At 71.4% G+C, this 230,686-nt stretch carries 186 protein-coding genes, 3 pseudogenes and 1 riboswitch (1 of these 190 cut by a window edge); of the genes and pseudogenes, 119 read left to right on the forward strand and 70 right to left on the reverse strand.

The features are described 5' to 3' along the window. The first annotated feature begins 44 nt into the window (after positions 1-44). The gene (locus OG462_RS32030) at positions 45-932 is read left to right on the forward strand and encodes a FadR/GntR family transcriptional regulator (RefSeq protein ID WP_406062945.1); all 888 of its coding nucleotides are present in this window, start codon (positions 45-47) and stop codon (positions 930-932) included. A 216-nt stretch (positions 933-1,148) separates the two neighbouring features. On the opposite strand, the gene OG462_RS32035 is transcribed toward OG462_RS32030, so the two are convergent. Further along, positions 1,149-1,379 carry a hypothetical protein gene (locus OG462_RS32035; RefSeq protein WP_188266940.1) on the reverse strand — a complete coding sequence of 77 codons (231 nt, stop codon included), beginning with the start codon at positions 1,377-1,379 and terminating at the stop codon, positions 1,149-1,151. On the opposite strand from OG462_RS32035, the gene OG462_RS32040 reads away from it, so the two are divergent. Together OG462_RS32040 and OG462_RS32045 are read left to right on the forward strand one after the other, a co-directional pair. Beyond that, positions 1,312-2,859 (forward strand): RNA polymerase sigma factor, encoded by a 1,548-nt coding sequence (locus OG462_RS32040; RefSeq protein ID WP_406066809.1) that lies wholly within the window; start codon positions 1,312-1,314, stop codon positions 2,857-2,859. The two genes, OG462_RS32035 and OG462_RS32040, sit on opposite strands and share 68 nt — an antisense overlap. 169 nt (positions 2,860-3,028) lie before the next feature. Beyond that, a complete protein-coding gene (locus OG462_RS32045) occupies positions 3,029-3,847 on the forward strand; it encodes a serine protease (RefSeq protein ID WP_406062947.1) in 819 nt (272 codons plus the stop codon). Positions 3,848-4,020: 173 nt separating this feature from the next. On the opposite strand, the gene OG462_RS32050 is transcribed toward OG462_RS32045, so the two are convergent. Beyond that, complete coding sequence (locus tag OG462_RS32050) at positions 4,021-4,251, reverse strand: hypothetical protein (protein ID WP_406062949.1); 231 nt, start codon at positions 4,249-4,251, stop codon at positions 4,021-4,023. Positions 4,252-4,682: 431 nt separating this feature from the next. Between OG462_RS32050 and OG462_RS32055 the strand changes: the two genes are divergently transcribed. The 5 genes from OG462_RS32055 (at position 4,683) to OG462_RS32075 (ending at position 11,125) form a co-directional block, all read left to right on the forward strand. Continuing rightward, positions 4,683-6,800: a type IIA DNA topoisomerase subunit B gene (locus OG462_RS32055; protein WP_406062951.1), complete on the forward strand. Its 2,118-nt coding sequence runs from the start codon at positions 4,683-4,685 to the stop codon at positions 6,798-6,800. A gap of 97 nt (positions 6,801-6,897) precedes the next feature. Then, positions 6,898-8,112 (forward strand): sensor histidine kinase, encoded by a 1,215-nt coding sequence (locus OG462_RS32060; RefSeq protein ID WP_406062953.1) that lies wholly within the window; start codon positions 6,898-6,900, stop codon positions 8,110-8,112. Between the two features lie 164 nt (positions 8,113-8,276). Then, positions 8,277-8,951, forward strand: a complete 675-nt coding sequence (locus OG462_RS32065) for a response regulator (protein ID WP_406066810.1) — start codon at positions 8,277-8,279, stop codon at positions 8,949-8,951. A gap of 99 nt (positions 8,952-9,050) precedes the next feature. Then, on the forward strand, positions 9,051-9,536 hold the full coding sequence (locus OG462_RS32070; RefSeq protein ID WP_406062955.1) for a DUF485 domain-containing protein: 486 nt from the start codon (positions 9,051-9,053) through the stop codon (positions 9,534-9,536). Continuing rightward, positions 9,533-11,125 carry a cation acetate symporter gene (locus OG462_RS32075; protein ID WP_406062957.1) on the forward strand — a complete coding sequence of 531 codons (1,593 nt, stop codon included), beginning with the start codon at positions 9,533-9,535 and terminating at the stop codon, positions 11,123-11,125. The genes OG462_RS32070 and OG462_RS32075 overlap by 4 nt, the downstream gene beginning before the upstream one ends. 163 nt (positions 11,126-11,288) lie before the next feature. On the opposite strand, the gene OG462_RS32080 is transcribed toward OG462_RS32075, so the two are convergent. Further along, positions 11,289-11,978 (reverse strand): response regulator, encoded by a 690-nt coding sequence (locus OG462_RS32080; protein ID WP_406062960.1) that lies wholly within the window; start codon positions 11,976-11,978, stop codon positions 11,289-11,291. Continuing rightward, positions 11,975-13,663, reverse strand: coding sequence for an ATP-binding protein (locus OG462_RS32085; protein WP_406062962.1), 1,689 nt, complete (start codon positions 13,661-13,663; stop codon positions 11,975-11,977). The genes OG462_RS32080 and OG462_RS32085 overlap by 4 nt, the downstream gene beginning before the upstream one ends. 121 nt (positions 13,664-13,784) lie before the next feature. On the opposite strand from OG462_RS32085, the gene OG462_RS32090 reads away from it, so the two are divergent. Beyond that, the gene (locus OG462_RS32090; protein ID WP_406062964.1) at positions 13,785-14,843 is read left to right on the forward strand and encodes a CobW family GTP-binding protein; all 1,059 of its coding nucleotides are present in this window, start codon (positions 13,785-13,787) and stop codon (positions 14,841-14,843) included. A gap of 19 nt (positions 14,844-14,862) precedes the next feature. Here OG462_RS32090 and OG462_RS32095 read toward each other — a convergent pair whose 3' ends face one another. Then, the gene (locus OG462_RS32095; RefSeq protein WP_406062966.1) at positions 14,863-17,322 is read right to left on the reverse strand and encodes a DNA topoisomerase (ATP-hydrolyzing) subunit A; all 2,460 of its coding nucleotides are present in this window, start codon (positions 17,320-17,322) and stop codon (positions 14,863-14,865) included. Positions 17,323-17,503: 181 nt separating this feature from the next. Between OG462_RS32095 and OG462_RS32100 the strand changes: the two genes are divergently transcribed. The 4 genes from OG462_RS32100 to OG462_RS32115 all read left to right on the forward strand — a co-directional run bounded on the left by OG462_RS32100 (position 17,504) and on the right by OG462_RS32115 (position 22,288). Continuing rightward, positions 17,504-18,850, forward strand: a complete 1,347-nt coding sequence (locus OG462_RS32100) for a M16 family metallopeptidase (RefSeq protein ID WP_406062967.1) — start codon at positions 17,504-17,506, stop codon at positions 18,848-18,850. A gap of 26 nt (positions 18,851-18,876) precedes the next feature. Then, positions 18,877-20,244 carry a M16 family metallopeptidase gene (locus OG462_RS32105; RefSeq protein ID WP_406066811.1) on the forward strand — a complete coding sequence of 456 codons (1,368 nt, stop codon included), beginning with the start codon at positions 18,877-18,879 and terminating at the stop codon, positions 20,242-20,244. Positions 20,245-20,444: 200 nt separating this feature from the next. Further along, a riboswitch (cyclic di-AMP (ydaO/yuaA leader) is annotated at positions 20,445-20,610 on the forward strand. Positions 20,611-20,622: 12 nt separating this feature from the next. Further along, the gene (locus OG462_RS32110) at positions 20,623-21,393 is read left to right on the forward strand and encodes a M23 family metallopeptidase (RefSeq protein WP_406062969.1); all 771 of its coding nucleotides are present in this window, start codon (positions 20,623-20,625) and stop codon (positions 21,391-21,393) included. Positions 21,394-21,604: 211 nt separating this feature from the next. After that, a complete protein-coding gene (locus tag OG462_RS32115) occupies positions 21,605-22,288 on the forward strand; it encodes a GntR family transcriptional regulator (RefSeq protein ID WP_406062972.1) in 684 nt (227 codons plus the stop codon). 143 nt (positions 22,289-22,431) lie between these two features. Here the strand turns inward: OG462_RS32115 and OG462_RS32120 are convergent, their stop codons facing one another. Next, positions 22,432-22,713, reverse strand: coding sequence for an HPr family phosphocarrier protein (locus OG462_RS32120; RefSeq protein ID WP_406062974.1), 282 nt, complete (start codon positions 22,711-22,713; stop codon positions 22,432-22,434). Between the two features lie 219 nt (positions 22,714-22,932). Here OG462_RS32120 and OG462_RS32125 point away from each other — a divergent pair, with 219 nt between their 5' ends. From OG462_RS32125 to OG462_RS32140, 4 genes are read left to right on the forward strand one after another with little or no spacing between them, the layout of a single operon-like run. After that, positions 22,933-26,034: a GNAT family N-acetyltransferase gene (locus OG462_RS32125; RefSeq protein ID WP_406062976.1), complete on the forward strand. Its 3,102-nt coding sequence runs from the start codon at positions 22,933-22,935 to the stop codon at positions 26,032-26,034. 40 nt (positions 26,035-26,074) lie between these two features. Continuing rightward, positions 26,075-26,671, forward strand: a complete 597-nt coding sequence (locus OG462_RS32130) for a DUF5998 family protein (protein ID WP_406062978.1) — start codon at positions 26,075-26,077, stop codon at positions 26,669-26,671. Next, positions 26,671-27,876 carry an alkaline phosphatase family protein gene (locus OG462_RS32135; protein WP_406062980.1) on the forward strand — a complete coding sequence of 402 codons (1,206 nt, stop codon included), beginning with the start codon at positions 26,671-26,673 and terminating at the stop codon, positions 27,874-27,876. Before OG462_RS32130 ends, OG462_RS32135 begins: the two co-directional genes overlap by 1 nt. 51 nt (positions 27,877-27,927) lie before the next feature. After that, positions 27,928-28,575, forward strand: coding sequence for a thymidine kinase (locus OG462_RS32140; protein WP_406062982.1), 648 nt, complete (start codon positions 27,928-27,930; stop codon positions 28,573-28,575). Positions 28,576-28,680: 105 nt separating this feature from the next. Here the strand turns inward: OG462_RS32140 and OG462_RS32145 are convergent, their stop codons facing one another. Then, positions 28,681-29,370 carry a TetR/AcrR family transcriptional regulator gene (locus tag OG462_RS32145; protein WP_406062984.1) on the reverse strand — a complete coding sequence of 230 codons (690 nt, stop codon included), beginning with the start codon at positions 29,368-29,370 and terminating at the stop codon, positions 28,681-28,683. A 136-nt stretch (positions 29,371-29,506) separates the two neighbouring features. On the opposite strand from OG462_RS32145, the gene OG462_RS32150 reads away from it, so the two are divergent. The 5 genes from OG462_RS32150 (at position 29,507) to OG462_RS32170 (ending at position 36,339) form a co-directional block, all read left to right on the forward strand. Beyond that, positions 29,507-30,397, forward strand: a complete 891-nt coding sequence (locus OG462_RS32150) for an MBL fold metallo-hydrolase (protein ID WP_406062986.1) — start codon at positions 29,507-29,509, stop codon at positions 30,395-30,397. Positions 30,398-30,453: 56 nt separating this feature from the next. Next, a complete protein-coding gene (locus tag OG462_RS32155) occupies positions 30,454-31,056 on the forward strand; it encodes an isochorismatase family protein (RefSeq protein ID WP_406062988.1) in 603 nt (200 codons plus the stop codon). Positions 31,057-31,253: 197 nt separating this feature from the next. Further along, positions 31,254-33,839, forward strand: coding sequence for a YfhO family protein (locus OG462_RS32160; protein ID WP_406062990.1), 2,586 nt, complete (start codon positions 31,254-31,256; stop codon positions 33,837-33,839). Between the two features lie 142 nt (positions 33,840-33,981). Then, the gene (locus OG462_RS32165; RefSeq protein ID WP_406062992.1) at positions 33,982-34,947 is read left to right on the forward strand and encodes a glycosyltransferase family 2 protein; all 966 of its coding nucleotides are present in this window, start codon (positions 33,982-33,984) and stop codon (positions 34,945-34,947) included. A 3-nt stretch (positions 34,948-34,950) separates the two neighbouring features. Beyond that, the gene (locus OG462_RS32170; RefSeq protein WP_406062994.1) at positions 34,951-36,339 is read left to right on the forward strand and encodes a polysialyltransferase family glycosyltransferase; all 1,389 of its coding nucleotides are present in this window, start codon (positions 34,951-34,953) and stop codon (positions 36,337-36,339) included. A 104-nt stretch (positions 36,340-36,443) separates the two neighbouring features. Here the strand turns inward: OG462_RS32170 and OG462_RS32175 are convergent, their stop codons facing one another. Then, the gene (locus OG462_RS32175) at positions 36,444-37,217 is read right to left on the reverse strand and encodes a VOC family protein (RefSeq protein WP_406062996.1); all 774 of its coding nucleotides are present in this window, start codon (positions 37,215-37,217) and stop codon (positions 36,444-36,446) included. 174 nt (positions 37,218-37,391) lie between these two features. Between OG462_RS32175 and OG462_RS32180 the strand changes: the two genes are divergently transcribed. Next, the gene (locus tag OG462_RS32180) at positions 37,392-38,219 is read left to right on the forward strand and encodes a sulfurtransferase (RefSeq protein ID WP_406062998.1); all 828 of its coding nucleotides are present in this window, start codon (positions 37,392-37,394) and stop codon (positions 38,217-38,219) included. Positions 38,220-38,336: 117 nt separating this feature from the next. Here OG462_RS32180 and sepH read toward each other — a convergent pair whose 3' ends face one another. Then, positions 38,337-39,371, reverse strand: coding sequence for a septation protein SepH (gene sepH / locus OG462_RS32185; protein WP_406063000.1), 1,035 nt, complete (start codon positions 39,369-39,371; stop codon positions 38,337-38,339). Between the two features lie 541 nt (positions 39,372-39,912). Between sepH and OG462_RS32190 the strand changes: the two genes are divergently transcribed. Beyond that, positions 39,913-40,785, forward strand: a complete 873-nt coding sequence (locus OG462_RS32190) for a hypothetical protein (protein WP_406063002.1) — start codon at positions 39,913-39,915, stop codon at positions 40,783-40,785. Between the two features lie 3 nt (positions 40,786-40,788). Here OG462_RS32190 and OG462_RS32195 read toward each other — a convergent pair whose 3' ends face one another. Both OG462_RS32195 and OG462_RS32200 read right to left on the reverse strand, forming a co-directional pair. Continuing rightward, positions 40,789-42,129, reverse strand: a complete 1,341-nt coding sequence (locus tag OG462_RS32195; protein WP_406063004.1) for a D-arabinono-1,4-lactone oxidase — start codon at positions 42,127-42,129, stop codon at positions 40,789-40,791. Further along, the gene (locus tag OG462_RS32200; RefSeq protein WP_406063006.1) at positions 42,068-43,330 is read right to left on the reverse strand and encodes an MFS transporter; all 1,263 of its coding nucleotides are present in this window, start codon (positions 43,328-43,330) and stop codon (positions 42,068-42,070) included. Before OG462_RS32200 ends, OG462_RS32195 begins: the two co-directional genes overlap by 62 nt. Before the next feature lie 190 nt (positions 43,331-43,520). Between OG462_RS32200 and OG462_RS32205 the strand changes: the two genes are divergently transcribed. Continuing rightward, a complete protein-coding gene (locus tag OG462_RS32205) occupies positions 43,521-44,648 on the forward strand; it encodes a ferrochelatase (protein ID WP_406063008.1) in 1,128 nt (375 codons plus the stop codon). 45 nt (positions 44,649-44,693) lie between these two features. After that, on the forward strand, positions 44,694-45,512 hold the full coding sequence (locus OG462_RS32210; protein ID WP_406066812.1) for an inositol monophosphatase family protein: 819 nt from the start codon (positions 44,694-44,696) through the stop codon (positions 45,510-45,512). 66 nt (positions 45,513-45,578) lie between these two features. On the opposite strand, the gene OG462_RS32215 is transcribed toward OG462_RS32210, so the two are convergent. Beyond that, complete coding sequence (locus OG462_RS32215; RefSeq protein ID WP_383588966.1) at positions 45,579-45,752, reverse strand: hypothetical protein; 174 nt, start codon at positions 45,750-45,752, stop codon at positions 45,579-45,581. 375 nt (positions 45,753-46,127) lie between these two features. On the opposite strand from OG462_RS32215, the gene OG462_RS32220 reads away from it, so the two are divergent. From OG462_RS32220 to OG462_RS32235, 4 genes are all read left to right on the forward strand, one after another. Beyond that, the gene (locus tag OG462_RS32220; RefSeq protein ID WP_030146958.1) at positions 46,128-46,781 is read left to right on the forward strand and encodes a response regulator transcription factor; all 654 of its coding nucleotides are present in this window, start codon (positions 46,128-46,130) and stop codon (positions 46,779-46,781) included. A 4-nt stretch (positions 46,782-46,785) separates the two neighbouring features. Further along, positions 46,786-48,024 (forward strand): sensor histidine kinase, encoded by a 1,239-nt coding sequence (locus tag OG462_RS32225; RefSeq protein WP_406063011.1) that lies wholly within the window; start codon positions 46,786-46,788, stop codon positions 48,022-48,024. A 396-nt stretch (positions 48,025-48,420) separates the two neighbouring features. Next, the gene (locus tag OG462_RS32230; protein WP_003955561.1) at positions 48,421-48,717 is read left to right on the forward strand and encodes a DUF4193 domain-containing protein; all 297 of its coding nucleotides are present in this window, start codon (positions 48,421-48,423) and stop codon (positions 48,715-48,717) included. A gap of 11 nt (positions 48,718-48,728) precedes the next feature. Beyond that, positions 48,729-49,778 carry a hypothetical protein gene (locus tag OG462_RS32235; protein ID WP_406063014.1) on the forward strand — a complete coding sequence of 350 codons (1,050 nt, stop codon included), beginning with the start codon at positions 48,729-48,731 and terminating at the stop codon, positions 49,776-49,778. A gap of 10 nt (positions 49,779-49,788) precedes the next feature. Here OG462_RS32235 and OG462_RS32240 read toward each other — a convergent pair whose 3' ends face one another. Then, positions 49,789-50,292 carry a DUF3093 domain-containing protein gene (locus OG462_RS32240; protein ID WP_406063016.1) on the reverse strand — a complete coding sequence of 168 codons (504 nt, stop codon included), beginning with the start codon at positions 50,290-50,292 and terminating at the stop codon, positions 49,789-49,791. Between the two features lie 58 nt (positions 50,293-50,350). Between OG462_RS32240 and OG462_RS32245 the strand changes: the two genes are divergently transcribed. The 8 genes from OG462_RS32245 to OG462_RS32280 all read left to right on the forward strand — a co-directional run bounded on the left by OG462_RS32245 (position 50,351) and on the right by OG462_RS32280 (position 57,944). Continuing rightward, positions 50,351-50,935 (forward strand): PaaI family thioesterase, encoded by a 585-nt coding sequence (locus OG462_RS32245; protein ID WP_329283848.1) that lies wholly within the window; start codon positions 50,351-50,353, stop codon positions 50,933-50,935. Next, on the forward strand, positions 50,935-51,447 hold the full coding sequence (gene dut / locus OG462_RS32250) for a dUTP diphosphatase (protein ID WP_406063018.1): 513 nt from the start codon (positions 50,935-50,937) through the stop codon (positions 51,445-51,447). Before OG462_RS32245 ends, dut begins: the two co-directional genes overlap by 1 nt. A 1-nt stretch (position 51,448) precedes the next feature. Beyond that, entirely contained in the window at positions 51,449-52,213 is a 765-nt protein-coding gene (locus tag OG462_RS32255; protein ID WP_406063020.1) for a DUF3710 domain-containing protein, read from the forward strand. A 129-nt stretch (positions 52,214-52,342) separates the two neighbouring features. Beyond that, positions 52,343-53,095: an ABC transporter ATP-binding protein gene (locus tag OG462_RS32260; RefSeq protein WP_406063022.1), complete on the forward strand. Its 753-nt coding sequence runs from the start codon at positions 52,343-52,345 to the stop codon at positions 53,093-53,095. Positions 53,096-53,294: 199 nt separating this feature from the next. Next, on the forward strand, positions 53,295-55,841 hold the full coding sequence (locus OG462_RS32265; protein WP_406063024.1) for a DUF4118 domain-containing protein: 2,547 nt from the start codon (positions 53,295-53,297) through the stop codon (positions 55,839-55,841). 183 nt (positions 55,842-56,024) lie between these two features. Continuing rightward, positions 56,025-56,711 carry a response regulator gene (locus OG462_RS32270; RefSeq protein WP_229315636.1) on the forward strand — a complete coding sequence of 229 codons (687 nt, stop codon included), beginning with the start codon at positions 56,025-56,027 and terminating at the stop codon, positions 56,709-56,711. A 93-nt stretch (positions 56,712-56,804) separates the two neighbouring features. Continuing rightward, positions 56,805-57,203, forward strand: coding sequence for an OB-fold nucleic acid binding domain-containing protein (locus OG462_RS32275; protein ID WP_073819639.1), 399 nt, complete (start codon positions 56,805-56,807; stop codon positions 57,201-57,203). A 3-nt stretch (positions 57,204-57,206) separates the two neighbouring features. After that, positions 57,207-57,944 carry a DUF3159 domain-containing protein gene (locus OG462_RS32280; protein WP_406063027.1) on the forward strand — a complete coding sequence of 246 codons (738 nt, stop codon included), beginning with the start codon at positions 57,207-57,209 and terminating at the stop codon, positions 57,942-57,944. 215 nt (positions 57,945-58,159) lie between these two features. Here OG462_RS32280 and OG462_RS32285 read toward each other — a convergent pair whose 3' ends face one another. Together OG462_RS32285 and OG462_RS32290 are read right to left on the reverse strand one after the other, a co-directional pair. Continuing rightward, positions 58,160-58,837, reverse strand: coding sequence for a potassium channel family protein (locus OG462_RS32285; protein ID WP_406063028.1), 678 nt, complete (start codon positions 58,835-58,837; stop codon positions 58,160-58,162). Beyond that, positions 58,837-59,505: a potassium channel family protein gene (locus OG462_RS32290; protein ID WP_406063030.1), complete on the reverse strand. Its 669-nt coding sequence runs from the start codon at positions 59,503-59,505 to the stop codon at positions 58,837-58,839. Before OG462_RS32290 ends, OG462_RS32285 begins: the two co-directional genes overlap by 1 nt. 234 nt (positions 59,506-59,739) lie before the next feature. Here OG462_RS32290 and OG462_RS32295 point away from each other — a divergent pair, with 234 nt between their 5' ends. Then, the gene (locus tag OG462_RS32295; protein ID WP_406063032.1) at positions 59,740-61,791 is read left to right on the forward strand and encodes an APC family permease; all 2,052 of its coding nucleotides are present in this window, start codon (positions 59,740-59,742) and stop codon (positions 61,789-61,791) included. A 101-nt stretch (positions 61,792-61,892) separates the two neighbouring features. Beyond that, positions 61,893-63,221, forward strand: a complete 1,329-nt coding sequence (locus tag OG462_RS32300; RefSeq protein WP_406063033.1) for a class I SAM-dependent RNA methyltransferase — start codon at positions 61,893-61,895, stop codon at positions 63,219-63,221. Positions 63,222-63,598: 377 nt separating this feature from the next. Here the strand turns inward: OG462_RS32300 and OG462_RS32305 are convergent, their stop codons facing one another. From OG462_RS32305 to OG462_RS32315, 3 genes are all read right to left on the reverse strand, one after another. Further along, a complete protein-coding gene (locus tag OG462_RS32305; protein ID WP_406063035.1) occupies positions 63,599-63,910 on the reverse strand; it encodes a very short patch repair endonuclease in 312 nt (103 codons plus the stop codon). Between the two features lie 233 nt (positions 63,911-64,143). Next, positions 64,144-64,539, reverse strand: coding sequence for a hypothetical protein (locus OG462_RS32310; protein WP_406063037.1), 396 nt, complete (start codon positions 64,537-64,539; stop codon positions 64,144-64,146). Between the two features lie 26 nt (positions 64,540-64,565). Beyond that, complete coding sequence (locus OG462_RS32315; RefSeq protein WP_406063039.1) at positions 64,566-66,191, reverse strand: hypothetical protein; 1,626 nt, start codon at positions 66,189-66,191, stop codon at positions 64,566-64,568. Between the two features lie 936 nt (positions 66,192-67,127). Between OG462_RS32315 and OG462_RS32320 the strand changes: the two genes are divergently transcribed. Both OG462_RS32320 and OG462_RS32325 read left to right on the forward strand, forming a co-directional pair. Beyond that, entirely contained in the window at positions 67,128-68,777 is a 1,650-nt protein-coding gene (locus OG462_RS32320; RefSeq protein WP_406063041.1) for a restriction endonuclease fold toxin-2 domain-containing protein, read from the forward strand. A gap of 14 nt (positions 68,778-68,791) precedes the next feature. Then, positions 68,792-69,244: a hypothetical protein gene (locus OG462_RS32325; protein ID WP_406066934.1), complete on the forward strand. Its 453-nt coding sequence runs from the start codon at positions 68,792-68,794 to the stop codon at positions 69,242-69,244. Between the two features lie 270 nt (positions 69,245-69,514). Here OG462_RS32325 and OG462_RS32330 read toward each other — a convergent pair. Further along, positions 69,515-70,129 (reverse strand): annotated as a pseudogene (locus OG462_RS32330) (DUF4265 domain-containing protein); the annotation flags it as partial. A gap of 62 nt (positions 70,130-70,191) precedes the next feature. Between OG462_RS32330 and OG462_RS32335 the strand changes: the two are divergent. The 3 genes from OG462_RS32335 to OG462_RS32345 all read left to right on the forward strand — a co-directional run bounded on the left by OG462_RS32335 (position 70,192) and on the right by OG462_RS32345 (position 72,894). Next, entirely contained in the window at positions 70,192-70,653 is a 462-nt protein-coding gene (locus tag OG462_RS32335) for a hypothetical protein (RefSeq protein WP_406063043.1), read from the forward strand. A gap of 91 nt (positions 70,654-70,744) precedes the next feature. Further along, complete coding sequence (locus tag OG462_RS32340) at positions 70,745-71,041, forward strand: hypothetical protein (RefSeq protein WP_406063045.1); 297 nt, start codon at positions 70,745-70,747, stop codon at positions 71,039-71,041. Next, on the forward strand, positions 70,999-72,894 hold the full coding sequence (locus OG462_RS32345) for an N-acetyltransferase (RefSeq protein WP_406063047.1): 1,896 nt from the start codon (positions 70,999-71,001) through the stop codon (positions 72,892-72,894). The genes OG462_RS32340 and OG462_RS32345 overlap by 43 nt, the downstream gene beginning before the upstream one ends. A gap of 117 nt (positions 72,895-73,011) precedes the next feature. On the opposite strand, the pseudogene OG462_RS32350 reads toward OG462_RS32345, so the two are convergent. Together OG462_RS32350 and OG462_RS32355 are read right to left on the reverse strand one after the other, a co-directional pair. Then, positions 73,012-73,583 (reverse strand): annotated as a pseudogene (locus OG462_RS32350) (transposase); the annotation flags it as partial. A 166-nt stretch (positions 73,584-73,749) separates the two neighbouring features. Beyond that, the gene (locus OG462_RS32355) at positions 73,750-75,024 is read right to left on the reverse strand and encodes a cytochrome P450 (protein ID WP_406063049.1); all 1,275 of its coding nucleotides are present in this window, start codon (positions 75,022-75,024) and stop codon (positions 73,750-73,752) included. 637 nt (positions 75,025-75,661) lie between these two features. Here OG462_RS32355 and OG462_RS32360 point away from each other — a divergent pair. From OG462_RS32360 to OG462_RS32370, 3 genes are all read left to right on the forward strand, one after another. Then, entirely contained in the window at positions 75,662-76,171 is a 510-nt protein-coding gene (locus OG462_RS32360) for an ATP-dependent Clp protease proteolytic subunit (RefSeq protein ID WP_406066813.1), read from the forward strand. Between the two features lie 257 nt (positions 76,172-76,428). Further along, a complete protein-coding gene (locus tag OG462_RS32365) occupies positions 76,429-77,169 on the forward strand; it encodes a class I SAM-dependent DNA methyltransferase (RefSeq protein ID WP_406063051.1) in 741 nt (246 codons plus the stop codon). A 338-nt stretch (positions 77,170-77,507) separates the two neighbouring features. After that, entirely contained in the window at positions 77,508-78,506 is a 999-nt protein-coding gene (locus OG462_RS32370) for an NAD(P)/FAD-dependent oxidoreductase (protein WP_406063053.1), read from the forward strand. Positions 78,507-78,566: 60 nt separating this feature from the next. On the opposite strand, the gene OG462_RS32375 is transcribed toward OG462_RS32370, so the two are convergent. The 5 genes from OG462_RS32375 to OG462_RS32395 all read right to left on the reverse strand — a co-directional run bounded on the left by OG462_RS32375 (position 78,567) and on the right by OG462_RS32395 (position 86,202). Beyond that, positions 78,567-79,169, reverse strand: a complete 603-nt coding sequence (locus tag OG462_RS32375) for a helix-turn-helix domain-containing protein (protein ID WP_406063055.1) — start codon at positions 79,167-79,169, stop codon at positions 78,567-78,569. A 161-nt stretch (positions 79,170-79,330) separates the two neighbouring features. After that, entirely contained in the window at positions 79,331-80,494 is a 1,164-nt protein-coding gene (locus tag OG462_RS32380) for an acyl-CoA dehydrogenase family protein (RefSeq protein WP_406063057.1), read from the reverse strand. A 4-nt stretch (positions 80,495-80,498) separates the two neighbouring features. After that, positions 80,499-81,254 carry a thioesterase II family protein gene (locus OG462_RS32385; protein ID WP_406063059.1) on the reverse strand — a complete coding sequence of 252 codons (756 nt, stop codon included), beginning with the start codon at positions 81,252-81,254 and terminating at the stop codon, positions 80,499-80,501. Further along, positions 81,251-82,888 carry a GMC family oxidoreductase gene (locus OG462_RS32390; protein ID WP_406063061.1) on the reverse strand — a complete coding sequence of 546 codons (1,638 nt, stop codon included), beginning with the start codon at positions 82,886-82,888 and terminating at the stop codon, positions 81,251-81,253. The genes OG462_RS32385 and OG462_RS32390 overlap by 4 nt, the downstream gene beginning before the upstream one ends. After that, the gene (locus tag OG462_RS32395; RefSeq protein WP_406063063.1) at positions 82,885-86,202 is read right to left on the reverse strand and encodes a non-ribosomal peptide synthetase; all 3,318 of its coding nucleotides are present in this window, start codon (positions 86,200-86,202) and stop codon (positions 82,885-82,887) included. The genes OG462_RS32390 and OG462_RS32395 overlap by 4 nt, the downstream gene beginning before the upstream one ends. A gap of 244 nt (positions 86,203-86,446) precedes the next feature. Between OG462_RS32395 and OG462_RS32400 the strand changes: the two genes are divergently transcribed. After that, a complete protein-coding gene (locus OG462_RS32400) occupies positions 86,447-87,040 on the forward strand; it encodes a flavoprotein (protein WP_406063065.1) in 594 nt (197 codons plus the stop codon). A gap of 112 nt (positions 87,041-87,152) precedes the next feature. Here OG462_RS32400 and OG462_RS32405 read toward each other — a convergent pair whose 3' ends face one another. The 10 genes from OG462_RS32405 to OG462_RS32450 form a co-directional block, all read right to left on the reverse strand. Then, on the reverse strand, positions 87,153-87,560 hold the full coding sequence (locus OG462_RS32405; RefSeq protein ID WP_406063067.1) for a RidA family protein: 408 nt from the start codon (positions 87,558-87,560) through the stop codon (positions 87,153-87,155). Between the two features lie 45 nt (positions 87,561-87,605). Next, on the reverse strand, positions 87,606-89,069 hold the full coding sequence (locus tag OG462_RS32410; RefSeq protein WP_406063069.1) for an NAD(P)/FAD-dependent oxidoreductase: 1,464 nt from the start codon (positions 89,067-89,069) through the stop codon (positions 87,606-87,608). Positions 89,070-89,194: 125 nt separating this feature from the next. Then, on the reverse strand, positions 89,195-89,944 hold the full coding sequence (locus tag OG462_RS32415) for a methyltransferase (protein WP_406063071.1): 750 nt from the start codon (positions 89,942-89,944) through the stop codon (positions 89,195-89,197). A gap of 81 nt (positions 89,945-90,025) precedes the next feature. Then, the gene (locus OG462_RS32420; RefSeq protein WP_406063074.1) at positions 90,026-91,255 is read right to left on the reverse strand and encodes a Cmx/CmrA family chloramphenicol efflux MFS transporter; all 1,230 of its coding nucleotides are present in this window, start codon (positions 91,253-91,255) and stop codon (positions 90,026-90,028) included. Beyond that, on the reverse strand, positions 91,252-91,386 hold the full coding sequence (locus OG462_RS32425) for a hypothetical protein (RefSeq protein ID WP_406063076.1): 135 nt from the start codon (positions 91,384-91,386) through the stop codon (positions 91,252-91,254). The genes OG462_RS32420 and OG462_RS32425 overlap by 4 nt, the downstream gene beginning before the upstream one ends. Before the next feature lie 206 nt (positions 91,387-91,592). Then, on the reverse strand, positions 91,593-92,063 hold the full coding sequence (locus OG462_RS32430) for a group II truncated hemoglobin (protein WP_406063078.1): 471 nt from the start codon (positions 92,061-92,063) through the stop codon (positions 91,593-91,595). 67 nt (positions 92,064-92,130) lie between these two features. After that, the gene (locus OG462_RS32435; RefSeq protein WP_406063080.1) at positions 92,131-93,066 is read right to left on the reverse strand and encodes a BTAD domain-containing putative transcriptional regulator; all 936 of its coding nucleotides are present in this window, start codon (positions 93,064-93,066) and stop codon (positions 92,131-92,133) included. 334 nt (positions 93,067-93,400) lie between these two features. Then, complete coding sequence (locus tag OG462_RS32440) at positions 93,401-94,405, reverse strand: class I SAM-dependent methyltransferase (RefSeq protein ID WP_406063082.1); 1,005 nt, start codon at positions 94,403-94,405, stop codon at positions 93,401-93,403. Further along, the gene (locus tag OG462_RS32445) at positions 94,402-95,259 is read right to left on the reverse strand and encodes a thioesterase II family protein (RefSeq protein WP_406063084.1); all 858 of its coding nucleotides are present in this window, start codon (positions 95,257-95,259) and stop codon (positions 94,402-94,404) included. The genes OG462_RS32440 and OG462_RS32445 overlap by 4 nt, the downstream gene beginning before the upstream one ends. Continuing rightward, positions 95,256-95,834, reverse strand: coding sequence for a hypothetical protein (locus OG462_RS32450; protein ID WP_406063086.1), 579 nt, complete (start codon positions 95,832-95,834; stop codon positions 95,256-95,258). Before OG462_RS32450 ends, OG462_RS32445 begins: the two co-directional genes overlap by 4 nt. 468 nt (positions 95,835-96,302) lie before the next feature. On the opposite strand from OG462_RS32450, the gene OG462_RS32455 reads away from it, so the two are divergent. Then, positions 96,303-99,359, forward strand: coding sequence for a BREX system ATP-binding domain-containing protein (locus tag OG462_RS32455; protein ID WP_406063088.1), 3,057 nt, complete (start codon positions 96,303-96,305; stop codon positions 99,357-99,359). 56 nt (positions 99,360-99,415) lie between these two features. Here the strand turns inward: OG462_RS32455 and OG462_RS32460 are convergent, their stop codons facing one another. After that, complete coding sequence (locus OG462_RS32460; protein WP_406063090.1) at positions 99,416-100,090, reverse strand: response regulator; 675 nt, start codon at positions 100,088-100,090, stop codon at positions 99,416-99,418. Further along, positions 100,087-101,037, reverse strand: coding sequence for a HAMP domain-containing sensor histidine kinase (locus OG462_RS32465; RefSeq protein WP_406063092.1), 951 nt, complete (start codon positions 101,035-101,037; stop codon positions 100,087-100,089). The genes OG462_RS32460 and OG462_RS32465 overlap by 4 nt, the downstream gene beginning before the upstream one ends. A gap of 237 nt (positions 101,038-101,274) precedes the next feature. Between OG462_RS32465 and OG462_RS32470 the strand changes: the two genes are divergently transcribed. Further along, entirely contained in the window at positions 101,275-101,745 is a 471-nt protein-coding gene (locus OG462_RS32470; RefSeq protein ID WP_406063094.1) for a cation:proton antiporter regulatory subunit, read from the forward strand. 7 nt (positions 101,746-101,752) lie between these two features. Next, positions 101,753-103,126 carry a cation:proton antiporter gene (locus tag OG462_RS32475; protein ID WP_406063096.1) on the forward strand — a complete coding sequence of 458 codons (1,374 nt, stop codon included), beginning with the start codon at positions 101,753-101,755 and terminating at the stop codon, positions 103,124-103,126. A 16-nt stretch (positions 103,127-103,142) separates the two neighbouring features. Here OG462_RS32475 and OG462_RS32480 read toward each other — a convergent pair whose 3' ends face one another. Then, a complete protein-coding gene (locus tag OG462_RS32480; RefSeq protein ID WP_406063098.1) occupies positions 103,143-104,591 on the reverse strand; it encodes a flotillin family protein in 1,449 nt (482 codons plus the stop codon). A 115-nt stretch (positions 104,592-104,706) separates the two neighbouring features. Further along, positions 104,707-105,201 (reverse strand): hypothetical protein, encoded by a 495-nt coding sequence (locus OG462_RS32485; protein ID WP_406063100.1) that lies wholly within the window; start codon positions 105,199-105,201, stop codon positions 104,707-104,709. A gap of 156 nt (positions 105,202-105,357) precedes the next feature. On the opposite strand from OG462_RS32485, the gene OG462_RS32490 reads away from it, so the two are divergent. Next, positions 105,358-105,762: a BlaI/MecI/CopY family transcriptional regulator gene (locus OG462_RS32490; protein ID WP_406063102.1), complete on the forward strand. Its 405-nt coding sequence runs from the start codon at positions 105,358-105,360 to the stop codon at positions 105,760-105,762. 5 nt (positions 105,763-105,767) lie between these two features. Then, complete coding sequence (locus OG462_RS32495; protein ID WP_406063104.1) at positions 105,768-106,799, forward strand: M56 family metallopeptidase; 1,032 nt, start codon at positions 105,768-105,770, stop codon at positions 106,797-106,799. A 65-nt stretch (positions 106,800-106,864) separates the two neighbouring features. Here OG462_RS32495 and OG462_RS32500 read toward each other — a convergent pair whose 3' ends face one another. Beyond that, on the reverse strand, positions 106,865-107,320 hold the full coding sequence (locus OG462_RS32500; protein WP_406063106.1) for a tellurite resistance TerB family protein: 456 nt from the start codon (positions 107,318-107,320) through the stop codon (positions 106,865-106,867). Between the two features lie 220 nt (positions 107,321-107,540). Here OG462_RS32500 and OG462_RS32505 point away from each other — a divergent pair, with 220 nt between their 5' ends. After that, positions 107,541-108,227 carry a GntR family transcriptional regulator gene (locus OG462_RS32505; protein WP_406063108.1) on the forward strand — a complete coding sequence of 229 codons (687 nt, stop codon included), beginning with the start codon at positions 107,541-107,543 and terminating at the stop codon, positions 108,225-108,227. 169 nt (positions 108,228-108,396) lie between these two features. After that, positions 108,397-109,617 carry a PLP-dependent aminotransferase family protein gene (locus OG462_RS32510; RefSeq protein WP_406063110.1) on the forward strand — a complete coding sequence of 407 codons (1,221 nt, stop codon included), beginning with the start codon at positions 108,397-108,399 and terminating at the stop codon, positions 109,615-109,617. Positions 109,618-109,702: 85 nt separating this feature from the next. On the opposite strand, the gene OG462_RS32515 is transcribed toward OG462_RS32510, so the two are convergent. Beyond that, on the reverse strand, positions 109,703-110,188 hold the full coding sequence (locus OG462_RS32515) for a VOC family protein (RefSeq protein WP_406063112.1): 486 nt from the start codon (positions 110,186-110,188) through the stop codon (positions 109,703-109,705). Positions 110,189-110,365: 177 nt separating this feature from the next. Here OG462_RS32515 and OG462_RS32520 point away from each other — a divergent pair, with 177 nt between their 5' ends. The 4 genes from OG462_RS32520 (at position 110,366) to OG462_RS32535 (ending at position 113,208) form a co-directional block, all read left to right on the forward strand. Then, positions 110,366-110,797, forward strand: a complete 432-nt coding sequence (locus OG462_RS32520) for a cell division protein SepF (RefSeq protein ID WP_030322791.1) — start codon at positions 110,366-110,368, stop codon at positions 110,795-110,797. A 55-nt stretch (positions 110,798-110,852) separates the two neighbouring features. Further along, entirely contained in the window at positions 110,853-112,175 is a 1,323-nt protein-coding gene (locus OG462_RS32525) for an ATP-binding protein (protein ID WP_406063114.1), read from the forward strand. 27 nt (positions 112,176-112,202) lie between these two features. After that, positions 112,203-112,595, forward strand: coding sequence for a nucleotide pyrophosphohydrolase (locus tag OG462_RS32530; protein ID WP_406063116.1), 393 nt, complete (start codon positions 112,203-112,205; stop codon positions 112,593-112,595). Positions 112,596-112,722: 127 nt separating this feature from the next. Beyond that, positions 112,723-113,208 carry a DUF6099 family protein gene (locus OG462_RS32535; RefSeq protein WP_406063118.1) on the forward strand — a complete coding sequence of 162 codons (486 nt, stop codon included), beginning with the start codon at positions 112,723-112,725 and terminating at the stop codon, positions 113,206-113,208. 140 nt (positions 113,209-113,348) lie between these two features. Here OG462_RS32535 and OG462_RS32540 read toward each other — a convergent pair whose 3' ends face one another. After that, positions 113,349-113,582, reverse strand: coding sequence for a hypothetical protein (locus OG462_RS32540; RefSeq protein ID WP_406063120.1), 234 nt, complete (start codon positions 113,580-113,582; stop codon positions 113,349-113,351). A gap of 249 nt (positions 113,583-113,831) precedes the next feature. Between OG462_RS32540 and OG462_RS32545 the strand changes: the two genes are divergently transcribed. The 17 genes from OG462_RS32545 to OG462_RS32625 all read left to right on the forward strand — a co-directional run bounded on the left by OG462_RS32545 (position 113,832) and on the right by OG462_RS32625 (position 144,815). After that, the gene (locus OG462_RS32545) at positions 113,832-114,755 is read left to right on the forward strand and encodes an LLM class F420-dependent oxidoreductase (protein ID WP_406063122.1); all 924 of its coding nucleotides are present in this window, start codon (positions 113,832-113,834) and stop codon (positions 114,753-114,755) included. Positions 114,756-114,768: 13 nt separating this feature from the next. Then, positions 114,769-115,686, forward strand: a complete 918-nt coding sequence (gene mmuM, locus OG462_RS32550) for a homocysteine S-methyltransferase (protein ID WP_406063124.1) — start codon at positions 114,769-114,771, stop codon at positions 115,684-115,686. 196 nt (positions 115,687-115,882) lie between these two features. Further along, positions 115,883-117,415, forward strand: a complete 1,533-nt coding sequence (locus OG462_RS32555; RefSeq protein WP_406063126.1) for a 3' terminal RNA ribose 2'-O-methyltransferase Hen1 — start codon at positions 115,883-115,885, stop codon at positions 117,413-117,415. Then, positions 117,412-120,006, forward strand: coding sequence for a polynucleotide kinase-phosphatase (locus OG462_RS32560; RefSeq protein WP_406063128.1), 2,595 nt, complete (start codon positions 117,412-117,414; stop codon positions 120,004-120,006). Before OG462_RS32555 ends, OG462_RS32560 begins: the two co-directional genes overlap by 4 nt. 517 nt (positions 120,007-120,523) lie before the next feature. Then, positions 120,524-121,249, forward strand: coding sequence for a Crp/Fnr family transcriptional regulator (locus OG462_RS32565; RefSeq protein ID WP_406063130.1), 726 nt, complete (start codon positions 120,524-120,526; stop codon positions 121,247-121,249). A gap of 94 nt (positions 121,250-121,343) precedes the next feature. After that, positions 121,344-122,324, forward strand: a complete 981-nt coding sequence (locus OG462_RS32570; protein ID WP_406063132.1) for a hypothetical protein — start codon at positions 121,344-121,346, stop codon at positions 122,322-122,324. Next, entirely contained in the window at positions 122,321-124,777 is a 2,457-nt protein-coding gene (locus OG462_RS32575; RefSeq protein WP_406063134.1) for a hypothetical protein, read from the forward strand. The genes OG462_RS32570 and OG462_RS32575 overlap by 4 nt, the downstream gene beginning before the upstream one ends. Beyond that, complete coding sequence (locus OG462_RS32580; RefSeq protein WP_406063136.1) at positions 124,774-126,438, forward strand: hypothetical protein; 1,665 nt, start codon at positions 124,774-124,776, stop codon at positions 126,436-126,438. Before OG462_RS32575 ends, OG462_RS32580 begins: the two co-directional genes overlap by 4 nt. Before the next feature lie 254 nt (positions 126,439-126,692). Then, on the forward strand, positions 126,693-127,181 hold the full coding sequence (locus tag OG462_RS32585; RefSeq protein ID WP_406063138.1) for a Pycsar system effector family protein: 489 nt from the start codon (positions 126,693-126,695) through the stop codon (positions 127,179-127,181). An 8-nt stretch (positions 127,182-127,189) separates the two neighbouring features. After that, the gene (locus OG462_RS32590; RefSeq protein ID WP_406063140.1) at positions 127,190-129,601 is read left to right on the forward strand and encodes a VWA domain-containing protein; all 2,412 of its coding nucleotides are present in this window, start codon (positions 127,190-127,192) and stop codon (positions 129,599-129,601) included. A gap of 22 nt (positions 129,602-129,623) precedes the next feature. Continuing rightward, entirely contained in the window at positions 129,624-133,250 is a 3,627-nt protein-coding gene (locus OG462_RS32595; protein WP_406063142.1) for a tubulin-like doman-containing protein, read from the forward strand. After that, positions 133,247-135,856: a hypothetical protein gene (locus OG462_RS32600; protein ID WP_406063144.1), complete on the forward strand. Its 2,610-nt coding sequence runs from the start codon at positions 133,247-133,249 to the stop codon at positions 135,854-135,856. The genes OG462_RS32595 and OG462_RS32600 overlap by 4 nt, the downstream gene beginning before the upstream one ends. After that, positions 135,853-138,243, forward strand: a complete 2,391-nt coding sequence (locus tag OG462_RS32605) for a hypothetical protein (protein ID WP_406063146.1) — start codon at positions 135,853-135,855, stop codon at positions 138,241-138,243. The genes OG462_RS32600 and OG462_RS32605 overlap by 4 nt, the downstream gene beginning before the upstream one ends. Continuing rightward, the gene (locus tag OG462_RS32610; RefSeq protein WP_406063147.1) at positions 138,240-140,762 is read left to right on the forward strand and encodes a hypothetical protein; all 2,523 of its coding nucleotides are present in this window, start codon (positions 138,240-138,242) and stop codon (positions 140,760-140,762) included. The genes OG462_RS32605 and OG462_RS32610 overlap by 4 nt, the downstream gene beginning before the upstream one ends. A gap of 110 nt (positions 140,763-140,872) precedes the next feature. Further along, on the forward strand, positions 140,873-142,105 hold the full coding sequence (locus OG462_RS32615; protein WP_406063149.1) for an arginine deiminase: 1,233 nt from the start codon (positions 140,873-140,875) through the stop codon (positions 142,103-142,105). Positions 142,106-142,237: 132 nt separating this feature from the next. Beyond that, positions 142,238-143,257, forward strand: a complete 1,020-nt coding sequence (gene argF / locus OG462_RS32620; protein WP_406063151.1) for an ornithine carbamoyltransferase — start codon at positions 142,238-142,240, stop codon at positions 143,255-143,257. A gap of 118 nt (positions 143,258-143,375) precedes the next feature. After that, entirely contained in the window at positions 143,376-144,815 is a 1,440-nt protein-coding gene (locus OG462_RS32625) for an amino acid permease (RefSeq protein ID WP_406063153.1), read from the forward strand. On the opposite strand, the gene OG462_RS32630 is transcribed toward OG462_RS32625, so the two are convergent. Continuing rightward, entirely contained in the window at positions 144,769-145,272 is a 504-nt protein-coding gene (locus OG462_RS32630) for an ATP-binding protein (protein ID WP_406063155.1), read from the reverse strand. The genes OG462_RS32625 and OG462_RS32630 overlap by 47 nt on opposite strands. Positions 145,273-145,521: 249 nt before the next feature. Here OG462_RS32630 and OG462_RS32635 point away from each other — a divergent pair, with 249 nt between their 5' ends. From OG462_RS32635 to OG462_RS32645, 3 genes are all read left to right on the forward strand, one after another. Continuing rightward, positions 145,522-146,349, forward strand: coding sequence for an enoyl-CoA hydratase family protein (locus tag OG462_RS32635; RefSeq protein ID WP_406063158.1), 828 nt, complete (start codon positions 145,522-145,524; stop codon positions 146,347-146,349). Continuing rightward, positions 146,334-148,712 (forward strand): bifunctional salicylyl-CoA 5-hydroxylase/oxidoreductase, encoded by a 2,379-nt coding sequence (locus tag OG462_RS32640; RefSeq protein ID WP_406063160.1) that lies wholly within the window; start codon positions 146,334-146,336, stop codon positions 148,710-148,712. Before OG462_RS32635 ends, OG462_RS32640 begins: the two co-directional genes overlap by 16 nt. A gap of 89 nt (positions 148,713-148,801) precedes the next feature. After that, positions 148,802-149,290, forward strand: coding sequence for a DUF1772 domain-containing protein (locus OG462_RS32645; protein WP_406063162.1), 489 nt, complete (start codon positions 148,802-148,804; stop codon positions 149,288-149,290). 44 nt (positions 149,291-149,334) lie between these two features. On the opposite strand, the gene OG462_RS32650 is transcribed toward OG462_RS32645, so the two are convergent. After that, on the reverse strand, positions 149,335-150,162 hold the full coding sequence (locus OG462_RS32650; protein WP_406063164.1) for a PaaX family transcriptional regulator C-terminal domain-containing protein: 828 nt from the start codon (positions 150,160-150,162) through the stop codon (positions 149,335-149,337). Between the two features lie 59 nt (positions 150,163-150,221). After that, entirely contained in the window at positions 150,222-151,844 is a 1,623-nt protein-coding gene (locus OG462_RS32655; RefSeq protein ID WP_406063166.1) for an AMP-binding protein, read from the reverse strand. 252 nt (positions 151,845-152,096) lie between these two features. Here OG462_RS32655 and OG462_RS32660 point away from each other — a divergent pair, with 252 nt between their 5' ends. From OG462_RS32660 to OG462_RS32670, 3 genes are all read left to right on the forward strand, one after another. Beyond that, entirely contained in the window at positions 152,097-153,254 is a 1,158-nt protein-coding gene (locus OG462_RS32660; RefSeq protein ID WP_406063168.1) for an acyl-CoA dehydrogenase family protein, read from the forward strand. Further along, on the forward strand, positions 153,251-153,664 hold the full coding sequence (locus tag OG462_RS32665) for a RidA family protein (RefSeq protein ID WP_406063170.1): 414 nt from the start codon (positions 153,251-153,253) through the stop codon (positions 153,662-153,664). Before OG462_RS32660 ends, OG462_RS32665 begins: the two co-directional genes overlap by 4 nt. Before the next feature lie 92 nt (positions 153,665-153,756). After that, a complete protein-coding gene (locus tag OG462_RS32670) occupies positions 153,757-155,307 on the forward strand; it encodes an MFS transporter (RefSeq protein WP_406063172.1) in 1,551 nt (516 codons plus the stop codon). Between the two features lie 91 nt (positions 155,308-155,398). Here the strand turns inward: OG462_RS32670 and OG462_RS32675 are convergent, their stop codons facing one another. Further along, positions 155,399-158,488 (reverse strand): FG-GAP repeat domain-containing protein, encoded by a 3,090-nt coding sequence (locus OG462_RS32675; RefSeq protein ID WP_406063174.1) that lies wholly within the window; start codon positions 158,486-158,488, stop codon positions 155,399-155,401. 687 nt (positions 158,489-159,175) lie between these two features. On the opposite strand from OG462_RS32675, the gene OG462_RS32680 reads away from it, so the two are divergent. After that, positions 159,176-164,965 (forward strand): RHS repeat domain-containing protein, encoded by a 5,790-nt coding sequence (locus OG462_RS32680; protein WP_406066814.1) that lies wholly within the window; start codon positions 159,176-159,178, stop codon positions 164,963-164,965. A gap of 56 nt (positions 164,966-165,021) precedes the next feature. Beyond that, positions 165,022-165,189 (forward strand): hypothetical protein, encoded by a 168-nt coding sequence (locus OG462_RS32685; protein ID WP_406063176.1) that lies wholly within the window; start codon positions 165,022-165,024, stop codon positions 165,187-165,189. A gap of 453 nt (positions 165,190-165,642) precedes the next feature. Here OG462_RS32685 and OG462_RS32690 read toward each other — a convergent pair whose 3' ends face one another. The 3 genes from OG462_RS32690 to OG462_RS32700 form a co-directional block, all read right to left on the reverse strand. Next, positions 165,643-167,172: a helix-turn-helix domain-containing protein gene (locus OG462_RS32690; protein ID WP_406063178.1), complete on the reverse strand. Its 1,530-nt coding sequence runs from the start codon at positions 167,170-167,172 to the stop codon at positions 165,643-165,645. 51 nt (positions 167,173-167,223) lie between these two features. After that, on the reverse strand, positions 167,224-167,580 hold the full coding sequence (locus OG462_RS32695; protein WP_406063179.1) for a VOC family protein: 357 nt from the start codon (positions 167,578-167,580) through the stop codon (positions 167,224-167,226). A 103-nt stretch (positions 167,581-167,683) separates the two neighbouring features. Then, complete coding sequence (locus OG462_RS32700; protein ID WP_406063181.1) at positions 167,684-169,561, reverse strand: amidohydrolase; 1,878 nt, start codon at positions 169,559-169,561, stop codon at positions 167,684-167,686. Positions 169,562-169,654: 93 nt separating this feature from the next. Between OG462_RS32700 and OG462_RS32705 the strand changes: the two genes are divergently transcribed. Both OG462_RS32705 and acnA read left to right on the forward strand, forming a co-directional pair. Beyond that, complete coding sequence (locus tag OG462_RS32705; protein WP_406063183.1) at positions 169,655-170,656, forward strand: LacI family DNA-binding transcriptional regulator; 1,002 nt, start codon at positions 169,655-169,657, stop codon at positions 170,654-170,656. A gap of 233 nt (positions 170,657-170,889) precedes the next feature. Further along, positions 170,890-173,607, forward strand: a complete 2,718-nt coding sequence (acnA, locus tag OG462_RS32710) for an aconitate hydratase AcnA (RefSeq protein ID WP_406063185.1) — start codon at positions 170,890-170,892, stop codon at positions 173,605-173,607. Between the two features lie 92 nt (positions 173,608-173,699). On the opposite strand, the gene OG462_RS32715 is transcribed toward acnA, so the two are convergent. Beyond that, positions 173,700-174,632, reverse strand: coding sequence for an FG-GAP repeat domain-containing protein (locus tag OG462_RS32715; protein WP_406063187.1), 933 nt, complete (start codon positions 174,630-174,632; stop codon positions 173,700-173,702). Between the two features lie 529 nt (positions 174,633-175,161). On the opposite strand from OG462_RS32715, the gene ngcE reads away from it, so the two are divergent. The 10 genes from ngcE to OG462_RS32765 all read left to right on the forward strand — a co-directional run bounded on the left by ngcE (position 175,162) and on the right by OG462_RS32765 (position 188,693). Beyond that, positions 175,162-176,604 (forward strand): N-acetylglucosamine/diacetylchitobiose ABC transporter substrate-binding protein, encoded by a 1,443-nt coding sequence (ngcE, locus tag OG462_RS32720; RefSeq protein WP_406063189.1) that lies wholly within the window; start codon positions 175,162-175,164, stop codon positions 176,602-176,604. 106 nt (positions 176,605-176,710) lie between these two features. Next, complete coding sequence (locus tag OG462_RS32725; RefSeq protein ID WP_406063191.1) at positions 176,711-177,640, forward strand: carbohydrate ABC transporter permease; 930 nt, start codon at positions 176,711-176,713, stop codon at positions 177,638-177,640. Continuing rightward, entirely contained in the window at positions 177,640-178,575 is a 936-nt protein-coding gene (locus OG462_RS32730) for a carbohydrate ABC transporter permease (protein WP_406063193.1), read from the forward strand. The genes OG462_RS32725 and OG462_RS32730 overlap by 1 nt, the downstream gene beginning before the upstream one ends. A 214-nt stretch (positions 178,576-178,789) precedes the next feature. Then, a complete protein-coding gene (locus OG462_RS32735) occupies positions 178,790-180,001 on the forward strand; it encodes an ROK family protein (RefSeq protein WP_406063195.1) in 1,212 nt (403 codons plus the stop codon). A 122-nt stretch (positions 180,002-180,123) separates the two neighbouring features. Beyond that, positions 180,124-181,188, forward strand: coding sequence for a sugar ABC transporter substrate-binding protein (locus tag OG462_RS32740; RefSeq protein ID WP_406063197.1), 1,065 nt, complete (start codon positions 180,124-180,126; stop codon positions 181,186-181,188). Positions 181,189-181,497: 309 nt separating this feature from the next. Beyond that, complete coding sequence (locus OG462_RS32745) at positions 181,498-182,292, forward strand: ATP-binding cassette domain-containing protein (protein WP_406063199.1); 795 nt, start codon at positions 181,498-181,500, stop codon at positions 182,290-182,292. After that, positions 182,289-183,623, forward strand: coding sequence for a sugar ABC transporter permease (locus OG462_RS32750; protein ID WP_406063201.1), 1,335 nt, complete (start codon positions 182,289-182,291; stop codon positions 183,621-183,623). Before OG462_RS32745 ends, OG462_RS32750 begins: the two co-directional genes overlap by 4 nt. A 254-nt stretch (positions 183,624-183,877) precedes the next feature. Then, the gene (gene dxs, locus OG462_RS32755; RefSeq protein WP_406063203.1) at positions 183,878-185,797 is read left to right on the forward strand and encodes a 1-deoxy-D-xylulose-5-phosphate synthase; all 1,920 of its coding nucleotides are present in this window, start codon (positions 183,878-183,880) and stop codon (positions 185,795-185,797) included. A 211-nt stretch (positions 185,798-186,008) separates the two neighbouring features. Continuing rightward, positions 186,009-187,487 carry an amino acid permease gene (locus OG462_RS32760; protein ID WP_406066815.1) on the forward strand — a complete coding sequence of 493 codons (1,479 nt, stop codon included), beginning with the start codon at positions 186,009-186,011 and terminating at the stop codon, positions 187,485-187,487. A gap of 111 nt (positions 187,488-187,598) precedes the next feature. Beyond that, entirely contained in the window at positions 187,599-188,693 is a 1,095-nt protein-coding gene (locus OG462_RS32765; RefSeq protein ID WP_406063205.1) for a hypothetical protein, read from the forward strand. Between the two features lie 100 nt (positions 188,694-188,793). Here the strand turns inward: OG462_RS32765 and OG462_RS32770 are convergent, their stop codons facing one another. Together OG462_RS32770 and OG462_RS32775 are read right to left on the reverse strand one after the other, a co-directional pair. After that, on the reverse strand, positions 188,794-190,932 hold the full coding sequence (locus OG462_RS32770; RefSeq protein WP_406063207.1) for a 3-hydroxyacyl-CoA dehydrogenase NAD-binding domain-containing protein: 2,139 nt from the start codon (positions 190,930-190,932) through the stop codon (positions 188,794-188,796). Then, positions 190,929-192,143, reverse strand: a complete 1,215-nt coding sequence (locus OG462_RS32775; protein ID WP_189835818.1) for an acetyl-CoA C-acyltransferase — start codon at positions 192,141-192,143, stop codon at positions 190,929-190,931. Before OG462_RS32775 ends, OG462_RS32770 begins: the two co-directional genes overlap by 4 nt. A 308-nt stretch (positions 192,144-192,451) precedes the next feature. Between OG462_RS32775 and OG462_RS32780 the strand changes: the two genes are divergently transcribed. After that, positions 192,452-193,573: an alpha/beta hydrolase gene (locus tag OG462_RS32780; protein WP_406063209.1), complete on the forward strand. Its 1,122-nt coding sequence runs from the start codon at positions 192,452-192,454 to the stop codon at positions 193,571-193,573. A gap of 48 nt (positions 193,574-193,621) precedes the next feature. Here OG462_RS32780 and OG462_RS32785 read toward each other — a convergent pair whose 3' ends face one another. The 3 genes from OG462_RS32785 to OG462_RS32795 all read right to left on the reverse strand — a co-directional run bounded on the left by OG462_RS32785 (position 193,622) and on the right by OG462_RS32795 (position 196,617). Then, positions 193,622-194,905, reverse strand: a complete 1,284-nt coding sequence (locus OG462_RS32785; RefSeq protein ID WP_406063211.1) for a ribonuclease D — start codon at positions 194,903-194,905, stop codon at positions 193,622-193,624. Positions 194,906-194,987: 82 nt separating this feature from the next. Then, positions 194,988-195,653 (reverse strand): response regulator transcription factor, encoded by a 666-nt coding sequence (locus OG462_RS32790; protein WP_030146833.1) that lies wholly within the window; start codon positions 195,651-195,653, stop codon positions 194,988-194,990. Positions 195,654-195,915: 262 nt separating this feature from the next. Beyond that, the gene (locus OG462_RS32795) at positions 195,916-196,617 is read right to left on the reverse strand and encodes a DUF3000 domain-containing protein (RefSeq protein ID WP_406063214.1); all 702 of its coding nucleotides are present in this window, start codon (positions 196,615-196,617) and stop codon (positions 195,916-195,918) included. 91 nt (positions 196,618-196,708) lie between these two features. On the opposite strand from OG462_RS32795, the gene hemE reads away from it, so the two are divergent. Beyond that, positions 196,709-197,785: a uroporphyrinogen decarboxylase gene (gene hemE / locus OG462_RS32800; protein ID WP_406063216.1), complete on the forward strand. Its 1,077-nt coding sequence runs from the start codon at positions 196,709-196,711 to the stop codon at positions 197,783-197,785. 25 nt (positions 197,786-197,810) lie between these two features. Here the strand turns inward: hemE and OG462_RS32805 are convergent, their stop codons facing one another. From OG462_RS32805 to OG462_RS32815, 3 genes are all read right to left on the reverse strand, one after another. Beyond that, positions 197,811-198,245 (reverse strand): hypothetical protein, encoded by a 435-nt coding sequence (locus tag OG462_RS32805; RefSeq protein ID WP_406063218.1) that lies wholly within the window; start codon positions 198,243-198,245, stop codon positions 197,811-197,813. A 66-nt stretch (positions 198,246-198,311) separates the two neighbouring features. Next, positions 198,312-199,685, reverse strand: coding sequence for an FAD-dependent oxidoreductase (locus tag OG462_RS32810; RefSeq protein ID WP_406063220.1), 1,374 nt, complete (start codon positions 199,683-199,685; stop codon positions 198,312-198,314). Positions 199,686-199,746: 61 nt separating this feature from the next. Continuing rightward, the gene (locus tag OG462_RS32815) at positions 199,747-200,748 is read right to left on the reverse strand and encodes a DUF4349 domain-containing protein (protein ID WP_406063223.1); all 1,002 of its coding nucleotides are present in this window, start codon (positions 200,746-200,748) and stop codon (positions 199,747-199,749) included. 193 nt (positions 200,749-200,941) lie between these two features. Between OG462_RS32815 and hemG the strand changes: the two genes are divergently transcribed. Both hemG and hemQ read left to right on the forward strand, forming a co-directional pair. Beyond that, positions 200,942-202,393, forward strand: coding sequence for a protoporphyrinogen oxidase (gene hemG, locus OG462_RS32820; protein ID WP_406063225.1), 1,452 nt, complete (start codon positions 200,942-200,944; stop codon positions 202,391-202,393). Positions 202,394-202,410: 17 nt separating this feature from the next. Beyond that, entirely contained in the window at positions 202,411-203,124 is a 714-nt protein-coding gene (hemQ, locus tag OG462_RS32825) for a hydrogen peroxide-dependent heme synthase (RefSeq protein ID WP_229313113.1), read from the forward strand. Between the two features lie 177 nt (positions 203,125-203,301). On the opposite strand, the gene OG462_RS32830 is transcribed toward hemQ, so the two are convergent. The 4 genes from OG462_RS32830 to OG462_RS32845 all read right to left on the reverse strand — a co-directional run bounded on the left by OG462_RS32830 (position 203,302) and on the right by OG462_RS32845 (position 207,500). Beyond that, the gene (locus tag OG462_RS32830; protein ID WP_406063227.1) at positions 203,302-204,045 is read right to left on the reverse strand and encodes a TIGR04222 domain-containing membrane protein; all 744 of its coding nucleotides are present in this window, start codon (positions 204,043-204,045) and stop codon (positions 203,302-203,304) included. 111 nt (positions 204,046-204,156) lie between these two features. Beyond that, positions 204,157-205,221, reverse strand: a complete 1,065-nt coding sequence (locus OG462_RS32835; protein WP_406063229.1) for a TIGR04222 domain-containing membrane protein — start codon at positions 205,219-205,221, stop codon at positions 204,157-204,159. A 7-nt stretch (positions 205,222-205,228) separates the two neighbouring features. Continuing rightward, positions 205,229-206,635, reverse strand: a complete 1,407-nt coding sequence (locus tag OG462_RS32840; protein ID WP_406063231.1) for a DUF692 family multinuclear iron-containing protein — start codon at positions 206,633-206,635, stop codon at positions 205,229-205,231. Positions 206,636-206,792: 157 nt separating this feature from the next. Further along, positions 206,793-207,500 carry a peptidyl-tRNA hydrolase gene (locus OG462_RS32845; protein WP_406063233.1) on the reverse strand — a complete coding sequence of 236 codons (708 nt, stop codon included), beginning with the start codon at positions 207,498-207,500 and terminating at the stop codon, positions 206,793-206,795. Positions 207,501-207,571: 71 nt separating this feature from the next. Between OG462_RS32845 and OG462_RS32850 the strand changes: the two genes are divergently transcribed. Genes OG462_RS32850 through OG462_RS32865 form a run of 4 tightly spaced genes read left to right on the forward strand, consistent with a single transcriptional unit; the run spans position 207,572 to position 210,028 of the window. Next, a complete protein-coding gene (locus OG462_RS32850; RefSeq protein WP_406063234.1) occupies positions 207,572-208,249 on the forward strand; it encodes an AIM24 family protein in 678 nt (225 codons plus the stop codon). Continuing rightward, a complete protein-coding gene (locus OG462_RS32855; protein ID WP_406063235.1) occupies positions 208,246-209,181 on the forward strand; it encodes an ATP-binding cassette domain-containing protein in 936 nt (311 codons plus the stop codon). The genes OG462_RS32850 and OG462_RS32855 overlap by 4 nt, the downstream gene beginning before the upstream one ends. Next, the gene (locus OG462_RS32860) at positions 209,178-209,828 is read left to right on the forward strand and encodes an ABC transporter (protein ID WP_406063237.1); all 651 of its coding nucleotides are present in this window, start codon (positions 209,178-209,180) and stop codon (positions 209,826-209,828) included. The genes OG462_RS32855 and OG462_RS32860 overlap by 4 nt, the downstream gene beginning before the upstream one ends. Positions 209,829-209,842: 14 nt before the next feature. Beyond that, positions 209,843-210,028 (forward strand): hypothetical protein, encoded by a 186-nt coding sequence (locus tag OG462_RS32865; protein ID WP_406063239.1) that lies wholly within the window; start codon positions 209,843-209,845, stop codon positions 210,026-210,028. A gap of 11 nt (positions 210,029-210,039) precedes the next feature. Here the strand turns inward: OG462_RS32865 and OG462_RS32870 are convergent, their stop codons facing one another. Next, a complete protein-coding gene (locus OG462_RS32870) occupies positions 210,040-210,933 on the reverse strand; it encodes a polysaccharide deacetylase family protein (protein ID WP_406063240.1) in 894 nt (297 codons plus the stop codon). 100 nt (positions 210,934-211,033) lie between these two features. Then, a complete protein-coding gene (locus OG462_RS32875; protein WP_406063242.1) occupies positions 211,034-212,020 on the reverse strand; it encodes a LuxR C-terminal-related transcriptional regulator in 987 nt (328 codons plus the stop codon). A gap of 210 nt (positions 212,021-212,230) precedes the next feature. Here OG462_RS32875 and OG462_RS32880 point away from each other — a divergent pair, with 210 nt between their 5' ends. The 5 genes from OG462_RS32880 to OG462_RS32900 all read left to right on the forward strand — a co-directional run bounded on the left by OG462_RS32880 (position 212,231) and on the right by OG462_RS32900 (position 218,674). Next, complete coding sequence (locus tag OG462_RS32880; protein WP_406063243.1) at positions 212,231-212,524, forward strand: hypothetical protein; 294 nt, start codon at positions 212,231-212,233, stop codon at positions 212,522-212,524. A 7-nt stretch (positions 212,525-212,531) separates the two neighbouring features. Further along, positions 212,532-212,804, forward strand: coding sequence for a hypothetical protein (locus tag OG462_RS32885; RefSeq protein ID WP_406063245.1), 273 nt, complete (start codon positions 212,532-212,534; stop codon positions 212,802-212,804). A gap of 66 nt (positions 212,805-212,870) precedes the next feature. Then, a complete protein-coding gene (locus OG462_RS32890) occupies positions 212,871-214,598 on the forward strand; it encodes an FG-GAP repeat domain-containing protein (protein ID WP_406063247.1) in 1,728 nt (575 codons plus the stop codon). A 156-nt stretch (positions 214,599-214,754) separates the two neighbouring features. Next, positions 214,755-217,136 (forward strand): glycoside hydrolase domain-containing protein, encoded by a 2,382-nt coding sequence (locus tag OG462_RS32895; protein WP_406063249.1) that lies wholly within the window; start codon positions 214,755-214,757, stop codon positions 217,134-217,136. Positions 217,137-217,204: 68 nt separating this feature from the next. Beyond that, entirely contained in the window at positions 217,205-218,674 is a 1,470-nt protein-coding gene (locus OG462_RS32900; RefSeq protein ID WP_406063251.1) for a transglycosylase family protein, read from the forward strand. A gap of 10 nt (positions 218,675-218,684) precedes the next feature. Here OG462_RS32900 and OG462_RS32905 read toward each other — a convergent pair whose 3' ends face one another. From OG462_RS32905 to zapE, 4 genes are all read right to left on the reverse strand, one after another. After that, a complete protein-coding gene (locus OG462_RS32905; protein ID WP_406063253.1) occupies positions 218,685-219,569 on the reverse strand; it encodes a PPK2 family polyphosphate kinase in 885 nt (294 codons plus the stop codon). Between the two features lie 95 nt (positions 219,570-219,664). Beyond that, complete coding sequence (locus OG462_RS32910; RefSeq protein ID WP_406063255.1) at positions 219,665-221,044, reverse strand: alkaline phosphatase PhoX; 1,380 nt, start codon at positions 221,042-221,044, stop codon at positions 219,665-219,667. A gap of 128 nt (positions 221,045-221,172) precedes the next feature. Beyond that, positions 221,173-221,604, reverse strand: coding sequence for an OsmC family protein (locus tag OG462_RS32915; protein ID WP_406063257.1), 432 nt, complete (start codon positions 221,602-221,604; stop codon positions 221,173-221,175). A gap of 34 nt (positions 221,605-221,638) precedes the next feature. After that, positions 221,639-222,724 (reverse strand): cell division protein ZapE, encoded by a 1,086-nt coding sequence (gene zapE, locus OG462_RS32920; protein WP_406063259.1) that lies wholly within the window; start codon positions 222,722-222,724, stop codon positions 221,639-221,641. 36 nt (positions 222,725-222,760) lie between these two features. Between zapE and OG462_RS32925 the strand changes: the two genes are divergently transcribed. The 9 genes and pseudogenes from OG462_RS32925 (at position 222,761) to OG462_RS32965 (ending at position 230,416) form a co-directional block, all read left to right on the forward strand. After that, positions 222,761-223,609 (forward strand): pyrimidine reductase family protein, encoded by an 849-nt coding sequence (locus OG462_RS32925; protein WP_406063261.1) that lies wholly within the window; start codon positions 222,761-222,763, stop codon positions 223,607-223,609. A gap of 106 nt (positions 223,610-223,715) precedes the next feature. Beyond that, entirely contained in the window at positions 223,716-224,198 is a 483-nt protein-coding gene (locus OG462_RS32930) for an indole-3-glycerol phosphate synthase (protein WP_406063262.1), read from the forward strand. Between the two features lie 189 nt (positions 224,199-224,387). Next, positions 224,388-225,779 carry a UDP-N-acetylmuramate--L-alanine ligase gene (gene murC, locus OG462_RS32935; protein ID WP_406063264.1) on the forward strand — a complete coding sequence of 464 codons (1,392 nt, stop codon included), beginning with the start codon at positions 224,388-224,390 and terminating at the stop codon, positions 225,777-225,779. Between the two features lie 16 nt (positions 225,780-225,795). Next, positions 225,796-226,203 carry a peptide-methionine (R)-S-oxide reductase MsrB gene (gene msrB / locus OG462_RS32940; RefSeq protein WP_266897998.1) on the forward strand — a complete coding sequence of 136 codons (408 nt, stop codon included), beginning with the start codon at positions 225,796-225,798 and terminating at the stop codon, positions 226,201-226,203. Between the two features lie 147 nt (positions 226,204-226,350). Further along, positions 226,351-228,084 (forward strand): annotated as a pseudogene (locus OG462_RS32945) (YwqJ-related putative deaminase); the annotation flags it as partial. Between the two features lie 55 nt (positions 228,085-228,139). Then, entirely contained in the window at positions 228,140-228,613 is a 474-nt protein-coding gene (locus tag OG462_RS32950; protein ID WP_406063266.1) for an SUKH-3 domain-containing protein, read from the forward strand. Further along, complete coding sequence (locus OG462_RS32955; protein WP_406063268.1) at positions 228,606-229,001, forward strand: YwqJ-related putative deaminase; 396 nt, start codon at positions 228,606-228,608, stop codon at positions 228,999-229,001. Before OG462_RS32950 ends, OG462_RS32955 begins: the two co-directional genes overlap by 8 nt. Beyond that, the gene (locus tag OG462_RS32960; RefSeq protein WP_406063270.1) at positions 228,998-229,912 is read left to right on the forward strand and encodes an SUKH-3 domain-containing protein; all 915 of its coding nucleotides are present in this window, start codon (positions 228,998-229,000) and stop codon (positions 229,910-229,912) included. The genes OG462_RS32955 and OG462_RS32960 overlap by 4 nt, the downstream gene beginning before the upstream one ends. A gap of 30 nt (positions 229,913-229,942) precedes the next feature. Further along, positions 229,943-230,416 carry an SUKH-3 domain-containing protein gene (locus OG462_RS32965; RefSeq protein ID WP_406063272.1) on the forward strand — a complete coding sequence of 158 codons (474 nt, stop codon included), beginning with the start codon at positions 229,943-229,945 and terminating at the stop codon, positions 230,414-230,416. Between the two features lie 7 nt (positions 230,417-230,423). Here the strand turns inward: OG462_RS32965 and OG462_RS32970 are convergent, their stop codons facing one another. Further along, positions 230,424-230,686: the 3' end of an SDR family NAD(P)-dependent oxidoreductase gene (locus tag OG462_RS32970; RefSeq protein WP_406063273.1), read on the reverse strand. 523 nt of this gene lie beyond the right edge of the window; only the last 263 of its 786 coding nucleotides appear in the window; its start codon lies off the right edge, out of view; the stop codon is at positions 230,424-230,426.

Raw genomic sequence — 230,686 nt, forward strand, 5'->3', positions numbered from 1 at the left:
CCAAAGACCTCAAGGGTCACGGAGGCAACGCCGACAAAGGATGCGTGAGTACCCTTGCGCACACCATGATGACCGCCGCCCGCTCCGTCGAATCCGGCCTCGGCGCCCCGGGCGAACTCGACCGCTACCCCTACGCGGAGGCGCCCACCGCCGGCCGTGTGGGCCCGCCCTCCTGGGAGGGGGTGGACACCGACCTGGGCCGTGTCGGCCGCCGGAGCACCGGCAACCGGGGGCGAGGGCTGCACGGGCAGCTCGTCCAGCAGCTCGGCCAGATGATCGTCTCCGGCGATCTCGGGGCCGACCGCCCGCTCGTCCCCGAGGAGATCGGCCAGCGGTTCGAGGTCTCGCGCACGGTCGTCCGCGAGTCGCTGCGCGTCCTCGAGGCCAAGGGGCTCGTCAGCGCCCGCCCGAACGTCGGCACCCGCGTCAGGCCCGTCAGCGACTGGAACCTCCTCGACCCCGACATCATCGAGTGGCGCGCCTTCGGCCCGCAGCGCGACGACCAGCGCCGTGAGCTGAACGAGCTGCGCTGGACGATCGAGCCCCTCGCCGCCCGCCTCGCCGCCGGACACGGCCGCGAGGACGTGCAGCAGCGGCTCGCCGACATGGTCGAGATCATGGGTCACGCGTTCGCCCAGGGGGACGGCATCACCTTCTCCCGCGCCGACACCGAGTTCCACTCGCTCCTCATCCAGCTCGCCGCGAACCGGATGCTGGAGCACCTCTCCGGCATCGTCTCCGCCGCGCTCCAGGTGTCCGGCGGCCCCGTCACGGGCTGCGATCGCCCGAGCGAGGCCTGCCTCGCGCACCATGCCCGGATCGTCGACGCGCTCGCCACGGGCGACGCCCTCGGCGCCGAGACCGCCATGCGGGCGCTGCTCACGGTCCACCCCGAGGTGGAGCGCGTCGTCCCCGCCCCCCGCGAACACTGACCCGCGGGCCGTGGCCGGGAGCGCGGAGGCGTGGGCATCACGTGCCGCCGGGTCCGAGCGTCACCCGGGGAGCCTGGAAGGGGTTCCCCGGGTGACGCCAGGATTCCGGCGGCGTGAATGTACGCTTATGTATCCCTCTGCGTCGGTTTGTCGCACATGAGGTGTGACTCGGGCCACGAAGATTGGGCGTAACACTCCTCCGAGCCGTGCGATGACCTAAGAGGTGACAGCCGAGGAAGGAATACAGCAGCCGATGGAGGCGCTGTGCAGTTCCCCGGTCCAGCCCGCGCCGTCGGCACATTCCCCGTCGACGGTCGTCGGCTCCAGCCCGATCCAGGGCGGGGCCGGAAGCCGTTTCCATCGTTCCGAGAGGTTGTTCGTGTCGGCCAGCACATCCCGTACGCTCCCGCCGGAGATCGCCGAGTCCGAGTCTGTGATGGCGCTCATCGAGCGGGGAAAGGCTGATGGGCAGATCGCCGGCGATGACGTGCGTCGGGCCTTCGAGGCTGACCAGATTCCGCCAACCCAGTGGAAGAATGTTCTGCGCAGCCTCAATCAGATCCTCGAGGAAGAGGGTGTGACGCTGATGGTCAGTGCAGCGGAGTCGCCGAAGCGCGCCCGTAAGAGCGTCGCAGCGAAGAGCCCGGCCAAGCGCACCGCCACCAAGACCGTCACTGCCAGGACGACCGTGACGAAGACCACCGTCACGGCCGCCACGGCCTCCGCGGCAGAGGGCGCCGACCCGGCCGACGAGGCCGGATCCGCCGCCAAGAAGGCGGCCGCGAAGAAGACCGTCGCCAAGAAGACGGTGGCCAAGAAGACCGTCGCGAAGAAGACGACGGCCAAGAAGACCGCGTCCAAGAAGGACGCCGACGAAGCCGTCGAGGGCGAAGAGCTGCTCGAGGACGTCGCGCCCGGCAAGGGCGAGGAAGAGGAGACCGAGGGCGAGAGCAAGGGCTTCGTCCTGTCCGACGACGACGAGGACGACGCTCCGGCGCAGCAGGTCGCCGTCGCCGGTGCCACCGCCGACCCGGTCAAGGACTACCTGAAGCAGATCGGTAAGGTCCCGCTGCTCAACGCCGAGCAGGAGGTCGAGCTCGCCAAGCGCATCGAGGCCGGCCTGTTCGCCGAGGACAAGCTCGCGAACTCGGACAAGCTCGCGCCGAAGCTCAAGCGCGAGCTGGAGATCATCGCCGAGGACGGCCGCCGGGCCAAGAACCACCTTCTGGAGGCCAACCTCCGTCTGGTGGTCTCCCTGGCCAAGCGTTACACCGGCCGCGGCATGCTCTTCCTGGACCTGATCCAGGAGGGCAACCTGGGTCTGATCCGCGCCGTCGAGAAGTTCGACTACACCAAGGGCTACAAGTTCTCCACGTACGCCACCTGGTGGATCCGTCAGGCGATCACCCGCGCCATGGCTGACCAGGCCCGCACCATCCGTATCCCGGTGCACATGGTCGAGGTCATCAACAAGCTCGCGCGTGTGCAGCGTCAGATGCTCCAGGACCTGGGCCGTGAGCCCACCCCGGAGGAGCTGGCCAAGGAGCTCGACATGACCCCTGAGAAGGTCATCGAGGTCCAGAAGTACGGCCGTGAGCCGATCTCCCTCCACACCCCGCTGGGTGAGGACGGCGACAGCGAGTTCGGCGACCTGATCGAGGACTCCGAGGCGGTCGTTCCGGCCGACGCGGTGAGCTTCACGCTCCTCCAGGAGCAGCTGCACTCGGTGCTCGACACGCTCTCCGAGCGTGAGGCCGGCGTCGTCTCGATGCGCTTCGGTCTGACCGACGGCCAGCCGAAGACGCTGGACGAGATCGGCAAGGTCTACGGCGTGACCCGTGAGCGGATCCGTCAGATCGAGTCGAAGACCATGTCGAAGCTGCGTCACCCGTCGCGCTCGCAGGTGCTGCGCGACTACCTCGACTGATCCGTACCTCGACAGGTCCGTGCGCGCCACGGACCCGAGGCAGGAGCGGTACGCGGAAGGGCCCGGTTCCCCGAGGGGGAGCCGGGCCCTCCGGCTGTGCGCGGGTGCACGGCGCCGTCACGTGCTGGACGCTGGGTGAACCGACATCACCGGAGAGTCAGGAGGCTCCATGCGTGGTTCCCTCACCCGAGCATTGACGGGTGCTCTGGGCCTGATCGCAGCAGCGGCGGGGCAGCTGGCCACCGCCGCACCCGTGGCCGCCGACAGCGTCGTGGTGGGCGGCCGGCAGGCCCAGATCACGGACGCGCCGTGGGTCGTGGCGCTGTCCAGCCGTGACCGGTTCGGGGGTACGCGCGCGGGGCAGTTCTGCGGGGGCGTACTCGTGGCGCCGACCAAGGTGCTCACGGCCGCCCACTGCCTGGGCCGCGAGGTGCTCGGCGGCGAACCGTGGGAGGTGCGCGACTTCGTGGTCATCGCGGGCCGTGCCGCGCTGAGCGGGCAGGGCGGGCAGGAGGTGCGGATCTCGGACACCTGGGTCAATCCCGACTACGACCCGACGACGAACTCGGGCGATCTCGCGGTACTGACGCTGGTGAGCGCGCTGCCGCAGTCGTCCGTGATCGGCGTCGCCCGTGCGGGAGACGCGGCGTACACGCCCGGTACGGAGGCGGAGGTCTACGGCTGGGGCGACACGACCGGCAACGGGACCTATGCCTCCACGCTGCGGACGGCACGGGTCCAGGTGCTGCCGGACAGCGCGTGCGAGCGCGCGTACCCGGGCGGATTCGGCGTCCCGTACCGGGGCGACACGATGCTGTGCGCGGGCGACCCGCAGGGCGGCAAGGACGCGTGCCAGGGGGACAGTGGAGGCCCGCTCGTGGCGAAGGGGCTGCTGGTAGGCCTGGTGTCCTGGGGCAGCGGCTGTGGGCAGGCTGAGAACCCGGGGGTGTACACCCGCGTCTCGGCGGTGCTTCCGGCGCGCTTCTGATCGGGTCCTCTGATCAGGTCCTCGAATCAGACCCTCAGATCGGGTCCCGGGGATGTGATCGGGTCCCGGATGCGCGGGATACGAGAACGGGCGGCCACCCCCCTTGGGATGCGGGGGTGGCCGCCCGCCGTCCGGTCAGTGGCCGGATCTGGGCTCGTCGTGGATGCGAGGCGTCAGTGCTCGTCGCCCATCGTGCGGGCCGGCACGTCCGTCAGGCGGTCCGTCTCATCCTGTATCTCAACGGCGATCTTCTTGAGTTCCGGCTCGAACTTACGTCCGTGGTGGGCGCAGAAGAGCAAGTCACCTCCGCTGGTCAGGACGACACGCAGGTAGGCCTGGGCGCCGCAGCGGTCGCAACGGTCAGCGGCCGTCAGGGGGCTCGCGGGGGTCAGAACAGTAGTCACGTCGCCTCTTCTCTAGCTCGACGAGCTGTCGTACCAGGGTCAACATCCAACCAGGCCGAAAACGTTCCCGCTCGCGGCTTTTCCTTGAAACTTCTTCTCGGTGGCTGTCTGCTGCCGGTTGGCGGCGAATGAGCCGTATTGCGTCGCTCTACGGATTTCGCGTTGCTTGTGTCGGTCAGTCCTCCCGGCGTGGTTGCCGGTTGTTCATGAGGACGTGCCCGGAGCCTAAATGGTTCATGCCTGGAAGGGAACGTGATGTTCGCGTCACCCCATTGAGGGATCGAACATCCATGCGAGGCTGGACTAGCATGAGGAATCGGGGAGGGTGGCGTGACAACGGCTCTACCAGGCATCGGTACCCTCTGACCGATGACCGACGCCGGGCCTTACCCCATCGGGCCAGATTTCAAATTCAGCGAGGAGCGAACCGCGTGACCGCCGAAACGTCCGTGCCGTCCAGTGCGCTGCTGACCGCAGACCGTGACGCTTCCAACTACACCGCGCGGCACCTGCTCGTACTCGAAGGGCTCGAAGCGGTCCGCAAGCGCCCCGGTATGTACATCGGGTCGACCGACAGTCGCGGCCTGATGCACTGCATCTGGGAGATCATCGACAACTCGGTCGACGAGGCCCTCGGGGGCTACTGCGACCACATCGAGGTCATCCTCCACGACGACGGATCCGTCGAGGTCCAGGACAACGGCCGAGGCATCCCGGTCGACGTCGAACCGAAGACCGGACTCTCCGGAGTCGAGGTCGTCATGACCAAGCTGCACGCCGGCGGAAAGTTCGGCGGCGGGTCGTACGCCGCCTCCGGCGGCCTGCACGGCGTCGGCGCCTCCGTGGTCAACGCCCTGTCGGCCCGCCTCGACGTCGAGGTCGACCGGAACAGCGCCACGCACACGATCAGCTTCCGCCGGGGTGTCCCGGGCATCTTCACCGAGCAGGGCCCCGACAGCCCCTTCGATCCGGGCAACGGCCTCCGCAAGGGCAAGCGCGTTCCCAAGACCCGCACCGGCACGCGCGTGCGCTACTGGGCGGACCGGCAGATCTTCCTCAAGGACGCCAAGCTCTCCCTGGAGACGCTGCACCAGCGTGCCCGCCAGACCGCCTTCCTCGTGCCCGGCCTCACCATCGTCGTCCGCGACGAGCGGGACCTGGCCGGAATCGGCAAGAGCGAGGAGACCTTCCGCTTCGACGGAGGCATCAGCGAGTTCTGCGAGTACCTCGCGCAGGACAAGGCCGTCTGCGACATCCAGCGCCTCACCGGCATGGGCACCTTCAAGGAGACCGTGCCGGTCCTCGACGAGCGCGGCCACATGACCCCGACCGAGGTCACCCGTGAGCTCGCCGTCGACGTCGCCCTGCGCTGGGGCACCGGCTACGACAGCACGGTCAAGTCCTTCGTCAACATCATCGCCACCCCCAAGGGCGGCACCCACGTCTCGGGCTTCGACCAGGCCGTCACCAAGACGGTGAACGAGGTGCTGCGCTCGGCGAAGATGCTGCGCGTCGCCGAGGACGACATCGTCAAGGACGACGCCCTGGAGGGGCTCACGGCCGTCGTGACCGTTCGCCTCGCCGAGCCGCAGTTCGAGGGGCAGACGAAGGAGGTCCTCGGTACGTCCGCGGCCCGCCGGATCGTGGCGAACGTGGTGGCCAAGGAGCTCAAGGCGTTCCTCACCTCCACCAAGCGGGACGCCAAGGCGCAGGCCCGCGCCGTCCTGGAGAAGGCCGTCGCCGCCGCACGTACCCGGATCGCGGCCCGCCAGCACAAGGATGCGCAGCGCAGGAAGACCGCGCTCGAGTCCTCCTCGCTTCCGGCCAAGCTGGCCGACTGCCGCAGCGACGACGTGGAGCGCAGCGAGCTCTTCATCGTCGAGGGGGACTCGGCCCTCGGTACGGCCAAGCTCGCCCGCAACAGCGAGTTCCAGGCCCTGCTGCCGATCCGCGGCAAGATCCTCAACGTTCAGAAGTCGTCCGTCTCGGACATGCTGAAGAACGCCGAGTGCGGGGCGATCATCCAGGTCATAGGAGCGGGCTCGGGCCGCACTTTCGACATCGACGCGGCCCGCTACGGGAAGATCGTCCTGCTGGTCGACGCCGACGTCGACGGGGCCCACATCCGCTGTCTGCTGCTGACGCTCTTCCAGCGCTACATGCGGCCGATGGTCGAGGCCGGGCGGGTCTTCGCCGCCGTGCCCCCGCTGCACCGGATCGAGCTCGTCCAGCCCAAGAAGGGCCAGGACAAGTACGTCTACACGTACTCGGACAACGAGCTGCGCCAGACCCTGCTGGAGTACCAGCGCAAGGGGGTCCGCTACAAGGACGCCATCCAGCGCTACAAGGGCCTGGGCGAGATGGACGCCGACCAGCTCGCGGAGACCACGATGGACCCGCGGCACCGCACCCTGCGCCGGATCAACATCGGCGACCTGGACGCGGCGGAGCAGGTCTTCGACCTCCTCATGGGCAACGACGTGGCGCCCCGCAAGGAGTTCATCACCGGCTCCGCGGCGACCCTCGACCGCTCGCGCATCGACGCCTGAGGCGTTCCACCCGTGGGTGGAGCAGGACGCTCCACCCACGGGCCGATCACACCTCCGGCGACTCTCCGTAACATGAAGATGTCGGAGGGGGACGGGCATGGAGGAGAAGCGCGACCGAGCGCGCATGAGGACCGGCGAGGCGCTGGGGGGCTCCTGGAGCGCCTGGCCGTCACGCGAGGCGCTCACCCGCCTGGGAGTGCCGCGGGGGCGCATGGTCCTCGACTACTGCTTGATCGCGGGCCTGAGCGTCTGGGTGCTGAGCGGCTGCTACACCTCGGGGGCCTTCGGCGGCTGGTTCGCGCCCGTGCCTCCGATCGGGTTCGGACTCTGTGTGATGGCGGCCCTGGGGTACCACCACACAACTTTGGGCCATCGGCTGCCGGCCTCGCTGGGGCTCCTGGCGGTGATAGCACTCTGTGGTCTCGGGGCCTACGCGGCCGACGCCCCGACGTCGGCGACCGTGATGTGGATAGTCGTCTCGGTCATGGCGATGGAGCGGCTGCCGCTCCCGGTCGGCCTGGCCACCGTGGCGGTACTCGTCGCCGGCTTCGTGGAGGCCGACGAGACCGGGATGCTCGGAGCGGGCGTCACCACGGCGGCCGTGCTCCTCGCGGGTTACTCGCTCCGGCTGGACGCCCAGGCCCGGGGTGCGGGGTTCCAGCTGCTCGCCCAGGAGCGTCTCGCCCGGGAGGCCGAGGCCGCTTCGGGGGCGCTCGCCGAGCGGGCCAGGATCGCCCGCGAGATACATGACGTGCTCGCGCACAGCCTCTCCGCGCAGATGGTGCATCTTGAGGTCGCACGGCTCCAGATCGAGTCGGGAGCGGAGCCTGCGGAGATCCTCAAGCTCGTGACCTCGGCCCGCTCCATGGCCAAGGAGGGCCTCGCCGAGACGCGTCACGCGCTGTCGGCGCTGCGCGGTGACATGGTGCCCGTCGAGGACTACCTGCGGGACCTGGCACGGGAGGACCGCGCCCAGGTCGACGTCACCGGCGAGCGCCGCGCCCTGCCCGCAGAAGCGTCCCAGGCGGTACGACGAGTGGCACAGGAGGCTCTCACCAATGTCCGCAAGCACGCCCCGGGAGCCCGGACACGGATCCGGCTCGCCTACGAGCAGGACCAGATCTCCCTGGAGATACGGGACTCCGGGCCACCTCCGACGGCCGAGGACGGTCTCGACGGGTACGAGCTCGGCTCCTCAGGCTCCGGATACGGGCTGCGTGGCATGAGGGAGCGCGCCGAACTGCTGGGCGGCAGCCTCGACGCAGGGCCCGTGGGGCAGGGGTTCGCGGTGCGGCTGCGAGTGCCGGCATGAGCGCCCCGGAGAGCGCCGACCGCGGCCAGGGGGATCTGCCCACCCGGGATTCCGGTGTGCCTGAGGGGCCCTCCGCGGACGGGAGCCCCGGTGCTCCTGAGAAGGCTCGGGTGGTGCGGGTGGTGGTCGCCGACGATCAGGCCGTCGTGCGGGAGGGCATCGTGATGCTGCTCGGGCTGCTTCCCGGGGTCGAGGTCGTGGGGGCGGCCCGGGACGGAGAGGAGGCGGTCGCCCTGACCGCCGAACTCGAGCCCGACGTGGTCCTGATGGATCTGCGGATGCCCCGCTGCGACGGCGTCGAGGCCACCCGGCGGATCCGCGAGCGGTATCCCGGGACGGAGATCGTGGTGCTCACCACGTACGCCGACGACGAGTCGCTGTTCCCCGCGCTGCAGGCCGGAGCGCGGGGGTACCTGACCAAGGACGCGGGCGGGGAGGAGATCGTACGGGCCCTGAGGGACGTCACCGATGGGCGGGCGGGGCTTTCCCCCACGGTGCAGCGGAGGTTGCTGGAGCAGCTGTTGGAGCGGGGGGAGGGGCCCGAGCGGGCGGGGCCGTCGGATGGGCCTGGACCGCACCCGGCGGACGTGGGTGCCACCGCCGGGCCCGCGGCCCCGGAGGCCGACGGGCTCACGGAGCGGGAGACGGAGGTGCTCGTGCTCGTCGCCGACGGGCTCTCCAACCAGGAGATCGCCGGGCGGCTGCGGATCTCCACGGCCACGGTGAAGACCCATATCAACAATCTCTTCGCCAAGACGGGGGTGCGCGACCGGGCACAGGCCGTGCGGTACGCATATCAGCACGGTCTGGTCAGGGCGCCCGGGCGGAGAGTCACCTGATGGAGTGAACAGCGGGAGGAGAAGAGTCCGGGATCTTCCCGCTCTGTCCATCCTTGGGCAGGCGGCCGAAACGGTTCGCTTGACAAGGAGAGTTGGCCGGTGGAGCAGGTGGACAAGCAAGAGGGGCTCGACGCTTCGGCGGTGCCCTTCGACGACCCCTGGTACGACGCGACGGCCTCCGGCCGGGACGAGCGGACGGGGGCCGGGGCTCCCGGCGACGGTCGCCCCGACGCGGTGCCGCGACAGCGGGTCCACAGTGCGGCGGAGATCTATCTGGAAGTGCAGCGGAGCCCCGCCTTCCAGGAGGTCCGCAGCCGCTACCGTCGGTTCGCCTTCCCGGCCGCCCTCGCGTTCCTCCTCTGGTACCTCGCCTATGTCGTGGCGGCGACCGCCGCACCCGGCCTCATGGCCAGGCCGGTCGCCGGAGTGGTGAACGTGGCGATGGTCGCGGGGCTCGGGCAGTTCCTCACCACCTTCCTGCTGGCCTGGGCGTACGCGCGCCACGCGCGGCTGCGCAGGGACCGGGCCGCGCTCGAACTGCGCTGGGACACACAGGAGATGACCCGAGGGGTGGCGCGACCGTGACCGGAGCCCACCAGACCCTGGCGCTCGTGCTGTTCAGCGTCTTCATCGCCGTCACCCTGGGGATCACCACCTGGGTGAGCCGCAACCGGCACGGTTCGGCCGAGGAGTTCTACGCCGGGGGCAGGCTCTTCTCGCCCATGGAGAACGGTTTCGCCATCGCCGGCGACTACATGTCCGCGGCCTCCTTCCTCGGCATCTCCGGGCTGATCGCCCTCTACGGCTACGACGGCATGCTGTACTCCGTCGGATTCCTCGTCGCCTGGCTGGTCGTCCTGCTGCTCGTGGCCGAACTGGTCCGCAACTGCGGGCGGTTCACCCTGGCCGACGTCGTCGCCGCGCGGATGGCCGAGCGCCCGGTGCGGATCGCCGCCGGAACGTCCTCGGTGGCCGTCTCCGTGCTGTACCTCGTGGCCCAGATGGTGGGCGCCGGAAGCCTGGTCGCCCTGCTGCTCGGTGGCACCAGCGAGGCGGCCCGCTCATGGACCGTGGTCGGCGTCGGCGCGCTGATGGTGATCTATGTGTCGCTCGGCGGCATGCGGGCCACCACCTGGATCCAGATCGTCAAGGCGGTCCTGCTCATGGCGGGCACGATCGCGCTCACCGTTCTCGTCCTGCTCCGCTTCCACGGCGATGTGAACAGCCTGCTCTCCACCGCGGCCGAACGCAGCGGCCACGGCCTGGACTTCCTCGCCCCAGGCCTGAGATACGGCGGGGACTGGACCGCCCGGCTCGACTTCATCAGTCTCGGAATCGCCCTGGTCCTGGGCACGGCGGGGCTGCCCCACATCCTGTCGCGCTTCTACACCGTGCCGACCGCCCGGGCCGCCCGCCGCTCCGTCGTCTGGTCCATCGGGCTCATCGGCAGCTTCTACCTGATGACCATCGTGCTGGGCTTCGGCGCGGCCGCGCTGATCGGTCCCGCCGAGGTCCGCGCCTCCAACGCGTCCGGGAACACCGCCGTACCGCTGCTCGCCCTCGACCTCGGCGGCGGCGCGGGCTCCACCGGCGGCACCGTGCTCTTCGCGATCGTCGCGGCCGTCGCCTTCGCGACCATCCTTGCCGTCGTCGCGGGGATCACCCTCGCTTCCTCGGCCTCCGTCGCCCACGACCTGTACAGCTCGCTGCGCCGCCGGCATGCGAAGCAGTACAGCGAGGTGACCGTGGCGCGGATCGCCGCCGCGGGGATCGGCGCGGCCGCCATCGGCCTGGGCCTGCTCGCCCGCGACCTCAACGTGGCCTTCCTCGTCGGTCTGGCCTTCGCGGTCGCCGCCTCCGCCAATCTGCCGGTGCTGCTCTACTCGCTGTTCTGGCGGAAGTTCACCACCCGGGGCGCGGTCTGGTCGGTGTACGGCGGCCTGATCCCGGCGGTGCTGCTCGTCCTTGTCTCGCCGGTGGTCTCCGGCAGTCCCGAATCGCTCTTCCCCGGCGTCGACTTCCACCTCTTCCCGCTGCAGAACCCGGGAGTGGTCTCCATCCCGCTCGGCTTCCTCGCCGGCTGGATCGGAACAGCCACCTCGACCGAGCCGCCCGACGAGGCACGACACGCCGAGACCGAGGTCCGGGCGCTGACCGGCGCGGGAGCCGTCTGACCGGAGCAGACGCCGTCCACGGGCGGACCTGAGCCGTTCACGGGCGGGCCTGAGCCGTTCACGGGCGGGCCTGAGCCGTTCACGGGCGGGCCTGAGCCGTCCGAAGGGCCTGAACCGTCCGAAGCCCTGAGCCGTCCGAAGGGCGTCAGCCGTCCGACCGGCCTCAGCCGGTGGACGGGGAGGTCGCCCAGGCGTAGCGGTGTTCGGGGCGGCCCGTCTCGCCGTACCGGAGCGAGAGACGGACCCGGCCGGTGCGTTCGAGGAGTTTGAGGTAGCGCTGGGCGGTCTGCCGGCTGACGCCGGCCCGCTCGGCGATCTCCTGGGCGGACAGCGGCCCACCGGCGGCGAGCAGCACCTGCCGGACCAGTTCGGCCGTCGTGGGGGAGTGCCCCTTGGGCAGGTCGGGGGCGACGGAGCCCGCCGACAGGACCCCGAAGATCCGGTCCACCTCGGCCTGCTCCGCCTCGCCGCCGCTCTCCAGTGTTTCCCGGAGTGTCGCGTACGCCTCCAGCTTGGCGCGCAGCCCGGCGAAGTTGAACGGCTTGACCAGGTACTGGAGGGCGCCGTGCCGCATCGCCGCCTGCACGGTGGCCACGTCCCGGGCCGCCGTCACCATGATCACATCGCACTGGTGGCCGCGCGCCCGGAGCTCGCGTACGGCCGCGAGCCCGTTCCCGTCCGGCAGGTAGTGGTCCAGGAGGATCAGATCCACCGGCTGCTCGTCCAGGGCGGCGAGTGCCTCGGCGGTCGAGTGGGCGACGGCGGCGACGCGGAAGCCGGGCACCTTGGCCACGTAGGCGGCGTTGATCCGCGCGACCAGCACGTCGTCGTCGACGACGAGGACGTCGATCATCGGGTCTCCTCGACGGGTTGCGGAACAGGTTCCCGGACAGCCACGTCCGGTTCGGGTTCCTGCTCCGCCAGGGCGTCAGGGAGGACGACCGTGAACTCGGCGCCCCCGTCGGGCCCGTCGGTCACGCGGGCGGATCCGCCCCGGCGCTCGGCGAGCCGGCGTACCAGGGCGAGACCGAGGCCGCGCTTTCCGTGCGACGGAAGCGCCTTCGTCGACCAGCCCTCGGTGAAGATCAGCTCGCGGCGCTCCTGGGGTACCCCCGGGCCGCTGTCCGTGACCCGCAGCACGACCGTACGCCCGTCGGCGCGGAAGGAGACGTCGATCCGGGCGCCGGGAGTGCCGGCGACGGCGTCCAGGGCGTTGTCGACGAGGTTGCCGACGACGGTGACCAGCTCGCGCGGGTCGACGAGCCGGTCAGGGAGGAGCGAGTCGGGGGCGAGCCGCAGCGAGACGGCCCGCTCGGCGGCGACGGTCGCCTTGCCGACCAGGAGCGCCGCGAGCAGCGGGTCGTGGACCTTCTCCGTGACCTGCTCGGCGGTGGCCCGGTGCACGCCGACCGCCTCGGTGACGAACTCGACCGCCTCCTCGTGCATCTCCAGCTCCAGGAGCCCCAGAAGGGTGTGCATCCGGTTGGCGTGCTCGTGGTCCTGGGCGCGCAGGGCGTCGATCAGGCCCCGGGTGGAGTCCAGCTCGCGCCCGAGCCGCTCCAGCTCGGTGCGGTCACGGAGGGTCGCCACGGCGCCGCCGTCGTCCGTCGGCATGCGGTTGGCGATGAGGACCCGGTGCCCCCGGACGGTGAGCAGGTCCTCGCCCGTCACCCGGCCCGCGAGGACATCGGCGGTACGGCCCCGGCCGAGGACCTCGTCGAGCGGCCTGCCCGCCGCCTCCGGGCCGAGGCCGAGGAGCCGCTGCGCCTCGTCGTTCAGGAGCCGTACGGAGCCGTTGCGGTCCAGGGCCACGACCCCCTCGCGGATGCCGTGCAGCATGGCCTCGCGTTCGGCGAGCAGCGCGGAGATGTCGGAGAAGGCCAGGTCGTGGGTCTGCCGCTGCAGACGCCGGGAGATCAGATAGGCCGCCAGGGCGCCGGCCGCGAGTGCTCCGCCCGCATAGGCGAGGAGGCCCGGGATCGCGGCGAGGAGCCGGTCACGGACGCTGTCGTACTCGATGCCGACCGAGACCGCGCCGACGATCCGCCCGTCCGCGTCCCGCAGCGGCATCTTGCCGCGCGCCGAGCGGCCCAGGGTGCCGCTGTCGATCTCCATCACCTCGTGCCCGGCGAGGACGTCGCTCGGATCGGTGGAGACGCGCCTGCCGATCTGGGCGGGGTCGGTGTGCGACCAGCGCACCCCGCGCGTGTCCATGACCACGACGTACTCGGCGCCCGTGGAGGTCCGGATCCGCTCGGCCTCCGTCTGCACCGGGCCCCGCGCGGACGGCTCCGTACCGGTGAGATCCGCGGCCAGCCGGGGTGACGCGGTGGTTCCGGCGATGGCCAGGGCGCGCCGCATGGCCTGGTCGTCGAGCTGGGCGCTGAGCGGGGCGAGGAAGAGCCCGGTGGCGAGGACGGTCACACCGGTCGCGATGGCCAGCTGCATCAGCAGGACCTGCGAGAACACCCGCTGCGGCCACCCGAACCGCCGACGGCGCGCGCGGGGGCGCGGAGGGCTGGTCTGTGCGGGGCTCATGCCGGAAACGGTAAAGGGCCACGGCCCGGGACCGGAAATGGCGACGGCGCGGGCACCCGTGCCGGTACCTATTCTGGGGGTCCCACAGCCGTGGGACCCGAAGGAACCGGAGGCACGTCCCTTGACCACGCAGCAGATCCCCGTCGTCGTCCTGGCCGGGTTCCTCGGGGCCGGGAAGACCACGCTCCTCAACCACCTGCTGCGCAGCGCCCGGGGCACCCGTATCGGCGTCATGGTCAACGACTTCGGCGACATCGGCATCGACGCGATGAGCGTCGCCGGGCAGGTCGGCTCCACCGTCTCCCTCGGCAACGGCTGCCTGTGCTGCGCCGTCGACGCGAGCGAGCTCGACGAGTACCTGGAGGTCCTGACCCGCCCCGAGTCGCGGCTCGACGTGATCGTGATCGAGGCGAGCGGCCTCGCCGAGCCGCAGGAACTGGTCCGCATGGTCCTCGCCAGCGAGAACGAGCGGATCGTGTACGGCGGGCTGGTCCAGGTCGTCGACGCGGCCGAGTTCTCCGCCACCCGGGAGCGTCACCCCGAGACCGACCGGCACCTGCCGATCGCCGATCTCGTGGTCGTCAACAAGACCGACCGGGTCTCGGGCACCGAGCTGCGCGCCGTCCACGAGACGGTGGGCGGGCTGGCCGGGAAGGCCGTGGTCGTCGACGCCACGCACGGGCGGATCGATCCGGAGCTGCTCTTCGACCGGGTGGTCCCCGAGGGGGAGATCGAGGGGCAGATGTCCATCGAGGACATCCTGTACGGGGAGGACGGCGAGGACGACCCGCGGGCCCACGTCCACGCCGCGTACGAGACGGTCTCCCTGAGCGCTGCCACCCCGCTCCACCCGCGCCGGCTGATGGCCTTCCTCGACGCGCGGCCCGAGGGCCTCTACCGGATCAAGGGCTTCGTCGACTTCGGCGCCGCCGACCCGGACAACCGCTACGCCGTGCACGCGGTGGGCCGATTTCTGCGCTTCTACCCCGAGCGGTGGCCCGAGGGCGAGGAGCGGCTCACCCAGCTCGTCCTGATCGGCTCCGGAGTCGACGCCGGAGCCCTGCGCAAGGAGCTCGCGGAGTGCGAGCGGAACGGGCCGCAGGACGCCCCCGACGAGCACAGCATGTGGGGCGTCCTGCGGTACGTGCAGCAGACGGAGGAGGAGCCGGAGGCGCCGTAGGACGCCTCCGGGGTTCCGGCTAGCTCGCGGGGCTCGCCACCACGTCCACCGGGTGGGGGAGCGGGGTGCCCGAGCCGTCCCGGCGGGGGTCCATGTCCGGCAGTTCCACCGGGGTGCCGGTCTTCTGGGCGGCGCGGGCCGGGGTGGTGCCCGCCCAGGCCAGGATCAGGACGTCCTCGCCCTTCAGGAAGCGCTGGCAGCGGACGCCGCCGGTCGCGCGGCCCTTGCGCGGGTACTGGTCGAAGGGCGTCAGCTTCGCCGACGTGGCCGCCGAGGAGTCGAGCGTGCCCGTGGAGCCCGCGACGGTGAAGACGACGGCGTCCGCCGCCGGGTCGACCGCCGTGAACGAGATCACCTCGGCGCCGTCCGCCAGCTTGACGCCCGCCATGCCGCCGGCCGGGCGGCCCTGGGGCCGTACCTGCGAGGCCGGGTAGCGCAGGAGCTGGGCGTCGGAGGTGATGAAGACCAGGTCCTCCTCGCCCGTCCGCAGCTCGGTCGCGCCGACGATCCGGTCGCCGTCCTTGAGGGTGATGACCTCCAGCTCGTCCTTGTTCGCCGGATAGTCCGGGACCACGCGCTTCACCACGCCCTGGAGCGTGCCGAGCGCGAGCCCGGGCGAGGCCTCGTCGAGCGTGGTGAGGCAGACGACGGTCTCGTCCGCCTCCAGGGACAGGAACTCGGACAGCGGCGCGCCGCCCGCCAGGTTCGGGGCGCTCGCGGTGTCCGGGAGCTGCGGCAGGTCGATCACCGCGATCCGAAGCAGCCGGCCGTCCGAGGTCACCGCGCCGATGTCACCGCGCTGGGTGGCGGCCACCGCCGACAGGATCACGTCGTGCTTGACGCGGGTCGCCTCCGGGTCGAGCGGGGGCAGCTCCGCCGTCGCCGTACGGGCGAGCAGCCCGGTGGAGGAGAGCAGCACGCGGCACGGGTCGTCCGCGACCTCCAGGGAGACGGCCGCGACGGGCGAGCCCGCCGACTCCAGCAGGACCGTACGCCGGTCCGTGGCGAACTTCTTGGCGACTCCGGCCAGTTCCGCCGAGACCAGCTTGCGCAGCTCCGCGTCGGAGTCCAGGATCCCGGTCAGCTCGTCGATCTCGCCGTTGAGCCGGTCCTGCTCGGTCTCCAGCTCGATCCGGTCGAACTTGGTGAGGCGGCGCAGCGGGGTGTCCAGGATGTACTGCGTCTGGATCTCGCTCAGCGAGAAGCGCTCGATCAGCCGCTCCTTGGCCTGCGCCGAGTTCTCGCTCTCCCGGATCAGCCGGATGACCTCGTCGATGTCGAGCAGGGCGACGAGCAGGCCCTCCACCAGGTGGAGCCGGTCGCGCTTCTTGGTGCGGCGGAACTCGGAGCGGCGCCGGACGACCTCGAAACGGTGGTCGAGGTAGACCTCCAGGAGCTCCTTGAGGCCGAGCGTCAGCGGCTGGCCGTCGACCAGCGCCACGTTGTTGATGCCGAAGGACTCCTCCATCGGCGTCAGCTTGTAGAGCTGCTCCAGGACCGCCTCCGGCACGAAGCCGTTCTTGATCTCGATGACCAGGCGCAGCCCGTGGTTGCGGTCGGTGAGGTCCTTGACGTCCGCGATGCCCTGGAGCTTCTTGGAACCGACCAGGTCCTTGATCTTGGAGATGACCTTCTCGGGGCCGACCGTGAACGGCAGCTCCGTCACGACGATGCCCTTGCGGCGCGCCGTCACCGTCTCGACGCTCGTCGTGGCGCGGATCTTGAAGGAGCCGCGGCCCGACTCGTACGCGTCCTTGATGCCGGAGAGGCCGACGATCCGGCCGCCGGTCGGCAGGTCGGGGCCGGGCACGAAACGCATCAGCGTCTCGAGGTCGGCGGCCGGGTGGCGGATCAGGTGGCGGGCGGCCGCGATGACCTCGCCGAGGTTGTGCGGGGGCATGTTGGTCGCCATGCCGACCGCGATGCCCGACGCGCCGTTGACCAGCAGGTTCGGGTAGGCGGCGGGCAGCGCCACCGGCTCCTGCTCCTGGCCGTCGTAGTTCGGCGAGAAGTCGACCGTGTCCTCGTCGATGGACTCGGTCATGAGCAGGGCGGCCGGGGCCATCCTCGACTCGGTGTACCGCATGGCGGCCGGCGGGTCGTCGTTGCCCAGGGAACCGAAGTTGCCGTGGCCGTCGACCAGGGGCAGGCGCATGGAGAACGGCTGCGCCATGCGGACCATCGCGTCGTAGATCGACGCGTCGCCGTGCGGGTGGAGCTTGCCCATCACCTCGCCCACGACACGGGCGCACTTGACGAAGCCGCGGTCGGGGCGCAGCCCCATCTCGCCCATCTGGTAGACGATGCGGCGCTGGACGGGCTTCATGCCGTCGCGGGCGTCCGGAAGGGCACGCGAGTAGATCACCGAGTACGCGTACTCGAGGAAGGAGCCCTGCATCTCGTCGACGACGTCGATGTCGAGGATTCGCTCCTCGAACGTGTCGTCCGGCGGCGGTGTCTTCGTGCTGCGGCGGGCCATCGCGGCTGCGGCTCCTTCACCAACAAGGTTGATCTGACGCGGACCATTGTGGACCGTGCCACCGACAACGCCGACCGCGACCCGGAAGAGGGACATCTCCGAGGGGCGGGAACTTCGCCAGGTGTCGGCGCGCTTGCATACAGTGGCAGGACTTTTTCATATCGCGATCGAAGGGACGTACATGCCCATGGGTCACACGGCCACGGCCGAGGCCGGCTCCGGCGGCCTGACAGCGACCGAGCACCGGTTGGCGAACGGCCTGCGTGTGGTGCTCTCGGAGGATCACCTGACCCCGGTCGCCGCGGTCTGCCTCTGGTACGACGTCGGCTCGCGTCACGAGGTCCCGGGCCGCACGGGCCTCGCCCACCTCTTCGAGCACCTGATGTTCCAGGGCTCGAAGCAGGTCCACGGGAACGGGCACTTCGAGCTCGTGCAGGGGGCCGGCGGTTCGCTCAACGGCACGACGAGCTTCGAGCGCACCAACTACTTCGAGACCATGCCCACGCACCAGCTGGAGCTCGCGCTCTGGCTGGAGGCCGACCGCATGGGCTCGCTGCTCGCCGCCCTGGACGACGAGTCCATGGAGAACCAGCGGGACGTCGTCAAGAACGAGCGCCGCCAGCGCTACGACAACGTGCCGTACGGCACGGCCTTCGAGAAGCTGACCGCCCTCGCCTACCCGGAGGGCCACCCGTACCACCACACGCCGATCGGCTCCATGGCCGACCTGGACGCGGCCACCCTGGAGGACGCGCGGAACTTCTTCCGCACGTACTACGCCCCGAACAACGCGGTGCTTTCGGTCGTCGGCGACATCGACCCGGAGCAGACCCTCGCCTGGGTCGAGAAGTACTTCGGTTCGATCCCCGGCCACGACGGCAAGCCCGCACCGCGCCCCGGCGATCTGCCCGAGGTCATCGGCGAGCAGCTGCGTGAGGTCGTCGAGGAGGAGGTCCCGGCCCGCGCGCTGATGGCCGCCTACCGGCTGCCGCACGACGGCACGCGCGCGTGCGACGCCGCCGACCTGGCCCTGACCGTCCTCGGCGGTGGCGAGTCCTCCCGGCTGCACAACCGCCTGGTGCGCCGGGACCGTACGGCCGTCGCCGCCGGCTTCGGCCTGCTGCGGCTCGCCGGCGCGCCCTCGCTCGGCTGGCTGGACGTCAAGACCTCCGGTGGCGTCGAGGTCCCGCAGATCGAGGCGGCCGTCGACGAGGAGCTCGCCCGGTTCGCCGCCGAGGGCCCCACGCCCGAGGAGATGGAGCGCGCGCAGGCCCAGTTGGAGCGCGAGTGGCTCGACCGGCTCGGCACCGTCGCGGGCCGCGCCGACGAACTGTGCCGGTTCGCCGTGCTGTTCGGCGACCCGCAGCTCGCGCTGACGGCCGTCGACCGGGTCCTGGCGATCACCGCCGACGAGGTGCGGGAGGTCGCCGCGGCCACGCTGCGCCCCGACAACCGCGCGGTGCTGGTCTACGAGCCCCTGGCGACCGAACAGAGCGACAGCGACGACGAAGAGGGAGCGGACCAGTGACCGACGCTGCCGCGTCTTTGACGAGCATGGACTTCCACCCGCAGCCGACGCCCGGTGTCGCCAGGCCCTGGGCCTTCCCGGCTCCGGACCGAAGCATCCGGGACAACGGCCTGACGCTGCTGACCAGTCACCGCCCCGGCCAGCAGGTCGTGGCCGTGGAGATCTTCCTGCCGGCCCCGCTGGACGCCGAGCCCGCGGGTCTCGACGGTGTCGCCACCATCATGGCCCGCGCGCTCTCCGAGGGCACGGACCAGCACACCGCCGAGGAGTTCGCGGCCGAGCTGGAGCGCTGCGGCGCCACGCTCGACGCGCACGCCGACCACCCGGGCGTACGGGTCTCCCTGGAGGTTCCCGTCTCCCGGCTGCCCAAGGCGCTCGGTCTCGTCTCCGAGGCCCTGATCGCCCCGGCGTTCCTCGAGACCGAGGTCGAGCGGCTGGTGCGCAACCGTCTCGACGAGATCCCGCACGAGACGGCCAACCCGGCCCGCCGCGCCGCCAAGCAGCTCTCCAAGGAGCTCTTCCCGGCCGAGGCCCGGATGTCCCGGCCGCGCCAGGGCACCGAGGAGACCGTCGGGGCGATCGACGCCGCCGCGGTCCGCGCCTTCTACGAGGCGTACGTCCGGCCCGCCACGGCCACCGCCGTGGTCGTCGGAGACCTCACCGGCGTCGACCTGGACAAGGTCCTCGCCGAGACCCTGGGCGCCTGGACCGGCGAGCCGGCCGAGCCGCTCCCGATGCCGCCGATCACCGCCGACGACACCGGACGGGTCGTCATCGTGGACCGTCCCGGCGCCGTCCAGACCCAGTTGCTGATCGGCCGGGTCGGCTCCGACCGGCACGACAGCGTCTGGCCGGCCCAGGTCCTGGGCACGTACTGCCTCGGTGGCACCCTCACCTCGCGGCTCGACCGGGTCCTGCGCGAGGAGAAGGGCTACACGTACGGCGTGCGGGCCTTCGGGCAGGTGCTCCGCTCGGACGGCCGGGGGAACGGCGCCTCGATGCTCGCCATCAGCGGTTCCATCGACACGCCCAACACCGGCCCGGCTCTTGACGACCTGTGGAAGGTGCTGCGGACGCTGGCCGCGGAGGGCCTCACGGACGCCGAGCGCGAGACGGCCGTGCAGAACCTGGTGGGGGTCGCGCCGCTCAAGTACGAGACGGCGGCCTCCGTCGCCGGGACGCTCGCCGACCAGGTCGAGCAGCACCTCCCGGACGACTACCAGGCCCAGTTGTACGCGCGGCTGGCCGACACCGGCACGGTCGAGGCGACCGCGGCCGTGGTCAGCGCCTTCCCGGTGGACCGGCTCGTCACCGTGCTCGTGGGCGACGCGGCGCAGATCGCGGAGCCGGTGCGCGCGCTCGGCATCGGTGAAGTGACCGTCGTGACCGGCTGATTCAGGCCGCCGGCACGGCAGAAGAGGGCCCCGACGGCATCGTTCGTCGGGGTCCTCCCCTTTGTCCGTATTGAGGTCAAGGGTGGTCGTATGCCCTGTGGCATGTCTTACAAAAGGCGTGTCCGGTTGGTGATTGAAAGACGATCCGCATAGCGTCGGTGCGGCTGTTCGTCAGTTGCACGTGCCGCAGCCGCGGCATCGGACAGTCATCGCCGAGTCCCCGTCAGGCGCGAGCCTGGGGAGCCGGGGACCCACACGTAGTCCCTGGGGTGAATCGGGCGCCTTCGTCTCGTACGGAGGGGCTCGTAGGAGACCTTCCTGCTCCGAACCCGTCAGCTAACCCGGTAGGCGAGAAGGAAGGAAAGGATCAGCCCCTACATGGCGTTCACCCGTGCCACCGGGAAGCATCGTGGTCCGAGCCGGATGGCGCGCCGCAGCGTGGGCATCGCCGGCGTAGCGACGCTCGCCACCACCGGCGTCATCGGAACCCTCGCCTCCCCGGCGCTCGCCGCCGACGCGGAGCCCCGCTCCGTCGAGGACACCGGCCTCACCCAGGTGATCACCGAGGACTCCCTCGCCGACCGGATCGACGCCCAGGCCGCCGCCCAGGAGCAGGAGGCCTTCGAGGTCGCCGCCAAGGCGAAGGCCAAGGCCGAGGCGAAGCGCAAGGCCGAGGCCCGCGCCAAGGAGATCCGCGAGGCCGAGCAGCGCGCCGCCCGTGAGGCCGAGCGCCGCCGCCTGAACTCCTTCCAGCTGCCCGTCGAGGGCACGTACGTGTCCACCGGCTACAAGACCGGCGGCTCGCTCTGGTCCTCCGGCAGCCACTCCGGCATCGACTTCCACGCCGCCTACGGCAGCAGCGTCGTCTCCGTCGGCTCCGGCACCGTCGTCGAGGCCGGCTGGGGCGGCGCGTACGGCAACAACATCGTCATCCGGATGAACGACGGCACGTACACCCAGTACGGTCACCTCTCCTCCATCGGCGTCTACGTCGGCCAGGGCGTCGAGCCGGGCGAGCGGATAGGCATCTCGGGCTCGACCGGCAACTCGACCGGCCCGCACCTCCACTTCGAGGCGCGTACGACCTCCGAGTACGGCTCCGACATCAACCCGGTCTCGTACCTGCGCGCCCGCGGCGTCAACGTCTGACCCGGAACGCACTCGCGCACCGTCGGCGATCCCGCCGCACCCGCATCGCAAAAGCCCCGGCTCGTACTGAGCCGGGGCTTTTCGTCGGCCGCAGGACATTCACATTCCGCTGGGGCATCGGAAATTCCGGCGCGCTGCAATAGAGTCGCAGATCGGGCGCAGAACAGGCGCCGCTCGAATTGACTCGCGCAGACCAAGGCGGAGGTCGGACATGCGCATTCCCGCGCACTCGGTATGCACGGCGATCCGGGACGACATCGTCTCCGGCGTCTTCGAGCGGGGCAGCCGGCTGACGGAGGAACAGCTCGCCCGGCGGTACGGGGTCTCCCGCGTCCCGGTCCGCGAGGCCCTGCGCACCCTGGAGTCCGAGGGCTTCGTCGTCACCCGCCGCCACGCCGGCGCGCATGTCGCCGAGCCCACCGAGCAGGAGGCGGCGGATCTGCTCGACATGCGGGCGCTGCTCGAACCGCTGGGGGCCGCCCGCGCGGCCCAGCGGCGCACGGAGGCCCATCTCAAGGTGCTGCGCGGCCTCGTCAGGCTGGGCCAGGAGCGGGCCAGGCGTGGCCAGGGCGAGGATCTGCGCTCACTCGGCGGCTGGTTCCACGAGACGCTCGCACAGGCCTCCGGCAGCCCGGCCCTGACGGCGCTCCTGACCCAGCTGCGGCACAAGATCGCCTGGATGTACGCGGTCGATCAGCCCGAACGGCCGGCGGAGGCCTGGGCCGAGCACGGCGCGATCGTGGACGCCGTGGCGCGCGGTGATGCCGAGCGGGCGCGGGCGCTGACCGCGCTGCACGCGGAGCGCTCGCAGTCGCTGCACCGACTCAAAAGGCCGGAGCGCGGCCGTGTGAGGGTTTCGCAACATGCAGTCAACACGGCGAGTGCCCGGAATTAACGCGCGCATCGTATACATGGAATAGGAATTCGACGCCCATGTTTTGTGCTGCTCGAAAATCGGGGCGGTGGAAAGCGAAAGGCCGTGATCGCCGGAATTCCGGCAGGCACGGCCTTTCGTCGTACGGGGTGGGGTGACCCGGATCAGACGGTCTCGGGGAGCTCGTCGAGACCCTCGGCGACCAGCTTCGCCAGACGGTCCAGAGCGGCCTCGGCGCCGTCGGCCTCCGAAGCGAGGACGATCTCCTCGCCGCCCTGCGCGCCCAGGCCGAGCACCGCGAGCATGGAGGCGGCGTTCACGGGGGAGCCGTCGGACTTGGCGATCGTCACCGGAACGCCGGAAGCCGTGGCGGCACGGACGAAGATGGACGCGGGGCGGGCGTGCAGGCCCTCGGCCCAGCCGACGTTGACGCGGCGCTCAGCCATGGTGTTGCCCTTCAAGTTTTAAGGGGTTGTCTAGACCAGTCTCTCACGGGATGCTCCGTGCTCGTGCCGACCTTCGGCCCGGATCGGACCGCCTTTCGGCCCTCCCTCGCCGTGCCCGGCGTGCTCCCTACCTTGCACGGCGCACACCCGCCGCGCGAGCGGTGTCACCGCCGTGTCGCGACCGGTGCCGCCACTGTGCCGCGGCCGTAGGCTGGCCCCATGGAGAGCGCGTCGGAGCAGTCGGAAGCGGCGGACCAACCGGCACCACCGGCGCGTCCGGAGTCGCCGGACCGGTCGCCCGGCCGGTCGCCGGACCACGACTACCCCGACCACTGGGAAGCGGACGTGGTGCTCCGCGACGGCGGCACCGCACGCATCCGGCCCATCATCGCCGACGACGCCGACCGCCTCGTCAGCTTCTACGAGCAGGTCTCGGACGAGTCGAAGTACTACCGCTTCTTCGCCCCCTACCCGCGGCTCTCCGCCAAGGACGTGCACCGCTTCACCCACCACGACTTCGTGGACCGGGTCGGGCTCGCGGCGACCGTGGGCGGCGAGTTCATCGCCACCGTGCGGTACGACCGCATCAACGACCGCGGCCTGCCCGCCTCCGCCCCGGCCGACGAGGCCGAGGTCGCCTTCCTCGTCCAGGACGCCCACCAGGGACGCGGAGTCGCCTCCGCCCTGCTCGAACACATCGCGGCGGTCGCGCGCGAGCGGGACATCCGGCGCTTCGCCGCCGAGGTCCTCCCCGCCAACACCAAGATGATCAAGGTCTTCACCGACGCGGGCTACACCCAGAAGCGCAGCTTCGAGGACGGCTCCGTACGGCTCCACCTCGACCTCGAACCCACCGACCGCTCCCTCGCCGTCCAGCGCGCACGGGAGCAGCGGGCCGAGGCCCGCTCCGTACAACGCCTCCTCACCCCCCGGTCCGTCGCCGTCGTCGGGGCCGGGCGCGCACCCGGCGGCGTCGGCCGGACCGTCCTCCGCAACCTCCTCGGGGCCGGCTTCACCGGACGCGTGTACGCGGTCAACGCGGCGCTCGCCGGGAACGGCGACGACCCCGTCGAGTTCGACGGCGTCCCCGCCCACCCCTCGGTCGCCGCCATCGGCGAACCCGTCGACCTCGCGATCGTCGCCGTCCCCGCCGAACGGGTGCCGGAAGTCGTCGCCGACTGCGGCGCACACGGCGTCCAGGGCCTCGTCGTCCTCTCCGCCGGATACGCCGAGAGCGGGGCCGCCGGCCGCGAGCGGCAGCGTCAACTCGTACGGCAGGCCCGCTCGTACGGCATGCGGATCATCGGCCCCAACGCCTTCGGCATCATCAACACCACCCCCGACGTCAGGCTCAACGCCTCCCTCGCCCCGCAGATGCCGGCCGCCGGACGGATCGGGCTCTTCACCCAGTCCGGGGCGATCGGCATCGCCCTCCTCGCCGGGCTGCACCGGCGGGGCGCCGGGCTGTCCTCCTTCATCTCGGCCGGCAACCGCGCAGACGTCTCCGGCAACGACTTCCTCCAGCACTGGTACGACGACCCCGGGACGGATGTCGTCCTCCTCTACCTGGAGTCGATCGGCAACCCCCGGAAGTTCACCCGGCTCGCCCGTCGCACCGCCGCCGTCAAGCCGGTCGTCGTCGTCAAGGGCGCCCGGCACAGCGGCAGCGCCCCGCCCGGCCACCGCGTGCCCGTCACCCGGATCCCGCACGCCACGGTCTCCGCGCTGCTCCGCCAGGCCGGCGTCATCCGCGTCGACACCGTCACCGAACTCGTGGACGCCGGACTGCTGCTCGCCGCCCAGCCGCTGCCCGCCGGACCCCGGGTCGCGATCCTCGGCAACTCCGAGTCGCTCGGCCTCCTCACGTACGACGCCTGCCTGACCGAGGGACTGCGGCCGCTGCGGCCGCTCGACCTCACGACGGCGGCGGACCCGGCGGACTTCCGGGACGCCCTCGCGGCGGCGCTCGCGGACGAGACCTCCGACGCGGTCGTCGTGAACGCGATTCCGTGGGTCGGCGAGAACGGCGCCACCGAGTTCGGCGACGGCGAGGTCCTCGCGGCCTCTCTCCGCGAGGCCGTCGCCTCCGCCCCCGCCCCGATGAAGCCGGTCGTCGTCGTCCACGTCGAGATGGGCGGCCTCGCGGAGGCGCTCGCGGTCGCCACGAGCACGCGACCGGCGACGCCGGGACGGGGCGGCCCCGCCGCGTCCGCCCGCGGTCCGCTCGCCTCCGGTGCCCCCCGCGCGGTCGCCGTACCGCCGGGACCGGCCGGTTCGCCCCCCGGCGGCCCGAGCGGCCCCGGTGGCCCAAGCGCTCCCGGCGTCTCCGCTGTATCCGCTGTCTCCGGGGCGACCAGGACCCCGGCCTCGACCCCGGCTTCGACCTCTGCCCCGACCGCGGCCCCCGCTGCCGACGGCGACCCCGCATCCGTGCCCGTCGTCGTCCCGCCCGCCACCATCCCCGCCTACCCCGCCGCCGAGCGGGCCGTACGGGCCCTCGCCGAGGCCGTGCGGTACGGGCAGTGGCGGCGACAGGCCGCCGAACCCGGGCGGGTGCCCGAGTACGAGGACATCGACGAGGCCGGGGCCGCCGCTCTCATCGAGCGGGTGCTCGGCGGCGACGCCGACCCGCGCGGTGTGACCCTCGACACCGCACAGGCCGGGGAGCTGCTCGCGCGGTACGGCATCGCCGTCCTGCCGACCCTGGCCGCGCCCACCCCCGACGCCGCCGTCGCGGCCGCCGGCCGGCTCGGCTACCCGGTCGCCCTGAAGACGACCGCGCCCCACCTCCGCCACCGCCCCGACCTCGGTGGCGTACGGCTCGACCTGGCGTCCGAGGAGCAGCTCCGTACGGCCTACGCCGAGCTGACCGAGGTCCTCGGCAAGCCCGAGGAGCTCCAGCCGGTCGTCCAGGCGATGGTGCCCCGGGGCGTCGACACCGTCGTCCGCTCCGCCATCGACCCGGCCGTCGGCGCCGTCCTCTCCTTCGGGCTCGCGGGCGCCGCGTCCGAGCTGCTCGGCGACACGGCCCACCGGCTCGTTCCGGCCACCGACCGTGACGTCGCCGAACTCGTCCGTTCCCTCCGCACCGCCCCGCTGCTCTTCGGCTGGCGCGGCTCCGCCCCCGTCGACACCCCGGCCCTGGAAGAGGTCCTGCTCCGGGTCTCCCGGCTGGTCGACGACCACCCCGAAGTGGTCGCCGTCTCCCTGGAGCCGGTGGTCGTGGCAGCGCGCGGGCTCTCCGTGCTCGGCGCCACCGTCCGACTGGCCCCGCCGCCGCCCCGCACCGACCTCGGGCCGCGCAGCCTGCCGAGTTACTGAAGGGCCTGAGGGGGCCCCACCGCCCCGTAGGATGGATTCCATGGCGAAGACCGGTACGACGACCCAGGGGCTGCGCGCGGCGATCGAGCGCAGCGGCTACTACCCGGCCCTCGTGGCCGAGGCGGTGGAGGCCGCCGTCGGCGGCGAGGCCGTCGCGTCGTACGTGGTGCACCAGGAGACCACCTTCGACGCCAACGAGGTACGGCGCCACGTCACCGTCCTCGTCCTGACGCCGCACCGCTTCATCGTCAGCCACACCGACGAGCAGTCCGCCGACACCAGCTCCCCGACGCCGTACGCCACGACGTCCACGGAGTCCGTGAAGCTCGACCGGATCTCGTCGGTCGTCGTCAGCCGCGTCGTCGCCAACCCGGAGTCGTACGCGCCGGGCACGCTGCCCCGCGAGGTGGTCCTCACCATCGGCTGGGGTGCCGTCTCCCGGATCGACCTGGAGCCCGCCGCCTGCGGCGACGCCAACTGCGACGCCGACCACGGCTACACGGGCAACGCCACGGCCGACGACCTCAGCCTGCGCGTGAGCGAGGCCGGGGACGGTCCGGACACCGTTCGGCAGACCCTTGTCTTCGCCCAGGCCCTCTCCGAAGCCATCGCGGCCACCGCCGCTCCCACCCGCTGATGGTGCAGCCCACCGCCGTGACCCACGGCTGGCCCGACGACCCGGTCCCGCTCGCCCCGGAGACCGCGCCGCTGCCCGAGTACACCTTCGGATCGCTCGGCGACGTGCTGCCGACGCTGGTCGCGGGGCAGGGCGTGCCCGGTTTCGCGCCGCGGATCGCCGAGCTGGCCCCGGCCGACCGGAACTGCCTGTTCCTGATCGACGGGCTCGGCTGGGAGCAGATCAAGGCCCACCCGGACGAGGCCCCCTATCTGACCTCGCTCCTCGGCTCCTCGCGCGGGGGCACGGGCCGCCCGGTCACCGCCGGCTTCCCCGCCACCACGGCGACCTCGCTGGCCTCCGTCGGCACCGGCCGCTACCCCGGTACGCACGGGCTGCCCGGCTACACCGTGCGCAACCCCGACACCGGCGAACTGATGAACCAGCTGCGCTGGAAGCCGTGGACCGCGCCGCACGTCTGGCAGCCGTACCCCACCGTCTTCCAGCTCGCGCACGAGGCCGGGATCCACACCGCCCAGGTCTCCTCCCCGATCTTCGAGCAGACCCCGCTCACCAAGGTCGCGCTCAGCGGCGGAAGGTTCCACGGGCGGCTCTCCGGCGAGGAGCGCATGGACTTCGCCGCCGAGCAGCTCGCCGCCGGCGACCGCTCGCTGGTCTACACGTACTACAGCGAACTCGACGGGGCCGGACACCGCTTCGGCATCGACTCCGACGCCTGGCGCGGCCAGCTGATGTTCGTCGACCGGCTCGTGCAGCGGCTCGCCGAGCAGCTGCCGCCCCGCTCGGCCCTGTACGTCACGGCCGACCACGGCATGGTCGACATCCCCTTCGACGAGCAGCACCGCATCGACTTCGACGAGGACTGGGAGCTCCGCGCGGGCGTCGCCCTCCTCGGCGGCGAGGGGCGTGCCCGGCACGTCTACGCCGTGCCGGGCGCCGAGGCGGACGTCCTCACCTGCTGGCGCGAGGTGATCGGCGAGCAGTTCTGGGTGGCGAGCCGCGACGAGGCCATCTCGCTCGGCTGGTTCGGCGACGAGGTCGACGAGCGCGTGTACGGCCGGATCGGCGACGTCGTCGCCGCGGCCCACGACGACGTGGCGATCACCGCCTCCGTCAACGAGCCCCACGAGTCCGCGATGGTCGGCATGCACGGGTCCATGACCCCTGCGGAGCAGCTCGTCCCGCTGCTCGAAGTCCGTTCCTGAACCCTCCGGACATCCTTCCCCCTCCACGACCTGAAAGGTCCCCGTCCCGTCATGCCCGAGCTGGTCTTCTTCTCCGGAACCATGGATTGCGGGAAGAGCACCCTGGCGCTCCAGATTGCCCACAACCGCGACGCGCGGGGGCTCCAGGGCGTGATCTTCACCCGTGACGACCGGGCGGGGGAGGGCAAGCTCTCCTCCCGGCTCGGCCTGGTGACGGAGGCGGTCGAGGCTCCGCAGGGCATGGATCTGTACGCGTACCTCGTCGCCCAGCTCTCCCAGGGCGGCAAGGCCGACTACGTGATCGTGGACGAGGCCCAGTTCCTCGCCCCGGAGCAGATCGACCAGCTCGCCCGGGTCGTCGACGACCTCGGTCTCGACGTCTTCGCCTTCGGCATCACCACCGACTTCCGGACCAAGCTCTTCCCCGGCTCGCAGCGGCTGATCGAGCTGGCGGACCGCATCGAGCAACTCCAGGTCGAGGCGCTGTGCTGGTGCGGCGCCCGCGCCACGCACAACGCCCGCACGGTCGGCGGTGTGATGGTCGTCGAGGGCGAGCAGGTCGTCGTCGGCGATGTGAACCGTCCGGCCGAGGAGATCGGTTACGAGGTGCTCTGCCGGCGCCATCACCGGCGCCGGATGACCTCCGCCGCGGCCCACGCGGGGGCCCTCTCCCCGGACGTGCTGCCGGTCAACGGCTGATCCCTCGCGGAGCCGGGCCCGTACGGCGGGACCGGAGCGGGACGTCTCGTCTCCGGTGCCCCGGCGTCCCTGGCGTCCCTGGCGTTCCCGGCGTCCCCGGCGTCTTTACGTCTCCGAGGGCGGAGCCGACGGAAGCAGCGCGTCGGCCAGTCGGTCGAGGGCGGCGCCGCCCGGTGTGGCCGTTCCCGTGAGGGTGCCGACCAGGGCCTGAGCGAGGACCGTCGCCGTGCCGATCCGGGTGTCCTCGCGCTCGTCGCCGGTGACCTTCCCGATCACCGCGTCCCGTACGGCGGGAGAGGTGTCGGAGTCGCCGAACAGGTCGGGGAACGACAGCGCCATCATGCACACGCCCACGTTGGCGGAGAGGATCGACCGGCCCGCGAGTTCCGGGGTCGTCCGGAGCCGCCCGGCGTCACGGCAGCGCTCCACCGCCTTCAGGAGGATCGCCTGCGCCTCCTTGATGGCCCCCGGCTTGGCATCGCCGGTCGGCGTGAACATCAGGCGGTAGAGGTACGGGTTGCGGAGCGCGAACGCGACGTGGCTGTCCCAGGCCGTCCGCAGGTCCGCCACCGGGTCGTCGGTGAGCGGGTTCCGCCGCTTCTCGGCGAGGAAGCGCGCGAAGCCGATGTCGGCGACCGCCGTGAGCAGCCCCTGCTTGTCGCCGAACTGCCGGTAGATCTCGGGCATGCCGACCTTCGCCCGGTCGCAGATGGCGCGGGTCGAGATCGCCAACGCGTCCTTGGTGGCGAGGAGTTCCTCGGTGGCTTCCAGGATGCGCTCGCGTGCCGTCGACATGCCTCCCACGATATCAGCGCTAACAGTGCTCCGTGATCAACGCTTACGAACTGTGTTAGCGTTGAAAACATCTCGGGGGGTCGGGCCCGCCTCCGGGCCGTCCGACCGTTCGCAACGAGAGAGCCGGTGTTCCCCCATGAACCGTTCGACCTTCCGTCGCCTCGCCTCAGGCGTCGTCGCGGCCACCGTGAGCGCGACCCTCCTGACCGCCTGCGGCGGCGAGGACGAGGACGCCACCGACGGCGCGAAGGCGTTCACCGCCACCCACATCGGCGGGCCGACCACGCTCCTGGAGATCGGCGGCCTGCGCATCCTGCTCGACCCGACCTTCGACGCGCCGAAGAAGTACAAGAGCGGCCTGGAGAAGCTCCAGGCCCCCGCCCTCGGCATCGACAAGCTCGGCGAGATCGACGCCGTACTGCTCTCGCACGACCAGCACGACGACAACCTCGACGACACGGGCCGCGCCCTGCTCAAGGACATGCCCGTGGTGCTCTCCACCCCGGGCGCGCGGAAACGTCTCGGTGATCACGTCACCGGTATGAGGAGCTGGGAATCCCAGGTGCTGAAGACCGCCGACGGCGCCGTCGAGGTCACCGCCGTGCCCGCCCTGCACGGCCCCGACGGCGTCGACCGCGGCGCGGACGGCGAGGTCACCGGCTTCGTCCTCAGCGGCAAGGGCGTCCCCACCACCTACATCTCCGGCGACAACGCCTCCGTCAAGGTCGCCAAGCAGGTCGGTGACCGGATCAAGAAGGAGATCGGCCCCGTCGACACGGCCGTCCTCTTCGCGGGCGCCGCCCGTACCCCCGCGATCCTCGACAACGCACCCTTGACCCTGACCTCCAGGAACGCGGCCCTGGTGGCGAAGTACCTCGCCCCCCGCAAGGTCGTTCCGGTGCACACCGACAGCTGGAACATCTACTCCGAGAACATGCGGTCCCTCGTGCAGGCGTTCAAGGACCAGGGAATCGAGGGCGAACTCGTCGACCTCACGCCGGACGGCACCCCGAAGAACCTCTCGTAGACCCCGTTCTCCCCACCTTCCCCTGCGCGAAGTTGCCCTCCTCGAAAGGAATCACCATGACCGCCTCCACCACCCTCCGCGACGTGATCGGCCTTCCCCAGGAGCTGCCCCGCCTGAGCGAGTCGGCCCTGATCATGATCGACTTCCAGAACACCTACCGCACCGGCGTCATGCGGCTCGACGATGCGGAGCAGGCCGTGGCCGCCGGCGCGCGTCTGCTCGCCGCCGCCCGCGCCGCGGGTACCCCCGTCGTCCACGTCGTCAACGACGGCGGCGAGGGCACTCCGTACGACATCCGGGCGGAGATCGGCGCGATCAGCGACGAGGTCGCCCCGATCGAGGGCGAGAAGGTCGTCGTCAAGCAGTTCCCCAACGCCTTCCACGCCACCGACCTGGAGGAGACCCTGAAGGACCTCGGGGTCACCGGTGACCTCGTCATCGCCGGGTTCATGACCCACATGTGCGTCCTCTTCACCGCGCAGGGCGCCTTCAACCTCGGCTACCGCCCGACCGTCGTCGCCGAGGCCACCGCGACCCGCCCCCTGGAGTCCCCCGACGGCACCGTCCTCCCGTCGGAGGCGCTGCAGGCGGCCGGTCTGACAACCGTCTCCGACCTGTTCGGAACGGTGGCCCGGACGGTCGACGAGCTCGTCGGCTGAGTCCGGTTCCCGGTCGACAAGGATCGCCGCCCCGTCCGGCGGCCTCCCCCCCCGGCCCTTCGGCACCGGGAGTTCACCCGAGGTGTACCGGAACACCGCCTGATGATCGGTTTCGGGTCGCCCGACTCGGCGGTAATGGCGGTCGGCCCGTGACGCATCACCCGGGTGCTCTGTTCCGTACGCACCCTGGAGGACGTGTGCCCCCCGCCGCCGAGACCGTGCTCGACGAGGTCGACGGCGAGGAGGGGGCGGGCGGCTCGTCACTCCCGCCCGGCTCCCCACGACGCCTCCTGCGCTCCCCGGCCGTCGCGGGGCCGCTCTCCGCCGCCCTGCTCACCGCCGTACTGCTCTGCCTCGCCACCCGGCTCTCCCGCAGCTACCCCTTCGGGCCGGTGACCAGGAACATCGTCGACCTGGGGCAGCAGTACCTGCCGTTCCACGCCTACTGGCGCTCGTTCCTCCTCGGTGAGACGCGGGGAGACGCCTTCCTCAACTGGGACTCCGGCTTCGGCTCCAACTTCCTCGGCGACATCGGCACCTATCTGAGCAGCCCCTTCGACCTTCTCGTCGTGCTCTTCCCCGCGGACCGCGTCGAGCTCGCCCTGTACGCCGTCACCGCTGCCAAGATCACGGCGGCCGGCGCCGCGATGGCGCTCCTGCTCCTGCGGCTGCGCCCCGGCCCCTGGCCGGTCGCCGCCCTGCTCGGCACCGCGTACGCCCTGTCCGGCTGGACCTTCAACCTCGGCGCCACCGTCCCGATGTGGCTCGACGGACTCGTCGCCTTCCCGCTGCTCTGCCTGGTCGGCGAGTGGGCCCGCACCGGGCGTCGCCCCGTCCTCGGCCCGCTCGTCGTCGCCCTGGCCTGGACCGCCAACTTCTACACGGCGTACATGGCGACCCTCGGCGCCGCCGCCGTCCTCCTGGTACGACTCCTCACCGCCGAGGAGTCGGCCGGCGCCCGGCAGCGCCTCGCGGGGGTGCTGCGTGCCGCGCGGGGCGTGCTCATCGGCATCGGCCTCGCGGCGCCGCTCGTCGTGGTCGTCTTCCTGGGGACCAAGGTCGCCGACCCCACCCCAGAGACCACCTTCGCGCCCGCCGCCTGGGTGGAGGTCCTCGCCCGGTTCCTGCCGGCCACCGCGAGCCTGTCGAGCCCCGCCCTCTTCATCGGTACGCCCGCGCTCGCGCTCGCCCTCACCCTGCCCTTCAACCGTGCCGTCGCCCCGCGCGTCCGGGCCGGCTGGTCGGCCGCGATCGTCCTGGTGACCCTCTCCCTCCAGTGGGAGCCGACCCATCTGCTCTGGCATGCGGGCGCCTCGCCCAACGGCGGCCCGTACCGTCAGACCTTCGTCCTGTGCGGGCTGCTGATCGTCGCCGCCTGGTTCTCGTCCGCCCGGGGCGTTCCGCGGCCGGCCGCGCTCCTCGCGGGCGGCGTACTCCTCGGGATCCTGGCGTGGGCGGCGCGCGGCAGCGTCGACATCGACCGCTGGACCTACCCGGCCTTCGGCGTGGCGGCTGCCCTGGCGCTCGCCGCCGCTCTCGTGGCCCTCCTGAACGCCCGCCGAACCACCGCGCGCGTACGGCCCGTTTCCCGCACCGCGCGCGTCCTCCCCGTCCTCGCCGTGGTCCTCCTCCTCGCGGCGCAGGCCGGCGAGGCGGCCGTCACCGGGAAGCGGATCGAGGAGCAGCAGCGCGACAAGGTCGCCTGGTCGCCCCGGATCGGTCCCTGGCACACCGCCGTGGCCGACGAGGTGGCCCGCGCGGACGCCTGGCCGCGCTCCCGGACGGACCCGGGAGAGGTCCCCGGCGGCAACGACGTCCTGATCGTCGGCGGACAGGGGGCCGACTACTACAGCAGCCTGACCGCCGAGGTGACCTCCCGCACGCTGACCTCCCTGGGCTTCGGCTCCTACGCCAAGGGCAGGCACCCGGTCACCCTCGACAACCCGGTGACCGACGCCCTGTTCTCCATCGGCACCCGGATCCGCTCGCTGCCCACGGAGCCCGTACGGCAGGACGCCTTGCCCCGCGCCACGGTGGCCGCCGCCACCACGCCCGTACCGCCGCTGGTCACCGTCCGACCGAAGGAGCGGCCGGCCACCCATCCCGGGGACTCCGCGTTCGCCCGGCAGGAACGGCTGCTCGGCGCCGACGTGTACGAGCTGCCGACCGTCACCCGTGACGGACGGACCCTCGCCGTCGGCTGCCCGGCCGGCTCCCAGGTCTGGTTCTGGGCCCCCGAGTACCGCGGCGGGGCAACCCTCGCGGGGGAGCGACGGGTGGATTTCGAGGGCAAGCCGCCCGCCGTCCGGGCCCCCATGCGGGCCCTCGGCACCGTGCCCGCGTCCGGCGACGTACGGATCGAGCTGAGCCCCGAGCGCACCACGCGGCTGCCCCGTCAGCCGGTCGGCTGTCTCGTCCAGGCCCGGCTCGACTCCGCCGTACGGCAGTTGACGGCCGCCGGGGCCACCGAGGTGCGCGCCACCGGACACACCGTCACGGCCGAACTGCCCCCGGGCAGCACCGGAACCGCCGTGCTCGCCGCGCCCCGTATCTCCGGCTGGCGCTGCGCCGCGGGTGACGCGGAGCCCCGTCCCGCGCGCGCGTACCAGGGCCTTGTCGCCGTTCCGCTCGACGGTCGGGCGAACACGGTCACGTGCTCCTTCCGCCCTCCGGGCCTCAAGCTCGGCGGCGCCGTCGGCCTGGCCGCGCTGCTCGCCCTGATCGCGACGGGCGTCCTGCACCGGCGGGGGGCAGGAGTCCAGCGCCGGCGGTCCGGCCGGTGAGGCCGTTTCCGCGTGGACTTTCCACGGGGGACGCCAAGAGTTCACCCGGAGTGCAGACGCGGATCGTTCGCCCGGAAAAGTGGAGCGTTACCGTACCCGCCGTAGCGGCGTTTAACTGTTCGATTCAGTATGGGGATTCCGAGTGCCGAAACTGTCCGTCGTCGTACCGTTCCACAATGTCGGGGCCTATGCGCCCGACACCCTGCGCAGTCTTGCGAACAACGCGGATCCGGAATTCGAGTTCTTGCTGATCGACGACTGCTCGACGGACGACACCCCGGAAATCCTCGACCGCTGGCGCGATCGGCTGCCGAATGCCACCGTCATCCGGCACGAGACGAACAAGGGTGTCGCCCAGGCGCGCAACACGGGAATCGACGCGGCGCGCGGGGACTACATCACCTTCCTCGACGGCGACGACTGGTACGCGCCGGGCCACCTGAAGGCCACCGTGGCCGGAATCGAGCGCCTGGACTGCGACTTCGCCCGTACCGACCACGTCCTCTCTGAGGGCCGGAAGCGGAACATCCGCTACGCCCCGGCGAAGCGCCGCGACACCGTGATGGACCCCCGCGACGGAATCTCGCCCGCCAGCATGGTGACGATGGTGGACTATCCGTTCGTCCCCTTCGGCATTTACAGCTCCCGTCTCTTCCAGAACGGTGAATCCCGTTTCGACACCTCCCTGAGAACGGCCGAGGACCGCCTCTGGGTCTGGCGCCTCCACCTCAAGGCCCGTACCTTCGCGGCGCTTTCCCTGCACGGTGTCTTCTACCGCCGAGGGGTCACCACCTCGCTCACCCAGATCACCGACAACCGGCAGCTGGACTTCATTCCGTCGTACGACACCCTGCTCGACGACGTCTCACGGGACGCGGAGGCGGACCGGTTCCTCCCGAAGGCCGTCCGCACCTACTGCGCGATGATCGCCTTCCACATGGGCAAGGTCGACAAGTACGACCCCGCCGTCGCCAAGCGGCTCCGCGCCGACGTCCGCGACGCGCTGCACCGTATGCCGCAGCAGGTCCTCGAAGAGACCCTGTCAACCATGGACACCCCCCGCAGCACCCTCCTCCGGAGCCTGCGCGACACCGTAAGGACCGCCTGACCCATGGCCCCCGCCCCCGCCACCGACAAGGCACCGGCGTTCGACCCGGCCACCGACGGCCGCACGGTCCAGATCTTCCAGGTGTCCACCCTGTACGGCGCCGCCACCCTCGCGGCCTCGCTGGACGCCGGACAGTTCGGTCCCCGCGAGGACGCCCGCAGGCTCCTGCTGATCTCGCACAACGCAGAGATCCCGGAGACCGCGCTGCGCCTGGAGACGATGACGGGCTACGAGCGGATCGCGGCCCGCTTCGACGGCGTCCTCGACTGGAACGAGACGATCCATCCGTACCACCCCGCCGCCTGGGCCCCCCGCCCCGAGGAGGCCCCGCTCTGGCAGCGCGTGATGCGCACCGCGTGGGACCTCGGCACCGCCCCGGTGGAGCTGATCGTCGAGTCCATCCAGGTCAACCCCGCCAAGGCGCTGGCCGGCACCTTCCCCGAGAGCGCCGTCCACGTCTACGCGGACGGCCTCATGAGCTACGGCCCGACCCGCAACGACCTCGCGCAGTCGGTCGCCTGCCGCGTCCAGCGGGTCCTCCACCTCGACCTGGTGCCGGGCCTGCGCCCCCTCCTCCTGAGCGAGTACGGGGTGGAGCCGGAGATCGTCCCCGACGACGCCTTCCGCGCGGTCCTCGCCGAGATCGCCGAGGATGCGGCCGACGACCCGGACATCGCCCGCGCGGCCGCCGCCGAGCCCACGGCCCTGCTGCTCGGCCAGTACCTCGCCGCCCTCAACCTCCTCACGGCCGAGGAGGAGGAGGACCTGCACGTACGGATGCTGCGCGGGGCGGCCGCCGCAGGACACCGCTCGGTGGTCTTCAAGCCCCACCCGACCGCGCCCCCCAGCTACTCCCAGGCCCTCCAGGAGGAGGCGGAACGGTCCGGCGTACGGCTCACCCTCCTCGACGGGCCGCTGCTCGCCGAGACCTTCTACGAGCGCTGCAGGCCCCGGCTCGTCGTCGGCTGCTTCTCCACGGCGATGCTGACCGCCGCCGTCTACTACGGCGTGCCCATCGCGCGCGTGGGCACGGTCGAGGTCCTCGAACGGCTCACGCCCTTCGAGAACAGCAACCGGATCCCGCTCACCGTCGTCGACCATCTGGTCGCGGACCTGGAGCAGGGCGAGGAGCCCGCGGTCCCCGGAGTGGCACCGGACTCGCTCACGCCGCTCGTCCGCGCCGTCGGCTACTGCATGCGGCACAAGAGTCACCCGGGGATGCGGGAGGAAGCCACCCGCTTCCTCGCCGCGCACCACGCGGACCCCGGCACGGCGCACCACTTCGACGTCGAGCGGCTGAGTCAGCTCGGTCTGCCGGGCGGGACGGAGACGCGCAGCGCCGGTGCGCCGTCCCGGCTCCGCCGGAGTCTCGTCAGGTCCCGGCGGGGCTGAGCCGACCGGCCGCCGTGGCAGCCGGGCCGGCCGGCGCGTCATGTGGGGCGCCGGCGCGTCATGTGGGGCGCCGGCGCGTCACGTGGGGCGGCGGTCCCGCCCGATCATGCGGCGGAGGACCTGACCAGGGTGAAGACCGCGCCCTCCGGGTCCGTCACCAGGGCGAGCCGCCCCGCCGTGGCATCGCGCGGCGGGCTCAGCACATGACCGCCGAGCCGCAGGACGAGCTGGGCGGCCGCGTCCGTGTCGGCGACCTCGAAGTACGTCATCCAGTGCGGGCCCCGGTCCCGGGGCAGCGCGTTGCCGACGCCGTGCAGCGAGGCCACCGGGAGCCCGTCCACATGGAGCGTGGCGTAGTCGTGGTCGGCGGACACGACCGCCTCCACCTCGTACCCGAAGACCGTCCGGTAGAACTTGCCGACCGAGGACGTCTCGTACGTGATGAGCTCGTTCCACACCGGTGTCCCGGGCGGTCCCGCCGTCGCCGTGCCGTGGTGCGCCTCCGCCTGCCAGACCCCGAAGACCGCGCCCACCGGGTCGGAGCAGACCGCCATCCGGCCGGCCTCGCCCGCGTCCAGCGGGCCCACGGCCACGGTGCCGCCGCAACAGCGGATGCTCTCGGCGGTCTCGTCGGCGTCGGCGGTGGCCAGGTACGGGGTCCAGGCGATCGGCAGATGCCGGTCCGGCGGCAGCTGGCCGATGCCCGCCACCTCCTTGCCGCCGAGCAGCGCGCGCACGTACGGGCCGAGATGCTGCGGACCGGGTTCGAACTCCCAGTCGAAGAGCGCGTTGTAGAACTCCTGGGTCGCGTCAAGCCCGTGCACCATCAAGCTCACCCAACAGGGTGTGCCGGGTGTGCGCCGAGTCGCCTCGGTCATCGTGACTCTCTCCTCGGACCATCGTCGTGCCCGTGTCCCCGTCCGATGGTGTCACCGACGGGGCCGCGGCGCGCCCCGGTCGCACCAAAGAGTGGCGCGATCCCGCGGGGGTGACGCGGGGAGGACGCCGGGTTCGTCCCCCCGCGGCCGTGCGGCTGCGCGAGGATGGCACCCATGAAGCCCATCATCGCCGTAAGCGAACTGCTGAGCGAGTCGGCCGGGGCCCGGCCACCGGTCCTCCTGGACGTCCGCTGGACGCTGGGCGGCCCGCCCGGACGGCCGGCGTACGAGGCCGGGCACCTCCCCGGAGCGGTCTACGTCGACCTGGACGGGGAGCTCGCGGGCCCGCCCGGCAGCGGCGGACGCCACCCGCTGCCCGACCCGGAGGCCTTCGGGGCCGTGATGCGCCGGGCCGGTGTCTCGGCGGACATCCCGGTCGTCGTCTACGACGGCGGCCTCGGCTGGGCCGCGGCCCGCGGCTGGTGGCTGCTCCGCTGGGCCGGCCATCCGGACGTCCGGGTCCTGGACGGTGGTCTCGCGGCCTGGACGGGAGAGCTCACGGAGAAGGTGCCCACGCCGGAGCCGGGCGATTTCCGGCCGGATCCGGGTGCGCTCGGACTGCTCGACGCCGACGCGGCGGCGACGCTCGCCCGCTCGGGGCTGCTCCTGGACGCACGGGCGGCCGAGCGCTACCGCGGGGACGTGGAGCCGATCGACCGGGTCGGCGGGCACATCCCGGGCGCGGTCTCGGCCCCGACGACCGAGAACGTGGACGCGGAGGGGCGCTTCCTGGGTGCCGACACCCTGCGGGACCGTTTCACCGCCCTCGGCGCCGCCGAGGGGACCCCGGTCGCGGTCTACTGCGGTTCGGGCGTCTCCGGCGCCCACGAGGTCCTGGCCCTGGAGATCGCCGGCATCCCGGCCGCGCTCTACGCGGGCTCCTGGTCGGAGTGGTCCGCCGACCCCACCCGCCCGGTCGCCACGGGCCCGGACCCGCAGTAGTCCGCCGTACGAAAAGGGGCCCGCGCCGATCAGGCGCGGGCCCCTCCTCGTACGACTGAAGTCAACATTCACGGCTCGTACAGCCGCGGCCGACCATCACGGCGACGGCTTCCGCCGTCAGTCCTGCTTCTTCCTGCGCGTGCCGAAGACGATCTCGTCCCAGCTCGGCACGGCCGCGCGACGGCCGGGACGGACGCCGTCCGCCTCGGCCTGCCGGTCGGTGGTGCCGGTGAGGCGGTCCCGGTGGCCCGAGACCGCGCGCGGCATCAGGACATCGGCATACGCGGAACCGGCACCCGCCGAAGCGGCCGGGGCCGGCGGCTCCTCCGCCTCGGCCTCGTCCGCGGGCTCCGTGTCCGGAGGCGCGGGCACGACCATGTCGCCGCGGAAGCTCGGCACCGCCTCCAGGAGGCTCGTCAGGGAGTCCCGCTCCTCCTCCGGCTCGACGGGCGCGGACGCCCGCTCCAGCTGGCGGTGGTCGAGCTGACGGTCCAGGGCACGGTCGAGCGGCCGGTCCCGGGGCAGCCGGGCGATGCGCGGCACGAACGGGAAGCTCGGCTCCGGCGCGGCGGCGATCGTGTCGTCCGTCTCGCCGATCAGCGCGCGCGCCTCGTCGTCCACGGCCTGGACGAGCCGTCGGGGCGGGTCGTACGTCCAGCTGGCCGTGTGGACCTCGCCGGCGACCCGGTAGACGAGCAGCACCTCCCAGGTGCCGTCGTCACGCCGCCAGGAGTCCCACTGCACGGTGTCCTTCTCGGCGCCGCGCAGGAGCAGCCGCTCCTGAACCGCCTCGCCGAGCTGGGGGCCGCTGTTCTCGCCGGGCCTGCGCACCGGGGTCTTGCGGGCGCGCTCCGCCATGAAGGCGCGCTCGGCGAGCACGGGGCCCTCGAAGCGGCGTACGCGGTCGACGGGGATGCCGGCGAGCTGGGCGACCTCCTCCGCGGAGGCACCGGCTCGTATCCGTGCCTGGATGTCGCGGGGGCGGAGGTGGCTCTCCACCTCGATCTCGATCTGGCCGAGGCGCGCGCGGTCGTTGCGCACGGCGGCGCGGAGCCGCTCGTCGATCGGAAGTGTGTACTCCGTGCTGTCAGCAGCCTTCAGCACCAGTCGTGTGCCGTCGTTGGAGACGGCCACGACACGCAGTTCGGGCATGGGGACCTCCCGGGTGGTGCCTGCCGACGTCACGTGCGTCGCTGCTTCCGCTAGTCGAGTGTGGCCTGCCCGGGTGCAGCCTGCCACTACCTTGCCGAGTTGCCCGGCGTGTCGGGCGTGGACCCTGGAACGCCGTTATGACACGGTTACCTGTTGGCTACCCGGAGTGACGGGCGGTCACTCTGTGCAGTCGGTTTCCGTGCGATGCCTTGGCGCCGCCGGTTCGAGCGCCGTCTCCGGCCCTCCCCTTGATCCCGGGCACCCGTGAAGGCGTCCGGACCCAGGGTTCGTCAATGTACTCCATTCGGGCCACTTGGGTGGACCGGCGCGCCGCCCAACTTCTCGGGCGGTACGGGAGTTGAGTCTCCGCGGTCTTCCCCCGTACGTGTCGCTCTTCACAGAACGACCGGAAGCGGAACTATTCCCTTCGCCCATTTGTCCCTTCTGGGTGCAAGGCGAACGGATGAGCCGTCAGGGGTCGGAGATGCGTCACAGGCCGGATATCGACACGGACGAGCCGGAAGCGAGGGAAGAGCCGGGAGTGAGGGAGGAGTCGGGAGAGAAGGCGGAGAAGGAGGGCGGCAGGAGAAGGATCGACCTGAGCGTGGCTCAGGTCTCCGGCAGCGCCCTGGCCGCGGTCATGGCCGCCAAGCTCGCCTCCACCCTCGGCGTGTACGGCACGATCCTGGGCGCCGGTGTGATCAGCGTCATCGCCACCTGCGGCGGCCCGCTCTTCCAGCACCTCTTCCGGCGCACCGGCGAGCAGGTCCGTGACGCGACGGCCGCCGCCAAGCCGAAGGGCCGTCAGGTGCCGCTCGCGCCCGGGCCGCAGGACGACCGCACCCTGATGCTGGGCACGGTCGCGCCTCTCCCGTACGACGAGGAGTTCGGCACGGCGACCACCCACGGCACCCGTGTCCGCGGCTGGAAGCGGCCGGCGATCGCCGCCGCACTGGTCTTCGGCGTCACCATGGCCGGCATCACCACCTACGAACTCGTCTCCGGCCAGGACTTCAGCGGCAAGCAGGGCACCACCACGTTCGGATCCGTCGTCCGCGGCGGTGGCGGTTCGGGGCAGGAGGCGCCGCCGGCCGAGGACAAGTACCCCTCGCCCACGCCGTCCGGATCCGCCGAAGGCACCCGGGGGCCGGACGACGGTGCCGGCAGCCCCTCGACGGGCAGCACCCCGACCCCGGGCGAGCAGGGCGGCGGGCAGAACGGCACCGCGACCCCCTCGCCGGAGCCGACGCCCTCCGGTTCGACCGGTGGCGAGCCGACGCCCACCCCGACACCGACCGGTCCGACGACGGAACCGACCATCCCGACCCAGGAGCCGACCACCGGGACCGGCGGGACGCAGACCCCGGCGGCCCCGACCCCGACCGGAGCCGGAGTCGATTCCGGAGCCGAGTGACCGTCAGTCGCCCAGGACCCGGCGCAGATAGTCGTTGGCGAACAGCCGGTCCGGGTCGAGGCGGTCGCGCAGCGCCGTGAACTCGGCGAAGCGCGGGTAGACCTCGGAGAAGTAGGCGGCGTCACGGGTGTGGACCTTGCCCCAGTGGGGGCGTCCCCCGTGCGCCGTCATGATGCGCTCCACCGCCGTGAAGTACGCGCGGTGGGGCGTTCCCTTGTAGAGGTGGACGGCGATGTACGCGGTCTCCCGCCCCGAGGCCGTGGACAGCGCGATGTCGTCCGCCGGAGCCGTCCGCACCTCCACCGGGAAGCTCACCTTGAGCGGCGAGCGCTCGACCATCGCCTTGAGCTCGCGCAGCGCCGCGACCGCCGCCTCACGCGGCAGCGCGTACTCCATCTCCAGGAAGCGCACCCGGCGCGGCGAGGTGAACACCTTGTACGGGATGTCGGTGTACGTACGGGCCGACAGCGCGCGGCTGGAGAGCCTGGCGATCGAGGGGATGGCCGGCGGCACCGCGCGGCCCAGCGAGCACGCCACCTGGAAGAGCCCGTTGGAGAGGAGCTCGTCGTCGATCCAGCCGCTGATCCGGCCGGGGGGAGCGGCGGGGCCCGCGCTGCGGTTATTGCGCTTGGTGTTGCAGTTGTCCGTGTGGGGGAACCAGTAGAACTCGAAGTGCTCGTTCTCCGCGTGCAGCGCGTCGAACTCCGAGGCGACCCGGTCGAAGGTCATCGGCTCCTCGCGCGCGGTGAGCAGGAAGACCGGCTCGACCGCGAAGGTGATCGCCGTGACCACGCCGAGGGCGCCGAGCCCGATCCGGGCGGCCGCGAAGACCTCCGGATTCTCCTTCTCCGAGCAGACCAGCAGCTGGCCGTCCGCCGTGACCAGCTCCAGCTCACGGATCTGCGCGGCTATCGAGGCCGAGTCACGGCCCGTGCCGTGCGTACCGGTGGAGGTGGCCCCGGCGACGGTCTGCTCCATGATGTCGCCCATGTTCGTGAGCGACAGACCCTCCCGGGCCAGCGCCACGTTGAGCCGCTTGAGCGGGGTGCCCGACTCGACCGTCACGGTCATCGACTCGCGGTCGATCCGCCGGATCCCGGTCAGCAGACCAGGCCGGATGAGGACGCCGTCGGTGGCCGCGATCGAGGTGAAGGAGTGGCCGGTGCCGACCGTCTTCACCCGCAACCCGTCCGCGGCGGCCCGGCGGACCGCCTCGGCGAGCTCCTCGGCCGAGGCCGGGCTCACCTCCCGCACGGGGCGGGAGGTGACGTTCCCCGCCCAGTTACGCCACGGGCTGTTCGCCGTCCTGGCGCTGCCCGACCCCGCTGTTGTCGTCCCGCTCACGCTGCCCCTCCCGGTTCGGCACCGGCCTGCGCAGCCGGCGGTGTCCGAGGAGACCCACCGCGACCGCGAGCGCGCCCGAGACGACGGGCACCACGTACCCCGCCTCGGCCCCCGACGCGTCGACCACCCAGCCGGCGGCCGAGGAGCCGAGCGCCACGCCGATCGCGAGGCCGGTACCCGTCCAGGTCATGCCCTCGGTCAGCTTGGTGCGCGGTACGTGCGCTTCGACGAGGGCCATGGTGGTCACCATCGTCGGTGCGATGGACAGGCCCGCGACAAAGAGCGCCACGGCCAGCAACGGCAAGTTCCCGGCCAGTAGGAGGGGGATCATACTCACGGCCATCGCGCAGATGCCCAGGAGCCAGCGACGGGACGGATCGCTCTTCAGGTGGAGCAGTCCGAAGACGGCGCCGGCGAGACCGGAGCCCAGCGCGTAGACGGCCAGCACGAGACTGGCGGCGGCCTTGTGACCCTGCTCCTCGGCGAAGGCCACGGTCACCACGTCGACCGAGCCGAAGATGGCGCCGGTGGCGACGAACGCGAGGGCCAGCACCTGGAGGCCGGGGGAGCGGAGCGCGGAACCGGTCTTGGCCCCCTGCTGGGGGTGCGGGACCGGCTCGGTGGCGCGCTGCGAGGTCAGCCAGAAGACGCCGATGGTCAGGAACACCCCGGCGAACAGCGGACCGGCCTCGGGGAACCAGGTCGTCGACAGACCGATCGAGAGGATCGGGCCGAAGATGAAGCACACCTCGTCGACGATCGACTCCCAGGAGTACGCCGTGTGCAGGCGCCGCTCGTCGCCGCGGTAGATCTCCGCCCAGCGGGCCCGGGTCATCGCGCCGACGCTCGGCACACAGCCGATCACGGCGGTGAAGGCGAAGAGCGTCCAGTCCGGGGCCTTCTGCTGTACGCAGAGGAGGAGCCCGGCGGCGGCCACGAGCGAGACCAGCGTCACCGGGCGGAGCACCCGGCGCTGCCCGTGCCGGTCGACGAGCCGGGAGACCAGGGGGCCGAGGACCGCGGCGGACGCAGCGAGCGTCGCGGACAGTGCGCCGGCCAGCCCGTACCGGCCGGTGACCTGCGAAATCATGGTGACGATGCCGATGCCCATCATGGACAGGGGCATCCGGCCGAAGAATCCGGCGACGGAGAACGCCGTGGTGCCTGGCGCCTTGAAGATCGCGCGGTAGGGACTGGGCAAGAGGCTCTCCGGATCTCCGTGCTTCGGAGCGGGCTCCGCGCGACGACTCAACACGTGTAATTAATAGCTAAAGCCTACGGTGTTGAAGTCGATGGGTCATCCCCCTTTTTTTGGACAGGCACAGGTCGGACGAGCTCCGTCGGACGGGCCGCGCCGCTCGCCGTCGGAGGCGGGTGGGAGGATCGGTGCCATGTCCGATCAGCACGATCCCGCCCCGTACGACGCCCTGCTGCTGCTCTCGTTCGGCGGCCCCGAGGGCCCGGACGACGTGGTCCCGTTCCTGGAGAACGTGACGCGCGGCCGAGGCATCCCGAAGGAACGGCTCAAGGAAGTGGGGCAGCACTACTTCCTCTTCGGCGGCGTCTCCCCGATCAACGAGCAGAACCGCGCGCTCCTCGACGCGCTGCGGACGGACTTCGCCGGGGCCGACCTGAGGCTGCCCGTGTACTGGGGAAACCGGAACTGGGCCCCGTACCTCACCGACACTCTCCGCGAGATGATCACCGACGGCCGACGCCATATCGCCGTCCTCGCGACCAGCGCGTACGCCTCCTACTCCGGCTGCCGCCAGTACCGCGAGAACCTCGCCGACGCGCTCGCCACCCTGGAAGCGGAAGGGCTCCCGCTGCCCCGGGTCGACAAGCTCCGGCACTACTTCAACCACCCCGGCTTCGTCGAGCCCATGGTCGAGGGCGTCCTCGCCTCCCTCGCCGAGCTCGACCCGTCCGTCCGTGACGGGGCCCACCTCGCCTTCACCACCCACTCCATCCCGGACTCCGCCGCCGACACCTCGGGACCGGTCACCGAACACGGCGAGGGCGGGGCCTACGTCAGGCAGCACCTCGACGTGGCACGGGTGATCGTCGATTCCGTCCGCGAGCGGACCGGGATCGACCGCCCCTGGGAGCTCGTCTACCAGTCCCGCAGCGGCGCCCCCCACATCCCGTGGCTGGAGCCCGACATCTGCGACCACCTGGAGGCGCTGCACGGCGCCGGGACGCCCGCGGTCGTCATGGTCCCCATCGGCTTCGTCTCCGACCACATGGAGGTCCTCTACGACCTCGACACCGAGGCCACGGCCAAGGCCGCCGAGCTCGGACTCCCCGTGCGGCGCTCGGCCACCGTCGGCGCCGACCCGCGCTTCGCCGCCGCCGTCCGCGAACTCGTCCTGGAGCGGGCCGCGTACGAGCGGGGAACCCGGGTCGAGCGCTGCGCCCTGGGCGCCCTCGGACCCTCCCACGACCTGTGCCCGATCGGCTGCTGCCCGGCCAGGGCGGAGCGCCCGGCGGCGGCCGGCGCCGACAGCCCGTACGCGTAAGGAGCCCCCGTGACCGACATGGCCGACGTGAACGAAGGGACCGACGTGACCGACCCGCTGCTCACCGAACTGCTCGACCTCGCCCTGGAGGCCGCACGGCGGGCCGGAGCGCTGCTGCGCGACGGCAGGCCGGACGACCTGGCCGTGGCGAAGACCAAGACGAGCCCCATCGACGTCGTCACCGAGATGGACATCGCCGCCGAGAAGCTGATCACCGGCTTCCTCGCCGAGCACCGCCCGCAGGACGGTTTCCTCGGTGAGGAGGGCGCGTCCAGCCCCGGCACCAGCGGGGTCCGCTGGGTGATCGACCCCCTCGACGGCACCGTGAACTACCTCTACGGCCTGCCCACCTGGGCGGTCTCGATCGCCGCCGAACGGGACGGCGAGACCGTGGTCGGCGTCGTCGAGGCCCCGATGCGCGGCGAGACGTACCGGGCGGTCCTCGGCGGCGGCGCGTACGCGGAGGGTGGCGCGTACGCGGGCGAGCAGCGCCTCGCCGTCCGCCCCTCGCCCCCGCTCGACCAGGCCCTTCTCGGCACGGGCTTCGGGTACGTCCAGGCCCGGCGCGCGCACCAGGCGGAGGTCGCCCGGCGCGTGATCCCGCGCGTCCGCGACATCCGGCGCGGCGGCTCCGCCGCCATCGACCTCTGCGACGTCGCCGCCGGCCGCCTGGACGCCTACTACGAGCGGGGCCTCAACCCCTGGGACCTCGCCGCGGGCGCCCTGATCGCCCGCGAGGCGGGCGCGCCGACCGGTGGACGCCCGGGGCAGCCGGAGTCGGGAGAACTCGCCCTGGCGGCCTCTCCGGGCCTCTTCGAGCCCCTCCAGGAGCTCCTGGAGGGGTTGGGCGCCTGGCACGACTGACACACGCGTGAGGGCCCCGGTGCCGGGAACGGCGCCGGGGCCCTCACACGTGTGGGTAGGAACGGGTCAGACCACCTGCGCGGCAACCTCCACGCCGTGCTCGGCGGCCAGACGGTGCAGGTCCTCCAGCTCCGCCTGCTCCACCTCCGCCAGGTAGTCGTCGCCCGTCTCACGAGCCCGCGTGAGGTCCGTCTGCGTGGTCCTGATGCGGTGCAGCAGGCCTGCGGTGAAAGCGTCCATCGTGCGCCCCCTCGTCATGGGTCCGGTGGCACGGGGGTGTGCCGAGGGTGGGTGGATCACACACTGCAGTCTCCGGGGAACAGAGAGCGGTAGGTGGCGCGCCACATACAGGGCGTGATCACGGGGTGTGCAGTCGTCCTCCCCACCCCCTTCCTCAGAGAAACCTCAACTGGCCCGCGAATCCGGTGAATTCTTCGATCCCGGCCACGCGCCCCGCCTCGCGCCCCCGTTCACCACCCGCCCGCCCCCGGGCCCCGCACCGCCGCCTTACAGCCGGTTTACGCGCGTACGGGGCAGGATGGACACGCACAGTCAGTGCTCAGGTCTTCAGCCGGTCCGCCTCCGGACCGCAGCTCAACGGGAAGGATGTACGACGTGCGCGTACTCGTCGTCGAGGACGAGCAGCTGCTCGCCGATGCGGTGGCCACCGGACTGCGCCGGGAGGCCATGGCCGTCGACGTCGTGTACGACGGCGCCGCGGCCCTGGAGCGGGTCGGGGTGAACGACTACGACGTCGTCGTCCTCGACCGTGACCTTCCCCTCGTCCACGGTGACGACGTCTGCCGCAAGATCGTGGAACTGGGCATGCCCACCCGCGTCCTGATGCTCACCGCGTCCGGCGACGTCAGCGACCGGGTCGAGGGCCTCGAACTCGGCGCGGACGACTACCTCCCCAAGCCCTTCGCCTTCACCGAGCTCACCGCGCGCGTGCGCGCCCTCGGCCGGCGGACGAGCGTGCCCCTCCCGCCCGTCCTGGAGCGCGCCGGCATCAAGCTCGACCCGAACCGCCGCGAGGTCTTCCGCGAGGGCAAGGAGGTCCAGCTGGCGCCGAAGGAGTTCGCCGTCCTGGAGGTCCTCATGCGCAGCGAGGGCGCCGTCGTCTCGGCCGAGCAGCTCCTGGAGAAGGCCTGGGACGAGAACACCGACCCGTTCACCAACGTCGTCCGCGTCACCGTCATGACCCTGCGCCGCAAGCTCGGCGAGCCGCCCGTCATCGTCACCGTCCCCGGTTCCGGGTACCGGATCTGACCCGATGCCCACCACCTCAGTGCCTCACCCCCAGGCGCCCCCGAAGCCGACCTGGGACCCCAGGGACCCGGTCCGGCCCCTGCTGCGGCCGACCATCCGGATACGGCTCACGCTGCTCTACGGCGGGATGTTCCTGATCGCGGGCATCCTGCTGCTCTCGATCATCTACCTCTTCACCGCGCAGGCCCTCACCGACAGCGTCTCGGAGCTGCCCTTCAAGGTCGTCGAGGGCAAGGTCCAGCCGACCACCTCCTGGTGTCAGCTGCCCGTCCAGGGCACCGGGGAGCAGCTCAACGACGCCGTCTCGGTCTGCCTCCGGCACCAGAGCGACCTGGCCCTGGACGACCTCCTGCGCCGCTCGCTCTTCGCCCTGCTCGGACTGAGCATCATCGCCTTCGCCTTCGGTTACGCCATGGCGGGGCGGGTCCTCTCGCCGCTCGGCCGGATCACCCGGACCGCCCGCCAGGTGGCCGGCTCCGACCTGTCCCGGCGGATCGAGCTGGACGGCCCCGACGACGAGCTCAAGGAGCTCGCCGACACCTTCGACGAGATGCTGGACCGCCTGGAGCGGGCCTTCACCGCCCAGCAGCGGTTCGTCGCGAACGCCTCGCACGAGCTGCGGACCCCGCTCGCGATCAACCGCACCCTGCTGGAGGTGCACCTCTCGGACCCCGGGGCACCGGTCGAGCTCCAGCAGCTCGGCAAGACCCTGCTCGCCACCAACGAGCGCAGCGAACAGCTCGTGGAGGGTCTGCTGCTGCTCGCCCGGAGCGACAACCAGATCATCGAGCGCAAACCCGTCGACCTCGCCGAGGTCGCCTCGCGGGGCGTGGACCAGGTCCACGCCGAGGCGGAGGCCAAGGGCGTCGAGATCCGGGGCGAGCGCGCGCCCGCGGTCGTCCAGGGCAACGGCGTCCTGCTCGAACGGATCATGCTGAACCTGCTCCAGAACGCCGTCAGGTACAACGTGACGGAGGGAGGATGGGTGGAGGTGACGACCGCGACCGAGAACGGCCAGGCGGTCCTGGTCGTCTCGAACACGGGCCCCGTGGTCCCCGCGTACGAGATCGACAACCTCTTCGAGCCGTTCCGGCGGCTCCGGCAGGAGCGCACCGGCAGCGACAAGGGCGTCGGTCTCGGCCTGTCGATCGCCCGGTCCGTGGCCCGCGCGCACGGCGGCCGTATCATCGCGGAGCCCCGCGAGGGCGGTGGTCTCGTGATGCGTGTCACTCTGCCGATCTGACACACTGCACGAGCCGACCCGGTTCCGTTCGCTTTGCGCGGAATTCCGGGGCCCCGATTCTGAGACGCTCATGTGTGATCGATCACAGGACGGGGTGTCCGGACCTCCACTCTCCGTGACGGAGAAATCCCCGTGAAAACCAGGAAAAGTCCGGGTTTCCCGGGACCGGATTGACGGGAAGTACACGGGGTGGCGCCTGCGAAGGGCGCCCGTAGGACCGTGTACGGTCCGGTTCGCCACCCGAAGCCGATCACTCGCGAGAGGACGGAACGGGTGTCGATTGAGTAACAGACCTTGATGTGAGGCAAAATCTCCGCCTCAGGTCGGGCACAAGTCCGACCTCTCACGCGTTACGTGCGCTGGAGACACCGCAACCACCCAGAGGGGGAGAGCGACATGGCAACGGATTACGACACCCCACGCAAGACCGACGACGACGTCGATTCGGACAGCCTTGAAGAACTGAAGGCCCGCCGGAACGACAAGTCGACCTCGACCGTCGACGTCGACGAGTTCGAGGCCGCAGAAGGCCTGGAGCTTCCCGGCGCCGACCTCTCGAACGAGGAGCTGGCCGTCCGGGTCCTGCCCAAGCAGGCCGATGAGTTCACCTGCATGAGCTGCTTCCTCGTGCACCACCGCAGCCAGCTGGCCAGGGAGAAGAACGGCCAGCCCATCTGCCGCGACTGCGACTGAGACCCTCGGTCGTGGCAGGCGACACACCGTCCCGGAAGCGGCGTCTACGGCTCCCTGGGAGCCCGAAGACGTACAAGGGCGGCTCGAGCCCGGCAGAGGGTGCCCTGGAGGCCTCTGAAGCCGAGCACACCGCCTCCCCGCCCTCCCTCGGCGTACGTGACGACGAGCGAGGCCTCCCGGCCTCGCTCGAGGCGGTCACCGAGCCGGACCCGGCACACCTGCCGGCGGAGCGGGGAGCGGGGCGGAACGACGCGCTGGACGAGGCGAGGAACGACGAGACACAGCGGGACGGGCGCTTCGGCGCCGTCAAGCGCCTCGCCAATCCCGCGCGCGCCCAGCTCGACAAGATCAAGATCGATTCCGACCGGATCGACGCCGTCCGGCGCGGCGTCGCGAAGGGCGTCAAGCGCAGCGGAGACAGCGCCAAGGCCGCTGTCGGTCATCTGGCCGACCGGCTGATCGACCTCGCCCCGCGGATCCCCGTCCGCGATCTGGCGATCCTGCGCAAGCAGTTTCCCGGGCTCGGCCCCGAGGAGCTCGCCGACAAGCTCGTCGCGGGTGCGGCGAACGCGAGCTCGACCGTGGGCGCGAGCGTCGGCGCCGCCGCCATGCTCCCCGTACCCCCGGCCATGCCGGCGGAGCTCGCGGCCGAGATCACCGGCGTCGCCGCCGTGGAACTCAAACTCATCGCCGAACTGCACGAGGTCTACGGGCTGCGGCCCCCCGGCCGGCTCGGCCAGCGTTCGGCGGCCTATCTGACCTCCTGGGCCGAGGAGCGGGGCATCGACCCCACCAAGCCCACCACGGTCAACGCGGCCCTCGGCGGACAGCTCAAGCGCGAGCTGCGCCAGCAGATCACGAAACGCATGGTGCGCAACCTGCCGAACCTCATGCCCTTCATGGTGGGCGCGGCCGTCGGCGCGGTCATGAACCGCCGCGACACCAAGAAGCTCGCCAACCACATCCGCAAGGACCTGCGCAACCGCCAGATCCCCTGGGAATCCCTCCCGGAGCTACCCCCGCTGGACCAGCCGGAGAACCCGAAGGAGCTCGGGTTCTAGCCGTGCTCCTTCAGCCCTGGGCGTCCGCGCGGACGGCGTCCAGGGCGGCCACCAGCGCCTCCGGCTCACGGCTGGAGAGGTACACGTACGGCGTCGGGTCCGACGCGTCCGTCACGTCGACCCGCACCGCACGGGGCACGTAGCTGCGCATCAGCATGAACGCGCGCGGGTCCGCCTTGTGCATGCGCCACGCGCGCGCCTCCTCCGCGTCGAGCACCTCGGCCGTCCCCAGGGCGGAGACCGGGATCCGCGCGTCGCCCGCCACCAGCGAACCGGCCACCACCCGGATCCGGGCGGAGCCGTACGAGGAGACCGCCGCACCGGCGAGCACCGCCGCCACGATCAGACCGCCCAGCATCGGGACCGTACCCAGCGGGAACATGACCAGGCCGCCGGAGAGACCGAGCAGACCCGCGATGACCCACCAGGAACGGGGCGCCGTCAGCCGTTCGTCGAAGTGCGGCGCGGTGCCGGGCGCGGGGGAGGGGGCGGAAGACGATGCGGAAGGCTGCATGCGTCCAAGCTTGGCACGGCGCGACCAGGGCACTGTCGCGCGGGTAAGGTCTGCGCCTGTGACTGCAACATCTGCCGCCCTCACCCCGCCGGCCGACGCCATACCGCCGGTACGCCACCCCGACGCGCCGGCCCCCGGCGAGCTGCTCGGTTCGCACTACGAGTACTGCTTCGGGTGCGGCGGCGGGCAGCCCCACGGCCTCCATCTGGAGGCGCGCGCGGGCGAGGGCGTGACCGTCACCGCCGAGTTCACGGTGACCCCCGACCACCAGGGCGCCCCCGGCCTCGCGCACGGCGGCGTGCTCGCCACCGCGCTCGACGAGACCCTCGGCTCCCTGAACTGGCTGCTGCGGGTCATCGCCGTGACCGGACGACTGGAGACCGACTTCGTCCGGCCCGTCCCGGTGGGCACCGTGCTCCACCTGGAGGCCGCGGTCACCGCCGTACACGGCCGCAAGATCTTCTCGACCGCCGTCGGCCGGATCGGCGGGCCCGAGGGCCCCGTCGCCGTCCGCGCCGAGGCACTCTTCATAGAGGTCAAGGTCGACCACTTCATCGACAACGGCCGCCCGGAGGAGATCCAGGCCGCCATGTCCGACCCCGACCAGGTCCGGCGCGCCCGCGCCTTCGAGGTGAACCCCTGATGAGCAACCCTGTCGACGTACTGATCCGGCGAGTGGACCCGGAAGTACCGATCCCGGCCTACGGACACCCCGGCGACGCCGGGGCGGACCTGGTGACCACCGAGGCCGCCGTGCTGGCCCCCGGGGAGCGCGCCGTGCTGCCCACCGGAGTCTCCATCGCCCTCCCGGACGGGTACGCGGCCTTCGTGCACCCGCGCTCCGGACTCGCCGCCCGCTGCGGAGTGGCACTCGTGAATGCCCCGGGGACGGTGGATGCCGGGTACCGTGGAGAGATCAAGGTGATCGTGGTCAATCTCGACCCGCGCGAGACCGTGCGGTTCGAACGATTCGATCGGATTGCCCAACTTGTCGTCCAACAGGTCGAGAAGGTGCGCTTCCACGAGGTGGCGGAGCTTCCCGGCTCGGCGCGGGCCGAGGGGGGCTTCGGGTCCACCGGCGGTCATGCCGCCGTGGACGGCACAACGGGTGGGAATCGATACGCTTCGGTCGTATCCGACCGGGAAGGACAGTGACGTGTTCGGACGTCGCAAGAAGAGCGGTGCCGCAGAGGACGCGGCGGGCGAGGCCGAGCAGGTCGTCGACGCGGTGGACGGCGAGGACGCGGACGGCGCGGCCCCGCGCCGTGTGAACCTTCCGCCGGCGCCCCGGCCCGACGGACCCTGGGACATCTCCGAGGTCACCAAGCCCGAGGACGGCCGTGTCGACCTGGGCGGCGTCTTCGTCCCCGGGGTCGAGGGCATGGAACTGCGGGTGGAGGTGGCGGGCGACGCGATCGTCGCGGCCACCGTCGTCCTGCGCGACAGCGCCGTGCAGCTGCAGGCGTTCGCCGCGCCCAAGAACGAGGGCATCTGGGGCGAGGTCCGCGACGAGATCGCCACGGGCATCGTCCAGCAGGGCGGTGTCATCGACGAGGTCGAGGGCCCGCTGGGCTGGGAGCTGCGTGCCCAGGTCCCCGTACAGCTGCCGGACGGCAACCGCGGCGTGCAGCTGGTCCGCTTCGTGGGTGTCGACGGACCCCGCTGGTTCCTGCGCGGAGTGATCTCCGGGCAGGGCGCGGTCCAGCCCGAGGCGGCCGGTCTCCTGGAGCAGATCGTCCGGGACACCGTGGTCGTCCGCGGCGAGGGCCCGATGGCCCCGCGTGACCCGATCGTCCTCAAGCTGCCGAACGACGCGCAGATGGTGCCGGACGGCGTGCAGCAGGAGGAGCAGGAGAACTCCCGCTTCTCCGGCGGCATGGGCCAGCTCCAGCGTGGTCCGGAGATCTCCGAGATCCGCTGACAACTTCTCACGGCCGGTGGGCCGCTTTCCGTACGAGACGTACGGGAAGCGGCCCACCGGCCGTTTTCCACAGGTTCCGACCTCCGGCTCTGGCCCTCGGGCCCGGCCGCGGACCATACTGGCGGGCACATGTTCGAGGAGGGGGAGCACAGGGTGAGTGAGAGCAGCACGCGGTCCGCCACGGCCGTCGCCGAGGACCCGGCCGGCCTGCCGATGGTCCGCGTGGAGAACCTGCGCCGTTCGTACGGCACCGGGGAAGCAGCCGTACACGCCCTGCGCGGCGTCTCCTTCGACATCCCGCGCGGCGAGCTCGTCGCGCTCAAGGGCCGCTCCGGCTCCGGCAAGACGACGCTGCTCAACCTGGTCGGAGGCCTCGACACCGCCGACGGCGGCTCGATCGTCATCGACGGCACCGACCTCTCCACGCTCGGTGAGAACGGGCTCCTCGAGCTGCGCCGCGACCGGATCGGCTTCATCTTCCAGTCCTTCGGACTGCTCCCGATCCTCTCCGCCGCCGAGAACGTGGGCGTCCCCATGCGGCTGCGCAAGGCCGACCCGAAGGAGCGCGAGGAGCGGGTGGCCCTGCTCCTCGGCCTGGTGGGCCTCGCCGACCACGCGAACCAGCGGCCCGGTGAGCTCTCCGGCGGCCAGCAGCAGCGCGTCGCCATCGCCCGCGCCCTCGCGAACAAGCCGGCACTGCTGATAGCCGACGAGCCCACGGGCCAGCTGGACCAGGAGACCGGGCTCGCCGTCATGCAGCTGCTGCGCGCGGTGGTGCGCAGCGAGGGCTGTACGGCCCTGGTCGCCACCCACGACCCCCAGCTCCTGGGCCTGGCGGACCGCGTCCTCGAGCTGAGCGACGGCGAGATCATCGAGCACTGACGAGGGCCGGCCGGGCGCGTGGCCGGTCTACTGCGGGTGCGTGCCCGGTCTGCTGCCGGTGGGCGGTCGGTGCGCGACCGGTGGCCTGCCGGCGGGCGTGCGGTAGGCGTGCGGTCCCGACATCAGAAACACGTCAAGACCGCACCGGCCCTGCTCTCGGCGTACGGAATGTCCGATTGGCTGGACGTATGGTCGTGCCATGGGACGCGGCAAGCTTCGGATATACCTCGGCGCTGCGCCGGGCGTCGGCAAGACCTACGCGATGCTCTCCGAGGGGCACCGCCGGGTGGAGCGCGGCACGGACTGCGTCGTGGCGTTCGTGGAGCACCACGGACGGCCGCGCACCGAGGTCATGCTGCACGGCCTGGAGCAGGTGCCGCGCCGCACCCTGGAGTACCGGGGGACCGCCTTCACCGAGATGGACATCGACGCCGTCCTGGACCGGCGCCCCGCCGTCGCCCTCGTCGACGAGCTCGCCCACACGAACGTGCCCGGCTCCCGCAACCCCAAGCGGTGGCAGGACGTCGCCGAGCTGCTCGCGGCCGGCATCGACGTCGTATCGACCGTCAACATCCAGCACCTGGAGTCGCTGGGCGACGTGGTCGAGGCGATCACCGGCGTACGCCAGCGGGAGACCGTCCCCGACGAGGTGGTGCGCCGGGCGGACCAGATCGAGCTGGTCGACATGTCCCCGGAGGCCCTGCGCCGCCGGATGGCCCACGGCAACGTCTACACCTCGGACAAGGTCGACGCGGCCCTCTCCAACTACTTCCGCCCCGGAAACCTCACCGCACTGCGAGAGCTCGCCCTGCTCTGGACCGCCGACCGGGTCGACGAGTACCTCCAGCAGTACCGGGGCGAGCACAACATCCGTTCCACCTGGCAGGCCCGCGAGCGCATCGTCGTCGGTCTGACCGGCGGTCCCGAGGGCCGCACCCTGATACGGCGCGCCACCCGGCTCGCCGAGAAGGGCGCGGGAGGCGAGGTCCTCGCCGTCTACATCGCCCGCAGCGACGGCCTCACCGCCGCCTCGCCGAAGGAGCTGGCCGTCCAGCGCACCCTGGTCGAGGACCTGGGCGGAACGTTCCACCATGTCATCGGCGACGACATCCCCTCCGCACTCCTGGAGTTCGCCCGCGGGGTCAACGCCACCCAGATCGTCCTCGGCTCCAGCCGCCGCCGTTCCTGGCAGTACATGCTCGGACCCGGCGTCGGCCAGACCGTGGCCCGCGAATCCGGGCCCGACCTCGACGTCCACATCGTCACCCACGGCGAGGTCGCCAAGGGGCGCGGCCTTCCGGTCGCCCGCGGTGCCCGCCTCGGCCGCTCCCGGATCCTCGGCGGCTGGGTGGTCGGCGTCGCCGGACCCGTCCTCCTCGCCCTGCTCCTCACCCATGTCGACGCCGACCTCGGTCTCGCCAACGACATGCTGCTCTTCCTCGCCCTGACCGTCGCGGCGGCCCTGCTCGGCGGTTTCCTGCCGGCGCTCGCCTCCGCCGCGGCCGGCTCCCTCCTCCTCAACTGGTTCTTCACCCCGCCCGTCCACCGGCTCACCATCGCCGACCCCAAGAACATCGTGGCGATCGCCGTCTTCCTCGGTGTCGCCATGTCGGTCGCCTCCGTGGTGGACCTGGCCGCCCGGCGCACCCACCAGGCCGCCCGGCTGCGCGCCGAGTCCGAGGTGCTCTCCTACCTCGCCGGCAGCGTGCTGCGCGGCGAGACGAGCCTCGACGCCCTCCTCGAACGGGTCCGCGAGACCTTCTCCATGGAGTCCGTCGCCCTCCTGGAGCGGGTGGACGACGTCGAGCCGTGGACCCGGGCCGCGAGTGTGGGCCCCCACCCGGCGGCCCGGCCCGAGGAGGCGGACGTGGACATGCCCGTCGGCGACCACCTGGCCCTCGCCCTGTCCGGCCGGGTACTGCCCGCCGAGGACCGACGGGTCCTCGGCGCCTTCGCCGCCCAGGCCGCGGTCGTCCTCGATCGTCAGCGGCTCGTGGGTGAGGCCGAGGAGGCCCGCAAGCAGGCCGAGGGCAACAAGATCCGCACCTCCCTGCTCGCCGCCGTCAGCCACGACCTGCGGACCCCGCTCGCCGGCATCAAGGCCTCCGTGTCCTCCCTCCGCTCCGACGACGTCGAATGGTCCGAGCAGGACCGCGCCGAGCTCCTGGAGGGCATCGAGGCCGGCGCCGACCGTCTCGACCACCTCGTCGGCAACCTCCTCGACATGTCCCGCCTCCAGACCGGCACCGTCACCCCGCTGATCCGTACCGTCGACCTCGACGAGGTCGTCCCCATGGCCCTCGGGGGAGTGCCCGACGGCAGCGCCGAGCTCGACATCCCCGAGACGCTGCCCATGGTCGAGGTCGACAAGGGCCTCCTGGAACGGGCCGTCGCCAACATCGTCGAGAACGCCGTCAAGTACAGCCCCGGGGGCGTGCCCGTGGCCGTCGCCGCCAGCACCCTGGGCGACCGCGTCGAGCTCCGGGTCGTGGATCGCGGCCCCGGCGTGCCCGACGAGGCCAAGGACGGCATCTTCGAGCCCTTCCAGCGCTTCGGAGACGCCCCGCGCGGCTCCGGTGTCGGCCTCGGCCTCGCGGTCGCCCGCGGCTTCGTCGAGGCCATGGGCGGGACCCTCGGCGCCGAGGACACCCCGGGCGGCGGCCTGACGATGGTGCTCACCCTCAAGGCCGCGCGGGGCAGGCCCCCGGCACCGGCCGCCGACCTCCCGGCGCATGCCGTGACGTGAGCCCGGGGCCGCCCCCGTACGCCCCCCGCCTCCGCGCAGCACCCTCGTCCCCTCCGTACCGCATGACCCGTCCCGTCCCGTACCGCATCACACCCCCCGTCCCCTCCCGTACTCTCTTGCTCCCGCCCGCACGGGCGACTGCTCCCGCCCGCACGGGCGACCGAACAAGGAAGGTCCCCCTCCATGACCCGGGTTCTCGTGGTCGACGACGAGCCGCAGATCGTCCGCGCCCTGGTGATCAACCTCAAGGCGCGGAAGTACGAGGTCGACGCCGCGCCCGACGGTGCCACCGCCCTCCGGCTCGCCGCAGAACGCCACCCCGACGTCGTCGTCCTCGACCTCGGCCTCCCCGACATGGACGGCGTCGAGGTCATCAAGGGCCTGCGCGGCTGGACCCGGGTGCCGATCCTGGTCCTCTCGGCCCGGCAGACCTCCGACGAGAAGGTCGAGGCGCTCGACGCGGGTGCCGACGACTACGTCACCAAGCCCTTCGGCATGGACGAACTGCTGGCCCGGCTGCGCGCGGCCGTCCGCCGCGCCGAGCCGGTCGGGGGCGCCGAGGACGGGGTCGTGGTCGTCGAGACCGAGGGCTTCACCGTCGACCTCGCGGCGAAGAAGGTCCACCGCGACGGCCGGGACGTCCGCCTCACCCCCACCGAGTGGCACCTGCTCGAGGTCCTGGTCCGCAACAGCGGCCGCCTGGTCAGCCAGAAGCAGCTCCTCCAGGAGGTCTGGGGACCTTCGTACGGCACGGAGACCAACTACCTCCGGGTCTACATGGCGCAGCTGCGCCGCAAGCTGGAGAGCGACCCGTCCCACCCCCGCCACTTCGTCACCGAACCGGGCATGGGCTACCGCTTCGAACGCTGAGCGGATGCGGGGTCGGATGCGGGGTCGGACGCGGGGTCGGACGCGGGGTCCGGGGCCGGTCTCGGCGACAGCGGTGGCCGGTACGCTTTCTGTATGAGTGCTGCACCACGTACAGAGAAGCCGGCCGGTAGGTTCCGCCGGATGCTCGACCGGCTCTCCTCCTCCACGGAGGACCTGGAGTCGGAGGAGCTCCAGGAGGACGCCGAAGCGTCGGGGTGCACGCGTATCTGCGACTGCTCCGACCGCCAGATAGTCAAGGTGACTGGTACCTTGCGCACGGTCACGCTGCGTCCCCGGGCCGGTGTTCCCGCGCTGGAGGCCGAACTCTTCGACGGCACGGCACCGCTCGACGTCGTGTGGCTCGGCCGGCGCTCCATCGTGGGCATCGAGCCGGGCCGCAAGCTGATCGCCTCCGGCCGGATCTCCATGAGCCACGGCCGGCGGGTCCTCTTCAACCCCAAATACGAGCTCCGACCGCTCGGACAGGAGTAGCCGGTGACGTCCCTCGACAAGCCGACCACCACGGACCAGGACGCCCAGGCCGCGAAGGAGGTCACCGAGGCCGCGCTGTTCGAGGCCTTCGGCGGCCTGCGGGGCATGGTCGAGACGGTCCTGCCGGGCCTGTTGTTCGTCACGATCTTCACGATCAACAAGAACCTGCACATCTCGGCGATCGCCGCGCTCGCGGTCTCGCTGGTCCTGGTCGCCGTCCGGCTCATCCGGCGGGACACCGTCAAGCACGCGTTCAGCGGCGTCTTCGGCGTCGCCTTCGGTGTCGTCTTCGCGATGATGACGGGCAACGCCAAGGACTTCTACCTGCCGGGCATGCTGTACACCCTGGGCCTCGCCCTCGCGTACCTCATCACCGCGCTCGCCGGGGTCCCGCTGATCGGTCTGATCCTCGGCCCGGTCTTCAAGGAGAACCTCTCCTGGCGCACCCGTAACCCGGGCCGGAAGAAGGCGTACACGAAGGCCAGCTGGGCCTGGGGCCTGATCCTGCTCGGCAAGTGCGCGATCCTCTTCCCGATGTACTGGTGGGCCGACACGACCAAGTTCGGCTGGGTGCTCGTCGCGCTCAAGATCCCGCCGTTCCTGCTCGCGGTCTACCTCACCTGGGTGTTCCTCGCGAAGGCTCCGCCGCCGATCGACGTCTTCGCCGAGATGGAGGCCGAGGAGCTCGCCGAGAAGGAGCGCAAGGCGGCCGCCGCCGCGCAGAGCCACCGGGAGGCCTGAGGCTCCGCAGAGCCACCGGGAGGCCTGAGGCTCCGCAGAGCCACCGGGAGGCCTGAGGCTCCGCAGAGCCACCGGGAGGCCTGAGGCTCGTAGGAGCGCGTCATCCTTGAGGCGCCCGAGGGCACGTCATTCCTGAGTCCCCCGAGAGCGCGCCATCACGGAGGAGGGCCCGGACCTGTTCGTCAGGTCCGGGCCCTCCTGCGTACCACTCCTGATCAGGACTCGGTGGTCTCGCGGCGGACCTGCAGCAGGTCCTCCAGCTGCTCCTCGCGAGCCTGCGCGGCCACGAACAGCAGCTCGTCGCCGGCCTCCAGGGTCTCCTCGGCGCTCGGCGTCAGCACCCGCGAACCGCGGATGATCGTCACCAGCGAGGTGTCCTGCGGCCAGGCCACGTCCCCGACCGCGGTGCCGGCGACCGCCGACTCCGGCGGGAGCGTCAGCTCGACCAGGTTCGCGTCGCCGTGGCTGAAGCGGAGCAGCCGTACGAGGTCGCCGACGCTCACCGCCTCCTCCACCAGGGCCGACATCAGACGCGGGGTCGAGACGGCCACGTCCACGCCCCAGGACTCGTTGAACAGCCACTCGTTCTTCGGGTTGTTCACCCGGGCGACGACCCGCGGCACGCCGTACTCGGTCTTGGCGAGCAGCGAGACGACGAGGTTCACCTTGTCGTCACCGGTCGCCGCGATCACCACGTTGCAGCGCTGGAGCGCCGCCTCGTCGAGCGAGGTGATCTCGCAGGCGTCGGCGAGCAGCCACTCCGCCTGCGGCACCCGCTCCACCGAGATGGCGGTCGGCGCCTTGTCGATGAGCAGGACCTCGTGACCGTTCTCCAGGAGCTCGCCCGCGATGGAACGGCCCACCGCACCCGCGCCCGCAATAGCGACACGCATCAGTGACCGCCCTCCTCGGGACCCTCGGCGAAGGCCTCCTCGACCTTCGCGATCTCGTCCGTACGCATCATCACGTGCACCAGATCACCTTCCTGGAGCACCGTCTGCGAGGTCGGCAGAATCGCTTCGCCCAGCCGGGTGAGGAAGGCGACACGCACGCCGGTCTCCTCCTGGAGCCGGCTCACCTTGTGGCCGATCCAGGCGGCGGAGGTGTGCACCTCCGCGAGCTGCACGCCACCGCTCGGGTCCCGCCACAGCGGCTCCGCGCCGGAGGGCAGCAGCCGCCGCAGCATCTGGTCGGCGGTCCAGCGGACCGTCGCGACCGTCGGGATGCCGAGGCGCTGGTAGACCTCGGCGCGCCGCGGGTCGTAGATCCGCGCCGCCACGTTCTCGATGCCGAACATCTCACGGGCGACCCGCGCCGCGATGATGTTCGAGTTGTCGCCGCTGCTCACCGCGGCGAAGGCGCCCGCGTCCTCGATGCCGGCCTCACGCAGCGTGTCCTGGTCGAAGCCCACGCCCGTGACGCGCCGACCGCCGAAACCCGACCCCAGACGACGGAAAGCCGTCGGGTCCTGGTCCACGACCGCGACGGTGTGCCCCTGCTGCTCCAGGGTCTGCGCGAGAGCGGCTCCCACTCGCCCGCAGCCCATGATGACGATGTGCACGTCCCCTTACCCCGCACTCCTGATCGCCTTACTGACCTGCGAAAACACCCTGCTCACAACTTTCCTCACCCGATGCGCCCGGGTCGCGGCGGGCAACGCCCTGCCGGGTCACCCGGTCCGAGCTTATGCGGCAACGCTGGCCGGGACCGCATCCGAGGTGGTACTGAGGGAGATTCGGTGCCGATCGGGGGTGCCGGTGCGCGTGGCTGTTTTCGAACGCTTACGATCCTCTCCGTGTCCAAACTGACCGACGTGCCCAAACGGATCCTGATCGGGCGGGCCCTGCGCAGCGACAAGCTCGGAGAGACCCTTCTCTCGAAGCGGATCGCCCTCCCCGTCTTCGCCTCCGACCCGCTGTCCTCGGTGGCGTACGCACCCGGCGAGGTGCTGCTCGTTCTCTCCGTCGCCGGCCTGTCGGCGTACCACTTCAGTCCGTGGATCGCGCTCGCGGTCGTCGTCCTGATGTTCACGGTGGTCGCCTCCTACCGGCAGAACGTCCACGCGTACCCGAGCGGCGGCGGCGACTACGAGGTCGCCAACACCAACCTCGGGCCGAAGGCCGGACTCACCGTGGCGAGCGCCCTGCTCGTCGACTACGTCCTGACCGTCGCCGTGTCGATCTCCTCGGGCATCGAGAACCTCGGCTCGGCGATCCCCTTCGTGGTCGAGCACAAGGTGGCCTGCGCGGTCGGCGTGATCGTGCTGCTCACCGTGATGAACCTGCGCGGCGTGAAGGAGTCGGGCTCGCTCTTCGCGATCCCGACGTACGTCTTCGTCGCCGGCGTCTTCATCATGATCGCCTGGGGCGCGTACAAGGGGATCTTCCTCGACGAGACCATGAAGGCGCCGACCGCCGACTTCGAGATCAAGGCCGAGCACCAGGGTCTGGCGGGCTTCGCGCTCGTCTTCCTGCTGCTGCGCGCGTTCTCCTCCGGCTGTGCGGCGCTCACCGGTGTCGAGGCCATCTCCAACGGTGTCCCCGCCTTCCGCAAGCCGAAGTCGAAGAACGCCGCCACCACGCTCGCCCTCATGGGCGGCCTGGCCGTCACCATGTTCTGCGGCATCATCTTCCTGGCCATGGCCACCGACGTCCGGATGGCCGAGAATCCCGCCGAAGACCTGCTGAACAACGGCACGCCGGTCGGCGCGGGCTACGTCCAGGACCCGGTCATCTCCCAGGTCGCGGCCGCCGTCTTCGGCGACGGAACGTTCTTCTTCGTCGTCCTCGCCGCCGCCACCGCGCTCGTCCTCTTCCTGGCCGCCAACACGGCGTACAACGGCTTCCCGCTCCTCGGCTCGATCCTCGCCCAGGACCGGTACCTGCCGCGCCAGCTGCACACCCGCGGCGACCGCCTCACCTTCTCCAACGGCATCGTGCTCCTCGCCGGCGCCGCCGCCCTCCTCGTCTGGGTCTACGGAGCCGACTCCACCCGGCTGATCCAGCTGTACATCGTCGGCGTCTTCGTCTCCTTCACCCTCAGCCAGATCGGCATGGTCCGGCACTGGAACCGGCACCTGAGGGCGGAGCGGGACCCGGCGAAGCGCCGCCACATGATCCGCTCCCGCGCGATCAACGCCTTCGGCGCCTTCTTCACCGGCCTCGTCCTCGTCGTCGTCCTCGCCACCAAGTTCACCCACGGCGCCTGGGTCGCCCTGCTCGGCATGGTGATCTTCTACGGGACGATGTCCGCGATCCGCAGGCACTACGACTCGGTCGCGGCCGAGATCGCCGCCGCCGAGGAACGCCCCGACGAGTACGTACGCCCCTCCCGGGTCCGCTCCATCGTCCTCGTCTCCAAGCTCCACAAGCCCACCCTGCGCGCCCTGGCCTACGCCAAGCTCATGCACGCGCACGAGCTGGAGGCGCTGACCGTCAACGTCGACCCGGTCGAGACGAAGGCGCTCAGGGAGGAGTGGGAGCGGCGCGGCATCAACGTCCCGCTCAAGATCCTCGACTCGCCGTACCGCGAGATCACCCGCCCGGTGATCGAGTACGTCAAGAACATCCGCCGCGAGAGCCCGCGCGACGCCGTCTCCGTCTACATCCCGGAGTACGTCGTCGGGCACTGGTACGAGCACCTGCTCCACAACCAGTCCGCACTCCGCCTCAAGGGCAGGCTGCTCTTCACCCCCGGCGTCATGGTGACCTCCGTCCCGTACCAGCTCCAGTCCTCCGAGGTCGCGAAGAAGCGGGCCAGGAAGCGCCAGGAGTGGAACGCGCCGGGCTCGGTCCGCCGCGGCCCGGTGGAGAAGCGCCAGAAGGAACCGACCGCGAAGAACAGCTAGAAAAGAACAACCGGAAAAGAAGAACTAGACTGGTGGGCTGCCGTCCAAACGGCAGCCCACGGTCACTTCCCCTTGTTCCTTCCCCTTGGAGTCTCCCCACCATGCAGAACACCCCTGTTGCGTCGTTGGTCGGGGAAGAGTACGAGGTCGAGGTCGGTCCGGTGGCCCACGGCGGCCACTGCATCGCCCGCACCGAGGCGGGCCGCGTCCTCTTCGTCCGCCACGCGCTGCCCGGCGAGAAGGTCATCGCCCGCGTCACCGAGGGCGAGGAGACCTCCCGCTTCCTGCGCGCCGACGCGATCACCATCCTCGACGCCTCCAAGGACCGCGTCGAGGCCCCCTGCCCCTTCGCCGGCCCCGGAAAGTGCGGCGGCTGCGACTGGCAGCACGCCAAGCCCGGCGCCCAGCGCCGCCTCAAGGGCGAGGTCATCGCCGAGCAGCTCCTGCGGCTCGCCGGGCTCACCCCCGAGGAGGCCGGCTGGGACGGCACGGTCATGCCGGCCGAGGGCGACAAGCTCCCGCAGGGCGAGGTCCCGCAGTGGCGCACCCGCGTCCAGTACGCGATCGACCCTGAAGGCCACGCGGGCCTGCGCAAGCACCGCTCGCACGAGGTCGAAGTGATCGACCACTGCATGATCGCGGCCACGGGAGTCTCGGAACTCGGCGTCGAGAAGCGCACCTGGGAGGGCATGGCCTCCGTCGAGGCCATCGCCGCCTCCGGCTCCGGCGACCGCCAGGTCATCCTGACCCCGAAGCCCGGCGGCCGCCTCCCGCTCGTGGAACTGGACAAGCCGGTCTCCGTCCTCCGCGTCGACGAGAAGGACGGCGGAGTCCACCGCGTCCACGGCCGCGCCTTCGTCCGCGAGCGCGCCGACGAGCGCACCTACCGCGTCGGCAACGGCGGCTTCTGGCAGGTCCACCCGAAGGCCGCGCAGACCCTCATGCTCGCCGTCATGCAGGGCCTGACCCCCCGCAAGGGCGAATCGGCCCTCGACCTCTACTGCGGCGTCGGCCTCTTCGCCGGCGCCATCGCCGACCGCGTCGGCGACCAGGGCGCGGTCCTCGGCATCGAGTCCGGCAAGCGCGCGGTCGAGGACGCCCGCCACAACCTGGCCGCCTACCCGCGCGTCCGCATCGAACAGGGCAAGGTCGAATCGGTCCTCCCGCGCACGGGCATCACGGACGTCGACCTCATCGTCCTGGACCCCCCGCGCGCAGGCGCCGGCAAGCAGACGGTCAACCACCTCGCAGGCCTCGGCGCCCGCCGCATCGCCTACGTGGCCTGCGACCCGGCAGCCCTGGCCCGAGACCTCGCGTACTTCGCGGACCGCGGCTACAAGGTACGCACGCTGCGCGCCTTCGACCTGTTCCCGATGACCCACCATGTGGAGTGCGTGGCGATCCTGGAGCCGGTGAAGAAGGACGTCTGACCTGGGGTTTTGCGGGTGCGCGGTATGTGCCGTGTGGGCGTTACGGGCGATATCTTGACGCTGAGATGACGCTCATTTGACGCTCGTTCTGATGGAGAGTCAGGTCCCTTCGGGGGCTACAGGCAAGCAGGGGCGAGACGCGCAGCGCATTTCCCTCTGGACCCCGTCGACCACGTTTGGCGTTTTCTATCCCCACTGGAGTGGTGCTGGCGTCCCGGCCTCGCGCGCGTTTGGATGTCGCGAGTGGCCCTCTACGAGCCCTCGGCTGCCCGTTCGGGCGTGGGCGTCCAGGTGCTGATGGCCAGGGCGCGGGGATGGCCACGGGTGGCGAGCGCCGCCGTCACCCGCTTGACGGCGGCGTCGACGGTCTCGTGTTCTCAGATGCGGAGTGGAAGCCAGCCGATCATCATGAGGTGGGCATCGGTCTCCTCGTCGCGGCGGGCGTTGCCTCGAAGCTTCTGCCGCCACCACTCCGCGTTGTGCCGGGGCTCGTGCAGATGACTTGGGCAGGCGTGCCAGAAGCAGCCCTGTACGAGCACGGCGGTGCGCCACTTCGTGAACGTGACGTCAGCACGGCGACGTGGCATGCCGACGATCGGCAGGTCCACGCGGTAGCGGAAGCCCAATGAGTGCAGAGCCCGACGAAGTGCAAGCTCCGGAGCTGTGTCCCGGCTTCGCTGGGCGGCCATGACCCTCCGCGCGTTGGCATCGCGCGGCGTCGGCGTCCCACTGCGGCGCTCCTGGATTCCCACGCCTGATCAACCATCGGGTCGCCTCGCCGTTACGGTCGACGTACCGGTGAGCTGGCCGGACCGTTCACGACCGCCGCTCACGCTGCGACTGAACTCGGCATCGCGTTCCTTCCCGGTCTCACCGAGGGGTTGCAGGCAGCGGTCGGACGTGACTGTGCGACGGGGAGGCATCAGGAGCCGGGCAGCAGCGCCGTGACCGTGGACTGAACGAGTTGGGCCGCCGCGAGGACGCCGGGGATGCCTCCGCACCGTTCCACCAGGTTCTCGATCATGTAGCGGAGGGTTCCGGGGTCTCGGTCGGGCTCGTCCAACCGTGGGGCAATCATGTCGAGGTCGCGCAGGGCGCCGTCCACTCCGGGGTGCCGGTCGCGTAGCTCTTCCAGGCGTTGGCGCAGTTCGTCGATGCTCTCGCGGGCCCTGTCCACGGCCTCGTTGGTGAGATTGTTGGTCTGAGCGGCATTCTGGGAGAAGGGAGCGGCTTGGGCGGGTCCGGTCATGCGGCCGGTGTTGATGATGCCGAAGTTCACGCTGTTCGGGACGGGGTCGGGCTGGCCTCGGAGGGGCATGCTGGGCTCCTGGCTTATTCGAAGGGTCAGTTGCTCATGGACGGATTGGCCGAGAGGGGCGCTGCCTGGACGGGGCCGGTCATGGTGCCGCCGTTCATGACGCCGAAGTTGTAAATCGCGGTGGACTGCTGGCGGTAGGCGGCGATGTCGACGTTGTGGTCGCGCAAGAAGATCTCCGTGGAGTCGAAGACCCTGCGTTGCATCATCTGCACGTAGTAGCGGGCGTCGTCGTAGGCGTGCATGTCGTCCAAGCGGCGTGTGCTGTAGACCTCGCGGAGGCTCACGGGGCCGCTGCCGGGGTCGAGCTCGGGGCGCGGGCGGGTCTTGCGGCGTAGGAGACGGTCAAGGCCGACGTAGACGTCCACGAGCGCGTTGAAGGCGGCGCGGGCCAGCCACGTGGGGGTGAGCGGGACGGCCGGGACGAGCCCGGCCACCTTCGGATTGAGGGGCCCCATGATGTGGGGGCGAACGGTGACGCGCAGGAAGCCGCCCTGGTACGCGAAGTGGACGAGTACTGTCGCCACGAGCTCCCCGTTCCAGGCGGTGACGCGGGCCCAGACGTAGCGACGGGCGATCTCCTCGGCGGGCTTGTCACCGGTCTCGTCCGCGGCGAGGGCGTGGAGGCTGCGCCAGGTGTCGTCATCGATCTGGCTCCACCGCTTCTGGTGGATGCCGGCGATTCCCACGACCTCCACCCGCAGCTTCGGATGGCTCTGGTGGTGGGAGGGTGCCGGAACGTCGAGACGGCGTGCGATGTAAGCGTGCAGCTGAGCGGCGGTGAAGTGCTTCAGCGGTTTCTTGGCCACCGGCTCGTTGTGCTTCGTCAACGCGTCAAGCAGCGCCTTGGCCACCGCCGTCATGTCGGGGCTTCCGGAGCGCACCGTCGGTGAGCCAGGGTTCGGGAACGGTTCCGCCGCGGCATCGTGCTCGGCGTCCTGATTCTCAGGGGCCGGCTCGACATCGATGCCGATGACGGCCTCGTGCCACGCTTGGAGTCCCGCCCCGATGAATCGGTGCCGGTCGCCGGTCGGGCGGCGTTCGTATTGGTAGGGCAGGGCGTGGGCCTGCTCCGCTGCCACAGGTGCTTGCAGTTCCCCGGCCAGCAGGGCATTGAGCCGCAGCTGCGCCAAGTAGCGATCCACCAGGTGGACGCCCCATGACCCGGCCAGTAGGACGAGGGCCGCCCAACCCGCGTCGAAGGTGCCGACGACCGTCTGCCACGCGACGGCAGCGACGAGGGCCACGATCGCTGTCCGGCGTCCACGCATGTGTCGGACGGCCCGGTCGCACGCATGCACCACCGGCTCCTGGTGGAAGCCGTAGACCGGTACTGGTCGTGCCGGCCTCTTGATCCGACGACGGACCCAGACGGCGTAGTCCTCGCCCGGTACGACCGCAGGGGGCGCCGGCTCCGCTCGCTCGGCGGCCTCCTGGGCCTTATCCGGGAAGATCCATCGCAGACGCTTCCGTACTGCGGCCTTCAGCGCTTTCCGATGCTGCGCCAGAACGGCGCGGAGCACGGCCGACCAGTCGGCGCGGACGAAGGCGGCAGCGCTCAGCCGACGGGTGACGCCTTCGGTGTAGGTGCCGTGGCCGATCGTCTCTCGAACTTTGGTTGCGGTGCCCAGGGGCACCGCAGGAGCTGAGAACACCGACTGGTGCTCCGCGTATGACAAGGCCCCACCCCCGTGTCTCCTCGTGTCGACCGCGCTGAAGATCAGGGGCGGACACAGAGGGGCATCGTCCTCGGGTGGAGGAGGGGCCGCCACACCACAAACCCACACAAGGCAGTCAGCGAGGCGCTCCGGTCAGACAATGACCGAAAGCCGCCTCCTCGTGGAGGATCTGTCTGAAGTGCTCAAGACTTCTGGTTCAGGCCGAATCGAGTGCTTGGGGGCGGTCGGCGGCCCGCCCCCGATGTCTACGCTAAGGGCGGGAGGTGTGTTCACCTCGTGAGGCTGGGCCTCCTCCGGAGCTTGGGGATCGGACACGTGGACCCAGATGCCGAGCGCGCCGATCGGTTCGATCGCCGTTGAGGAACTGCGCGTACGCCTCCGAGCCGGTCCGCTCGTGCGTCGTCCCCAGGCAGAGGACTTCCGGCCGCAGTTGGTGGCCGGCGTCGGGGATCGACACCTCCTGGAACTCGGTCGGCCTCCGCAGCGCCCCAGGAGCCGCCGTGGAACGCAGGGTGTCGCCGAGGTGCCCCTCGGGAGCTCCGACAAGTCCGCCCATCGAGCTTGCCGAACTCGGCGCCCGCGAATGCGCCCAGCGCACTGTCATCGCCTACAGGTGGGTCTCGCCCGCATCGGCCCCCATGTAAGCCGTACCCGAGGTACGAACTCCGCGAAGGCCGTGCCAGAGATCAGAAGTTTCGGTGATTCAGCGCGTCGGCGGCTCTGAGCGCCCTGTCCGCAGCTCCTGAGAGCCTGGAAGGCCGACCCTTGCCCGAGGACGTCGACCCGGACGAGGTCCCACTGCTCGGTTTCCGCCTGTTCGCCGACAGCAATGAGCCGAGCAGCTGACATCGCCCAGACGATGGCATCCGCCTGAGATAGGTTGACGATTCACGTCTGCAAGGGGGCGCGACGGTGACCGGTCTTGCTCCGGACGTCAAGTTCGTCGCGGAAGGAATGATCCGCGGCTCCATGGGGCTTCTCGACACGATGCGGGGAGCGCGTGACACGGCCATTGCCGTCGGCCACGAACTGGCGCGACAACAGGGGATGGCAGGGGACGACGAGGCGGGGCGAGCCTTTGCCAAGGTGTACGTCTCGGCAGCCGCCGCGACGCTCGACAAGATGGGCTTCAGCTCCTACGTCCTTGGCGAGACGAGCAAGGGGCTGATGCGTAACGCCCGTGAGTTCATGGCCGAGGAGAGCCGACAAGTCTCTGCCTTCCTGGGACGTCAGGCCGACCTCACGGCAGGGATGGGCGACCCCGGCGCCGACTGCACCGAGAACTACCTCGGGCTGGGCCAGGAGCTCCCCGAGGTGGTGGGGGAGACCGCCTGGTACGAGCAGTACGCCCCCAGCGGCGGCAGTGACCGCTTCCGCGGCTCGCCGGAGAAGATCCGGGACGTCGCCGGCTCCTGGCGTCACGCCGGGGTGCTCATGCAACGCTTCCTGGAGGACGCGCAGGCGTACGCCCTCACCGCGAGCAAGGCACACTCCGGCGAGGCCGCCGACGCCTTCCAGGCGTACGTCAAGCACAGCGTCGGTCTTACCTGCCCTCCGGCGAAGGCGGAGGAAGGCGAGCCGCTGGTGACGAACCTCGTCGCTGCCTGCACGCAGATAGCCATGGCATGTGACCGGTACGCCGAGCACGTAGAGGCTGCCAAGGGGAAGATCGCCGAGCGCAAGATGGACCTCTTCGCGGTCGACATGCCCTGGGACCAGCCGATGTTCGGCGGCAACGGATACGACGGCGGACTGCTCGACGCCGTACTGGGAGACTCCTGGATCCGCGACCTCGGCTCCGTGGGCCACGCACTGGACTCGTCCGCCGCACGCATCAAGCTCCCCGCCGCCGATCCGCCGGAGGCACCCGCCATCCCGGGATTCCCGTTGCTGCCGCCCCTCATCCCCGCGCCGATTCCCGTACCCGTCCCGATCGTCCTCGCGTCGTACACCGGGCAGGTCCCGGCGCTGGCTCCGATGATCAACCCTGTCGACCCGGGTATCTCCTTCGCCGACCCGATTCCACCGGTCCCTGGGACCACCCGTCTACTCACCGCGGCAGAGCAGCAGCAGTTCCGCACGTGGGCGAATACCCTCCGGGCCGGCGGCTTGGCCGGCGGCGGTGGCCCGGCGGCCCCCGACAACGCCTACCAGCTCCGCGTGGCCGGCTATCCCGAGCGGGAAGTGCCGCTGCTCGGGAGCAAACGCGGGCTCATGGTGGACGGCATACGCCCCCTCGACGGCCATCTCGTCGAGGCGAAGCACGTACGGGACCCGGACTGCACGAAGAAGAGCTTCCGCACACTCGACCGGGTCGAAGAGACACTGGCGAAGCCCGTCAAGATCAACAATCAGGGGAAGATCTCATGGGACCCGGTCGTCGACTCCATGTACGCGGGTGACGAGAAGGAGCTCGTCCGCTACAAGCAGGCCATGGCCAACCCCGCGAACAACGAGATCCGGGGCTTGGAGATCGTGACGAACGGGCGGGACAACGCCGTCTACTGGCAGTCCATGATGGCGATGACGGGCACGCCAGGCTCGACGCGGTATGTCCCCTGAGAACAAGGAAGACCATGGCCACGGAACGAAATATCCGGACGAACTTCGCCTTCTACCCCCCGGAGGAGAACGGCGGAGCCTGGCGCGCCACGCTGGACTCTCTGGAGCGGGCGCTGCGAGAGGCGTTTCCCGACCCCACCATCGGGCACCGGCGGTCCGGCGTCCACGAGATGACGGTGCTGGACTTCGAGATCGAGCTGGCGCCCGACGTGTGGCTGGACGGCACCGCGTCCATCGCCGAGCCCGACTACGCCTACATCACCCTCACCGATGTGACGGCGGAAGAAGCCGGCACCTTCGCCGTCTGGCTGCGCGACTCCTTCGCTCCGGCGCCCGACCTCGTGCGCTTCGCCAGCAGCCTCGCCATGGCGAACGGCGAGGACACCCCCTCGCCGCTGCCAGTCGAAGGGGGCCGCGAAGACATCGGTGACCTGCTGCGCCGGCACCTCGACGCATTCGACTACTGACCGGCGAGCTTCAAGCGGATTGCCGCCCGTGTGACGCTGCTTCCCACGTTGGTGGTGACCGCAGCGCGCGCATCTACTTGGCCCGTGCTGCCCGCCAGGCGTCGGTGATGCAGCCCTTCTTCCATGTCCCACCACTCTTGGGCCACGCCGTGATCGAGGAGCCGCTGGACCTTTGCGAGGTCTACCTCCGGCGGCACATCGAGAGCGACCGACCATGCCGAACCGCTCGCTCCCCTCTCCACCCACTCCCAGTTCCGCGAAGGCGTTCAGAACGCTTTGCCGCGCTGCGCCAGATCCCTTGTCACGCAGCACGATCAGCCGGAGCGTGCAGTTCTGCGACGGCGAGACCACCTGGCCCGCCCAGTGAACGCCGTCCTCGTCGGGGTGGGTGGTGAGGACGTCTCCGCACGCCACGCCGCGTACGAACCAAGGAGTGTTGTCGAGTCGCACGGTGCCATCGCCTCGGTCGAGGGCCCACAGACTCTCCACTGAGGCGGGCGGCCAATCACCGTCCGTCTCAAGGCGGAAGTGCACCTTCACATGTTCGACTCCGGTCTGCGTCATCCGGTCAGGATGCACGATCTCTCCGATTCGGACCCGTGTGGCCCGTGTTTGAATCGGCGAATGATCGAATGGCAGTTGCCGAGGTACGGGCGCGGGCCGTACGACGAGGTTCCGCCCGTTCTCGAGCGGGTTCTGCGATCGTCGTCCAGCGATGAGGAAGCATGGCAGGAACTCTGGCACCTCCTGGCTACCGAGGGGCTCACCGTCTCGGCAGCGAGCTTTGCCGCGCTCCCGTATCTGCGGGATATCGCCTGCGCCGGTGAGACGACTGCCGTGGACCGGGCGTTGGACCTGGCTGGAGCGATCATGGCGGGAGTCCATCAGGACCACGGCGCCGACGATCTCATCAGGACCTTGGCTCCGGTGATCGTCGAACTGAACAGATGGTCTCCCGGCGCCTCAACGACAATGACCTGTCAACGGCGACCGCGATGGCCCTCTTCCGCGCTCATCTCGCATTCGCCGGGGCGAGCGTGTGGAGCCTGGCCGAGTACGACTTCGAAGACGGCTTCTACGGGGTCGGCTGCCCTCACTGCCACCTCAGCGTCACCATCGCGATCGGTATCCACGGCCGCTACTCGGCCCATCGCGACTGGGACCAGGGAGATATCCGCCGCCGCCCTCTTCAGGAAGCCGACCCGAGCGACCTCGACGGCTTGGCCGCATGGATGCACGAAACAGCCCGTGACCTCGACTTTGCCCAGTTGGCAGAGGGGCTCACCTGGCTGTTCGGCCGTGCCGAATGCCCCGAATGCGCGAGCACTTTCGTCATCGGGGACCAGTACGCGGCCGACAACGAACCCCACCATTCATCTGACGGGCCCATACCTGCTGGAGGCTGGTGACGAGACCCGCACCGCGTGTTTCCCGCCACTAGCCGGTTCTGATCAATCATTGGCTTGGCCGCGCCAGTTTAGGCAGTATGCGCTTGGGGCGGTGATCGAACTGGAGGGGATGCAGATGGCGATCAAAGTGCTGCCAGTGACGGGAGAGCAGCCGGACCTACTCAGTGCCGCCATCGCCCTGGGCGACCGGTACGCAAAGCGTCTGGGCCTGCTCACGCCACCCGCGTACCGAAAGTACGCCGACAACGGTGGGCTGCTGGTCGCGCTGGAGGGGGACGAGCTCGTCGGCTACGCGCTTTTCGGGTTGCCCAAGCGCAGTCAGTACGTGCGCCTCTCCACGTGTGTGTGGCAGAGGAACGCCGAGGGAACGGGATCGCTGGGCTCTTGATCGCGGAGCTTCGCCGTCGTCAAGGACACCGGCTCGGCATCCGGGCCAGATGCCGGCGGGACTATGGGCTCAGTTCCATGTGGAGCGGTCTCGGTTTCGTTCCGAAGGACGAGGGACTCGGACGGGGTGGTGATCAAGAGACCCTCGATACCTGGTGGCTTGATCTCGGTCACGAGGATCTGTTCACCGAGGCACTGAGCGACGCCCTGCTGGTCGTGACGGTCGACTACAGCGTCTTCTCCGGGCTCCGTGGCGCGGGTGCCGAGCGGGCTGTTGAGGAGTCGAGGGCCCTTGAGGCCGGATGGCTCGCAGACCTGATCGAGCTCACGTACACACCGCAGCTCCTCCTCGACGTGCGGGAGATCGAGAACCGCGATGAGAGGAAGCATCAACGCAACGGTCTGTCCCGGCTTCGCTCCGCGTCTCCCGATGCGGCCGCGGTATCGGCCCGCCAGCAGGAGTTGACCACGGCGGTCAGCAAGGAACTGCCGGAAGCGCCGATCGACGGCACGTTACGTGCCCGACTGCGGTACGTGGCCGAGACATCCTGCGCGGGTCTGCAGGTGCTGGTGACGCGTGATCCTGAGCTGGAGCGGCTGGCCGACATCGCCTGGGACGTAGCACGCGTCAGGGTCGTCTCGCCGGCCATGGTGACCCTTCATGTGGACGAACTCCGCCAAGCCCAGCTCTATCGCCCGGCGGATCTCATGGGCACGGCGTTCTCCGCCGAGGAGGTCGCGTCCGGAAGCGAAGGGGAGCTGGTCGCCTTCTTCGAGCAGGCCGACGGCGACAGCGGTACCGCCTTCGCGGAACGGCTGAAGGCGCTTGGCGCCGATGGAGTGTTGTGGCGAAGGGAACTGCTCCGGGACGGTGACGGACATCCGGTCGCCCTGTACGCCTGGGCCATGGACGGCCGCACACTGAACGTCGCCTTCCTGCGGACCGCGGCACACCCACTGGAGGAGACGCTCGCCCGACAGCTGCTCTTCATGCTGAAGCGGCTGGGGCGGGAACGAGGCGCGCAGGTCGTCCGCATCGCCGATCCGTACCTCTCCCAGGCTGCCATGTCAGCTGCTGGCGCCGACGGATTCACCGAGGACGAGAGCGGCTTCACGGCCCTCATCGTCGACCTGTGCGGACCGGCCGAGGCCGTCTCCGAGGCGGCAGGAGCCGTCGCGGCACGCGCCGGGCGTACGGCACCGAGCCTGCCGGCTCAGGTGTCGCCTGAGATCGCGAGCGTGGCCGAGCGAGTGTGGTGGCCGGCGAAGCTCGTCGACACGGCTCTGCCTTCCTTCATCGCTCCCGTACAGCCCCGCTGGGCCACGGAGCTGTTCAATGTGCCGGCCATGCTCGTGCCGCGTGACGACGTGATCGGCATCAGTCGTGAGCATGTCTACTATCGGTCCGCCGGTCACCGTGGGGAGAGCGTCCCTGGCCGGATCCTTTGGTACGTCAGCGGAGGGACCGCCGGGCAGCAGGGCAAGATGGTGATCGGCTGTTCGCGGATGGACGAGGTGGTCGTCGGCGATCCTGGCCGGGACCAAGACGGTCGAGGTGCGTCGTCAACGCGTCGCCGCCCCGCCTGGAACCCCAGTACTCCTCTACGCGACCGCGCCCACGATGGCCATCGTGGGCATGGCGCGGATCGCCTCTGTGCAGGTCGCGTCCCCCCGCGAGGTCCGGTCGGCCAGCCGTACGAGCGCCGGAATCAGCCGGCGCGAGTACGACGAGTACATGCGCGGCGCGACCCGGGCCAGCGGCCTCTCGCTGGAGGAGCCGCTCACCTTCGAGGCCCCGGTACCCCTGGCCGCGCTCCGGGCGTCGGGTTCATTCCACCCACCGCAGAGCTATAGGTACTTGACCGGCGAAGACCGGAGAAGGGTGGCCGCGGTGGCCCCCGGGACTGGCGCGGCGTTCCACGGTGCGCTGAACGACTTCGAGCCCGCTTAAACGGGGCTGCGGCGCCACGAGCCCAGCCAGTAGACGGGTTTGGTTGACCAGATCCTGGCCGTCGCCGACCAGCACTGCCAGCAGCAGGCCGAGGGTGTCGATGACGATGCTGCGCTTGCGGCCCACGATCTTCGTGCCCGCGTCGATTCCCTGGCTTCGGGCGGGGACGCTGGTGGAGGTCTTGACGCTCTGTGCGTCGATCACGCAGGCCGACGGTGGCGGTTCTTGCCCTCCTGCTGGCGGCCCAGTTCTCGTAACAGGCCGTTGAGCTGGGCGAAGATGCCGTCCTTCTGTCACCTCGCGAAGCAGCCGTAGACGCTCTGGTGCGGCGGAAAGTCGTGCGGCAGGTAGGCCCGCTGGCAGCCGGTGCGGTCCACGTAGAGGATGGCGTTCATGATCTCACGCAGGTCATGCCGTGGTGGCCGGCCGAAGTCCAGGGCCCGCCCGCGACGTTCGAAGCGCCAGGCCGGCAGCACCGGCTCAGCTCCCAGCGGGCATCAGAAAGGTCATTTGGGTACGCACGGCGTTCCGTGAACTCCCATGCCCCGTCGCGCCGGTGGGCGAGGAAGAGCCCCTTCCTGGTGCTCGCCAGCAGCGGGGTCGCGGTCATGACGATCGCCTCTCTCCTGTCCGGTGCGCGACGCCACGTCGCAGCACTGCGGACAGCGTGGACCCCGCCGCTGACAGTCCCGGCTGACCTGCGCGAACGGCGTGCCGCGACCGCTCACCCGCCGGTCAGCCCGCCCGCGGCGGACGTATCACCACCGCACCGGCAGCTCCCGCCTCCCCCGGATCAGCATCCCCGGGAGCCACTCCCCAGGCTCCCCGTCCGCCGCCAGGTCCGGGCAGCGCTCCAGGAGCGTGCGCAGCGCCACCTCGCCCTCGAGGCGGGCGAGGGGGGCGCCCAGGCAGAAGTGGATTCCGTGTCCGAAGGAGAGATTGCTCCGGGCGTCGCTGCGCCGTACGTCGAAGCGTTCCGGGTCGGGGAAGCGCGCCGGGTCGTGGTCCGCGCCGGCCATGGCGATCAGCACGATGGCACCGCGCGGCACCTGTACACCGCCGATCTCGGTGTCCTCGAGGGCGATGCGCGGCGTGGTGGTCGCCACCGGCCCGTCGTAGCGCAGCGTCTCCTCCACCAACCCCGCCGCCAGCCCCGTCGGATCGGCCCGTACGGCCGCCAGCTGCTCGGGGTGCGCGAAGAGCGCGCGCACCGCGTTGCCGATCGTGTTGACCGTCGTCTCGTGCCCGGCGACGAGCAGCAGGAAGGCCAGCGAGACCAGCTCGTCCTCGGTGAGCCGGTCGCCGCCCTCGTCGACCGTGTGGACGAGGGCGCTGAGCAGGTCCTCCCCGGGGCTCTCGCGCTTGGCGGCGATGAGCCCGGCGAGATACGGCATGACCTGCTCGTACGCCTCCTTCTCCGCCTCGGGGCTGGTGGGCGCGAGGGTCTCGTTGGACCAGGCGTGGAAGGAAGCGCGGTCCAGGCCGGGGACGCCGAGCAGTTCGGAGATGACGATCATGGGGAGCGGGGAGGCGAACGCCTCGATGATGTCGGCGCGGCGCGCTCCGTCCGCCGTCATGCTGTCCAGCAGCTCGTCGGTGATCTCCTGGACGCGCTGCCGCATCCCCTCGACCCGCCGGGCCGTGAACTCCTGCGCCACCAGCTTCCGCAGCCGGGTGTGGTGGGGCGGGTCGCTCATCAGCATGTTGGAGTTGCCGAGCATGTTCAGGGCGTATGGCGGGCTCCAGCCGGGCTGCCGATAGTCGCGCTGCCAGTCCCGGCTGAGTTGCGGGGAGCCGAAGGCCTCGCGCGCGGCCTCGTACCCGACCACGAGCCACACCACCCCCCTGTCGGGCCCCACTACCTGGTGCACCGGACCGCGCTCGCGCAGCCGGCGGAAGGCGGTGTACGGGTCGGCGACGAAGTCGGGGCTGAGCGAGGCGAGCACCTCGATCCCGCCGATGCTGTCGGGCCGGTCTGTTCTGTCGGGTATCGCGGGACAGGCGGCGGCTTTCTCGGTCTCGGTCTCGGTCACGACGGAATTCCCTTTCCTCAGGCCCGGGTTACCGGCCCCCGCCGGCCACTCCGAGCACGGCCGCTGACTCTAATCCCGCACCTCCACCCGCACAACTACCCACCAGCCCCACGTTCACCAAACCGACAATGAACATCAACAGAATTCGCTTACCAGAGCCACATACGCGAGCGCGTCGCCAGCGCGCCTGTGCGGACAAGCCAACTCCGTCCCTGTGCTTCGACGTGGGGTTCCGCCGCATCGGTCGCACTGTCCGCAGAGGGACAGGGCAACCCCTTTGCTCCTGGCCGGATTCAAGCGCCGATTATTTCCTTATGCACCATTTTTTGCAGACGTCGTCTCGGTTCCGCCGCTGTCAAGGCCACTCATAGGGGCTTAACTGTGCCTGGTTTCAAGCCAATTGAAACTCAGTCACACCCTCCGCTCTGAGCGAACGGCTTCTCGACTCCCCCTGGATGGGGGCGGAGTGCGTGTTAGCTTCGTTAAGCGCGAGGGGGCGAGTGGAGTGCTGCTTCCGGCTCTAATTGGTCGGATAGCAGCTGAACGGACTCAGTCCAGGCCCTTTAGCGGACACGCAACGACAGAGGAGTGGAATCGCACGGGCTCTCGGCAGTTGCCTCTCGAAGCGGGCCAGATGATGCCTTACGCCCGCGGCGGTGCCGGTGATGGGATCAGCGTGGATGCGGTTTACAACCGTCTTCTCGAGGACCGCATCATTTTCCTCGGCAAGGAATTTGACGATGGCATCGCTAACCGCGTAACCGCGCAGATGCTGATGCTCGCCACGGATCCGACCCGTGACATTTACTTGTACATCCACTCACCGGGCGGCTCGGTGACCGCTGGCATGGCGGTCTACGACACCATGCAATGCATCAAGAATGATGTCGTGACCATTGCAATGGGATTCTGTGCCTCCATGGGCCAGTTCCTTCTCGCCGCTTGTGCGAAGGGAAGGCGGTTCGCATTGCCGCACACGAAGACCCTCATGCACCAGCCCTCGGCCGGTTTCGCCGGCTCGGCCTCGGACATCGAGATCTATGTGGACCAGTTGGTCCGCACCAAGCGGGAAATGGCTGAGCTCATCGGGCACCACTCCGGCCAGGACACCACCATCGCGCTCGCCACGGTCCTCACCAGTCACTGACCGGTTTCCGATGACGCACCACGTCGAGTGCATGGCGATCCTGGAGCCGGTGAAGAAGGACGCCTGACCTGGGGTTTTGCGGCACCCCCACGCCCAGGTCCACCAGGTCGATGTCCGGGTGTTCTCTGGGCGGCCGGGGCCACGTGTGCGGCACACGGGAGCGAAGACGTCGTCATGGGCGTACGCGGACCGCCGGCGGGGAGGACGGTGGTAAATGCGTCGACAGCGCCCCTCGGTGCCCGGCAAAGTGGCCGCCCGTGACGAGCAGTGAGCTGTGGACCCGTGCGACCGCCGACCGCTACGACGCCGAGGAGGCCGAGACGTCCTCGGCCGCCGTTCTCGGACCGACTCTCGCCTTCCTCGCCGAGCTCGCCGGAGACGGCCGGGCACTGGAGTTCGCCATCGGGACCGGACGAGTGGGCGTCCCGCTCCGGGAACGCGGCGTACCGGTAGTGGGCATCGAACTGTCCGAGCACATGGCAGCGGTGCTGCGGCGCAAGGTCGACGAGGTCACGCTCCCGGTAGTCATCGGGGACATGGCCACCACCGTCGTTCCTGGCGAGTTCACCCTGGTCTATCTCGTCTACAACACCATCACGAACCTGCTCACGCAGGACGAGCAGGTCGAGTGCTTCCGCAACGCCGCACGTCATCTGGAGCCCGGCGGCCGATTCGTCATCGAGCTGGGCGTGCCGCCGCTGCGACTCCTGCCGCCCAGCCAGGTCGCGGTGCCGTTCGACGTCTCTGAGCAGCATCTCGGCTTCGACACCTTCGACCTCGTCGAGCAGATCCTCGTCTCGCACCACTTCACCCGCGACGGCGACGACGGCCGCTACCGCCGCGGCAACTCCCGGCACCGCTACGCCTGGCCGGCGGAGCTCGACCTGATGGCCCGGATCGCTGGGCTCGAGATGGAACGTCGCGTCGCGGACTGGGACGGGGCGCCGTTCACCCAGGACTCCGCGAAGCACATCTCCGTGTGGCGCAAGGCGACCTGAGGTCGGCACGTGGTCGTAGCCGCGGTCGCCCGGCGCGAGCCACCTGCCCGCACGCTGTCCACACCACTCACCTGCCCGTACCTGCCCATCCCTCGCGTGTCTCCCGACCGTTGTCCGTACGGCCACCCTCGCGGCCCGGCTCGTCGGGTCCTGGCAGCGGACCGTTGCTCGGCGCCGAGCCGAGATCGAAGTGCTTGACGGAGCTGCTTCCACCGCCGAGTGACGCGCATTTCCTGAGGAGGCGCCGGCTGCGTGGTCAGGCCCGGCCGTCCCGGAAATGGCAACAAAGATTGTTCTGGTTTCGGGTGGGCCGCACCCTTGCGGCGGAGGTGATCGCCATGACCGGCGCCCACAAGGAAACCAGTGTTCGAACCTCGTACGACGTGATCGTGATAGGTGGCGGGGCAGGCGGGCTCAATGCCGCGCTCGTGCTCGCGCGGGCGCGGCGCAGTGTCGCCGTCGTCGACTCCGGGGAGCCCCGTAACGCTCCCTCGGCCCATATGCACAGCTTCCTCTCCCGTGACGGAGTGTCGCCGCTGACCGTGCTCGAGACCGGGCGGGCCGAGATCGCGCGCTACGGGGCCGTGCGGGTCGAGGGGCGTGTCGACCAGGTCGAGGCGCGGGACGAGGGGGGCTTCGTCGTGCGGCTCGACGGTGGTGCCTCGCTCGACGCGCGGCACGTCGTGCTCGCCACCGGGCTGCGCGACCAGCTGCCCGAGATCCCCGGGGTGCGGGCGCTGTGGGGTGGGGACGTGCACTTCTGCCCGTACTGCCATGGTTACGAGGTGCGTGACCAGCGGATCGTCGTGCTCGGGGTTCATCCGGCCTCCGCCGGGCAGGCGCTGTTGCTGCGGCAGTGGTCGCACGACGTCGTGTACGTCTCCCACGACCGGCCGCTCAGTGACGACGAGCGTGAGCGCATGGACGCCCGCGGGGTCCAGGTGGTCGACGGGTCCGTGACCACCCTGCTCAGCAAGGACGGGCGGCTGCACGCCGTCGAGCTCTCCGACGGGCGCACCGTCGACTGTGCCGGTGTCTTCCTCTTCCCGAAGATGAGCCCGAACGACTCCGCCTTCGACGGTCTCGGCTGTGAGCGGGACGAGCAGGGCTGGCTGGTCACCGACCGGGCCGGGCGCACCAGCCGCCCCGGGCTGTGGGCCGTCGGCAACGTGGTCGACTCGCGCGCCCAGGCCGTCACCGCGGCCGGCATGGGAGCCGCGGCCGCGTTCGCGCTCAACCACGATCTGGTGGACGAGGAGATCGCGCGCGACCTTGCCGCGCACCGGGCCGCCACCGGCCGTTCCTCCGCGGAGGAAGAGCCCGTGTCCGCCGTCTGATCTCCGGCATTCCCCCGGCGTTCGTTCCCGCGCCGCCTCCGTCCCCCGCCCGTCTCCGGCTCAGTCGCCGGAGGCGGGCGTTCGGCCTGTCGGCCTGGCGCGGATGTGCATGCGTTCGCCCTGGCGTCCGAAGAGGCTGAGTACTTCGACCGAGCCCTGTCCCGTGCTGCCGAACCAGTGCGGCAGCCGGGTGTCGAACTCCGCCACCTCGCCCGGGTCGAGGACGATGTCGTGGTCGGCGAGCACGATCCGGAGCCGCCCGGACAGCACGTACAGCCACTCGTATCCCTCGTGGGTGCACAGCTCCGGGGTGTCGCGGCTCGCCGGCAGCACCATCTTGTAGCTCTGCAGCGGGCCCGGCTGTCGGGTCAGCGGCAGCACGGTGTTGCCGTTCACGGCGTGCGGTTTGAGCCGGACCCTCGGGTCGCCCACGTCCGGGGCGCCGACCAGTTCGTCGATGGGGACCTGGTGAGCCTGGGCGATGGGCAGCAGCAGTTCCAGGCTGGGGCGGCGCTGGCCGGCCTCCAGGCGCGAGAGCGTGCTCTTGGAGATGCCGGTGACCTCCGACAGGGCGGCGAGGGTGACACCGCGGGCGGTGCGCAAGCGCTTGAGTCGGGGACCGACGGCGGACAGGGCCTGGGCGATGGACGAGGGCTGCTCCACGCTGTCATTACATTCATTCGTTTCGGAATTTGCAAAGAGAGGTGCTGTTTTCGGACGCGTCGTTCACACGCGTGCGCCCCGCCCCACCCCGGCAGGTCGCGGGGCGGGGCGGGGCGCTTCATGCTTCAGAGGCCCAGCACGCTTCAGAGGTCCAACGTGCTTCAGAGGCCCAGCGAGCGGCCGATCAGTTCCTTCATCACCTCCGTCGTCCCGCCGTAGATCGTCTGGACCCGGCTGTTGGCCCACTCGCGCGAGATCGCGCTCTCCTTGAGGTAGCCGTAGCCGCCGTGGATCTGGAGGCAGCGGTTGGCGATGTCCACCTGGAGCTCGGTCGTCCACCACTTCACCTTCGCGGCGTCGGTCACCGACAGGCGACCCGCGTTGAGTTCGGCCACACAGTGGTCGAGGAACACGCGAGCGATCGTCAGTTCCGTGTCCATGGTGGCCAGTTGGAAGCGGTTGTGCTGGAAGGTGCCGATCGGCTGCCCGAAGGCCTCACGGGTCTTCGCGTACTCCAGTGTGTCGGCGAGCATCCGTTCCGCCGCGCCCACCGCCACGGTCGCGATGCTGAGCCGTTCCCGGGGCAGCCCGGCCATCATGTAGGCGAGACCGGCGTTCTCCTTGCCGATCAGGTTCTGGGCCGGCACCCGGCAGTCGTCGAAGAACAGCTCGCAGGTGTCGCTGGCGTGCCAGCCCAGCTTCTCCATGCGCCGGCCGCGGGTGAGGCCGGGCGTGCCGCGCTCCACCACCAGGAGGCTGATGCCCTGGGCGCCGCGCTCGGGGGCGGTCTTGGCGGCGACCACGACGACGTCGGCGTTCTCGCCGTTGGTGATGAAGGTCTTCTGCCCGTTGAGGATGTACGCGTCCCCGTCCCGTACCGCGGTGGTACGGATGTCGGCGACGTTGGAGCCGGCGTCCGGCTCGCTCATCGCGATGGCCGCGACCAGCTCGCCCGCGCACAGTCCGGGCAGCCAGCGTTTGCGCTGCTCCTCGGTGGTCCGCTCGGCGAGGTACGTGGCGATGACATCGTTGTGCGCCACGAAGCCGGGCGCGGTGGCCCGGGCCCACATGATCTCCCGTTGGAACACCGCCGGATAGCGGTAGTCCGGCTCGCCGCCTCCGCCGTACGCCGGGTCGACGCCGATTCCGAGGAGTCCGGCCCGGCCGGCCGCCCGCCACACCGAACGGTCGACGATGCCGTCCCGCTCCCAGCGGGCGTGATGCGGGACGACCTCCCGGGTGAGGAACTCACGGCAGGTCTCCCGGAACTGCTCGTGCTCGGGCTCGTACCGCGTCGTCGGGCGGCTGCTTCTGCTCTGTGCCACGGGCTCAGCCCTCCCCGGGGTCGGTGTCGTCGCCGATGATCGACAGGGTCTCCTCGGGGTGCTGGACGGCGGCGAAGTGGCCGCCCTCGATCTCCACCCGGTGGACCGGCCCGGAACTGTGCGCGGACCACGGCCACACCCGCTCCGGCGGGGCGTGCACGTCCTCGCGCGCGGCGATCAGGGTGAGCGGGAAGTCCACCCGCAGGCCCGCCGCCTCCCGGGCGAACTCGGCCCGTACGCAGTCGTCCTCGCGGAGCATCCGCAGGAGGATCCGGCTCATCGTCGGTTCGGCGAGCACCGCGGGCGGAGTCCCGCCGTCGGCCGCCGTACGGGCGAGAAGCTCGTCGTCGGGGACGGCGGCGAGCAGCGCCCCGGGCCGTTGGAGCGCCGGCGGCACCGCCCCCGAGAGCACCGACCGCACCGGCGCGAGGCCGGTCTGCCGGGTGACGTGGTCGGCCACGGCGAGGCTCATGGTGGCGCCGAAGCTGTGCCCGAACGTCGCCCAGCGCACTCCGGGGGACCGCTCGCGCTCGGCGAGCAGATCGGCCACCACCTGCTCGGCCATGGCCCGGACCAGGCAGTGGTAGTTGACCGCCTTGCGCTCCTGGCGGCGCGCGCCGCGGCCGGGCGCGTCCACGCCCCGGACCCGCAGGTGCGGCTCGCCGAGCGTCTGCCAGCCGCGGTAGACCTGCGAGGTCGCCCCGGCGTGCGGGAAACAGTAGAGCCGCACCGGAGGGCTCGTGACAGGGTGCACGGTCATTCCTTCATGCTCCGGGCCAGCTTCTCGGCCAGCATCAGGGTGGTCAGATTGGTGGGGGCGCTGGGGATGACGGGGAAGAGCGAGGCGTCGGCGATCCGCAGGTTCTCGGTGCCGTGCACCCGGCCCTGCTGGTCGGCGACGGCGTACGGGTCGGTGTCCGGGCCCATCCGGCACGAACCGGCCGCGTGCCAGCCGGGGTTCATGATGTGGCGGACCCCGCTGCGCAGCACGCCGTCGTTGGCGATCATCCGGTCGCTCCAGAACTGGGTGTGCGTCAGCCGGCCGGCCAGTCCCGGGGAGCGCAGGAAGCTCCAAGCCCTGCGGACACCGTGGCAGAGCCGCTCGATGTCCTCGGGATCGGTACCGAGGCCGAGTTCGATGACGGGCGCGGCCAGGGGGTCGGCGCTGTCGAGGAAGACCCGGCCGCGGGAGCGGGGGCGCATCAGCATCACGGAGATGCCGACGACCAGCGGCCAGCCGAGCCGGTCGACGAAGCCGGGGATGGTGTGGCTCTCCACGTTGTTGAGGAGCCCCATCTGGATGTCGACGTCGTCGTCGAAGCCGCTGCTCATGCGGGCGGCGACCTGGCGCCAGGGCTGGCCCGGCGTACACACGCCGTCGGCCGGCCGGGACCACATGACGACGGACGGGTGGTCCACCAGGTCGCGGCCCACGCCGGGCAGGTCGGCCACCGGGTCGATGCCGAGCGCGCCGAGCAGGCCGGCGTCGCCGACGCCGGAGCGCTGCAGGATGACGGGGGTGCCGACGGCTCCGGCGGCGAGGATCACGTGACGGGCGCGGACGGTGTCGAGCCGCCCGTCCCGTTCGGTCTCGACGCCCACGGCCCTGTTCCGGTCCTTCGGGTCGAACAGCACGCGGGTGACCCGTACGCCGGGGCGCACATGGAGCCGCTCCAGGGTGCGGGCGTCGGAGAGGAATGCGGTGGCGGCGTCGATCCGTTCGCCGTCGATCGTGTTGCCGGGGATCGGGCCGACGCCCGCCTCCTGCCCGGAGTTGAGGTCGAGGAGGTCGGTGACGCCCTGCCCGTTGCACTCCTCCCAGAAGGCGGCGTCCAGGGGGTGCACCCGCTCGCGCGGGGTCCGCCGGATCGGGAGCGGTCCGCTGTCGCCGTGCGGCCCGCCGGGGAAGTCGGCGTCGTTCTCGATGTCCTGGTAGAAGGGCAGCACCCGCTCCCAGGACCAGTCGGGGTTGCCCCGCTCCGCCCAGGCGGCGAAGTCACGGGGCAGCCCGCGCAGGGCGATGGCCCCGTTGACGGCGGAGCCTCCGCCGAGGACCTTGCCGAGCTGGTAGGGGAAGCGTTCCCACAGGGCGCGGGCCGGGGTCCCTGTGCCGTCACCGCCCTTGAGCAGGTCCTCCAGACGGCCGCTGGTACGGAGGTTGGCCCGGTAGTCCCAGTTGAAGCCGGCGAGGACGAGCCGGCCGGCGTCGGCCAGCGGGTGGGCGCGGTCGCGGGGGTTCGGCTGGTCGGGTCCGGCCTCCAGGAGCAGCACGGTGCCGCAGTCGCGTGCGGCGAGCCGGGCGGCGACGAGGGCTCCGGCGGAACCGCCGCCGACGACGACGTGGTCCCACTCGGCGACGGCGGAACCCGGGGTCTCGGTCGAGGGTGTGGTCATGCCGCGGACTCCTCGGCGGAGACGATCAGTTCGGCGAAGGACGAGATCGAGGCGTTCATGAAGAGGCCCTCGACCATCTCCTGCTCCATGTCCGCCCCGATGCCGAACTCCGCGCGCAGCACCGTGAGCAGGCCGACCGCGTGCAGCGAGTCGCCGCCGATGTCGAAGAAGCCCTCCTCGACGCCGAAGTCGCCGTGGCCGAGCTGCTGGGACCAGAGGGCGAAGAGCCGCTCCTCGACCCGGCTGCGCGGTGCGACCCGGGTGCCGGTGGTCTCGGCGTCGTCGTTCCACGGCGTGGGCAGCGACTTGTGGTCGATCTTCCCGTTGGTGGTCAGCGGCAGGGTCTCCAGGGTGAGGAAGCGGCTGGGCACCATGTAGCCGGGCAGCACGGCGGCGAGCGCCTCGCGCAGTTCGGCCGGGTCCGGGGTGGCCCCCGCCTCGGGCACCACGTACGCCGCGATCTGCCGCTGTCCGGTGCGGGCGTGGGCGGGCGCGGTGACGAGAGCGGTGCGCACCCCGGGCCGGCGCAGCAGTGCGGCCTCGATCTCGCCGAGCTCCACGCGGTAGCCGTTGATCTTCACCTGGAAGTCCTCGCGGCCGAGGATCTCGATGTCGCCACCGGGCAGGTAGCGGCCGAGGTCGCCGGTCCGGTAGATCCGCTCCCCGGTGACCGGGTGGACCGGGAAGCGTTCGGCGGTGCGCTCGGGGTCGCCGAGGTAGCCCTGGGCCACGCCGGTGCCGCCGATGTGGATCTCGCCGGTGACGCCGACGGGCGACGGCTCCTGCCACTGGTTGAGGACGTGCATGGTCTGGTTGGCGAGCGGCTTGCCGTACGGGATGCTCGACCACTCCGGCCGGACGGTCTCGACGGGGTGGTGGATCGACCAGATGGAGCCCTCGGTCGCGCCGCCGAGGCTGATCACGCGCATCGCGGGGAGCTTCTCGCGGATCCGGGTCGGCAGGTCGACGGGGATCCAGTCGCCGCTGAGCAGGGCGAGGCGGAGGCGGCAGCCGCGCGGCACCCCTCCGTCGCCCAGCGCGTCGATCCACATCCGCATGGGCGCGGGCACGCTGTTCCAGATGGTGACCCCGTAGCGGCCGACGAGCTGGGACCAGTGGTCGAGGTCGTTGCCGCGCGCGGGGTCGGGGACGACGACGGTGCCGCCGGCGCCGAGCACACCGAAGAGGTCGTACACCGACAGGTCGAAGCCCGCGGGGGCGAGCGCCATGGTGCGGTCGTCCGGGCCGACGCCGAAGCGCCGGTTGATGTCCTGGACGGTGTTGGCGGCGCTGCGGTGGGTGATCATCACGCCCTTGGGCTCGCCGGTGGAGCCCGAGGTGAAGATGACGTACGCGAGGTCGTCGGGTCCCTGACGGCGCCCCGGCGACCACTCCGGGCAGGCCAGGGTCTCCGCGTCCTCGGGGGTCAGTACGGTCACGCCGTCCGGCCAGGGAAGCGACTCGCGCAGTTCGGGGTCGGTCACCACGGCCCGTACCGAGCAGCGGGCGAGCAGCTTCAGGCGCCGCTCCTCGGGCAGTTCGGGGTCGATGGCGACGTACGCGGCGCCGGTGTGCAGGACGCCGAGGAGTGCGGCGTACTGTGCGGCGCCGGGCCGCATCGACACGGCGACGATCTCGTTCGGGCCCGCCCCGGGGACGCGGAGCAGCCGGTGGGCGATCCGGTGGGCGGTCTCGGTGAGCTGCCGGTACGTGGTCTCCGCGCCGGGAGTGATCACCGCGGGCGCGTCGGGGCTGCGCCGGGCCGCCTCGGCGACCAGTTCGTGCAGGAGCGCGGGCGGGATGTCCTGGGTGGTGGCGTTGGCCCGGGTGCGCTCCTCGGCCTGCGCGGCCGGCAGCGGCACGATGCCGCGGGTGGCGTCCCACAGAGCCGGCTCGTCGACGAGGCGGTCGAGCAGCGTCGTGTACGCCGTGAACATGGCCTCCAGGGTGCCTTCGGGGAACAGGCCGTCGACGGCGTTCCAGTTGACCGAGAGCCGGCCGTCGAGTTCCAGGATCTGGTTCTCCAGCCACACCTGCGGCGTACGGCTGTGGTCGTGCACGAGCGTCCCGAAGGACTCCAGGCGCCCGGCACCGGGCGCGCCGTCCGTGCCCGCCTCCGCCCCGGCTCCGGCCTCGGCTCCCGCCCCGGCACCGAGGGTGCTGGAGAAGACCACGGGCATCGACGCCCTGCCGTCGTCGCGGCGGCGGGCCAGCTCGCGCAGCACCCGGATCCCGCCGTGGGTGGCGTGCGACAGGTCCTCCAGGAGGCGCTGCTCCAGGTCCCGGGCCCGCTGCACGAAGCTCTCCTCGGGGCGGCCGCCGACGGCGAGCAGACTCGGGTCGAGGAAGTTCCCGATGATCTCCTCGACCCGCGGGTGCAGGCCGAGCCGGTGGAACTGGGTGACGGTGAGGGTGAATTCCTGCCGCCGCGACCAGGTGCGCAGAACCTCCGCGTAGGCGGCGAGCAGCACGCCGGACGCGGTCAGCCCGTGCCGCTCGGCCGCCGCCCGCAGCGCCGCCCAGCGCTCGGGGGCGAGCCGCGCCCGGTGCCGTACGAAACGCGGGGTGCCGAGCTGCTCGGGCGCGGCGGCCAGCGGCAGTTCGGGCGCGCCCGGCAGGGTGTCCAGGCGGTCCGCCCAGTAGGCGGCGGCCTCCTGGCCCAGGGTGTCCGTGCGCAGTTCCTCCCGCGCGAGGACGTAGTCGCGGAACGACAGCTCCGGCGGCTCGGGCCGCACCTCCGGGTCGTCGTAACATCGGCGCCACTCGTCCATGAGCCGGTAGAGCCCGCGCATGTCGAGGAACAGCAGGTCCACGGCGACATGGAGGCGCAGCCGGTCGTCGTCGAGCCGGGTGGCCCGCACATCGAGGAGCGGCGTCCGGTCCAACGGCAGGACCTGCTCGGTCAGTTCGGCGCGTACGCGCTCCAGCTCCGCCGTCCGCTCCGCATCTGGCCGGCCGCGCAGGTCCGTGACGCGGATGACGTACGGGTCCACCTCGGCCACGGGGACGACGCACTGGGTCTGGTCGGTCCCGGCCACGGTACGCAGGGCCTCGTGGCGGGCGATCACGGTGCGCAGGGCCTCGGACAGGCGGTCCGGGTCGAGAGCGGGACAGTCGAACTCCAGGTAGTACTGGCTGGAGATGCCGCCCAGCTCCAGACCCTTGTGGCGGCCGATCAGATACGCCTGCTGGATGTCGGTCAGCGGGAAGGGTTCGTGCCGTTGCTCCGGCTGCGGCTTGAGTTCGAGGAGCCGGTCCTCGTCGAGGCGGGGGTGGCCGGCACCGCCGCGCAGCCTTGCGAAGAGATCCTCCATCGTCGTCCGTCCCTTTTCCTCTGATGCCCTGACGGGCTTTCGGATACTGTGCCGAGCGTTCGAATTCCCTTGCGAGAAGCGACGTTAGGCAGCGGTGGTAAGGGGTCTCAATACGGTGGGACCGTAGGGACGACCGAAGGATTTCGGTGTCGCTGGACCGCCGCTGGACTGTCCCCGGACCCGCTCTGGCGTGCCCGGTTGTGCCCCTTGACCTGCGGCGGGACGGCGGCGACATCATCGGCGCATGGGAATTCGAAACTCCCCGGAGACAACCGGGAAACGCATACTCATCGGTGCCACCGGATCCATCGCGGTGACCAGGCTTCCGGCGTATGTCGAGGCGATGCGCCGGCAGATCGAGGGCAGCACGTTCACCGTTCTGCTGACCCACACGGCGGCCTCGTTCATTTCCCCGGAGAGCGTCGCGCTCTTCGCCGAGAGGGTGGTGAGCGGGGAATCCCCGGCGGACTGGCCGACCGACAAGCCCTCCCGGCTCGCCGGGGACCACGACATCCTCGCGGTGCTGCCGGCCACCGCCCACACGCTCGCCTCGGCCGCGGCCGGCGCCGCTCCGAACCGGCTGCTCACGGTCGCGCTGTCGGTGGACTACCCGGTGATCCACTTCCCGGTGATGGGCGCCAGGATGTGGCACAAGCCGGCCGTGCAGCGGAACATCGCGCGGATCCGTGAGGACGGCGGTCTCGTCAACGAACCCGAGTGGCACGACGGTTTCGACCCGACCACGGGAACGGTCAGCCGCCACCCCGCCCTGCCCGCACCGGAGACGGTGGCCACGGTGATCGAGGACCTCCTGGCCAAGCAGCGGCTTTCCTCCTGACCCCCACGACGCATCAGGGCCCCGCCGGATCCGGCGGGGCCCTGATGCGTCGTGCAAGGTGCGAGGTGCGTCGTGCGGGGTGTGCGTCGTGCAGGGCGTGTCGTGGAAGCGGCTATTCCGCGATGGCCGTGGCCTCGATCTCGATCAGGAAGTCGGGCTCGGCGAGGGTGGCGACGCCGACCAGCGTGGTCGGCCGGATGACGTCGGCACCGAGCTTGGCGGCCGCGCGCTCGGCGCCCGCGGTGATCGCCTCCCACTTGTCGAGCGACCAGTCCACCGCGTAGATGGTGAGCTTCAGCACGTCGTCGAACGTGGCGCCGGCCGCGGCGAGACCGGTCGCGATGTTGAGGTAGACCTGCTCGGTCTGCGCCGCGAGGTCGCCCATGCCCACCGGCTCGCCGTCGGCGGTACGCGGGGTCTGGCCGCTCAGGAAGATGACGCGGCTTCCGGTGCCGACCGCCAGCTGCCGCCAGCCGTAGGGCTTGGTGAGGCCGGGAGGGTCGATGTTCTCGACAGCCATGGGGTGTCCTTTCTGGAGGGACTGCTTGCGGTGGGTGCCGAGCGGTCAGCTGTACTCGCGGCAGGTCGCGTAGTACTTGCGCAGCAGGCTGACCAGCTCGGGGTCGAAGCGAGAGGCGAAGAGCAGCTCGGCCGGCGGAGTGAACTCGGGGTCGAGCTCGTCGGCCCAGGCGAGGGTGGCCGGCCGCAGGTCCATCTCGATCCACTGGTGCCACTCGACGGGGATCGTCCAGTCCTGCTCGTAGCCGATGCCCATCTGGTGGTCGATGAGGAGGTCGACGATCTCCTCGCGGGTCCCGGTCCGGTACGGCTGCCGCAGCGGCGCGAACCGGTCCAGGTCGGCCTGCGGCTCCTCGCCGAGGATGCGGGCGGCGAAGTCCTGGGCGAGCAGCGGCGACAGGTGCAGGCCGTCGCGGTAGGTGCCGGTCATGATCGTCAGGCCCTGCATGCCGCCGTCGCCGAGCAGCGGGAAGCCGTCCATGGAGACCGGGCGGTTGCCGACCTGGACCTTGGAGACGTCGCTGTTCCACAGGTTGCGGCGGACCTGGCGGTGGGCGCACTGCAGCAGGAAGACGAGGTCGCGCATCTCGGCGGTGTCGCGCGGCTCGACGGCGATGACGTTGGTGGCGCCGACGTAGACGTGGCCGTCACCGCGCGGTACGACGTGCAGGCCGCACGCGAAGGAGCGGTTGGGCGTGCGGATGACGCTGTCCGGGCTCGTACCGTCCTGCGTCTTGATCAGTGCGGAGACTCCGTAGCCGCTGACCATTCGGGGGATGCGGGGGCCGACGGGCAGGCTGTCCAGGAGCTCCTGGGTGCGGGCGCCGGCGGCCAGGGTGACGTGGTCGGCGGAGATCGTGCGGCCGGAGGCGAGGACGACCCCGGTGACCCGCTCGCCCCGGTACTCGACACGGGTGGCGAACTCGGGAACGAGGGTGGCACCGGCCTGGACGGCGGCCGATTCGAGCCGCTCCAGGAGGGCGGCGGCGTTGACCGCGTGCTCGCCGGGTATGTGGAAGGCCTTCAGCGGGCGGGAGATCGGCTCGGCGTCGACCCAGTCGAGGTCGGTGGGCTCGACGTCCTCGAACGGCTCGTTGTAGCGGGTGAGTTCGGCGCGGATCGCGTTGTAGTTGGCGTCGTCGATCTCGGCGGTGCCGATGGTGTTGAGAACGACGGTGGTGCCCTGGGCGGTCCTGATCGGCGCGCCCTCGGTCTGCTCCTCCAGCTCGGCCAGCCACGGCTCCCACAACTCGGTGGCCTTGATGCCGAGTTCGAGTTTGTGGCGGCCGTGCTCGGTGGCCAGCAGGGAGGTGGTGACCTCGCCGAAACAGCCGAGCATGGCTCCGGCCGCGGCCGATCCCGCCCAGGGCCGGTGCGGCTGGCCGAGCACGGCGACGCGCTGTCCGCGTCGCGCCAGGACCCAGGCGAGCGACAGTCCCAGGACTCCGTTTCCGGCGATGACGATGTCGTAGCCGGTACCGTCCGCGGCTGCGTTCCCGTTGGCGTTCATCACTGTCCAATCTCCCGGGGCGTTGTCAGGTCGCCCCGATGGGTGTGGGTGGGTCGATGGCGTCGGAACTGCTCGTGCGTGTGGTGCCTTGGTGCCTTGGTACGGGGAGGGGCGGGGCGGGGTGGTCAGCGGCGCCGGAACTCGTAGAGGGTGAAGTCCATGTGGACGATGCCGCGTTCGTCGGTGTGGGCCTTGACCACGGGGGAGTCGCCGAATTCCGCGGCGGGCAGTTCGACGGATTCGGTGCGGAGTCGCTTGCCCTCGAATCCGGCCTCGTCGGCGGCGCGCAGCATCTTGTACGGGTTGCCCATGGCCTCGCTGGTGCCCAGGTAGACGCGTCCGTCGGCGGCCAGATGGCGCACCACGTCGCGGAAGAACCGGTTCACCAGCCCGTACCCGGGGTCGAAGACCGCGCGCTCGATGTGCCCGGCGTACGGGCGGTCGGCGGGCGCCTCGATGAAGGGCGTGTTCCAGAACACCGTGTCGAGCTGTTCGGCGGGGTCCAGGGCGTCGAAGAGGTCGCTGGTCAGCGCGGTGAAGCGGTCGGCGACCCCGTGCCGTTCGGCGTTGCGCCGGGCGTTGAGCACGGCGGCCGGGTTGATGTCGGTGGCGAGCACCCGTGCGGCCCCGTGCTGTGCGGCGAGCACGGCGGCGACGCCGGCGCCGCAGCCCAGCTCCAGGAAGCGGTCGCCCTGCTCGTACGGCACCCAGGAGGCGAACAGGCCGGGGCCGGGGTCCGTGTAGGGCGGGAACACCTCGGGCAGCAGGTCCCATTCCCTGCCGAGCAGCGAGAAGGTCGACTGCGCGGGGCGGTCGGGGCTCTGGATCTGTGACACGACCCAGGTGCCGAGTTCGTAGCCGAGCTCGTTGTCCATGAGGTCCTCCCTGTGGGGGAGCCGGCGGAGAGTTACGGGGGTGGCTCTCCGCCGGCTCCGGCTCTGTTTCATGACGGTGGATCAGTTGTCCGCGGGCTCGGTATTCGTCCGGGCCCGGTTGCGGGCCATCGTCCGGTCGGCCAGGACGACCGGGATGGTGAGGACGGCCAGGCCTGCGCCCAGCCAGGGGATCGAGGTGAGACCGGCACCGGCGCCGAGGGCCACGCCCGCGAGGACGGGGACCACGCTGATGCCGAGCTGGAACATGGAGACGGCGGTGGCCCCGGCGAGCGTGGGAGCACCGGCCGCGACGGTGAACACCCGCCCGTAGACAGCCGGGTTGAGGACGAAGCCGGCGACTCCCAGGAGCAGGACCAGGGGGATGACGGCCACGGCGTAGTCGGCGAGGAGCGCGAGGAGCACGGAGCAGACGAGGATCCCGCCGGCGCCGATGAGCAGGGCGTGGTGGGGGCGCCCGTCGGCGATCCGGCCGCCGATGGAGAGGCCGATGAAGGCCCCGATGCCGAAGAGGACGAGGATGCCGGGCACCCACACGGAGCCGACACCGGTGACGTCCGTGAGGAAGGCGGCGAGGTAGTTGTACGAGATCATGTACGCGGCGGTGCTGAGCAGGGTCGCGGCGTACACCACCCACAGCTGCGGCTGTCGCATCGTCTGCAACTCGCGGCGCACGCTGGGCTCTTGAGCCGCCTTGGTGGCGGGCACGGCGACGATCGTGGCGATCGCGCTGAGCACGGTGAGTGCGACCACGGCCCAGAACCCGCCCTGCCAGCCGGTGAAGTGGCTGAGGAAGGCGCCGGCCGGGCCGCCGGCGACCATGGCGATGCTGAGTCCGCTGACCACCACACCGGAGGCCCGGGCGGTGCGGTCGGGGGTGACGAGGGAGATCGCGGTGACCGCGGCGACGGCCCAGAACCCGGCGTACGCCAGGCCGATCAGGAAGCGGGTGACGAGCAGGATCGTGAAGTCGTCGGTCAGCAGACCGACGGCCACGCCGGCGGCGAACACGGCCTGCGAGATCACGAGGGTCGTACGGCGCGGCCAGCGGAGGGTCAGCACCGCGAGCGGCGGCCCGCCGATCACGACGCCGATGGCGAAGGCCGAGATGAGCGCGCCGGCGGAGGACAGCGAGATGTCGAGGTCGTCGGCGATGTCCGGGAGGACACCGGCGAGCAGGAACTCGGCGCTGCCCATCGCGAACAGGCTGAACGCGAGCAGGTAGACGGCGAGCGGCAGCCTGCCGTTGGCCTTCGGGGCGGTGGCTTCCTGCGGTTCGGTCTGGACGCTCATCGGTGGCCACCTGCCGTCTTCGTGACGGCGCGGTACGGGGTGACGGCGAGGTGCAGGGTGACGGTGAGGTGCGGGGTGGCGACGGGGTGCGGGGGGACGCGTCGCACTGCCCCGGGGGTGGTCAAACGCATGAGCGGACTCCTCGTTCTGACGGTTCGGGCATACGGATCAGGGCGGGTGCGCGCCGGTCTGCCGGCCTCGGCGGTCCGCCGGATCGTGGTGATCACCAGTGACCCCCATGCTGGAACCGGGCGCCGCGGACGGACAACATTTGTTGCCGATACCGGGACGCGGAGCGGCCCCGCGGGCGGGCCGGTTCCGGGGGCCGGCCCGTGGATCACTCCTCACCGGGTACGCCCTCCCCCCAGCCCCACGTCTTGATGGTGGTACGACGGGTGGGCCCCGCGTCCGGCTGGGAGTTGGCCATCGCGCGGCGCGAGCCGAACTCGATGTAGCCGATGAACGCCGAGCGGAACTCCGCGTCGTCGGGCAGTCCGACCTCGTCCATCGCCTTCAGCATCAGCTCCACCCAACGGGCCCGCTGCTCGGGCTGGATGGCCCGGCCGCGGTGGCGGGAGAGCATCCGGGGGTAGCCGCCGTGCTGCTCGGTGTAGTGCGTGGGCCCGCCGAGCACCTCGCCGAGGAAGGTCGCGACGTGCTGGGGGTGGTCGTCGTCCATGTGCGCGAAGAGCGGGGCGAGGAGCTCGTCCTTGCGGACGCGGGCGTAGAACGCCTCGGTGAGTCGTTCCAGCGCCTCGGCGCCGCCGACCCATTCGTAGAGGGTGGGTACCTGGTTCTGGTCCGTCACTGTGTCGCCTTTCTCGTGGTTCTCGTGCGGTGGGGGTGCGGGACGGGGAGAAGGCAGGGGCAGGGGGTCAGGCCGCGTAGAGGTCGAAGGTCGGTGTCGGCCGGCCGCCGTGGGCGGGGGTGTCCAGGCGCGGATCGACCGAGAGCATCGCCTGGTGCAGCCGCTGTAGCTGAGGTGCGGGCTCCAGGCCGAGCTCCTCGACGAGCCGGCGCCGCAGGCCGCGGTAGAGCCGGAGGGCGTCGGACTGCCGGCCGGCGCGGTAGAACGCCACCATCGCCTGGGCGTGCAGCCGCTCGTTGGCAGGGTGGAGTTGGGTCAGTTCGACGAGTTCGGCGAGGAGTTCGCCGTGCAGGCCGAGGAGCAGTTCGGCGTCGACACGGCGTTCGGTGGCGAGCAGTCGGCTCTCCTCCAGCCGGGCCGCGTGGATCCGCAGCGCCGCTCCGGCCCGTACGTCCACCAGCACCGGTCCCCGCCACAGCGCGAGGGCCTCGCGGAGCAGCCGGGCGGCCCGGGCGCTGTCGCCGTCGGCGAAGGCGGTGTGCCCGGCCTGCGCGATGCGCTGGAAGGCGAAGGCGTCGACGTCCTCCTCGGCGATCCGCAGCAGATAGCCGTCGTGACCGGTGGCCAGCAGATCCCGGGCCCGGGCCGGGCCGGTGGCGCTGTCCGCCCCGGCGGTGCCGGCGGCGCCGGGCGTAGCGCCGGACCCGTGCGACCCGTCCGACCTGTCCGACCTGTCCGACCCGTTCGACCCGTTCGACCCGTACGGTCCGCCGAGGGCGGCGGCCAGTGCCCTGCGCAGTCGCAGGATGTAGGTCTGGAGGGTGCTGTGCGCGCTGCACGGCGGCAGCGGTCCCCAGATCTCCTCCTTGAGGGTGGCCACCGGGACGGGCCGGCCGGGGTGGAGCGCGAGGAGCGCCAGGATCTGCCGCGTCTTCGCCGCGCTCGGGACGACCGGAACTCCGTCGGTCTCCGCGTGCAGCGGACCCAGAATCCGTATCTTCACGCGTCCTCCTTCCATCGGCCGAGTGCCGTCCGGATGAGTCCCTTTCCGAAGCGGCTGTCCTGGGAAGGAACGTAGGAGTTCGGGGGTGAGGGCCTCAATACGGTGGGACCGTAGGGCTGACCGAAGAATCTGCGGCAGGGGTCGCCCTACGGCTACCGTGACGGTTGCGATGACGGCTGCGGTCCGCCGGGCGCCTGGCGGATTTCCGGCATGCCGAAGGCCCCCGAGGGTGACGCGCTTCGGGGGCATTACGGGAACTGCTAATCTCCTTAGTTAATTCGTTGGTCCTTTTCGGGTTCCCTTTTCGCCATACCGTCGAATTCGCGCGGACCGTTCAGGCCGCGGCACGGGGCCGGCACAGCCGGGCCGTGTGCACGGTGACGGCGGTCAGGTAGAAGGCGTCGGGGCGCCAGAGGACGCCGGTGCAGGCGTCCCCGTCGAGGAGTTGCTCCACGGTGAGCCGGTCGACGAGGTCGAGGCGTTCACCGAGGTCCGAGAGCAGCCCGTGCAGCCGGGTGTGGAGATGCCGGCGCACCGGTACGTCGAGCGGGGCCGGGAACTCGATGAGGAAGGTACGGGTGCCGGCGGGCACGAGACCGGCCGAGGCCAGCAGACAGGGCCAGTCCTCGACGACGGAGGTGGCGCCGGGGAGCCGGGACCGCCGGGCGGTGACCTGTTCCTCGGCGGCGGCGTCCAGGCGCGCCTGGAGTCCGGGCCGGCCGATGCCGATGTCCCGGGGCAGGAAGCGCGGTGGCAGGCCCCGTTCGGCGACGGCGAGCAGACCGCCGGGCCGCAGCGCGGACGCCAGACTTCGCAGGGCCGCCTGCTGGTCGCCGAGGTGGCGGCAGACGTTGCCGGTCCAGATCAGGTCGACGGGTCCCGACCGGGCGAATTCCTCGGGCCGTTCGGCGCGCTGCGTGGAGATCCGGTCGGCCAGACCGTGCTCGGCGGCCCGGGCCTCGGCCCGGGCGAGGAGGGCGGGCGAGCGGTCCACGGCGACGACGCGGGCCTCGGGGAAGGCGTCGGCGAGGGCGTGGGAGGCCACGCCCGGGCCGCTGCCGACGTCGAGGATCCGGCGGACGGCCGCCGTGGCCCGGTCCGCGGGGCCGAACAGTCCGTGCAGCCAGTGGGCCGCCTCGGCCAGGAAGCCGGCGTGCAGTTCGGCCTCCTGCTCGGCCGGGTGCCCGGCTCTGTGCTCGGCTTCGTCTGCGGCCTCGTGCCCGGCCTTGTGCCCGGTCTCCTGATCGGTCGCGGGCCCTCGTTCCGGCTGGGGCTCGGGCCCCGGCCCTGTGCCGAGGGCGTCACCGGCGAGGCCTCCGGTGCCATGTGTGGGTGTCATACGGTCACCTCCGTCGGCCAGGATGGGGACGCCGGGGGAACCGGACAACTCTTGTTGCCGGTTCCGGGACCGCCCTCCGGGGCGGACGGCACGGAACCGGTCAGCACTCCCGGACGGCCGCCGCCGACCGTGCGCGGCCCCCGGACCCGGGGACGCATCAGGTCCCGGCTGAAGGTGTCGAGCAGCTCCCACCGGGCGGTGAGCGGGAAGTAGTGGCCGCCGGGAACCGTGTCGACCCGCAGGGAACGCCGGGTGCACCGGCGCCACCCGGCCAGATCGGCCCCGGTGACACTCCGGTCGTCGCTGCCGCCCATGGCGGTGACCGGGCAGTGCACCACGTGGCGCGGGTCGCGCCGGTACGACTCCAGGACGGCGAGGTCGGCGCGGAGCGCGGGCAGCACCCGGGGCGCCCGCTGCGGGTCGAGGGCGCCCGGGGGGATCCGGCCCCGCTCGCCGAGCCGGCGCAGGAGTTCGGCGTCCGGCAGTTGGGCGACCGCACGCTCCGGGGCGGGCCGGTACGGGACGCCGGCCCCGGAGACGTACAGCCGCTCGGCCACCGCGTCGTACTCCCATTCGAGGCGCGCGGCGATCTCGTACGCGAGGAGGGCGCCGAAGCCGTGCCCGTAGAGGGCGAAGGGGCGGTCGCGCATGCGGGCCACGTACGGGATGATCTCGGCGAGCAGCGGTTCGAGCCGGCCGCGGGGGCGGGTGCGTGGGTGGCGGCCGCGTCCCGGCAGCTCGACGGGGGTGACGACCACCGAGGTCCCGAGGGCCTCGGCCCAGGGCAGATAGACGCCCGCCGAGGCGCCCTCGAAGGGCAGGCAGAACAGCCGCACCGAGGTGTCGCCGGTCATCGGGTCACCGGCCCCACGGTCCGTGCGGCCGTCGGCAGTGCCGTGGCCTGTAGCGCTGTGACCTGCAGGGCTGTGGCCTGTAGTGAGGCGGCCTGCGGTGCGGAGCCCGGCAGTGCCGTGGCCGCGCGGTGCGGGGTTCCGCCGCGCAGCAGCACCGCGTACGCGGCCGCGGCCTCCTCCAGGATCCGGAGCCCCGTCCGCCGGTCCATCAGCTCGCGGGCGTACCGCCAGGCGAAGGTCCAGGCGCTGTCGGAGCGCCGGATGAGGGTGGCGCACATCAACGGGGCCCGGTCGAGGGGGAGTCCGGCGGCGGACTCCCCGGCCAGGCGTTCGGCGAGCCGCGCGTCCTGCACCTCGGCCCGGGTGGCCCGCCAGTCCACGATCTGCAGCCGGAAGCGGGCGTCGGGCCGCAGCGTGCGGCGCAGCAGACCGTCCGGCCCGCGGTGGAGCGCGGTGCGGGCCAGGGGCGTGCCGTCCAGGACGGACTGCCAGGCCTGCTCGTACACGTACGGCACGATTCCACGCAGGGACATGACGAACTGTTCGGTGCGGAGCTCCTCGCTGATCGCGGACACCGGGTACCGCTCCCTCCATCAGATTTACGCCAATTGGCCGGTGGTGACTGCCGGATCAAGGACAAGCGCTTTCCGGGTCGTTCACAGGTCACCGCCGCACAACGGTGCCGACCGTACCCGTGTGGTCCCCATTTACCTCAATACGGTGGCACCGAAGCAATGGCCGAAGGAATACGTTCGGAATCCGTGCAGCGAGATCCGCTGTACAAATATTGCTGGCCCCGTGTTAGCGTCGGGAACATCGGAGGTGTAGGCCGTTCACCGGTGTTCGGGGGATCGTCGTGGAGGACTTCGGCTGGCCTCCACGCCGTCTGAAGAAGGCATTTCCAGCATGACGGCGACGGCTCGGCCATGACCGGAAAATGGCCTTGACGGCGCTCGTTCCACGGCTTTTTCAACATGGCCTCCCCCGCCGAAGTGGCGACCTCGTCCGAGTCATTCCACTGTTCGGCAGGGAGGTGTGGGGCGGTGCCCAAGGAGCTGTTCGGCAGGAGCGAGGAATCGAAGACCATCACCGAGATGTTGGCCGCCGCGAGAGCGGGCGCGGGCGCCGTCGCCCTGGTGGAAGGCATCATCGGCACCGGCAAGACCTCACTGCTCCGGTGGGCCGAGGAGACCGCGAGGGACCAGGACATGGTCGTCCTCTCCGCCACCGCCTCCCCGGCCGAACAGCGCTTCCCCCTGGGGGTCGTGCACCAGCTGCTCGGGACGCTGCCGGAGACCGCGCACGGCTGGGACCGCACCTTCGCCGCCTACGGCACGCCGCACGACGGCGGTCCGGCCGAACCCGACTACCCGCTCCTCGCGGAGCTGTGCGCGAGCGTGGGCCGGGCCGCCCGGCGCACCCCGATCCTGCTCACGGTCGACGGCGTCCAGCACGTCGACCGCCCGTCGCTGCTGTGGCTGGGCTTCCTGAGCCGCCGTCTGGAGAACCTCCCCGTCGTCCTGCTGGCCACCAAGCGCTGTGGCGAACCGGCCAGCGACCAGCACCTTCTGGTCGAGTTCATGGAGGGGCTGCGCCCCGACCGCCACATCCATCTGAGCGACCTCAGCCCGAGCGCGGCGCTCGATCTGGCCCAGTCGCTGTGCGGTCACGGCCACGGCCTCGAAGCCGTGGACGCGCTGGTCGCCGGGACCGGCGGGAACCCGTATCTCCTGACCGAGCAGATACGGACGGGGCCGACGGGTCGCTCCGGCCCCCTCGTCCCCGCCGGCCCGAGCCTGCACAGCGCGCCCTTCGCCCCCGCGGGCACCGATCGCCCCGGAGGGCTGCCCGGGTACTCCGCGTACTCCCCGCACTCCGCCGAGGCGCGCGCCGGGCGGACGCCGGGCGACCCGCTGGACGAGCAACTCGGGCTCCAGGCCGTCAAGGAGCGCATCCTGTGCATGCTCCGGCGGATCGACCCGTACGGCCTGGAGATCGCCCGGGCCGCCAGCATCCTGTGCGGCCCCGTGGACGCCGCCCTCCTCGCCGACCTCTGCGGCGTCCCCACCGAAGACGCGTGTCGATGTATCAGCCGACTGACGGAATCCGGACTGCTCTGCCCCCATGACATGAAGTTCCGCCACCCCCTGCTCGCCGGGCTGCTCTACCAGGACATCCCGTGCGCCGAGCGCGCCGAACTGCACCGGCTCGCCGCCCGCAGGATGCAGCATCGCGGTGCCCCCGGCGAGGACGTCGCCGCCCATCTGCTGCGCTCCCACCGCCTGGACGAGCCCTGGATGGCGCAGCTGTTGATGGATGTGGCGCAGGGGGTGGTCGAGCACGACCCGGCGGGGGCCCGCCGACTGATCGAGAAGGCCGTGCTGCACGGTGTGCCGGGCGGCCATGAGAAGCGGGCGGAAGCCCTGCGCATCCAGGCCCTCAGCGGCCTCGATCTGCCTGCCGCAGCACGCGCGATGACCGCTCACACCTCCAGCGTCACCGGCCCCGCCGAAAGGTTCCGGCACGCGCTGCGGCTCTCCGACCTCCGGCTGCGCCTGGACGACACCGCGGGCGCGCTGGACGTCCTGGAGGAGGCGCGGCGGGAGATGACGGGCGTGCTCGACCCGACCGCCGGCGCGCGGCTGCGCGAGGCGGTGGCGCAGATACGGCTCCACGACGGCAGCCACCACCACCCCGGCGGTCACGACCGAGGTCACGTCCTCAGCGGTCATGCCCTCACTGGTCATGCCCTCACTGGTCACGCCCTCAGTGGTCACGTCCCCGGTCGTCACGTTCCCAAGGGCCACGATCACGGCGGTCACCACCCCGGTGAGGAGTGCCGGCTGTTGCGGGTCCTGCTCCTGCGCACGGCCACCGGGGACTCGGCGCCCGCCGCCCGGCGGATCGCCGACCGCCTGCTGGCCGTCCCGCGTGCCCCGTACGGCTCCGCCCGCTGGTACCAGGCGCTCCTCGCCCAACTGTGGGCCGGCGACGTGGAGGAGGCCCGGCGGCACATCGACACCGAGGTCGGCCTCGCCCGCGCCGACGGCGGCGCGACCCGGATCGCCGAGGCGCTGGCCGTACGCGGACTGGTGCAGCTGCACCGCGGGCAGCTCGCCCGCGCCGAGGACGACGCCCGCGAGGCGCTCGATCTGCTCACCCGGATCCGGGCCGGCCGGTTCCACGTCGGGCCGCTCGCCCGCAGCGTGCTCATCGACGTGGCCCTGGAGCGGGACGACATCGCCGCCGCCGGAGCCCTCCTCGACGAGGCCCCGCCGCTGCCCGGCGACCGGCCGGTCACCTGGTGGCGGCTGCACCTCCTGCACAGCGCCGGGCGGGCCCTCGGCCGGCTCGGCGAGGCACGGCGCGGTCTGGTGCTCCTCGCCCACTGCGAGGAGGAGTTGGCCCGGCGCGGAATCGTCAACCCGGCGATCCTGCCGTGGCGTTCCACCCGCTCCGCACTCCAGCTGGGCCGGCGCAACGTGGCGGCGGCCCGCCGTGCCGCTCAGGAGGAGGCCGGGCTCGCCCACCGCTGGGGCGCCCCCTTCGCGCTGGGCCGGGCCCTGGTCGCCGAGGCGGCGGCGAGTTCGGGCCGGGAGGCGCTACGGCTCGCGGACCGGGCCGTGGAACTGCTCGAACCCACCCCGGCCCCGCTGCTGTTCGCCCACGCCCTGTACGCGGCCGGGCGCGCCCACCGGCAGAGCGGCACGCCGCGCCGGTCCCGCGAACTGCTCCACCGCGCCAACGAGGTCGGCATCTCCCTGGGCGCCGACGGCCTGGTGGAGGCGGTGCAGCGGGAGCTGCGGGACGCGGGCGGCCGCCCCGATCCGCGCAAGGACTCCACGGAGTCGCTGCTCACCCCTACGGAGCGGCAGGTCTCCGAGCTGGCCGCGCGCGGCATGAGCAACCGCGACATCGCGCGGCTGCTGCAGGTGAGCCTGCGGAACGTCGAGTCCCATCTCACCCACTCGTACCGGAAGTTACGCATCAGCGGGCGGCACGAACTGGCCCGCTTCTTCCCCGCCGACGAACCCCCCGATCCGGCCCCGGTCCTCCTCTACCAGCCCCGGCCCACCCTTACCCCGACGGCCAATCCGTAGAGCCGGTGGCTCGACGGCTTGGCCGTGGAGCCGGTGGCCTGATCCACAAGACACCTCTAGGGCTCGATCAGGCCCACCCGGATCGCGTAGCGGGTCAGCTCGAGGCGGTCTCGCATGCCGAGCTTCTGGAGGAGGTTGGCGCGGTGGCGTTCCACCGTTTTCGGGCTGATGACGAGGAGGTCGCCGATCTCCTTGGAGCTGTGGCCCTCCGCCACCAGTTTGAGGATCTCCTCCTCGCGTTCCGTGACGGCCTTGTCCGGGAGAGGTCTGCCCTGTTCGGCGCGGTCGAGGTAGGTGCGAATCAGGGCCGTTTCCGCGCCGGGGTAGATGAAGGGCTCGTCGCGGACGGCCGCCCGGCAGGCCTCCACCAGGTCGCGGTCCGCCACCGACTTCAGGACGTAGCCGCTCGCGCCGGCCTTCAGGGCCTCGAAGAAGTACTGCTCGTTGTCGTACATCGTGAGGATCAGGATCCTCAGCTCCGGCTGGAGGCGGCTGAGTTCGCGGGCCGCCTGGAGGCCGGTCATGCGGGGCATCGAGATGTCCAGTACGGCCAGGTCGACGGGCTGGGAGCGGGCAAGGGCCACCGCTTCCGCCCCGTCCGCGGCCTCCGCGACGACCGTCAGGTCCGGCTCCGCGTCCAGGATGAGACGTACTCCTCCGCGTACGAGCGCATGGTCGTCCGCCAGCAGGATGCGGGTGGGAGAAGGAGGGGGGATGGTCGGTCCCGTCATGGCGTCGCCTTACCGCTCGGTGTGCTCAAGTGGACTTCCGTACCGCCGTCTTCGCCCTCGCGGATCGTCAGGTCCGCGCCGATCAGCAGCGCGCGTTCCCGCATCCCGCTGAGGCCCGCGCCGTCCGGAGCCCGGCCGATTCCCCGGCCGTCGTCCTTGACCAGGAGGCCGACCCCGCCGTGGGGCAGCCGACGGAGACGTAGATCCACTCGGGTCGCGCCCGCGTGGCGGGCCGTGTTGGTGAGGCCCTCCTGCGCCACGCGGTAGAGCACCAGCTCCGTCTCGTGGTCGAGTTTCGGGAGGCCGGACTCGATGTGGGGCCGTACGGTCAGGCCCCTCGTCGAGAACTCCGAGGCCAGCGACCTGAGTGCGCTGTGCAGTCCCAGTTCCTCCAGGACTCCCGGGCGCAGGCGGCGCGCGATGCGGCGGATCTCGTCCAGGCTCGTCCGGGTGGTCTCCTGCGCCTGGTGGAGTTCCGTGCGCAGTTCGTCCGGAGCGTGGTTCGCCGTGTGCTTCAGCTGGAGGAGTACCGCCGTGAGGGTCTGCCCGACCTCGTCGTGCAGCTCCTGCGCGATCCGCCGCCGCTCCTCCTCCTGCGCCGAGAGGACCCGGGCGGTGCTCGCGGCCCGTTCGGCTTCGAGCCGGTCGAGCATCGTGTTGAACGTACGCGTCAGGTCCGCGATCTCGCCCCGCCCCGCCACCGCCGCCCGGCGTCCCGGCCTCAGCAGGTCCGCCGTCCGCATCGCCCGGGTCAGCCGCTGCAGCGGCGCGAGCCCCAGCCGCAGCAGGAGGGCGTTCGCGAGGAGCATCGCGACCAGCCCGGCCACGAGCACGATCGCCTCACCGAGGAGTACGGGTGTGGAGACCGTGACGGGGCCGAAGAGGAGGAGGACGGCCACGACCAGCACCGAGGCGTTGAGGAGGAAGATGCGCCAGTACAGCGACACGTTCGCGACTCTCTCCCTCTTCCTGCTCCGGGCCTCTGACCCTTCCCCGCTCCGGGCCTCTGACCTGCGGCGGGATCCAGGTCCCCGCCTCATCCTGACCAGTTTCCGGTGTCTTGTCCATCCGTGCCGACACCCATGTTCCGGGCCTCCCGGCGGGTGGCACCATGGCCCCCGACCACCGACCTGATCACCCTTTGACACGACAACAGGAGGGACGGGCCCTTGCCTGCTCCGCGGATGAGAACGACACCCCTGCCCGGCATCGGCGTCCAGTACGACTTCACCACCCGGGAGCACCGCCACCTGTCGGTCATCGCGCACCGCGACGGGACCCGGACCGTGAACGTCTACCGGGGCGACGACCCCGACGCGTGCGCGCAGTCGCTGCACCTCACCGAGGTCGAGACGGCCTCCCTGATCGACGCGCTCATGCCCGCGCACCACAGCCCCAACGTCCTGCACACCACCGACCTGGGGCTCGTCGCCGAACGCATCGAGCTGTCCGCCCACTCGTACTGGAACGGGCGCCTGCTCGGCGAGACGCGGATGCGCACCGACGCCGGCGCCTCCATCGTCGCCGTACTGCGCCGCTCCGGGGCGATACCGTCCCCGACGCCCGCCTTCCGGCTCGCGGGCGGCGACACGCTCATCGTCATCGGCACCCGCGAGGGCGTCGACGCGGCCGCCGCGATCCTCGGTCGGGAGTGAGGGCGGCGTGCACTCCGCGGTCTTCCTGATCGAATTCGGCGCCATCATCCTCGGACTCGGCCTGCTCGGGCGTCTCGCCGGCCGGTTCAGCTTCTCCCCGATACCCCTGTACCTGCTCGCCGGGCTCGCCTTCGGCAAGGGCGGCCTGCTGCCGCTCGGCACCAGCGAGGAGTTCGTCGCCATCGGCGCCGAGATCGGGGTGATTCTCCTGCTCCTCATGCTCGGCCTTGAGTACACCGCGAGCGATCTCGTCTCCAACCTCAAGACCCAGTACCCCGCCGGACTCGTCGACTTCGCCCTCAACGCCCTGCCCGGTGCCGCCGCCGCGCTGCTCCTCGGCTGGGGACCGGTCGCCGCCGTCGTCCTGGCAGGCGTCACCTGGATCTCCTCGTCGGGCGTCATCGCGAAGGTCCTCGGCGACCTCGGACGCCTCGGCAACCGCGAGACACCGGTCATCCTCAGCATCCTGGTCCTCGAAGACCTCGCCATGGCCGTCTACCTGCCCATCATCACGGCCCTGCTCGCCGGGGTCGGCCTCGCGGCGGGCAGCGCCACCCTCGCCATCGCCCTCGGCGTGGCCGGAGCCGTGCTCTTCGTCGCCGTCCGCTACGGACGGCTCATCTCACGGTTCGTCTCCAGCGACGACCCCGAGAAACTGCTCCTCGTCGTCCTCGGCCTGACGCTGCTCGTCGCCGGCGTCGCCCAGCAGCTCCAGGTCTCCGCGGCCGTCGGCGCGTTCCTCGTCGGCATCGCCCTCTCCGGGGAGGTCGCCGACGGTGCCCACGCCCTGCTGAGCCCCCTGCGCGACCTCTTCGCCGCGGTGTTCTTCGTCTTCTTCGGACTGCACACCGACCCCGCCAGCATCCCGCCGGTGCTCCTCCCGGCCTTCGCGCTGGCCGTCGTCACCGCGCTGACCAAGATCGCGACCGGTCACTGGGCCGCGCGGCGCGCCGGGATCGGGGTCAAGGGCCGTTGGCGGGCGGGCGGCACGCTGGTGGCGCGCGGCGAGTTCTCCATCGTCATCGCGGGGCTCGCCGTCACGGCAGGAGTGCAGCCCCAGCTCGGGCCCTTCGCCACCGCGTACGTGCTCATCCTCGTGGTGATCGGGCCGCTCACGGCCCGCTACACCGAGCCGATCGCCGCGTACCTCCTCCGAGGGCGGCGCCGGAAGCCGCAGGCCTCGGAGGACGCATCCGTACGAGAGCCGGAGACCACGCCCGTGCGTGAGTCGGGACCCGAGCCCGTGCGTGAGTCGGGACCCGAGCCCGTGCGTGAGTCGGGCGCCGGGCTCGTACATGAGGCGGGATCCGGGCCCGTGCGTGAGGCGGGATCCGGGCCCGTGCGTGTACCCGAGCCCGGGTCTGCCTCCGACCGCGTGTGAACGTGGGCGGGCCGCGTCAGTCCGCGATCTCGATCGACTCCCGCTGCGGCTCGCTCCGCTGCCCCGCTTGCGTCCCTGTCCGAGCCCCCGCCCGAGTCCCCTTCTGAGTGATGCCCTGGAGCAGCTGCGCGAGGTCCACCCCGGTCGTGGACGACAGGAGCTCCATGCCCTGGGCGACGTTGTCCGCGACCGTGCGGGACAGCTGGCTCGCCCCGTCCGTCGAGATGACCGTCATCTTCTCGATGGCCGACAGCGGCTCGGACGCCTTGGCCACGACCTGGGGCAGGACCTCGACGAGCATCTGGAGGACGGCCGCGTCCCCGTACTGGGCGTAGGCGTCGGCCTTCTTCTGCATGGCTTCGGCTTCGGCGGAGCCCTTCGCGGCGATCGCCGCGGCCTGGGCCTCGCCCTCGATGCGTACGGCGTCGGCGAGGGCCGCGCGGTGGGCCTTCTCGCCCTCACCGGTGAGCCTGGCCCGCTGGGCGTCCGCCTCGGCCTCCTTGACCAGGGCGATACGGCGGGCCTCGGCCTCCTGCTCGGCCTGGTAGCGGGCGGCGTCGGCGGGCTTGCGGACCTGGGTGTCGAGCTGGCGGTCGGTCAGCTCGGCCTGGCGCGCGGCGACCTTCTCCTGTTCCGTCAGGATGTCCTGCTGGCGGGCGGCCTCGGCGAGCGGGCCGGCGGCGTTCGCCTGGGCGGCGGCCTCGTCCGTCTGGGCCTTGATCTCGGCCTGCTTCAGGTAGAGGGTCCGCTGGGCGATCGCGATCTCCTCCTCGGCCTTCAGCCGCGCCTGCTCGGCCGCCCGGCGCGCGACGGCCTCGGCGATGTCCGCCTCCTGCTTGGCACGCGCGGCCTCGGGACGCCCGAGGTCTTCGAGGTACGAGCCCTCGGTGGTGATGTCCTGGATCTGGAAGGCGTCCAGGACCAGGCCCTGCCCGGACAGGCTGGCCTCGGCCTCCTCGGCGACCTGCCCGGCGAACGCGGCCCGGTCCCGGATGATGTCCTCGACCGACATCCGGCCCACGATGGAGCGCAGCGCGCCCGACAGCACTTCCTGGGTGAAACCGACGATGCCGTTCTGCTGCATCAGGAAGCGCTGCGCGGCCGCGCGGATCGAGTCCTCGGTGCCGCCGACCTTGACGATCGCGACGCCCTCCAGGTTGGCCTTCACACCGCGCAGGGTGACGGCGCCGCGTACCGCGACCGGGATGTGACGGCTCGACAGGTCGAGCGTGAACTTCTGCTGCACGAACGGGACGACGAACACACCGCCACCGACCACGACCTTCTGGCCGCTGTTGTCGGTGAACACCCGCCCGGTGGCCGGGTCGGTGGCTTTCTTGCCGCGTCGCCCGGTGATGATGAACGCCTCGCTGGGGCCGGCCACCTTGTAGCGCGTGACGACGACGAGGCCGAGCAGGACGACAAGGACGACTATTCCCACCACAGCGGTCAGGACAGGGCTCATGCAGAAATCCCCTCGAATGAAGTGAGTGAAGTGAATGGAGTGAATGGAGTGAACGAAATCGATGAGCCGGCGGAAGTCAGGGAATGACGTGGTGAATCGGGTGGGGGTGCGGAAGTCAGCGCTCGACGGGGCGGACGCCGACCGACGTCGGTGACAGCACCGACTCCACCCACACCTCGGAGCCCCGCTCGACCGGCGCGGCCGCCTTCGCCGCGTACTTCACCGGCTGGCCGGCCAGATACAGCAGGACCTCGCCGTAGCCACCGGCGGGGATCGCCGTGACGACCGCGCCCGTCGTGCCCGTCAGGTCCTCGCCCCGGGGCGCGGGCGCGCCGCCGTCCCGGAGCAGAGCCCGGCTGAACCGCCAGGTCAGCCAGCCCACCAGGGCGCCCGCGGCGATACCCGTGAGGGTCGCGAGGACCGCTCCGGCGCCGGCCGCGCCCGTCGCGATCGCGCCCGTGAATCCGAGCACCGACACGAATCCGGCGATCACCGGGAGCGAGAGGAATCCGTCGAGGCCGCCGCCGATGCTTTCCAGGACGCCGTCGAAGACGAGGGAGAGCGCCAGGACGATCAGCCCCGCGACACCCAATCCCAGAAACCACCCCACGTGCCGATCCCCCTCGGTTCCTCTCGATCCTCCACTATTTCTGAATTGTTCCATGTAAGGAGCGTGTAGGACATGGGTGTCAGCACCCATTGACTCCCGAGGGCGCCCCCGCCGTTCAGTACGATGGGCAGCTGTTCTCAAGCGGAGGAGGGCGACATGACGGACCGGAGCGAGGGCGGGGCGGAGCCCTCCCCGCGCAGGCGTGGACAGGGCGAACTGGAGTCCCAGGTGCTCGCCGTGCTGCGCGAGGCGTCCGAGCCCGTGCCTGTGGCGTGGGTTCGGGAACGCCTCGGCGGCGGTCTCGCCTACACCACCGTCATCACCATCCTCACCCGCCTCCGGGCGAAGGGTGCCGTCGAGCGTGAGCGCGCCGGCCGTTCCTTCCGGTGGACGGCCGTCGCCGACGAGGCCGGGCTCGCCGCCCTGCGGATGCGGAAGGTGCTCGACGCGGAGGCGGACCGCCAGGCGGTCCTCGCCAGCTTCGTCACCGCCCTCTCGCCGAACGAAGAGCGACTCCTTCGTGAACTGCTCTCCAAGGCCGCCGAGGAGGAGGAAGGCTAGCCGCCATGGGAGTCTTCGTCTTCCTTCCCCTCGTCCTTCCGCTCACCGCATGGCCGGTCGCCCGCCTCGCCGAGCAGCGGCTCCACCCCCGTACCGCGACGCGTCTGCTCGCCGCCGTCGCCGGCGTCTCCGCCGTGTGCAGCACCCTCTGCCTCGGCCTGCTCATGATCGTGGGCACCGCGCAGCTCCCCGGCAACCCGCTCCCCGACAGCTGGTCGGACCCCGATGTGCGCGCGGCCCTCCCGTACGACGAGATCGCCGGCCGCGCTGCCATCCCGGCGCTGCTCGCCGTCCTCGTCTCGTGCGCCGCGGCGGCCTGGCGTCAGGTGCGGGTGCGCCGCCGGGTCGTGGACGCGCTGAGCGGGCTGCCGCCGACGCGCGTCGCGGTGCTGCCGGACCGTACCCCGTACGCGTACGCGGTGCCCGGCGGCCGGTTGCGGGGACGAGGACGAGGACCGGGCTGGGGAGGAAGGGGACGAGGAGGGGGTCCCGGGCAGGGGAGGGGGCGAGTGCGAGGAGGGGGTCCGGGGCGGGTCGTGGTCAGCACGGGGATGCTCGCGGGCCTCGCCCCCGCCGAACGACGGGCCCTCTTCGCCCACGAGCGGGCCCATCTGGCCGGGCGTCACCACCGCCATCTGCTGACGGTCCATCTCGCGGCGCGCGCGAACCCGTTCCTGCGTCCACTGCGTACCGCCGTCACGTACACCGCGGAACGCTGGGCCGACGAGGAGGCGGCCGCCGAGGTCGGCAGCCGCCGGTCCGTCGCCCGCGCGATCGGCAAGGCGGCCCTCCTGGCGCCCCGCGCCCCGGCCGCCACGCTCCCCGCCCTGACGGGCACGGGCGCCGGCCCGGTGCCCCGACGGGTCGCGGCCCTGATGCGGCCGGCTCCGATGGGCCGCGCGTGGCCGCCGGTCGGCACGGCCGCCGGCCTCGCGGCCTGGGGCGCCGCCTTCGGCACGACCGTATCGGCCCTGTCCTCGGCGAACTCGGCGGTCACGCTCTTCCTGGTACTACGCGGCGTCGCCTCGCCGATGTAGCCGGCCGGGCCGATCCGGGTCGACCCGGGCCGACTCGGGCCGGCCGGACGAGTCCTGGAGGAGTCCTAGAGGTCGAACTCGTGCGGCGGCAGGTCCAGGGTGAAGCACGCCTCGCGGACCACTGCCTGCTCCGTCTTGTCGAAGTCGCCGTCGGCGCCGCCGATGACGATGCCGATCTGGATGACGGCGCGCGCCTCGGCCGGCTTCTTCTTCGCCTTGGCGATCTCCTGGAGCACGCTGACCTTGCCGAAGTCGAAGTCGGAGGTCAGCTTGTTCAGGTTGTCGTCGAAGCGGCGCTGAAGGTCGAGCGCGTCGAAGTTCTGCAGCACCTCGTTGGTCGAGATGAGCTGGGCGACCCGACGGCGCTCGGCGGGGTCGATGGTCCCGTCGGCGGCGGCGACCAGCGCGCACATGGCCATGCTCGCGTCCCGGAACGCGCCGCTCTTCAGGTCGTTCTTCTTCGCCACCAGCTGGGTCTGCATCGTCGATGCGGATTCCCTGATGCGGTCCCACAGGGCCATGAGCACTCCAGACGTCGATTACTTCTACGGTCTTGTAGAACGTAGCAGTGGGTCGTGGAGTTCCCGGGAACCGTGAAGAGGCCGCGCCGGTCCGGTGCCGTGGGGAGTAAGCCGGTCGGACGCCCGGGAGTTGGAGGGTGAATCCCCCGACTCCCGCACCCCGGCGGGAGAAACGTGACATTGTACGATGCTCCCCCTGTGACTTCTCGGAGGACGCACGATGGGTGACCTGAAGCAGTACGGCCTCGTCAGAGCGCAGGAGCGGCTCCGCGACCAGGTCGGGCACGCCCTTCGCGCCGCCCTGATCGCCGGTGAACTGCGGCCCGGCCAGGTCTACTCGGCCCCCGGGCTCGCGAGCGACCTCGGGGTCTCCGCGACCCCGGTCCGCGAGGCCATGCTCGACCTGGCCCGGGAGGGCCTGGTCGAACCCGTCCGCAACAAGGGCTTCCGGATCACCGAGGTGAGCGAGCGGGACCTCGACCAGTTCACCGAGCTGCGCACCCTGATCGAGGTGCCCACCATCGGCCGCATCACGACGAAGGCCGACCGGGAGCAACTGGAGGCGCTGCGCCCGGTCGCGGAGGAGATCGTCTCGTGCGCCAGGGGTCACGACCTCATCGGCTATCTGGAGGCGGACCGCCGCTTCCACCTCGCCCTGCTCGCCCTGTCCGGCAACGACCGCCTGGTCGAGACGGTGGGGGAGCTGCGCAAGCGCTCGCGTCTCTACGGACTGACCGGTCTGGACGAGGCCGGCAAGCTCGTCTCCTCCGCCGAGGAACACCTCGAACTCCTCGACCTGATGATCGCCGGGGACGCGCGCGGCGCGGAGGCGTGCATGCGCCGCCACCTCGGGCACGTACGGTCGCTGTGGGCCGACGCCCGCGACGAACCGGTCGGGCGCGGCTAGGTCCCTGGAGAGGGCGGGCATGGCGCGCGCGGATCCTCGCCGGTCCGGCCCCAGTTGCTCCCCGTGCGTCAACTGGGCCCGCTCCCGCCGGGGTTCGCTCCCACGGGGTTCGCTCCCGTCGAGGTTCGGACAACCTGGACAGCGTCTTGGACCTCTATATGCTGACACCATGCCTTCTGCCGCCTCCGGGCCCGCGAACGCCTCCGCCTCCTCTGTGCCCCCGCCGGCGACCGCCTCCCGGCTGGCCGGCGTCGGCGCGTCGCCGGTACGGGAGATCCTGGCGCTGACCGCGCGGCCCGAGGTGATCTCCTTCGCCGGTGGTCTGCCCGCCCCCGAGCTGTTCGACGTCGCGGGCATCCGGGCGGCGTTCGACGGGGTCCTGGCGGAGAACGCGCAGTACGCGCTCCAGTACTCGACGACCGAGGGCGACCCGGAGCTGCGTACCGCCATCGCGGCCCGGCTGGCCGCACGCGAACTCCCCACAGACCCTGACGACCTGCTCGTCACGACGGGCTCGCAGCAGGCGCTCACGCTGCTCACCACCGCGCTCGTCGAGCCGGGCGCCGTGGTGCTCGTCGAGGACCCCTGCTACCTCGCGGCCCTCCAGACCTTCGGCTTCGCCGGCGCGCGGGTCGTCCCCGTGCCCACCGACGACCACGGCGTCATCCCGGAGGCGCTGGAGGAGATCGCGGCCCGCGAGAAGCCGACCCTCCTCTATCTCGTGCCCACCTTCCAGAACCCGACGGGCCGCACCCTGCCCGCCGAGCGCCGTACCGCCGTCGCCGAGGCCGCCGCGCGGATCGGATTCTGGATCGTCGAGGACGACCCGTACGGCGAACTGCGGTACGACGGTGAGCGCGTCCCCTGGATCGCCGCCGACCCCGCGGCCGCCGACCGCACCGTGCTGCTCGGCTCCTTCTCCAAGGTGATGGCCCCCGGCCTCCGGCTCGGCTATCTGCGTGCGCCCGCCGGGCTCCGGCGCGCCTGTGTGATCGCGAAGCAGGCCGCCGACCTGCACACCTCGACCATCGACCAGGCCGCGGCCGCGCGGTATCTGCGCGACAGCGACCTCGACGCGCATGTCGCGGTGATGCGGGCCGCGTACCACGAGCGCAGGGACGCGATGCTCGAAGGCCTGCCGGCCGCGCTGCCCGAGGGCAGCCGGTGGAACCGGCCGGAGGGCGGCATGTTCATCTGGGTGACCCTGCCCGCCGGTCATGACGCGACGGCGCTCCTGAAGACCGCGGTCGGCCACGAGGTGGCGTACGTGCCGGGGGCGCCGTTCTTCTGCGGTGAGCCGGACCCGGGCGCGATGCGGCTCTCGTTCACCACGCACTCGGCCGACGAGATCAGGGAAGGCCTGCGCAGGCTGGCCAAGAGCTTCGCCTGAGGCAGGTGAGGCAGGTGCCCGATGTACGTAGCGGGCCGGAGAATGGTCGCCAACGTCGAGGCCGCTCAGAACAACGCCTAGGCGATCAATTCCGGCCAGGGAAGAAGTCGGCGCTCTGGACGTACTCCATCGCCTCGGTGAACTCCGGGTCGCCGAGGCGGCGTTCCATCTCCTCCGGGGTCACGTCCTCCACGCGGGTCTGGATCCAGTACAGGTTGCCGAGCGGGTCGCGCACCCGGCCGACCCGGTCGCCGAAGAACAGGTGGGTGACCTCGGTGACCGAGGTGGCACCGGCCGCGACGGCCTGTCGATGTACGGCGTCGGCGTCCTCGACGTAGAGACGGAGGAAGCCGGGGGTCGGCGGCCACTCCGGTCGCGCGTCGAACATCATCACCACCGAGTCACCGATCCGGACCTCGGCATGCTGGATGCTTCCGTCCTCGCCGGCCAGGCGAGCCAACTCCTCCGCGCCGAAGGCCCGCTGCATGAAGTCGATGAGCCGCACGGTGTCACGCGAGATGATCCACGGCGTCACGGTGTGATAGCCCTGGGGAACGGGACGGACGGACATCTGGCTGCCTCCTGGGATGCGAGTGCCGCAACGTGATGACGACGCTAACTCCGATCTAGGCCAGGTCATGGCCTAGACGGGCCTGGTTCTCGGTGCCAGGAGGCCTGGAACCGTCACCCCGTCATCACCCTCGTGTCGTTGTTGGGCCGAACGGGTGAGGAGCGGGAGGATGTGTCCATGAGTAGGTACGAGAGGTACGACGTCACCGACGAGCAGTGGGAGGGCCTCGCCCAGGTCGTGCCCCTGCGCGGCCGTGACGAATGGCCGTCCAGGGTCGACCACCGCACGATCCCCGAGCAGTACGAATCCGCCGAGCAGCGCCGTATGGTCGTGCTCCGCGTGCAGGTGTTCGCCGACGCCCGTGAGGTCGCCGAGTACCTCATCGCCCAGATCCCGGTGCTCCTCGACCTGACGAGCGCCGACACCGAGGTCGCCAAGCGCATCCTCGACTTCAGCAGTGGTGTGGTCTTCGGCCTCGGCAGCGGGATGCACCGCGTCGACCGGAACGTTTTTCTTCTCGCGCCGGCCGGTACGGAGGTCGAGGGTGCGGAAGGTGAGGACGAGGAGGGTGTCGTGGGCGGTCGGACCGCCGGCGTCCCCCGATCGTAGGAAGGTCATCTAGCCGTAACGGTTCGTCAGGGAATGAACTGCGTACGGTCCGGGCATGGACCTCACCGGCGGCTTCACGCTCGACCACTCCTCCTCCATGCCCGCTCCCTCCTCCGGCGCTCCTTCCCTGGGAGCCCCTTCCACCGGAGCCCCCTCCGCGGGGGCGCCGCCCCGGCTGCCGTCCCAGGGCGGGTCCGAGCGGCGGGTCGAGCGACGGGCGGAGGGCGGATCAGCCGGTGGGGGCGGTGGCGGGCGACTGCGGGCGCGGCCCGCCGTCACCGAGCTGCGGCTGTCCGCGTTCGCCGGTCACCGCTCCGCCGTGCACGCGCTGGGGCCGGTCACCCTCTTCACCGGGCCCAGCGGCAGCGGCAAGTCCACCGCCCTGCGGGCGTACGAGGCGCTGGCCCGGCTCGGCGCGGGCGACTCGCTCGACGAGGTGTTCCCCGATGCCGCCGACTGCGTCCCCGAGCGTGCCCGGCCCGACGCCCAGGGAAGGCGCGGATTCCGCATCGGGTGCACGGTCGACGGACCCGAAGGTCCGGTCCATCTGGACCTCGCCGTCCAGGCCGAACCCCGGCTCCGCATCGTCGGTGAACGGCTCACGGGCCGGGGCCGCACCCTCCTCGCCACCGCACTGCGCGACCCGGGCCGCCCCACCGTCCAGGCCGAGTGGCACACGGCCGGCACCACCCCCGTCACGCGGGCGCCCTTCCCCGACGACCTCCTCGGTACGGCCCTGCTGCCGCTGCGGGTCGCGGGCAAGACCCCCGGGCAGCTGGAGGTCCTGGCCGCGGCCGAGCAGGTGGTCGTCGGGCTGCGGTCCGCCTTCTCCTGCGACCCCCGGCCCGAGGGAATGCGCGCTCCGGTGCCGCCGGGCGAGGGGCGGCTGCGGCGCGGCTGCGGCAACCTCGCCGAGGTCCTGCACCGCACCCACACGGGCTGCCCGCGCCGTCACCACCGCCTCGCGGCCGTGGCGGGAGCGGGCTGCGCGGGACCCGTCACCGGGCTCGGGGTGCAGGAACTCCCGGAGGGTACGGTGCGGGCGGTCCTCGAACGGGGCGGCCGGGCGGCGACCCCGCTCGGGCGGCTCGGGGACGGGGAACTGCGCTATCTGGCGCTCGCGCTCACTCTGCTGACCGGGCCCGGGGTCCTCGAAATGGACCGGATCGCCGAGGTGCCCGAGGCCATGCAGTCCCTGACGCTGCTCGCCGACGGCCTCGACCGGGGGCTCGACGAGCGGCAGGTCGGCGAACTGCTCGGTCTCGCCACGGGCATCGCCGCCGACGGCCACATCCGGGTCGCCGGCACGGTCGGGGAACGCGCGGCGGCGCAGGCCCGCCGGACGCCCGGGGTGACGGTGGTCGATCTGAGCAGGTGAGGGGCGCACGGTGGTAGACCTGAGCGCGTGACGGACAACGACGTAGCGGGACTGCAGCGCAGGCTGGCCGAGTTCGCGGCCGCCCGCGCGTGGCAGCCCTACCACACGCCCAAGAACCTGGCGGCGGCGCTCAGCGTGGAGGCGGCCGAACTCCTGGAGATCTTCCAGTGGTTGACGCCCGAGGAAGCGGAGCGGGTGATGGAGGAGCCCGAGTCGGCGCACCGTGTCGCCGACGAGGTGGCGGACGTGCTCGCCTATCTCCTCCAGTTCTGTGAAGTGCTCGGGGTCGACCCGCTGGCCGCGCTCGCGGCCAAGATCGACCGGAACGAGGTCCGATTTCCCGTTCGAAGGCGGGGCGAAGGGCGCGGAGAAGGGGGCGAGGAAGGCGATTCGACCGAAGATCGTCACTCTTCGGAGTGATCGACTTTTCCCCGTCGAGCCTCCTGTCCACAGATTTCCGAATTCCCCTGGTGTTGGGGCTCAGGCCGCCTCACTCTGGGTAGTGGATTGAGTGGGCAGATAAGTCGTACGAACGGGGGCGGCGTTGATGGAAGCGGAGCGACTCATCGCGCTTGGCCGGCACGCGCTGGCGGAGAGCGGGACGGCACAGGACATCGTGGCGGAGGCCTGGCAGGCGCAGGCGCTCGCCCAGGCGATAGGGAACCATCTCGCGCTCTGCGGACCGCAGGAGTTGCGCGGCGAGGCGCGGGGGCTGAGCGAGATCGGGGAGTACCCGGCGTGGGGTGCCGGTGGGCCGCGTGCGGCCCAGTTGTCCGAAGTGGCGGACCCGAGCGGGGCGTTGACCGCGCTCGGGGAGCTGCTCGGGGAGGTGGGCATCGCGCTGGTCGGCGTGGCCTGCGCCACGGACGAGGAGGGGCTCTACTGGCAGTGCATCGAGGCCATCGACGCCGCCGACGAGTCGAGCGACCGGGTTCGCGGAATGCTGCGGCGCCTCGCCGTGCGGGACGGGGAGCGGGCCCGCCCGCCCGACGCCGCACGAGGCCGCGCGGGCCCCGGACGGGGCCGGTGGTGAACGGCGGACGGCGACGGGCCGGGGTGGCGGATGTCCGGGACGGCAGGCGCCCCCGATCGCGGGGGACAGGGCCGGTGGGCCCACGGCCGGTGGGGCTCCGGCCGGCCGGGTGAGGGCTGGTGGGACTCCGGCTGGCGGGGTCAGGGCTGGTGGGGCTGCTCGGGCCGGTCGTGAGGGGCCTGGTCCGGGGCAAGGCGGTCGGACGTGGACTGGAGCTCGGCGTCCAGCTGGTTGAGGTCGGCGGAGAGCGCCGCCATCAGTTCCTCCATCTGCTGGAGCAGGCCCTTGGGGGCGCCGGCGCCCTTCTGCTCGGGCACGGACCGCGGCACCGGCTGTTCGGGTACGGCCTGCTCCGGCGCGGCTTCCTGGGACATGGGGGCCTCCTCGGCCCGGACCCCGCCGCCGAGGACGGGGCCACGAGAGAGAGCGACGCACCGGCAGCGGCCGCCGGCGCGCGGGCCGGGCGGTCCGGCTCCGCCCGAGCCAACGACGGGTGCCGGGCCCCGGTCACTGGCCGGGGCGGACGCGGCCCGCCAGGGGGCGGGATATTCACCCGACCGGGCCGGGGCGCACAAGGAGCTGACGCAGAGGTTGACACGCACCCGACGGTGCAGGATGGAGGCATGGATCTCCGCATCTTCACCGAACCCCAGCAGGGGGCCGACTACGACACCCTCCTCGCGGTGGCACGGGCCACCGAGGAGCTCGGATTCGACGCCTTCTTCCGCTCGGACCACTACCTCAGCATGGGCTCCGCCGACGGGCTGCCCGGACCGACCGACGCCTGGATCACCCTGGCCGGGCTCGCCCGGGAGACCCGGCGGATCCGCCTCGGCACCCTGATGACGGCCGGGACCTTCCGGCTCCCCGGGGTGCTCGCCATCCAGGTCGCCCAGGTGGACCGGATGTCCGGCGGACGGGTCGAACTCGGGCTCGGCGCGGGCTGGTTCGAAGAGGAGCACAAGGCCTATGGCATTCCGTTCCCGAAGGAGAGGTTCGGCCGGCTGGAGGAGCAGCTGGCGATCGTCACCGGTCTGTGGGAGACCGAGATCGGCAAGACCTTCAGCTACGAGGGCGAGTTCTACCGGCTGAGCGACTCCCCGGCGCTGCCCAAGCCCGCGCAGGACAGGATCCCGGTGCTGATCGGCGGCCACGGCGCGAGCCGTACGCCTCGCCTGGCCGCGCGGTACGCGGACGAGTTCAACATCCCCTTCGCGTCCCTGGAGGACAGCGAGCGACAGTTCGGCCGGGTCCGGGCCGCGGCCGAGGAGGCCGGGCGGGCGCCCGACGACCTGGTGTACTCCAACGCGCTGGTCGTCTGTGTCGGCAAGGACGACGCGGAGGTGGCCCGCCGGGCCGCCGCCATCGGGCGGGACGTGGACGAGCTGAGGGCGAACGGTCTCGCGGGTTCGCCCGCCGAGGTCGTCGACAAGATCGGGCGGTACGCGGCGATCGGCTCCTCCCGGGTCTACCTCCAGGTCCTCGACCTGGACGACCTGGACCACCTGGAGCTGATCTCGGCACAGGTCCAGTCGCAGCTGGGATGAGCGGGGCGATCCGATGAAGCCGGTCCGTACGCTCGCCGAGGCCCTCGGGGCGGGGGTGCTCGTCCTCGACGGCGGGCTGTCCAACCAATTGGAGGCACAGGGCTGCGACCTCTCGGACGCGCTCTGGTCCGCGCGGCTCCTGGCCGACGGACCCGAGCAGATCGAAGCGGCGCACGCGGCGTACGTACGGGCCGGCGCCCGGGTGCTCATCACCTCCAGCTACCAGGCCACCTTCGAGGGTTTCGCCCGGCGGGGCGCGGGCCGGGAGGAGGCGGCGCGGCTCCTCGCGCGGAGCGTGGAGCTCGCCCGCGGCGCGGCGGCGGCTGTGGGGGAGGAGGTCTGGGTCGCCGGGTCCGTGGGGCCGTACGGCGCGATGCTCGCGGACGGGAGCGAGTACCGGGGACGGTACGGGCTGTCCGTACGGGAGCTGGAGGTGTTCCACCGGCCCCGGATCGAGGTGCTGGCGGCGGCGGAGCCGGACGTCCTGGCTCTGGAGACGGTTCCGGACGTGGAGGAGGCGGAGGCGCTGCTGCGGGCGGCGGAGGGGTGTGGGGTGCCGGTGTGGCTCTCGTACACGGTCGAGGGCGGGCGGACCCGGGCCGGGCAGGATCTGGCGGAGGCCTTCGCGGTCGCCGCCGGGAACGACCAGGTCGTCGGGGTCGGGGTCAACTGCTGCGACCCGGCGGAGGCGGGGCCCGCGGTGGAGCTCGCCGTCGCCGTGACCGCGAAACCCGCCGTGGTCTACCCCAACAGCGGGGAGCGGTGGGACGCGCGCGCGCGGGGCTGGCGCGGCGACGTCGCCTTCGACCCGGCCCGGGCCACCGGCTGGGCCGCGTCCGGCGCCCGGCTCATCGGCGGCTGCTGCCGGGTCGGCCCGGCGACGATCTCCGCCCTGTGCTCCTCCCTGGTCACCGACGACGACAAGGGCTGAGCCCCGGGGCCCGGCTCGCGCGGGGCCTACGCCCGCCGGAGTCCGCCCCGCGTGGCACCCGTGCCCGCCGGAGCCCGGCCCGCGTGGCACCCGTGCCCGCCGGAGCCCGGCCCGCGTGGCACCCGTGCCCGCCGTGGCCCGGCCCGCGGGGGAAAATGCCTGGTCAGGCCGGGAGGGGCGAACCATACTCGGAAGTGTGTTCCTGACGATCAGTACGACCGGCAACCCGGAGCGTCCCGCGACCGATCTCGGCTTTCTGCTGCACAAGCATCCCGAGCGGGCGCAGACGTTCTCGACTTCGCACGGCACGGCGCACGTCCTCTACCCCGAGGCGAGCGCCGAGCGGTGCACGGCGGCACTTCTCCTGGAGGTGGACCCCGTGGCGCTGGTGCGCCGCGGCAAGGGCAAGGGCCGGGGCGGCGCCCCGGACTCCGCGCTCGCCCAGTATGTGAACGACCGGCCCTACGCGGCGTCCTCGCTGCTCGCCGTCGCGCTCGCCAAGGTCTTCAAGACGGCGCTGCACGGCGTCTGCCAGGCGATGCCCGAGCGGGCCGCCGCGCCGCTGCGGCTGCGCGTCGAGGTCCCCGCGGTGCCCGCCCGGGGCGGTGCCGAGCTGGTGCGCAAGCTGTTCGGGCCGCTGGGCTGGGACACGGTGGACGCCGAGCCGGTGGCTCTGGACGGGCAGTTCCCCGAGTGGGGCGACTCCCGCTACGTACGCCTGGTCCTGGAGGGCGAGCTGCGGCTCGCGGACGCCCTCAACCACCTCTACGTCCTGCTGCCCGTGCTCGACGACGCCAAGCACTACTGGGTCGCGCCCGACGAGGTCGACAAGCTGCTGCGCGCCGGTGACGGCTGGCTCGCGGGGCACCCCGAGCGGACGCTGATCACGGCACGCTATCTCTCCCGCCGCCGGGGCCTGACGCGTGAGGCGAGTGAGCGGCTCGAACTGGTGCGGCTCGCCGAGGCCGAGGGGCTGGACGTCGACGACGTCGACAACGCGGTCGACGAGTCGACCGACACCGAGGAACGCCCCGTGCCGCTCGCCGAGCAGCGACGGGAGGCGATCCTCGCCGCCCTGGCCCAGGCCGAGGCGAGCCGGGTTCTCGATCTCGGGTGCGGTCAGGGCCAGTTGGTGCAGGCGCTGCTCAAGGACACCCGTTTCGCGGAGATCGTCGGTGTCGACGTGTCCGTCCGCGCCCTGACCGTGGCCGCGCGCCGGCTGCGGCTGGAGCGGATGGGGGAGCGGCAGGCGGCCCGGGTGAAGCTGCTGCAGGGCTCGCTCGCGTACACGGACAAGCGGCTGACCGGCTACGACGCCGCCGTGCTCAGCGAGGTCATCGAGCACCTGGATCTGCCGAGGCTGCCGGCCCTGGAGTACGCGGTGTTCGGCTCGGCCCGGCCGCGTACGGTCCTCGTGACCACGCCGAACGTGGAGTACAACGTGCGCTGGGAGTCGCTCCCGGCCGGACACGTCCGGCACAGTGACCACCGCTTCGAATGGACCCGGGAGGAGTTCCGGAGCTGGGCGGCCTCGGTCGCCGAGCGGTACGGGTACGGCGTCGGGTTCACCCCCGTCGGCCCGGACGATCCCGAGGTCGGCCCGCCCACCCAGATGGCCGTCTTCACCCGCACCCCGGACGCGGCCGCCGAGAAGACCCGCACCTCGGACGCGGCCGCCGAGAAGACCCGCACCCCCGACCCGACCACAGCGAAGGAGGAACAGGCATGACCACCGAGACCGTGAACCCGGCCGCCACCACCCCGGCCCGCACCCTGCCCGTCACCGACCTGTCCCTCGTGGTGCTCGTCGGCGCCACCGGTTCCGGCAAGTCCACCTTCGCCCGGCGCCACTTCAAGCCCACCGAGATCGTCTCCTCCGACTTCTGCCGGGGGCTCGTCGCCGACGACGAGAACGACCAGTCCGCGAGCAGGGACGCCTTCGACGTCCTCCACTACATCGTGGGCAAGCGCCTCGCGGCGGGGCGGCTGGCCGTCGTCGACGCCACCAACGTGCAGCAGGAGGCGCGGCGTCAGCTCGTACAGCTGGCCCGTTCGTACGACGTGCTGCCCATCGCGATCGTCCTCGACCTGCCCGAGGAGGTGTGCCGCAGCCGGAACGCCGCCCGTCCCGACCGCGCGGACATGCCCGCGCACGTCATCCAGCGCCACCGCCGTGAGCTTCGCCGCTCGCTGCGCGGCCTGGAGCGGGAGGGCTTCCGCAAGGTGCACGTGCTGAAGTCCGTCGAGGAGGTCGACGCGGCCCAGGTCGTTCTGGAGCGCCGCTTCAACGACCTTCGTCACCTCACCGGCCCCTTCGACATCATCGGTGACATCCACGGCTGCCGCTCCGAGCTGGAGACCCTGCTCGCGAAGCTCGGTTACGTCGACGGGCACCACCCCGAGGGACGGACGGCGGTCTTCGTCGGCGACCTCGTCGACCGGGGACCCGACTCGCCGGGCGTTCTGCGCCGGGTGATGGCGATGGTCGCCGCCGGCGACGCCCTGTGCGTCCCCGGCAACCACGAGAACAAGCTGGGCCGCTGGCTCAAGGGCCGCAAGGTCCAGGAGACGCACGGCCTCGCCGAGACCATCGAGCAGTTGGGGCACGAGAGCGAGGAATTCCGGGCCGAGGTCGGGAAGTTCATCGACGGGCTCGTCAGCCACTACGTCCTCGACGGCGGCAACCTCGTCGTCTGCCACGCCGGTCTGCCGGAGAAGTACCACGGCCGGACGTCGGGGCGGGTGCGCTCGCACGCGCTGTACGGGGACACCACCGGCGAGACGGACGAGTTCGGGCTGCCGGTGCGCTACCCGTGGGCGGAGGAGTACCGGGGGCGGGCCACCGTCGTGTACGGCCACACCCCCGTGCCGAACACCTCCTGGATCAACAACACCCTCTGTCTCGACACCGGAGCCGTCTTCGGCGGCAAGATGACCGCGCTGCGCTGGCCGGAGCGCGAACTCGTCGACGTACCGGCCGAGCGCGTCTGGTACGAGCCGACCCGGCCCCTCGCGACCGAGGCGCCCGGCGGACACCAGGGGCGCCCCCTGGACCTGGCGGACGTGCACGGTCGGCGGATCGTGGAGACCCGGCACCTCGGCAACGTCGCCGTACGCGAGGAGAACGCTGCGGCGGCGCTGGAAGTGATGAGCCGGTTCGCGGTCGACCCGCGGCTGCTCACCTATCTGCCGCCGACGATGGCGCCCACCGCCACGTCGAAGGTGGAGGGCTACCTGGAGCACCCGGCCGAGGCCTTCGCCCACTACCGGGCGGACGGTGTCGAGCGGGTCGTGTGCGAGGAGAAGCACATGGGCTCCCGGGCGGTGGCCCTGGTCTGCCGGGACGCCGGGGCGGCCCGTGAGCGCTTCGGCATCGCAGGCGAAGGGGTGACGGGCGCCCTGCACACCCGTACCGGACGGCCCTTCTTCACGGAGTCCATCAGCGGCTCCGCCGCGGTTCCGGCCGCCACCGAGCAGGTCCTCGACCGGCTGCGGACGGCGATCGGCGCTGCCGGGCTCTGGGAGGAGCTCGACACGGACTGGCTGCTGCTCGACGGCGAACTGATGCCGTGGTCGCTCAAGTCGACAGGGCTGCTCCGCGCGCAGTACGCGGCGGTCGGCGCGGCCTCCGGCGCGGTCTTCCCCGGTGCGATCTCCGCGCTCGAACAGGCGGTGGCGCGCGGGGTCGAGGGGATCGACGGGCTGCTCGCGAAGCAGCGGGAGCGGGCGGTGGACGCGGAGGCGTTCACCGAGGCGTACCGCAGGTACTGCTGGCCGACCGAGGGTCTGGAGGGCGTGCGGTTCGCGCCCTTCCAGCTCCTGGCGGCGCGCGGACGCTCGCTCGCGGCCGTGCCGCACGACGAGCAGCTGGCCTGGCTCGACCGGCTGGTCGAGCACGATCCGACCGGGCTGCTCCAGGTCACCCGTCGACTCGTCGTCGACACCGGCGACGAGGCCTCGGTCCGGGCCGGTGTCGACTGGTGGCTGGACATGACCGGCGCCGGCGGCGAGGGCATGGTCGTGAAGCCGCTGGCCGCACTCGTCCGCGATGCCAAGGGTCGCCTCGGCCAGCCGGGCGTCAAGGTGCGTGGCCGGGAGTACCTGCGGATCATCTACGGCCCCGAGTACACCCGTCCGGAGAACCTGGAGCGGCTGCGGCAGCGTTTCCTCGGCCACAAGCGGTCGCTGGCCCTGCGCGAGTACGCGCTCGGCCTCGAAGCCCTCGACCGCCTCGCGGAGGGGGAGCCGCTGTGGCGGGTCCACGAGGCCGTGTTCGCGGTCCTGGCCCTGGAATCGGAGCCGGTGGACCCGCGTCTGTGAGGCCTTGAGGTCCTGATCCACAAGACACCCCCTTGAGGCCGTGAGGCCTTGAGGGGGTGAATCCGTGAAGCCGTGATGCGCCGAGGCCCTCGCGGAGCCCCCCCGATCGGACGGGCGAGGGCTCCGCGAGGGCCTCGACGTGTGTTCGCCCTGCATCCCCGGGCATCGCCATGGCGTCCCCATGGCGCCCCCGGGGCCTCAACAGGGTCTTCGCGGCGGGTTCACTCCGCTTCCGTGAATCCTTCACGTGGTCTTCGGGAGGTTTTCGCGCCGAGGTCGCCCGGCGCTGACGGGGGGCGCAAAGGTGCCGGTCGCGGCGCTACCCTGCGCCCCCTGTGCCCGTTGACGCATTTCTTCCGTACCCTCTAGCGTTCTTCACCCCATGACGTGACGCAGCGTCAATACTGTGACGTGGCAGGTCACTTGAGGTGGGAACACATACGCGAATACGCCGGTCGATCACCGGCGGGCGGTCTTCCCCGGAGGGTCCGAGGGACGGTACGGGGGTGAGCGGGCGGTGAGTCTCTTCGGCCAGGACCGCTCCTTCCTCCACGCCCTCCCGGCGGCCGACCGGCGATCCCTGCTCGCCGAGGGCGCCCGGCGCGTCTACGAACCCGGGGAGGTGATGATCCGCGAACGCGACACCACCGCCTTCGTCCTCGCCCTGCTCTCCGGCTGGTCCGTCGTCTCCGTGGGCACCGAGCGCGGCTCGCGGCTCATCCTCGCCCTCCGGGGCGCCGGCGAGGTCGTCGGCGACCTCGCCGCCGTCGACCGCCGCCCGCGCAGCGCCAGCGTCACCGCGCTCGGCACGGTCGAGGCGGTGGCCATCTCCGGCGACCGGTTCCGGCGCTTCCTCGCCGCCCGGCCGCACGCCACCTCGCTGATCATGCGGCAGCTCGCCACCCGGCTGCGCAGCGCCGACGTCGAGCGTCGTGCGCTCGCCTCGGAGACCGTCCTCCAGCGCCTTGCGGCCCGCCTCGTCGAGCTGGCCGAGCGCGCCGGACGGCGGGCCGACGCCGGGACCGTACTCGAACTTCCGCTGCCCCAGCACGACCTGGCGGCGGCCATCGGAGCAACCCGCGAGGCCGTGGCCAAGGCGCTGCGTCTGCTGCGGGAGCAGGACGTGGTCCGCACCGCGAACCGCACCGTCGTCGTGATCGACATGCGGGTTCTGGTGCTGCTCGCGGAGGGGCGCGCACGCCCCGGCGGAGAACCGGCGGACGAATCTCCGCCGGGTGTGTAAACGGCTACATCGCCGGTCGCGGAACGCGGCCAGTCTGGACACGCACCACCACGGCACCCACAGGCACCGGGGTCGGCACACAGGGAGTCCGAGAGTGAGCAGTGCGGGAGTGAACGGGGAAGTGGGCGGAGAAGTGGGCGGCATCCACCGGTTCGTGGTCTTCGGCGACATCTGCGGCTCCGGGACCCTCGATCTGGCCGAGAAGAAACATCAGCGGGCGGCGATGTACGCCGCCTTCGACGACGCGTACAGCTCCGTCGGCGTCGAGCCCGGCACCTTCCACCAGGAGGACCGGGGGGACGGCATCCTCGCCGCCCTGCGCCCCGACGTGCCCCCGACCCTCATGGTCGGACGGTGGATCGACACGCTGTACGAGAGCCTGCGCGCCCAGAACCAGGGCCGGACGCGGCCGCTGCGGCTGCGGATCGGCATGAACGCGGGGCTCGTGGTCCAGGACCGGCACGGGCTCGTCGGACGCGCGGTGGACCTCGCCGCCCGGCTCTGCGACAGCCCTCCGGCCAAGCGGATCATGAACGAGACACCGGAGATCGACCTCCTGATCGTCGTCTCCGACTGGCTGTACGTGAACGTCGTCGAGGAGGGCGGGCGGTATGTCGAGCCGGACCACTACCGGTCGGCCCGCATCCGGTCCAAGGAGACCGACGAGGCCGCCTGGTTCCACGTACCGCGCAGGCCCGCGCCGCCGCTGATCGGGCCCGACGGGGAGCTGCCGCCCGAGGGGGAGGGGGAGCCGGCGGCCGCGGGGGAGCGGCCGCCGGCGGTGGCGCCACGGACCGGCGTTGGGCCGTCGCGGGGGGACGGCCCAACGCCCCGGTGGATGGGCGGGAACCGGGAGTACCACGTCGGGGGCGACCTGCTCGACGTCCACGGCAACACCATCCACGGCGGCTTCACCGGAATCCGCAAGGACTCCGGTTCCGGTTCCGGTTCCGGTTCCGGTTCCGGATCCGGATCCGGAACCGGTTCGGGTTCTGCTCCGGGTCCGGACTCCGGTTCCAGGACGGATTCCAAGGCGGATTCCAAGGCGGATGCCGGGGCGGGTGAGACGGAGTGAGCGACCAGGACGACGCCGCGCCGCAGAACGACGCCCCGGACGCCGGGCACGGCCACGGCGACCGGTCGGACGCACCGGACCGAGGCGGTGATCGAGGAGGCGACCGGGGCTCCGACCGGGGTTCGGACCGTGGCGGGGACCGCGGTTCCGACCGGGGATCGGACCGCGGTTCCGACCGGGGGGACCGGGACGGCGAGCGCGCCGGCGGGTCCGAGCGGACCGACGGCGCCCCCGAGCAGCCCCGCGAGCCGAGCGTCTTCGAGGCCGCCGACCGGGGGCCCCTCGGCGGCGAGAGCGACACCGGCGGGGCCGCCACGGCACGCCGGGCCGTCCGTACGTGGGCGGGCGCCGCCGCCGACCGTCTCACCACCATCCACGGCGATGGCACCGTCTTCGAGGGCAACCAGATCTTCGCCCTGTACGGCTCCGACCGCACCTCGCACTTCGTCCAGGGGCCCGTCCCGCCCGAGACGCTCGACCACCTCGGCCGGGTGTACTGCGCCACGTCCGGGTACCGGCGCATGCGGGACCGGCTCCGTGACCACCGGGTCCTCGTCCTGTGCGGCGAACCCGGCAGCGGCCGCAAGGCCACCGCGCTCGCCCTCCTCGACGAACTCACCGGCGGCAAGGTGTTCCGCCTCGACCCGCGCCACGGCGTCGACGAGATCACCGAGGAGGCCCTCCAGGAGAGCGGCGGCCACCTCCTGGAACTGCTCACCGAGGACGTGCGCGACGCGGAGGGCGAGTCGCGCGCCGCCCGCGCCGGCCGGGGCGAACACCCCACCGTCGCCCGCCGTCCCGTCACCCGCCTCTCCGAGCTGCACCTGGACCGCTTCGGTGAACTGCTGCGCGGCCGGGACGCGTACGGGGTCGTCCTCGTCGAGAACGGGGAGCTCGCCGACCGGCTGCTGCGCGGCCGGTACGGGATGTACTGCGCGCCGCCACCCGCCGACGAGGTCCTCCACCGTCACCTCTGGAACCAGCTGCGCGCCGAGTCCGACGAGGCCCTCGGTGACGCCCGGGCGCGCGGCGCGCGGCGGGACGTCGTCGACGCCCTCGGTCTGGAGGAACTGCGGCCGCGCGAGGCCGCCCGGCTCGCCGATCACCTCGCCCGGCACTGGCGCGGTGAGGTGACGGACGAGCAACTCCTGGCCGAATGCGCCTCGTTCGTGCGCTCCCAGGCCCGGGAGTGGTTCGCGGGCGCCGACCGTCCGGGCGCGGTCCCCGAGGCCCTCCCGGCCCTGAACGCCGGGGCGTTCCGTATCGCCGTCGCCGTCTTCAACGGCTCCGCGTACAGCCTCGCCGCCGAGGCCGCCGAACTCCTCGCCTGGGAACTCGCGGTCACCCTCGACCCCGAACACCCGCCGGGCCGGCGCCTGTTCGGGACACACGCCGAGCACCGGCCGGTGCAGGCGCGGGCCGTCCTGGAGGACGGCGAGCTGGACCTCGGCCCGGCCAAGGTGCCGGTGCGGGCCGTCCGCTTCCAGGGCGAGGCCCTTGCCGGAGCCGTCCTCGGCGAGATCTGGCACGGCTACCACAACGTCCGTGGCCCGGTGGCCCGCTGGCTGCGCTCGCTGTGCGACGACTCCCGCCCCGAGGTGTGGGTACGGGCCTCCATCGCGGCCGGCGTGCTCTGCTCCTGGGACTGGATCCACGGCTTCCGCGAGCTGGTGGTGCCGCTCGCGGTGACGGACGAGCCGGTCGCCCGGATGGCTGCCGCCACCGCGCTCGCCGAGTCCGCGCGCGATGCGCGCGTCCGGCCCGCCGTCGCCGACGTCCTCAAGAACTGGGCCTCGTCCGACGACGAGATGCTCGTCAGGACCGCCCTGCTCGCCCACGGCTACGTGCTGGCCGCCGGAAGCGTCTCCGGTTCGCTCGACGCCCTCGCCCGGGTCGTCAGGGTGCGCGAGGCGACCGACACCGAGGTCCTCGTGCCCGCCTCCTTCAGCGTGGCGCGGCTGCTCGCCTGCGGCGAACCCGCGCCCGTGCTCCGACGGCTCCGGCAGTGGCTGGAGGACGGCCGGCTCAACCTCGCCAACCTGGTCCACCTCGCCGTCATCCGCACGCTGAGCACCCGGACCACCCATCTGTGGGGGCTGCGGGAGGTCCCCGAGCTCGACAGGCACGCGGCCCGGCCCCTGCTGATCGCCCTGCTCGCGACCCGGCCCGAGCTCGCGGCCGAACTGGCCTCGCTGCTGCGGAGCACCCTCACCACGGCCCGCTCCGGCGAGGCGGCCCTGGAGGCGCTCGGCGGGATGCTCCGGCGGGCCGCGAAGGACCCGGAGTCGCTGGGTCACGCCTGCGCCTTCCTGCCGCGGCTCGCGGTGGACCGCCGTGACCGGGACCGGCTCAGGGGCCTGCTGAACGAACTGGTCCGGGACCGCGACCGGCCCCTGGACAGAGGCGCGGCGCGCCGGATGTGGGATGCCGTGACGGAAGGAGCGAACCGATGACCGGGCCCGAGCAGGACAGGAACGCGCGGCCAGACGACCGGGCGCGCTGGGTCGACCGGGACCGCGACGAGCGGCTCCGTGACCAGCGGGCACGGGACGAGCGGGCACGGGACGGCCGCGACCGGGACGGTCGCGAGCGGCAGCGGCCCGAGGGGCCGCGGGGCGACGGGCCGCGGTACGACGGGCAGAACGGCGGCGGCCGGGACGCCGGTGGTCGCGACGAGGACGAGGACCTGGACATGGACCCGGACGAGGACCTGGACCGAGAGCGGCAGGGGCAGGGGCGGGCGCGCGTACGGGGGCAGGGCGGTCGGTGGAGCGGGGAGGCCGCCGGCGGGTCCGGTTCCGGCGGGCGTCCGCGCGGGCCGCTGATAGGCGAGTACGCGCCCCCGTACCACCGCCGGAGCGGCAAGGTCGCCGCAGTGCTCCTCTACCGCAACGGCGGCCACCGGGTGATCTGGCCGGACCGTACGGAGGACGTGAACAAGCCCATGTTCGGCTCCGCGTACACCATCTTCGAGGTGCAACTCGGGCGCAACGTCACCGAGTTCAGGCTCCAGCTGCCGGCCGCCGGGGACGGTGTCTTCTTCGAGGCCGTCGCCAAGGTCCAGTGGGTGGTGACCGACCCGCACCTCGTCGTCCAGGAACAGGTCGAGGACGTCGCCGAGTTGCTGCACGACGAGCTGCTCGACGGACTGCGCAGGCTCTCCCGGCGGTTCCGGATCACCGAGGCGCAGCGCGCCGACGAGGCCGTCCGGGAGGAACTGAGCGCCGGACGCCTCAGCTTCGGCCGCGACATCGGGCTGCGGACCCGGGTCCTCGTCTTCATCGACCTCGACGACGCCGTCAAGGCCGAGGTCTCCCGCCGGGACAAGGTCGGCGTCACCATGGAGGCCGACGAGCGCGTCGCCGAGGCGGAGCGGCGCAGGGAGGCCGCCGAGCGGGCCCTGGTCGCCGACCGCGCCCGCGAGATGGAGGCCCTCTTCCGGCGCGGCGACCTCGCCCAGATCGCCCACCACATGGCGATGCACCCCGACAAGCAGTGGGAGATCCGCACCCAGCTCCAGCGCGAGCGGCGCGAGAGCCAGGAGGACTACCTGGCCGTCTTCAACCGGCTCCTCGACACCGGGGTCCTCGAACGGCACGACATCGGCGAGCAGATGTACCAGGTGCTCATGTACCTGCGGACGCAGACCGGCACCGTCATCGACGGCATCACCGACCGGGTGCTCAACCCCTCGGGCGGCACCCAGCCGCGCCGCCTCGCCCTGGAGGACGCGGCGCCGGAGCCGAGCCGCCCGGACTGGTACGAGGAGCCGGAGCGCGGGGACGCCCCCGGCGGCCCCCGGGTCTACGAGCCGACCCGCGTCGAGTCCGGCTCCGAGCGGGAACGCGAGCGGGGCAGGGCGCGCGAGCGGGACCGCGACGGCGACCACCGGGACCGGGACCGCGCCCGGTCGCGGGACCGCCACGACGAGGGCTTCGACGACGGTCCCGACCGGTACGAGGACGGGGACCCGTACGGGCGGAGCGACGCGTACGAGCGGAACGACCGGTACGACCGCGACGACCCCTACGACAGCGAACGGCGCGACCGCGCCCGGCGTCCCGCCCGCCCGGCGCGCCCCAGCTCCGACTTCGACGACTGGGACGACGCATGACCACCGCCCCGGGGCGTGGGCAGGACCCGACGCCGGCACCGACGACGCCGGACCCGGTGCCGGACCCCGTGCCGGACCCGGCCCTGGGGGCTGGGCCTGCGCCCGACCCGGCCCGATCCGCCGCGCCTGTGCCTGCGCCCGACCCAGTCCGATCCGCCGCGCCTGCGCCTGCGCCCGACCCAGTCCGATCCGCCGCGCCTGCGCCCGCGCCCGACCCAGTCCGAACCGCCGCGTCGGGGACCGCGCCCGCCCGTGTGCCCACGCCCACCCCCGTACCCGCCGAAGAGCTCAGGTTCATGGCCGAGCGGCTGCTCGCCACCGTCCGTGAGGACATCGGCCGGGCCGACACCAAGGCCGCGATCCTGCTCTCCGGCGCCCTCGCCTTCCTCGCGGTCGTCTTCTCCGGGGACCGCGCCCCGTTGCCCGACTCCGGACCCGGGCTCGTCCTCCTGCTCGTGGCGGGCGCGCTCTGGACGGCCGGTGTCCTGATGCTCGTCTCGGTGGTCCTGCCCCGCACGCGTATAGGGGCCGACCGCACGTTCCTGCGCGAGCTGACGGCCGGGCCGTCGGAGTCCGCGCTGCGCGAGCGGCTCGCCGCGCCCGGCGCGGACGCCACCGGCTGGCTCCTCGAACAGGCCAGCGTGCACGGCCTCGTGCTCGCGGCGAAGTACCGGTGGCTGCGCCTGGGCGTGTCCGCGCTCGCGCTCGGCGCCCTCCTGGCCCTCTTCAGCGAACTGTGGTGAGAGAGAACATGCAGTGGTCCAACAAGGGGGGCGTCCTGCTCCTCGCCGGTGCGCTCCTCGCGCTCTCCGGCCCGCTCGCGGCGACCACCGCCGCGGGCGTGCCCGGGGCGCGGGCAGTCCCCCATACCGTCGCCGACCCCGTCGAAGGGCCCGACCCCCTCGACTTCGCCGTCGTCGTCGACCAGTCGGCGAGCCTCGCCGACAAGGATCTGGCACGCGAGACCGAGGCGGCGGGGCTGCTCGTCCAGGGCGAGATATCGGAGCGCTCCCGGGCCACCGTCATCGGCTTCGGCAGTTCGGAGAAGCGCGGCCAGTCGCCCGTACGCGACGTCTGCCCCCTCATTGGGGCCGACGCGGCGGGACGTGAGCGACTCAGCGACTGCGTCCAGGAGCTGGGGCGCCGCGACACCGCCCGGATGGGTCCGGGCACCGACTTCCCCGCGGCGATCCGCCAGGCCGTCACCCGCCTCGTCGGAGCAGGAGCAGGAGCAGGAGCAGGATCCGGGTCCGGGGCAGGATCCGGGGCCAAGAAGCCCGTCACCCCCAAGGTCGTCTTCCTGCTGACCGACGGCAAGCTCGACGTCGCCGACAGCCCCGAGTACGGCACCGACCGGGAGAGCCGCCAGTCCAACGGGGAGAAGCGCCTCACCGAGGAACTCACCCGCGCCCGGGCCGCCGGCGTCCAGATCTGGCCCCTCGGCTTCGGCAGCGAGATCGACCGCGCCGCCCTCACCGCGATGGCCGAGGGCGGCTACCGCGGCGCCTGCTCCGAGATCCCCGGCTCCGCCCCGCGCATGCGGGTCGTCGGCACCTCCGCCGAGATCGACAAGGCGCTCCAGGAGACCTTCGCCGCCGCCCGCTGCGCCCGGATCGCGCACGGCACGGTCGGCAAGCCGCCCGCCGACCTGACCGTCACCATCCCGCCCATCGCCACCGACGGTTCCCTCACGGTCGCCAAGCACGACCCGAAGGTGCAGGTCACGTACTTCGACCCGGCAGGCCGCAAGGTGCCCGTCCGGGGCGACTTCGACGGCTCCACCTTCGAGGTGAGCGGACAGAACGGCCCGGTCGAGGCGCTGCGGGTGAAGAACCCGCTGCCGGGCGCCTGGCGGGTGCACATCGAGGCGCCGGAGGGCCATCGCGACCGCGAGGTCGCCGTCCGGGCGATCTGGCAGGGCCGGCTGCGCTCCGCCGTCGTCCTCGACCCGGCGTCCCCGCGCGCCGGGGAGCAGATGAAGGTCGAGGTGCAGATGCAGACCCGGCGCGGGGTCGTCATCACCGACCCGCGCCAGCTGGCCGGTCTCTCGGTCGCGGCCGACCTGAGCGGCGAGGGGTTCGAGCCCGTCAGCCTCCGGCTCGCGGACGACGGGAAGGCCCCCGACGCCAAGGCCGGCGACGTGCGGTTCACCGGCACGCTCACCGTGCCCGCCGGGGCCACCGGCGCCCTGGAGCTCGTCACCCGGATGGAGGCGCCCGGGATCACCTCCGACCGGCGCCCGCTGCACGCCTTCGTCGCCAAGGGTGCCCCGCTCGTGACCGCCGCCGTCACCGTGGACGGTGACACCGTGTACCCCGGTGCGACCGTGCACGGCACCCTCGACGTCACCAACAACGACTCCGCACCGCACACCCTGCGGCTCGCCCTCGCGGACCAGACCCCGGGGGCCGAACTCGCCGTCACCCCGGCGACCGTCGCGGCCCCGCCGAACAGCAGCACCCGGATCCCCTTCACCGTCACCGTCGGCAAGGGCACGCCCTTCGGTGAACTCGGCGGCCAGGTCACCGTCGTGGACACCGGGGACGGCGACCGCCCCCTGCGCGGCGCCTTCCTGAACGTCCGCGTGGTCGAGCCGCCGACCTGGTGGGAGCGCTGGTGGAAGGTCGTGGCCGGCGGGGCCGCCGCAGTCCTCCTCGCCGGCGCCTTCGTCGGCATCCGGCTCGTGGCCCGGCGCCGTCGCCGCGACCTCACCGGCGTCACGCTCGAACTCTGCGAGGAAGGGCGGACGCTCGACTCGCTGACGGTCCGGCGCGGGCAGAGCCCCGGCGGCACCTTCGCCTTCGCCGTCGACGAACCGTACGGGGCGCCGGCCACCCTCCGCCGCGTCCCCGGCGGCGGCTCCACCGCCCATGTGCTGCGCCGCACCGGCGCGGGTGAGCTGCTGCTGCGCCCCCGGGGCGGCGCGCAGGTCCCCGTGAGGACCGGCGAGCCGACCGGGCTCGGCGACCACGAGCTGGTCGTACGGGGCGGCCGCCCGGCACCGACCGGCGGTCTGGGCACGCCGTGGTCCCGGCGCCCCCGCCGGACCGCCCCCCGCGCCACGGGTGGCGGCACGGGCGATACGGGCACGGGTTCCGGCCCCCTCACCGGAGCGGGCCCGGACGGCTCGCCCGGCGCGGCCGACTTCGACGACAACTTCTGAACGGGTCACCGAGGAGAACGACATGAAGATCTATCAGCCCATGCTCTTCGTCGGACTCGGCGGCACCGGCGGACGCATCGGCAGCGAACTCGAGCGCAGCCTGCGCCGGGAGCTGTGCGGCCCCGACGGCACCGACCTCGTCGACGGCGGCCGCCGCCTGCCTTTCCAGCTGCCCGACTGCCTCCAGTTCGTCTACGCCGACTTCAGCGAGGGCGAGCTGCTCGGCGCGCCGCAGTTCAAGGCGAAGGGCACCGAGGGCGCCGCCTACGCCCGTACCTCCCGGATGATCCGCGACCTGCTGCCCACCGACTTCGACTCCTCGCCCGAGGTGACGCGCATGCTGCGCACCTCCATCCCCGAGGAGACCGGGCTCTGGCTGCCGCCGCAGGCCCGCCAGCCCCGCGTCGCCCCGCTCAACAGCGGCGCCGGTCAGCTGCCGACCGTCGGCCGGGCCGCGCTCTTCGCGACCCTGCGCTCCGGGCTCGAACCCGTCCTGCGCCAGCTCCGGGAGGCCATCGGGTCCATCGGCCAGGCGGCGGGCGACCTGCGGCGGGTCGGCGGCGGCAAGATCCGGGGCTGCGACGTGTTCGTCGCCTTCTCCGTGGCCGGCGGAACCGGGGCCGGCATCTTCTACGACTTCATCCACCTCATCGGGCACGAGTTCCGCAACGCCCGGGTGCCCGGGGTGAAGATCTATCCGCTCGTCGTCATGCCCTCCGCCTTCCCTCCCGAGGCCGGCGGTGGACGTGAGGCCGAACTCAACGCCGCCCGCGCCCTCGTGGACCTCTCGCGGCTCGTCGACGACCAGAACGTGCCCGACGCTCTCGACCAGGTCGGTGACGTCGAGAACCGCGGGCGGCTGAGCGTCACGTACCCGGGCGACGGTGTCGTCGCCCTGCGTCCCGCCACCATGCAGACGGCCTTCCTCTTCTCCAAGCCCTCGGTCATCAACAGCGAGGACCTGCGGCGCTCCATCGCCGCCATGGTGATGTCGCTGATCGGCACCGACGTCGGCGTGGGCAACGGCTCGGCGACCCGCGCCGAGGAGGACTACCAGTCCTTCGCCGCCAGCTTCATCAACAAGAGCGTGGAGCGCTCCACCCCGGCCCGCACCGGCATCGGCTACCGCGGCATGTCCACCAGCCTCGCCGCCTCCCTCACCGTGCCCGTCGACGACCTCGCCGAGATCGTCGCCGCCCGGCTCCTGGCCCAGGCGGTCCGCGGCATGTCCGAACGGGCCCGCCGCCCCGACCGGGACGGACAGGCCCACGTCCGGGACCTGTTCAACCGTTCCGGCGTGGGCCGGCTCTGGAGCCGGGACGCCCCCGACGTCCCCGCACCCGAGCAGCTGCCCCGGGGGAAGACGAAGATCATCCAGGAGCTGCGCAACCGGCTCGGGGACATGGAGGAGTCCCTGCGCCGCCTCGACGCCGGTCTCGCCCGCGAGGTCCCGCGCCTCACCGAGGACTTCAGGCCGAGCGCCGGAATCCGCGAACTCCTCGGCTCCATGGACCCGTTCCAGGTCGAAGTCATCCTGGGCGGACTGCCCGGCCACCCCGACCGGGTGGCGAGGGAAGGCTTCACCGGCATGCTCGACAACCGGCGCAACGAACCCGAACGGCCCGCGCACGTCCAGACCTCCGCCCCCGCCATCCCTCCGGTGAAGGGCAGCGTCGGCGGCGTCGTCCCGGCCCGCTGGAACGACCCCGACGTCCAGGAGGCGCTCGCCGCCCAGGAAGCCTGGTACCAGTGGCGGGCCCGGACCCTCTGGCACCGCGGCTGGCAGGCCGGCGAGGCCCAGTGGCGACCCGCCCTGAACCGCGTCTCCGTCGAGGTCGCCGAACTCGCCAAGGCGCTCCGCGCCCACGAGCACGACGAGGCGAAGGCCTTCGCGGACAGCCGCCGCGACCTCTACCGCGACGACCGCGCCGGCATCGCCTACCTGCTGCCCCCGCAGAACACCCTGCGCGCCTTCTACGACGACGTCGTCGACCGGCTCGCGCAGAGCCTCGGCCTGCCCGAGGCCGCCGACGCCGCGAGCATCCTCGCCCGGCTCGTCGGCCCCGACGACTGGCGACAGGCCCTCGACACGGTCCGCCGCTCCTCCGCGGCGGCCGTGAAGGAGATCAAGCAGGTCGTCGAGCGGCGGGTCAAGCGACTCTTCGGCGAGGCCAACGAGGACGTCTTCGCCCGCCCCCTGCTGCCCTCCATGGAACTGCTGCTCCGGGCCGCCTCGGGCGACGAGACCGCCGAGGCGAAGGTCGACCCGCGCTGGCTCGACCAGTTCCGCGCCCGCCTCGCGGGGCTGATCCCGGTGGGCTTCGTCCCCGACGGCAGCGGCCCCCTCAAGATCCTCATCGTGCACCCGGCGAGCGAGGCCGACAGCCGGGCCCGCGACTACCTGGAACAGGAACTCAACCTGCCCGCCCGGGTGACCCCGGAGAGCCGGGCGGGCGACACCGACTCCATCACCGTCGTCTTCTTCCGCAGCGGCATGAACCTCACCGACATCTCCGAGGTCCGCAACGTCCTCAGCCTCTGGTCCGAGGCCCGCGACTCGGCCGGTGAGGACGACTACCTGCACTGGCGCCAGCGGCTCGGCTACCAGGACGACTGGCTGGTCTCCACCGAACACGACCGGCAGCGGATCCTGCACCGGCTCCTCTGCGCGATGTGGAACGGGCACATCGACGCCGAGGGCCCGGCCGGGTCGCCGCACGTCGTCCGCATCCGGCTCCAGGACGGCGAGTCCGCGACCATGTCGCTGCGCCTGGAGGCCTTCGACGGCTCCCTCTCCAGCTGGGTGGGGCTGCTGCGCGCGTACGAGCGCTGGGCGCTGCTCGACGAGGGGCAGATCATCGAGCAGTTCTGCGAACGCCTCATGCAGGCCCTGCCCAAGGGCCTCGCGCAGGTACCGGCGCCGCCGTCACCGCTCTTCACCCACTTCGTGGAGAACGTCGCCCCGCGCCAGCTCGTCCTGATCGACCGACTCGTCGCCGAGTACGGCGAGTACGGCGAGGCGGACACCGAATGGCTCGCCCCGCTGCGCCACTTCTGGGAGGTCACCCTCCCCGGCGCCCTCGACATGCGCTTCCCGAGGGCGGCACGGGCGACCCGATCGAGCCTCCGCGCACTGTACGAACGCCACGCACCGAGGGCCGGATCGACGCAGAGTCAGGGCGAGAGCCGTCCGCAAGGCCAGGGCCAGGGGCAGAGCCAGGGCCAGAGTCAGGGTCAGGGACAGGGGCAGAGTCAGGGGCAGGACTTCCGTCCGCAGAGGGTGTACGGGCCTCAGGGGTACGAGAACGATGCCCGTCCCACGTACGAGAACGGGGCGCGCCCCGGCTACGAGAACGGCGCCCGTCCCAGGAACGAGGACAGCCCCCGTCCCGGGTACGGGAAGGGCACCGTGCCCGATCCCCGTACCGCCTACGGGAACGGAGACACCCCCGGCCCCGGCTCCGGTTCCGGCCCCACAACGCCACCACCCCGGCGGCCTTCCGCCTTCGAGGACGACTGGGAGCTGGAACCCGAGCCCGACTTCGGACCGGACTTCGGACCCGACCTGGGACCCGACCTGGGACCCGAGCCCGGACCCGGCTTCGACGACGAGGCCTACCGCCGCGACCGGGCCGGGGAGGCGGAGTGAGCGCGCGCGTCCTCCCCGAACGGCCGCTGCCCGGCCACGCCGTCTGCCTCGACCTGCGGGAGGCGGGGGCGTACGACTCCGACGCCGTCGTACGCGCCGCCCTGGACGCCCCGCAGCCCGGCGGCGAGCGCCGCTTCCTCGTCCTCGACGAGGCCGACCGGCTCGTCTCCCACCAGCTGCTCTACGAGCGGCTCTCCTCCTACGGGCCCGCCCACGTCGTCTGCCTGGCCGTCGGCACCCGCGGCGAGCGGACCGTGCGGCGCACCCTCACCCTCCGCCCGCCCGCCGCCGGCGTCCTGTGGGTGTTCGACACGGCGGAGGACGGTGTCCCGAGCGAGGCCGTGCTGCGCCCGCTCGTCGACGTCCTGTCCACTCCCGAAGTCTTCGACGCCGTGCTGCGCGCGCTCGGCGAGGTGGTGCACGGCGTCGCCGTGCCCGCCGTGCGCGTCCTGGAGCACGACCTCACCGACGAGGCGCGGGCGCGGGCGTGGCGGCAGGCGGTGGAGGGGCTCACCGGCCCGGACGTCCCGGCCGGCACCGCCTCCGCCGAGCAGGTGCCGGCCGCGCTCGCGCTGCTGCTCGACGAGGGCCTGCCGCGCTCCCTCGCCGACCATCGCTGGCTGCCCGCCCAGGGCCGGGCGGGGCTCCGGCTCGCCACCTGCGACGAGGCCGTCGGGGACGCCGTCGACGGCTACCAGCGGGTGCGGGGCGCGGCGGGACTGCTCACCGGGGTCGGCCGTACGGTCGATCTGCCGGGGGACATCGAGCGGGTGACGGGGGAGCTGGAGCGGTTCCGTACCGCCGTCGCGGACGCCTTCGCCGCCGCGGGAGGCAGCCGGATCACCATCGAGCACCGGGGTGTGCTCCGCGACCGCGGCATCGAGCTGCCGGAGATGCCGCGGGAGATCTCGCGGGCCGGGATCGTCCCGGCCCTGCGCGACCACACTCACGAACTGATCGCCAAGGGGCTGCCGTTGCGCTCCGTGGCGGCCCGGCTCTCCGCGCTCTCCGCGCGCACCGCGCCCGTGGGCAGCGCGGCCCGGCTCGCCCGGCTCGACGCGATCTGCGGGCCGGAGCGGCTGCGGCGGCTCGGCGGCCGGTACCCGTTCACCGCCGGCGGTTCGCGCCCGGTCGCCTTCGCGGTGACCGGGGTCCTCGCCCTGCTCGCCGGGGTCTGGCCGGTCCTCGGGTGGGCCCTCGGCCCGGCCGTCGGAGTCCTCGCGGCCGGGCTCGCCCATCTGATGCTGCGGCGCAGGCCCAACCGTTCACCGGACGGGCGGATCGACGGAGGCGGTGCCACGGGCGCGGCGCCCCGGCTCTTCGGCGGAGTGCTGGGCGGTCTCGTCGGGGCGGGCCTCGGCCAGTTCCTCGGCCTTCCGCTGTGGGCGGGGGCCGTGGCGCTCACCGTGTCCCTGATGGGGGTCGTCCTCCTCGCGCTGCGCGACTGGAGCCGGGCCGTGGACGACTGGTGGGCGCGGTCGGACCCGGAGGAGGCCTGGCGGATCCTGCGTGAGATCCAGAGCCTGGTCGTGACGACCGCTGTGCACGACTGGCTCTTCGCCGAGGTGCGACACCACTGTTCGGCGGGCGCGGGCGCGGTGGCCCGACTGCTCCGCGGCCTCGCGGACACGGCCGACGCGCACGGGCACGGGCCGTCCGCCGCGAACGGGCGGGGAGACGCGTACGTGCACGGGCAGCCGTCCGCCCACGGCGAGGCGTACGCGCCGTCGGCCGGCTCGCCGGACGAGGGCTTCCGGACGGCCGCCGGACCTCCGGACCCGGACAGCGGTACCGCGTCCTGGAGTTGGGAGGACTGGGGGGAGGGGGACGGCGGGGAGGACGACGTCTGGTCGGACATGGACGAGGAACCCGCGTCGCCGATGCGGAATCCCGCACCACCGTCCGGCTCTCCGTACGCGTCCGGCCCGGCCGACCGGGACCCCGCCGTCTCCGCCGGCGGGGCATCGGCCGTACCGGGCCCCGGACCCTCACCCGCGTGGCTGGAGCGGCGGTACGGGGACGGCGGCCCCCTGCTCGTCGACACGCTCGTCGGCGACCTGGTCGGCGGGACCCTCCTGATCCTCGACCGGTGCTGGGCCGGCATCGAACGCGACCCCGGAGCCGTCGCGACCGCGGTCCCCGAACAGCGGATCGCGGAGCTCCTGGCCGAGACCCGGCTCCGTCTGGAGCGCGATGTGGCCGCCTCGCCGCCGCCCCGGTACGACGGTCTGCGTGACCCGGACGCGCTCGCCGGCCTCGCCGCCTTCGCCGACCGTTCCGACCGGCCCGACGCCGCCCGGCTCACCGGGGTCGCCCCGGACGCGGTGGCCCGGCTGATCCTGGCCGAGGACGACCCCGGCCGCACGGTGGCGCTCTGCGGCCCGGAGCATCTGCGGCTGCTCTCCCACGACCCGCTCGCCGCCCGGCAGGTGAGGTTCGTGCCGGAGGCGATGCGGCGCGGGGCCGCCGGGGACGACGTCTGGCGGGGTACCGCCGAGGACGTCGTGTGGACCGGTGCGGGACGCCACGCCGGAATCCTCCGCCTCGTACCACTGCGCGCGGACGTCGTGCACACCGTCCGCGCCGAGGAGGCGGGAGAAACGTGACCGACCCGAACCATCCGGACGACTGGTCCGACCTGAACCATCCGGACGACCGGACCGACGCGAACCATCCGGACGACCGGACCGACCCGAACCCTGCGGACGACCGGAGTGACCCGAACGACCGGAACCACCAAGGCCGTCCGGCCGGTCCGAACCACCCCATCGGTCCGGACCACCCCGACCACCTGAGGGAGCCGAGCCCGCCACCCCATCCGTACTACCAGGAACTGGAGTTCCTCACCCCCAAGGAGGCGCAGAGCCGCTTCGTCGTGCGGTACAGGGAGGACCACAGGCCCCCCGGCCGCCCCGGGTTCCTCGCGCGCCGCGCGGTCCTGGGGGCGGGGTCCGCGCCCGTGGTGCAGTACCGGCTGGCCTCGTCCGCGCAGGGCGACCGTCAGGCGTACGCCCTCCTGGAACGGGAGGTGGCGGCCTCCGTCGCCCTCGAACGGCGTTACGGCTCCGAGAAGTTCGGTGCCGTCCTGACCCGGATCGTCGGCTTCGACCTGACCGCCGCCGAGCCCTTCGTGCTCTACCGGCCGCCGATCGGGCGTCCCCTCGCCGACTGGGCGGGGCGGCTCGGCGCCGAGGACCAGGAGCGGATCACCGGCCAACTCGCCATGGCGGTACGCCTCCTGGGCGACCTCGGCCTCGTCCACCGGGCGATCACGCCCGAGAACGTCCGGTGGGACGGCGCCCGGGTGCGGCTCTGCGAACCGTACGCGGCGCTGCGTGCGGGAGAGGCGCGCGAAGCCTTCGGGACGGCCCCCTGGGCCTCGCCCGACCAGCGCGCGGGGCGCGGCGCCGCCGACCCGCGCGACGACCTGTGGTCCGTCGCCCAGCTCGCCTACTACCTGCTCTCCGGCCGCCCCGACCGGGGAGAGGGGCCGCCCGCGGATCTCGCCGACTACCGGCGCCTCGCCGCCCTCCAGCACAGCGGTCTCTTCTCCCCGAACGCGGCGGAACGGCCCCACCCGGCCGAGCTGTTGAGGCTTCTGCACGTGACGGATCCGCTCGCTGCCGGCGCCGGCGCGGCCGATCCGCTCGAACCGGGGCGGGCCAAGTACGACAGGCAGATCGCCCGGAAGGCCGCGCTGTCCAGGGGAGGCCGGTCGGGCGCCGGGCCGGCCGGGGAGGAGGCCCCGGAGGCCTCCATCCATGACCCACGCCCCTCCCGCGGCCCCACACTGTTCGGGCGGATCTTCGGCGACCGCGACCGCGACCGCGACCGGGATCGGGATCGGGCCCCAGACGGGACCGCCCGCCCCGCCACGTCCGCGCAGCCCTCAGAACTCGTCCAGGCGCCGCCGTCACGGAGCCGGATGTGCCCCCACTGCCTGCTCCCCGTCGAGTTCGACGAACGACTGCTCGTCTCCATCGACGCCAAGGGCAACCGCATCCCCCTGGACCTCAGCGCCGAACGCCGGCCCGGGCACCGCGCGGACGCGCTGCGCAAGGCGTACCACCTGTGCCCGCACACGGTGGACGGCGACGAGGGGCACGAACTCCCGGTGCCCTACCTCATCAACGGGGAGCCGCTCTCCATCGCCCTCGTCGGCAGCTCCTCCGTCGGCAAGACCCACCTCCTCGCCGCCATGCTCGGCGAGGTCGAACTCGGCGGCCTGGAACCGTACGGACTGAAATGCCTGCCGCTCAACCCCGAGGCGCACCGCACCTATCTGCGTGAGCGCGTCCAAAGCCTGCAACAGGGACGGCAGCTGGGCCGTACCGGTCAGCAGACCTTCGCCCGGTTCGCCGACGGACTGCTCGTCTCGGCGGGCGGCGCCACACCCCGGCCCGTGGTCTTCTTCGACCTCGCGGGCGAGGACCTCGCCCAGGACAGCGAGGTCGGCCGCTTCCTCATGGGCGTCGACGCGTTCATCTTCGTCCTCGACCCGCTGCGCGCGCTCCGGCTGCCCTCCCTCGACCCGGTACGGGAACAGAGCGGGTTGCGGCTGCGCGACCTCGGCGACGAGGCCTTCGCCACCGTGCTCAACCGGATCCCCCGGCAGCGCGGCGGACTCGTCGCCGCACCCGCCGCGCTCGCCGTCAACAAGAGCGACCTGGTGCGCTTCGAACCGGTCGTCGACCGCTGGCTCGGCCGGGCCCTGCCGGGCCGCCACGACCCCGCCGCGCTACGGGCCGAGAGCCGGGACGCGTACGCCTTCCTCGACCACCGGGCCAGCACCGCCTGGCTCAAGCCGTTCGACGACTGCGCCGACTGCACCCTGCACTTCGTCGCCGCGACCGGTGGACAGGCGCGCGGCGACCGATTTCCGCACGGGGCCCGGCCGCGCCGGGTCCTCGCGCCACTGCTGTCGCTCTTCGCCATGTGCGGGCTGCTGCCCGGGGCGGAACCCGCGGGACCCAGGGAGGGGATCGTCCGATGACACGGTCGGAGAACGAGGTCGACCAGATCGTGTTCCGCTGGGACAGCGAGAACCTCACCGGCAGCACCGGTTTCGGACCGGTGGCCTGGTCCGGGCCCCGCGACGAGGCCGAGAACCTCTTCCGGACCTCGGGGCCCGTGCTGCGCGCCAGCGGCGAGGAGACCCGGCCGGCCCTGATCCGGCTCCAGCGGCGTTCGGAGGTGATGCTGATCCGCCGCACCCCGTTCACGGACGCCGGCGGCGGGACCTCCGTGCTCTGCCACGCCCTCGTCGGCTCGCCCGAACTCCTCGAACCCGCCACCTGCCTCGGTCTCCACGCCTGGAACTGGCAGGGCGCGAACATGGACGCCGCGCAGGTGCGCGGGCAACTGCCGGTGATCCCGGAGGAGGTCCTCGTCCCCGCGACCGGCCGCGGGCAGGGAGACCTCGACGGCGCCCTGGAATCCGCGGCCGAGGAACTCTCCGGGATGGTCGCGGAGTTGCTGCGCCACCAGGACGGGCGCTTCACCGTCCTGGACGAGCGGGGCGACACCGCCGCCCCCGTGCTCTGGGGGCTGCACAGCATGTTCGGCGAGCTCACCGGCCGCCGGTGGACCTTCGCTACCCATGACACCGCCGAACTCGCCGCGCTCCGCTTCGTGTTCGTCGGCCGCTGGTCGGGCGCGGCGAGCGGCAACGCCGACCGTCGCCGCGTCGACCCGCGCGAGCGGAGCGGCGACCGGGCGGAGGAGGTCGCGGCCCGGCTCGTCCGCCACCACCTGCGGGGGGTCGCGGAGGGAGAGGGCGGCGAGTACGCCGTCGGCAGCGCCCTTCACGGGGCCTCTTCCGTCCGCGGGGCCTCGCTCCTGGAGACGGCCATGCGCGCGCTGGACGTCCTCGACCGTCGCCGCACCGGCGGCCACGCGCCCCCGCGAGGGGCCACGGGCCAGGCCTCCTGGCCTCCGGACCCGGAGGAGCCGCGCACCCCGGCGACCTCCGTCCCGGAGGCCCGCAGGACTTCGGGACGGAAATGGGGGTGGGGCCTGGGGGGCCGGACCACCGAGGACGCCCCGCCGGCGGCGGGCGACTCCACGGCCGACCGTTCGGGGAGACGAGACGCGACACCCGCCGGGGGAGAACCCTGGGGAGTGGGCCGCCCCGGCCCGTACGAGAGCCCCGAGGACTGGTTCCGTCCGGACCCGGCGGAGCCGGGAGTGCCCCGGGACCGCCCGACGACGAGGGCGGACCGTCAGCCGGGCCCGCCCCAGCCGGCCCCGGAGACCGACCCGTACCGGCGCGCCTCGGCGGATCAGCAGCCCGCCCCGCCCCGCCCGTTCCACCCGGCCCCGGGGTCCGACCCGTACGGGCCGGACCCGTCGGACCCGCCGCACCGTCCGGCTCGGCAGTCCCGAACGACCCTGCCGGACCCGCAGGCTCCCCCGACCCGCTCCGACCACGTGGGGCCACAGACCGACCCGTACGGCCGGGGTGCCCGTGACCCGCAGTCGCGTCCGGACCGGTCCGATCCTGTTGACGTGCAGACCGACCCGTACGGCCGGGGTGCCCGTGACCCGCAGTCGCGTCCGGCCCGGCCCGACCCCGTTCCCCCGCAGACCGACCCGTACGGCCGCGACGCCGCCGACCGTGAGCCCCGCCCCGACCACCCCGACCCGGTCGCGACCCCACCGTCCCTCGACAAGCCCCCGCCCGCAGTCCCCCCGCACCGCCCCGATCTCTCCAAGGCGCCGTCCCAGGGGCCGGGAGCCGACCCGTACCCCCGACCCGTTCTCCCCCACGCCGAGCCCGCGTGGACCGGGCCCGCGGCGGCCCCGGGGCGGACCTGGGCCAAGGTGCGGGGCAGGGCGCGGGAGCGGGAGGCCGAGACCGGCCTCCTGCACAAGCTGCCGGCCGCACGCACCGTCGACGAGGCCCGCGAGCTCGTCGAGCGGGGCGGCAACCGCGAGCTGCTGGACTCGCTGCGCCGCCCGCAGGCGTACGTCGTCCTCACCCTCCTCCTCCGCGAGGCCGCCCGGCGCCTGCCGTCCTGGGAGCACCCGCTGCGCCGGGAGCTGTGCGAGGTGGCCATCGGCCGGGAGTTCTGGGCCGTCGCGCCGCCGGGCGCCGACGCCGACCCCTCCGACCCGCCGGAGGAGCAGCGCGCGGCCAACGCCGCCGAGCTGCACCGCTGGGCGGTCCGCCCGGTCCTCGCCGGCGGCGACGCCCCGGTCGGCACGGTCGCGGAGCTGCTCGCCCGGCTCCGTACGAGCCCGGCGCCGTCCGCCCGTGAGACCTTCTGGCTGATCGTCGACGGCGAGCGCCCCGGCCTGCCGGAAGCGATCTGGCTCACCCTCCTCAAGGAGGCGTACGGGGTGCCGCGCACGGCGCCCCGCCCGGGAGCGCCCGCACCCGGGGCCGCCGCCGGGCACCCGGACGATCCCGGCAACGGCTACACCCGCCGCTTCCTGCGCAACGCCGCACTGCTGATCGGCGGCCTGGTGGTCGCGATCCTCCTGGTCGTCGTACGGGAGTGGTTGACCTGACGGAGCCGACCGGCGCGGGGCGCCAGGACGCCGCCACCGGACCGACGCGCCCCGCCCCCGCCTGCCCCGAAACGCGGGCCACGGCCGCCCGGCTCCGTCAGGATGGGCGCATGGGATTCCATGTCGATTCCGAGACCGGGCGGCTGCGCCGCGTCATCCTGCACCGGCCCGATCTGGAGCTGAAGCGGCTCACCCCGTCCAACAAGGACGCCCTGCTCTTCGACGACGTGCTCTGGGTGCGCCGCGCCCGTCAGGAGCACGACGGCTTCGCGGACGTGCTGCGGGACCGGGGCGTGGAGGTGCACCTCTTCGGGGACCTGCTGAGCGAGTCCCTCGACGTGCCCACCGCACGTGCGCTCGTGCTCGACCGGGTCTTCGACGAGAAGGAGTACGGGCCGCTCGCCGCCGACCACCTCCGGGCCGCGTTCGACTCGCTGGAGGCCGGGGCGCTGGCCGAGGCGCTCGTCGGCGGGATGACGAAGCGGGAGTTCCTGGCGGCGCACCGGGAGCCGACCTCGGTCCGCTTCCACGCCATGGACCTGGACGACTTCGTCCTCGGTCCGCTGCCGAACCATCTCTTCACCCGGGACACCTCCGCCTGGATCTACGACGGCGTCTCGATCAACGCGATGCGCTGGCCGGCCCGGCAGCGCGAAACCGTGCACTTCGAGGCCATCTACAAGCACCATCCTCTTTTCACGGGCGCCGAGGCGGGCGCCTTCCACCACTGGTCGGAGGGGCAGACCGACTACCCGTCGACGATCGAGGGCGGGGACGTCCTGGTCATCGGCAACGGCGCCGTGCTCATCGGGATGAGCGAGCGGACGACCCCGCAGGCGGTGGAGATGCTGGCCCGGGGCATGTTCGCGGCGGGTTCGGCGCGCACGATCATCGCGCTCGACATGCCGAAGCGGCGCGCGTTCATGCACCTGGACACGGTGATGACGATGGTCGACCAGGACACGTTCACGCAGTACGCGGGGCTCGGGATGCTCCGCTCGTACACGATCGAGCCGGGGGACGCCGGCCAGTCCCTGCGGGTGACCGACCATCCGCCGGAGCAGATGCACAGCGCCATCGCCGCGGCGCTCGGGCTGCAGGACATCCGGGTCCTGACGGCGACGCAGGACGTGCACGCGGCCGAGCGCGAGCAGTGGGACGACGGGTGCAACGTGCTCGCCGTGGAGCCGGGGGTGGTCGTCGCGTACGAGCGGAACGTCACCACGAACACGCATCTGCGGAAGCAGGGCATCGAGGTGATCGAGATCCCCGGCAGCGAGCTGGGCCGGGGGAGGGGCGGCCCGCGCTGTATGAGCTGCCCGGTGGAGCGGGATGCGGCGTGACGGTCTCCGGCGTCGGCCCGGACTCGGAGGGGGCTGTATATAAATGTTGAAGTGCGTATAGACTTCCAGGGTCCCCGATCGCCGATCCCCCGATCGCCGTCCCCTCGACACGTACTCACAGGAGCGCGTCCCATGGCCACAGACCTCATCGGCCGCCACTTCCTCAAGGAGCTGGACTTCACCGCCGAGGAGTTCCGCGGCCTGATCGCGCTGGCCGCCGAACTCAAGGCGGCCAAGAAGGCCGGCACCGAGGTGCAGCGGCTGCGTGGCAGGAACATCGCGCTGATCTTCGAGAAGACCTCGACCCGCACCCGCTGCGCCTTCGAGGTCGCCGCCGCCGACCAGGGCGCCTCCACCACCTACCTGGACCCCTCCGGATCCCAGATGGGCCACAAGGAGTCGGTCAAGGACACCGCCCGCGTCCTCGGCCGGATGTTCGACGGCATCGAGTACCGGGGCGACGGCCAGGCCGTGGTCGACGAGCTCGCCGCCTTCGCCGGCGTCCCCGTCTTCAACGGGCTCACCGACGACTGGCACCCCACCCAGATGCTCGCCGACGTGCTCACCATGACCGAGCACACGGACAAGCCGCTGGACGCGATCGCCTTCGCCTACCTCGGCGACGCCCGCTTCAACATGGGCAACTCCTACCTGGTCACCGGCGCCCTGCTCGGCATGGACGTACGGATCGTCGCCCCGCGGGCGTACTGGCCGGCCGAGGAGGTCGTCTCCGCCGCCCGCAAGCTCGCCGAGACCAGCGGCGCCACCGTCACCCTCACCGAGGACGTGGCCGAGGGGGTCCGCGGCGCCGACTTCGTGGCCACCGACGTCTGGGTCTCCATGGGAGAGCCCAAGGAGGTCTGGGACGAGCGGATCGCCGCCCTCGCTCCGTACTCCGTGACCATGGACGTGCTGCGCGCCACCGGGAGCCCCGACGCCAAGTTCCTGCACTGCCTGCCGGCCTTCCACGACCTGGGTACGGCCGTCGGGCGGGACATCCACGCCCGGCACGGTCTCACCGAGCTGGAGGTCTCCGACGAGGTCTTCGAGTCGGCGCACTCGGTCGTCTTCGACGAGGCGGAGAACCGGATGCACACGATCAAGGCGGTCCTGGTCGCGACGATGGCCGGCGGCCCGCTGCCGACGGCATAGCTTTACGCCCGATTGGGTGAATATGCATGATGCGGTTTACGATCGCATCCTTCAGGGGGTTCGGGCGCAGATGTCCGGACCCCCTCACGCATGCACCACCAGGAATGAGAACCACCGCATGACCCCGTCCGCCTCGCGGATCAAGACCCCGCAGCAGCTCCTCGCCGAATCCGGTGCCGACCTCGAAGGCCACGGCCTCAAGCGCACCATGGGCCTCTTCCAGCTCGTGTGCTTCGGCGTCGGGGCGATCGTCGGCACCGGCATCTTCGTCGGTCTCTCCGACAGCGTCGCCGAGGCGGGCCCCGCGGTGGTGATCTCCTTCGTCCTCGCCGCGATCACCTGCATCTTCACCGCCTTCTCCTTCGCGGAGCTGGGCGGCGCGATCCCGGTCTCCGGTTCCTCCTACTCCTTCGCCTACGCGAGCCTCGGCGAGCGGACCGCCTTCCTCGTCGGCTGGTGCCTGCTCCTGGAGTACGGCGTCTCCGTCTCCGCGGTCGCCGTCGGCTGGAGCCAGTACCTCAACGAACTGCTCGACAGCCTCACCGGATGGCAGCTGCCGGCCGCGCTCTCCGCCGGACCCGGCGAGGGCGGGGTCGTCAACGTCCCCGCCGTGGTCGTCATCGCGCTCGCCGCCACCCTGCTGGTGCGCGGAGTAAGGGAGAGCGCGCGGGCGACCGCCGCCATGGCGATCCTCAAGATCGGGATCCTGATCGTCTTCTGCGCCATCGGCTTCTCGGCCTTCCAGGACGGCAACCTCTCGCCGTTCGCCGAGCACGGCATGGGCGGGATCACCGCGGGCGCCTCGGTGGCCTTCTTCTCGTACATCGGCTTCGACGCGATCACCACGGCCGGCGAGGAGGTGAAGAACCCGCGGCGGAACATCCCGATCGCGATCCTCATCTGCATCGGGATCGTCACCCTGCTCTACTGCGGGGTCGCGCTCTCCGCGATCGGGGCCCTCGGCGCGGACGCCGTGGCGGGCAGGCCGGCCGCGTTGTCGCTCGTCGTCGACCAGGTCACCGGGTCGTCGGTCGGCGGCGGGATCATCGCGTTCGGCGCGGTCGTCGCCATCGCGTCCGTCGTCCTCGCCGTGATGTACGGGCAGACCCGCATCCTGATGTCGATGTCCCGCGACGGACTCGTGCCGCGCGTCTTCGAGCGGGTCTCGCCGAAGTCCGCCACTCCCGTGGCCAACACGTGGATCGTGGCCGCCGTCTTCGCCGTACCGGCGGCTTTCGCCTCGCTCGACGTGGTCGTCAACCTGACCACCATCGGCACGCTCGCCGTCATGGCGGTCGTCAACCTCGCGGTGATGGTGCTGCGGCGCCGCAGCCCCGAGCTGTCGCGCTCGTTCCGGGTGCCGCTCTTCCCGCTGAGCCCGATCCTCGGCATCGGCTTCTGCCTCTACCTGATCTGGGGCACGGGCTGGACGACCTGGCTGCAGTTCGCCGGATTCCTGGTCGTCGGGACGTTGGTGTACGCCGTGTACGGGCGTCGCCACTCGCGCCTGGTCACCGCTCCGAACGAGGGCGCTGTGCCGGTATCCCAGGGAGTGTGAACCAGACCGCCTTGCCGTGTGCGGTGGGGCGGTGGCCGCAGTCGCTGCTGAGCGCCCGGATGAGGAGCAGGCCGCGGCCGTGCTCCTGCCAGGGGTCGACCTCGGTCCCCGGCTCGGGGCAGACGAGCTCGCCGGGGCGGGCGGGCTCGGAGTCGTGGACCTCGATCTGGCAGCCGCCGGGTGTGGCGAGCAGCTCGACGACCAGCTCGATGGGGCCGAGGCCGGCGGTGTGCTCGACGGCGTTGGCGACGAGCTCGGCGGTGAGCAGCTCAGCCGTGTCGCTGTCGGGGCGGCCGGCGGCCGCGGGGCCGAGGTCGGTGAGGGCGGTACGGATCAGGGCGCGGGCGATCGGCACGGCGGCGGTCGTGTGGGGCAGCTCGATACGCCAGGCGGCGGCGGGTCCGGCCGGCCGGGGTGCGGGGGGTCCGTTCGCTGCAGGTCCGGTGGCTTCGGGCATGGGGCAGGCTCCCTTCACCGAGTGGGGGCGGTGGGCGAGTGGGGTGGAGGCATCCCGAGACGTCCTGGTTTCAACCTTACGAGGTGCAAATTATTTCTCCAGGGGCGCCCCTCCCTGGTGAACAGGGACCTCGGTCACCGGCTGGCGGGGACCTTGGGCGGTCCCTCCTCATCCCTCCTTTATCGCGCACTCATGACGACAGTCACAAGAGAGTGATACCCTCCATGTGGAGGAAGGAGGCCGTTCCGGATGAGCCCCTTTACCGGCTCCACGCCCCGCACGGCACGCTGGCACCATCTGCGCCTCGACATCGACCGGGGCGTCGCCACCGTCACGCTGGCCCGCCCCGCGAAACTCAACGCCCTCACGTTCGGCGCCTACGCCGATCTGCGTGACCTCCTCGCCGAGCTCTCCCGCGAGCGGTCCGTCCGGGCGCTCGTCCTCGACGGCGAGGGCCGCGGCTTCTGCTCCGGCGGCGACGTCGACGAGATCATCGGTGCCACGCTCTCCCTCGACACCGCCCAGCTCCTCGACTTCAACCGGATGACCGGCCAGGTCGTCCGGTCCCTCCGCGAGTGCCCCTTCCCGGTCGTCGCCGCCCTCCACGGCGTCGCCGCGGGCGCCGGGGCGGTCCTCGCCCTCGCCGCCGACTTCCGGATCGCCGACCCCACCACCCGCTTCGCCTTCCTCTTCACCCGGGTCGGCCTCTCCGGCGGAGACATGGGCGCGGCCTATCTGCTGCCCCGGGTCGTCGGCCTCGGCCACGCCACCCGGCTCCTCATGCTGGGCGAGCCCGTCCACGCGCCCGAGGCCGAGCGCATCGGCCTGCTCTCCGAGCTCACCGAGGAGGGCCGGGCGGGGGAGCGGGCCGCCGAGCTCGCCCGCCGCCTCGCCGACGGCCCGGCGCTCGCCCTCGCCCAGACCAAGGCCCTGCTCACCTCCGAGCTCGACATGCCACTGGCCGCCTCGATCGAACTCGACGCGGCCACGCAGGCCCTTCTGATGAACGGCGAGGACTACGCCGAGTTCCATGCCGCCTTCACGGAGAAGCGGCCCCCGAAATGGCGGGGGTGCTGACGGTGCCGGCCGCCGGCCCCCTGCCCGGCCCCGGCTCCCTGCCCGGCCCCCTGCCCAGCCCCGGCCCCCGGCCCGGCCCGGGCCACAGCTCGGGCCCCAGGCCCGGCACCGGCCCCGCCCTCTCCCGTATAGCCGTCGTCGGCGGTGGCCCCGGTGGTCTCTACGCCGCCGCCCTCCTCAAGCGGCTCGACCCCGCCCGTGAGGTCACGGTCTGGGAGCGGAACGCGCCCTCCGACACCTTCGGCTTCGGCGTCGTCCTCTCCGACGAGACCCTCGGCGGCATCCGGGACGCCGACCCCGTCGTCTACGAGGCGCTCCGCCGCGACCTCGTCCGCTGGGACGACATCGACGTCGTCCACCGGGGGCACCGCACCACCTCCACCGGCCACGGCTTCGCCGCCCTCGGCCGCCGCCGGCTCCTGGAGATCCTCCACGCCCGCTGCACCGACCTGGGCGTACGGCTCCGCTTCCGCACCGAGGCCCCGCCCGCCGACGTCCTCGCCGCCGGCCACGACCTGGTCGTCGCCGCCGACGGCGTCCACAGCCGGACCCGCGAGGCCCACGCCGCGCACTTCGGCCCCCGGATCACCACCCACCGCTGCCGCTACATCTGGCTCGCCGCGGACTTCGCCTTCGACGCCTTCCGCTTCGAGATCGCCGAGACCGAGTACGGCGTGATGCAGCTGCACGCCTACCCCTACGAGGCCGGCGCCTCCACCGTCATCGTCGAGATGCGCGAGGAGGTCTGGCGGGCGGCCGGGTTCGACGAGCTCGACGAGGCCGAGTCCACCGTCCGCTGCGCCAAGATCTTCGCCGAGGCGCTCGGCGGCCGGGAGCTGCGCTCCCACCACTCCGCCTGGACCGCCTTCCGTACCGTCGTCAACGAGCGCTGGTCGTACGGCAACACCGTGCTGATCGGCGACGCCGCGCACACCGCGCACTTCTCCATCGGCTCGGGCACCAAACTGGCCGTCGAGGACGCCCTGGCCCTGGCCCGCAGCCTCCGCGACCACCCCGCCCCCGACGAAGCCCTCGCCGCCTACGAGGCCGAGCGCCGTCCCGTCGTCGCGTCCACCCAGCGCGCGGCGACCGCCAGCCTCCAGTGGTTCGAGGAGCTCGCGGGGCATGTCGACCGGCCGCCCCGCCGGTTCGCCTTCGACCTGCTCACCCGCAGCCGCCGCGTCACCCACGCCAACCTGCGGCTCCGCGACCCGGTCCTCACCGCCGCCGTCGAAGCCGACTTCGGCTGCCCGCCCGGAACTCCGCCCATGTTCACCCCTTTCCGGCTCCGCGGACTCACCCTGCGCAACAGGATCCTCGTCTCGCCCATGGACATGTACGTCGCCGAGGACGGCGTCCCCGGCGACTTCCACCTCGTCCACCTGGGGTCGAGGGCCCTGGGCGGCCCCGGACTGGTCATGACCGAGATGGTCTGCGTGAGTCCGGGGGGCCGTATCACCCCCGGCTGCACCGGTCTGTGGACCGACGAGCAGGCCGCCGCCTGGGCCCGGATCACCGCGTTCACGCACGCGCAGGCACCCGGCACCGCGATCGGCGTGCAGCTCGGTCACTCCGGCCGCAAGGGTTCCACGCGACGCATGTGGGAGGGCATCGACCAGCCCCTTCCCGAGGGCAACTGGCCCCTCGTCGCCGCCTCACCCCTGCCGTACCGGACCGGTGTCAACCAGACCCCGCGCGCCCTCGATCGTGCCGGACTCGCCGCCGTGCGCGAGGAGTTCACCGCCGCCGCCCGTCGCGCCGCCCGATCCGGCTTCGACCTGCTCGAACTGCACTGCGCCCACGGCTATCTGCTGTCCGGTTTCCTCTCCCCGCTCACCAACCACCGCACCGACGAGTACGGGGGAGACCTCGAAGGCCGGCTGCGTTTCCCGCTCGAAGTCTTCGACGCGGTACGGGAGGTGTGGCCGGAGGAGCGCCCCATGACCGTCCGCGTCTCGGCCACCGACTGGGCCGAGGGCGGTACGAGCGACGAGGAGGCCGTCGCGATCGCCCGGGCCTTCGCGGAACACGGCGCCGACGCGATCGACGTCTCCACCGGCCAGGTCGTCCCCGAGGAGACCCCCGCCTACGGCCGCTCGTACCAGACCCCGTACGCCGACCGCATCCGCAACGCGGTCGGGGTCCCCGTGATCGCCGTCGGCGCGATCTCCTCGTGGGACGACGTCAACTCGCTGCTCCTGGCCGGCCGCGCCGACCTGTGCGCGCTCGCCCGCCCGCACCTCTACGACCCGCACTGGACCCTGCACGCGGCCGTCGAGCAGGGCTACCAGGGCCCCGCCGCACCCTGGCCGGCGCCGTACCGCGCGGGCAACCGCCCACCCCCGACCGGCCGCCGGGGCTGACGGATGCCCTGAGGCCCGTGGACGCTCGCGTATGCGGGTGCGACGCGGGGCCATGGTCCGCGCACCGCCTCCTGCCCTTGAATGGGGACATGACACAGCAGCGGGGTGGGAAGGGTGCCGGGGCGGTCCTCGGCACGGCGACGGTGGCGACCGGACTGGTCGCGGGGGTGTGGTTCGCTTACGTCTGCTCGGTGATGCCGGCACTGGCACGCAGCGACGACCGGGTCTACGTCGAAGTGATGCGGAACATCAACGACGTGATCCAGAACCCGGTCTTCTTCACCCCGTTCTTCGGGGCGACGATCCTCGCGGCGGTGGCCGCCTGGCAGCACCGCGCCACCCGGGCGCGGGCCTGGACGCTCGCCGCGTCGGTCCTCTCCGTGGCGGTCTTCCTGGTCACCTCGGCGGCGAACGTGCCGCTCAACGACGCCCTCGCCGCGGCCCAGGACCCGACCGCCGCGCGGGCGGCCTTCGAGGGGCCCTGGGTGGCGTGGAACCTGGTCCGGGCGATCCTGACCACGGCGGGCTTCGCCTGCCTGCTCCGGGCCCTGGCGGTGCGGCCCCGGGCCCGGGACTAGGGGGGCTTGCCGATCAGGCCGGGGCCGATCCTGCTCCACAGGCCCTAGTCCGCGGCTGCGGACACGTACGGGCGGACGAACTCCGCGCCCCGGTTCCGCAGCAGCTCGTGCAGGGCCGCGAAGACCTCTGCCGAGCGCCTGCCCGGCCAGTCGTCGGGCAGGAGCTCCGCCGGGAGCACCGGGTCCGCGTACGGCAGCCGCCGCCAGGAGTCCAGGGCGAGCAGATAGTCCCGGTAGGCGGCCTCGGCGTCCGCCGGGGCCGTCCGCCAGGCCCGCAGCACCGGTTCGTGGGCCGCGAGGAACTCCTCGTGGAGCCCGGCGATCGCCGGCAGGTCCCACCAGCGGGCCACCGCCCCGGCCGTCGCCGCGTACCCCAGGTGGTCGCCCCGGAAGAGGTCCACGTACGGGGAGAGCTCCAGGCGCTCCAGGGCGTTCCGGGTCTCGTCGTACAGCCGCGCGGGTGCGATCCAGACGCCCGGCGCCGCCGTGCCGAAGCCGAGGCGGGCGAGCCGGGAGCGCAGCAGGTGCCGCTTGTGCCGCTCGGCCTCGGGCACCGAGAACACGGCGAGGACCCAGCCCTCGGAGAGCTTGGGCTCGGTACGGGCGTAGATCCGGCGGTCGCCGTCGTCCAGGAGCCGGCGGGCGTCGTCCGAGAGGGCGTATCCGGCGGCCCCGTCGGCCGTCCTGCCGGGCAGGAGCAGCCCGCGCCGCTTCAGCCGCGACACCGAGGAGCGCACCGAGGGCGCGTCCACCCCGAGGACCGCGAGCAGCCGGATGAGCGCGGCCACCGGCAGGGGCGCCCCGTCGGGCGCACGGCCGTACGCGCCGTAGAGGGAGACGATCAGGGATCGGGGAGTGTGCTGCTCGGCCACGTGATCACTTTAGAGGGTGGTTCCCGGAGGTGGGATCTCCGTCACGCCGGGTCTCGCAGTCACGCCGGGTCCCGCAGCCGGAAGCGCTGGAGCTTTCCCGTGGGCGTGCGCGGCAGCGCGTCCAGGAAGACGATCTCGCGGGGCGACTTGAACGGGGCGAGGCGTGCGCGGACGAAGGCCCGCAGTGCGGCGGCCGTGCTCGCGTCGCGCGGCACCCCGTCCCGTACCACCGTGTAGGCGACGACGACCTGCCCGCGCAGCTCGTCGGGGCGGCCCACCACCGCCGTCTCCACCACGTCGGGATGGTCGAGGAGGACCTCCTCGACCTGCGGTCCCGCGATGTTGTACCCGGCCGAGATGATCATGTCGTCGGCGCGTGAGACATAGCGGAAGTAGCCGTCGGGCTCGCGGACGTACGTGTCGCCCGTGACGTTCCAGCCCTCCCGTACGTACTCCGTCTGGCGGGGATCGGCCAGGTAGCGGCAGCCGACCGGTCCGCGCACCGCGAGCAGCCCCTCCTCGCCGTCCGGGACGTCCTTGCCGTCGCGGTCGACGATCCTGGCCTGCCAGCCGGGCACCGGGCGGCCGGTGGTGCCCGGGCGGATGTCGCCGTCGGCGGCTGAGATGAAGATGTGCAGGAGTTCGGTCGCGCCGATGCCGTTGATCAGGCGCAGTCCGGTGCGTGCGTACCAGGCCTTCCAGGTGGCCTCCGGCAGGTTCTCGCCGGCCGAGACGCAGCGGCGGAGCGAGCCGAGATCCGGGGCGGTGCCCTGCTTCAGTTCGTCGAGCATGACCCGGTAGGCCGTCGGGGCGGTGAAGAGCACCGAGACCCGGTGCTGCTCGATCGCGGCGAGCAGCTGCTTGGGTCCGGCCTGTTCCAGGAGGACCGCGCTCGCCCCGGCCCGCAGGGGGAAGACGACGAGCCCGCCGAGGCCGAACGTGAAGGCGATCGGCGGCGAACCGGCGAAGACGTCGTCGGGCAACGGGCGCAGGACGTGCGCGGAGAAGGTGTCGGCGACGGCCAGGACGTCCCGGTGGAAGTGGACGCAGCCCTTCGGCTGCCCGGTCGTGCCGGAGGTGAAGGCGATGAGGGCCACGTCGTCGGCGGCCGTCTCCACCGCGGTGTACGGGCCGGGGTGGCGGGCGGCGAGGGCGAGCAGGTCGTCCGGGCCGTCCCCGCCGAAGGGGGTGATACGGAGCCCAGGGATCCGGGCCCCGAGGAGTTCGTCGACGGTGTGGACGTCGCAGAGGGCGTGGGAGCAGCTGGCCGCGTCGGCCATCGCGGCCAGCTCGGGGGCGCGCTGCTGGGCCAGGACGGTGACGGCGACCGCGCCGGCCTTCATCACGGCGAGCCAGCAGGCGGCGAGCCAGGGGGTGGTGGGGCCGCGCAGGAGGACCCGGTTGCCCGGCAGGACGTGCAGGTCGGAGGTGAGGACATGGGCGATGCGGTCGACCCGGTCCTGGAGCTGCCCGTAGGTCCAGACGCCGCCCTCGCCGTCGTGGAAGGCGGGCCGGTCGGCGCCGAATCGTTCCGCCGTACGGTCGAGGAGTTCCGCGCCGCAGTTGAGCCGGTCGGGGTACGCCAGTTCCGGGAGGTCGAAGAGGAGACGCGGCCACCGGTCCGGCGGCGGCAGCCGGTCGCGGGCGAACGTGTCGAGGTGGGCCGAGGGTGTCAGCTCCATGAGTCCGTCCCCCTGTCGTGGTGGGGTCGACCTGCGCTCCACGAGCGTATCGTGTTGGTGACGGCAGTCAACAGTTCGCGACAAGGGTGCTCGGTGGCGCTGGAACCCAGACGCCCGGGGGCGCGGGGACCAGGGCGTTCGGTGACCCTGGAACCCGGGCGCCCGCGAGCGCCCGGACGAAGGCACCGGACGGCGCACGGACGTCGCACGGCGCAGGGACGAAGACGCCCGAGGGCGTCAGAGAGGGCCCACATGCCCGCATTCTCGCTCGATCCGGAACAGACCACCTGGTGTGCGGAGCTCCGCACCCTCGCCGCCGAACGCCTGAAGCCCCTCGCCGACAAGGGCGAACCCGGCAGGGTCAACCGCCCCCTCGTGGCCGCCCTCGGCGAGCTCGGCCTCCTCGCCCGGCTCTTCGACGCGGGCGCCCTCGAACTCTGCCTCCTGCGCGAATCCCTCGCCCGGACCTGTACCGAGGCCGAGACCGCCCTCGCCCTCCAGGGCCTCGGCACCCACCCCGTCGCCGCCTTCGGCACCCCCGCGCAGCGCGCCCGCTGGCTCCCCGAGGCCACCGCGGGACGCGCCGTCGCCGCCTTCGCGCTCTCCGAGCCGGGCGCCGGCTCCGACGCCGCCGCGCTGGCCCTGGAGGCCCGTCCCGACGGCGCCGGCGGCTGGCGCCTGTACGGCGAGAAGCGATGGATCTCCAACGCCCCCGAAGCCGACTTCGCCACCGTCTTCGCCCGCACCACCCCGGACGCCGGAGCCCGCGGGGTCACCGCCTTCCTCGTCCCCGCCGACCGGCCGGGACTCGGCGGCGAGGCCCTCGACATGCTCGCCCCGCACGCCCTCGGCACCCTGACCTTCGACGGCGTCCCCGTCGGCCCCGACGACCTGCTCGGCGAACCCGACCGGGGCTTCCGGGTCGCCATGAACACCCTCAACCTCTTCCGGCCCAGCGTCGGCGCCTTCGCCGTCGGCATGGCCCAGGCCGCCCTGGACGCCGCCCTCGCCCACACCGCCGCCCGCCCCGCCTTCGGCGGACACCTCGCCGACCTCCAGTCCGTCGGGCACCGGATCGCCGAGATGGCCACCCGAACCGAGGCCGCCCGCCTCCTCGTGTACGCGGCGGCCACCGCGTACGACGACGGCGACCCGGACGTACCCCGGCGCTCCGCCATGGCGAAGCTCCTCGCCACCGAGACCGCCCAGTACGTCGTCGACTCCGCCGTCCAACTCCACGGCGCCCGCGCCCTGCAGCGCGGCCACCTCCTCGAACACCTCTACCGCGAGGTCCGCGCACCCCGGATCTACGAGGGGGCCACCGAGGTCCAGCGCACGATCATCGCCAAGGAGCTGTACGCGTCCCACCGCCGCGCCCTCGACACGAGCCAGGAGGAGCCGACCCCATGAGCCTGCACCGGCACAACCCCGCCGAACTCGCCCCGCCCACCGGCTTCTCCCACGCCGTCACCGCCACCGGCACCCGGCTGGTCTTCCTCGCCGGGCAGACCGCCCTCGACAGCGACGGCGCCGTCGTGGGGGACACCCTCGCCGAGCAGTTCACCACCGCGCTCGGCAACCTGCTCACCGCCCTGCGGCACGCCGGCGGCACTCCGGCCGACCTCGCCCGCGTCACCGTCTACACCACCGACGTCGCCGAGTACCGTGCCCACGCCCCCGAACTCGGCCGTATCTGGCGGCGGTTGGCGGGCCGCGACTACCCGGCGATGGCCGTGATCGGAGTCGTACGGCTCTGGGACGAGCAGGCACGGGTGGAGCTGGACGGCTTCGCGGTCCTGGACGAACCCGCGCACGCTTGATCAATTGGTCACCCACGCGGGCCGGGCTTAATGTCGAAAGGTGGACTGACCGGCCCACGGCTCACTCACCAGGCGAGGCCCCGAGGCGCCCAATGAGTACACCCAAGCCGACGACACCGGCACAGACCGCCACCCCGAAGAAGGGCAGTGACGGCAAGGGCATCGCCCTGTTCGTGATCGCGTCCTGCCAGCTGATGGTGGTCCTCGACATCACGATCGTGAACATCGCGCTCCCACACATCCAGACCGCGCTGGACTTCTCCACGACCAGCCTGTCCTGGGTCGTCAACGCCTACACCCTCACCTTCGGCGGTCTGCTCCTCCTCGGCGGGCGCGCAGGCGACATCCTGGGCCGGCGCCGCGTGTTCATCTTCGGCGTGCTGCTCTTCGGACTCGCCTCGCTCCTCTGCGGACTCGCGCAGAGCGAGTGGCAACTCCTCGCCGCCCGGGCCCTCCAGGGCGTCGGCGGCGCGATAGCCTCGCCGACCTCGCTCGCCCTCATCAGCACGACGTTCGACGAAGGCCCGGAACGCAACCGGGCCTTCGGCGTCTTCGCGGGCGTATCGGCCGGCGGCGGCGCGATCGGCCTGGTCGCGGGCGGCATGCTCGTCCAATGGCTCGACTGGCGCTGGATCTTCTTCGTCAACGTCCCCATCGCGCTGCTGATCGCCTTCCTCACCCCCCGCCACGTCAAGGAGTCGGAGCGGCACCCCGGTCACTTCGACATCGTCGGCGCGCTCACCTCCACCCTCGGCATGGTGGCGCTGGTGTACGGGTTCATCCGGGCCGCGCAGGAGGGCTGGCGCGACCCGTACACGATCGCCTCGTTCTGCGCCGCGGTCGTCCTCCTGGCCGCGTTCATCCTGATCGAGCGGCGCTCCCAGCAACCCATCACACCGCTGCACATGTTCGCCGACCGCAACCGCTCGGGCACCTACGTGATCATGCTCTGCCTGGCGGCGGCCATCTTCGGGATGTTCTTCTTCCTCACCCTGTTCGTGCAGCAGGTGCTGAGCTTCAGCCCCCTGATGACAGGCCTCGCGTTCCTGCCGATCAGCGCGATCATCGGGGTCGGCGCCGGGCTCACGTCCAACCTGCTGCCCAGATACGGCCCGAAACCCTTCATGGTGACGGGCTCGATACTCGCCGCCGGGGGACTGTCCTGGCTGACGCGGACCGATGTGAACTCCACCTATCTGGGCAGCATCCTCGGGCCGATCCTCGTCTTCGGCCTCGGCATGGGCCTGATGTTCGTCTCGCTGACCATCATGGCGCTGTCGAACGTCGAGCCGAAGGAGTCGGGCGCCGCCTCCGGCCTGCTCAACGCGACCCAGCAGGTGGGCGGTTCGCTCGGCCTGTCGATCCTGGTGACGGTCTTCGGCACGGCCAGCCGCAACGAGGCGGAGACACAGGTACCCGCGTTCCTGTCCCAGGCGGGCCCCCTGGAGAAGGCCCAGTTCGCCAGAACCGGACAACTGCCGCCCCCCTGGGCCGACCAGGTACTGACCTCCGGCGTCTCCGCCGGCTTCGTCACGGCAGCGATCTTCGCCGTGGTCGGCGCACTGGTAGCCGTCTTCGTGATCCAGGTCCGCCCCTCGGACATCGAACGCCTCAAGGGCGGGGTCCCGATCCCGGGCGGCTGACCGCACGAGGCCCCCAGTGGCGGTGGTGGAACGGAGTGCGGCCCCCGGCGAGGATTGGATCTCGCCGGGGGCCGCACCGGGGCTGTTGGGGTCAGCTCAGGTCCTGGAATGGGCTCCAGCCGCCGGATCCGACGACCGTGCCCGATCCCGTGGCGTTCGGGTAGAAGTACAGCGTGCCCTCGCCGCTGGTGGACCAGATGTCCGAGGTCCCGTCACCGTTGGCGTCGGGGACGGCGGTGAGCAGGGGACGGTTGGTCGTGGTCCAGCCCGTGCCGATGACCGTGGACGTGGTTCCGTTCCCGAGGCCGCTTCCGTCCTTGGTGCCGGGGTAGAAGCGGAGTTCGCCGTTGGTGCTGTTCCGGGCGATGAGGTCGACGTCGCCGTCCTTGTCGCGGTCACCCGGGGCGGCGATATCGAAGCTGCTCCAGCCGCCGGTACCGACGAGCACCGGCTCCTTGCCGCTGTCGAGGCGATGGTCGGCCGACCCGAAGAAGAGCCAGAGCCGACCCGCCTCCTTGACCAGGAGGTCGGGGTGACCGGGAACGTCGATGACGCCGTCGGCATTCGTGTCCAGCGGTCCGTCCACGTCACCGACGGCGAGGATCTGGGAGGCGTTGTCCCAGTGGTTGTTGGCGGGGTCGAACACGGAGAGCCGGATTTCGTCGTACAGGCAGGCCTTCGACACGCCGTCGGCCTGCTCGTTGCGCGCGGAGCACGCGTAGCCGAATCCGTTGTTGGGGTGGACCGTCAGTGTCTTCCCGTCGGTTCCGGCGTTGAGAGCGACGAGGTCCTCGTATCCGTCCTGCGTCCAGTCGCCGCGGCGGGTGACGTCGGCGCCGGTGAAGTCCTGGTTCGAGGCCACGGTGTACGGCGCAAGGGTGCCGGTGCCGCTACCGCTGTAGAACCACAGATCACCGTCGGTCCGCACGCCGTAGAAGTCGGCGATCCCGTCTCCGTTGAGGTCGCCGGGCTTGTCCGGTGTCCCCGGTCCGTTGGCATAGAACCAGTAGCGGGTGGTGTCGGAGATGTTGCCGCCCTTGTCGACGGTTCGGACGCTAAGGGAGTGCCTGCCCACGCTGGGGGGAGTGAGATCGATATCGGCCATGTTGCCCATGAAGCCCAGGTTCTTCTTGAGGACGGTCGGGTCCCAGTCGGTCCAGTACTCGAAGGCGGCGGCGGGCTCGGTGTCCTTGTTCTGCAACCGGAACGTTCCCTCGCTGCGGGCCAAGCCGGTGGTCTCGGGCCAGCCTTCGGTTCCGTCGGGGAACTGCGTGGAGGTGACGCTTGGCGGGAAGCTCGGCCTGGTGGCGTCGAAGAAGAAGTTGCACACACGGCTCCAAGCACCGACGAGTTCACCGTCCTCTGCGCGTGCATGCCAGGAGAAGTTACCGGTTCCGGTGATTCCCACATCTACCAGCAGGTCCTTGAGCTTCGCCTTGAGAATGGGGAGCTTCGCACCCCTTGCAGAGGGGATCTCGACGACCTGGTTGACCTCGTTGGTGGGACCGCCGTGGCCGGCGGGCCATAGGGCGAAGCGTGCCTTGACCGTGCCGCCGTCGGGGTCGGAGAACGTTCCCGAGAGCGAGATGTCGGTGTTGCCGATCGTCGGGGTGAGCATGGCGCCGCCCGACTGGCAGGTATCAGTGTATGTGTCTGGAGTGGTGTCGAGGTTGGAGGGCGGCTTGGGGTAGGTGTTGTAGTCGGTGGACAGCGTCGCCGTTGCCGCGTCGAACTTCTTCCACGAGTAGACGTCGTTCTCGGCCGTGGCGCGGAGACCGAGCGTGATGTTGTTCCACTTCTTCGTCGCCGCCTCGGTGGCCGCGGACGTGGCGTCGAAGGCGAGGTTGCCGGCCGGCGGGCAGCTGCCGCCGACGTAGCCGAGAGAGGTGTCGGAGTGACTCAGCTTCCGCGCCCACATGGTGGAGTTGTCCTGGCCGGCCCAGGTCGTGGACGTCGAGATGCCACCCGTGAGCCAGAGCTCGGTCCTTCGGTCTTCGCAGGACCAGGACCAGGTGTTCTTGATCCGGAAGGTCGACTTCTTGATGTTCTTCTTAGTGTTCCAGAGGTTGTTGGAATCCATTCGGAAAAACGAGCGGGCGAGTCCGTCGGTGATGTTCTCGTAGCCCACGCGCGCTTCGTTGGTCCCGACGCTACCGTCTGCGTTGTGCCAGCCGGCCCCGTTGAAGTAGGCGGTGTAGGGAGTGCGCTTGTAGGCGAGGGCCCAGGCCTCGCGAGTTCCGGGGACGGCGTAGGTGGGGTCGATGTACACCGGGTACGTGGTGTCGCCGCCGGTGAGCAGCGGCTGGTCCGGCGTCAGCGTCATGGAGCCCTTGCTGATGGAAAGGCCCAGGTCGGCTTGCTTGGCGCCGTGTCCGGGCTCGAACCTGTCGGTGGGCGGTGCCGGTGCGGCGGCGGCGCGTGCCTTTCCGAGGCCGTTCGAGCTGGAGCTGTCCCACATGCGGGGTGTCGGCGCGGTGAAGACCTGGTGGCCGACGGCATCGACTGCGGTCAGGTTGCCGTAGGAGTCGGCCGAGACGTTCACGTCCTCCGTGGCCATGGAGAACCGGATGGACTTGAGGGCCGGGTTCGCGGCGGCCTCGGGCGTCTTGACGACGAGGAGCTGGCCGAATCCGGCGTTGCCCGCGCGCAGCGTCAGGTCGACTCCGGGAAGCACCTCGGCGTAGGTCGCTGTGTCGCCATGGGTCGTGGGCTTCGGCAGCGGGGTCGGCCAGCTGAGCGAAAGTTTCCGGCCGTTGTGGACGATGCTGACGGCAGGGCCCGAACCGCCGCCGGAGAACGAGAGGCCGGCCATCGTGGCCTTCGGGCTCACCCGTCCGTCCTTCGTCGGCGCGAGGACGGTGTCGATGGGGACGAGCTGGTTGTTCTCCCTCGTCCACCGGGGCAGAGCGTACTGCTCCTGGGTGAATCCGCCCGACGGATTGGCGAACAGCTGGGACGTCTCGGTGCGGCGGGCCAGTACCTCGACGCGCTTGCCGGTCTCCTTGGCCTGCCTGCCGGCGGTGTCCTCCGGTGCCGCCGGCGGCGAGGTGGTCAGCGTGGAAGCCGTCGCGGCGTCGGCCGACGGCTGGGGTACGAGCGCGGCGCCGAGGACCGCTGCCGCAGTGGCGGCGACGACGGCGACGGGTCTTCTCGGTCTTCTTCTGGTGGTCCGATTCCTCATGATCTCCCCTCCCAGGATTCGGTCGTCCCGCAGGGTAGATCGTTTCTCACCCGAGAGGTGGAGCCGCGTTTCATCTATGTCAGTTGGCTCGTTCTTGTGTACCAGAATTGGTGACTTGAGAGGAATTCCCCTTCCGTGCCCGCTATTGCTTCGCTACTTGACTGACTGAGTACTCATTTCCTTCCACTCTGGCCGGTAGCGGGAGATCCGCTGTTACTTTCCGTCGGTTAGTGATGCGTCTGTGTGATGCATGCGTCCATAGGGGTGGGAGAAGCGCACGTGAGTGGGCTCGAGAAGAGCAGAACTCTCCTGGGGAGAAGACGGATTCGGACAGTCGCGGCCTTGACCGCGGGGTTCCTTTCCGCGGGTCTGCTGGGGGGGCCGGTGGCGGCAGCCGTCACCGAATGGCGACCGGACAAGCCCCGGGAGATTGATCCCGTACAAGTGGCGCCAGTAGCGCCGCATCAGCAGACCGCCCGCCAGAAGGAAGCGGCTGCGACGGCCTGGCGGACGCCGCAAGTGGCCTGGCCGTCGGAGGCATCGGCGGACGTCGGCCTCGGCCGGGCGTCGATCGCGGTCTCGTCCGCGAGAGCGGGCGCCCAGGAGTCTCCGCTCGTCGACCCGACGGTCTCGGGCGTCCGCGTGTGGAAGCAGGACGCGAGAGCGGCCGAGCGGGCGCGCGTGAGCGTGCTCGGCAGGGACGCGGCTCGACGGCTCGGTGTCGAGGGGGTCGCGCTCTCCGTGCAGCCCCTGCAGAAGGGGACGGGCGAGGTGCGCGTCGAGCTGGACTACGACGCGTTCCGCGGCGCCTACGGCGGCGACTGGGCCTCCCGGCTCCGCTTGCGGGAGCTTCCCTCCTGTGCGCTGACCACGCCCAAGGCCAAGGGCTGTGCCGTTGGCTCTGAGCTGCCGACGGTCAACGACGTCCAGGCGGGAACCCTGTCCGCGCCGGTGGCGCTGTCCGCGGCCGCGGGAGAGACCACCGTCCTGGTGGCCACCGCGTCGGCATCCGGCTCGTCCGGCGACTTCAAGGCGACGTCGCTCGCCCCTTCCGCGTCCTGGTCGGCCGGCGGTTCCGGCGGCGGTTTCTCCTGGAACTACGACATCGATGTCCCCGAGGTTCCGGGCGATGTCAGCCCGCAGCTCAAGCTCGGGTACGGCTCGCAGTCGGTCGACGGCCGGACGGCCGCCACCAACAATCAGCCGGGCGGCATCGGTGACGGCTGGTCCATGGAGCCCGGCTACATCGAGCGCCAGTACGTGTCCTGCACGGACGACAAGGCGAACAGCAACAACACCACCGCCAAGGTCGGCGACCTGTGCTGGAAGAAGGACAACGCGGTCCTCAACCTCGGCGGCAAGACCAACCAACTGATCTGGGACACCGCCACGAAGACGTGGCACCTGGAGGCCGACGACGGCACTGAGATCGTCAAACTCATCAGCACGGCCACCGACAACTACGGTGACAACAATGGTGATGACAACGGTGAGTACTGGAAGGTGACGACACCGGACGGTACCGAGTACTTCTTCGGAGCCAACCGGATGGAGGGCTGGGGCGCCGGAAAGGCCGAGACCCGCTCCACCTGGACGGTGCCCGTCTTCGGCAACCACGAGGGCGAGCCCTGCTACAACGCAGCGTTCAAGGACGCCTGGTGCCAGCAGGCGTGGCGCTGGAACCTCGACGCTGTCGTCGACCCGCACGACGACGCCATGACGTACTACTGGGGCGAAGAGCCCAACTCCTACGGCCGGAACGTCGATCCCAACACCGGTGCCTCCACCGCGACGGCGTACGACCGCAGCGGATACCTGAAGCGCATCGAGTACGGCTTGCGTTCCACCGGCCTCTACGGTCAGCCGTCCGCCAAGGTCGATTTCACCAACACCGAGCGGTGCCTGTCCGGTTGCACGGTCTTCGACAAGACCAATGCGAAGAACTGGCCGGACGTGCCCTTCGACCAGTACTGCGCACCCGCGACCGAGTGCAAGGACCGCTACTCGCCGTCCTTCTGGACCCGGATGAAGCTGTCCGCCATGGCCACGCACGTCTGGAACGCCGGTGCGTGGAAGCCGGTCGACAGCTGGGCCCTGGACCACGACTTCCCGCCGACGGGGGACACAACCGGCTCCGCACCGCTCTGGCTCAAGTCGATCACCCGCAGCGGCCACACCGGTACCGGCACCGTCAAGCTGTCCCCGGTCACCTTCAACAGCGTGGCCATGCCCAACCGCGTCGAGGGCGCGACCACGGGCGGTGCCCCGGACCCGGTCCCGGCCATGTGGCGCCTGCGGGTCTCCGCCATCAACAGCGAGTCGGGCGGCACCATCGGCGTCGGCTACACACCCCAGGACTGCTCGGCCACGAGCGTCCCGTCACCGACCTCGAACACCAGGCGCTGCTACCCGGTCAAGTGGTCGCCGCCGGACGCCCCGGCCGCGAACTACGAGCCCTACCTCGACTGGTTCCACGCCTACGCCGTCAACCTGATCACCGAGAACGACAACACCGGCGGGGCTCCCGAGAAGCGGACCGAGTACACGTACCTCGACGGCATGGCCTGGACGAAGGCCAAGGACGACGAGTTCACCAACGGCAAGCACCTCACGTACGGCGACCGCAAGGGCTTCGGACGGGTCCAGGTCCGCACCGGCGCCTACCCTTTCCAGCGCACGCTCAAGGAGTACCGCTACTTCCGCGGCATCCCCGGGGCCTCGGTCAAGGACAGCGAGCAGATCGCCGTCACCGACCACGAGGCCTTCGCCGGCATGACCCGTGAGGAAGCCACGTACAACGGTGAGAACGGCAAGCTTGAGTCGGCTGCGAGCTTCACGCCATGGGTCTCCGCCGCGACCGCGACGGAGACCCGAGAGGAGGGGCTCCCCGCCCGCCGCGCCTACATCACCGGAGGCGCGGAGGAGCGGTCCCGCACCGCCGTCGGCCAGAACTGGCGCACCACCGAGACGCACCGCACGTTTGACGCGAACGGTCACGTCCTCACCGAGTCCCGTCTCGGCGACACGGCGAAGTCGGGCGACGAGGAGTGCACCACGACGACGTACGTCTCCGGCGCCCTCCTCGGGCTGCCCTCCGAGGTCAGGACCGTGGCCAAGCCCTGCGGCATCACGCCCAGCCTGCCCGCCGACCTGATCTCCGTGGAGCGCCGCTACTACGACGGAGCCACTGCCCTCACCACCGCGCCGGTGAAGGGTGACGTCACCCGCATCGACGAGCAGGATGCGGCGGGCACCGGCTACCTCACGACGGCGAAGCACACCTACGACCAGTACGGGCGCGAGCTCACCGACACCGACGCGCTCGGGCAGATCACCACCACCGGGTACACCCCGACCACGGGCATTCCCACGTCGATGACGGAGACCAACGCCCTCGGCCACGCCACCATCACGACCTACGACCCGGTGCGAGGCGTGGTCGTCGCGGCCGCCGACGCCAACGGCAAGCGCACGGACGCGGTCCACGACGGACTCGGCCGCGTGCTCAAGGTGTGGCAGCCCGGTTGGACGAAGGCCGACCACGCCACGCAGCCGTCCGCGGAGTACAGCTACAAGATCTCCACGACCCAGGCCAACGCGGTCACCACGAAGACCCTCAAGCAGGACGGTACCTACCGCACCACGTACGCCCTGTATGACGGTCTGCTGCGCGAGCGCCAGTCCCAGGCCGCGGCCGTCGGCACACAGCACTCGCTCATGACGGAGACCCGCTACGACTCGCGGGGCTGGGTCTGGAAGAGCTTCGCCCCGTTCTACGCCGACGTCGCCCCGTCCGCGACGCTCTACACGGCGAAGGACGCCCACGAGATCGACAACGTCACGGAGAACGTCTACGACGGCATGGGCCGGGTCACAGACGCCCTGTCGCTCTTCCGCGGCGACGAGAAGTGGCGGACGACCACGGACTACGGCGGAGACCGGGTCACCGTGACCCCGCCGAAGGGCGGCACCGCCAGCACCACCGTCACCGACGTCCAGGGGCGCACCACCGAACTCATTCAGTACGCGGGTTCCGGGCTGACCCAGCCCCAGTCGACGACGTACACCTACGGGAAGTACGACGAGCCCACGGCGGTCACCGACCCGGCGGACAACACCTGGTCGTACACCTACGACAACCGCGGTCAGAAGACCCGGGTGGACGACCCCGACAAGGGTACGACCGTCCTCACCTACGATGCCAACGGACAGGTCGTCACTGGCAAGGACGCCGGGAACACCACCCTGACGACCGTCTACGACAAGCTTGGCCGCAAGACCGAGGTCAAGAACGGCGCCACGACGCTCTCCAAGTGGACCTACGACACCCTCGCCAAGGGACAGCTCACCAGCAGCAGCCGTTTCGTCGGCGGGGTCGAGTACAAGACGGCGATCGGCGCGCTCGACGACCGCTATCAGCCGACGTCGAGCACCCTGACCGTCCCGACGGCGGCGGGGGGCGTCGCCGGCACGTACTCCTGGACCTACGGGTACAGCGCAGAGACCGGCGCACTGCAGTGGACGAACAACCCGGCGATCGGAGACGTCCCCTCAGAGCGGGTCGTCACCGAGTTCAACAGCGATGACCAGCCGTTCCGCACCACGCGTGCGGGAGTCGTGCTCGTCGCCAACGTCCAATACGACGTCTACGGCCGCCCCGTCGGCACCGAGTTCGGCCACGACCTTGACAAGAAGGTCCTCCGGACCCAGGCGTACGACGAGCACACGGGTCGGCTCCTTGAGCGGACCACCGACCGGTTCCTCGCCCCGAGGCGGGTCGACCGCCACCTGTACGACTACGACCAAGCGGGCAATGTCACCGGCATCACCAGCACCACCGGCCAAGACGCCACCGCGTCCACCGACCGGCAGTGCTTCACCAACGACGCCCTCGGCCGGCTGACGGAGGCGTGGACGGCGACCGCCGACTGCGCCACGGCACCCTCCGCGACCAGCGTCGGTGGCCCGGACGCCTACTGGCTGACCTACGGCTACGACAAGCTGGGCAACCGGACCGAGCAGAGCGACAGGCTCGGCGGGGCCACTACCGCGTACACGCACCCGGCGGCGCGGGCCGACCGTCCGCACGCCGTCCAGCAGGCCACCGTCACCGGCGGTCCGGACAACGGCCGGGTCAGTACCTTCCAGTACGACGCCACCGGCAACACCACCAACCGCACCATCGGCACCAAGGTGCAGGACCTGAAGTGGGACGCCGAGGGGCACCTCGCCACCCTCACCGAGGCGGGCAAGACCAGCAGTTACGTGTACGACGCCGACGGCGGCAGGCTCATCGCGAAGAACGCGGACGGCAGCAGTGTCCTCACGCTGTCCAACGGTGACGAGCTGAAGGTCACGGCGACCGGCACCAAGACCGCCACCCGCTACTACACCCACGGCGGGGAGACCGTCGCGGTCCGTACGGGCGCGACCATCTCCTACCTGGTCGGCGACCACCAGGGCACGGCCATGACGGCCATCGACGCCGCCACGCTGGGCGTCACCCATCGCAAGCAGCTCCCCTTCGGAGAACTGCGCACGGCCCAGTCGGGCGTCTTCGGCACCCGCGGTTTCGTCGGCGGCACCAACGACCCGACGGGCCTCACGCACCTCGGAGCCCGCGAGTACGACCAGACCACGGGCCGCTTCCTCTCGGTCGACCCGGTCATCGACTTCGGCGACCCGGCCCAGATGAACGCGTACGCCTACGGCCACAACAACCCGCTGACGAAGGCGGACCCGACGGGCCTCCGCCCGGACGGCCCGGCCGGCGGAGCCTCGTACAACGACACCCGCTGGGGCAACGACCGCGGCATGTCGGTGGGCTACACGTACAAGGGCGGCAACTGGATCTGGCACCAGAGCCCGCGCAAGGACAACGAATCCCGGAAGCGCTACAGGTCGTACCGGGCGAATCCGTCGCACTACAAGGTCTTCCACTACAACGCGAAGGCGGCAGCCTCGGCGAAGAAGGCGGCGGACAAGCGGAAAGCCGACCGAGACGCGCAGGCGGCCGCCGAACGCAGGCAGATGTCTCTCTCGCTTGATATCAGTAAAGGTCTAAGCTGGCTCGGGGACATCGGTAAGAATGCGGTAGATTCCACGAAAAAGTGGGTCAAGGATCACGAAACGTTTCTTGTCGGCGTGGCTGCTGGCGTGGGTTGTGCGATCGCAATTGCGAGTGTTGTCGCAGCGGCTGGCTGTGCCGTGATTGCAGGTGCGGCCGTGGGGGTTGGAGCGTGGCAGTACAAGAACCCAGGTTCCACCGACACTGACGAAGGGCTCTCATATATAGGGCAGGGAGTTGGAGGTGCCGCCACGGGGTTGGCCCAAGGAACCACGGCCATGATTGGGGTGAGGGGTTACTTGACCAGGCGGGCTGAGCGAGGGGCGGCCAGAATCGCGGAGCAGGAAGCCGCGAAGGCGGAGCAGGAAGCTGTGAAGCGCGAAGATGAATTCTATCGACACTACATGTGACGGTGGAGGGCGTATTCTGAATTATGCAGACGGATATCACGGAGAGGAGGAGGGAGGTGGCTCGTGCTGTCGATTTCTCCTTCGGAATTTTGGTCGGGGTTATCTGTGCCGCGATCATCGTTGAGATGCGTGAGCGAAAAAGCGCATCCAGTCTCAACTCGCTCAGAATTGCAATGTTCGCCAGTAGTCTGATGTTCCTCGTGCTCTACATCGCGGGTTCATAGGGGCGACGCGTCGGCTGCTGTAGCTCCGGCTGTGCGGCCAGGGTGCCCCTTCACGGGATGTCCTGGCCGCACTTCTGTTTCTCGGGAGTGCGGGTCGACGGCGTTCCAGGGCTACGCATAGCGTCGCCGAGTTGGGGGAGCGGGCGCCTATGGAGTGGCGGGGCGAGCCGCTCACGACTGACGGGGCGTCATCCCGAGTGGAAGGTTGCCTGCCAGGCAAGACCCGCATCCTCCGGCGGGGCAGTCTTCGCCGAGGTGGAACGCGCTGGACAACTGCTGTATGGACAGGGCGAGAACCGGCCTCGTGGGCCACGTGCTCGGAGCTTCGCTGCTGGAAGTGAGGAGCCCCCGCCGGAACACGGCGGGGGCTCTTGATCGGTTCTCTAGATGTCCCGGAAAAGACCAGCCGGGTCCGTGACCTGTTGTGTGCGGCGGCTGCTTCTCGGCGTGATGTCAGATGTCCCGGAAGATCTCGATCTGCGCGCCGATCGAGTTCAGTCGCTCCGCGAGGTCCTCGTAGCCGCGGTTGATGACGTACACGTTCCGCAGGACCGACGTGCCCTCGGCGGCCATCATCGCCAGGAGGACGACCACCGCGGGGCGCAGGGCCGGCGGGCACATCATCTCGGCGGCGCGCCAGCGGGTGGGGCCCTCCACCAGGACCCGGTGGGGGTCGAGGAGCTGGAGGCGGCCGCCGAGGCGGTTGAGGTCCGTGAGGTAGATGGCCCGGTTGTCGTAGACCCAGTCGTGGATGAGGGTCTTGCCTTGGGCGGTGGCCGCGATCGCCGCGAAGAACGGCACGTTGTCGATGTTCAGGCCGGGGAACGGCATCGGGTGGATCTTGTCGATCGGCGCCTCCAGCTTGGAGGGGCGGACCGTCAGGTCGACCAGACGCGTCCGGCCGTTGTCCGCCGGGTACTCGGCCGAGCGGTCGTGGTCGAGGCCCATCTCCTCCAGGACCGCGAGCTCGATCTCCATGAACTCGATCGGGACCCGGCGGATCGTCAGCTCCGACTCGGTGACCACCGCGGCAGCGAGCAGGCTCATGGCCTCGACCGGGTCCTCGGAGGGGGAGTAGTCGACGTCCACGTCGATCTGCGGCACACCGTGCACGGTGAGGGTGGTGGTGCCGATGCCGTCCACCCGTACGCCGAGGGCCTCCAGGAAGAAGCACAGGTCCTGGACCATGTAGTTGGAGGAGGCGTTGCGGATGACGGTCACGCCGTCGTGGCGGGCGGCCGCCAGGAGGGCGTTCTCGGTCACGGTGTCGCCGCGCTCGGTCAGCACGATCGGGCGGTCGGGGGAGACCGAGCGCTCGACCTGGGCGTGGTAGATGCCCTCGGTGGCGGTGACGTCGAGGCCGAAGCGGCGCAGCGCGATCATGTGCGGCTCGATCGTGCGCGTACCGAGGTCGCAGCCCCCGGCGTACGGCAGCTTGAAGCGGTCCATGCGGTGCAGCAGCGGGCCGAGGAACATGATGATGGAGCGGGTGCGGATCGCGGCCTCGGCGTCGATCGAGTCCATGTCCAGGTCGGCCGGCGGCACGATCTCCAGGTCGACGCCGTCGTTCACCCAGCGGGTGCGCACCCCGATGGAGTTGAGCACCTCCAGGAGTCGGAAGACCTCCTCGATGCGGGCGACCCGGCGCAGGACCGTACGGCCCTTGTTGAGGAGGGAGGCGCAGAGCAGCGCGACACAGGCGTTCTTGCTCGTCTTGACGTCGATGGCGCCCGAGAGCCGGCGGCGGCCGACGACCCTGAGGTGCATCGGTCCCGCGTAACCCAGCGACACGATCTCGCTGTCGAGGGCTTCGCCGATCCGGGCGATCATCTCAAGGCTGATGTTCTGGTTGCCGCGCTCGATCCGGTTGACGGCGCTCTGGCTCGTGGCCAGTGCTTCGGCGAGCTGCGTCTGTGTCCAGCCGCGGTGCTGCCGGGCGTCACGGATGAGCTTGCCGATGCGTACGAGGTAGTCGTCTGCCATGGCGTCACGTTATCTCAGATATGAGATGACGATCACCGTTGGGGTAGGCCGTCAGAGTGGCAGGCTGTGCGCGGTCGGGTGACGCGGCTCGTACAGGGGGAGTTCGGTTCCGCTCGGCAGCCGTACCGCGGCGAGCAGGCCCCAGCCCTGGTCGGTGATGGCACGTGAGATCTCGGCGCCCCGGTCCTCCAGGTCCGTCAGGGTCGCGGTGAGGTCGTCGCACATGAGGTAGACCTCGTGCTTCGGCTCGTCCGTCGTCGGGTGCACGGCGACCTCGGCGGGCGGCAGCTTGAAGATGAGCCAGCCACCCCCGGCGTCCACGTGCGGGAAGCCGACGACGTCCTTGAGGAAGGCCCGGTCGGCCTCCGCGTCCCGCGTGTAGAGAATCACGTGCGCGCCACTGAACATGTCCCGATCGTCGGCCGCTCGTACGGCCGCGGCAATTCGTCCGCGGCCGTACGAGCGGAGGCCCACGAGCGGATACCTGCGGGCAGAGGCCTGCGCGGGATGCTCAGTGCTTGGCGCAGCCGCACGCACGGTGCCGGCCGCCGTGCACCGCCGCGTACGCCGAAGGTCGTGGCGCGGACACCGCGCGGGCCAGACCCGCGGAGGCCGTACGGCCCGAGGCCGACTCCGCGTCGTGGACCACGCGGCCCCCGACCAGCGTGAGCCGCACCGTGGTGTCACTGATGTCGGCGACCGGACATTCCCTTACATCTCGGTCGAGCAGCAGCAGATCGGCGGCCCGCCCCTCCCGTACCGTCCCGGTCAGCCCCTCCATGCGCAGCTGCCGGGCCGTGCCGTACGTGTGCATCCGCAGCGCCGAGGTGCGGCTCAGGCCCTCCAGCTCCCGGTACAGCGGGCCCTCGCCGTACGCCCCCTGGCGGTCGATCGCGGTCCTGATCTGGTTCCACACCTGGAGCGCGTCCACCGGCCAGTCCGAGCCGGCCGAGAGCGGGGCGCCGTGCCGCTCCAGCGAGCGCGCGGGATACATCCACCGGTGCCGCTCGGGCCCGATGTACGGCAGGAGCGCCTCCATCGTCCAGGTGTCGCGGGCCGCCCACTGGAGCTGCATGCAGGCCGTCACGCCCAGTTCGGCGAAGCGCCGCAGATCGGCCGGGTCCACCAGCTGGAGGTGGGCGACGGCGTTGCGCGCGTCCCGCAGTCCGGTTGCGCGGCGGGCATACGCGTACCCGTCGAGCGCCGCCCGTACGGCCCGGTCGCCCAGGCCGTGGGCGTGCATCTGCCAGCCTGCCCGGTTGAAGGTGGCCGTCAGCCGCCCGTAGTCCCGTCCGGAAACATACAGTTCACCCCGATTGGTCGTCGGTCGTCCCTCGCCGTCCAGATACGGTTCGAGGAGCGCCGCCGTCTGCGCCGGGTACTCGATCACCCCGTCGAGGAACACCTTGATCATCCCGAAGCGCAGCCCCCGCACGTCGTCGAACTCCCGGCGCAGCCCCCGGGCGTACGCGAGCGCCGCCGCCGGGTCCTTCGCCAGGTCCGACTCGATCCGGATCGCCGGGACGATCCGCTGCGGCAGCTTCCCGGCCGCCGACAGGGCCCGGTACGTGTCCAGCTCACCGCGTCCGACCAGGGCGTCCATCATCGTGGTGACCCCCGAGGCCGCCGCCTGGCCGAGTACCCGCGCGCACGCCGCGACGAGCTCGGCCTCGCTCGGCTCCGGGATGTGCCGGGTCACCAGCGGCTGGGCGTCGTCCTTGAGCACGCCGGTCGGCCTGCCGTCCGCCCCCTTCACGATCTTCCCGCCCACCGGGTCGGGGGTGGCGGCCGTGATGCGGGCGATCTCCAGGGCGCGGGCGTTGACCCAGATGTTGTGGCCGTCGCCGCCGACGAGGGCGACCGGGCGGCGGGTGGGCAGGGCGTCGAGCAGGGAGTGGTGGGGGAGGGTGCCCCGCGGCAGCAGACCGACGGGGTTCCAGTCCTCCGCCACCAGCCAGCCGTCCGGCTCCTGCCCCGGGCTGTCCTTCAGGAAGCCGGTCAGGATCGCGAGGAGCTCCTCCTTCGTCGTCTCCGCGCCTTCGAGGGAGGGCCGCAGCGAGCGGCTGCCCGCGCCCAGCGGGTGGACGTGACCGTCGTGGATCCCGCTCATCACGGTCGCCCCGCGCGCGTCGACGACCTCGGTGTCCCGGCCGACGAGGCGGCGCAGCTCGTTGCCCCGCCCGGTCGCCAGGATCCGGCCGTCGCGCCCGACGGCCACCGCCTCGACGGGCCGGGCGCCGGACAGGCCGGTGAACACCCGCGCGTTGTGCACGACCAGGGCGGCCGACCGGGGGCGCGAGCCCGCCGCCGCGGGGCCTCCGGCGACCCCGACGAGACCCGCCGCGCCGGCGGCGGCGAGGACGGTGCGCCGGCTCAGGGAAGAAGTCATGACCACTCCAAACATTGGCTGTGGCCGGACGTTCGCTGATTAACGTCGTAACCAGTACCCTCCCCGGACCGCGAAATCCGTACGATGGCGCGCATGTCAGGGCCCACCCTCACCGACATCGCCCGCGCAGCGGAGGTGTCCACCGCCACGGTGTCCCACGCCCTCAACGGGACGGGCCGGCTCGGTGAGTCCACGCGGCGCCGGGTCCGCGAGGTGGCGGCGGCCCTCGGCTACGGCTCGCGCCGGACGCCCCTCACCCGGACCGGGACGCTCGGCCTTGCCGTCACCACCTACGCGGGCGCGCCCTGGAACTACCTCGAAGTCCCCTACTTCTCGCGTCTGCTGACCGCCGCCGCAGCCACCGCGCACGCCCACGGCTACGCGCTCACGGTCCTGCCCGCGGCCCGCGGCGGCGAGCCCCTCTGGCACACCCTGACCGTCGACGGCATGCTCCTGCTCGACAGCCCCGAGGACGACCGGGTCCTGCGCGCCCTGCGGGCCCGAGGCATCCCCGTGGTCTTCGACGGCCGCCCCACCGACCCGCACCCCGACGACATCTGGGTGGACAACGACCACGCCACGACCACCCGCGAGGTCCTCGACCACCTGGCGGCCGCCGGTGCGCGCCGGATCGCCCTGCACGCCGGATTCGGCCGCGAGCACTACACCGGCGCCGTGACCCGTGCCTACGAACAGTGGTGCCGGGAGCGCGACCACGCCCCGCTGGTGATCGCCTTCGACCCGCATGACGAGCCGGGCCACGCCTTCGACCGGGCCTTCGCCGACCGGGACTGCGACGCCGTGCACTCCGTCTACGACCCCGGTGGCCGGCAGGTCGGGGCGGCCGCGGCCCGGCACGGCCTGCGGATTCCTGAAGACCTGCTCGTCGTCTGCGCCAGCGAGGACCCGGCCTACGCCCAGACCGACCCGCCCGTGACCACGGTGACGCTACGGCCCGAAACGATCGCGGAGACGGCCGTCACGACCCTCGTCGCCCGGCTCGACCCCGCACGGCCCGGCCCGGCGCCGGGTGGCCTGACGGTTCCGGCCCGACTCCACCCGCGCGCCTCGACCCGCCGCGGGGGCGGGCCGTGACGGGCGGCCCGACCGGACGGTCATCAGGATGACGGCCGTCACAGGCATGCCGGGCATGACCGAGCAGCGGGGATGCACTAGAGTTATCTCGACATCGAGATAACTGCTTACGGCGCACCGCAGCCGCCCCACCCGGTAAGGGTTACCTAACTAAGCCTTACCTTAGCGGATCGGCGAGGGAGTCGTGGCGGCAGCATGGCGGTAATACGCGCACTTTGATGAAGGAGACTGTCGTGTCGGCGAACAGCTTCGACGCCCGCAGCACGCTGCGCGTGGGCGACGAGTCGTACGAGATCTTCAAGCTGGACAAGGTCGAGGGCTCCGCGCGCCTCCCTTACAGCCTGAAGGTCCTCCTGGAGAACCTCCTCCGCACCGAGGACGGCGCGAACATCACCGCCGACCACATCCGGGCCCTCGGTGGCTGGGACTCGCAGGCCCAGCCGAGCCAGGAGATCCAGTTCACGCCGGCCCGCGTGATCATGCAGGACTTCACCGGCGTTCCCTGTGTCGTCGACCTCGCCACCATGCGCGAGGCTGTCAAGGAGCTCGGCGGCGACCCTGCGAAGGTCAACCCGCTCTCCCCGGCCGAGCTGGTCATCGACCACTCGGTCATCGCCGACAAGTTCGGCACCGCGGACGCCTTCGGCCAGAACGTCGAGCTGGAGTACGGCCGCAACAAGGAGCGCTACCAGTTCCTGCGCTGGGGCCAGACCGCCTTCGACGACTTCAAGGTCGTCCCCCCGGGCACCGGCATCGTCCACCAGGTGAACATCGAGCACCTGGCCCGTACGGTCATGGTCCGCAACGGCCAGGCGTACCCCGACACCCTCGTCGGCACCGACTCGCACACCACCATGGTCAACGGCCTCGGTGTGCTCGGCTGGGGCGTCGGCGGCATCGAGGCCGAGGCCGCGATGCTCGGCCAGCCGGTCTCCATGCTCATCCCGCGCGTCGTCGGCTTCAAGCTGACCGGTGAGCTCCCGGCCGGCACCACCGCCACCGACCTGGTCCTCACGATCACCGAGATGCTGCGCAAGCACGGCGTCGTCGGCAAGTTCGTCGAGTTCTACGGTGAGGGCGTCGCCGCGACCTCCCTCGCCAACCGCGCCACCATCGGCAACATGTCGCCGGAGTTCGGCTCCACCGCCGCGATCTTCCCGATCGACGACGAGACCCTGAAGTACCTGCGCCTGACCGGCCGCGACGCCCAGCAGGTCGCGCTCGTCGAGGCGTACGCCAAGGAGCAGGGCCTCTGGCTCGACCCGGCCGCCGAGCCCGACTTCTCCGAGAAGCTGGAGCTCGACCTCTCCACGGTCGTCCCCTCCATCGCCGGCCCGAAGCGCCCGCAGGACCGCATCGTCCTCGCGAACGCCGCCGTGCAGTTCGCCCAGGACGTCCGCAACTACGTCGACGAGGTCGACGAGGCGGGCAAGGAGTCCTTCCCGGCCTCCGACGCCCCGGCGAACCACCCCAACGGCGCCCCGTCGAAGCCGGTCCAGGTGACCGCCCCCGACGGCTCGACCTACGAGATCGACCACGGCGCCGTCACCGTCGCCGCGATCACCTCCTGCACCAACACGTCGAACCCGTACGTCATGGTCGCCGCCGCGCTCGTCGCGAAGAAGGCCGTGGAGAAGGGCCTGACCCGCAAGCCGTGGGTCAAGACCACCCTCGCCCCGGGCTCGAAGGTCGTCACCGACTACTTCGACAAGGCGGGTCTCACCCCGTACCTCGACAAGGTCGGCTTCAACCTCGTCGGCTACGGCTGCACCACCTGCATCGGCAACTCCGGCCCGCTGCCGGAGGAGGTCTCCAAGGCCGTCAACGAGCACGACCTGGCCGTGACCTCGGTGCTCTCGGGCAACCGTAACTTCGAGGGTCGCATCAACCCCGACGTCAAGATGAACTACCTGGCCTCCCCGCCGCTGGTCGTCGCGTACGCCCTCGCGGGTTCCATGAAGGTGGACATCACCAAGGACGCCCTCGGTGTCGACCAGGACGGCAAGCCCGTCTACCTGGCCGACATCTGGCCGACCGAGGCCGAGGTCAACGACGTCGTCGCCAACGCCATCGGCGAGGACATGTTCAACAAGTCCTACCAGGACGTCTTCGCGGGCGACGCCCAGTGGCAGGCGCTGCCGATCCCGACCGGCAACACCTTCGAGTGGGACACCGAGTCCACCTACGTCCGGAAGCCCCCGTACTTCGAGGGCATGACGATGGAGACCACCCCGGTCACCGACATCGTCGGCGCCCGCGTCCTGGCCAAGCTGGGCGACTCGGTCACCACCGACCACATCTCCCCGGCCGGCGCCATCAAGGCCGACACCCCGGCCGGCAAGTACCTCACCGAGCACGGTGTGGAGCGTCGTGACTTCAACTCCTACGGCTCGCGCCGTGGCAACCACGAGGTCATGATCCGCGGCACGTTCGCCAACATCCGCCTGCGCAACCAGATCGCGCCGGGCACCGAGGGCGGCTTCACCCGCGACTTCACCCAGGCCGACGCTCCGGTGGCGTTCATCTACGACGCCTCCCGCAACTACATCGAGCAGGGCACCCCGCTCGCGATCCTGGCGGGCAAGGAGTACGGCTCCGGCTCGTCCCGCGACTGGGCCGCCAAGGGCACCGCGCTGCTCGGCGTCAAGGCCGTCATCGCCGAGTCGTACGAGCGCATCCACCGCTCGAACCTCATCGGCATGGGCGTCCTGCCGCTCCAGTTCCCGGAGGGCCAGACGGCCGAGACCCTGGGCCTGACCGGCGAGGAGACCTTCTCCTTCACCGGCGTCGAGGAGCTCAACAACGGCACGACCCCGCGTACGGTCAAGGTCACCACCGACACCGGTGTCGAGTTCGACGCGGTCGTCCGCATCGACACCCCCGGCGAGGCGGACTACTACCGCAACGGCGGCATCATGCAGTACGTGCTCCGCAACCTCATCCGCGGCTGACACCAGCGCCGGATCCGGTAGCACGCAAAGGGCCCCGCTCCTCGGAAGAGGAGCGGGGCCCTTTCGTTCGTCAGGCGTTCGGATCCGGAGGATCAGAACATCAGACGGAAGCCGTTCCAGCCGCTCGTGCCGATCTTGACCTTGGTGTGGAAGGGCGCGGGCGCGTTGCCGGTGCCCTTGTACAGCCACAGGGCGCCCGCACTGTCACGGGCCATCAGGTCCGCGATGCCGTCGTTGTTCATGTCGCCGATGGACAGCAGGGAGTTGAAGGTGTTCCAGCCGCTGCCGATGCGCGTACGGCCGGAGTAGGGCGCCTTGTAGTTGCCGGTGCCCTTGTAGAGCCACAGCACACCCGAACCGTCGCGCGCGACGATGTCGGCCTTGCCGTCACCGGTCAGGTCACCCTTGCCGGTGATCTGGCTGTACGCGTCCCAGCCTGCGCCGACCCTGACGCGCTGCGCGATGCCGCCGTTGTTGTAGCCGAGGTACAGCCACAGCACGCCGGCGTTGTCCCGGGCGAGCAGGTCGTCCGCACTCCCGCCACCCGCGTTGGCGGGGGAGAAGACACGGTTGTAGATGCCCCAGCCGCCGCCGAGGTCCCGGCCGTCCTGGCTCCAGGGGCCGTAGTACAGACGGTTGTTCTGGACGAACCAGACGCCGTTCGACTCGCCGTTGTTGTCGACGTCCGTCTGGGTGACGAACTTCTTGTACTGGAAGCCGTAGCCCGTCTTCTCGGAGGCCGTGAGGCCACCGTTGCCGGTGAGGCCGTAGCCGTAGATGTCACCGGCGTTGTTGACGCCGTACAGGGCGTTGACCGGAGTGACCGCGGCCGCCGCGGCCCCCGCGGTCGCGCCGAAGGCGGTGGCGCGAGGCGCCGCCTGGGTGGTGCCGACGGCCTTGGCGGACGCCGCCGGCGTCTCCGCCGCGACGGCGGCCGTCGTGGTGCCCACGAGGGCCGCCGTTATCGCGGCCACGGTGATACGGGACAGGACGCCCGTGCGGTTCAGGCCAGAAGAATTGGCCACGTAGTACTCCAGATGCGAGATGAGACAAGGCAGGTTCCGCCGTTCGTCACTGCGCGAGGACGGAGACGGCAGACCTCTATGATCCCGGATCGTCCTTACAGGATCTTCACTGGGCGGGGGGTCTGTGACACAACTGTTTCCATCCCGGCCATATGACCCTTTTGTTGCCCTGTGTCCGGGTCGTGCCGGTGCGGCCTCGCCGCCACCCCCCAGTACGGGTCCGCCTGAGTCACTGTCAAGGGCATAGCCGGACGAATGGTTGGACGAAACGCCGCAGATCCAGCGTGCTTATCCCGGAGGTCTCAACTCGGGAAAGATGGCCGTCAAAACCTGCTTTCGATCTTGCTCAGGCGAAGGGAAGTGGACTATACCTGTCGGCGTCCAGCCAGTCGTTTCCATCACACGACGGCCCGACGCCTGCACGACCCGGCTGCAAATGACCGCGGTGGCGGGGCCCTTCGCCTGTGGCGAGTGAGTTACGGGCGACCGGTACACCGCCTGAGTCCTGAATGAAGGCGAGGACTTGAGCATGGGATCCACCTCCGCTCACACCAATGAGGGCCTTGGCCGTCGCGATCTGATCAAGCGTTCTGCCGCTATCGGTCTGATCTCCGTACCGACGATGGGCTTCCTCTCCGCCTGTGCGAGCAGCGACAGCGGCGGCAACGGAAAGGTCGAGAAGGGCACGAAGTCCGAAAAGAACCCGCTCGGGGTGAACGAGTCGGCACCGCTCGATTTCGTCCTCTTCGACGGTGGATTCGGACAGCAGTACGCCAAGGACGCGGTGAAGGTCTACGAGACCAATTACCCCAAGGCCAAGGTCAAGTTCACCCCCACCCAGAAGATCACCACCACGCTGCAGCCGCGCTTCAACGGCGGCAACCCGCCGGACCTCATCGACAACTCCGGCGCCGAGCAGATGGACATGGGTGTCCTCGTCGGCCAGAAGCAGCTCGCGGACCTCACCCCGCTGCTCGACTCGCCGTCCCTCGACGACCCGAAGAAGACGGTCCGCGACACCCTGCGGCCCGGCATCGTCGAGATGGGCCAGTTCGACGGCGAGCAGTGCTGGATCCTGAACTACGCCTACACGGTCTACGGCGTCTGGTACTCGCAGAAGCTCCTCGACTCCCTCGACGCGAAGTACCCCGAGACCTGGGACGAGATGCTGGCCGTCTGCGAGAAGGCCAAGAAGAAGGGCATCGCGGGCTGGACGTACGCGGGCAAGCACCCGTACTACGTCCCCTTCTCGCTCTACCCGATGATCGCCAAGGTCGGTGGCCGCGAGGTCCTGGACGCCATCGACAACCTGGAGCCGAAGGCCTGGGAGCACCCCGCGGTCAAGGCCTGTTTCGAGGCGTACTACGAGCTCGTCCAGAAGGGCTACATCCTCAAGGGCACGCCCGGCCTCGACCACATCCAGTCGCAGACCGCCTGGACCGAGGGCAAGGCGCTGTTCATCCCGAACGGCTCCTGGGTCGAGAACGAGGCCGCGAAGACCATGCCGGCCGACTTCGGCCTGTCCGTCTCCGCCCCGACCGGCATCGACGCCTCGGACAAGATGCCGTTCGGCACCATCTGGGCCGCCGGCGGCGAGCCGTTCATCGTCCCGGCCAAGGCGGCGAACGCCGAGGGTGGCATGGAGCAGCTGCGCATCATGCTCAGCGAGGCCTCCTCCAAGAACTTCACGCAGTCCGTGAAGTCCCTGACCGCCCTCAACGGCGGCACCGACGGCATCGAGCTCTCCCCGGGCCTCAAGTCCGGTGTCGCGGCTCTGGAGAAGGCCGGCCAGAATGTGGTCAACCCGCGCCTCCAGGACTGGTATGTCGCCCTCCAGAAGGAGAAGATCGGTGTCGCCGGCATCGGCGAGATGATGGCCGGCCGCGCGACCCCGGCCGAGACGATCAAGAAGATCCAGAAGTACGCCGACGAGGCGGCCAAGGACTCCTCGATCAAGCACTACAAGCACTAGTGGGACAGTGCCGGGGCCCCTTCCCGCCGACCGGGAGCGGGCCCCGGCCACTTCGCGCGCGGCAGCAGCGGCGCGCCTGGCGCGGGAAAGATCGGGGTCGGTAGGAATGCAACACGGCAAGTACCGTTTCATCGTGGGGTTCCTGGCGGCCCCCCTCGCGCTCTACGCGCTCTTCGTCATCTGGCCGTTCGTCCAGTCGATCTACTACTCGTTCACGAACTGGACCGGGTTGAGTCCCGAATTCGGGATGGTCGGATTCGACAACTACAGCAGAATGCTGGACGACGAGATCTTCTGGAAGTCGTTCCAGCACAGTCTGATCTTCGCGCTGGTGCTGCCGCTGGTGACCGTCGGCCTCGCACTCTTCTTCGCCTTCATGCTCAATGTCGGCGGTCGGCGCCGCAGGGGTGCCGCCATCGCGGGTGTGCGCGGATCGTCTTTCTACAAGATTGTCTATTTCTTCCCGCAGGTGCTGTCGATCGCGATCGTGGCGCTGCTCTTCCAGTTCGCGTACAACCCCAACAGCGGAGCCATTAATTCCGTTTTGAAGGGTGTCGGCCTCGACAGCGTCCAGCCCGACTGGCTCGGCGATCCGGACCTCGCCCTCATCTGCGTGATGGTGGTACTCGTCTGGTCCACCGTCGGATTCTTCGTCGTCCTCTTCTCGGCCGGCATGGCGTCCATTCCGCGGGACTTCTACGAGGCGGCCCTGCTCGACGGCGCGAACCGGTTCACCACGTTCTTCAAGATCACCCTGCCGCTGCTCTGGGACACCGTGCAGTCGGGCTGGATCTACATGGGCATCCTCGCGCTCGGCGCGGAGTCCTTCGCCGTGGTCCAGATCATGACCGTCGGCCCCTCCGGCGGCGGGCCCGACTACTCCACCATCGTCCTTCCGCTGTACGTGTACCAGAAGGCTTTCCGGGACGGTCAGGCCGCCTACGCAACGACCATCGGTGTCGCGCTCCTCGTCCTCACGCTGGCCTTCGCGGCCGTCGTGATGAAGCTGGGCCGGCGCGAGCGGCTGGAGTTCTGATGAAGATCACCGACACTGCCCCCACCGGCGTCGAGACCCCCGGCTCCCCGGGCGGCTCGGGACCCGAGGTCGTCAAGACGACGGCCGCGCCCCGCAAGGAGTCCAAGGGCGAGGGCGCGACCCTCAACGTCTTCTCGCACGGCGTCCTGATCATCTGGGCGATCATGGTCGTCACGCCGCTGCTCTGGGCGGTGATGACCTCGTTCAAGACCGACCGGGCGATCTTCACCTCGCCGTGGTCGCTGCCCGACAAGCTGCACTTCGAGAACTGGTCGCGCGCCTGGACCGAGGCGCACATGAGCGACTACTTCCTGAACACGATCCTGGTGGTCGGCGGCTCGCTCCTGGGCACCCTGCTCTTCGGCTCGATGGCGGCCTACGTCCTGGCCCGCTTCGACTTCCCGGGCAACCGCTTCATCTACTTCCTCTTCATCGGAGGGATGAGCTTCCCGATCATCCTGGCGCTCGTGCCGCTGTTCTACGTGATGCAGAACATGGCCCTGCTCAACACGCTGCACGGGCTGATCGTGGTCTACATCGCGTACTCGCTGCCGTTCACCGTCTTCTTCCTCACCGCCTTCTTCCGCACCCTGCCGACCTCGGTGGCGGAAGCGGCCTTCGTGGACGGCGCCTCGCACACCCGGACCTTCTTCCAGGTGATGCTGCCGATGGCCAAGCCGGGCCTCATCAGCGTCGGTATCTTCAACTTCCTCGGCCAGTGGAACCAGTACCTGCTGCCGACCGTGCTCAACACCGAGCCGGAGAAGAAGGTGCTCTCGCAGGGGCTCGTCCAGCTCGCCGTCAGCCAGGGCTACAAGGGCGACTGGTCGGGCCTGTTCGCCGGCCTCGTGATGGCGATGCTGCCGGTGCTCGCCGCGTACATCATCTTCCAGCGGCAGGTGGTGGCCGGTCTGACCGCCGGTGCCGTGAAGTGACCACGGGGCCGAATCAGGCCCCTCCCGCACCGTCCGAAGGGCCCCCCGCGCACCACGCGCAGGGGGCCCTTCCGGCTGTGCGACACGCGGGGAGACCGACCGTGGACTCCGTGTGACACAGACCCTCCGCCACTCAAGGTCTTGACGGGGAGCAAGCCGAAAGCGTCCCCTTAGAGTTCACATGTTGGAGAAAACGGTGGGAGTGAGTGAGTCGATGGAGACTCCGGGGTCGCAGACGTCTCTGCACAGGGCCAATCTCGAACGGGTCGTCCGGGCGGTGCGGATGGCCGGCTCGCTCACCCAGGCGGAGATCGCCCGGGCGACGGGCCTGTCCGCCGCCACGGTCTCCAACATCGTCCGGGAGCTGAAGGACGGCGGCACCGTCGACGTCACGCCCACCTCGGCGGGCGGCCGCCGGGCCCGCAGCGTGTCGCTCTCCGGTGACGCCGGCATCGTGATCGGCGTCGACTTCGGCCATACGCATCTCCGGGTGGCCGTCGGCAACCTCGCCCACCAGGTGCTCGCCGAGGAGGCCGAGCCCCTCGACGTGGACGCCTCCGCCGCAGAGGGCTTCGACCGGGCGGAACAGCTGGTCAACCGGCTGATCGAGGCCACCGGGATCGGCCGGGACAAGGTGATCGGCGTCGGGCTCGGCGTGCCGGGCCCCATCGACGTCTCCTCCGGGACCCTCGGCTCGACCTCGATCCTGCCGGGCTGGAGCGGGATCAACCCCGCCGAGGAGCTCTCCGGCCGCCTCGGCGTCCCCGTGCACGTCGACAACGACGCCAACCTCGGCGCGCTCGGCGAGCTGGTCTGGGGGAGCGGGCGGGGCGTCAAGGACCTGGCGTACATCAAGGTGGCGAGCGGCGTCGGCGCCGGCCTCGTCATCGACGGGCGGGTCTACCGGGGCCCCGGCGGCACCGCCGGCGAGATCGGTCACATCACGCTGGACGAGTCGGGCCCGGTCTGCCGCTGCGGCAACCGCGGCTGCCTGGAGACCTTCACGGCCGCCCGGTACGTGCTTCCGCTGCTCCAGCCCAGCCACGGCCCCGATCTGACCATGGAACGGGTCGTCCAGCTCGCCCGGGAGGGCGACCCCGGCTGCCGCCGGGTGATCGCCGACGTCGGGCGGCACATCGGCAGCGGTATCGCCAACCTGTGCAACCTCCTGAACCCCAGCAGGGTGGTGCTCGGCGGCGACCTCGCGGAGGCCGGTGAGCTGGTCCTGGCGCCCATCAGGGACTCCGTCTCGCGGTACGCGATCCCCAGCGCCGCCCGGCAGCTCTCGCTGGCCCAGGGGGCCCTGGGAGGGCGCGCCGAGGTGCTGGGCGCGCTCGCCCTCGTGCTGAGCGAAATGGGCGATTCGACCCTGTTGGAGAGTGCGCTGCCGGCGGCCGCTCCGGTCTCACGCCTTGCGTTCACTTAGATAACGAACACCACCGTTGTCATCTCGTTAAGGATTTACTTCTTGACGTCGGCATGGCGGCCGAGTTGACTTCGTGCCACCTCGGCCGCAACGTCGCGGCCTCGTCAGGGAGGCAACCCCACATGAACGCAGTGACGCGTCGTGCCGTCATAGCAACGGCCGCGGTCTCGATGGCTCTCTCGCTCGCCGCCTGCGGCCAGGCCGGCGGCGACGACAGCGGAGACAAGGGCAGCTCGACCAAGATCGGTCTGCTCCTGCCGGAGAACAAGACCTCGCGCTACGAGGCTCTGGACAAGCCCCAGTTCGAGAAGGCCGTCAAGGCCGCCTGCGGTGACTGCGAGGTCGTGTACAACAACGCGGTCTCCGACGTCGTCAAGCAGAAGCAGCAGTTCGACCAGCTGATCGCCGACGGCATCAAGGTCATCGCGCTCGACCCGGTCGACGCGACCAAGGCCGAGGGCTGGGTCGCCGAGGCCAAGGCCAAGGGCGTCAAGGTCGTCGCGTACGACCGCGCCGTCAAGGGCGCCGACGCCTACGTCAGCCACGACAACAACAAGGTCGGCGAGCTCCAGGGCCAGGCGCTCCTCGCCGCCCTCGGCGGCAAGGCCGCCACCGCCAACGTCGTGATGATCAACGGCGACGAGAAGGACCCGAACGCCGGTCTGTTCAAGAAGGGCGCCCACACCGCCCTCGACGGCAAGGTCGGCAAGATCGCCTACGAGGCCTCCGGCGAGTGGGACCCGAAGATCGCCGGCGAGAAGATGTCCGCCGCGATCTCCTCGGTCGGCAAGGACAAGATCGGCGCCGTCTACTCGGCCAACGACGGCATGGCCGGCGGCGTCATCACGTCCCTGGAGAACGCCGGCATCAAGAACATCCCCGTCGGTGGTCAGGACGCCGAGGTCGCGGGCATCCAGCGGATCATCGCCGGTTCGCAGACCTTCACCATCTACAAGTCGCCGCTCCAGCTGGCCCCCGAGGCCGCCAAGTTCGCGGTGAACCTGCTCCAGGGCAAGGAGCTCGGCGCCCAGGGTGCGACCGACGGTGTGCCGTCGACGCTGTTCCCCCCGGTCGTGGTCGACAAGACCAACATCCAGACCACGGTGATCCAGGACGGCATCTACAAGGCCGCCGACCTGTGCACCTCGGACCTGGCCGCCAAGTGCACGGAACTGGGCATCAAGTAACCCCCTGAGCCGAGCCCGCCGGGCCCCCCGAGGGCCCGGCATCACGGATCCCGCCACCGGCCCGCGTACACAGGGTGAAGCCCCCGCCAGAGGGTGAAGACCCCCGTCGAGGGTGCAGTCCCCGCCAGAGGGCGACACCCCCCCCGTACGACCGCCGTGCCCACGACCGGATCCGTCCCCCTGCCCGTCCGGCCCCCGGCCGACCCAGACCCCGCTGTCGGTCCGGGGGCCGGACGAGCTCAGCCCCCCCTTGAACTTTGGCGCTGCACCGGCGGCGCGACATGCCGCCGCCCGCGGGCGGCGAAGGAGTTGGTTCACGTGTCCCAGACGCAGGCGCCCGTGCTGGCGTTGCGCGGGATCTTCAAGCGGTTCGGAGCGGTTCAGGTCCTCTCCGGTGTCGATCTCGAAGTCCACGCAGGAGAGGTCGTCGCGCTCGTCGGCGACAACGGAGCGGGTAAGTCCACCCTGGTCAAGACGATCGCCGGGGTTCACCCCATCGACGAGGGCGTCATCGAGTGGGAGGGCGAGCAGGTCGAGATCCAGCGTCCGCACGACTCCCAGAACCTCGGTGTCGCGACCGTCTACCAGGACCTCGCGCTCTGCGACAACCTCGACGTCGTCGCCAACCTGTTCCTCGGCCGCGAGATCAAGAAGGGCGGCGTCCTCGACGAGGTCGCCATGGAGAAGCGGGCCAAGGACCTGCTCTCCACGCTCTCGATCCGCATCCCCAGCGTCCGCATCCCCGTCGCCGCCCTCTCCGGCGGCCAGCGGCAGGTCGTCGCCATCGCGCGCGCCCTGGTCGGCGACCCCAAGATCGTGATCCTGGACGAGCCGACCGCCGCCCTCGGCGTCGAGCAGACCGCGCAGGTCCTCGACCTCGTCGAGCGGCTGCGCGAGCAGGGCCTCGGCGTCATCCTCATCAGCCACAACATGGCCGATGTGAAGGCCGTCGCCGACACCGTGGCCGTGCTGCGCCTGGGCCGCAACAACGGCACCTTCCCGGTCGCCAGCACCACGCACGAAGAGATCATCGCCGCGATCACCGGTGCCACGGACAACGCCGTGACCCGCCGTCAGGCCCGCAACGCGGAGGTAGCGAAGTGAGCAACACCCCTCCCACCGCGAGCGAAGAGGCAGCGGTGCCCGAGCCCCGTACCCCGGGCGGGCAGACCGCCGACGAGCAGACCCCGGTCAGCGAGGCCCCGGCCACCGCCGCGATCCCCGCCGTCGACCCCCGCCTCCTCGTGCGCGAGCAGGGCTTCAAGGGCTACGTCGAGGAGTTCAAGCGCAAGATCCGCTCCGGTGAGATCGGTTCGCTGCCCGTCGTCGTCGGCCTCATCGTCATCGGCATCGTCTTCCAGGCCCTCACCGGCAACTTCATCACCTCGTACAACCTCGACCAGATCACGCTGTACGCGGTCGGCCCCGGCATCATGGCCGTCGGCATCGTCTTCGTGCTGCTGCTCGGCGAGATCGACCTCGCCGTCGGTTCCGTGGCGGGCCTGGCCGGCTCGGTCTGGGGCGTCCTCGGCACCGACATGCCCGACGGCCTCGCCATCCTCCTCGGCATCCTGTCCGGCACCCTCCTGGGCGCCTTCCACGGTCTGGTCTTCGCCAAGATCGGCGTGCCCGCCTTCGTCGTCACCCTGGCCGGCTTCCTCGGCTGGGCCGGTCTGCAGACCTGGGTGATGGGCGACCGGTCCACCATCCCCACCCCGATCGGCAGCTTCGTCGGCGACCTCACGAAGTACTACTTCTCCGACGTCGCCGCCGCCTACGGCCTCGCCGTGGTCGTGGTCGCCGCCTTCTACCTCGCCCAACTGCGCGACTCCCGCCGCCGCAAGGCCGCCGAGCTGCCGCACCGCCCGCAGAGCGAGATCATCCTGCGCACCGCCGTCCTCGCGGTCCTGGTCCTCGTCGCCGCCTACGGCTTCAACCAGGAGCAGGGCCTGCCGCTCTCCCTGGTGATCTTCCTGGTGATCCTGCTCGTCACCGACTTCGTCCTGCGCCGCACCACGTACGGTCGCCAGGTCTTCGCCGTCGGCGGTGGCATCGAGGCCGCCCGCCGCGCCGGTATCAACGTCTCGTGGATCCGGATCTCGGTGTTCATGATCTCCGGCACGATGGGCGCGATAGGCGGTCTGTTCCTCGCCTCCGCGACCGGTGGCGCCGACCGCTCCCTCGGTGGCGGCAACCAGCTGATGATGTGCATCGCCGCCGCGGTCATCGGCGGTACGTCCCTGTTCGGCGGACGCGGCAAGGTCTGGTCGGCGCTCCTGGGCATCCTGGTCATCCAGTCGATCGTCCAGGGCCTCAACCAGATGAACCTGTCCTCGAACGCGATCCAGTACATGATCACCGGAGCGGTCCTGCTCATCGCTGTGATCATCGACTCGGTCTCCCGCAAGACGCAGAAGACGGCAGGACGCGCCTAGGGACCCCGTCCCGCGCGCGTAACGCTCGCCACACCGCCCGGCGCCGTGAAACCGGCGCCGGGCACTGCTGCGTCCGGAGCAGTACCCCAACCCGCGGGGAGCCGTACGGATCAGCGTTCAGAGCCGTACAGATCAGCGGCATGTAGGCCGTGAGGGTGACGCGTGACCCCCCGGCCCGATGCCCACGATCCAAGACGGAACATTAGACTCGACAAATCGGCAAGCTCGACCAGCTCAAACGCAAGGAGGCACGGGTGGCTCTGCTGACCCGTATCAGGGGACCGCGAGATCTGGACCGGCTCTCCCCGGAACAGCTGGACCAGCTGGCCGACGAGATCAGGACGTTCCTCGTGGACGCCGTCTCCAAGACCGGCGGGCACCTCGGGCCCAACCTCGGCGTGGTCGAGCTGACCATCGCCCTGCACCGCGTGTTCGACTCCCCGAAGGACAAGGTCCTCTGGGACACCGGCCACCAGAGCTACGTCCACAAGCTGCTCACGGGCCGCCAGGACTTCTCGAAGCTCAAGATGAAGGGCGGCCTCTCCGGCTACCCCTCGCAGGCCGAGTCCGAGCACGACGTCATCGAGAACTCGCACGCCTCCACGGTCCTCGGCTGGGCCGACGGCCTCGCCAAGGCGAACGAGGTCCTGCGCAAGGACGACCACGTCGTCGCCGTCATCGGCGACGGGGCCCTCACCGGCGGCATGGCCTGGGAGGCGCTGAACAACATCGCCGCCGCCAAGGACCGCCCGCTCGTCATCGTCGTCAACGACAACGAGCGCTCCTACGCGCCGACCATCGGCGGTCTCGCCAACCACCTGGCGACCCTGCGCACCACCGACGGCTACGAGCGCTTCCTCGCCCGCGGCAAGGACATCCTGGAGCGGACCCCCGTCGTCGGGAAGCCGCTCTACGAGACCCTGCACGGCGCCAAGAAGGGCCTCAAGGACTTCATCGCCCCGCAGGGCATGTTCGAGGACCTCGGCCTCAAGTACGTCGGCCCCATCGACGGCCACGACATCGAGGCCCTGGAGTCCGCCCTGACGCGCGCCAAGCGCTTCGGCGGCCCCGTGATCGTCCACTGCCTCACCGAGAAGGGCCGCGGCTACCAGCCGGCCCTCCAGGACGAGGCCGACCGCTTCCACGCCGTCGGCAAGATCCACCCCGACACCGGCCTGCCCATCGCCTCCTCCGGCGCCGACTGGACCTCGGTCTTCGGCGAGGAGATGGTGAAGCTCGGCAAGGAGCGCGCGGACATCGTCGCCATCACGGCGGCCATGCTCCAGCCCGTCGGCCTCGACAAGTTCGCCAAGGCCTTCCCCGAGCGGGTCTTCGACGTCGGCATCGCCGAGCAGCACGCCGCGGTCTCCGCGGCAGGCCTCGCCACCGGCGGCCTGCACCCGGTCTTCGCGGTCTACGCGACCTTCCTCAACCGCGCCTTCGACCAGGTCCTGATGGACGTGGCCCTGCACAAGTGCGGCGTCACCTTCGTCCTGGACCGGGCCGGCGTCACCGGCACCGACGGCGCCTCCCACAACGGCATGTGGGACATGTCGATCCTCCAGGTCGTACCCGGCCTGCGGCTCGCCGCCCCGCGCGACGCCGACCAGGTCCGGGCCCAGCTGCGCGAGGCCGTCGAGGTCACCGACGCCCCCACCGTGGTCCGCTTCTCCAAGGGCGCGGTCGGCCCCGCCGTACCCGCCCTCCGCCGCGTCGGCGGCATGGACGTGCTCCGCGAGCCCGGCTCGGACCGGCCGGACGTCCTCCTGGTCTCCGTCGGCGCGCTCGCCCCGGTGTGCCTGGAGATCGCCGACCTGCTCGACCGGCAGGGCATCTCCACCACCGTCGTCGACCCCCGCTGGGTCAAGCCCGTCGACGAGGCACTCGCCCCGCTCGCCGAGCGCCACCGGGTCGTCGTCACCGTCGAGGACAACAGCCGCGTCGGCGGCGTCGGCTCGGCCGTCGCCCAGGCGCTCCGCGACGCGGGCGTGGACGTGCCGCTGCGCGACTTCGGCATCCCGCCGCGCTTCCTCGACCACGCCTCCCGCGGCGAGGTCCTGGCGGAGATCGGTCTGACCGCCCCGGACATCGCCCGTCAGGTCACCGGCCTGGTCTCGCGGCTCGACGGCAGGTTCGAGAGCAGCGCGCAGGTCGTGGAGCCCGCCCGCGACTGACCCCGCCCCCGGCGCCGGTCACCAAGCGTCACCTTTGGGCCGGTCGGCTCACCCTCCCGGGTGCCGACCGGCCCTTTCGCGTGCATTCTGACGCTGTGTGGGCAGGCGTAACACAGCCACCCGACCGCGGTGGCCGAGAGCGACCGAGGTTCAGGCACGGCGCGGAGGTACCAGTGTGAGTACGGACCAACAGCCACGGGCGAATTCCGGAATCTTCCGGACCAAGTCGGTCGAGCAGTCGATCCGCGACACGGAGGAACCGGAGCACGCACTCCGGAAATCCCTGTCCGCCTGGGATCTGACGGTGTTCGGCGTCGGCGTCATCATCGGCACCGGCATCTTCGTCCTGACGGGCAAGGTCGCCAAGGAGAACGCGGGCCCGGCCACGGCCCTCGCCTTCGTCGCGGCCGGCATCGTCTGCGCCCTCGCCGCCCTCTGCTACGCCGAGTTCGCCTCGACGGTGCCGGTGGCGGGATCGGCGTACACCTTCGCGTACGCCTCGATCGGCGAGCTGCCCGCCTGGATCATCGGCTGGGACCTCGTCCTGGAGTTCGCCCTCGGTACGGCGGTGGTCGCCGTCGGCTGGTCGGGGTACGTCCGCTCGCTCATGGACAACATCGACTGGCATCTACCGGCGTCGCTCCAGGGCCCTGATGTGCCCGGCGGCACCTTCGACATCCTGGCCTTCATCCTCGTCCTGGTGCTGACCGTCGTCCTCGTCCTGGGCATGAAGCTCTCCGCCCGGATCACCGCGGTCGTCGTGGCGATCAAGGTGACCGTCGTGATGATCGTGATCGTCGCCGGCCTGTTCTTCATCGTCGGCGACAACTACAAGCCCTTCATCCCGCCGGCCGTCACCCCCGAGGGCGGCGGCTCCAACTGGGACGCGCCACTCGTCCAGCTGCTCTTCGGGTACGAGCCGACCAACTTCGGCGTCATGGGCATCTTCACCGCCGCCTCCGTCGTCTTCTTCGCCTTCATCGGCTTCGACGTGGTGGCCACCGCCGCCGAGGAGACCAAGCTGCCGCAGCGGGACATGCCCCGGGGCATCCTCGGCTCGCTGCTCATCTGCACCGTGCTCTACGTGGCCGTCGCCCTCGTCGTCACCGGCATGCAGCACTACACGGAGCTGTCCGTGAGCGCCCCGCTCGCCGACGCCTTCAAGGCCGCCGGGCATCCCTTCTACGCGGGCGTGATCAGCTTCGGCGCCGCCGTCGGCCTCACCACGGTCTGTCTGATCCTGTTGCTCGGCCAGACCCGGGTGTTCTTCGCGATGAGCCGCGACGGCCTGCTGCCGCGCTTCTTCTCCGTCACGCACCCGCGGTTCCGGACCCCGTACCGGCCGACGATCCTGCTCGGTGTGATCATCGCCATCGTCGCCGGCTTCACCAGCATCAACGAGCTCGCGACCCTGGTGAACATCGGCACCCTCTTCGCGTTCGTCGTGGTGGCCGTCGGCGTCATGGTGCTCCGCCGCACCCGCCCCGACCTGCCGCGCGCCTTCCGCACCCCCTGGGTGCCGGTGCTGCCGATCATCTCCATCGCCGCCTCGTTCTGGCTGATGCTCAACCTGCCCGGCGAGACCTGGTTCCGGTTCGCCGTCTGGATGGTGATCGGCTTCGTCGTGTACTTCCTGTACGGGCGCAGTCACAGCCGGCTCGGACGGGAAGGCCAGGACGCGAAGTACTGAGCGGGCGATACGGCGAGCGATACCGCAGGCGCGGAAGGGACCGTTCGGGAGGGCGACTACAGTCGGTTCGTACCCGACCTCCTTCCGACGACCGGAGTGCTGGATCCCCTCATGGCGAATCGATCCCAGGCCCCCACGGCCCGTTCCGACGGCTCCTCCACCGCCCCCCTGCTCCAGGGATCCTGGCTGACCAGAGGGGCGGAGGGCCGGTTCAGCGCCTACCTGCCCCGGGACGGAGAGGTGGTGCGCTGGACCGAGCAGGCCGACGGATCCTGGAGCGGACCCGTCCCGCTCGGCGGCCGCGGACCCGCCGGCGGAATCACCCCGTTCCTCGGCGTCGGCCAGGGCACCGACCGCTACGTCCACCTCGTCGCCCTGCGGCCGACCGGCGGCGAGGAGGGGCACGTCGAGGTGGTCCACAGCGTCCAGTTCCAGACCGGGCGCCCCGCCCTCGAATGGCGCTCGATCGGACACTCCAACGGCAAGGGCCCGTGGACCGGCAACCCCGCCGTCACGGTGGACGGCCCGGGCCGCGCGTACATCTTCATGCGCAACGGCGGCGGCGGACTGAGCGTGCGGGCCCAGAAGGACGCCGGCGGCTGGCACCCCTGGTGGGACCTGCTCGGTTCAAAGACCGACCCCTCGCCGGTCGCCGTCACCAACGGCTCCGGCTTCGTCGAGCTGTACAGCTCGCACGCCAAGGGCCTCGTCCGCTACGTACAGCGCGAGTCCGCTGCCAAGCCGCTGCGCGAGGAGCTGCTCCCGGCGTCGGTGACCATGGGCACCCTGGCGGCCACCACCGGCCCCTCGGGGCACGCCACCCTCTTCTACCTCGACGCGGACGGACAGGTCCGCGCCTGGTCGCCGGAGCGCGCCCTGGAGCCCACGGTCCTCGGCAAGGCCGTCGGCACCGGACGCCTCGCCGTCACCCGCTGTCTCATCGACGGCTTCGACTGCACGGTCCTCGCCCAGCAGTCCGCCGACGGCCGGCTCGCCCTCGCCGCCTACCCGAGCGAGCAGGAGGCGGAGGGCATCCAGTGGTCGGAGACCGGGGAGCCGCACGGCGAGCTCGCCGCCGTCCTCACCCGCGGGCTCGACGGACGCCTGGTCGCGATGGCCCGGGTCGGCGAAGGCCCGCCGATCACCACCCGCCAGAAGGCCGCGGCGGAGGGTCTGCTCCTGGAGGGCTGGCGCTCCATAGGGTGACCACGGTCCCCCGACAGCGGCCCCGAAGACACGGAACGGCCCCGGCACCTGGAGAAGGTGCCGGGGCCGTTCGCGTACGCCCTGGGGCGCGAGGCCGGTGTTACGCCGGGACGCTCGCCACGCCCTGCGCCAGGAAAGGCTTGCCGTTGACGCGCTCGGAGACGCCCTCACGGTCCAGGTACGGCGTGATGCCGCCCAGGTGGAAGGGCCAGCCCGCGCCCGTGATGAGGCAGAGGTCGATGTCCTGCGCCTCGGCGACGACACCCTCCTCCAGCATCAGGCCGATCTCCTGCGCCACCGCGTCCAGGACGCGGTCGCGGACCTGCTCCTCGGTCAGGACGGAGTCGCCCTGGACGAGGAGGGCGGCGACCTCCGGGTCGAGCTCCGGCTTGAAGCCGTTCTCGGGCTTGTAGACGTAGAAGCCGCGCTTGCCGGCCTCGACGACACGCTTGAGGTTCGGCGAGACGGTGAAGCGCTCCGGGAAGGCGCGGTTCAGGGTCTCGGAGACGTGCAGACCGATGGCCGGGCCGACGAGCTCCAGGAGGACCAGCGGCGACATCGGCAGACCGAGCGGCTCGATGGCCTTCTCGGCCGTCTCGACCGAGGTGCCCTCGTCGATGACGTTCTGGATCTCGCCCATGAAGCGGGTCAGGATGCGGTTCACGACGAACGCCGGGGCGTCCTTGGTGAGGACCGCGGTCTTCTTCAGCTTCTTCGCGACACCGAACGCGGTGGCCAGCGAGGCCTCGTCCGTCTTCTCGCCGCGGACGATCTCCAGGAGCGGGAGGATCGCGACCGGGTTGAAGAAGTGGAAGCCGACCACGCGCTCCGGGTTCTGGAGCTTGGAGGCCATCTCCGAGACGGACAGCGAGGAGGTGTTGGTGGCGAGGATCGCGTGCGCCGGAGCGACCGCCTCGACCTCCGCGAACACCTTCTGCTTGACGGACATCTCCTCGAACACGGCCTCGATGATGAAGTCCGCGTCCGCGAAGCCCTCGGCCTTGTCCAGGACACCGGAGACCAGGCCCTTGAGACGGTTGGCCTTGTCCTGGTTGATCCGGCCCTTGCCGAGCAGCTTCTCGATCTCGGCGTGGACGTAGCCCACACCCTTGTCGACGCGCTCCTGGTCGATGTCGGTCAGGACGACCGGCACCTCGAGGCGGCGCAGGAACAGCAGGGCGAGCTGGGAGGCCATCAGACCGGCGCCGACGACACCGACCTTGGTGACCGGGCGGGCCAGCGACTTCTCCGGGGCACCGGCGGGACGCTTGCCGCGCTTCTGCACCAGGTTGAAGGCGTAGATGCCGGAGCGGAGCTCGCCGCCCATGATCAGGTCCGCGAGGGCCTGGTCCTCGGCGTCGAAGCCCTTCTGCAGGTCGCCGTCCTTGGCGGCCTCGATGATGTCGAGGGCGCGGTAGGCGGCCGGGGCGGCACCGTGGACCTTGGAGTCGGCGACGAGCCGGCCCTTGGCGACGGCCTGGTCCCAGGCCTCGCCGCGGTCGATCGCGGGACGCTCGACGGCCACGGAGCCGTTGAGGACGGAGGCCGTCCAGATCAGCGACTGCTCCAGGAAGTCGGCACCCTCGAACAGCGCGTCGGCGATGCCGAGTTCGAAGACCTGCTTGCCCTTGAGCTGGCGGTTCTGGTTCAGCGAGTTCTCGATGATGACCGAGACGGCCTTCTCGGCACCGATCAGGTTCGGCAGGATGGCGCAGCCGCCCCAGCCGGGCACCAGGCCGAGGAAGACCTCGGGCAGCGAGAAGGCCGGCAGGGCCTTCGACACGGTGCGGTAGGTGCAGTGCAGACCGACCTCGACACCGCCGCCCATGGCCGCGCCGTTGTAGTACGCGAAGGTCGGCACGGAGAGCGCGGACAGACGCTTGAAGACGTCGTGGCCGCCCTTGCCGATGGCGAGCGCCTCGTCGTGCTTCTTCAGCAGCTCGACGCCCTTGAGGTCGGCGCCGACGGCGAAGATGAACGGCTTGCCGGTGATGCCGACGCCGACGATCTCACCGTTCGCGGCCTCGGCCTCGACCTGGTCGATCGCCGTGTTCAGGTTGGCGAGCGACTGCGGGCCGAAGGTGGTCGGCTTGGTGTGGTCGAAGCCGTTGTCCAGCGTGATCAGGGCGAACCGGCCCGCACCCGCGGGCAGTTCGAAGTGCCGTACGTGGGCGCTCGTGACGACCTCGTCGGGGAAGAGCTCCGCGGCGCCCTTCAGAAGCTCGGCGGTGGTGCTCACTTGCCCTCCCAGTGGGGGTTTTCCCAGATGACCGTGGCGCCCATGCCGAAGCCGACGCACATCGTGTTGAGGCCGTAGCGGACCTGCGGGTTCTCCTCGAACTGGCGGGCCAGCTGCGTCATGAGACGGACGCCGGAGGAGGCGAGCGGGTGACCGTAGGCGATGGCGCCGCCGTACTGGTTGACGCGGGCGTCGTCGTCGGCGATGCCGTAGTGCTCCAGGAAGGCGAGGACCTGGACCGCGAAGGCCTCGTTGACCTCGAAGAGGTCGATGTCCTCGATGGACAGACCGGCCTTCGCCAGCGCCTTCTCGGTAGCCGGGATCGGGCCGTAACCCATGACCTCGGGCTCGACGCCGGCGAAGGCGTACGAGACGAGGCGCATCTTCACCGGGAGGTCGTGCTCGCGGGCGAAGTCCTCGGAGGCGATGATCGAGGCGGTGGCGCCGTCGTTGAGACCGGCCGCGTTGCCCGCGGTCACGTTGCCGTGGACGCGGAACGGCGTCTTCAGGTTGGCCAGCGACTCCAGGGTGGTGCCCGGGCGCATCGGCTCGTCGGCCGTGACGAGGCCCCAGCCGGTCTCACCGGTGGAGGCGTCGGTGCGGCGCACCGAGATCGGCACCAGGTCCTGCTGGATCTTGCCGTCGGCGTACGCCTTGGCGGCCTTCTCCTGCGAGCGCACCGCGTACTCGTCGGCGCGCTGCTTGGTGATGCTCGGGTAGCGGTCGTGCAGGTTCTCGGCGGTCATGCCCATGAAGAGGGCGGACTCGTCGACGAGCTTCTCCGACACGAAGCGCGGGTTCGGGTCGACGCCCTCGCCCATGGGGTGGCGGCCCATGTGCTCGACGCCACCGGCGATGACGGCGTCGTACGCGCCGAAGGCGATCGAACCGGCGACCGAGGTGACGGCGGTCAGCGCGCCGGCACACATGCGGTCGATGGAGTAGCCCGGCACCGACTGCGGCAGGCCGGCGAGGATGCCCGCCGTACGGCCGAGGGTCAGACCCTGGTCACCGATCTGCGTGGTCGCGGCGATGGCGACCTCGTCGATCTTCGCGGGGTCGAGGCCGGGGTTGCGGCGCAGCAGCTCCCGGATGGCCTTGACGACGAGGTCGTCGGCGCGGGTCTCGTGGTAGATGCCCTTCGGGCCCGCCTTGCCGAACGGGGTGCGGACGCCGTCGACGAAGACGACGTCCCTGACGGTACGAGGCACGATGGCTCTCCTCCAGGGTGCGGGATGGCACTGCTGCGGCGACACGCCTAAGCGTGCGCTTGCTTCCCCCATGCTACTTGTGAGTAACCATGCTGCCCAGTCCCTGGGGCGGGAGCGGCGAAGGTCACATCCCGAGGATGCCGCCGGGGCGACCCCGCGCCCCCCGCGTACGCCCGTCCGATCGGAGGGTCCCACAACCCGATGGGCGCAGGGCGGCGGCCGTGTCGCGGCGTGAACCCTGTCGGCGGGCGGAGGCTGGCACCGGTCGGGGCGCGAGGTCCCGTCCCCTGCGCAAGGAACGGACTCCTATGGCGATCGTCACCACCGACCACGAGGTCCCCCACACGTCCACCGTCCCCGCGAACATGGGCGAGGCGGTCAAGCTCTTCGTGCGGGAGCGGCGCCAGTCGTCCGGCGGCGGGCCGCGCAGACCGGTCCTCATGCTCCACGGCCGGAGCGTCCCGGTGCTCGCCGGCTTCGACCTCCAGCACGAGACGTACAGCTGGGCCGAGGAGCTGGCGACGGCCGGCTACGACGTCTTCATGATGGACCTCCAGGGGTCGGGTCGCTCCCCGCGCCCCAAGATGGACGACCCCCACAACGTCAATCCGGCCCAGCAGGCCCTGCTGACGCCGCGGCCGCCGGGATTCATGCCGGGCCCGCCGAGCTACCCGTTCCAGCTGACCAACTCGAACAGCGACCGGGACGAACTGAACACCGTCGTGGACTTCATCCGCGCCGAGTGCGGGGTGGAGAAGGTCGCCTTCATCGGCTGGTCCGCCGCTGCGTTCACCATGGGTCCGTACGCGGTCAAGAACCCCACGAAGGTGGAGAGCCTGTTCCTGCTGGCGCCGATCTTCCCGCCCCTGGGAACGTCGAACCTGCCGACCACGCTTCCGGTGCCGGGCTTTCCGACCTTCATCGGAGGCAAGGGCGGATTCGATTCGAGCTGGGCCGCGGAGGCGCCTTGCGAGGGACAGCGCGCGCCCGGGATCGTCGACGTGGCATGGGACGCGATCATGGCGAACGACCCGGTCGGCAGCACGTGGGGACCCCTGACGGGGTTCAACCGGATCAGGAACTTCGTCCGGTGGGGGTGGAACAACACCACCGCGGCGCAGGGCGGGGTGCTCGGCGGAGGCGTGCCCGTGCTGATCGTCTACGGGGAGTACGACAAGCAGGTGAACACGTCACCGCCCAACCCGAACCCGGAACTCAACTTCTCGGTCCCCTCGCTCTACAACGCCGTCACGGGCGCCCACAAGCTGATGGTCAAGCTGGCTTGTGCGGGGCATTCGGTGGTCTGGGAGATGCAGCACAAGAACGTGCACCATCTCTCGAAGCACTGGCTCAAGCACCTCAAGGTCGACGGCAAGACCCAGGGCGTCTTCGACATGGACACCGACGGCAACCTCAGCCCGGCCCCGTAGGACGCCGGAGCCCCCGGCCGCACGCGGTCGGGGGCTCCGGCGCGGGGATTACGCGGTCGCCGTCAGTGCCTTCACCAGGAGCGGGGTCACCAGACCGACCTGCCAGGGGCGGGCGCCGTGGCCCGTCAGGGCGGCGGCCACCGTTTCCGGGGTTGCCGGGGCCGGCGGCTCCCAGCAGACCCGGCGCACCGTGTCCGGGGTGATCAGGTTCTCCTGCGGGAGGTTCAGCTCCTCCGCGAGGGCCGAGACCGCCGTGCGCGCCGCCGAGAGACGGGCCGCCGCGATCGGGTCCTTGTCCGCCCAGGCGCGCGGCGGGGGCGGGCCCGCCACCTGCTGGCCCGGCTGGGGCAGCTCGCTCTCCGGCAAGGCCCGGGCGCGGTCGACGGCGGCCTGCCACTGCTCCAGCTGACGGCGGCCCATCCGGTGCCCGAAGCCGGGCAGCGCCGTGAGCGCGGCCAGATTCACCGGCACCGCCAGCGCCGCCTCCACGATCGCCGCGTCGCTCAGCACCTTGCCGGGGGAGACGTCTCGCCGCTGGGCGACCGCGTCACGGGCCGTCCACAGCTCCCGTACGACCGCCATCTGGCGACGGCGCCGCACCTTGTGCATGCCGGAGGTCCGCCGCCACGGGTCCTTGCGCGGCGGGGCGGGGGGAGCGGAGGCGATCGCGTCGAACTCCTGGTGCGCCCACTCCAGCTTGCCCTGGCGGTCGAGCTCCTTCTCCAGGGCGTCCCGCAGGTCGACGAGGAGCTCCACGTCGAGGGCCGCGTACCGCAGCCAGGGCTCGGGCAGCGGTCGGGTGGACCAGTCGACGGCGGAGTGGCCCTTCTCCAGGGCGTAGCCGAGGACGGACTCGACCATCGCGCCGAGGCCGACGCGGGGGAAGCCCGCGAGCCGCCCGGCCAGCTCGGTGTCGAACAGCGAGGTGGGGAGCATGCCTATGTCACGCAGGCACGGAAGATCCTGGGTCGCGGCGTGCAGGATCCACTCGGTCCCGGCGAGCGCCTCGCCGAGTCCCGAGAGGTCGGGGCAGCCCACGGGGTCGATGAGCGCGGTCCCCGCGCCCTCGCGGCGGAGCTGCACGAGATAGGCGCGCTGCCCGTAGCGGTAGCCGGAGGCGCGCTCGGCGTCCACGGCCACGGGGCCGCTGCCGGCCGCGAAGGCGGCGATCACCTCGGCGAGGGCGTCCTCGGTCTCGACGACGGGCGGAATCCCCTCGCGGGGCTCCAGCAACGGGATCGGAAGCCCATTCGCAGGGACATCGTCGTCCGGGGGGCCGCCCCCGGTGGTGCGCAGTGCTGTGTCTGCTGCGGTCTCTTGGGCGTCGGTCACCTGTCAAGGGTATCGGTGAACGGCAAGCGCCTGTCGACGGAACGTTCCGTCGACAGGCGCCGGCTTCTCGTGGACCGATCCGTCAGTGGATGATCCCCGTCCGCAGGGCCACCGCGACCATGCCCGCGCGGTCGCCGGTGCCCAGCTTGCGGGCGATGCGGGCGAGGTGGCTCTTCACGGTGAGGGCCGAGAGGCCCATGGAGACGCCGATCGCCTTGTTCGACTGGCCCTCCGCGACGAGCCGGAGCACCTCGACCTCACGGCCGGAGAGCTCGCGGTAGCCGCCCGGGTGGCTCGGGGCACCCGGGGGGCGGCGGTGGCCGAGACGGGAGGCCGCGGCGCCGATGGGGGCGGCGCCGGGCCGGGTCGGGTGACCGATGTTGTTACGGGTTCCGGTGACTACATAGCCCTTCACGCCGCCCGCCAGGGCGTTGCGTACGGCGCCGATGTCATCGGCGGCCGAGAGGGCGAGGCCGTTGGGCCAGCCCGCGGCGCGGGTCTCGGACAGCAGGGTCAGGCCGCTGCCGTCGGGCAGGTGGACGTCGGCAACGCAGATGTCGCGCGGGTTGCCGACGCGGGGACGTGCCTCCGCGATGGAAGAAGCCTCGATCACGTCGCGTACTCCGAGGGCCCACAGGTGGCGGGTCACGGTGGAGCGGACGCGCGGGTCGGCCACGACGACCATGGCCGTCGGCTTGTTCGGGCGGTAGGCGACCAGGCTTGCGGGCTGCTCGAGGAGAACGGACACCAGGCCTCCTGGGGGGAAGGGTGCGGGACGGAGCCGGCTCGGGGAAGAAGCCGGGGGCGAACCCGTGCTGTGAAGGGGTCACTGACTCCTTCGGCAGCTGGGCCGCCCGCCTTTAGGGAAAGATCACGATTTGGTGAGTAACAATTAGGGCAATTCGGACGCGTGATCGATCATCCTACGAGCGGGCCCCGCCGCGTCACCCTTGAGGGGGAGTGTCGGGGCCGCCGTTCGGACACTCCGAAGAGTGGCTTGATCCAGCCCCTCAGGCCTGCTGCGGCCCCCGCCGCTGGGGCAACGAGACGATCCCCGCGCCCGACACCGTCCCCGCCGCGCCCGTCGCCGGTTCGGCCGGAGCGGGTGGCAGACCCGCGATCTGACACAGCAGATCGCACCAGGCCGCCAGATGCGCCTCCGTGTCCGGCACCCCGCCCAGACCTTCGCGCGGCGTCCAGGACGCCCGGATCTCGATCTGCGTCGCCGGCCTGCGGTCCGCGAGGCCGCCGAAGTAGTGCGAGCCCGCCATCGTGACGGTCCCGCTCGCCTCCCCGTACGCCAGGCCCCGGGCCTCCATGGCCCCGGTCAGCCAGGACCAGCACACCTCGGGCAGCAGCGGATCCGCCGCCATCTCCGGCTCCAGCTCCGCCCGGACCAGTGTCACGAGCCGGAAGGTGCCCTTCCAGGCCTCGTGGCCGTCCGGATCGTGCAGCAGCACGAGCCGCCCGTCGGCGAGATCCTCCTCGCCGTCCACGACGGCCGCCTCCACCGCGTACGCGTACGGGGCGAGGCGCTGCGGGGGCCTCGTCGGGTCGAGCTCGATCTCGGGTCGCAGCCGCGCCGAGCGCAACGCCTCCACCGCCCGCCGGAACACGGGGGGTACCGGGTTCGCCTCCGTACTGTCCGCCGTTTCGTCCGTCCCTCGATCGCCGTCGGAATGATCGGAAAAATGTCCCTGAGCCGCAGCCATGCGGGGAAGAGTAGGCGGAACGGGGCCTCCGTGCAGGGAGGGACACCCTGCCCGGACGAGCGGCTTCCCGCCACATGCGAAGATTCTGGGCGTGAGTGCCAACGACAGCCCGCAGGGCCAGCAGACGAAGCAGCAGTCGCGGACGCACGACTCCGCGTTCCTCAAGGCGTGCCGGCGTGAGCCCGTGCCGCACACCCCCGTCTGGTTCATGCGGCAGGCAGGGCGTTCGCTCCCCGAGTACCTGAAGGTGCGCGAGGGCATCCCCATGCTCGAGTCGTGCATGCGGCCCGAGCTGGTCACCGAGATCACGCTCCAGCCGGTCCGCCGCCACAAGGTCGACGCCGCCATCTACTTCAGCGACATCGTCGTCCCCCTCAAGGCCATCGGCATCGACCTCGACATCAAGCCCGGCGTCGGCCCGGTCGTCGCGGACCCGATCCGCACCCGCGCCGACCTGGCCCGGCTGCGCGACCTGACCCCCGAGGACGTCCACTACGTCACCGAGGCCATCGGGATGCTCACCGTCGAGCTGGGCGACACCCCGCTCATCGGCTTCGCCGGCGCGCCTTTCACCCTCGCGAGCTACCTCGTCGAGGGCGGTCCGTCGCGCAACCACGAGCACACCAAGGCGCTCATGTACGGCGACCCGCAGCTCTGGGCCGATCTGCTCGACCGCCTCGCCGAGATCACCTCGGCCTTCCTCAAGGTCCAGATCGAGGCCGGCGCCTCCGCCGTCCAGCTCTTCGACTCCTGGGTCGGCGCCCTCGCCCCGGCCGACTACCGCCGCTCCGTGATGCCCGCCTCGGTGAAGGTGTTCGACGCGGTCGCCGGGTACGGCGTCCCGCGCATCCACTTCGGTGTCGGTACGGGCGAGCTGCTCGGCCTCATGGGCGAGGCCGGCGCGGACGTCGTCGGTGTCGACTGGCGCGTCCCGCTCGACGAGGCCGCCCGCCGCGTCGGCCCCGGCAAGGCGCTCCAGGGCAACCTGGACCCGGCCGTGCTGTTCGCGTCGCGCGAGGTCGTGGAGGCCAAGACGGACGAGGTCCTCGCCGCCGCGAAGGGCCTGGAGGGGCACGTCTTCAACCTGGGCCACGGCGTCATGCCGTCGATGGACCCCGACGCCCTGACCCGTCTCGTCGACCACGTGCACACGCGGACGGCCGTCTGACGGCCGCCCGCGTGGGAGTGGGGGCTCAGGACTCGCAGTTGACGGGCGGGTTGCCGGAGGCCACCCGGCAGAAGTCGGTGCCGAGGCCGCCGTCGACGACGTTCCCGTTCGCGCCGACGCGGACGTAGTCGTTGCCCTCGTCCCCGCGGACGGCTCCGGTCGAGGTGACGGAGCCGTAGACCTGGATGTAGTCGCCTCCGGCGGAGCCCCTGACGGTGCCGCCGACGGTGCCGGTGATGACGATGTAGTCGGCACCGCCCTGGCCGTTGACCGAGTCGCCGTTGGGGACCGAGCCGCAGGTGATGTAGTCGGCGCCCGGTGTGCCGACGATGTTCTGGGCGTTGACGGCGACACCGTTGACCCTGCACGAGGTCGCCGCGTAGGCGGGCGTCGCCGTCAGGGCGACCGGGGCTATGACGAGAGTGGCGGCGCAGAGCGCACGCATCGTGTGTGTGATCATAGGTTCAGCGACTCATGGTGATCGTGCGGCCGCAATTCGTCACCATCGGTCACTCCGCCGCTCGGGTCATTCCGCCGCCCGAACAGCCGCCACCGCCTTGCGGGCCGCGATCAGGACCGGGTCCCACACCGGCGAGAACGGTGGCGCGTACCCCAGGTCCAGGGCCGTCATCCCCTCCACCGTCATCCCCGCCGTCAGCGCCACGGCCGCGATGTCCACCCGCTTCGCCGCGCCCTCCCGGCCCACGATCTGCACCCCGAGCAGCCGGCCCGTGCGCCGCTCGGCCAGCATCTTCACCGTCATCGCCGCGGCCCCCGGGTAGTACCCGGCCCGGCTCGTCGACTCCACGGTCACCGTCACGTACCGCAGGCCCACCTCCCGCGCGTCCTTCTCCCGCAGCCCGGTCCGGGCGATCTCCAGGTCGCAGACCTTCGACACCGCCGTGCCCACCACGCCCGGGAAGGTCGCGTAGTCGCCGCCGACGTTGGCCCCGATGACCTGACCGTGCTTGTTCGCGTGCGTCCCCAGCGGCACGTACCGCTCGCGGCCCGAGACCAGGTCCAGGACCTCCACGCAGTCGCCGCCCGCCCAGATGTTCGCGTGGCCCCGGACCCGCATCGCCAGATCGGTGAGCAGCCCTCCGGACGCCCCGAGGGGCAGCCCCGCCGCCCTGGCGAGCGAGGTCTCCGGCACCACACCCATGCCCAGGACGACCACGTCCGCCGGATACTCGGCCTCGTCCGTCGCCACCGCCCGGACCCGGCTGTCCTCACCGGTGAGGATCTTCGTGACCTCCGCCGAGGCGACCGTCGTGATTCCCAGACCGTCCATCGCCCGGTGCACCAGACGGCCCATGTCCGGATCCAGGGTCGCCATCGGCTGCTCGCCCCGGTGCAGGACCGTCACCTCGTAGCCCCGGTTGAGGAGCGCCTCGGCCATCTCCACGCCGATGTAGCCCGCGCCGACGACGACCGCCCGCCGCCCGGGCGTCGCGTCCAGCGAGTCGAGCAGCGCCTGACCGTCGTCCAGGGTCTGCACCCCGTGCACCCCGGGCGCGTCGATCCCCGGCAGGGCCGGTCGCTTCGGCCGGGCACCCGTCGCGACCACCAGCTTGTCGAAGCCCGTCCAGGACTCCGTACCCGCCTCCAGGTCCCGCGCGAGGACCCGCTGACCGGGCAGGTCGATCGCCGTCACCTCCGTCCGCATCCGCAGGTCGATGGCGCGCGCCCGGTGCTCCTCGGGGGAGCGGGCGATCAGCTCGTCGCGCGTGGTGACGTCGCCACCGACCCAGTACGGGATGCCACAGGCCGAGTACGAGGAGAAGTGACCGCGCTCGAAGGCGACGATCTCCAGCTCCTCCGGCCCCTTGAGCCTGCGCGCCTGCGACGCGGCGGACATCCCCGCCGCGTCGCCACCGATGACCACCAGTCGTTCGCTCATCCCCCTATTTTGGGCTCGGTTCGCCTCCGGGGCGCTGTTGCCCCCGGCGCGCCCGTTCGGCTCACTCGCCGGTGCTGGGGGTGTCGGGAGCCGTGGGGGGCACGGGGGCTCCGGCGGCGTTCCGCTCCGTACGGTGCGCCGGCCGGGGCTCGGGCAGGGGCGTCGGAGGGGCGTCGGCGCGCTTGGTGCGGCGCGGGCGGACGACGTGGTGCCACACGAGGTACGCGATCAGGGCCACGGCCAGCCAGGGCGCCAGCGCGGCCAGGACGACGACGGCCCAGGAGGCCGCGCCGACCAGGGAGTCCCAGCCGCCGCTCAGGGCGTCACCGAAACCGGGGCGGCCCTCCTCCTTCTCCTCGGCCCGCGGCTTCTCCTTCTCCGTCAGTGCGAGGGTGATCGTCGCGAGCGACGTGCGGTCCCTCAGCGAGGACTGCTGGGCCAGCAGCGACTCCAGGTCCGCCTGACGGCGGCTCAGCTCGCCCTCCAGGGTCACCACGTCGGTCAGCTTCTCGGCCCGATCCATCAGCGCCCGCACCCGCGCCACGCTCGCGCGCTGGGTGGCGATCCGGCTCTCCACGTCCACCACCTGCTCGGTGACGTCCTTCGCGTCGGCCTTGCGGGCCAGCAGCTTCCCCGTACCCGCGAGCTCGGTGAGGACGGCGTCGTACCGCTCCTGCGGCACCCGCAGCACGATGTGGGAGGAGACGTGCCCCTCGTCGAGCCGCTCCGTCGACTCGTTCTCGACGCGCCCGCCCGCGGCCGCCGTCACGTCGCGGGCCGTCGCCACCGCCTTCGTCACGTCGCCGACCTCCACCGTGAGGGAGGCGGTACGGATGACGTGCTGCTGGGCGGGGGCCTTCGACGGCGCCGACGGCGCCTTCTCGGAGCCCGCGTAGCCGTCGGCCGCGCCCTTCGCCGGGGCCTGTGCCGCGCCCATGTCCCGCTTGCTGTCCGAGGCCATGTCGGTGCCGCCGGCGCCGCAGCCGGTCAGGACCAGCGCGGCCGTCAGCAGCGCCGCTGCCGCCGTCGCCCGTGTTCTCGCCGTCGTTCGTGCGCTCCGCATCGTGCCCCCCAGGGGTGGTGGTGGTGAGTGGTGCCGCTTCGATGTCACGTCGACGCCCCTTCGACGTACGAGCCCCGGGAACGGGTTGCCCTCCGGCGGTAGCGATGCGGTCACGGTCCGGCCTCGGAACGGGAGCGGGCGGGACAGGGAGCCTCGGAACCGGAGCCGGTGGGCGATTTGAGAGAGTGGTCCCATGAACGCGGACACCACGGGACCCCATGTCGTCGTCGCCGGAGGCGGCATCGCCGGACTCGCGGCCGCCCACCGGCTGGCCGTCGCCGGCCACCGGGTGACCCTCCTCGAAGCGGGGAGCCGGCTCGGCGGCAAGCTGCTCGCCGGGGAGATCGCGGGCGCCCCCGTGGACCTCGGAGCGGAGTCGCTGCTCGCCCGCCGTCCCGAGGCGGTCGCCCTCGCCCGGACCGTCGGCCTCGGCGACCGGCTCCAGGCCCCCGGCACGACCACGGCGTCCGTCTGGTCCCGGGGCGAGCTCGTCCCCATGCCCAAGGGGCACGTCATGGGTGTCCCCGGCGACGGCCATGCCGTCGAGGGCCTGCTCTCCGAGGAGGGCGTGCGCCGGATCGGCCTCGACGGCGAGCTGCCCCCGACCGAGATCGGCGAGGACATCGCCATCGGCGCGTACGTCGCCGCCCGCATGGGTCACGAGGTCGTCGACCGGCTCGTGGAGCCCCTCCTCGGCGGGGTGTACGCCGGTGACGCCTACCGCATCTCGATGAGGTCCGCCGTCCCCGCGCTCTTCGAGGCCGCCCGCACGCACCCCACGCTCACCGCCGCCGTCCGCGCCGTCCAGCGGGCCGGGGCCGCCGTCCCCGCCGACGCGGCGGGCGCCGCCACCGGCCTCGGCGGCTCCGTCTTCCTCGGCGTCGAGGGCGGTGTCGGCACCCTGCCCGGCGCGGTCGCCGACGCGATCCGGGCGGCGGGCGGCGAGATCCTCACCGACGCCCCCGTGACCGCACTGCGCCGCATCGGGGCCACGGGCTGGCAGGTCGTCAGCGGCGACCGGGTCCTCACCGCGGACGCCGTCGTCCTCGCCACCCCCGCCGGGCCCACCGCCGCGCTCCTCGCCGCGCACGCGCCCGCGGCCTCCGCGGAGCTCGACGCCGTCGACTACGCCTCCATGGCCCTGGTCACCCTCGCCTTCCGCCGTTCCGACATGCCCGCCCTGGCCGGCTCCGGCTTCCTCGTGCCGCCCGTCGACGGGCACACGATCAAGGCCTCGACCTTCTCCTCGCAGAAGTGGCGCTGGGTCGCCGACGGCGCCCCCGACCTGTTCGTGCTGCGCGCCTCCGTCGGCCGCCACGGCGAGGAGGAGCAGGTCCACCGCGAGGACGCCGACCTCGTCGCGGCCTCCCTCAAGGACCTCGCCGCCGCCACCGGGCTCGCCGCCCGGCCCGTCGCCACCACGGTCACCCGCTGGATCGGCGGCCTGCCCCAGTACCCGGTCGGCCACCTCGCCCGGATCGCCCGGGTCCGCGAGGCCGTCGCGGCCCTGCCCGGACTGCGGGTCGCGGGCGCCGCGTACGACGGCGTCGGCATCCCCGCCTGCATCGCCTCGGCCCATCGAGCGGCCGACGAGATCATCGCCACGTCGAAAAGGACCGACCCCGGTGCGGGGCACTCCCTGTGACGGGCGAGAATAGGCGTATGAGTGCGCCCGAAAAGATCCCGAACGCCGGTAAGAAGGCGAAGGACCTCAACGAGGTCATCCGCTACACCCTGTGGTCTGTCTTCAAGCTGCGCGACGTTCTCCCCGAGGACCGCGGCGGCTACGCCGACGAGGTCCAGGAGCTGTTCGACCAGCTCGCGGCCAAGGACATCACGGTCCGCGGCACGTACGACCTGTCCGGTCTGCGCGCCGACGCCGACGTCATGATCTGGTGGCACGCCGAGACGAGCGACGAGCTCCAGGAGGCGTACAACCTCTTCCGCCGCACCCGCCTGGGCCGCGCCCTGGAGCCGGTCTGGTCGAACATGGCGCTGCACCGCCCCGCCGAGTTCAACAAGTCGCACATCCCGGCCTTCCTGGCCGACGAGAACCCGCGCGACTACGTCTCGGTGTACCCCTTCGTGCGCTCCTACGACTGGTACCTGCTGCCCGACGAGGACCGCCGCCGGATGCTCGCCGACCACGGCAAGATGGCCCGTGGCTACCCGGACGTCCGCGCCAACACGGTCGCCTCCTTCTCGCTCGGCGACTACGAGTGGCTCCTCGCCTTCGAGGCCGACGAGCTGCACCGCATCGTGGACCTCATGCGTCACCTGCGCGCCTCCGAGGCGCGGATGCACGTCCGCGAAGAGGTCCCGTTCTACACCGGCCGGCGCAAGAGCGTCGCCGACCTGGTGGCGGGCCTGGCCTGACGGCCGTACGAAACCTGGTGGCGGCCCGGCTCCCGGCCGGGCGCGCCATCCCTTGACCCGGAAGATCAGACGGCAGGCGTCACCATGGCCTGCCGCTCCAGCGACACCGGGTCCGGCTCCTGGTGCGGCGCGCATGACGCGCGCCGCACCGGCGTCATTTCCGGGGTCTTCCCGTCCTCAGTCCCCGCTGCGCAGAGCAGCCCGGAGCTCCGGTTCGAGCACCCCGGGGCCGCGCGTCGCCAGGGCAGTCAGGGGATCGGCGGGGGAGAGCCCCGCGAGCAGCCGTTGCCCGGCGGGCGAGGCCCAGCGGGTGTACGGGTACACCTCGATCCGCCCGATCAGCAGACAGAGCCCCGACGCGAGCAGCGGCAGCGCGAACCCGCCGAGGACCGGGGCCCGTTCGGCGGCCGGCACGAGCAGCGCGGACGCCGTCCCGAAGGCCAGGCTCAGCAGGAAGCCCGCCCGCACCACCCGCAGCCCGGCGTCGACCTCCCGGCGGCCCGACGCGGACACGGCAAGACCCCGTTCGACGAGCCGCTCCGCGAGCAGATGTACGGAATCGGTGGCGGCGACCAGCGGACGTACGGCGGGAATCGGTGCCTGCCCGCCGGGGCCCAGGGCGTCGATCACGGCCCGCTCCAGCTCGTCCCGCGCGCCGGCGTCGGCGTCGACGACCGTCGCCCAGCCGGTGCGCGCGAGCAGCAGCCGCCGCGCCCGGTGCATCGAGACGAGGGTCAGATCGGTGACCCGCAGTGGGCCGCCGGCGAGGTAGGCCGCCTCGCCGACCGTGATCTCCGGCGTGCGCCCGACCGGCGCCTCACCGCGAGCGGGCCGGGCCGCCGCTAGCGTCGCCCGGCAGAGCCGCGCACAGCCGACCCCGGCCACGACACACGCCACGAGCAGCAGCGGAATCCAGACCATGTCCGAGTTGTACGGCAGGCCGGGCGGCCCCGCCACCGGAACGGGCGCCCCCGCGGCCGGGGCCGGTGTCCCCGTCGCGGGAGCGGCTGCTCCCGTGGCCGGACCGGGTGGTCAACTGCTGGAGCTGGAACACGAACTCCCGCTGGAACTGGAGCTTGAGCACGAGCTGGAGCTTGAACTGGAGCACGAGCTGCCGCCCCCGCCCCCGCCACAGCTGGATCCGCCTCCGGAGCAGGACCCGGACGAGCAGGACCCGGACGAGCAGGACGACCCGGATCCACCGCCGGAGCAGGAGCTGCCGCCCCCGCCACCCCCACCGCCGCAGGCACTGGTCCCCGCGCACCACACGACGGCCGCGGCGAAACCGTCGCCGGCGTCCGAGGTGGCGTACGGGTACGGCACGGGGCGCCGTCGGCCGCCTCCACGCCGCCGGGGCGGCCCGTAGATCCGGGCGGCGGCCAGGAGCTGCTCCCGAAGCACCGGATCGGGCAGGGCCCGGAGCCCGTGCAGGGCCACGAGCAGACCGGCGTCCGCGAGATGGCCGTGTTCCCTCCCGTACGCGAGGACCGCGCGGCGGCCGGCCGAGGTGACCTGCCCGGCGGAGAGCGACCCGCAGACGACGGCGGTGATTCCGACGGCGAGCAGGATCGGCAGCACCTTGAAGATGAACGGGAACGAGAACTCCTCGGCGGCGGCGAAGTCCACGACCGTCAGGATGACCGACACCGGGAACAGCGCGAAGGCCGTGAGGCCCAGCACGCCGCACCACCGGGCCGTGGTGCGCCGGGTCGCCGGGTCGACGACGAGCCCGCGCCCCGCGAGCCCGTCGCCGATCTCCTGGACCGCCGCGTGCCGCATCACGGCGAGCCGGAGGTGGTGCAGGGCCCCGTGCGGGGCGGCGGCGTGCGCCTGGAGCACGGCGCGCTCCACCGGGTCGTACGCGGTGGGCCGTACGACGGCCACGATGCCGGGGCCGCCGATCGCCAGCCGGCCGTCCGCCTGGAGGGCGGCGAGGGCGGTGTCGACGACCCTGGCGGGGCCGCCGTTGAGGAAGGCGATCTCGTACCGGTCGTGGACGGGTCCGCCGGGTCCCCCGCGGGTCCGGACGACCCGGGTGATGAGCAGAGTGATGCCGGCGACGCCGGCGAGGTAGTAGAGCGCGGTCAGGACGTTCACGAGCACCTCATTTCCGTACCAGTGCGTGACGGGCGGCCCGTACGAGCCGGGTGGCGCGGCCCGGCGGACGGCTGCCGGAACGGTCCTGCCACCACTCCGTGAGGCGTCGCCGCGCCGCCGGATCCTCCGGCCGCCCGGCGACCAGCAGACGCTCGGCGAAGTCGAGCGCGTCCCGGCGGTAACCGCCGGTCATGGGCCGGGACCTGGCGTACGCGAGGAACGCCGGCCGGTAGCCCTTGCCCAGGATCTCCGGGAGCTCCGGCGCGACCTTCGCGACGACCCCGGCCCGCTTGGCCGCGAGCGCACGACTCTGCACCCCGAGCCGCCGGCTGTCGAACCCCTCGGGGACGGGAGTCCCGGCGACCAGGGCCGACAGCACGGCAGCCTGAGCGACGGCGACGCGCTGCCGAGCGCCGGGCGTGGCCGCGGGCGCGGGGGCCACGGGTACCACCGGGGTGACGCTGGGCATCGGCCCACCGGAAACCCGAGCCCCGGCGCCGATGAGCAGCGCCGCTCGGGGTGCGGGCTTCGACGAGAGGGCGCCGTGCTGGTGGGCTGTGCCCACCCGTTCCGCCCCAGCGGAACGTATGCCCACAGCGGTGATCGTCCTGCGGATCGCCCGAAGCTCGCCCCCCAGTTCCTCCGCCGGCGGAAAGTCGTCGTCCCGTTCGAGCAGCACCCCCGCCGGCGCGACCCGGGACGCGAGGTCCGCGAGAACGTCGAGCACCGCCCCCGGCACGGGATGCGCATGCGTGTCGTGCCAGACCCCGTCCCGTTCCACACCCCCCGCCACGTGCACGTACGCGATCGCCTCCACCGGCAGTTCCGACAGGGCCCGCGCCGGGTCCTCGCCCCGGTTGACGTGGTTGGTGTGCAGATTGGCGACGTCGATGAGGAGCCGTACCCCCGTACGCTCCACCAGCTCCGCCAGGAAGCGTCCCTCCGACATCTCCTCGCCAGGCCAGGAGATGAGCGCCGCGATGTTCTCCAGGGCGAGCGGCACGGGCAGCGCGTCCTGCGCGATCCGTACGTTCTCGCAGAGCACGTCGAGCGCGTCCCAGGTCCGGGGCACGGGAAGCAGGTGGCCCGCTTCGAGCTGCGGGGTCGCCGTGAGCGGCCCCCCGGCCCGTACGAACGCGATGTGTTCCGTGACCAGCGGTGCCCCGAGCGCCACGGCCTTCTCGCCGAGCGCGGCGAGCCGCGCCGGGTCGGGCCGGTCCGCGCCCCCGAGCCCCAGCGAGACGCCGTGCGGCACGACGGTGACGCCGCGCTCGCGCAGCCGGGTCAGTGAGTCGGGCAGATGGTCCACGCAGATGTTCTCCGCGACGACCTCCACCCAGTCGACGCCGGACAGACCCTCCACCGCGTCAGCGATCTCGGGGCGCCAGCCGATGCCGATGCCGAGTTCCGTCATGTCCCCCTCCTTCGGTCCTCAGTCACCCACCTGATGACCCCGGCGGGAGGGTTCGAATCCCGGGAGGGGGACGTTCAGAGCTTGATTTGAGGTTCCATTTCGGTCACGCCGAACGGGGGGTGGCCCTCCGTTAGAGCGGGGGCCGGCTCTGCGGAGGTCAGGCCCGCGGCAGACGCAGGCCGGAGGCGAAGCGGTCGCTTCCCTCGGCCACGATCGTGTTCCCGGGGGCGATCTCCGTGAAGCCGGCGTCGCGTACCACCGGGAGTCCGCTCGTGGTCAGAGCGGGCCAGTCCTCGGCCGGGGCGGTGCGGACCGCGAGCGGGAAGCCCGCCTCGCGCCATGCCTTCCGGTCGGCGTCCGTCATCGCCCACCACAGCAGCTGCGCGCCGTGCCCTGTCTGGGCCATCGTCTTGCCCGCCGACATGTCGAGCTCCGGGTTGACCCACAGCACCACCGCCCCGTCCGGTACGGGGCCGGGCGCCGCCGGGTCGTCGAGGTCGGTGCCCGAGACCTGGAGCTTGGCCAGCTCCTTGGGCCAGCCGTCGAGCGGTACGGGCGGGAAGACCCGTACCTCCGCCTCCGTACCGCTGACCGTGATCCCCGGGAGCTCGCCCGCGCGCCGCCACTCCGCGCCGCGCGCCCGGCGCACCACCTTGCGGATCCTGGCGTCCTGCCAGTCGGTCATGGCCTGCGCCCACTCGCCGTCGTCGAGCGAGCGGTCGTCGGTGAGGATCTCCAGGACGGCGCGCGCGGCGGTCTCCAGGGCGTCGGTACGGGTCGGCGGCGCGTCCCGTTCGATCCGTACGACCAACGGCAGGACGAACTGGGGCTTCTCATCGCGAAGATCGGTCTCGTTGCTGCTCACCGGGCAAGTCTGCCACTGCCGTCACGAGCGATCGTTGTGGGAATGAGTGCTTCCGGGCCAGGATGCCTCTCATGAAGAGTGATCTTTTCACCGGCGAACACCTCGCCGAGACCGCGGACTTTCCGGGGATGACCCTCCAGAACGCCAAATCCGTCAAGTACACCGTCAACGGCGAGATGCACGCCCGTCAGGGATCGATGATCGCCTTCCGCGGCGACCTCCGGTTCGAGCGCAAGGGCCAGGGCATCGGCGGCCTGCTCAAGCGTGCCGTCACCGGCGAGGGCCTGGCCCTGATGGCCGTGCGCGGCCAGGGCGAGGCGTGGTTCGCGCACGAGGCGCAGAACTGCTTCATCATCGAGATCGAGCAGGGCGACGCGTTCTCGGTCAACGGCCGCAACGTGCTCTGCTTCGACGCCACCCTCCACTACGAGATCCAGACGGTGAAGGGCGCGGGCATCACCGGCGGCGGCCTCTTCAACTCGGTCTTCTCCGGCTACGGAAAGGTCGCCCTCATGTGCGAGGGCAACCCGATCGTCATCCCCGTCACCCCGGAGGCCCCGGTCCACGTCGACACCGACGCCGTCGTCGGCTGGAGCGAGAAGCTGCGCCCCTCGCTGCACCGCTCGCAGTCCCTCGGCTCGATGATCCGCGGCGGCTCCGGTGAGGCGGTGCAGCTGAAGCTGGAGGGCCAGGGCTTCGTGGTCGTCCGTCCCAGCGAGCTGACCCCGCAGAAGAACTCGTCGAGTTGAGGCTGGAGCGGGTCGGGCGCCGGCACGGCCTCCGGGGGCCGTGGGTCCTCCGCGAGGTCGGCCTCGACCTGCCCGCCGGGACCCTCGTCCGGGTCGTCGGCACGAACGGCACCGGCAAGTCGACCCTGCTCCGGCTCGTCGCCGGCGTCGACGCGCCCACCGAGGGCCGCGTCACGGGCCGCCCGCCCCGCACGGCGTACGTCCCCGAGCGCTTCCCCGTCGCGCTCCCCTTCACGGCCACCGACTATCTGGTCCACCTCGGGCGGATCCAGGGACTCGGCGGGGCCGCGGCCCGGGCGCGGGCGGGGGAGTGGCTGGAGCGCTTCGGTGCCGGCGGGCACGCCCGTACCGCCATGGCGGAACTCTCCAAGGGCACGAGCCAGAAGGTCGCCGTGGCCCAGGCCTTCCTCGCCGACCCCTCCCTCCTCGTCCTCGACGAGGCCTGGACGGGCCTGGACACGGGCGCGCGTGCGGAACTGGACGCGGCGGTCCGCTCACGCCGGGCGGCAGGCGGAACGGTCGTCTTCGTCGACCACGACCCACGACGGCTGGAGGGGGAGCCGGACGCGGTGTACGAGGTGGGGGAGGGGCGGGTCAGGGTCGCCGAGGAGCCGGTCCGCCCCGACTTGCGGCCTGTCCGCCTGGACTCGGGGCCGGCCGGCCCGGAGGTGGGGCCGACCTGCCCGGACTCGGGGCCGGTCCGCCCGGGCGCCGGGCCGCGGGCGTGCGTGCGGATCACCGTCTCCGGCGGCCCGCGCCCGCTCCCGCTCCCGGAGCGTCTCCCCGGCGACCCGGTCACCGCACCGGGACCCGACGGCGACGGCACCACCGTCCTCACCGTCGACGCGTCCCACTCCGACGCCCTGCTGAGCGTGCTCCTCGCCGCCTCCTGGCACATCCACCACCTCGGCCCCGAAGGCGTACGCGTATGACGGCGCTCCTGCGCTACCAGACCGGCCTGCTGCTCCGCTCGCAGCGGTGGCTCGCGCCGCTGCTCCTGTACGTGGCCGTCCTCGGCGTCGGCGTCAGTGTGGGGGAGCCCGTCCTCGGTGCGCTCGGCCTGACGGCCGCCGCGCTGCTTCCCGTGACGGCCTGGGCCGTACGGATCTGCGTCTCGCAGGAGTCGCCCGCCGCCCGGAACGCGGTCGCGGCGGCGGCCGGCCGGGACCGCGCGCATCTCGCGGCGCTCGTCACCGGGACCGCGCTGCCGGCCCTCGTCGGCGTGGTCGCGGTCCTCGCGGTGACGGCGACCGGCAACCGGCGCGGCGTCACCGCGCTCGCCGCCGCGACCACGGGGCTTCTGGCGGCACTGGCCTGCGCCCTGACGGGCGCCGCCGTCGGCGCGCTGGCCTCCCGCCCCTTCGTCCGGGCCCCCGGCTGGTCCCTCGCCGCACTCGTCCTCGGCTCGCTGCTCGCCCTGGTGACCACCGGCTCCCCGGCCAAGCACGCGATGACCGCCCTGATCACCGGCTCTCGGACGATGACCGCGGACCCGCCGTGGCTCGCCGGCGCGGGTTCCGTGCTCCTCGCGGCGGCGTGCGCGGCCCTCGCCTGCCGGGCCACCGCCCGCCTGGAGTGAGTAGGCTCGAAGGCATGAGCGAGTCCATGTCGTACTGCGCCCCGGAGCCCGGTCCGAAGCCCGAACCGGCGACCGAGGGACCGTTCGCCGCCTGTGTGCTGTGCCAGGAGCCGACCGAGTATCCGGAGTCCACGAAGGGCATCACGCTGTGCCCGGTCTGCGAATGGCAGGAGGCCCAGCGCACGGCCTGCTCCGGCTAGAGAACGCCGGTTCAGCCGCCCATCAGCTCCGAGACCTTCACGAAGCGGTAGCCGCGGGCGCGGAGTTCCGGGACGATGCGGCGGATCGCCTGCTCCGTGACCGGGGCCGCGCTGCGCGTGCAGTGCATGACGACCAGCGAGCCGGGCTTCACCCCGTCGAGGACCTGCTCGGCCACCGCGTCCGCGTCCTTCGCGAACGCGTCGCCGCTGACCACGTCCCACTGGACCGCCGTCACCCCGGCCGGGGTCAGCGCGCGGAGGGCCGCGTCGTCGTAGCAGCCGCCGGGGAAGCGGAAGTACGGGACGACGTTCACGGCCCCGGCGTCGCGGAACGCGTCGAAGGCCCGCTGCACGTCGGACGCCATGTCGGGCCCGGCGACGGTCGGGAGGCCGTAGCAGGGGGACGCGAAGGCGTAGTGACTGTACGAGTGGTTCGCGATCTCGAAGCGCGGGTCGCCGCCGATGGACTTGGCCTGGTCCGGGTACTCCTCCGCCCAACGGCCCGTCATGAACACGGTCGCGTCCACCTTGAGCCGGCGCAGGGTCGCGATGAGCTGCGGGTTGTCGAAGCGCTCGCCGCGTGCGGCCCGGGGCCCCTGATCGGCCGTCATGTCGGCGTCGAAGGTGAGTGCGACGACCTTCTCCGCGCCCTTCGACGTGCCGGCCGCCCGGCGCGTGTACACGGGGGTGAGGCCGCCGGGGCCGGGTGCCATGGTGGGCGGGGCGGCCGGAACGCGCGCGGGCTTCGGGCCGCCGGCGGGCGCGCTCGCCCGGGCCGACGGGCTGTCGGAGGCGGAGGCCTCGGCGGCCGGGGGCGCGGAGGGCTCGGCGGCGCCTCCGCCACAGCCGACAAGAGCGGCGCCCAGGAGACTGAGCGCCGCCAACTTTCGTACAGAAGTGTTCACGATCGGAAGCTATCCGATCAAAGTGCTTATCACCCGCGACGCGACGTCAGCAGCGCCCGAGTCCACGCGCCGAGTCGACGCCCCCTCGGTGACGGTGGACCTAGGGGTCCTGGGTCCGGTGGGAGTCGTCCCGCGTGCGGGGCAGGGCCGGGGTGGTGAGCCAGCCCCGCTGCGAGGCCATCGCCCCGGCCTGGAAGCGGCTCCGCGCCCCCAGCGTGTCCATGATCCCGGCCACGATCCGGCGCGTGGTCCGGCTGGAGATGCCGAGCCGCTTCGCGATGGTCTCGTCGGTGTGCCCGTGCTCCAGAAGCCGGAGCGTCTCCCGCTCCTGGGACGTGAGTCCCCGCTCGTCGCGCGTTCTCACCGTGCCGAGCGGGTCGGCCCGGTCCCAGGCCAGGTCGAACAGGGCGCACAGCGCGGTGAGGGCGCCGTCTCCCGTGAGCAGGACGGCACTGTGCCCGCTGTTCTCACCGTGCACCGGCAGGACGGCGACACGCCGGTCGATGACGGTCATGCGGACCGGGACGTCGGGGGTGGTGCGTACCTCGCCGCCCAGGGATGCGAGCAGGTTCGCGTAGTCCGTCCCGGCCGGGTTGTTGCGTACGGACTCGGGATACAGGGTGCGCATCCGCACGCCGCGGGCCAGCAGCTTCGAGTCCAGCGGCTTGGCCGATGCGATGTTCCTCGCGTCGGGCGCGTCCGGAACGAACGCCATGACCTCGTGCTCGATGTGGCGGCTCAGCTCTGCCAGTCGGTCGCGAATCCGGTCCACCCCGACGAGAGTCTCCACGCCCGGCGAGTCCGCCAGCGGCTGGAAGCCGACCCAGTCCGCGATGAGCTGGGCGGCCGCGGCGCGGGACGCCTCGAGCTTCTGCTGCTGCGCGAGCAACTCCGCCTGCTGGCGCGCGAGCAGCGTGTCCATCGCCAGCTCCGGGCTGACCGGGTGGAGTCGGTTGTGCTCCGTGGCGGAGGGGCGCAGGAGCGACAGCTCGCTGAGCCGGTCGAGCGCCGCCCGGACCTCTCCCTTGGCCAAGGAGAGAGCGGCCGCCAGCTCCGCGACGCCCCAGTCGGCGTGCTGAAGCAACATTCGATAGACATGTTCTGTTCGTGTGTCGATTCCCAATGCGTCAAGCATGTATGTACCCCCCATAGATACGTGTTCGAATCATCACACGGTGCACACCGCTCCGTTGCTCCAGTGGCCGAAGTGAGTTCTGATGTGACCGGTTGTGGCCTTGGCCGGTTTGGGACACCAAAGACCGGCGGCATGCGCGGGGCGGCTCACGAAGATCGTGGAATGCATCTGATCCACGTGGGGTTGTGCGGTCCCGTCCACGCCGAACCGGCCCGGGAGATGGCGAGGGAGATCCTTGCCGCGGCGGAGCCGGTCGAGGGCGTGGAGCACGTCGTGGTGCACCACGTCTCCTATCGGGAGGCCGTCGTCGGCCTGTTCCTGCGGGTGGAGAGCCTCGCCGTCGCCGAGGAGACGGCTGCCGCGGTATGCGCCCGCGCGCTGAGCCGGCATCCGGGCTGGGGATACGCCGCCGTTTCCTGCGACGCCGTGCTGGTCTGGCCGCTCCTGGACCCGTAGGAGCCCGATGCCGTCGGTGGCGCGCCCGACGGTATGCGGTGTCCCGAAGCGGCCGTGTCCCGATGCGGACAGCATTCATCGCTTCACCGGGACCACGCCCTGGTGCAGGATCCAGTCATCCGCATTTCGGTTCGCCGAATTCACCCCATCCGTAAAGGACTTCGCCGTGCTGCGTGCCCGCCTTGCTGTGACCCTGTTCCTCGCGTTCGTTTGCACCGGATTCAGCACCAGCGCGATGGCGGACAGCCCGGTCGTCAAGGCCACGCTCGGCTGGCAGTGAGTGAATTCATCTCCCCCTCCCCGTATCCCTTGCGGAAATCGGTCCGACTCTCTTGAAAGGCAGAAAATGAACGGGATCAGAAACTCCCGCCGCATCACCGTCGCGCTGTGCGCGGCCACGGCCCTCGGGCTCGGCGTGACCGGCACCGCGTTCGCGCAGCAGGCCGGACCGTCGGACAGCCGGCCGGTCGCGGAGGCGGGCGGAGCCGACTACCCGAACGCGGGGCAGGGCAAGGTCACTCCGGTTCCCGAGGAGTTCCGCAGGCAGACCGCTCAGCGGAGCCTCACCGCGGCGGCCGGGATCACCCGGAGCGAGGTCATCGCGCGGGCGAAGACCTGGGTCGGGAAGGGTCTGGACTACAGCTGGACGAACTACTACAAGGGCTACCGGATGGACTGCTCCGGTTACATCTCCATGGCGTGGGGCCTCAGCTCCTCGCTGGCGACCCCGAACTTCGTGCCGGGAACGGCCGAGTGGATAACGAAGGGCGAACTCAAGGCCGGTGACGCGCTGCTGGACGACGACGCCGGCGCCGGCGGCCACATCGTGCTCTTCGAGGAGTGGACGAGCAGCGACAAGACCGCCTACTGGGGCTACGAGTTCACGCCCAGTGGCGTCCACCACCGCATCGTTCCGTACCCCTACTACGGCGGTCACGGACCCTTCTCGCCGGTGCGCCTGAAGAACATCGTGGACGACACCGTCCCGGAGCCGGAGGAGCCGAAGGAGGACACCTCCTCCCGGGTGAACGCGGATTTCAATGGTGATGGTCGGGATGATGTGGCGGCGCTTTACGGGTACGGGGACGGTTCGGTGGCGTTGTTCACGTTCCTGGCGCGGGCGGACGGTGGTTTCGATGCTCCGGTGAAGTCGTGGACGCGTCCGCCGGGGAACTGGACGTTCAAGAGTGTGAAGCTGACGGCGGGTGATTACGACGGTAACGGTCGTGCGGATCTCGCGGCGATGTATGACTACGCCGATGGTTCGGTGTCGTTGTTCACGTTCAAGTCTGAGGCGGGTGGGGGTTTCTCGGCTCCGGTGAAGTCGTGGACGGCGGCGCCGGGGAACTGGTGGCCGGAGAACGTGAAGCTGGCGTCGGGTGACTTCGACGGCAACGGGCGTGATGATGTGGCCGCGTTCTACGGCTACGAGGACGGCCGGGCCGCGCTCTACACCTTCAAGTCCGACGCCTCGGGTGAGTTCGGAACCCCGCTGCGCTCGTGGAACGTGCCCGCCGACTACTGGTGGGGCGAGAACGTCAAGCTCGCCGCCGGCGACTTCGACGGCAACGGCCGGGACGACCTGGCCGCGATGTACGGGTACGAGGACGGCACCGTCTCCCTGTTCACCTTCAAGTCCGAGACGGACGGTGGCTTCGTGGCACCGGTGAAGTCCTGGACCACGGCGCCGGGCAACTGGACCTTCTCCAACGTCAAGCTGACCGCGGGCGACTACAACGGTGACGGCCGGGCGGACGCCGCCGCCTTCTACGGCTACAGCGACGGCCGCGCCGCGCTGTTCACCTTCCCGACCAAGACCGACGGGACCTTCAACAACCCGGTGAAGTCCTGGAACGTGCCCGCGGACAACTGGTGGGGCGAGAACGTCCAGATCGCCTCGGGCGACTACGACGGCAACGGCCGGTCGGACGTGGCGGCGTTCTACGGCTACAGCGACGGCCGGGCGGCCTTCTACACCTTCAAGCCGGACACGGCGGGCGAGTTCGGCACCCCGCTGCGCTCCTGGAACGTGCCCGCCGACTACTGGCGGGGCGACCACGTGAAGCTCGGCTGAGCCGTCCGGGCCGGGCACGTGAAGAGCCCGGCCCACCCTCATCCGAACGGGGCCGGCCCGCACCCGCCGGGCGGCCCCGGCCTTCCCGCTGCCCCTGCACCACCCCGTCGCCCCGTCCCGCCCTCTCGGCCCCATCCACCGGAAGCGAACCCCACCATGCACGCACCCCTTGCCCGTACCACCCGAAAACCGCGCAGAGGCTGGACCGTCGCCGCCGCGCTGACGGCTCTGGCGTTTCCCGCCGCGACCGCGTCCGCGGCGTCAGCCCTCCCGGCGTCCGCCCCCGAGGTGTCCGCACCGGCCGGCGAATCCAAGCCCGTGGAGTACCGGGGACTGCGGCTCGACGTCCCCGCGCACTGGCGCGTCGTCGACCTGGAGAAGGCGCCCGGCACGTGCGTACGGTTCGACACGGCCACCGTCTACCTGGGTCACCCCGGAGCGCAGCAGTCCTGTCCCGCCGACGCGGTCGGCGAGCGGGCCGACGCCCTGGTGGTGGAACCCCTGTCAGGGGCCACCGTCCCCGACCCCGCGTCCGTGCTCCGCGTACCGGTAGGCCAGCCCCTCCCGACCCGCCTCGCGGACAACATCGACCGCGAGATCGCCCTGTCCGTCGAGGGCGCCGGACTGCTCGTCACGGCCGTCTACGGCAAGAGCCCCGACACCGTCTCCCGTGTCGTCGGCTCGGGCCGCACCGGACCGGCGGCGGTCCCGGGCGAGCTCCCATCTCCCCGTTCCTCGGCCGCCAGAGCGATGGCCGCGACGCCCAGCACCGGATACACCGGCAAGGCCTTCGACGCCTGCGCCGCCCCCTCCGCGAGCCTGATGCAGGCGTGGAAGTCCTCGCCCTACCAGGGCGTCGGCATCTACATCGGAGGCCCCACCAGGGTCTGCGCCCAGCCCAACCTGACCGCCGGCTGGGTGTCCGACCGTACGGCCGACGGCTGGCACATGATCCCGATCTACGCGGGCCTCCAGGCCGGGGGGATCTCGCCCGGCGAGGCCACCCAGCAGGGCAGGGAGTCCGCCGACGGCGCGGTGGACAGGGCCAAGGCGCTCGGATTCGCCGCCCAGACCGTGCTGTACACGGACATGGAGCCCTACTCCTCGGCGACGTACCGCACCCGGGTCATCGAGTACCTCTCCGGCTACAGCGCCCGCGTCCGCGAACTGGGCTTCCGTCCGGGCGTGTACGTGAACGCCCAGAACTCCGGTGACCTGGCCGCCCTCCACAACAACTCCCGCTACGCGAAGCCCGACGTGCTGTGGGCCGCCAACTGGAACGGCGTGGCGGACATCTCCAACACCTCGATGGGCCTCCCGGGCAGCTCCTACTGGCCGGGCCAGCGACGCGTGCACCAGTACGCCGGCGACGTGGGGGAGACGCACGGCGGAGTGTCCCTCAACATCGACCGCAACTATGTGGACGTCGCCCCCGCCACCGCCCCGCAGCCCCCGGCCGACACCTGGCGCGAGGATGCCGCCTCCCGGGTGAACGCGGATTTCAATGGTGATGGTCGGGATGATGTGGCGGCGCTTTACGGGTACGGGGACGGTTCGGTGGCGTTGTTCACGTTCCTGGCGCGGGCGGACGGTGGTTTCGATGCTCCGGTGAAGTCGTGGACGCGTCCGCCGGGGAACTGGACGTTCAAGAGTGTGAAGCTGACGGCGGGTGATTACGACGGTAACGGTCGTGCGGATCTCGCGGCGATGTATGACTACGCCGATGGTTCGGTGTCGTTGTTCACGTTCAAGTCTGAGGCGGGTGGGGGTTTCTCGGCTCCGGTGAAGTCGTGGACGGCGGCGCCGGGGAACTGGTGGCCGGAGAACGTGAAGCTGGCGTCGGGTGACTTCGACGGCAACGGGCGTGATGATGTGGCCGCGTTCTACGGTTACAGCGACGGCCGGGCCGCGCTGTACACCTTCAAGTCCGACGCCTCGGGTGAGTTCGGAACCCCGCTGCGCTCGTGGAACGTCCCCGAGAACTACTGGTGGGGCGAGAACGTGAAGCTGGCGTCGGGTGACTTCGACGGCAACGGACGTGATGACGTGGCCGCGTTCTACGGCTACGAGGACGGCCGGGCCGCCCTGTTCACCTTCAAGTCCGAGACGGACGGCGGCTTCGCCGATCCCGTGAAGTCGTGGAACGTCCCCGAGAAGTCCTGGTGGGGCGAGAACGTCAAGCTGACCGCCGCCGACTACGACGGCAACGGCCGGGCCGACGTGGCCGCGATGTACGGCTACGAGGACGGAGCCGTCTCCCTCTTCACCTTCGTCACCAGGGCGGACGGCACCTTCGAGAGCCCGGTGAAGTCCTGGACCACCGAACCCGGCAACTGGTGGGTGGAGAACGTCCAGATCGCCTCGGGCGACTTCGACGGCAACGGCCGCGGTGACGTGGCTGCGTTCTACGGCTACAGCGACGGCCGGGCGGCCTTCTACACCTTCAAGCCGGACACGGCGGGCAGGTTCGGCACCCCGCTGCGCTCCTGGAACGTGCCCGCCGACTACTGGTGGGGCGACCACGTGAAGCTCGGCTGAGCCGGATCCATTCAAGGGCGGCGGCACCTGACCGTGCCGCCGCCCTTCCTGACGAAACGGGACATGACATGGGACGCAAGACCCTCGGTACGGGAACCCGTGGCGCCCTCGCGACGACGCTGCTGCTGGGCGCGACGGCCCTGCTGCCGGCGGCACCCGCGCAGGCCGCGTCGGTCGCCACCTGGGACAAGGTCGCCCAGTGCGAGAGCGGCGGAAACTGGTCGATCATCAGCTCGAACGGGCTCTACTACGGTGGCCTCCAGTTCAAGCTCAGCACCTGGAAGGCGTACGGCGGCAGTCGCTACGCGACCTATCCGCACCTGGCCACCAAGAAGGAGCAGATACTCATCGGCGAGAAGGTCCTCGCCGGCCAGGGCGAACGTGCCTGGCCCACCTGCGGCCCCCGCGCGGGCCTGGGCGGCGACACCGCCGAACCCTTCCCCAGCGAACCCACCGAGGCCGCCTGGCGGGACGACTCCGCGTCCCGGGTGAACGCGGACTTCAACGGCGACGGCCGCGACGACAACGCGGCCTTCTACGGCTACGCCGACGGTTCGGTCTCCCTCTTCACCTTCCTCGGCAGGAGCGACGGCGGGTTCGCCGACCCCGTCAAGTCGTGGAGCGTGACCCCCGGCAACTGGACCCACCGCAGCATCAAGCCCGTGGCGGGCGACTTCAACGGCGACGGACGCGCGGACCTCGCGGCCATGTACGACTACGCCGACGGATCGGTGGCGATGTTCACGTTCCTGTCCAAGCCCGACGGCGGATTCGCGGCTCCGGTGAAGTCCTGGACGACGGCGCCGGGGAACTGGTGGCCGGAGAACGTCCAGCTGGTGTCCGGCGACTTCGACGGCAACGGGCGTGACGACGTGGCCGCGTTCTACGGCTACGGCGACGGCCGGGCCGCGCTGTACACCTTCAAGTCCGACGCCTCGGGTGAGTTCGGCACCCCGCTGCGCTCGTGGAACGTCCCCGCGGACCACTGGTGGGGCGAGAACGTGAAGCTGGCGTCGGGTGACTTCGACGGCAACGGCCGGGACGACGTGGCCGCGTTCTACGGCTACAACGACGGCCGGGCCGCCCTGTTCACCTTCAAGTCCGAGACGGACGGCGGCTTCGCCGATCCCGTGAAGTCGTGGAACGTCCCCGAGAAGTCCTGGTGGGGGAAGAACGTCAAACTCACCGCGGGCGACTACGACGGCGACCGGCGGGCCGACGTGGCCGCCATGTACGGCTACGAGGACGGCGGCATCTCCCTCTTCACCTTCGCCACCAGGACGGACGGCACCTTCGAGAGCCCGGTGAAGTCCTGGACGACGGCGCCGGGGAACTGGTGGGTGGAGAACGTGCAGATCGCCTCCGGCGACTTCGACGGCAACGGCCGGTCGGACGTGTCCGCGTTCTACGGCTACAGCGACGGCCGGGCGGCCTTCTACACCTTCAAGCCGGACACGGCGGGCAGGTTCGGCACCCCACTGCGCTCCTGGAACGTGCCCGCCGACTACTGGTGGGGCAGCGCCGTCACGCTCGGCTGACCCCGTCCGCTCACGTGGCCAGTAGCCGCCGCCTGCACTCGGCCACGTCGAAGTCCCCCGGCGGGTACTTCGGGTCCAGTGCCTCCAGGTGTTCGAGCAGCAGCTTGCTGATGGCCCAGTTGCGGTACCACTTGCGGTCCGCCGGGACCAGGTACCAGGGGGTCTGGTCCGTCGTGCAGCGTTCCAGGGCGATCTCGTACGCCTCCCGGTACGCCGGCCACAGAGCGCGATCCTCGATGTCGCCCACGTTGAACTTCCAGTGCTTCTCCGGGTTGTTCAGGCGCTCCAGGAGGCGGCTGCGCTGTTCCTCGTACGAGATGTGGAGGAAGACCTTGACGACCGTCACGCCGTCGTCGGCGAGGGACTGCTCGAAGCGGTTGATCTGGCCGTAGCGTCGGCCGAGCTGGGAGCGCGGGACCAGCTCCCGTACACGGGCGATGAGCACGTCCTCGTAGTGCGAGCGGTCGAAGATGCCGATCTCGCCCGGCCGCGGGAGCGCCTTCATGATGCGCCAGAGGAAGGGGTGGTTCTGCTCCTCCGGAGTCGGGGCCTTGAAGGCGCGGATACGGCAGCCGGACGGGTTGAAGAGGCCGATGACGTGCTTGACCGTGCCGCCCTTGCCACTGGTGTCCATTCCCTGGAGGACCAGGAGCACGCGTCGGCGGTCACCGGCCGTGCTCGACGCGTACAGGCGTTCCTGGAGGTCCGCGAGGCGCGGTGCGAGGGCGGCGGTGGCGGCCAGACCGGCCGCCTTGTCGGCGGGGCCGGCCGGGGTCGCGGAGGCGTCGTACGCGGTGAGGTCGATGCGCTCGCCCTCCGGGACGCGGAGTGCCTCCCGCACGGATACGGGCTTGGACCTGCCCTTGTGCTTGTTCTTCCCGTCCTTCTTCGCCACCTCGTGCCCCTTCCGCCGCGCCGCTCGTCCTCCCCCGATCCTGCGACGGAACCCGGCCGCCCGCGAGTGCGAGCGACCGGGATCGGCACCTCAGCTCAGCACCACGGGCCCGTCACCGCGAACGTCGTGCCCGGCGTGTAGCAGTTCACGTACATCGTCTGCCGGTCCGGCGAGAAGGTGACGCCCGCGAACTCGCCCCACTCCGGGGCCTCGGGCGTGCCGATGTTCTGCGCACCCCTGGCCACCGCGTACACCTCGCCCCGCTCGCTCACCCCGAAGACGTGCTGCGCCCCCTCGCCGTCCTCGCAGACCATCAGGCCCCCGCTCGGTGCCAGACAGATGTTGTCCGGTGACTCGCCGGGGTGCTGCAGGTCGGTGTCCGGGCCGAAGACGACGACGAGGGTGAGCCGGCGCCGGTGCGGCTCGTACTTCCAGACCTGGCCGAAGTGCGTCGCGCCGGAACCGTCCTTCACACGTGCGAAGGAGGATACGAAGTACACGGCCCGGCCGCCCCAGTAGCAGCCCTCCAGCTTCTGCGCGTGGGTGATGCCCCCGGGGCCGAAGTCCTGGAATCTGATGGGGGTTTCCGCCGCCTGCGGATCCGGTACGGGGACCCACTCGATGCCCTCGAAGCGGGTGCCGGTCTCCTGGACGACGGAGAGGTCGGGCACGCCGGGCACCCGCATGGCCTCCAGGGCGCCGCCGGCGCGCAGTGATCCCGTGCCGCCGAGCGGCTTGTGGGGGAGGAAGCGGTAGAAGAGGCCGAAGGGGCGGTCGAAGGCGTCCTCCGTCTCGTAGACGATGCCGCTCGCCGGGTCGATCGCGATCGCCTCGTGCTGGAAGCGGCCCATCGCGGTGAGCGGGACGGCTCCGGTGCGGTGCGGGTCGGCGCCGTCGACCTCGAAGATGAAGCCGTGGTCCTTGGTGTAGCCGTTGGTGCCGGCCTTGTCCTCGGTCTCCTCGCAGGTCAGCCAGGTACGCCAGGGGGTGGGCCCGCCCGCGCAGTTGACGGCCGTACCGGCGATGGCGACCCGCTCGCCGAGGACGTTGTTGCGGCCGTCGAGCTCCAGGGCCGTACAGCCGCCCTTGCCGGCCGGGTCGTACGTCAGGCCGGGGACGGTCGGCACGCCGATCTTGCCGGTGACGCGGTTCTCGTGGTTACGGACGAGGTGCACGCGGCCTCGACGGCCGGCGAAGGCGCCCATGCCGTCGGGGTTGCTGGGGACGGGGCCCTCGCCGGAGCGGAGCGGTTCGCCCTGCCGGGAGAGCACCCGGTAGCGGAAGCCGGCCGGGAGGTCGAGCAGGCCGGCGGGGTCGGGGATCAGGGGGCCGTAACCGGCCTTTCGGCCCGTGTGGCCGGTGGTCGCGGCGCTCGCGCTGCCGGCGAAGAGTTCGGAGAGGGCGCCGGTGAAGGCGATTCCGGCGGCGGAGGCACCGGTGCGGGACAGGATCTGACGTCGAGTCGCGGATGACATGAGGCAACAACTCCCTGCTGGCGGACAGGTGTGTGACGCGTGACCCGCATGTGTGTACCACGCACTGTGGTGACACGAGAACCATGCGGGCCACAACTGCCTCATGTGGCGTGTGTTCTGACCCAGGGTCAGGAACCGGCGAGCTCGGCCGTGAGGGTGATCGTCGTGCCCGTGAGCGCCTGGCTGACCGGGCAGTTCTTCTTCGCGTCCTCGGCCAGCGCCTGGAACTGGTCCGCGTCGAGGCCGGGGACCTCGCCGCGCACGGTGAGGTGGATGCCGGTGATGCCCTGGCCGGGCTGGAAGGTGACGTCGGCCTTGGTCTCCAGGCGGGCCGGCGGAGCGTAGGCCTTGGCCAGGATGTTGGAGAAGGCCATCGAGAAGCAGGAGGAGTGCGCGGCGGCGATGAGCTCCTCGGGGCTGGTCTTCCCGTTCGGCTCCTCGGTGCGGGCGGGCCAGGAGACGTCGTACGTGCCGAGACCGGAGGAGTCGAGGGTGACGACGCCGGAACCCTTGAGGAGGTCGCCCTGCCAGACGGTGTGGGCGTGACGCACGGTGGCCATGGTGGATCCCTTTCGATCGGGTATGGCCACCAACCTACTGCGCGACCAGCCCCTTGGCGTCGCGGGCGAGCGCGGTGAGCCGGGAGATCGCCCGGAAGTACTTCTTGCGGTAGCCGCCGTTCAGCATCTCGTCGCTGAACAGTCGGTCGAACGGGAGTCCGGAGGCGAGCACGGGTATCTCGCGGTCGTAGAGCCGGTCGGCGAGGACGACGAGCCGGAGGGCCGTCGACTGGTCCGGGACGGGCTGGACGTCGGTGAGGCAGACGGCGGTGAGGTCGTCGGTGAGCGCGCCGTACCGGCTCGGGTGAACCCTGGCCAGGTGTTCGAGCAGGTGCGGGAAGTCGTCGAGGGAGGCGTCCGGCGTCGCGTACGCGGTCTCCGTGACGACCTGGTCGGAGTAAGGGGAGGGGGCCTCGGGCAGACCGCGGTGGCGGTAGTCCTCGCCGTCGATCCGCAGCGGCATGAAGTGGGCGGAGAGGCCCTGGATCTCGCGGAGGAAGTCGGCGGCGGCGAAGCGGCCCTCGCCGAGCTTGCCGGGGAGCGTGTTGGAGGTGGCGGCGAGCGCCACACCGGCTTCGACCAGCTTGCCGAGCAGGCTGGAGACGAGGACGGTGTCGCCCGGGTCGTCGAGCTCGAACTCGTCGATGCAGAGGAGACGGTGCCCGCTGAGGGTCTTCACGGTCTGCTGGAAGCCCAGCGCGCCGACCAGGTTGGTCAGCTCGACGAAGGTGCCGAACGCCTTCAGCGCGGGCTCGGCGGGGGTCGCGTGCCAGAGCGAGGCGAGCAGGTGGGTCTTGCCGACGCCGTACCCGCCGTCGAGGTAGACCCCGCGCGGCCCGGTGGGGGCGGCCGGCTTCCGGGCGAACCAGCGGCGCCTCCCGGCGCCGGAGGCGTGTGCTCCGCCCAGGCCCTCGGCGAAGGAGCTCAGTGCCTTGACGGCGTCCGTCTGGCTGGGCTGGTTCGGGTCCGGGAGGTACGTGTCGAACCGTACGGAGTCGAAGCGCGGCGGCGGCACCATCTCCGCGACGAGTCGGTCGGCGGGGACGTGGGGCTCTCGGGAGCAGAGCGAGAGCGGGGCCGCTGAGGTGGATGCGGCTTCAGTGAGGGCACGGGTCGACACAGTTCCCCACTGTAAGCGCCATGTCAGACTGCGAGGATGCGACGACTGCTCCCTGTGACGGACATGACAGCTCCCGAGACCGCCGCTGGGACCACGACCGGGACCACGGGCGGGAATCTCGCCGGGACCACGGCCGGGCCCCCCGCCGAGCAGGGCTCCGCCGCCGGACGTGACTGGTCCCTGGACGAGCTCGCCGACGCCTACGCGTATCCGGAGGGGGACGGCGTGTGGCTGCGGGCCAACATGGTCTCCTCGCTCGACGGGGCCGGGCAGCACGACGGGCGTTCCCAGCCGCTCTCCTCCGACACCGACATGCGGATCTTCGGCACCCTGCGGGGCCTCGCCGATGTGGTCGTCGTCGGTGCGGAAACGGTACGCCTGGAGGGCTACCGCCCCGCACGCGCGCGTGAGGCCTTCGCGGCCCGCCGTGCCGCCACCGGACAGGGACCGGCCCCGGTGATCGCCGTGGTCAGCGCCTCCCTGAACCTGGACTTCTCGCTTCCGCTCTTCACCGAGCCGCTGGTGCCGACCCTGATCCTCACGGGGGCCGCCGCGCCCGCCGAGCGGGTGCGGGAAGCGCGCGCGGCGGGCGCCGAGGTACTGGTGGCGGGCGACGGGGCCGGGGTGGAGCCGGCCCGCGCGAAGGCGGTGCTCGCGGAGCGCGGGCTCCGGCGGCAGCTGACCGAGGGCGGGCCCCGGCTGCTCGGCCAGTTCGTGGCGGCGGGGGTCCTCGACGAGCTGTGTCTGACGGTCTCGCCGACGATGACGGCGGGCGACGCCCAGCGGATCGCCGGGGGCCCTTCGGTGGCCGTCCCGACACGCTTCGCGGTGGCTTCCGTGCTGGAGCAGGACGGCTTCCTCTTCACCCGCTACCGTCGGATCTGACAATCGGCGGAATTTGTCGTTCCGCTTAGCGTCCGCTGGGCACACTTACTGTCGCAGACCCCGTGCGGGCACGGGGGAGGATGGTTTCCGCAGAAGGGCTCCTGAGGTGTTCACAAGCGTTCTGATGATCGAGAAGCCCCTGACGTCCGTCGACGTGGAATTCGTCACCACCCTGCACGGCGACGAGGGCGTGTCCTTCATCGTTCTGATGCAGCCGCGTGGTGACCAGGCCGATCTACTGCTGCGTGCCATCGACGACGTGGCCATGGGCGAACTGAAGGAGGCCACGCGTGAGGGCGACGAACCGGAGGGCAAGGAGGCCAGGGTCCCCGCCGAGCTGGCCCTGGAGCACTCGCTCCAGGCCCTGAGAGACGCCGGCTGCGAAGCGGTCGGCCAGGTCGTCGAGGACCACCCGCTCACCAAGATGAAGGCGGTGGTCGACGAGTCGGAGGCGGACGAGGTGATCGTGCTCACCGCCCCGCACTACGTGGAGGAGTTCTTCCACCGGGACTGGGCCTCCCGGGCCCGCCACAAGGTAGGGGTCCCCGTGCTCAAGCTCTTCGCCCACAGTGAGGAAGCCGGCGAGTAGCCGGCCGGACCTGTCCGCGTCCGCGCCCCGTGCAGGGGGCGCGGACACGACTCCGGCACGGGGCGCGGACACGCCCCGGCACGGCCACCACGCCGCGCACCCGCCCCCGCCGCGGCCCGCCGGGTCCACCCGGCCGCAGCCACTAGGCTGGGGTCTTCCACGCACGACGCACCCCGGGGAGAGATCCGCATGGCACCCGCCATCCCTGCCGCCATGGAACGGCCGCACTTCATCGGCATCGGCGGTGCCGGAATGTCGGGCATCGCGAAGATCCTCGCCCAGCGCGGCGCCAAGGTCGCCGGCAGTGACGCCAAGGAGTCCGTGACCGCCCAGTCGCTGCGCGCCCTGGGCGCCACCGTGCACATCGGCCACGCCGCCGAGCACCTCGCCGACGACGCCTCCGCCGTCGTCGTCTCCAGCGCCATCCGCGCCGACAACCCCGAGCTGGCCCGCGCCGCCGAGCTCGGCATCCCCGTCGTCCACCGCTCCGACGCGCTCGCCTCCCTCATGGACGGCCTGCGCGCGATCGCGGTCGCCGGTACGCACGGCAAGACGACGACCACCTCCATGCTGGCCGTCGCGCTCACCGAGCTCGGTCTCGACCCCTCGTACGCCATCGGCGGCGACCTCGCGGGCCCCGGCACCAACGCGCTGCACGGCGAGGGCGAGGTCTTCGTCGCCGAGGCCGACGAGAGCGACCGCAGCTTCCAGAAGTACGACCCCGAGGTCGCGATCGTCCTCAACGTCGAGCTGGACCACCACGCGAACTACGCGTCCATGGACGAGATCTACGAGTCCTTCGAGGCCTTCACCGCCAAGATCCGTCCCGGCGGCACCCTGGTCGTCGGCGAGCACGCGGGCGCGCGTGAACTGGCCCGCCGGGTCGCGGACCGCGACGGTCTGAACATCGTCACGGTCGGTGAGACCGAGGACTCCGACGCCCGCATCCTCAAGATCGTCCCGAACGGGATGAAGAGCGAGGTGACGGTCGCCCTCGACGGCGTCGAGCACACCTTCACCGTCTCCGTCCCGGGCCGTCACTACGCCCACAACGCCGCCGCGGCCCTCGCCGCCGGCGCCCGCGTCGGCATCGACCCGGCCGAGCTCGCCCAGGCCCTCACCGCGTACACCGGCGTCGGCCGCCGCCTCCAGCTCAAGGGCGAGGCGAAGGGCGTCCAGGTCATCGACTCGTACGCGCACCACCCCACCGAGATGACCGCCGACCTGGAGGCCATGCGCGGCGCCGCCGGGGCCTCCCGCCTCCTGGTGGTCTTCCAGCCCCACCTGTTCTCCCGCACCCAGGAGCTGGGCAAGGAGATGGGCGACGCGCTGGCCCTCGCCGACGCGTCCGTCGTCCTCGACATCTACCCGGCCCGCGAGGACCCGATCCCGGGCATCACCAGCGAGCTGATCATCGCCGCCGCGCAGAAGGCCGGCGCCGACGTGACGCCCGTCCACGACAAGGCCACGGTGCCGCAGGTCGTGGCGGGAATGGCGGGACCCGGCGATCTCGTTCTCACCATGGGCGCGGGCGACGTCACGGACCTCGGCCCGCTGATCCTGGACCACCTGTCGAAGTAGCAGAGGGAGCGAGCTCATGGCGTACGACGTCGAGAAGCCGGACGAGCAGTGGCGTGCGGAGCTGACCCCGGCGGAGTACCAGGTGCTGCGCCAGGCGGGCACCGAGCCCGCGTTCCGGGGTGAGTACACGGACACCACCACCAAGGGCGTGTACTCCTGCCGGGCCTGTGGCGCGGAGCTGTTCACGTCGAACGAGAAGTTCGAGTCGCACTGCGGCTGGCCGTCCTTCTTCGACCCGAAGGACAGCTCCGCCGTCGAGCTGATCGACGACCGCTCGCACGGCATGGTCCGCACCGAGGTCCGCTGCTCCCGCTGCGGATCCCACCTGGGTCATGTCTTCGAGGGCGAGGGCTACCCCACGCCGACGGACCAGCGGTACTGCATCAACTCGATCTCGCTGCGGCTGGAGCCCGGCGAGAGCTGACCGGTCGGGAAAAGCGACGGCGGCAAGGGATTCCTCCCTTGCCGCCGTCGTGCTGTTCCGCCGGGGAACCTCGGACTCACCGTCAGGCGTCCTCTGTGGTAGGACTGTTACGCATTGCAAAGAGTCATTGACGGGGGTGGGGGAATCGTGGCGGTCACGGTGCCGGGCTGGGCGGACACACTGCTCGATCTGATCGGAGTGGCCTGGCCGAACGTCGACGAGGACGCGTATCGCGAGATGGCGGACGCGTTGCGGGAGTTCGCGGAGGACCTGGAGGACGACGGTCAGCTCGCGAACAACCACTTCGAGCGGCTGCTGTCCTCGGGGCAGGGCGAGTCGATGGACGCGCTCAACGAGCACTGGTCGAAGGTCAAGACCAAGCACATCAAGGACATCGCCGGTGCGGCGCGCACGATCGCGGGCGGTCTGGACACGGCGGCCGGTGCGATCGAGGGCATGAAGCTCGCGGCCATCGTCCAGCTCGGATACCTCGCCGCCGAGGCGGGCATCGCGATCTCCCTCATCCCGGTGACCGGTGGTCTGTCGGCGTTGATCGGCGCGGGCGCGATGCGCGCCACGCAGGAGGTCATCAAGCGGCTGATCAAGGAGTGCGTGGAGGAGGCCGTCGGGTACGTCATCTCCGCGATGACCGAGCCGGCCGTGGCGGCCCTGGAGGGCATGGCGGCCGACCTCGTCGTCCAGCTCGGCGCGGTGGCGATCGGGCTCCAGGACGGCGTCGACCTCGACCAGACGAAGGACGCGGGCAAGGACGGCTTCAAAGAGGGAGTGCAGTCCGGCAAGGAGGCCATGAACCTGGCCTCCGCCGGCGGCGGGGGCGGCAAGGGATCGGGCAGCGGGTTGAAGAACCTGCACATCGAGCACTCCGAGCACACCCACGCCTCCACCCAGCTGAACGGCGTGAGTGCCGGCATCCACGGAAAGACGGCCGGCAAGCTCACGAAGGCAAAGACGGCGCACGGCCGGGCCCGGGGCCGTGACTCGATCGCCGACGCGATCGATCCGGTCGCCGACAAGGCCCTGGAGGCCCTCACCAAGGCCGCCAAGAGCATGGGCGACCACGTCGGCCAGACCCTGCCCAAGGTCGTCAAGCAGATTTCCGTCGACCACAAGAACACCGACGACGACCTCCGTGACCGCTTCGCCCGCCAGCGCAAGGGCGACCACGACAACGGCGGCAAGGGCGGCGGCGGTGGAGGCGGTGGCGGTGGCGGTGGCGGCGGGAACGGTGGGAACGGCGGCTCCGGCAACGACCCGGGCAGGCGCATCACCCCGGCCCCGCCCTGGCACGGCAGCTCCGCGGGCACCATGCGACACAACCGCACCGACCCCCTCGACGTGAGCCACCTCACCCCCGAGCAGCAGCGCGAAGCCCTCGTCCAGGAGACCCGCGACCTCGCCGACCGGGCGCGGAGGGCCGACCCGGACAACCCGGACGACCCCAAGCACCAGATCGACCTCGCCAAGACCCGGTTCCCGGTCGGCGAGCACCTCCTCAAGGACAACACCTGCTCCGGCGGGCTGCTCCACGACGGTGTGGTCACCAGCCACACCAGCGCGACCAAGTTCGAGGGACAGGACAAGCCCGCCCTGCATCCGGCCGCGCAGGACCTCTACGACCAGGTGAGGGCCAGGATCGAGAGCGAGGGCCGGAGGCCGGGCGCAGGCCACGGGCAGTGCGCGGAGGCCCTGCTCCTCTCGGACCGGCTCCACCAGCTCGACCCGTCCGGCACCTCCATCAGTACGCTCGACCACGTACGCGAGAGGATGGCCGGCGCGCAGATGTACTCCGTGCAGATCGGCCGGGATCCGCGGGGAGTACTCGCGCACAACGACTACAAAGAGCCGTGCCGCTCGTGCGAGATAGCCCTCGACATGGCGGGCATCGGCGCGTACGCAGGTTAGGAGCCACCACCCCATGCCCCATCTCAACGTTCCCGCGGACGTCGACGCCTGGTTCGCCGAGTACGGCTGGTTCCCCGGCCGGAACGTGGCCGACCAGGTGCCGGCGATCGTGGCGCAGATCGTCGGGGAGAGCCGGAACGCCGGCTTCCCGGTGGAGCCGTTCGCCGCCGCCACCGACTTCCTGGCCGAGCACGCGGGGCTCAGCGTGACCCACGACGTCCGGCGCGAGGAGCACCTCCACTTCACGCCCGTCCCCGTATGGGGCGATCTCTTCGAGGACATCGCGGAGCTGAGCCGTGGCCTGGGCGCGAAGGTGTTCCCGGTCGGCTGGGACTCCGCGGAGGGGGAGTTGCTCGTCATCGACGAGCAGGGCCGGTTCTTCACCATGAACAGCTTCGGCAACTACTACATGGGCACCGGCAAGCACGAGGCCATGATCGGCCTCTTCCGCTGGCCCATGAAGGACGCGGAGGACCTCTATGTCTGACCTGATTCCCGGTACGGCGGCGTCGCTGCTCCTCCACGGAACGATCACCAGCCACACCAACCTCACCGGCGACGGCGAGCCGGAACTCCACCCGGCCGTGCGGGAGTTCTTCGACGGTCTCCCGCCCGCCCTGCGCGAGCCCTTCATCGGCTACTGCGCCGAGTCCGCCCTCGTCTCCGACGAGCTCTTCGGCCTCGACCGGCGGCGGGCCGACGGCCGGACGATCACGCTGGACGAGGCGGCCCCGCATTTTGCGGGCGCCGCGCTCGTCGCCCGCAAGATCCGCCCGCACGGCGACCCCGCGCACGGCACCGAGGCCGACGTCTGCCGTTCGTGCTCGGCGCTCCTCGACCGGCTGGGCATCGCGATCCTCCGCGATCAGGCATGACGGGCGTGCTGACGGAGGCGGGGTGGCGGCCCGGCCGTGACGCGGGGGACGACGCCATGCTGGCGGTCCTCATCACGGTGACGGTCGGCGCGGAGCTGTTCCCGGCCGCCGAACGGGCCGTGCGCGAGTTCCACGGCCTGCACGTCCACCCCGCCGCCGACGGCGGCCGGGAGGTCGCCGCCATCGGCAGCGTCGTCGACCCCCGCGAGGCCCGCCTCGACGTCCCCTCCCTGAACCGGCTCGCCGACTCCCTCGGCGTACGGCTCTTCCCCTTCGGCCGTACGGACACGGACGCGCCGCTCGCGGTCGACCAGCACGGCCGGCTCCTCATGCTCGGCCCCGGCGGGCCCTGGCTCCTCGGCGAGACGGTCCACGAGGGTCTGACCGCGCTCGCCCACGGCGTCGCGCCGGTACGGCTCCGGGCGCCCCGGTGGCGATTCCCGCTGCCCGGCGACGCCTCCGTCGCTCTCGACGCCGCCGTACGAGCCGCCCTCGTCGCCGTCTACGTCCTGCACAGTACGGGCGTGTACGGCGCCCGGGTGCTGCGTCTACGGGCGACGACGCTGCGGGGGATCGGCGTCGTGGCCGTGGACGAGGACTTCCCGCTGGGCCCGGGCTCCCTGGAGAGCAGCACCGAGCCGCTGATCGCGGAGATGACGGCTCGGCTCGACGCCACGGGCGCACACGCGAGCGGCTGCGAACTGACACTCACGGTTCCCGTCCCGTCCGGTACGGAGGGGCCGTTCGCCACCGTGGAGTGCTCCGTGACGCTGGGCAACCCGGCCGTAGGGCCCGCACTGACCCTGTCGGCCGGCCTGCCCACGTCCCTCGGCCCCACGGCGGCCGTGCTGGATGCCTGCGCCGAGGCGTTCGCCGCCTGGTCGGGGGCGGGCAAGGCCGGCCGCGGATAAGGACGGCCGGCCGCGGATAAGGAGTTCCCCGTGCCAGGAACGGAAACCCGGGAAGACGTCGACGCCTGGTTCGGGGAACACGGATGGTTCCCCGGCCGGGATGTGACCGGCCAGGCAACGGCGATGATCAGGGACGTCACCGAGCGGTACCGGGAAGCAGGCTGCCCGGTGGAGCCCTTCGAGGCCGCGACCGCCTTCCTCACCGAGCACGGCGGGTTGCGCCTGACGATCGACGCCTCCCGAGAGGAGTACCTCTACCTCACCCCGTACCTCGGCTACCGGTCGGCTCCGGCCGACGTCGCCGAGCTGAGCCGTGACCTCGGGGTACGCCTCTTCCCGGTCGGCCTCGACGGCTCGGACTCGTCCCCCGTGCTCATCGACGAGCGAGGCAGGTTCTTCTACCTGCACCACACCGGCGCCTTCTATATGGGCGCCGACAGGTACGAGGCGATGATCAGCCTCGCCCACGCCCCCATGCAGGATGCGGAGGACTACTTCGTCTGACCCGGAATCAGTGGACGGAGAAGCCGCCGTCCACGAAGAGGGACTGGCCCGTGACGTAGGAGGAGGACGGGCTCGCCAGGAAGACGGCCGCGCCCGCGAAGTCCTCGGCGAGGCCGTTGCGGCCGGTCATCGTGCGGGCGGCGAGTGCGGCCACCTTCTCCGGGTCGGCGGACAGGCGCTGGTTGAGCGGGGTCATCACGAAGCCGGGGACCAGGGTGTTGGCCGTGACGCCGTACGGGGACCAGGCCTCGGCCTGCGAGCGGGCCAGCG

It is taken from the genome of Streptomyces sp. NBC_01077 (assembly GCF_045162855.1).
Classification (GTDB): Bacteria; Actinomycetota; Actinomycetes; order Streptomycetales; family Streptomycetaceae; genus Streptomyces.

Coding starts and splice junctions, on each gene's coding strand:
- OG462_RS32035 (WP_188266940.1), bottom strand. CDS start 1,379: ATGAGCGCCATCACAGACTCGGACTCGGCGATCTCCGGCGGGAGCGTA.
- OG462_RS32045 (WP_406062947.1), top strand. CDS start 3,029: ATGCGTGGTTCCCTCACCCGAGCATTGACGGGTGCTCTGGGCCTGATC.
- OG462_RS32060 (WP_406062953.1), top strand. CDS start 6,898: ATGGAGGAGAAGCGCGACCGAGCGCGCATGAGGACCGGCGAGGCGCTG.
- OG462_RS32065 (WP_406066810.1), top strand. CDS start 8,277: ATGCTGCTCGGGCTGCTTCCCGGGGTCGAGGTCGTGGGGGCGGCCCGG.
- OG462_RS32080 (WP_406062960.1), bottom strand. CDS start 11,978: ATGATCGACGTCCTCGTCGTCGACGACGACGTGCTGGTCGCGCGGATC.
- OG462_RS32085 (WP_406062962.1), bottom strand. CDS start 13,663: ATGAGCCCCGCACAGACCAGCCCTCCGCGCCCCCGCGCGCGCCGTCGG.
- OG462_RS32095 (WP_406062966.1), bottom strand. CDS start 17,322: ATGGCCCGCCGCAGCACGAAGACACCGCCGCCGGACGACACGTTCGAG.
- OG462_RS32100 (WP_406062967.1), top strand. CDS start 17,504: ATGCCCATGGGTCACACGGCCACGGCCGAGGCCGGCTCCGGCGGCCTG.
- OG462_RS32105 (WP_406066811.1), top strand. CDS start 18,877: ATGGACTTCCACCCGCAGCCGACGCCCGGTGTCGCCAGGCCCTGGGCC.
- OG462_RS32110 (WP_406062969.1), top strand. CDS start 20,623: ATGGCGTTCACCCGTGCCACCGGGAAGCATCGTGGTCCGAGCCGGATG.
- OG462_RS32115 (WP_406062972.1), top strand. CDS start 21,605: ATGCGCATTCCCGCGCACTCGGTATGCACGGCGATCCGGGACGACATC.
- OG462_RS32120 (WP_406062974.1), bottom strand. CDS start 22,713: ATGGCTGAGCGCCGCGTCAACGTCGGCTGGGCCGAGGGCCTGCACGCC.
- OG462_RS32125 (WP_406062976.1), top strand. CDS start 22,933: ATGGAGAGCGCGTCGGAGCAGTCGGAAGCGGCGGACCAACCGGCACCA.
- OG462_RS32130 (WP_406062978.1), top strand. CDS start 26,075: ATGGCGAAGACCGGTACGACGACCCAGGGGCTGCGCGCGGCGATCGAG.
- OG462_RS32135 (WP_406062980.1), top strand. CDS start 26,671: ATGGTGCAGCCCACCGCCGTGACCCACGGCTGGCCCGACGACCCGGTC.
- OG462_RS32140 (WP_406062982.1), top strand. CDS start 27,928: ATGCCCGAGCTGGTCTTCTTCTCCGGAACCATGGATTGCGGGAAGAGC.
- OG462_RS32145 (WP_406062984.1), bottom strand. CDS start 29,370: ATGTCGACGGCACGCGAGCGCATCCTGGAAGCCACCGAGGAACTCCTC.
- OG462_RS32150 (WP_406062986.1), top strand. CDS start 29,507: ATGAACCGTTCGACCTTCCGTCGCCTCGCCTCAGGCGTCGTCGCGGCC.
- OG462_RS32155 (WP_406062988.1), top strand. CDS start 30,454: ATGACCGCCTCCACCACCCTCCGCGACGTGATCGGCCTTCCCCAGGAG.
- OG462_RS32170 (WP_406062994.1), top strand. CDS start 34,951: ATGGCCCCCGCCCCCGCCACCGACAAGGCACCGGCGTTCGACCCGGCC.
- OG462_RS32175 (WP_406062996.1), bottom strand. CDS start 37,217: ATGACCGAGGCGACTCGGCGCACACCCGGCACACCCTGTTGGGTGAGC.
- OG462_RS32180 (WP_406062998.1), top strand. CDS start 37,392: ATGAAGCCCATCATCGCCGTAAGCGAACTGCTGAGCGAGTCGGCCGGG.
- sepH (WP_406063000.1), bottom strand. CDS start 39,371: ATGCCCGAACTGCGTGTCGTGGCCGTCTCCAACGACGGCACACGACTG.
- OG462_RS32205 (WP_406063008.1), top strand. CDS start 43,521: ATGTCCGATCAGCACGATCCCGCCCCGTACGACGCCCTGCTGCTGCTC.
- OG462_RS32215 (WP_383588966.1), bottom strand. CDS start 45,752: ATGGACGCTTTCACCGCAGGCCTGCTGCACCGCATCAGGACCACGCAG.
- OG462_RS32225 (WP_406063011.1), top strand. CDS start 46,786: ATGCCCACCACCTCAGTGCCTCACCCCCAGGCGCCCCCGAAGCCGACC.
- OG462_RS32230 (WP_003955561.1), top strand. CDS start 48,421: ATGGCAACGGATTACGACACCCCACGCAAGACCGACGACGACGTCGAT.
- OG462_RS32240 (WP_406063016.1), bottom strand. CDS start 50,292: ATGCAGCCTTCCGCATCGTCTTCCGCCCCCTCCCCCGCGCCCGGCACC.
- dut (WP_406063018.1), top strand. CDS start 50,935: ATGAGCAACCCTGTCGACGTACTGATCCGGCGAGTGGACCCGGAAGTA.
- OG462_RS32260 (WP_406063022.1), top strand. CDS start 52,343: ATGTTCGAGGAGGGGGAGCACAGGGTGAGTGAGAGCAGCACGCGGTCC.
- OG462_RS32265 (WP_406063024.1), top strand. CDS start 53,295: ATGGGACGCGGCAAGCTTCGGATATACCTCGGCGCTGCGCCGGGCGTC.
- OG462_RS32270 (WP_229315636.1), top strand. CDS start 56,025: ATGACCCGGGTTCTCGTGGTCGACGACGAGCCGCAGATCGTCCGCGCC.
- OG462_RS32275 (WP_073819639.1), top strand. CDS start 56,805: ATGAGTGCTGCACCACGTACAGAGAAGCCGGCCGGTAGGTTCCGCCGG.
- OG462_RS32285 (WP_406063028.1), bottom strand. CDS start 58,837: ATGCGTGTCGCTATTGCGGGCGCGGGTGCGGTGGGCCGTTCCATCGCG.
- OG462_RS32300 (WP_406063033.1), top strand. CDS start 61,893: ATGCAGAACACCCCTGTTGCGTCGTTGGTCGGGGAAGAGTACGAGGTC.
- OG462_RS32305 (WP_406063035.1), bottom strand. CDS start 63,910: ATGGCCGCCCAGCGAAGCCGGGACACAGCTCCGGAGCTTGCACTTCGT.
- OG462_RS32310 (WP_406063037.1), bottom strand. CDS start 64,539: ATGCCCCTCCGAGGCCAGCCCGACCCCGTCCCGAACAGCGTGAACTTC.
- OG462_RS32325 (WP_406066934.1), top strand. CDS start 68,792: ATGGCCACGGAACGAAATATCCGGACGAACTTCGCCTTCTACCCCCCG.
- OG462_RS32335 (WP_406063043.1), top strand. CDS start 70,192: ATGGTCTCCCGGCGCCTCAACGACAATGACCTGTCAACGGCGACCGCG.
- OG462_RS32360 (WP_406066813.1), top strand. CDS start 75,662: ATGCCTTACGCCCGCGGCGGTGCCGGTGATGGGATCAGCGTGGATGCG.
- OG462_RS32370 (WP_406063053.1), top strand. CDS start 77,508: ATGACCGGCGCCCACAAGGAAACCAGTGTTCGAACCTCGTACGACGTG.
- OG462_RS32385 (WP_406063059.1), bottom strand. CDS start 81,254: ATGACCGTGCACCCTGTCACGAGCCCTCCGGTGCGGCTCTACTGTTTC.
- OG462_RS32390 (WP_406063061.1), bottom strand. CDS start 82,888: ATGACCACACCCTCGACCGAGACCCCGGGTTCCGCCGTCGCCGAGTGG.
- OG462_RS32395 (WP_406063063.1), bottom strand. CDS start 86,202: ATGGAGGATCTCTTCGCAAGGCTGCGCGGCGGTGCCGGCCACCCCCGC.
- OG462_RS32400 (WP_406063065.1), top strand. CDS start 86,447: ATGGGAATTCGAAACTCCCCGGAGACAACCGGGAAACGCATACTCATC.
- OG462_RS32405 (WP_406063067.1), bottom strand. CDS start 87,560: ATGGCTGTCGAGAACATCGACCCTCCCGGCCTCACCAAGCCCTACGGC.
- OG462_RS32410 (WP_406063069.1), bottom strand. CDS start 89,069: ATGAACGCCAACGGGAACGCAGCCGCGGACGGTACCGGCTACGACATC.
- OG462_RS32415 (WP_406063071.1), bottom strand. CDS start 89,944: ATGGACAACGAGCTCGGCTACGAACTCGGCACCTGGGTCGTGTCACAG.
- OG462_RS32420 (WP_406063074.1), bottom strand. CDS start 91,255: ATGAGCGTCCAGACCGAACCGCAGGAAGCCACCGCCCCGAAGGCCAAC.
- OG462_RS32425 (WP_406063076.1), bottom strand. CDS start 91,386: ATGCGTTTGACCACCCCCGGGGCAGTGCGACGCGTCCCCCCGCACCCC.
- OG462_RS32440 (WP_406063082.1), bottom strand. CDS start 94,405: ATGACACCCACACATGGCACCGGAGGCCTCGCCGGTGACGCCCTCGGC.
- OG462_RS32445 (WP_406063084.1), bottom strand. CDS start 95,259: ATGACCGGCGACACCTCGGTGCGGCTGTTCTGCCTGCCCTTCGAGGGC.
- OG462_RS32460 (WP_406063090.1), bottom strand. CDS start 100,090: ATGACGGGACCGACCATCCCCCCTCCTTCTCCCACCCGCATCCTGCTG.
- OG462_RS32470 (WP_406063094.1), top strand. CDS start 101,275: ATGAGAACGACACCCCTGCCCGGCATCGGCGTCCAGTACGACTTCACC.
- OG462_RS32480 (WP_406063098.1), bottom strand. CDS start 104,591: ATGAGCCCTGTCCTGACCGCTGTGGTGGGAATAGTCGTCCTTGTCGTC.
- OG462_RS32490 (WP_406063102.1), top strand. CDS start 105,358: ATGACGGACCGGAGCGAGGGCGGGGCGGAGCCCTCCCCGCGCAGGCGT.
- OG462_RS32495 (WP_406063104.1), top strand. CDS start 105,768: ATGGGAGTCTTCGTCTTCCTTCCCCTCGTCCTTCCGCTCACCGCATGG.
- OG462_RS32500 (WP_406063106.1), bottom strand. CDS start 107,320: ATGGCCCTGTGGGACCGCATCAGGGAATCCGCATCGACGATGCAGACC.
- OG462_RS32505 (WP_406063108.1), top strand. CDS start 107,541: ATGGGTGACCTGAAGCAGTACGGCCTCGTCAGAGCGCAGGAGCGGCTC.
- OG462_RS32510 (WP_406063110.1), top strand. CDS start 108,397: ATGCCTTCTGCCGCCTCCGGGCCCGCGAACGCCTCCGCCTCCTCTGTG.
- OG462_RS32515 (WP_406063112.1), bottom strand. CDS start 110,188: ATGTCCGTCCGTCCCGTTCCCCAGGGCTATCACACCGTGACGCCGTGG.
- OG462_RS32520 (WP_030322791.1), top strand. CDS start 110,366: ATGAGTAGGTACGAGAGGTACGACGTCACCGACGAGCAGTGGGAGGGC.
- OG462_RS32525 (WP_406063114.1), top strand. CDS start 110,853: ATGGACCTCACCGGCGGCTTCACGCTCGACCACTCCTCCTCCATGCCC.
- OG462_RS32535 (WP_406063118.1), top strand. CDS start 112,723: ATGGAAGCGGAGCGACTCATCGCGCTTGGCCGGCACGCGCTGGCGGAG.
- OG462_RS32540 (WP_406063120.1), bottom strand. CDS start 113,582: ATGTCCCAGGAAGCCGCGCCGGAGCAGGCCGTACCCGAACAGCCGGTG.
- OG462_RS32545 (WP_406063122.1), top strand. CDS start 113,832: ATGGATCTCCGCATCTTCACCGAACCCCAGCAGGGGGCCGACTACGAC.
- mmuM (WP_406063124.1), top strand. CDS start 114,769: ATGAAGCCGGTCCGTACGCTCGCCGAGGCCCTCGGGGCGGGGGTGCTC.
- OG462_RS32560 (WP_406063128.1), top strand. CDS start 117,412: ATGACCACCGAGACCGTGAACCCGGCCGCCACCACCCCGGCCCGCACC.
- OG462_RS32580 (WP_406063136.1), top strand. CDS start 124,774: ATGACCGGGCCCGAGCAGGACAGGAACGCGCGGCCAGACGACCGGGCG.
- OG462_RS32590 (WP_406063140.1), top strand. CDS start 127,190: ATGCAGTGGTCCAACAAGGGGGGCGTCCTGCTCCTCGCCGGTGCGCTC.
- OG462_RS32595 (WP_406063142.1), top strand. CDS start 129,624: ATGAAGATCTATCAGCCCATGCTCTTCGTCGGACTCGGCGGCACCGGC.
- OG462_RS32610 (WP_406063147.1), top strand. CDS start 138,240: ATGACACGGTCGGAGAACGAGGTCGACCAGATCGTGTTCCGCTGGGAC.
- OG462_RS32615 (WP_406063149.1), top strand. CDS start 140,873: ATGGGATTCCATGTCGATTCCGAGACCGGGCGGCTGCGCCGCGTCATC.
- argF (WP_406063151.1), top strand. CDS start 142,238: ATGGCCACAGACCTCATCGGCCGCCACTTCCTCAAGGAGCTGGACTTC.
- OG462_RS32625 (WP_406063153.1), top strand. CDS start 143,376: ATGACCCCGTCCGCCTCGCGGATCAAGACCCCGCAGCAGCTCCTCGCC.
- OG462_RS32630 (WP_406063155.1), bottom strand. CDS start 145,272: ATGCCCGAAGCCACCGGACCTGCAGCGAACGGACCCCCCGCACCCCGG.
- OG462_RS32635 (WP_406063158.1), top strand. CDS start 145,522: ATGAGCCCCTTTACCGGCTCCACGCCCCGCACGGCACGCTGGCACCAT.
- OG462_RS32640 (WP_406063160.1), top strand. CDS start 146,334: ATGGCGGGGGTGCTGACGGTGCCGGCCGCCGGCCCCCTGCCCGGCCCC.
- OG462_RS32645 (WP_406063162.1), top strand. CDS start 148,802: ATGACACAGCAGCGGGGTGGGAAGGGTGCCGGGGCGGTCCTCGGCACG.
- OG462_RS32655 (WP_406063166.1), bottom strand. CDS start 151,844: ATGGAGCTGACACCCTCGGCCCACCTCGACACGTTCGCCCGCGACCGG.
- OG462_RS32660 (WP_406063168.1), top strand. CDS start 152,097: ATGCCCGCATTCTCGCTCGATCCGGAACAGACCACCTGGTGTGCGGAG.
- OG462_RS32665 (WP_406063170.1), top strand. CDS start 153,251: ATGAGCCTGCACCGGCACAACCCCGCCGAACTCGCCCCGCCCACCGGC.
- OG462_RS32670 (WP_406063172.1), top strand. CDS start 153,757: ATGAGTACACCCAAGCCGACGACACCGGCACAGACCGCCACCCCGAAG.
- OG462_RS32675 (WP_406063174.1), bottom strand. CDS start 158,488: ATGAGGAATCGGACCACCAGAAGAAGACCGAGAAGACCCGTCGCCGTC.
- OG462_RS32690 (WP_406063178.1), bottom strand. CDS start 167,172: ATGGCAGACGACTACCTCGTACGCATCGGCAAGCTCATCCGTGACGCC.
- OG462_RS32695 (WP_406063179.1), bottom strand. CDS start 167,580: ATGTTCAGTGGCGCGCACGTGATTCTCTACACGCGGGACGCGGAGGCC.
- OG462_RS32700 (WP_406063181.1), bottom strand. CDS start 169,561: ATGACTTCTTCCCTGAGCCGGCGCACCGTCCTCGCCGCCGCCGGCGCG.
- OG462_RS32705 (WP_406063183.1), top strand. CDS start 169,655: ATGTCAGGGCCCACCCTCACCGACATCGCCCGCGCAGCGGAGGTGTCC.
- ngcE (WP_406063189.1), top strand. CDS start 175,162: ATGGGATCCACCTCCGCTCACACCAATGAGGGCCTTGGCCGTCGCGAT.
- OG462_RS32725 (WP_406063191.1), top strand. CDS start 176,711: ATGCAACACGGCAAGTACCGTTTCATCGTGGGGTTCCTGGCGGCCCCC.
- OG462_RS32730 (WP_406063193.1), top strand. CDS start 177,640: ATGAAGATCACCGACACTGCCCCCACCGGCGTCGAGACCCCCGGCTCC.
- OG462_RS32735 (WP_406063195.1), top strand. CDS start 178,790: ATGGAGACTCCGGGGTCGCAGACGTCTCTGCACAGGGCCAATCTCGAA.
- OG462_RS32740 (WP_406063197.1), top strand. CDS start 180,124: ATGAACGCAGTGACGCGTCGTGCCGTCATAGCAACGGCCGCGGTCTCG.
- OG462_RS32765 (WP_406063205.1), top strand. CDS start 187,599: ATGGCGAATCGATCCCAGGCCCCCACGGCCCGTTCCGACGGCTCCTCC.
- OG462_RS32780 (WP_406063209.1), top strand. CDS start 192,452: ATGGCGATCGTCACCACCGACCACGAGGTCCCCCACACGTCCACCGTC.
- OG462_RS32795 (WP_406063214.1), bottom strand. CDS start 196,617: ATGGCTGCGGCTCAGGGACATTTTTCCGATCATTCCGACGGCGATCGA.
- OG462_RS32805 (WP_406063218.1), bottom strand. CDS start 198,245: ATGATCACACACACGATGCGTGCGCTCTGCGCCGCCACTCTCGTCATA.
- OG462_RS32810 (WP_406063220.1), bottom strand. CDS start 199,685: ATGAGCGAACGACTGGTGGTCATCGGTGGCGACGCGGCGGGGATGTCC.
- OG462_RS32815 (WP_406063223.1), bottom strand. CDS start 200,748: ATGCGGAGCGCACGAACGACGGCGAGAACACGGGCGACGGCGGCAGCG.
- hemG (WP_406063225.1), top strand. CDS start 200,942: ATGAACGCGGACACCACGGGACCCCATGTCGTCGTCGCCGGAGGCGGC.
- hemQ (WP_229313113.1), top strand. CDS start 202,411: ATGAGTGCGCCCGAAAAGATCCCGAACGCCGGTAAGAAGGCGAAGGAC.
- OG462_RS32830 (WP_406063227.1), bottom strand. CDS start 204,045: ATGGTCTGGATTCCGCTGCTGCTCGTGGCGTGTGTCGTGGCCGGGGTC.
- OG462_RS32840 (WP_406063231.1), bottom strand. CDS start 206,635: ATGACGGAACTCGGCATCGGCATCGGCTGGCGCCCCGAGATCGCTGAC.
- OG462_RS32850 (WP_406063234.1), top strand. CDS start 207,572: ATGAAGAGTGATCTTTTCACCGGCGAACACCTCGCCGAGACCGCGGAC.
- OG462_RS32860 (WP_406063237.1), top strand. CDS start 209,178: ATGACGGCGCTCCTGCGCTACCAGACCGGCCTGCTGCTCCGCTCGCAG.
- OG462_RS32865 (WP_406063239.1), top strand. CDS start 209,843: ATGAGCGAGTCCATGTCGTACTGCGCCCCGGAGCCCGGTCCGAAGCCC.
- OG462_RS32875 (WP_406063242.1), bottom strand. CDS start 212,020: ATGTTGCTTCAGCACGCCGACTGGGGCGTCGCGGAGCTGGCGGCCGCT.
- OG462_RS32880 (WP_406063243.1), top strand. CDS start 212,231: ATGCATCTGATCCACGTGGGGTTGTGCGGTCCCGTCCACGCCGAACCG.
- OG462_RS32885 (WP_406063245.1), top strand. CDS start 212,532: ATGCCGTCGGTGGCGCGCCCGACGGTATGCGGTGTCCCGAAGCGGCCG.
- OG462_RS32890 (WP_406063247.1), top strand. CDS start 212,871: ATGAACGGGATCAGAAACTCCCGCCGCATCACCGTCGCGCTGTGCGCG.
- OG462_RS32895 (WP_406063249.1), top strand. CDS start 214,755: ATGCACGCACCCCTTGCCCGTACCACCCGAAAACCGCGCAGAGGCTGG.
- OG462_RS32900 (WP_406063251.1), top strand. CDS start 217,205: ATGGGACGCAAGACCCTCGGTACGGGAACCCGTGGCGCCCTCGCGACG.
- OG462_RS32910 (WP_406063255.1), bottom strand. CDS start 221,044: ATGTCATCCGCGACTCGACGTCAGATCCTGTCCCGCACCGGTGCCTCC.
- OG462_RS32915 (WP_406063257.1), bottom strand. CDS start 221,604: ATGGCCACCGTGCGTCACGCCCACACCGTCTGGCAGGGCGACCTCCTC.
- OG462_RS32925 (WP_406063261.1), top strand. CDS start 222,761: ATGCGACGACTGCTCCCTGTGACGGACATGACAGCTCCCGAGACCGCC.
- murC (WP_406063264.1), top strand. CDS start 224,388: ATGGCACCCGCCATCCCTGCCGCCATGGAACGGCCGCACTTCATCGGC.
- msrB (WP_266897998.1), top strand. CDS start 225,796: ATGGCGTACGACGTCGAGAAGCCGGACGAGCAGTGGCGTGCGGAGCTG.
- OG462_RS32950 (WP_406063266.1), top strand. CDS start 228,140: ATGCCCCATCTCAACGTTCCCGCGGACGTCGACGCCTGGTTCGCCGAG.
- OG462_RS32955 (WP_406063268.1), top strand. CDS start 228,606: ATGTCTGACCTGATTCCCGGTACGGCGGCGTCGCTGCTCCTCCACGGA.
- OG462_RS32960 (WP_406063270.1), top strand. CDS start 228,998: ATGACGGGCGTGCTGACGGAGGCGGGGTGGCGGCCCGGCCGTGACGCG.